Below are 164,829 nucleotides of genomic sequence, written 5' to 3'. Positions count from 1 at the left end.
ACACCCAGTTTCCCGGGGCTATTCCGAACCGAAAGGTATGTTCCCACGCGTTACTCACCCGTCTGCCACTCCCCCGAAGGGGCGTTCGACTTGCATGTGTTAAGCCTGCCGCCAGCGTTCGTTCTGAGCCAGAATCAAACTCTCAGGTTGAGTTTTGATCCTTACGCTTGGCATTCAAAGTTCAACGGGATTGTGGTTCCGACCAAATCAGTTCAGGACTGATTTAGACGGACCAAAATCGTCGTAGAAAAACGCTTCAGCGTAAGTGTCTAGTGGTGGTCTGACCCACCGCAGAACACCGCCGCCTGCGTTTCTCTTTCCAATCCAACAATGTCAAAGAGCCGAACCGAAACAACTTCCGCCGCCTGGTTCGAACCGCCTTGGTTCCGAAGAACCGCCGCGGCGAGGAGGGCGGTGTTTAGAGCCGCCCGATTTTCAAGTCAACCGCCTTTATCAGAGCTTTCTGCAGAACCTTGGGACCGGTGCGCTTCCGTGAAGGAAACTCGCCGGTGCGTGTCCAGGGCACCTATGAAAGACTGAAGCCGGTTGGCTTCCTCTCTGGAGTGTCCCGCTTGCGTGGGCCGCTCCGTCGAGTGGAGGGCGGCTTTTAAACCACCCCGTTTTGAAGTCAACCGCGTTTTTCAGTGTTTGTGCAGCGCGTCCCATCCGATTGAAATTTCCGGAGAAATTCGACCGGCGCAGGATTTTCTAAGGCGCCTATATAACACTGGAAACCGGTTGGCCTCCCCTCTCTGTTCCGGACCCGATCGTCTGGGCCATCCCGTCGAGGAGGGCGGCTTGTAAACCACCCCGTTTTGAAGTCAACCGCGTTTTTCAGAGCTTGTGCAGCGCGTCCCATTCGACTGAAAATTCCGAAGAATTTCGGTCGGCGCGGGATTTTCCAAGGCGCCTATATAACTCTGGAAACCGGCTGGCTTCCCCTCTCCGCTCCGGACCGTTTGACTGGCCCCTCCCGGCGAGGAGCGCGGTGTTTAGGCCGCGCCGTTTTTGAAGTCAATCGACATTTCTCAGGGATGTGCAGTTCTTTTTTCGGACCCGAAAAATCGGCGAAAAATTCACTGTCCGGCGCATCGGTTAGAAGCACCGGCCTTCTCTGAAAAGACGACAAGACCTCGCATGATATAGAAACGACGCTGGTCCGCAAGGGCAAAACCGCTGCGGCAGCGCCGGTGTGAGCGGGGTTCTACAGGACGCCGCTCAGGACGCAACCCCCCTGCCCTGAGATTCCTGCAGCGAAGGCCGGCAAAGCGTCGGAGAGCCCTGTCACACAAGGCTCATCGACTTGCAGCTTTTTTGTCATGAACGGATATAGGCCTGCAACGCAGCGGTTTCCGCTTCCATGTCTGCGATCTTGGCTTTCACCACATCGCCAATGGATATGATGCCCAACAGGGTGGCTTTCTCCATGATGGGCACATGGCGTACGCGCCGGTCAGTCATCAGGATCATCAATTCGCTGAGCCCGGTATCCAGGCGGGCGGTCACGAAAGCGGACGTCATCGCCTCCGAGACAGGCCGTTCCAGGGCAGCCGGCCCATGCAGAGCCATCTCCCGAACAATATCCCGCTCGGACAGGACGGCGACAGGGCGGGCCTGCCGGTCCACCACCACAAGCGCACCAATACCGTGCGCATCCAGCTTCCGGGCGGCGTCTGCCAGATCCGCCGTATCATGAAGGGTGACGACATCGCTCCCCTTCGTCTTGAGGATCGCCTCGACAATCATCTCCAGCCCTCCCTTGTTTTAAGGCCCTTGCTTTCAGGCCAGCCCGGGCTGTGCACAGCCAGAGCGGTTGCACGATAGCACGAAATGCCCGGCGACGGGACATGAAACGGCTCGCCCGGGCCGGCGGAGCCATGTGAATCAAGCTTTCGTGGACAGGTTCCCCTGGCTCGGCCACCCTTCGGGAAGCCGATGCGACGTCGAGGAGGAAGGCGCATGGGATATCTGAGCCGCCTGGCCAAGGATCTCGATCACTGGATCGAGCAGGGCTGGGTCGAGGCATCACGGCGCGAGACCATTCTGGCCGATGCCGGCAGCCAGACCCGGCACTGGACCGCGATTGGTGCCCTGTCGATTCTCGGTGCCGTCCTTCTGGCCCTGTCCGCCCTCACCTTCATGGCCGCCAATTGGGAGAGCATGCCGCGCCTGCTGCGCTCTGCGGTGATTCTGGCAGCGCTCTGGCTGTCCCTGGTCGGGGCGGGGCAGGCCTTTGACCGCAAAGCCCCTGCCCTGGGGCATGCGCTGGCCATACTGGGGATTGCCCTGTTCGGCGTCGCGATCCTGCTGACGGCACAGACGTTCAACATGGCATCCTTCCGCAATACGGCCGTGCTCATCTGGTCTCTGGCCGGGCTGGTGACCGCGCTGGTTCTGCCTTCGCGACCGGTGCTGATTCTGGCCGCCCTGCTGGGAGCGCTCTGGGCTGGGCTGGAGATTTTCAATCCTTTCGTCGGCGGAGTGATCTGGACCTATCTTCCGCTCTGGCTGGCCACGCTGGCACTGGCTGTGCGGCTGCACTCCCCGATCACGCTCCATCTGCTGGCGGCTGCGCTGGTCCTGTGGGTCGCCAATGCCGTGTTCGGGACAGCCCCCGAGGACGCCGTCGATGTCTCCACCCTGCAGACCGCCGCCGTTTTGACCTATGGCGCCCTCGCCCTGGGCGCTGCCGTGGCGCGGGATCGGGGCGTGACAGGCGGCGGCATTCTGACAGCTTGGCTCGCCGTGGTGACAGTGACGATGGCCATCACCCTGCAGTTTCACATTGATGGAGACTGGGCGGATAACACGCCCTTCAATACCGGCGCCTATCTGATGCGGGCCCTGCCGGCCTTACTGGCGATTCTCGGACTGGCCGCCTGGCGAGTGCGCAGCGGGCATGCCTCCGTCAAGCTGGCGGTGAGCCTGTCGGGCGCGGCCCTGGTGAGTTTCGCCCTGCCCTTCCTCTTGGAAACCGCGCTGGATGGAATCGCCTTGCGGCTGATCCTGGGCGTTTTGATCTATGCGGCCTGCGTCGGTCTGATCCTGCAGGGCAGCCAGGAAAAGGCCCGCGCAACCGGCGTGATCGGGATCTGCGCCTTCATCGGCCAGACCCTCTATGTTTATGCCGAGACCTTTGGAGGATTGCTGGACACGGCGCTCTTCTTCCTGGTGGGCGGACTGATCCTGTTCGGTTTCAGCCTGGGCCTGATGCGATGGCGGGCGGTCCGCGCCAGAGATGGTGAAGGAGTGGCATAATGAGTTTCACGCTTCGCCTCGCCCTGATCGGCGCCGTGATGACGGGGTTCCTGGTGCTGATGCTGGGACAGAATCTCGTCCATCGGGCCCATGGCACGGAAATCCTGGTGCCGGTTGAGGGTTATGATCCGCGCGACATCCTGTTGGGGCATTACGCCAATATCCGCACGCCCCTGCACCGGCTGAACTCGCAGGACCTGTCGGCCAGCGATGATCTCCGCCAGGGCGACCGGGTCTATGTCCGGCTGGAAACCGGGGATGACGGGCTGAGCCGGGCTGTCGGCCTGTCGGCGGACCGGCCGGCGGAGGGGGTTTTCATCCAGGGCCGCATCTATTCGGCCTATCCGGCGCAGGGTGATTGGATCGAGGAGCCGGACCCGGAAACGGGCATTCCCCAGCGCCGCCTGGGACCCAGCCCGGGGCTGAACTACACGATCCGCTACAATATCGAGCGCTACTACGCCTCGCAGGACCGGGCCCTGGCCCTGCAGGATCGGCTGCGCGAGTTCAACGAGGACGGCGAGATCGGCGTCAGCCTGATTCTCGCGCTCGGAAGAGACGGCACGCCCCTGATCAAGGGATTCGTGGTCGACGGAGACAGGCGGGTGGACGCGGTCTGGTAGGTCAGAACTCGCGCTCAGAGAACAGGCCGAGGAGAATCGGCGTCAGCACAATGCCGGCGACCGTCCCGCCGATATGACCGGCCCAGGACATCGGAATGGGCATCGCCATCTCCGCGAAGGCCAGCACGATATTGAGCGCGATCCAGGGCAGGGCCAGCCGGGCCATGCCGCGCCAGCCGCCTGTCACCCAGCCCGCGGCGGCGATGAGACCTGACACACCGGTCGAGGCACCGCCCAGCAAGATCGTATCGCCGGAGTGCAGCAGGACCTGGGTTGCGGCACCGGCAATCGAACAAGCGCAAAACAGAATCAGGAACCCCGCCGAGCCCCGAACACCGGTTCCGAACGCCATGCCCACCACCCGTCCGGCACTGATCAGGACGGCCATATTCATGGCGATGTGGAAGAAACCGTAATGGACCAGAATGTGCAGGAGGTAGGGCGCCCAGGGGCCGAGGGGTTGCTGTGGCACGGCTGTGCCGGGATCGGCGACGATCAGGACGCAGGCGGAATAGACCCACTCCCCCAGCGCGGGAAAGACGTAATCGGCGCCAGCGGCCAGGAGAATCGGAACGGCCAGAAACAGCACGGCCGGTGGCATGGCATTGAAAACCGGATCCCGGCGACCGTCCCGTAGCGGCACACTTTCTCTCCCACAAAGCGTTCCGCCTTGGCCCACTGGCCTTTCGGAACTCGTCTTTCAGGCGAATTCCCCCTGCAGGGGAACAGGTTTAGCGCACCACACCCGCTGGCACGCGCGTTGCAACACGAGCGTCGAACACGCGTCTAAAAGGACACGACGACATGACACTGCGCAAGCTCTCCATCACCGCCGGTTTCACCGTTGCGATGAGTCTCGCTGCCTCGGCGGCGCAGGCCCAACAGGTCGAGAGCACGGCGGGCTGGGAAATCCCCTATGGCACGAGCACGACGGCGACGTCGGCCCAGGCCTGGTCGGGGGCGTCTGCCAGTGCCGGCGCAGCGGCCCGGTCCCAGAACGGCAATCGCGTGATCATCGATGGCATCATCCAGACCGGTGTCGGCGTTTCCACCCAGACCGGCCTGTTCGGTGGCGGTGTGGGCTCCGGCGCGACGGCGATCGGCAACCAGCTGAACGTCAATGTCACTGGCCAGTACAACACCGTCATCGTCAATTCGAACCAAATCAATAATGGCGACATCAACGCCAGCGCCAATGCCAACGGCAATGTGAGTAGTGATAATGACCAAGACTAAGATTCTGATGGCGACACTCGCCAGCGCGCTTGCGCTGACGGGCTGTGCGACCACCGCCCGCACCGGCGGGTCGGACGGGCTCTATGCCCAGCCGATCGGCGGCGCACCGGTGACCGCCAATCCGACGCCGTACTCCGAAGCGCTGGTCTGCCTGGCCAATTATGCGCGCCAGCACAATCTGCAATCGCCCCGCATCGCGGTGGGCCGCCTGGCCGATTATACCGGCCGGTCCTCGCTGGAAGGCGGCGCCGCGATCACGCAGGGCGCCTCGCTGATGGCGATCTCGGCCTTTGCCAAGGCCGGTGTGCGTCTGGTGGAACGTTTTGATACGTCGGTCTCCGAACTGGAACTGCGCTATGCGAACAACTCGCTGATCGATGATGGCAATGGCCAGCAGCGCCAGATCCATGCAGCCTCCCTGCCCGGCTCGGACTATCATCTGGTCGGCGGCATCACCGAGCTGAACTATAACATCCGCTCCAATGGCGTGGATGTTCTGGGCGGCGACGCGGTCGACAGTGACCCGACGGGCCTGTTCTCGCGCCGCTCCTGGGTGATGAATATCGGCCTGGACCTGCGCCTCAATGATACGCGCACCATGGAGACGGTGGACGTCATCTCCTACCAGAAACAGATCATCGGCCGCGAAATCTCCGCCGGCGTGTTCGCCCTGTGGGGTGATGCTGTCGTGGACGTTTCCGGCGGTGGCCGCTCCCTGGAACCGGTCCAGCTGGCCGTGCGTTCCGTGATCGAGCGCGCTGTCCTGGAAGTTTCGGCCCAGCTTTATGGCGTCGATCCGGCTGCGGCCTGTGTCTATTCCGACCCGATCGGTGGCAGCACAAGCGGCGGCCACACCAACATCACCGGCGGCGTCAATGCCGCATCCACTTACGGCTCCCGGGAGACCTCGAATGTCCAAGCGCGCCAAACTGTTGATCGCGGGCATGATCGCCGCGACGACCACGTGCGCAGCTACCTTCGCGGACGATACGACTGAGATCCTGAACGGTCAGCTCAACCTGGATGCCGCGATCACAGTGACAGCCCAGGGTGAGACCGGACAGGCCGCCTCTGCCAACATGACCGGCATTGGCTCCGCGAACGCGCTGACAGTAGATGTCGTGGCACCCCACGATGTGACGTCGGATCAGACTTTTTCCGGCAGCGTTGACGTGCAGGCGAGCACGACGGCGACCGCTGTGGATGGCCCGGCCATCACGACGGCGGCCGCCTTGGGCAATTCCGTCAGCATCATCAATGATAATGGCATGGATGCCGATATCACGCAGACGGCCCAGGACGGGTCCAGCGTATCGGCCACTGCCCAGCTGAATATTGCCTCCTATGCGATGAATTCGGTCACCACGGCGACGGCGTCGGCGAATGCCTATGACGCGGTGAGCTATGGCGAGCACAATAATCATGCCCTGCGCCAGGACAGCGGTGCGGACGTGACGGCGGATGCCTATGTCCTCGCCCCGACCGGCGGCCTGGGCAATACGGCCAGCCTGATCGGCGGCGCCAATGGCAATTCCGCCCAGATCCAGGGCTATTATCTGGCACCGGACCAGGTGGCGGATATCGACCAGGACAATCGCGGCGATGTCAGCGCCAGCGCCAATGTGGAAGCCGGCGGCGGGGCCATCTACACAACGGCCGTCTCCTCCGCGAACGGCAATTCGGTCTGGATGCAGAATGAGTGGGGCTATGCCCATATCCAGGGCGAACAGGATAATGAGGGCGATGTCACCGCCGAAACCCATGCGGAAATCGGCGATTTCGATATCGACCTGGTCAGCCTGTCTTCCGAAGGCGTCGGCAATTCGGCCATCATCTCCAATATCGGAACGGATGCCTATATGGGTGTCGACCAGACCAATAATGGTGTGGTGACCGCCACGACGACATTCGATGGCGGTGCCGGCGGCGCCGCCCTCGCCTCGGCGACGGCCTTCGGCAATGCCGCCACGACCTATGTCTGTTCCGAATGTGCCGCCACGGCCTGGGGCTCGACCAACCAGACGAATAATTCCAGCGTGAATGCCAATGTCACCGGCCAGATGACCACGGGCAGCGTACTGACCGGCACCGCCACGGCGATCGGCAATTCGGCGACCTATCAGTCCATCACGCCCTATTCGGGCAATTAGGACATCCACTGAACCGACTGGGGGTAAGGTGGATAACCCCGGATGCCGTGTTGTGGCGTCCGGGGTTTTCTTATGCCCGCACACCAAGACCGCCACGACGCTGCCGCCTGGCGATATGAGGAGTGCGGGACGCCCTTCGGCATCGTCGCTAATGAAGTTGTGAGTGACACCGCAAGGCATCCCGCACGCGAAGATTTCCTCCCGCCTCGCGACGGGTATTCAAGACCAGGCGGATACTGGAGCCAAACCTCGGCACTCTTGGACCCCCTGATAGCCGTTCCTTCCCTCTGGCGGTCAGCCCAGACATCCGGAACGCTCCGCTACCGCCCCACCCCCGACCTGACCGGGCCGGGCCTCGAGTGGTGAAGAGGCTGGGGGAGTATGTGCGAGATGGCTGGGGGTGGGGATAAGTTGGGTGAAGCAGGGTACTCCCTCTCCCTGGGGAGAGGGTGGCGCGTATGCGCCCGGAGAGGGGGAAATCCCGGTCAATGCTGATAATCGCAACGACCTCGCCGTGCCCCCTCATCCGCCGCTTCGCGGCACCTTCTCCCCGGGGAGAAGGGGTTTTCCGCCTCTACATTTGATACAGAAAGACAGCGCTGAGCCTGGGACAACCCACCCATAAAAAAAGCCCCGGCTGTTTCCAGCCGGGGCAGGCATGCCGAGTGGGCATGTGAGTGTGGTTGTTGGGTTGATGGATCAGCGATAGCCGCCGACACCGCCGTCCAGCATCAGGGTCATGGAGACCGACTGGCGGCGTTCGCGTTCCACTTCGCGGCGCATGCGTTCCATGTAGTGTTCTTCGCGGCGGATGAAGACGAGTTTCACGCCCGGGCCGTGACGGCGCAGCAGGGAGCGCTCATTGCAATTGCGGCGCGGTTCCTGGGTCTGGCAGTAGAGACGGCCACCCACTTCATGGCGCAGGGCTTCACCCTTGCGGCACATGATGGTCGGGGCTTCGGACCAGTCATATTCGCCATCGCGGACCCAGCCGATCGTGGTCTGCATGGCAGTGCCCGCCATGCAGCGATAGATCTCGCCATCATAGGTGCGGCCGACGCGCTCATCCGAATCGACGCGGGAAGCCGGATGGGGCGTGCCATTATCATCCAGGCACACAGCGCGGACGACGCGCCATTCCTCGATCCAGCGCGAGCGCTCTTCCTCATACCATTCGTATTCGGCTTCTTCGACGACACCCACGACATTGAGGCCGGTAATGGCGGTCGCCGCCGGCGGCGCCGTCATCGGCGTGTAGGAACCGCCACCGATAAAGGTGACAGCGCCAGCACCGGCCCGGCCGGACGCGTTTGCCGAGGCATTCACATTGGACGACGCATCGACATTCACATTGGTGTTCACATTGACCATCGTCGAGACATTCACGCCGACATTGATATTGCCGCCATGGATGTTGACGTTGGGCACATTGACCGTGTGTCCGCCACCATGGCCACAGCAGGTCGTGGGCGGCGGGGCCGGCTCACAACAGGGCGTCGGCGGCGGTGTCGGCTCGCAACACTGGGCCAGCGCAACCGCGGGAACGGTCACGAAGGCGACAACGGCTCCCGCAAAAGCGAGAAAAGCGTGCCGGGCTGATACGCGCATGGGCTTGCTCCTTGGTCTTCGCCCTCTTCTTTGCAATCCGCGTACCGTTTCGCGTGCCAGGGGTTCGCGCGATTGGAGAATGCCTGTCACGCTGGTTCCCGCGCGGCGGGTATGGCCCCGAACTTGAAATCCTGTCCCGCAACGCACCGGACCGGAACAGGCCCGGCGCACCGGATGATTTTGGGAGCCCACGGGATGCGACACCCGCAAACACGAGCCCTGCACGCCTATTGGCAGACGCGTCGACACGGCGGAGCTGCGCCCTTGCGGGCCGATATCGAGCCGCAGGATATTTCCGAACTGCTGGGCTATGTCTTCATCCTGTGGCGGGCGGACAGCCAGCACCATCTCTTCCGCCTGGCCGGCACGCATTTGTGCGACCTCTATAAAAGAGAGTTCCGGGACCAGAATTTCCTGTCCCTGTGGCGCGGCCATGACCGCACGCATGTCCAGGCCGTGCTGGAAGCGTCCATTTCCGGCACATCGCCCGCCTCGATGGTGGCGCGGGCCGTATCGATGGACCAGCGGGAACTGCCCGTGGAGATCGCCCTCTTCCCGCTGCGCGGTCCCAGCGGCGAAATCGACCGCATGCTGGGCCTGTTCCAGCCGCTTGATTCGACTGAAGGCTTCAAGGGGCGGCCAGTGGTGCGAACAGCACTGCGGGAGATCCACCCGCCGGTCCAGCCGGGGACCATCTTCCCTGGCCTGGCACAGCCCAGCGAAAACTGGGTGCAACGCGTCGCAAACGATCAGTAATTGCAAGCCCTTCTTAACGCCTGAGCGCTAGCGTGCCCGGGTTAGGAAGGGTGTTGCCATGCAGGACGAGCCTGGCCGTCTGGATCGCCGGAAAATCAAGATTGCAGCCCGTGGCTCGCAGGAACGCCGGCGGCATGCCCGCGTTCCCCTGCAATTGCACGGCCGATTCTGGTCGGAAGCGATCGGCGAGAATGCCTGCCGTATCATCGACATCTCCCCCGGTGGCGCCCGTGTCCTGTGCCGGATGCCACCGCGCGAAGGCACACGGATCGTTTTGATGATTCCCAGCCTGGGACGCATTGAAGGCCGCATCGTGCGTCGCGAAGGCCAGGAATGCTCCGTCGCTTTCAACACGACCGCCCGCAAGCGCGACAAGCTGGCCGATGCCATCACCTGGCGATTCAACAAGGACCGGCTGGGTCTGGATGAAGATCGTGCCGCCCCGCGCAAGCCGGGCCGTGGCCGCGCCCGCATCCTGCTGTCCGATGGTGTCGTCATCCAGGCCAATGTGATCGACGTTTCCGTGACCGGTGCCGGCTTTGAATGCCTGGAGCGTCCGCGGGTCGGAGAGCGCCTGCGTGTCGGTGAAATGTCAGGACGTGTGGCGCGGATTCTGGACAACGGGTTCGCGGTCGTGTTCGATCCTCCCGAGGCCAAAGCCAACGACCCTGAAGCAGCCTGAGTAGAAAAGCGCGTTTTTTGACCTAATTCGGTCGAAATTCATTCTGCGGCCCAATTCTTGCCGTAGGTGAACGCTAGACGTTAGAAGTTTGAGTGCGAAAGAGCCGCTGAAATGCCTCGCGACGACGGAATCGCAATGTCCTGGTTTGTAAAAGTCGAAGGCCGTGTGTACGGCCCGTATACGCCGCAGCAAATGCGCGCCTTTGTCACCGAAGGCCGGATCGCTGCGCATTCGCAAGTCTCTGCCGAGCGGGATGGCGAATGGTCCCAGGCATCGGAAATTTCTGAATTCAGTGAATGGCTTGGCGCTTCTGAAGAGCGTCCGAAGCCGGAAAAGCGTGTGACCCCGGGTGCCCGTCCGGCGAACTTCGTGATCATTGCGGAATTGCAGCCGGATATCGCGGCCGAGTTCAAGACGGCGCTGTCTGCCTATGGCGATATCGAGCCGATCACGGCCAATACCTGGCTGCTGCGCGGCCCGACGACCTCAGCGGTTTTGCGCAATGAACTCAGTCACATTCTGGGACGCGATGACAAATTGCTGATCATCGATGCGTCCCATGACCGGGCCGCCTGGTTCAATCTGGGCCGGGAAGCCGACCAGAATATCCGCGAACTGTGGAGCCGCGCCCACTAGGGGCGCGACGCTCAGTCGATCCGGCGCAGCTGCGTGCTGTGCTTCTGCCAATTCTCGACATAATGATCCGCCGAGGCGCGCAGCATGGCTGCGGCGTCTTCATCCAGCGTGCGGATGACCCGGCCCGGTGAGCCGACGACGAGGGAATTGTCCGGGATTTCCTTGCCTTCCGTGATCAGGGCATGGGCCCCGATGATGCAATTCTTCCCGATCTTCGCGCCATTGAGCACGGTCGAGCCGATGCCGATCAGCGTATTGTCGCCGATCGTGCAGCCATGCAGCATGACCTGGTGTCCCACCGTGACGCCCTCGCCGATCGTCATCGGCCAGCCGATATCGGTGTGCAGCACGGATCCGTCCTGGATATTGGAATTCCTGCCGATGATGATGGGATCATTATCCCCCCGCACGACAGCGCCATACCAGATGCTGGCGCCCTCTTCGAGCGTGACCCGGCCCATGACCTGGGCATCCGGCGCGACCCAGAATTTGCCTTCGCCCGGCGTCTGCGGCACCGACTCACCCAATGCATACAAGGCCATTCCTGTCTCCCAATTTATTTTCGTGAATTATTCGCGACGTGGTCGTTCAGAACTTCTTCACCGGGTTAGAATGAGACTGTAACCGCGATTCGGTGGCAGATCGTCCCGTTTCGCATCGGATGCACCTTGAAGGAGGCCACGGGTAGACGGCATGACCGCACCACGACCCAGCCCGCCAGGATCCGGCGACCCGCGCACCGCTCCTTTCGAGTGCCCCGAACTGTCCCTGCAGCCCCGTCTCTTTTCCGCCCCTCGCCGTCTGGCCGAGGGGTTTTTCATGTGTGGAGGTTCCAGCCATGGGTAAGCGTAACGTCAAGCGTCGTCAGCGTGCCGGTGAATTCAACACGGCACATTATCAGGCCGAAGAGGACAAGGTCCGGGCCCTGTTCCCGGGCACCCGCTGGAGCCCCGACGAAAAAGAACCCATGCGCGACCAGCGCTTCATGAAGAATGTAAAACCGCGCTCGGAAGGCCAGGCGGCCCTCATGAAGGCCATCGACGACCACAACATGGTGATGGCACTCGGCCCGGCCGGTACCGGCAAGACCTTCCTGGCCGTCGCCAAGGGTGTGGAAGCGCTGGAAGCGGGCTCGGTGAGCCGGATCGTCCTTTCGCGCCCCGCTGTTGAAGCCGGCGAATCGATCGGCTTCCTGCCGGGCGCCATGGAAGAGAAGCTCGCCCCCTATCTGCGCCCGCTCTATGACGCGCTGGCCGACCGGCTCTCGCCGAAGAAGCTCAAACTCCTGATGGCGGAAGGCCTGATCGAGATTGCGCCGATCGGATACATGCGCGGCCGCACGCTGAACAATGCCTTCGTCGTCGTGGATGAGGCCCAGAATTGCACCTATACGCAGCTGAAAATGCTGCTGACCCGTCTGGGCTGGAACTCGACCATGGTGGTGACAGGTGACCCGGCCCAGTCCGACCTCCTGCCGGAAATGTCAGGCCTGGCGCAAATCGCCGAAAAGGTGGAGGAATTGGACGACATCGCGGTCTGCCGCCTGCAGGCCAAGGACATCGTCCGCCACCCTCTGGTTGCAAGCATGCTGACGGTTCTCTAGTCTGGAGAGTGCATTCACCGAGTGATCCGGAGCCTTCGGGCTCCGGATTTCCATGCCCCGAGGCAATCCCATGCCTTACACACGCAGTTTCGATGCACAGGCCCGCCGGTTCGAGACGCACTTCTACGGCTTCGTCCCGGTCGAGGAGATCATCCAGAACTATATGGAAATGATCGAATCGCCGGAATGGGGCCCGGATGTCGTGCGCCTGATCATCGTGAAATCCGGCGCCGATCTGTCCGAACTGACGATCGAGGTTTTCCGCACGACCTTCGTCAAACTGCTGGAAGACACGGCCGAGATCGCCGGACCTCCCAACAAGAATGCCTGGGTGATCGAATCGGATGTGAACATGCCGATCGTGGAGACCTGGTCGCTGATGCCCGAGGCGGGAGAACTGGACGTATTCGGCGTGTTCCGCACACGGGCGGAAGCCCTCAACTGGCTGGAAGGCTGAGAACAGGCTCGGCCTAGCGCCCCAGAATCCGGTCACAGGCCTGTTTGGCGATCAGCGGCGCCAGGGTCAGCTTTCCCGTATCCACCGAATGATAGCGGCCATAGGAGTGGACCCCGACCCGGGTGCGTTGGTGCAGCTCGCTCTGGCTGTCGGCAATGCCGGATTGTCCCCAGGCGGTGATGTAGCCGCCACAAAGCGACCAGCCTGGCAGACGCCAGTCCAGCGCTTCAGCCGCGCCGGGCATCAGCGCCGCCAGAGCCTCCAGCTGGGAGCGCTTCAGCGCCTCGATCGCCTCTTCATCTTGCGGAAGCCCTGTCCGTGAGGGCGCCAGAGCCACCTCTTCGGACAGAAGTCCGGTCGGATACCAGGAGGCATAGGCCCGGCCAGGATAGGCGACGGTGTCACCATACTCACCGATCGTGAAGGTCACGCTGGGCAGGGTCTCAAAGACATCCGGGTTCTGCGTACGCAGGGCAGACTTGAACCGATGGATGACCGGACGGTTGAGCTGATGGCCGAGCCTGGCATCCAAAGCGAGGCGCTGCTCCCACAAGCAGTTGACGACGCAGTCGAAATCCTCCGAATTCCGCTCACCCGCAAAGTCCAGACCAACCCGGAACCGCTCGCCGGGCAGCGCGACGATGTCACAGACAGTCGCGGCCATAAGCAGGCTGAGACTCGGCATTTCATCCAGAGCCGCAAGCAATCGCTCCCGCAGGCAGAGGGGATCAATGGCGAACTCATGGGTCCGGACAGCCAGGGCGATGCGGTCCGGGTCGAACACGGCCGCCAGCTTCGATTCGGTCAGACAGCTGTATTCACGCCATTGGGTCGTCAGCCCATTGGCCCCCAATCGCGCGGAAACCTGACGAAAATGCTCCAGCACACGGTTTGCCGGCAACATGCTGTCATGGGGTATGGCATAGATGAACGGGCTGGACCGTCCGGTCTCGAAACAGTCCGCCCCGACCCAGCGTTCCAGCAAGGGGCGGAAATGGCCGGCGCCCTGCAACATCGTCTCAGCGGTGCGCAGGCTGTCATCCAGGCCGTAGACATAACCGAGATGGAGCTTGCCTTCGCAATTGGAGCTGGCCCCCAAAAGGGGTTCAGCCTGCCGGTCGATCAGCACGACCTGATGACCGGCGTCGGCCAGTTCCAGCGCAATCGTGCAACCGGACAATCCTGCCCCAAGAACTCCAATGCGCACGATGGTCCCCTGCCCCGCAAACCCAGCCCGTCAAAGCGCTAGCACCCGCGCGCGGCAAGGTCGACCGGTTCAGTGCACGGTGAAGGGATGGCGGCGGTATTTCACAAGAATGCGCAAGGTGAGCGGATGCTCCCGCGTGGGATCAAGGCCGAGCCGGATCATTTCGGCGCGCGCCTTTTCCTGCTTGCGCCGCGAGCGCAGATACTGGATCGCGATGAAACCGCCAATCGCGACATAGGCGACGAACTGGGCCAAACCGTACCAATTGGGCAGGAAGAGCCAGACGCACAGCGCCGCAACGATCGCGAAAATGATATCGACCGGCCAGCCTTCCGAGGCGGTAAAGAAAGCGAGGACCGGAAATATCTCCCGGTCCACCTCGCCTTCCGGATCAATCTGGTCCAGCAGGGCCTCGAACTCGGCTGACTGACGGGCATAGACCTGGTTGAGCGGGCTGTCCTCGGTGATGGGGTCGGCATGACCGGGCCGCTCCCGATTGAGAATCAGGCAGGCCCGCATCAGCCATTCCGCATCCTGCAGCCGGCCATGCCCGACAAATCCGCCCATGCCTACTCCGAGATTCCCGCATCCAGCCAGGCGGCCGCCTGGGCCGGGGTCTGACCGTCCATATCCACCTGCCGATTGGCCTCACGCATCATCATCTCGTCAATGGCGCCGATCAGCGGCGCAAGCGCATCTGCCAGTCCCGGTCGCTGCGCGGCCTGGGGTGAGAGAAGGATGATGGCATCATAGGGCGGCAGGACAGAGAGCGGATCATCCAGCACGGCCAGATCGAACGCCGCGATTCGTCCGTCTGTTGTATAGGCGGTAATGAGATCGACCTGCCGGTCCCGCACGGCCGTGTACATGAAAGTCGCATCCATGGTGCGGGTGCGCATGGCGCCCAGACCATAGGCATCACGCGTTGCCGTCCACTCGGCACGGGCGAAGACCTCCGGATCGCCGCCGATTTCCAGCTCGTCCGCAATCGGGGCCAGGTCGTCCAGACTGTCGGCCTCCAGCTCGGCAGCCCGGTCGCGGCGCATGGCGAACCCATAGGCATTCTCATAGCCCAACCGGCCGAGCGTCATGATTCCATGCTCTTCCCACAGCCAGGCCGACATCTCGGTGAACATGCGATGGCGCTCGATGGGTTCGGGCCGGTTCATCACTGTCGCCCAGATCGTGCCGGTGAAGTCGACATAGACATCGATCTCGCCCGTTCGCACCGCATCAAAGGCAATGGTGGAGCCCAGATTGTCCAACCGCTCCACCCGGGCGCCCGCCGCCTCAAGCTGGCGCTGCATGAGCGAGGCGAGGATGTATTGCTCGGTATAGGATTTGGCACCGACCACCACGGTTTCACCGGCAATGCCCGGCGCTGCGGAGGCCTCGACACGGGACAGGTTGGCAGTCTCGCCCTGGAAGGTCACAAAGCGCGGCATCACCGAGACAGTGATCAGAAGGGCGAGGAAGACGCCCACGCCGATGGCCAGACCACGACGGCGATCCCGGGCAGCCACTTCCAGCCAGCGAATGGCCTGATCCAGCACAATGGCCAGGCCCGCGGCGAACAGGCAGCCGAAAATGACGGAGAGCCAGTTTCGCGTCTGCAGGCCGGCAAAGATGTAATTGCCAAGGCTGGCGGCCCCGACGGGCGTCGCCAGTGTCGCGGCCCCGACCACCCAGACGGTCGCGGTGCGCAAACCGGCCACGATGACCGGCAGGGCCAGCGGCAATTCAACCTGCCTCAAGCTCTGGCCCCGCGTCATGCCGATACCGCGCGCGGCCTCGCGGATCTGCGGTTCGATCCCCTGCAGACCCACGATTGTGTTCCGCAGGATGGGAAGGAGCGAATAGAGGAGCAGTGCGAGGAAGGCCGGCCAGAAACCGATCATGCCGCCCAGCAGCGGCACCATCAGGGCCAAAAGGGCGAGACCGGGAATCGTCTGGATGACACTGGCAATATTCAGCGTGACAGCCGACAGGCCCGGCCGCTGGGCGGCCAGAATGCCAAGCGGGACGCTGACAGCAATCCCGCAGCCCAGGGCCGCCATGGACAGGATGACATGGGCCGAGAGCAGATGCGGGAGTTCGGCCAGGCGTTCGGCGAGATTGGCATTCATGCGCCCAGCTCCCGAATCGCGCGCATCTGGCGGCGCGGCGTCTCCAGAAGGCCGGAGACATAGTCGCTGGCTGGCGACTGGAGCAGCTCGACCGGCGTTCCCTGCTGCAGAATGGCACCGTCCTGCATGACCGCGATCTGGTCGGCCATGATCAGGGCTTCCGCCATGTCATGGGTCACCATCACGGCGGAGAAGCCCAGATCAGCCTGAAGCGCCCGGAATTCCTGCTGCAGCCCATCGCGTGTAATCGGGTCGAGCGCAGAGAAAGGCTCATCCATCAGGATAAGGTCAGGCTCACCGGCCAGGGCACGGGCAAAGCCGACACGCTGTCGCTGACCACCTGATAGTTCGACAGGGTAGCGCTCGGCATACTCGGCCGACGGCAGGCCGACCATGTCGAGCAGATCCGCCACGCGTGACCGTGTCCGCTCCGGATTCCAGTCCAGCAAGCGGGGAATAATCGCGACATTTTCCAGCACTGTGAGATGCGGAAACAGCCCGTCACCCTGCATCACCCAGCCGATACGCCGCCGCAACTGGACCGGATCGAGCGAGGCGACATCCTCGCCCTCGTACAAAATCAAACCGCCCGAAGCATCCTCCAGGCGGTTGATCAGTTTCAGCAATGTGGTCTTGCCGCAGCCGGACTCACCGGTGAGGGCCAGAAGCTGGCCGCGTTCCAGGGTCAGCGAGACTTCGCGGACAGCCTCGACGCCGCCCGGATAGGTCTTGCCGACCGAGCGGATGTCCAGGACGGGCGCGGCAGGATCGATCAAAGATCTTCCAGATCGATATCCAGAATGGTGATTTCGAAAGAGTAGGACGTTTCGCCCTCATCGATGATCTTGGAGACCACACCCAGGCATTCATCACCGATATGGATCTCGGCGCACTCATCCGGACGGTTCCGGCATTGCACAACGAGTTCCGGGTTGAGTTTGGCCTGGAGGAACATCTGAAGCTTGGCGGCTTCGAGCTGGGTCATGTTCTTGTTCACGGGCATATGCCTCCGCTTGGGGGGATTCGAAGTTGGCCGTAACTAACCCCATGGCAGGGGGGTGCGTCCAGTACGGGGCTGTCCCCTCAACTGCGCTGGCTCAAGATTTTTGCGGTGTGACGGGTCAGCTAGACCCGGGCGGAATGCTCTGATCCATGGATTTCGCCGGCTCCTTGCAGCAATTGCCGACGACTTTCGCCGGCACACCGGCGACCGTGCAGCCTTCCGGCACGTCCTGCAGCACCACGGACCCCGCAGCGATCCGGGCACCGTCACCGACATGGATATTGCCGAGCACGCGGGCACCGGCACCGATCAGGACGCCCTTGCCAATCTTGGGGTGGCGGTCCTGGTGGGCCGCGCCCGTCCCGCCGAGTGTGACCTCGTGCAGGATGGAGCAATCATCGCCGATCACAGCGGTCTCGCCGATCACCACGGAGGTGGCGTGGTCGAACATCACGCCCTGCCCGATCCGTGCGGCCGGGTGGATGTCGAGGCCGAAGCGTTCACCGACACGGCTTTGCAGGTGGAAGGCCAGGGTCTGCCGTCCCTCATGCCACAGCCAGTGCGAGACACGATGGGCCTGCAGGGCGTGGAAGCCTTTGAAATAGAGGAAGGGCTGAAGCAGGGAGAGGCAGGCCGGGTCACGCTCATCAACGGCCATCATGTCGGCCGCCGCCTTGGTCACGATGGACGGGTCACCCTCCAGGGCTTCCTCGGCCACATCCCGGGCCAGCATCATGTCCAGCTGGGCATCCGCCATCTTGGCCGCCAGCCGGTAGGCCAGAGCGTGGGAAAACTCGTCATGACGCAGGATGGCGGCATTCAGGAAACTCGCCAGGATCGGCTCTTCCGCGGCCGCAGACGCGGCTTCGACGCGGAGGCGGGCCCAGAGGGAATCGACGCCCGTGCGAGCGCTGACGGTGTTTTCCGCTGGATTGACTGACATGCTGTTCTCCTTGCGCCTATCGGCCCAACATCGCGTTGGCGAGCGCAGGATCCAGCTCACCTTCCACTGCCATGTAGTATGCCCGTAACAGCATCGCTACCGTCAAGGCGTCAGAAATAACGCCCTTGGACACGTCTTCGAGAGCGTCCCGGAAGGCAATCCGGCGGGTCTGCAGGTCTTCCGTGCCCTCCGGCTCCGCCTCGCCCTGGACCAGGCCGGTGGCGATATAACCGATGGCGGCTTCGTCGGTGACGGAATTGGACAAGTCCATGCGCAGGATCTCCTGCCAGTGGCCTGCCGTCAGCCCCGTCTCCTCTTTCAACTCACGCCGGGCGCTGGCCAGCGGGTCCTCGTCCAACGGGCCGCCACCCTCCGGGATTTCCCAGCTATAGCGGTCCTGCGGGAAGCGGTGCTGGCCGACCATCATGATCGTGCCATCCTCGAACACCGGCAGGATCGCCATGGCCAGATTGGCAAAATTGACGACGCCATAGACGCCGGGCTTGCCATCAGGGCGCGTCACCGGGTGTTCGCTGACCGAGATCCAGGGGTTCTCATAGACCTTGGTTGAGTCATGGACGAGCCAGGGCCCGCGCTGCTGGACCATTTTCGCCTCCGCGCCTGCCATGACATGGCTCTAGGCCTGTTCGGCAAGCCCCGGCAAGCCCTGGGCCTTCTCCGCCGAGCGCCGCAGCCGGTCCGCCAGCTTGCGCTTTTTCTGCGACAGGCGGGTCAGGAGGACGAAAGCGGCCGGCGCGAAGACAAGCGCGAGGATGGCGGACCCCGCCACACCGCCGACCATGGCAGATGCAAAGGGCAGCCAGAAGCTGTCACCGGACACCAGGAGCGGCAGGAAACCGCCGATCGTGGTGAGGGTTGTCGACAGGATATGGCGCGAGGCGTCCATCACCACATGGGTGACAGAACCGGACTCCAAAGCGCTCGCAGCAGGACTGTGGCGCAGGGCTGACAGCACCACAATGGATCCATTGATGGACAGGCCGACGAGCCCCATCGACCCGACAATGGCATTGAAACCCATCGGCGTGCCGAACAGCCAGACCCCGAACAGGGCCAGTCCGACGGACAGGAAAGCCACCACGAAAATGATGCCGGCATAGCGGAAGGCATTGAAGGCCAGAACCACGGATCCGATCATCAGGACGAGGAGCGGAAGTGCCGTGCCGAACAGATCGGCCATGGCACTGCCGCGCTCGGCGGCTTCACCCGCGATCTGGAGCTCATAGCCCGGCGGCAGGTCGATCTGCGCATCGTCCAGAGCCTGGAAGAAATGCTCCAATGCCGGCGCCGGCAGGGTGAAGGGGTCGAGATAGGCGTAGATGGTGTTCACCCGCATCCCGTTCTCGTGCGGGATGGTGGCCACCTGGGGAGCCAGGGTGACATCGCCGAGCGCTGCGACCGGTGAGGCCAGTATGTCAGCGCCCGGCGATGCCAAGGGGGACCCGGCAACGGAAGCCAGGCTCGCCCGCCGGTTGTCCTGGGCGATCACCCGGACGGGGAGTTCTTCCGTGCCTTCCAGAACGCTGCCGCCGATCACACCGTCAAAGTCACCGCGCAGACGGTTGGCGAGGTCTGCGAGGCGGACACCGGCGAGTTCGGCCGAAGCCTCGTCCGCCATGACGCGTGCCACCGGTTCTCCTCGTTCCAGGAGAGCGAGCGTGTGGGTCACCGTGGGGGTTGTGGACAGGATGCCGCGGATTTCATGGCCCAGACGGTCCAGCTCATTGAGCTCCGGTCCGACGAGGATGAGCTCGATCGGCGCCGGGATGGGCGGTCCTTGCTCAAAGGGCAGGGTCAGGAAACGGGCATCGGGAAATTCGCGCATCACCCGGCGCTGAAGGTCGGGCAGGATGCGGGCGGTCGCCTCGGCCGAGGCCGTGCGGACAAAGCCGGCCGCAAAGTTCGGCGCATCAGAGCGATTGCCGACAACATTGTAATAGGTCCGCGGCGCGCTTTCGCCGATCACCCAGCTGACCTGTTCGACGTCCTCATAGGACATCAACAATTCGCGGGCGCGCTCGGTCTGGCGGCGTGTTTCGGCGATGGAGGCCGTGGACGGCAGTTCCAGCTGCATCTGGAACATGTCGCGATCGGTCGGCGGGAAAAATTGCACCGGCAGGGTGGAGGCCGCCATGAAACCGGCGATCGGCAGAATGATGCCCGCGACCAGGCCGATCCAGGGCCGCGCACTGATCGTGTCGAGCAGACGGCGATAGACCGGACCGAAGGGACCGGCCCCCAGACCGTGGCGCCAGAAACGCCGCGGCGCATGGGCCAAATCCGGATCATCGAACCAGGCAGCGAAGGCGCTGACCACGGTCAGGGCCAGGACAAGGGAGGCGGTGATCGCGAAGATCACGGAGATCCCGATCATCGAGATGAATTCGCCCGAAGCGCCCGGCATGAGCGCGATGGGCGCGAAGGCGAAGACAGTCGTCAGCGTGGACGCGACCAGCGGTGCGAAAAGCAGGCGGACGGACTTGTCGAGGGCCTCGACCGGCGCCAGCCCGCGCTGGCGCAGCAGGCGGTATTCATCCACCACGACGATGGCATTGTCGATCAGGAGACCAAGCGCGACCACCAGGCCGGTCACCGACATCTGGTGCAGGGGTTCGTCATAGATGCGGATCAGGATGAGGACGGCCAGAACGGTAAGCGGCAGGGCCGAACCGACGATCAAGGCCGCGCGCCAGCCCATCATGAAGAAGAGAACGACAAAGACGATCAGGGCGGCCAGGGCCAGATCACTGGCCAGGCCGTGCAGGCGATCATCGACATAATCACCCTGGCGGAAAACCGTATCGACGCGGACACCCGGCACGCTTTCGGCGAAACCGGCAATGACGGCGTCGGCGGCCTCGGACCAATGGTCCACGCGCAGTTCCGGCTGGAGATAGGCGGCGACCAGGACCGAGCGGCGACCATCGACCAAAGCCAGGGAGCGCGCCGGGTCTCGGGCCGACTTTTCGATCGTGGCGATGTCTGCGAGGCGGATGAAAGTGCCGTCTGCGGCCTGGGCGACCGGGATGTCGCGAATGCGGTCCAGACTGTCAAACTCGCCGGCGACCTCAACGGAGAGGTCAACGGCACCGGCGCGCAATTCCCCGGCCGGGGCCTTGGAATCAGCCCGAGCGGTCAGCTGGGCGAGATCGGTGATCGACAGGCCCAGAGCGGCCAGCTCGTCGGGATCCGCCTCGACCCGCACTTCTTCCTCCACACCGCCGAAGACTTCGGTCTGCTCGGTGCCGGAGAGATTTTGCAGGCGTGCTTCCAGCTCATCGGCCAAGCGGGAAAGGATGGCGGGGTTTTCCTCGCCCTGCCCGTCCCAGCTGAGCGCGACGATCATGGTGGCCGCACCGATATATTGCCGCTCCACCTGGGAGGGCAGCGCCTCGGACGGGAGGCGCGATTGCACGCTGGCGACGCGTTCGCGGATCAGCGTCCAGGCCTGGTCGACCTCGGGCGGAGACAGGTCTTCGCGGACTTGCAGCGTGATGACGGAAATGCCGGAGCGGGAATTGGAATTGGTCTCATTGATCTCGGCGAGACCGTGGATGGCATCCTCGATCGGTTCGGTAACGAGGGCTTCCACCCGTTCCGCGGATGCGCCGGGAAAGACGGTGACGATGGTACCGAAACGCTCGGTCAGGGACGGGTCTTCCTGGCGGCCGAGCGAAAAGAAAGCACCCAGCCCGGCCGCGATCAGCAGGATGACGCTGAGCAGGGTGAGACGGGGAAAACGATAGAAGAGCGTGCTCATTGCGCCCGGGCCTCGGTCTGGGACGGAACGACGGACTGTCCGGGCGTCACGCGCTGCAGACCACTGGCGAGGATCAGCTCACCCGATTCCACGGCACCGCGGACAAAGGCTCGATCGGCTTCGACACGCAGGGTTTCGACAGGCCGGGCCTGCAAGACATGGCGGTCCCCATCCTGCCGGACCAGGACATAAACGGACCACAGGCCGCGGCGGCCTTCGGCCAGCGCCTGGGTCGGCACCCAGAAACCGGCCTGCTCCATCGGCGCGGCGAGGGAGAGACGGATCACCTCGCCCGCTGCCACGCCGGAAGTTTCGGACAGGTCAAAGAGGACGGTTACGGTGCGGGACTGGCGGTCCACGACACCCGTGGCGGAGCGGAACTGGCCCTGGATGCGGCCGCGGTCCGTGATGAAAGCATGTACCGCTTCAGTATCGAGCCGGTTCGCAACATCGCGCGGCAGACCGACACGGACTTCCAGCGAGCCGGCTTCCACCAGATCCAGCAGGGGCTGGCCGGGCTGGGCGATCGCGCCCTCATCAGCGAGACGGGCCGTGATCACCCCGTCGAAGGGGGCGGTGAGGACGGTGAGGTCACGCTGGACCCGCAAGGCATCGGCAGCGGCGGCCGCCGCGTTCTGGCGGGCCTGGGCCGCACGGGTGGACGTCGCGACCTCGTCATAGCGCTGCTGGGAGATATGGCCGCGCGCCAGCAATTGGGCCTGGCGGTTCTGCGTGTCTTCAGCGAGCGCGGTCTGGGCCGCGGCTTCGGCAGTCTGGGCGTCCGCCGCAGCGATCTGGGCGTCGAGCGCGCGCGTATCCAGACGGGCAAGGACGTCACCGGCACTCACCGTGTCACCGACATCCACGAGAAGACTGTCAATGCGGCCGGCGCGCTCGAAACCGAGCGCGGTTTCACGGCGGGCTGCAACGATACCGGGGTAAAGGTCCTCGACATGCAGGCCGGCATCATAGTCGGCGGCAATGACGGCGACGGGCATGGGTGGCGGCGGGGTCAGCGCGGAATTGGCTTCCGCCCGAAGGCTGGAAACACCGAAGACGAGCACCGCAATACCGATGGCGGCACCTGCCACCATGGATCCGGCCCCCAAAGGACGCTTGTAAAGAGACATGTCTACACCCTCGCCTGTGCGTTGAGGCGAGATGTAGGGCGTTTAACGACGTTTGAAAAGTGAACGCTGTTAAATTATTTTTGTATTCGCTTCATACATTAATTCATGAGGCCGCGAATGATCATGTCCGCATGGAAGTCGATCACGCCCTCCAGGGTGACATGTTCCGAGCCGGGCATGCCATTGGGGAAGTCGTCCAGACAGACGATCAACTGGGTCATTCCGTGCAGACAGGCCCACACACTCTTGGACATGACGCGCGGATCACCATCACGGAAATTCCCCTCTTCCTGACCTTGCCGGATCAGTTCGACGAGAGCCGCCTCGGCCTCGAAGGCGACTTCCTTTTCCTCGTGCAGATGCGGCTTGGAGGTTACCGACGGCGCAAAGGCCATCATGTAGTGATTGGGCTCTTCCATGCCGGTTTCGATATAGGCGCGCATGCAGCGCGAGCACAGCTGAGCCGTCCCACCGCCCTCTTCCATCGCCGCATTGATCCGTTTCATGAGACGCTCGAAGAACATCTCCCGGATCGCGGCGAAGAGGTCATCCTTGGACGCGAAATACTTGTAGATGGCGGCCGGCGAATAATCGATCGCCTCAGCCAGGCGGCGCATGGAGATCCCCTCTTCCCCATCCGTCGCAAAAATGGTTTCTGCGGCATCGATGATGGCTTCACGAACCTTGCGCCGGCGGCGGTCGGCCGGTGTATCATCGATATCGGTACTGGTTTCTGCTGCCATACTCATCACTCGCTCCCCAGCTCTTTATTGAGCCTGCCCGTGACTAGGTATACCGATCACGGACTGAATTGGTCAAAATTGCCACACACTCCCAGGACTGCGCTGTCATGAATGATGAACTGAAAACGCTTGATTTTCCGGCCCCCGGCGAACGCCTGGCACCCCATCATGCCAATCAGGACACACTTCAGCTGCTCAGCCGCCGGCGGTCGACCGTCGCCCTGGCGATGAGCGAACCGGGACCGTCACAAGAGGAAGTGGAACAGCTCATCGGCATCGCGAGCCGCGTTCCCGACCATGGCAAGCTGGCCCCTTGGCGTTTTGTCGTCTTCCAGGGAGAGGCCCGCACCCAGTTCGGCCAGGTCCTGGGCAAGGTCTTCAAGGCGAAGAATCCCGAAGCGACGGATGAGCAAGTCGCTTTCGAGGCCGGCCGGTTCGAACGGGCACCGCTGGTGATCGCCGTGATCTCCAGCGTCACCGAGAACCACAAGATTCCGGAATGGGAACAAATCCTGTCCGCCGGTGCCGCCTGCCAGAATCTGCTGATTGCTGCCTCGGCCATGGGCTATGGCGCCCAATGGCTGACCGAATGGTACGCCTTCGACCGCGACGTGAAATCAGCCCTCGGCCTAGGTTCCGGCGAGCGCGTCGCCGGCTATCTCTATGTCGGATCCGCCAGCGATGAGCCGGTCGAGCGCGTCCGGCCTCGTCCCCAGGTGAGCCACTGGCAAGCCTAGGACGACACGGGCAGGCGGATAACGACCTGCATCCCTCCGGAGACTGCCGTCCCGAATGTCAGCGTGCCGTGATGCGCGCGTACAGCCGCGTCAACCACTGCCAGGCCCAGGCCGAGCCCGCCGGCCGCACCATCGCGCGCCGATGATGCGCGCTGGAAGGGCTCCACAAGACGGCGTTGTTCGTCGGCTTCAATACCCGGCCCGTCATCATGGATCGTCAGCACCGCCTCCCTCGCCTCGGCACGCAATTCGACGTGCGCGCAACGCCCGTATTTGACGGCATTGTCGATCAGATTGCGGACAGCTCTCGCCATCAGATCAGCCTGCCCAAAAAGCCGCAGGCCCGGCTCCGCATCCACCGTCACGGCCTCTCCTGCGGCCATGAAGTCCTCGCTTTCGCTCTCAACCAGAGCGGAGAGGTCGAAACGACGGGCCGGTGTGTCATCGGCCTCGCCACGAAGGAAATCCAGAGCCGAAGCGACAACGCGGTCGATACGGCCGATGCCCGTGATGAGCCCTTCGCGCACTGTATCTTCGGCCACCATTTCGGCACGCAGCCGCAAGGCAGTCAGCGGCGTGCGCAAGTCATGGCTGATCGCGGCAAGTGCCAAGGTCCGGCGCTGAACCGCGCCAGAGACATCTGCCTGCATGGCATTGAAGGCTTCGATCGCCTGCCGGACGTCTCCAGGCCCGTCCGGCTCAACCGGTTCGGCCTTGAGACCCCGCCCGAAGCGGCGCGCCGCTCCGGTCAACTGATTGAGCGGTCGGCTCAAACGGCGCAGAAGCAGAAGCGTCAACGCTCCGGTGACAAGGAATAATCCGCCCGCCCGTAGCAACCAGTCGAGCAATTCCCGGTAATGCCATTCGTGCGGGTGGACTTCCAGATTGAGCCATCTGCCATCATCAAGCTGGGCACTGACAACGACGCCCTCGAGCGGCAGATCGATTTCGCTCGCGGAGCAGCGTGAATAGGCGAAGTCTTCCCTGTTCAGCATGGCGCTCGCAACGCGAAGCCTGTCCGGTGCCCAGCCGGCCGTCAGCGCGAGCCCGCTGCGAAGCGCCGCCATTCTCTCGTCCGGACGCTCGCTCGGATAGGGTTCCGCCGTGACGGTATAGCCTGCATGGCACGTCGAGGTGAGCTCGATCAGGGCATTCAGGCGCCCTTCCGGAATGCTTCCAACCAATGGCGCAAGACTGGTCAAACGGCTGACCGTCCGCTCGCTGAGCACGCTCTCTTCCAGCGTCTCATGCCGCGCCAGCTCCATGCCGGTCAGAAGCGCCATGAGGACCAGCAAGGCGGCACAAAAAAGCGTCGCGATCTGACCTGCAATCGTTTTCGGCGTCATCATCCTCAGCACCCGGTTCACAGCCAATCCAGCTCCGCAGCGAATTCATAACCACCACCCCGATGGGTCAGAATGATGCGCGGATCGGCGGGGTCGCGTTCGATCTTGCGCCGCAACCGGCTGACCTGATTGTCGATGCTTCGGTCGAACAATTGCGCCTCGCGTCCCCGCGTCACGTCCAGTAACTGCTCCCGGCTGAGAACAAGCCCAGCATGCGTGACGAAAGCAACGAGCAGACCATGCTCACCGCTGCTCAAGCGCACGATCGTCTCATCCCGATCGACCAGTTCGCGGCGCCCCAGATCGAACCGCCAGTCTGCGAAACGAACCCGGCCCGACGGCGGACACGCCTTGGGCGGCAGCATTTCGACACGGCGCAGGACGGTCTTTATGCGCGCCAGCAATTCGCGGGGATTGAATGGTTTGGCGACGTAATCATCAGCGCCCAGCTCCAGCCCGATAATCCGGTCGGTTTCATCGTTGGCCGCCGTCAGCAGGATGACCGGCGTCGTCGCATCCCGGCGCAAATCGCGGACCAACTGGAAACCGTCAGGTCCCGGCATCATGACGTCAAGGACGATCAGATCCGGCACCGCAATGCCCAACGCACCCTGCATTTCGCGTCCATCCCTGGCCGTGCTCACACGATAACCGTTCCGCTTGAGGTACTCGGCCAAAAGTTTTCGAATGTCCGGATCGTCGTCCACGATGAGGATGTGGGCTTGTGGGGCTGTCATCTTGCTCTGCAAATTTGATCGACCGGAAGGAAGCCTAGGCCGGTCCGGGGCACCCTGTCTCGCCTGGCGGCGGAGAAAATTGTAACGGTTTGTCGCAAATAGCGCTGCCGCCTTACATCGTTACATTTTACCCGGAGACGCGGGACACTTCTCGCGATCGGTCGCCCTAGCCTGCCTCGCAAATCGACACATGCGAGGCTTCCCATGACGACATTCCATCTTTCGACCGCTCTGGTCAGTTCGATGCTGGTTTCCACTGCGACCTTCGGTCAGGGCCCGATGCTGGCGGCAGACACAGCCATTGCGGCGGCACCGGACCAGGCTCAGGTCTTCGAGTTCGACTTCTTCGCGCCCTTCTCTCCGGTCACGGCGCTCGACATGGTTGAACAACTCCCGGGCTTTACCCTGTCGGAGGGCGATACGGAACGTCGCGGCCTCGGGGACAGTTTCGGAAATCTCCTGATCGACGGTGACCGGCCCACCAACAAATCCGTCGCCCTCACCACGCTTCTCGCCCGGATCCCGGCCGGGCGCGTCGAGCGGATCGAATTGCTTCCCGCCGGGCAGGCCCAGTTCGACGCCCAAGGCCACAGCCTGCTCGTGAATGTGATCCTGCGTCCGGATACTGGACTGTCCGGTGCCTATTCGGCGACCTGGCGCCAGTTCGACGGCGGACGTTCCATGCCCGCTGGATCCCTGTCCGCAACATGGCCTCTGGAATCGGGATCGGTGTCTGCAGGTGTTTCCTTCTCTTTCTGGTCGCCGCGGGTGACCCGTGTGCGATCGCTTTGGGCACCGGACGGTGTCGCGCTTTCAACAAGCCGGGAAAGCGATCAGCGCTTTGATCGCGCAATTGCACCGACGGCGTCCGTGAATCTGGACTTCGAGAATGGCGCGTCCCTGCGCCTTGATGGCGAGGCCCAAGTCTGGAGCCTGCATCGTAATTTCTTCCGCACCTCGACAGCCGCAGCAGATGGGCAGAACAGCTTTTCCGCCTTCCAGTCGGAAGACCATGGTACCGGCTACCGCCTGTCCGGAACGTTCGAGCGCCCCTTCGGGGACAGCATCGGATTGCGGACCGTCGCTCTGGCCAGCCGTGACGAAACGCACGAAGGGCCGACCCGGTTCGAGCGTTTCACCGAAACCGGATTCGCCGGTGCCAGCATTGTCAGTTTCCAGGACAATCTGCAGGAACTGGCCGTCCGCCAGGAGATGACCTGGAACCGGTCGGCACGCCACAGCTTCGAGCTAGGCGCGGAGGCCGCCTTCAATACCGGCGACAGCCGACTCGTCACCCAGCTGGACAACGGCCAGAGCGCGGTTCCGATTGCCTTGCCGGTAGCAGCAACACAGATCGAGGAATCCCGGACTGAGCTGTTCATGCGCCATCTCTGGACATTGTCCGACCGGATCAACATGACCAGTGGATTGCGTTGGGAAAGCTCCGACCTGGAACTGTCCGGCGACGTCGCGGAGACGCGAAGTTTTTCCTTTCTCAAACCCAGCATCACTCTTGATGTCGACATAAGCGGGAGCTCGAGAATCCGGCTGCAGGCCGTGCGGGACGTCGATCAGCTCGACTTCGGCAAGTTCGCAAGTTCGGTCAACGAAGCCGACAATATCTCGGTCGTCGGAAATCCGGACTACACGCCGCAGCGCAGCTGGTCTCTCACCGCCGAGTACGAACGCCGCTGGGCGAATGATGCCCTTCTGCGCCTGGCCGTCGCGCACAGTTGGATGGAGGATCTCGACGACTGGATCCCGGTCATCACCGCCAACGGCATCTATGACGCGCCGGGCAATATTGGAGACGGCACGCGTCTGCGCGTTGCGCTCGACATCTCCAGCCCACTGGCCCCGGTGGGCCTGCACAACGCGCAGCTCGACCTATCCTATGTGTATCAGGATACGCAGGTCACCGACCCGCTTACCGGTGAGGAGCGGGTCTGGTCGGCAGTACCCGTGCACCGGCTGACAGCCAATTTCCGTCAAGCCTTCCCGGCTCATTCCATGGCATGGGGCTGGACCTATCGCGGGCGGTCGGACATCCATGTCTTTCGGGCGACAGAACAGCAATTGAACGATGCCAAAAACGGCGATCTGGACGCCTATCTGGAAACCACGCGCTGGCGGGGCATCCTTATGCGCTTCGGCGTGCTGACAGCCCTGAACACAGGGGGAGACAGGACGCGCGTCTTCCATGATCCGGGCCGGGGGACAGGCGCGGTGACGGGGCGCGAGGAAAGCCACGCAACCCGTGGGCGGATCGCCTATATCCGCCTATCGGGCAGCTTCTAGCCGCATCCAGGCCAACCCGGCACGCCGTCCAGGCCGACCACCTCACGGCCTGGACGGTCGGCGGTATGGAATCAGCCGTACAGACCGAAGCAGACGAACGGCGTTCGTCAAAAATCACGTCCGCCGCACACTCATATCTGATGAATTCCTGCCGCTTTGCAGCCGGTTCCGCCGTTAAGATTCGGTCTCATTTCAAGCGTGAAAAAGCCCGCTGGACCAGCTTTTCAGGCAATATGTATAGACCTATTCGGCGCCCGAAATTTGCTCAATATTTCAGATCCTTGCAAAAACACCGCGACTTCGCGAACAAGGTTTGCAAATTTGACATTTCGAGGTTTCCCGAAACTTAATCCGGATCAAATACCTTCTGAAATATAAACACTTACGCATGTCATATAACTACAAATTGTTGGGCAGAAACGCCATCAGCCCTCGCTCAAGATCAACCAGGACCCGCCCTGCCCCCTTCCCGGCAGCAGGCCGGGCGAAGGAGAGACTATGCGAGGGCTCAAAACACTTCCCGTCATCTGGCGCGTCGGTATTCTCGGCGGGCTGATCGGCTTCACCCTGGTCTCGCTGGCCGCGACGCTCTGGTATTCCGACCGGGCCACGAGCGCAGCGCTCGAGCGCCAGCAGAATTTCGTCCAGATCGAACGGCTCGCTCTGGAAGTCGAGATCGGCGCCCTTCAGATGCGCCGTCGCGAGAAGGATTTCCTGCTGCGCCAGGAAACCCGCTATTTCGACGCCTACCAGGCGGACGCGCAGCAAGTCTCCGCCTATCTGGACGAGATCAGCGCCCTGGATGCGCCGGCCGACATCGACGCCGCGATCCAGCACCTGATCGACGAATTGCCGCTGCATGAGCAGACTTTCGCCCGCGTGGTGGAAGAACAGACCCGGCTGGGCCTGAGCCATGATGCCGGCCTGCAGGGGGAACTTCGCTCGGCCGTCCACAATGTCGAAGAACGCCTGGAAGCTTTCCAGGATGCCGAACTGACCGTTCTGATGCTGATGATGCGCCGGCACGAGAAGGATTTCATGCTGCGCGGCAGCCCCCGCTATCTGGACAGTTTCGACCAGCGCCAGGCGGAATTCGCCGATCTGCTGGCCCAGCGTGACTATCCGGCGGCCGACCAGGCCGAAATCACCGCCCTGATGAGCGATTATGCCCGCGACTTCCACGCCTGGGCCGAAGGCGAACTCGGCAAGCAGGAAATCGTCTCCGAGCTGAGCGCCATCTTCGCCCGCATGGAACCGGATTTTGACACGATCATGAACCGGGCCCGCGAAGAAGGCCGCGCGGCGAACGCTGCCCTTGATACCGAGCGAGAGCAAATCCGCGTCCTGACCATGGGCATTGTGGGGGCCATCGCCGTAATTGCCGGCCTGCTGTGCTGGCTGGTCAGCCGTTCCATCGCCCAACCGATCAATGCCCTGACCCGCTCCATGGGCGTGCTGGCGGGCGGCGACACCGGCCAGACCATCCCGGCAACGGACCAGGGTGGCGAGATCGGCCAGATGGCCGCCTCCGTCGTCTTCTTCCAGCAGAGCCTGATCGAGGTGGAACGCCTGCGCGCCGAACAAGCGGACAAGGAAGCCCGGGCTGCTGAAGAAAAGCGCCGGATGATGGCTGAGATGGCGGACGAGTTTGACGCGTCTGTCGGTTCGATCGCCGAGGATGTCGCCACGGCCGCCATGAACATGATCGCCGTCGCCGACCAGCTTCGCTCCACCGCCCAGCGATCGGATGAGCGCTCGGCCATCGTGGCCAGTGCGGCGGAAGAGACATCGGCCAATACCCAGGCCGTCGCCTCGGCGGCCGAGGAGCTGACCAGCTCGATCCGCGAGATCACGCGACAGGTGAACGAATCCCAGAGCCTGACCGGCGACGCCGTGCAGGAAGCGGGCGTGACCCGCGAAACCATGTCCGGCCTGTCCGAAGCGGTGACCAAGATCGGTACCGTCGTGACACTGATCCAGTCGATTGCCGAACAGACCAATCTTCTGGCCCTCAATGCGACCATCGAAGCCTCCCGTGCCGGCGATGCCGGCAAGGGCTTTGCCGTCGTGGCCTCGGAAGTGAAGGCGCTGGCGGACCAGACCGCCCGCGCCACGCATGACATTGCCGACCAGATCGACGCGATCCAGCAATCCGGCGACCGCGCCGTGACGGCCATCTCCTCGATGACCGGCATGATCGACAAGGTCTCCGAAAGCACCACCGCGATCGCCTCGGCGATCGAGCAACAGGATGCTGCCGCCCAGGAAATCGCCAACAGCGTCTCCCAGGCCGCGGCCGGTACGAGCCAGGTCACCGAGAGCATTGCCGCCCTCTCCGGCAATGTTCGCGAGACTGATGAAGGGGCCGGCAGCGTGCTACAGGCCGCGCGCGGCGTGTCAGGTGATGCCGACCGCCTCAAATCGGCCCTCGCCAGCTTCCTCGACCAGATCCGCGCCGCATAAAAAAGACAGGACAAATCCATGAAGACCCCAACCAGCATGCTGGCTGCCGCCCTGTGCCTCAGCCTAACCCCCGCCGCCTTTGCACAGGACAGCGGCTGGGACCGCCTCGCCGACTATCAGCGTGTTCCGTCCTGGCAGAGTGAAGACGGCGAAGCCTCGATCAAACTCCGCGGCCGGGTGTATTACGATCTGGCAGAGGTGGACTGGTCCAGCCCGTTGGGCGGCGCCCAGGGCGACCGTGACGAGTTCCGCACCGCCCGTCTGGGCCTGCAGGGCGAATATGGCGATTTCAAATTCGTCGCCGAATTCGACTTCTCCAGTTCGGATACGAAGCCGAATGATGTTTTCATCCAGTACAGCGCGCCGGTCGGCACGATCCGTTTCGGTCATTTCAAGACGATGAACTCGCTGGATGAGCAGACCTCGTCGCGCCATACGAGCTTCATGGAACGCGGTCTTGCGACCGATCTGTTCGGCCTGGACCGCCGCATCGGCCTGGCCTGGTTCTGGTCGGGGCATAATCTGTACGCCGCGGCCGGCATTTTCGGGGCACCGATGGATGATAATTTCCGCTTTGCCGAACGCGATGGTAGCCATGCCCTGGCCGCCCGCTTCGCCTGGTCGGACGAGATCAATGGCACCCGCCTGCATGCCGGCGCATCCTGGCGCCAGCTGGACCATGACCAGGGCACGCGCATCCGCGCCTATCCGCAAGCGCATTTGTCCAACCGTTTCCGCGCCGCCGATTATCGTCCGGGCTCAGCCCTCGGTGAGGCGGAGCAGTCTGAGTTCTTCGGCCTGGAAGCCGCAGCCGTGCGAGGGCCCTTCCATGCCCAGGCAGAATTCATGCGGCTGGAAATCGACGGTCCGGCCGGCGATCCGGCCTTCAACAGCGCCTATGTCCAGGCCGGCTGGTTCATCACCGGCGAAACCCGCACCTATTCCGGATCCAAGGCCGTGTTCGATCGCACGCGTCCCTCCCGCTCGCTGCGCGATGGAGGGCCTGGCGCCTGGGAGATCGCCGCGCGCCATGATGTGACGGATATGGGTGATGCCAATCTGGGTGAGTACCGCGCCTCCACGCTGGGCGTGAACTGGTACCCGCTCAATCATGTCCGCATGACGGCGAACTATGTCACCGCCGAACTGGACGCGCCCGGCTTCACCGAGACGAGCGACACCGTGCAGATGCGTCTGCAGTTCGACTTCTAGAGATCATAAACCCCATCTGCCCGACCCACTCGCCGGGCAGACACCTTATTGCGGGCGTGCCCTTTTCCGGGCGCGCCCGTTTTGTTTGGGTGAGCCGCCTAGCCGCGACCGCGATAGCCCGGCACGTCCTGATCGGGAATCCAGACACCCTTGGGCGGCTCGCCGGTGGCGAAGAAGACGTCGATCGGGATGCCGCCGCGCGGATACCAATAGCCGCCGATGCGCAGCCAGACCGGATTCAGCTCTTTCACGAGCCGCTGACCGATGCCGGTCGTGCAGGCCTCGTGGAAGGCGCCATGATTGCGGAAACTGCCCAGATAGAGCTTGAGCGATTTGCTCTCCACGATCCACTGGTCCGGCACATAGTCGATGACCAGATGGGCAAAATCCGGCGCGCCGGTCACCGGGCAGAGCGAGGTGAATTCCGGGCAAACGAAGCGCGTCATGTAAGGCGCATCACACGGGTTCGCGACCCGCTCCAGCTCGGCGGTCTCGGGATTGTCGGGCAGCGGCGTGGAAGCGCCGAGCTGGCCGAGATTGTCATAGCGATCATCAGTCATGGCGCGGAGTTAGTCTGCCCCTGAAGCAATGGCAAGCCTCACACCTCTTCCGGCACATCCACCGTGTCCGGCACCGGCATGGCGGTGCGGGAGAAGACGCGGCGGATGGAGAAAGAAGAGTGGAGCCGGGCGACGCCGGGCAGGCCGGACAGGACTTCCCGGTGGACGCGCTCATAATCATTGGCGTCGCGGACAAGGACGCGGACGAGGTAATCCGCCTCGCCGCTCATCAGATAGCATTCCATGACTTCGGGCACGCCTTCCACGGCGTCTTCGAAAGCCAGCAGGGTCTCGCGCTTCTGATTGTCCAGCGTCACCTGGACATAAACAGTGATGCCGCGGCCGAGGGCTTTTTCGGATAGAATGGCGACATAGCGGTCGATCACGCCCGCCTGTTCCAGCGCCTTCACACGGCGATGGCAGGCCGAGGCCGACAGGCCGACGCGTTCCGCCAGTTCCGCATTCGTCAGCCGTCCACGCTCCTGAAGCTCCGTCAGGATGGAGATATCGACACTATCAAGACGCAAGACACACTCTCCCCAAGAATTCGCATTTGGCAGCAGATCATTCTGGATTTGCCGCAAAACCTCGTATATACATCGCCATCAACATCGAATGGTGCACGATAATTCACACCAAACGGTGCCGGTTGTCAATTTCGTTCGCGTACGGAAGCCCGGATCGAAGAATTCCGCATTTTCCTCCCGCGACCAAGCCAAATGAGAAACAATCATGCGTATCGGGGTCCCCAAGGAAATCAAGGTCCGGGAATATCGCGTCGGCCTGACGCCGAATTCCGTGGCCGAATTCATCCGTCACGGCCATGAGGTTTTCGTCCAGTCGACCGCCGGTGACGGGATCGGCTTCTCCGACGAAATGTATGAAGCCGCTGGCGCCACCATTCTTCCGAACGCCGCCGCCGTGTTTGAAAACGGCGAGCTGATCGTGAAGGTGAAAGAGCCGCAGCCGTCCGAAACGGCGATGCTGAAGCCGCACCACACGCTCTATACCTATCTCCACCTGGCCGCCGATGCGGTGCAGGCGGAAGGCCTGCGCAAGGCGGGCTGCCTGTCCATCGCCTATGAGACGGTGACGGATAATGATGGCCGCCTGCCCCTGCTCACGCCGATGAGCCAGGTCGCCGGCCGCATGTCGGTCTCGGTGGCGGCCCACTGCCTGATGAAGGCTCAGGGTGGCCGCGGCCTGATGCTGGGCGGTGTGCCGGGCGTTCTGCCGGCCAAGGTCGTGATCATCGGTGGCGGTGTCGCCGGTACGCATGCCGCGGAAATGGCGATCGGTGCCCGCGCCGATGTCACCGTGTTCGACCGCTCCAACAAGCGCCTGGCCGAGCTGGACGAGCAATTCTCCGGTTCCGTAAAGACCGCCTATTCCACGCAGGCTGCGCTGGAACAGGCCGTGACGGAAGCCGATGTGGTCATCGGTGCCGTGCTGATCCCGGGTGCTGCAGCCCCGAAACTGGTCACGCGCGACATGCTGAAAGAGATGAAGGACGGCGCCGTGCTGGTCGACATCGCGATCGACCAAGGTGGATGCTTCGAGACCTCCAAGGCCACCACGCATGATGACCCGACCTATATCATCGACAATGTCGTGCATTATTGCGTCGCCAACATGCCGGGTGCCTATGCCCGCACCTCCACGCTGGCCTTGAACAATGCCACCCTGCCGCTGGGTCTGGAGATTGCGAACAAGGGTCCGAAAGCCGCCCTCAACGACAATCCGCACCTGGCACGCGGCCTGAATACGGCCGAGGGCGAGATCTGCTACAAGCCGGTCGCTGACGACCTCAAGCTTCCCTATGTGAAGCCGGACTGGCTGACCTCGATCTGATATTTCGCGGATCGCGGAAATTGTCAGCGGGCGGAGCGTTTTTTGACCTCCGCCCGTTTTCGTATCCGAGTGAATGCGTTACGACGTCTACTTGTCACAAGAATCGGTCAGACAAGGCCGATGGGAGGCCGCCAAGCGGCTGAGCGCGAGCAAGGCAAGAGGCGGGACGGTTGAGTTTGGCACGCTACGATCTGGTTATTTTCGATTTTGACGGCACGCTGGCCGACAGTCTGACCTGGTTCCGTACGGAATTGGCGGACCTGGTGGACAAGCATGGACTGCCGCCGATCGACAGCGAACGCGCGGAAGAGCTGCGCGGGCTGACTCCCAAACAGATCATGAACGAGCTGAGCATTCCGGCCTGGAAAGTCCCCTTCCTGGCCGCCGACGTGCGGGCGCGCGCCGCGGAAAATGTCGACAAGATCCATCTGTTTGACGGTATTCGCGCGATGATCGAGGACCTGTCAGCCGCGGGGATCACGCTGGCCGTGGTGTCCTCGAATGGCGAGACCGCCGTCCGCGCTGTGCTGGGTGAGGACCTGTGCCGGCATTTCGAGATTTTCGCCTGTGGTGCGGCCCTGTTCGGCAAGGCCTCCATCTTCCGCAAGGTAATGAAGAAGGCAGGCACGACCGCGGACCGTACGCTGAGTATCGGCGACGAAGTGCGCGATATCGAGGCGGCGCGCGAAACGCATTGTGTGGCGGGGGCCGTCAATTGGGGCTTTGCCACCGAGGCGGTGCTGGACGCGCAGGATCCGGACGTGATGTTCCGAGCGCCGGGCGAAATCGCGCCCTATGCGATCACTCGAACGAGCCAGGCCCAACGCGCCTGAACCCGGCGCATTGAGCAAGAAAAAAGGCCGGCCCCTCGGGGACCGGCCTTTTTGCTGTCTGGCAGGCTCTGCGCCTAGCTGCAGAGACGCGCCTTGGCGGCTTCGTATTCGGCGCCGAGCTGGGCGATATACTCGGCAGCCGGACGCACGGCCTTGACCGAACCGATACCCTGACCGGAACCCCAGATGTCCTTCCAGGCCTTGGCCTTGGAACCGCCGCCGGAGCCGAAATCCATCTTGGACGGATCGCTCTCGGGCAGATTGTCCGGGTCGAGACCGGCATCGATGATCGACTTCTTCAGGTAATTGCCGTGCACACCGGTGAAGAGGTTGGAATAGACAATGTCCTCGGCCGAGCTCTCCACGATGGCGGCCTTGTAGGCCTCTTCAGCGCGCGCCTCTTCGGTCGCGATGAAGGCAGAGCCGATATAGGCATAATCGGCACCCATGGCCTGGGCCGCCAGCACGCCACCACCGGTCGAGATCGAGCCGGAACACAGGATCGGGCCGTCAAACCAGGACCGCGTCTCGGCGATGAAGCCGAAGGGCGAGAGCGCCCCGGCATGACCGCCGGCCCCGGCGGCGACACAGATCAGGCCGGTCGCGCCCTTCTCGATCGCCTTGTGGGCAAATTTTTGGTTGATCACATCGTGCAGGGAGATGCCGCCCCAGCCCTTCACGGCCTGGTTCACATCCTCGCGGGCCCCCAGCGAGGTGATGACGACCGGCACCTTGTACTTCTCGCACAGGGCCATGTCCTCTTCGAGCCGCTGGTTGGAGCGGTGCACGATCTGGTTCACGGCGAAGGGCGCGGCCGGCGCATCCGGATTGGCGCGGTTATAGCTCTCCAGCTCGGACGTGATCTGGTCGAGCCATTCGTCCAGCTGGCTGACCGGACGCGCATTCAGCGCCGGGAAAGAACCGACAATGCCGGCCTTGCACTGGGCCAGGACGAGATCCGGATTGGAAATGATGAAAAGCGGCGAGCCAAAGACCGGCAGGCGCAGCTTGCCTTTCAGGATATCGGGTTCGGCCATGTTCTTCCCCTTTGTGGCGTGACCAGCCCTGCATGTGCTTCTGGTGGCGTCGTGCGGGCAAACCGTGTTCACCGGGACGTTAGAGGGGGCGGTATGCGATGTCGAGCCGTCGATGAAGTGACGTATAGGGCAATTTGCGGCGGGGACTTACACCGCTTCCCCGTCCGGCGGCGCGTCGACATGGGCCCACATGTAGAGGGCGAGCCAGGAGCGGTAGGGTTTGAACATCTGCGCCGTGCGGACCGTCTTGCGGCGCTTGGAAGTGAGGCGTTCCAGCGTCTTGCGGGCGGCGACATCGCCATCGGGCCAGATGTCGGGCTCACCGAAATAGAACATGTTCATCATGTCTGCCGTCCACTGGCCGACACCCCAGATCGCGGTCAGGCGGGCGGTGCGCTCGGGCACGCTGAGGGCGCGCAGCTCGTCGGTATCCAGCCCGATCGAGCGATGCGTGTCAGCAATGGTAATGATGGTCTTCGTCTTGGCGCCGGAGAGGCCGCAACCGCGCAGGCAGTCCGTATTGCCCTCATGGAAATGGTCCAGCAGCGATGCGCCGCCGGCACTCTCCTCCACGCGGGACCAGATGCTGCGGGCGGCTTTCACGGAGATCTGCTGGCCGGCGATGGCGCGGCAGAGATATTCCGGAAACGCCTTGTCAGCCCGCCGCGGAAATTCCAGCGGCCCCAGGCGCGTCAGCGCCGTGTGCAGTTCCGGAAAGAGCGGTTCGGCAGCGTCGAGCAAATGGGTATGGACCGCGCGATGGGGCATGAGCGCAGGCTAGCCCCGGCCCGGCAGCTTGCCCAGTGCAAGGGTGATATGCCGCATGGCTTGTGCACAGGCGCGATGCTAATGCCGTGATGATGCTGTCGAATCTGAGATATGCGCGCGGGTTGTTTGCCCAGTGCCTGCTCGCCCTGGCCCTGATTGCGGCCAGTGTGCATTCGGCCATTCCGCAGGGCTATATGCTCGATCGCGGCACGGACGGATCGCTCTCCGTCGTTTTCTGTACCGGTCAGGGCAGTGCCACCCGCTGGGTCAATCTGGAAACCGGTGAGGTCAGCGACACCGCCCACGGCACGACGGATCAGGATGATCCGCGACCGCCCTGTACCGCTGCCATGGCCGCGGCCGATGCGCCGCTGGTCGAAATCGCGACCTGGGTCCCCACCCTGTCGCAATCGGACGCGCCTGCCCCGCTTGTCGTCACGCGCGCCGCCGCTACACCGCAGGATCGGCTGCCGCCGGCCCGCGCTCCACCCGCCACGCTCTGATTTCCCAAACCTGTTTGTGAATCAATGACCCGCAGCCCGAGCGCTGCGGGCTTCGGAGCGTATTTCCATGTCCAAAATTCTCCTGCCGGTCAGCCTGGCCGCACTGTCCCTGTCGGCCTCCCCGGCCGTTCTGGCCCAAGCCACACCACTGACCGATGTCATCACCGTGACCGGCCAACGCGCGGCGCTGACGCAGACCCGATCCGTCTCACCGGAGAGCGAACCTGTCATCGCCGGTGCCGACACGACCGCGCTGATCGCCCGCCTGCCGGGCGCCGCCAGCCTGGGAAATGGCGTCCTGTCCGGCCAGGTCCAGTATCGCGGCCTGTTCGGCTCCCGCCTGAATATCCGCATCAATGGGCAGAGCTTTGCCTCGGGTGGCCCGAACCTGATGGACCCGCCCCTGCACTATGCGCCCGTGCCACTGATCGAGCGGATCGAGGTGGACCGCGGCATCAGCCCGGTCAGCGCCGGTCCCGGTCTGGCAGGCGGTCTGGATGCTGTGCTGAAATCCTCGCGCTTTGGCGAGGGTGACGATTTCACCCTGGGCTATGACCTCACCCTGGCCGGTCACACGGCGGATGAGAGCTATGCCGCGGGCGGGCTTGTCAGCCTGGCCAATGAGAGCTGGCGCTTTCACCTTCTGGGTTCGCAGGAGGCCGGCAGCGACCGCGAAACACCCTATGGGACGATTGGCGGATCCGAGCATGAGCGCCGCGTCATCGGACTGGGCGGCGGCTGGCAGTCGGGCCGTCATGAACTGGCGCTGGACCTCCGCCGCAGCGAAACCGGACCGACCGGCAATCCGCCCTTCGCGATGGATATCCGCTATTTCGACACGGACATGGCGCAGATCCGTTATCGCGGCGATTTCGACACGGTCCGTCTGGAGCTGCGGGCCGGCTGGAACGATGTCGACCATGCCATGAATAATTACGATCTGCGTCCAGCCCCGGCGATGATGCGCTGGCGCGAGACCTATGCGCAGGCTGAGACGCGGACGTTTGCGGCTGCTCTGGCGACGGATGCGATGGGCGGTGAACTGCGCTTCGGTCTGGATCACCGTGCCGCCGATCACAGCGTCACCATCACCAATCCGGCCAATTCCGCCTTCTTCCTGACCTCCTTCCCGGACATCGGAATGGAACGGACGGGCGGGTTCGTGGAATGGGCCGGTGCGCTGCCGTCCGGCTGGCAGGGCGAGCTGGGCCTGCGGGTGGATCACCACACCGCCGAGGCCGGACTGGCCATGACTGGCGCTGCGGTTCCGGCCATGCCGGGCATGCTGGCCATGGCGTTCAACATGTCGGACCGGAACTGGGAGGATGACACGCTGGACGCGGTGGCGCGTTTGTGGCGTCCGCTCAATGACAGCACGACGCTGCGCGTGAACCTGGCCCGCAAGACCCGCGCGCCGGGCTATGTGGAGCGCTTTGCCTGGCTGCCGACACCGGCCAGTGGCGGGCTGGCTGATGGCAATACCTATGTCGGGGATATCGATCTGGAAGCCGAGACCGCCTGGGTCGGCGAGATCGGTCTGGATTGGGCCAGCGCCAATGCCTATGCCCGCCCCACTCTCTTCATCCGCCGGATCGAGAACTACATCCAGGGTGTGCCCTTTGATGCCACGCCGGGCGTGATCAATACGCCGGTGGAGATGGTGTCCAACATGAATGGCGACCCGACCCCGCTGCGCTTCGGCAATGTCGAGGCGGAGCTCTACGGGCTGGATACGGATTTCGGCTATCGGGTCGATGCACACTGGCGGGTGGATGGCACCCTGTCAGTGGTGCGCGGCGAGCGCCGCGATATCAACGACCATCTCTATCGCGTCGCGCCGCCCAATCTGCGGGTGGGGGTCAGCTATGACGCGTCTGTCTGGAGCGCGACCCTGGAAACGCTGGCGACCGCCGAGCAGGACCGGGTCTCGCTGTCCAATGGTGAAGAGGCAACGCCGGGTCAGGTCCTGCTCAATGCCTATGCCCGCTGGGATATCCGCGAGGGTGTCAGCCTGTCAGCCGGGATCGAGAATATTCTCGACCAGGCCTGGCGCGACCATCTGGCCGGATATAACCGCAATGCCGGCTCCGACATTGCCCTGGGCGAACGCCTGCCGGGCAATGAACGCTCGCTGGGCCTGCGCCTGAGCATCCGGGGCTAGCCCTTGAGCGGCCACCGCGGCTAGGGTCGCGGTGGCCGTTTCGGCTTTTCGGGGGAGATCGCATGAAACTGTTTCGACTGATGGGTCAGATCCATCTCTGGCTGGGCCTGGTGGTCGGCGTCCAGGTAATGCTGTGGCTGATCTCCGGCCTGATCATGGTGCTGTGGGATATCGAGACCGTGCGCGGCGAGCATTTGCGCACGCCCGTGCAGGAAGCCTCCATCGACTGGGCGGAGGACGCCCTGCCCCTGGCCGACGTGCTGGCGACGCAGACCTCACCGGTCACCGATGCGACGACCGGCTGGCTGGCCGGTGGACCGGTCTGGCGCCTGACCACCGAAAATGGCCCCGCCATGGTGGATGCCCGCACCGGTGCCGACCTCACCCCGGTCTCTGAAGACCTCGCCCGCCAGATCGCGCTCTTCCGCTATGCCGGTGAGGGTGAGCTGGTCTCCCAGGACCGCCTGGACACTCCGCCGCGCGAAGCCGGGCTGGGCGTGCCCGCCTGGCGGTTCGAGTTTGGCCCGGAAGACCCGGCGACCTTCTACATCAACTCCCAGACCGGCGAACTCCGCGCCGTGCGCACCACACTGTGGCGCGTCTATGACTTCTTCTGGGGCCTGCACATCATGGATTGGGACACGCGGGAGAATTTCAATTCCTGGTGGATCAAGATGTTCGCGGCGGTGTCGATCGTGTTTGGTCTGGCGGGGGTCGTGCTGACGATCTACCGGCTGATGTGGATGATGCCGCGGAAGAAGCGGGGTTAGCACCGGGCCAACGGCCCGCAAGCGCGCCTGCGCGCCGGCGCCTGATGCGCCGCCCCATCGGAGGCGTTCGCGCAGCGAACTGCCGTGAGATCAAAACCTGGTGCGGGCGGCCGGACTTGAACCGGCATGACCTTGCGGCCGACAGATTTTAAGTCTGCTGCGTCTACCAATTCCGCCACGCCCGCGGCTGGTGTGCGGGGCGATCCTACACGCCTTCGGGGGCGGGGCCAGAGGGGGTATCAGCCCCTCTGGCGCTTCACCGCAGTTACGGCTTGGTCACCTCTTCCGAGAGCGCTTGCGCGCGTTCGACGAGGTCGATGAATTCGGCGCGATAGCCGAACTCGTCTTCCCCCAGCGCGCCGGAAGCGGCGCCGATGACGCTGTCGAAGGAATAGTCCCCGGCCAGATAGGGATCGCCGCGCAAGATCTGGGCGAAGCCGGCGACGGAGACGGAGAAACGGACCTCGCTGTCCGCATCCATGAAGCGCTCCACCGCGTCGGCATCGGTGACGGTGCGTTCCATCAAGATGCTCTCATCCTCGCCCGGTTCTTTGTAGCGCAGGCGGACAAGGCCGAATTCGCCGGACAGGTCTGCGGCGGGTTCACTATTGCCGCCATAGCGCAACGGATCCATCAGCACGCCTTCAGAACCCGGTGCTGCAATCTCGTAGATGGCGGTGACGGCATGGCCGGAACCGACCTCGCCGGCATCCACGGCGTCATTATTGAAATCGGCCCGGTCCAGCAGACGTGTCTCATAACCGATGAGCCGATATTCGGCGACGCGGGCCGGATTGAACTCGACCTGGATTTTCACATCATTGGCGATCGGGAAGAGCGAGGAGAAGCTCTCCTCGACCAGCATGCGGCGCGCCTCGCGGCGGCTGTCGATATAACCGGCCGTGCCATTGCCGGCCTGGGCGATGGTCTGCATGAGCTGGTCATTGTAATTGCCGCGCCCGAAACCCATCACGGAGAGATAGATGCCGCTGTCGCGCTGGCGGGCGACATAGTCTTCCAGGCTTTCATCGCGCGTCACACCGACATTGAAATCCCCATCGGTGAGCAGCATGACGCGATTGACCGCATCCTCGTCGAAATTCTGACGGGCGAAATCATAGGCCAGAGCCAGACCTGCCCCGCCGGCGGTGGAGCCGCCTGCACTCAGACGGTCGAGGGCCTCGTGAATGCGGCGGCTGTCGCGAGCCCGGGTCGGTTCCAGCACGGCCCCGGCGGCCCCGGCATAAACGACGATGGAGACGGTGTCGTCCGGCTCCAGCTCGTCGACCAGCATGTGCATGGCCTGCACGGCGAGCGGCAGCTTGTCCGGGGAATTCATCGAGCCGGAAACATCGATCAGGAAGACCAGATTGGCGCGCGGACGCTCGTCGGGAATGATCTCGAAACCCTGGATGCCGACATGCATGAGCTGGGTATTGGCATTCCACGGATTGGGCGTGACCGTGACATGGGTGGCGAAGGGCTCTTCGGGACCGTCCGGCAGGGCATAGTCATAATCGAAATAATTGATCATCTCCTCGATGCGCACGGCATCGGAGGGCGGCAGACGATCCCCATCCATCAGATAGTCGCGCACCACGGCATAGCTGGCCGTGTCGACATCGATGGAGAAGGTGGAGACGGGTTCGTCGGCGGTGGAGATGACCGGGTTGGCGTCGACATCCTCATAGCGCTCCCGGTCTTCCGGTGCGGGCTGGCCAATGATGACGGGGGGACGCGGGCTGCTGGCGAAGCGGGCGGCCGTCACTGCGACCATGTCGGCGGACGCATAGCCGCCGGGCGGCGGGGGCGGAGCGGGCGGCGGTGGCGGAGCGGGAGGCGGCGGAGATGGCGGTGCCATTTCTTCAGCGCTTTGACGTTCACGCTGGTTATCGATCGTGGCTGTACAGCCGGCAACGGCCACGCCGATGGCGCTGGCCAGCAAGAGTGCCCGTTTCATGGCATCTCCCCTTCCCTTGTCTTCCCTCGACCGGAAAGGTGAAAGCCAATCTGCGCAGGGAAAAGACGAAATCGGGGCGATTTGGGGGCGGGTTGGTTTGGGCGGGCGTGCTTAGTCTTCCGGATCCACCCGCGGGGCATAGCCCAGATCGCTGACCATGTTCGTCAGGGCGTCGATGACGGCGTCCAGCTCGGCACTATCGGTGGAGCGGGCGACGAGATGGGTGCCGCGTTTGATCTTCCCGTCCTTCACTTCCATGAAATAGGGATAGGAGCCGATCGAGACGTTCGGATTTTCGTCCTGCAGCGCGCCCAGCGCCTCGGCGATCTCGCCTTCGCGCAGATTATCGCCCTTCACCGAGCGGGACAGGGTGACGGCGCCCTTCTCGAGACGGTGAGCGATGTCTTCCAGCATGCCGCGGCAGATGGCGGGCACGCCGGCCATGGTGAAGACATTCTCCGTCTGGAAGCCGGGCGCGCCGGAAACCGGATTCTCGATCAGGCTGGAGCCTTCCGGAATGCGGGCCATGCGCTTGCGGCTCTCGGTGACGGGGGTCTGGGTCTTGGCATACCAGTGCTCGATGATCTCCATCGCATCGGCGCGGACATCGATCGACATGCCAAAGGCCTTGGCGATGCTGTCAGCGGTGATGTCGTCATGGGTCGGGCCGATCCCGCCCGTGGTGAAGACATAATCGGTCTTGGCGCGCAGCGTGTTCACGGCCTCGACAATCTCGTCCTCGATATCCGGCACGACGCGGCATTCCACGACATTGATACCGAGCGGGGCGAGGAAGCGGGCGATCTGCTGGAGATTCTTGTCCTGGGTGCGTCCGGACAGGACTTCATCCCCGATCAGGAGGACAGATGCGGTGACCCGTTTCGCCTCGGCCATGTGATTTACCCCTCAAACGACATCTAAACCCGGGTATATGAGGCGAAAGCAAAGAAGTCCAAGCCATGAAATTTCCGACCGAACTCATCCCCGGCCAGCTGGTCAAACGCTATAAGCGCTTCTTCGCCGATGTGGTGCTGGAGAACGGCGAGACCGTGACCGCCCATTGCGCCAATACCGGCGCCATGACCGGCATCAAGGAGCCGGGCCTGAAAGTCTGGTTGTCCAGATCGGACAATCCCAAGCGCAAGCTGAAATACACTTGGGAGTTGGTGGAGGCCGAGGGCACGATCATCGGCGCGCTGCCGAATACCGCCAATGCCCTGGCGGAAGAGGCCGTGAAAGCCGGCGTGATCGCCGAGCTGACCGGCTATGACAGTCTGCGCCGGGAAGTGAAATATGGTGAGAATTCCCGCATCGACCTCCTGCTGGAAAGCGAAGGGCGGCGCAATTGCTGGGTGGAGATCAAGAATGTCCACTGGCAGCGCGGTGTCGGGATTGCGGAATTCCCGGACGGGGTGACGAGCCGCGGTGCCAAGCATCTGGGCGAGTTGAGCAACCAGGTTTCCCAGGGTGACCGGGCGGTGCAGCTCTTCATCGTCCAGCGCAATGACTGCCACACGCTGCGCCCGGCAGAAGACACGGATCCGGTCTATGCCCAGGCCCTGCGCGATGCCGCCAAGGCCGGGGTGGACGTGCTGGCCTATGCCTGTGATGTCTCGACGGACGGCATCACAGTGACCAAGCCGATGACAGTGGAGCTTTAAAGCCATGGCGGACAGCGATTGGGACCTGCCCTCCCCCTATATCCACCGCGTCACCGTGACCGAGGCGGCGATGGATGCCTTCGGCCACGCCAATAATGCCCGCTATCTGGAATGGGCCGACGAGGCCGCGTGGACGCACTGGTTTTCCAAGGGCTATTCCATGGAAGCCTGCGGCGATGAAGACCGGGGCATCGCCATCATCCGGACCGAGGCGGACTATCTGGGCCATGTCCATGTCGGCGATGAGCTGGAATGTGCGGTCTGGATCACCCAGTCGGACCGGCGGCTGCGTGCGGAACGCCGCTACCAGTTCCGCCGCGTGAGCGATGGTGTCACCGTCTTCCGCGCACTGACGAAAGTTGTGTGTTTTCAGCTATCCACGGGACGTCCGGCGCGCATGACGCCAATTTTCCAGGAACATTATTCGGTTCTGCCCGAGGTCGCCGAAGCCCTCGCCGCTGCAGATTAATCTCCCGTAACATTGTGCCCCCGCCTGCCAGGCCTATAGTCCGCGAGGATTTTTTGTACCTCTTAGGGGGAGGCCTTCATGAAGTATCTGGTTCCGGCACTGGCCGGCCTCGCGCTCGTTGCGTGTCAGGGTGAAACGACTGACACCGCCGCCGACGCGCCCTTCGTTCCGGATGTGAGCTCGACGAATATCGAAGCCCATATCCGCTTCCTGGCATCGGACTATATGCAGGGCCGCGATGCCGGCTCTGACGGTTATGAGATCGCGGCGAACTATGTCGCCTCTCAAATGCGCCTGCTGGGCCTCGAGCCGGCGGGTCAGGATGGCGGATATTTCGCCGACGTGCCGATGCAGGATGTGACGGCTGACGCGGACTACAACCAGTTCACCCTGGACGGCGAAACCTTTGCCCATGGCAATAGCGTGATGGTCTCGACCAACCCGTCCGTGCTGGAAGCGGAAGTGACCGGCGAGCTGGTCTTTGTGGGCTATGGCATCTCGGCTGCCAATCGCGGTCATGACGACTATGAAGGCCTGGATGTCGAGGGCAAGATCGTCGTCGTGATGGGCGGCGTGCCGGGCGAGGTCTTTGAAGGCCTGTCCGAAGAGCGCGCCCACCATGGCTCAAGCACGACCAAGCGCAATGTCGCCGCCGCCCATGGCGCGATCGGCATGATTGGTCTGACCAGCTGGTCCGATGAACGCCTGGCCGGCATTGTCGAAAACTTCGGCAGCCGTCCCAGCACGCGTCTGACCGTGGCCACCGGCCCGTCCGGCTATGACCAGGTCCAGGTCTCGGCCAATACCAGCGCCGAACTCTCGGCCCGTCTGTTCGAGGGCGCCGAAATGAGCCTGGAAGAGGTTCAGGCGGCCATGGAAGCCGACGAGCCGACCTATCCGCGCTTTGAACTCCCGCATACGGTGACCATGCGCCAGCGGACCCTGTCCGAGCCCTTCACCGACCCGAATGTGGTCGGCATGATCCGCGGCACGGACCCGGAACTGGCCGATGAATATGTCGTGCTGACGGCGCACCTGGACCATATCGGTCACATCGATGACGACATGCGCGCCAGCGGTGCCTGCCGCTCCTCCGATGATGAGGATGCGATCTGCAATGGTGCCGTGGACAATGCGTCCGGCGTTTCCATCATGCTGGAAACGGCCCGCACCTTCCTGGAAGAAGGCGCTCCGCGCCGTTCGGTCGTCTTCGTGGCCCTGGCCGCCGAAGAAAAGGGCCTGCTGGGTTCGGAGCATTATGCCCGCAACCCGACGGTTCCGGCCGACCAGATTGTCGCCAATGTGAACCTCGACATGCCGGTGATCGTCTATGATTTCGCCGACGTGGTCGCCTTTGGTGCCAACCACTCCAATCTGGGCCCGATCGCGACGCGCGCAGCCGCCCGCCTGGGCATTGCCGTCAGCGAAGACCCGCTGCCGGAACAATCCCTCTTCGTGCGCTCCGACCACTATAATTTCGTGCGTCAGGGCGTGCCGTCACTCTTCCTGATGACCGGCTTCTCCTCTCCGGACCCGCGCTGGGATGAGGGCGAAGGCTTCATGGGCTTCCTCAACACCCACTACCACACCCAGACCGATCAGCTGGATGGCGAGCTGGAAGTCCTGTTCGATCAGGGCGCGAAATTTGCCAATATCAACTACATGATCGCCCGGGAAATCGCGGATAGTGACGAGCTTCCGGCCTGGAATGAGGACAGCTTCTTCGGAAACCTGTTCGGCCAGGACGCCGAATAGCGTCAGGCCCAATGAACAAAATGCAGGCGCGCGCCGTTCCAAACGGCGCGCGCTTTTGTATATATGGGTCAAACAAGGACGATTGCTTTGACGACTGCCTATGAAATCGTGAGTGACGACACGGCCGCTTCCGCCCCGCGCGATGGCCGTATCAAACTGCATGGCCCGGAAGGCTTTGCCGGCATGCGCAAGGCTGGCCGGCTGGCCGCTGAAATCCTCGATCTCATGGCGGCGGAAGTGAAGCCGGGCGTCACGACGGAGTATCTGGACCGCCTGGCCCGCGAATATGCGTTCGACCATGGCTCGACGCCGGCCACGCTCTTCTACCGCGGTTACCGGCACTCGCTGTGCACCTCGATCAACCATGTCGTCTGTCACGGCATTCCCGGTCCAAAACCGCTGAAGAATGGCGATATCGTCAATATCGATGTGACGGTGATCGTGGATGGCTGGCACGGCGATACGAGCCGCATGTACATTGCCGGCGAACCCAAGCGGAAAGCCGAAATCCTGGTCGACACGACCTATGAGGCCATGATGGCCGGGATCAATGCGATCAAGCCGGGCGTCACGCTGGGCACGATCGGGGCGATCATCCAGGAATATGCCGAGGCCCGCCGCTGTTCCATCGTTCGCGATTTCTGCGGTCATGGCCTGGGCCAGAACTTCCATGACAGCCCGAATGTGCTGCATTTCGGCGAGCATGGTGAAGGTCCGGAACTCAAGCCGGGCATGTTCTTCACGGTCGAACCCATGCTCAATCTGGGCCGGCCGGATGTGAAAGTTCTTTCCGATGGCTGGACGGCGGTGACGCGGGACAAATCCCTTTCCGCCCAGTTCGAGCATTCCGTGGGTGTCACCGAGGACGGGGTGGAGATTTTCACCACTTCCCCCAAGGGCCTGCACAAGCCCCCCTACAATATCTGATCCATGCCGGAGCTCGCGCCGCATACAGGTCACCGGGACCGGCTGCGCGAAAAGCTAACCTCAGCGGGTGGTTTGGCACTTCACGATTATGAGCTGCTGGAACTCTACCTCTTCCGCTGCATTCCGCGGCGCGACACCAAGCCCATCGCCAAGGACCTGATCGCCCGCTTCGGGGATCTGGGCGGGGTCGCCTCGGCCCCGATCGAGCAATTGGTCGAAGTGAAGGGCGTCTCGGAAAAGACGGCCGCAGAGCTCAAACTGATCAAGGCGCTGTCAGAGCGTCTGGCGCGCGAACAGGTGATCGGCCGGCCGCTGATCGCGTCATGGTCGGCGCTAATCAATTACTGCCGCACCGCCATGCAACACGCGACGACGGAGGAGTTCCGCGTGCTCTTCCTGGACCGCAAGAACAAGCTGATCGCCGACGAAGTTCTGGGCCGCGGCACGATCGACCACGCCCCGGTCTATCCGCGCGAAGTCGTCAAACGCGCCCTTGCCCATGAGGCCTCTGCCCTCATCCTGGTGCACAATCACCCCTCCGGTGATGCCACGCCGAGCCAGGCTGATATCGAGATGACCCGCTCCCTGATGGAGATCTGTCAGCCCTTTGAAATCGTGGTCCACGACCATCTGGTGATCGGCCGGGAGAATACGGCGAGTTTCAAGACGTTGGGGTTGATGTAGGCTGGGGAGATGAAACGGATTCTCCTTGGCTTGGCCGGACTTCTGGCCCTCCTCATCGGTGTCTTCACCGGCCTCGCTCACACGCCGCAATCCCCGCGGGACCTGGTTTTCCTGAACGGGGAAATCCGGACGATGTCCGGGGCCGGGATCGTGGAGGCGATGCATGTGCGTGACGGGCGGATTGTGGCGCTGGGGTCGCGGGATGAGGTGCTGGCGCAAGCGCCCTGGCTGGTGGCGCGGGTGGACCTGGACGGCGGCACGCTGACGCCGGGCCTGATCGAGCCGCACACGCATCCACTGGCCTCGGCCCTGCTCTCCACGGCGATTGATATCTCCGGCACACGCTACAGCACACGAGACGCGATCATGGACGCGATCGCGGAGGGCGTGGCCCATCCGGGGCCCTCGCCTTGGAGCATCGCTTTTGGCTGGGACCCGGTCATGCTGGACGGGCTGACCCCGCCGAGCCTTCAGGAAATGGATGCCCTCTCACCGGACCGCCCGCTGGTGATCCTGACCCAGATGATGCACGAGGCCTTTGCCAATAGCGCGGCCCTGCAAGCCGCCGGGATCACACGCGAAACGCCGGACCCGCATGACGGCTATTTCGAGCGGGATGAGGCGGGCGCGCTGACCGGACGTCTCGTCGAGGTGAATGCCGTGCGCTCGCTGATGGATGCCATTCCGGGCGCGTCGGACCCCGCCCTGACCTGGTTGCTGGCAGCGGAATATGACCGCTATGCGCGGGCTGGCTATACGACCATTGGTATCGCCTCGCTCGTGGGACGGGCGGAGGATCCGCTGGGCGTGCTGCGCGCGGCGGCGGGCGGCGATATGCCCTCGCTCAACACCGTGCTCTACACGGCACCACAGGACGCCGAGCGCGGCCGCGCCCTGTTCGACGGCAGCGATCCGGACGTGGCGATCCGACGCTTCGCCGGGATCAAGATGTGGGTGGATGGCTCGCCCTTCACCGGCGGCGCAGCGACGGCCGAACCCTATGAAAACACGGATTTCAACCGGGATGTCCTGCATCTGGAGCCCGGCTGGATGGCGCCCTTATCCATGCCGGAAGAGCAGATTCGCGCCCTCACCCTGGCCGCCCATCAGCGTGGCGAGCAAGTGGCTTTCCATGCCCAGGGGGAACGGGCGGTGCAAACGGCTCTGGAGGCCATCGCCCAGGCCCGCAGCGCGGACCCGTCCCACACCCAGATGCACCGCATGGAGCATCTCGCCCTGATCACACCGGAGCAGATCGAGCAGGCCGGTAACCTGTCGGTTTCTCTGGGCTTTTTCCCGGACCATATCGGCAATTACGGCCATCGGCTGGCCGATATGTTCGGTTCGGAACGGGCCGCGCGCTACATGCCGATTGCCCAAGCCGTTGAGGCTGGAGCCGTCGTGACAATCCATGGCGACCACCCGGCTTCCGCGATTGATGCGATGCGGGTGATGGCGCTTCCCGTTGATCGAACAGCGCGAGAAGGATCGGTGATCGGCCGTGCCATCGACGCGCAAACATCGCTTATTTTTATGTCACGGGGTGCTGCCACCCAGCTGCAGCTGGAAGACGAGATCGGCACGCTGGAGATTGGCAAGCGGGCGGACCTGACCTGGTTCGACCGGGACCCGGTGACAGCGATTGAAGCCGGTGAGCGGGCTGAGGTGATCGGAACCTGGGTCGCCGGCCGCCGGATCGACACCCGGCCCTGGTCCTTGCGCAATCTGCGCTTGGCCCTGGCCGCCATCTGGGGCCAGATCACGCTTTCAACCCCGAATGAGACCGAGGACTAGATGTCAGCCTATTCGAATTATTTCACGCATCTGGACTGTTCCGAGACCGGGGAGCGGTATGAGACCGGCCATCCGCACAATCTCTCAAGTGCGGGCAAGCCGCTGCTGGCGCGCTATGATCTGGAGGCGGTCAAGGCCGCAACGGACCGGGACGCGGTCTGGGCGCGCGAGGGCGGTTTCTGGAAATGGCGTGAGCTTTTGCCGGTGGCGGATGATGCGGATGTCTGCGCTCTAGGCGAACTGGATACGCCGCTGATCGATGTACCAGCCACGGGCAAGGCGTCGGGCGCGACGGGCAGGGTCTGGGTGAAGGATGAGGGGCGGCTGCCGACCGGCTCGTTCAAGGCGCGCGGCCTCGCCCTCGCCGTGGCGATGGCGCACTCTTTCGGGATCAAGCGCCTGGCCATGCCGACCAATGGCAATGCCGGTGCGGCCATGTCGGCCTATGCCAGCCGGATGGGGATGGAGAGCTATTGCTTTGCCCCCGAGGACACGCCGGAGGCCAATCTGCGCGAAATGGCGCTGCAGGGCGCCAAGGTCTTCAAGGTCAACGGCTTCATCCATCATTGCGGTGCCCTGGTGGGCGCGGGCAAGGACAAGATGGGCTGGTTTGACGTCTCCACGCTGAAGGAGCCCTACCGGATCGAGGGCAAGAAGACGATGGGACTGGAACTCGCCGCCCAGCTGGGCTGGCGCGTGCCCGACGCCATCTTCTACCCGACCGGCGGCGGCACCGGCCTGATTGGCATGTGGAAGGCCTTCGACGAGATAGAAAAGCTCGGCTGGATCGGATCGGAACGCCCCAAAATGTTCGCCGTCCAGGCCGAGGGCTGTGCGCCGATCGTGAAGGCTTACGAGGACGGCGCCCGCCATGCCGATGAATGGATGGACGCCAAGACGGCGGCCATGGGCATTCGCGTGCCCAAGGCGATCGGCGATTTCCTGATCCTGGATGCCGTCCGCGACAGCGGCGGCGCGGCCCTGGCGGTATCGGAAGAGGCGATCGAAACCGCCCGGACGCGGTGCGCGCGTGAGGATGGTTTGTTGCTCTGCCCCGAAGGCGCCGCAACGCTGGCCGCGATGGAAAAGGCGATGGGGGATGGGCTGGTCGCCCGCGACGCAGAATGCGTGCTGTTCAATTGCGGATCGGGGTTGAAGTACGCGATGCCGGACGGGGCGGTGACGCTGGACCGGCATGGGGATGTGGATTGGGGGGCGATGTGAAGAAATCCAGTCCGGCCTATCTGAGCGGCCGCACTCCCGGCAGTGAGCAGCGTCATTCCCGCCGGATGTTCTGGGGCATCGCGACACCGGTTTCGGCAATGCTGCCGCAATTCATCCAGACTGGGATGTTTCGTGCCAGCGCCACTTCAGATCCCGTTACGCTTTTGACGTTCCATGCGCTGATCGGCATCGCCTTTCTGACGGGACTGCTGGTGTATCCCTTGCAACAGGGGCCGGACCTCCCGGCCACTCCTGTCAACGTCACAACGCGCTTTTGGGCCTTTGTGTTCGACATGATGGCCTGGTCAATCCTTGTCACCCCGGTCGTGATCGCAATCGCCCTGCTCCTGCCGGATCCAAGCGCAACCGGCGTGCAGGCCCTGATGCCGATCTTGATGCTGTCTCTTGTCGTGCGGAGCGTTCGGTCCGTTACAACCGGTCAAGCCAGTTTTGGCCAAAGGATCATGAGTTATCGCACCATAGCCCGGAAGAACCCGATCAGGACCGGGATCGTAAATACGGTTTTGGCCATGCTTGCCCATGCCGGTGCTTTCTTCACCCTGCTTCTTGCGATTACACCGAAAGCCCAACCGGCCTGGTGGAACCGGGTCAGTGGTGTGGAGGCGATCAGCACGGACTGATCAGGGGGCGGCATTCAAAACCTCGCCTTCCCGCTTGATCAACACGCAGCACGGGTGATCATGCGGCATGCCCGGATTCGTCTTTCCCCGCTTTGTGCTGGCCGGACTGGCCCCAGCCCTCTGGCTTGTGCCAGTGGGCCTGAACTGGTTGTCCGGATCGGATGTCTATCGCGATCTGGACGGCTGGGAGCGCAGCGTGCTGGAGCCTGTTCTGGCGCAGCTGGACAGGATCAATGCGGTGAGCCTGTTGCTGGCTGTCGGCCTTCTCTGGCTCGGCCGCCCGGCTGAACCGGCCGAAACCCGCCTGGCGCCCGCCACGACCACTCAGCGGTTGATCGCGGCGGTGGTCGATATCAGCCTGATGAGTGCCGCTCTGGCCATGCCGGCCCTCATCATTCTCCTGGCGCTGAATTCCTTCCAGATATCCGGAGACATCCCCGCGAGCGTGCTGGGACATGCGCACACGGCTTCGGCCGGCGGCCTGATCTTTCCCGGCTGGATTCTCTATACGGCCTTTCACCTGGCTTTCCGCCTTCAGACGCCCGGTCAGTATGTGGCCGGCTACCGTCTGGTGCATGCCGGCCCACCATCGGGATGGGGAGAGCCCTTCTTCCAGACCTGGCTGGTCCTTCGCTTTGGTGTGACCGATGCCAGTGGAATGAGCCGCCACATCGATAGCTGGACATCGATCCAGGCCTATCACCGCAAACGCGATGCCGGACGGGTCAATCGCGATCTCGAATGGTTGGGAACGCAAAACGACGACCAAACGCCCGCCTGGTACAGACGGGCCGGGATCAAGACCGAACAGCTGAGTTATCAAAAATCGGTTTGAGCCGGAATTTTCCTGCGCGGCCCTGCCGCGCGCCCCTCACCCGGCGCTGCGCGCCACCCTCTCCCCAGCGGGGGAGAGGGGGTGTGCATCGGGCCCTGCACCATCCACCGCATACCTCCCCTGCACCCCTCAATCTTGACCCCGGGCCCATTCCGTCGCATCCCCCGCGCTTCAGTCTTCCAACGACGCTGTGCGCCGTTGAGTCTTTGAAGGTCGCATTTTCGAACCGCAAAACCGGTTTCCACTTTTGCTGAAAATGCTCGGAGCACGGAGCCCGCTCATGATCCCCCGCTATACCCGTCCGGAAATGGCCGCCATCTGGTCGGACCAGAACAAGTACAAGATCTGGTATCTGATCGAGGCGCACGCGACGGAGAAGCTGGCGGAGCTGGGTGTGGTGCCGCAATCGGCGGTCGATGCCGTTTGGAAAGCGAAAGACGTCGAGTTTGACGTGGCGCGGATCGATGAGATCGAGCGGGAAGTGAAGCATGATGTCATCGCCTTCCTGACCCATCTGGCCGAGCATGTCGGCGAGGAAAGCCGTTTCGTCCACCAGGGCCTGACCTCTTCGGACGTGCTGGACACCTGCCTCGCGGTACAGATGAAACAATCCGCCGACCTGCTGCTGGTGGGAATGGACCGGGTATTGGCGGCGCTGAAGAAGCGCGCGGAAGAGCACAAATACACCGCCTGTATCGGCCGCTCGCACGGCATCCATGCCGAGCCGACGACGATGGGTCTGAAGTTTGCCCGCTTCTATGCCGAGTTCGACCGCAATCGCGAACGCCTGGTGCGCGCCCGTGACGAGATCGCGACCTGTGCGATTTCCGGCGCGATCGGCACGTTTGCCAATGTCGATCCGGCGGTGGAAGAACATGTCGCCAAGCAGATGGGCCTTACGGTGGAGCCGGTCTCCACCCAGGTCATCCCGCGCGACCGCCACGCCAATTATTTTGCCGTTCTGGGCCTGATCGCCTCGGCCATCGAGAATATCGCCATTGAAGTGCGCCATCTTCAGCGTTCCGAAGTCCGCGAAGCCCAGGAGTATTTCTCCCCGGGCCAGAAGGGCTCCTCGGCCATGCCGCACAAGCGCAATCCGATCCTGACGGAAAACCTGACCGGCCAGGCGCGCCTGGTGCGCTCCGCTGTCGTGCCGGCGATGGAGAATGTGGCGCTGTGGCATGAGCGGGACATTTCCCACTCCTCCGTCGAGCGCGGCATCGGCCCGGACGCCAATGTCCATCTGGATTTCGCCCTGCACCGGACTGCCGGGATGATCGAGGGCCTGATCGTGCATGCCGACCGCTGTGCGGAGAACCTCAACGCCTATGGCGGGATCCATAATTCCCAGCGCGTCCTGCTGGCTCTGACCCAGGCCGGCGCCTCCCGCGAGGACAGCTATCGCCTGGTCCAGCGCAATGGAATGAAGACCTGGGATGAGGGCGGCATGCTGGTCGATCACCTCAAGGCGGATGAGGGTGTCACCGCCCTCCTGTCGAACGAGCAGATCGAGGCCTGTTTCGACGAGGCCTACCACATGAAGCATGTGGACACGATTTTTAAGCGGGTGTTTGGGGAGTAGGGCCGCCGAAACGAAAACTCCCTCTCCCCCGGGGAGAGGGTGGCGCGCATGCGCCGGGGGCGGGGGAAATCCCGGTTTGGGTGCGTTTGGACAGACCTTGCCGTCCCCCCTCATCCGCCGCTTCGCGGCACCTTCTCCCCAGGGAGAAGGGGTTGCCCAGCCCGGTTCAAACCCACTTTTTGTCATCCCGTATGGATGCCCGGCGCATGCCATTCGGCCGGGATGACAATTTGAATTGGCGCGGTGAGAATTGCCAAATTGTGAGTTGCGCTCACCCGCGGCGCGCCTAACCTGCCCCCCATGAAACTCCACCCCCATATCGACGAGCGCATCAAGGCTTTCATCGAGAAGCAGAAGATGTTCTTCGTCGCCACGGCCCCGTCCGGAGACGGCGGGCATGTGAATGTGTCGCCCAAGGGTTATGACAGTTTCCGGATCCTGGGCCCCAATGAGGTTGCCTATCTGGATCTGGGCGGGTCGGGGATCGAGACACTGGCGCATGTGCGCCAGAACGGGCGAATCACCTTCATGTTCTGTGCCTTTGAAGGCGCGCCGAACATTCTGCGTCTTTATGGCCAGGCCGAAGCCGTGTCCTTCGAGGAGGAAGGGTTCGCCGAGAAAGCCGCCCTCTTCCCGGACTTCCCCAAGGTGCGCACGATTTTCACGGCGAAGATCGACCGGGTGCAGGACAGTTGCGGCTGGGGCGTGCCCTTCTACGATTTCGCCGGCGAGCGCGACCAGCTGGTCCGCGTCAATGCGCATCGCACGGACGAGGAGTGGAAGGAAAAGCGCTATGCCGGCAATGCGGTGAGCATTGATGGGCTGCCCGGGCTGGAAAAGCCGGAACCGGCGGAATGAGCGAGGCCAGTCTGGCGGCCGACAAGGCCGAGATCGAGCGCGTCATTACCGAATGCTATGCGATGATCTCCGGACCGGCCGGTCCGCGAGACTGGTCGCGCCAGGAGGCAATCTTCCATCCGATGAGCCGCCAGATCCGCACCGGTGTGGATGAAGACGGAAAGCCCTGGCTGGAAGCCTTTGCGCCGGATGAATATGCCGCCAATGCGGATGCCGTCCTGCGCCAGATGGATTTTTACGAGATCGCCCTAGTCAACCGGATCGAGGTCTTCGGAAACATGGCGCAGGCCTGGTCGAGCTATGAGGCCAAGCATCATCCCGATGATGAAAGGCCCGAGCGGCGCGGTATCAATGCCTTCCACTTCTACAAGGGTGAAAGCGGGCGCTGGCAGATCATCGCCATGATCTGGGACAATGAGCGCGCGGGATTGAGCCTGCCGGAAAGCATGACGCAGGCGTGATCAAGAAATGAGCTGACGAAGGGCGCGGAACGTTCTAAATCCCGGGCGAGTTCAAAGGGGTATCCTGATGCGTTTTGCGATTGTCGTTCTGGCCGCCATGGCCGCTTTCCTGGGGCCGAATTTCGTGCGCGCCTCCTGGCAGGATGATGCTGCCATGATGAGCGAAACCAGCAGCGAGCCGCGCCTGGTGGCGGCCATGTTCCGCTCCTCCTGGTGTGGCGCCTGCCGCATCCTGGAACCGCGCATCGAGGATGTTCGCGAAGAACTCGGCGAGAGCGCTGATGTCGACTGGGTGCGCTTCAACTTCACCTGGGGCCAGCGCGACGGCGTGCGCGACCTGGCGGTCGAGGAAGGCATTGAAGAGGTCTACGACCAGTTTGCCGGCGGTACGGGTTTCCTCGTTCTGATGGACCGCGAAACCGGCCAGGTCTTCGAGATCGTCACCATGCAGTATGGCCGCGATGAAATCCGCGAAGCCGTGGAACGCTGGATGCTCGTGGTCGACCGGATCGAGGCCGGCGAAGAGGTCTAGGAGGGCTTAGAACCCGACAACAAAAAAGCCCCGGCAGGACCGGGGCTTTTTCTTTTGGGGTGTCGTGAAGGACTAGCCTTCGGACTGGATCTGCTGGCGCGCCTTGGCGAGCAGTTCGTCCATCTCCTTGCGCAGAAGGTGGTCGGAGAGCTCGACGCCCTTGGCGTCGAAATCCGCGCGCACCTTGCGGAAGACGTCGTCATCGCCGGCTTCCTCGAAATCCGCGATCACGACGGATTTGGCGTATTCAGCGGCAGCGTCGCCTTCCAGGCCCATTTTCTCGGCGGCCCAGAGACCCAGCAGCTTGTTACGGCGCGCGTTCGCCTTGAACTCGATCTCCTGATCGTGCGCGTACTTGTTCTCATAGCCTTTTTCGCGATCGTCCAGACCCGACATGGGTGCCTCCTTGGCGATGTTTGTCTGTTGGTGTGACTAGCTTGCCCGACGGGCTAAATCAATGTTTCAGGCTGATCACACTGCCGCACCGCGGCAAAGCGTTGCAGAGGGACGCTGCGCCCAGTATTTTCCCCCTTCGACGCGCGGTCCGGAAATCGATTCGGACCGCGCCGCGCTTTTTACCGGCCTGAGGCCCCAAACGCCCCAGGCCCTGCCGGAGCATCCGCCCATGTCCCGCCGCAAGAAACTCTACGAAGGCAAGGCCAAGATCCTTTACGAAGGTCCCGAGCCGGGAACGCTGGTCCAGTATTTCAAGGACGACGCAACCGCCTTCAACGCCCAGAAAAAGGCGACGCTGGAAGGCAAGGGCGTGCTGAACAACCGGATTTCCGAGTATATCATGCTCGGCCTTGGCCGGATCGGCATTCCGACGCATTTCATCAAACGCCTGAACATGCGCGAACAGCTCGTGCGCCAGGTGGAGATCATTCCGCTGGAAGTCGTGGTGCGCAATGTTGCCGCCGGCTCGATCTCCAAACGCCTGGGCATTGAAGAGGGCGAGCAGCTACCGCGCTCCATCGTCGAATACTATTTCAAGAAGGACGAGCTGGGCGATCCGATGGTGTCGGAAGAGCACATCACGGCCTTCAACTGGGCCTCGACCCAGGAGATCGACGACATGATGGCCATGGCGCTGCGGATCAATGACTATCTGTCGGGCGTCTTCTCCGCCGCCGGCATCCGCCTGGTCGACTTCAAGCTGGAATTCGGCCGCTATTATGAAGGCGACATGGTGCGCACCGTTCTGGCCGACGAGATCAGCCCGGACAGCTGCCGCCTTTGGGACATGGACAGCAATGAGAAGATGGACAAGGACCGCTTCCGCCAGGATCTGGGCAATGTGACCGAAGCCTATGCGGAAGTCGCCAAACGCCTCGGCATCATGAAGGAAAGCGGCCAGGCCCCGGCCAATGACGAGGGCAAATAGGCTTTCCGTCCGAGATTGGATTTGAAAGAGGCGCTGCCGGCAGGTGGCGCCTTTTTTGTTGAGGGACATGTACCTTTGGTACGTGTCCCATGAGAGACCGTCATTTTCCGGGACACGTACCAAAGGTACATGTCCCTCCCCGCCCCTTCGCATCCCTGCCCTGCTGATAATCAGGCCCCGGTCAATTGCGTGAAAGCGTCCTTGGCTTTATGCAGGGCGAAATCCACGTCCAGACAGCGAGTCGAGCCCGTGAAAGCCAAGATCCACGTCTATCTGAAACCCGGTGTTCTTGATCCCCAGGGAGCGGCGGTTGCCGGCGCCCTGCACAATATGGGGTATGACGAGGTCACCGCGGCCCGCCAGGGCAAGCTGATCGAGCTGGACCTGACCGGCGATGACGCCGAGGCCGCCCGCAAGCGCGTCGACGAAATGTGCGCCAAACTCCTCTCCAACCCGGTGATCGAGAGCTATTCGATCGAGCTGGACGGCTGACGCCTTACGTCCTGATTACAATTCGGAAATCTGCGCCCCGCCCGATTGACACTCCGAGCGGTTCAGCCGGCTAATGCCGGTACTCGGGGGACAAATTGTAAGTGGGGGGACAGATTTCATGTCCATCATGCTGGCCGGGCTGTTCAGCCTGGCACTTCAATCCAGTGAGCCTCCGGCTCAACCGGACTCCGAGATCGCGGCGCTGGCGGAAACGCTGGAGCCCCGGGACTTCAACTACCCCTATCGCGTGGAGGTTCTGGACCTGCCCACGGCACCGAACGGGATCAATTACCGGCTCTATGTCCGTCCCCCTCTGCGCCGCCCGGCCGAGGGAGAGCAATCCTCCAGCGTCTATCTGCTCGATGCCCGCCAGCTTTTCACGCCGGCCGCGTCGATGAGTTATAATCAGGAATATTTCGACTATATCCCGTCGAGCTATTTCATCGGCATCGGCTATCAGGAAGATGGCGAAGACAGTTTCGACGAGTTCGACCGGACCCGGGACTACACACCGACCAGCTTCACCCCTGACGAGGACCATTTCCTCTACAATTCCCCCCAGGACTGGGAAGGATCAGGCGGCGCGGACGCCTTTTTCGACTATGTCGAGACCACCATCATTCCGCTGGTGGAGGCGCGTTATGACGTCTCGCCCAGCGACCGAGTCCTGGTCGGCAAGTCCACTTCCGGGCTTGGCGCGACCTATGCGCTGCTGGAACGCCCCGGCCTGTTCAATCGCTATGTGATCATTTCCCCGGCCCTGTGGTGGGATGACTGGCTGCGCCCACGGCATGAGCGCTGGGTGATGCGCGCGGAAGTCGCCACGCGCGAGACCGAATATCCGGTCGAGACCCGCGTCTATCTGGCCGCAGGAGAAGGCGAACACACATTCGGCCTGGCGACCGATGTCTTTGTTCTGTTTGACGCCTTGCGATCCCGCCGGGACGACAATCTCAAACTCAATGCCGAACTCCTGCCCGGCGAACAGCATGAGAGTGTTTTCCCGGCCGCCTTCATGCGCGGACTGATTGGTGTGTACTCGGATCGTCGCGAATCTGCCTCACCCTTTGACTGGTAGCAGTTTTAGGGCTCGCGAATCCGGACACACGAGGGTAGAAGGCCCCTAATCGCTTTCCGATCAGGTGCCGCCCATGAAATCTGCCGTCATTGTCTTTCCCGGCTCGAATTGCGACCGCGACGCGCACGACGCGATCGAGAAGGTCACCGGGCACAAACCCGCCATGGTCTGGCACCAGGAAAGCGACCTGCCTGAAGGCACCGAATTCATCATGGTGCCGGGCGGGTTTTCCTATGGCGACTATCTGCGCTGCGGCGCCATGGCCTCGCGCTCGGCGATCATGCCGGCCATCGTGGCCCATGCCGCGACAGGCGCGCCGGTGCTGGGCGTTTGCAACGGTTTCCAGATCCTCACCGAGAGCGGTCTCCTGCCAGGCGCTCTGATGCGTAATGCGGGCCTGAAATTCGTCTGCGAGAAAGCCAAGCTGACGGTCGAGAACGCCAATACGCGCTTCACTTCGCACTATGAAGGCGGCGCCGAGCTGATCGTGCCGATCGCCCACCATGACGGCAATTACTTTGCCGATGCCGACACGCTCGACCGGATCGAAGGCGAAGGCCAGGTCGTCTTCCGCTATGGCAACAACCCGAACGGCTCCGCCCGCGACATCGCCGGCATCACGAATGAGCAGGGCAATGTCATGGGCATGATGCCCCACCCGGAACGCGCCGTGGACGCCAATCATGGCGGCACGGACGGGCTGAAACTGTTTGAATCCCTTCTGGGGAGCGCGTAACGCCATGACCCAATACGCCGAAGGCATCACTGCCGAGATCGTCAAAGAGCACGGCATCAATGACGAGGAATATGCTGTCATTCTCGACCGTCTGGGCCGCGCCCCGAACATGGTCGAGTTGGGCATTTTCTCGGTCATGTGGTCGGAGCATTGTTCCTACAAATCCTCGCGCGCGCATCTGGGCAAATTCCCGACGTCGGGTGAGAAGGTGATCCAGGGGCCGGGCGAGAATGCCGGTGTGATCGATATCGGCGATGGCCAGGCCTGTATCTTCAAGATGGAGAGCCACAACCACCCGTCCTATATCGAGCCCTATCAGGGTGCAGCGACGGGTGTGGGCGGTATCCTGCGCGATGTCTTCACCATGGGCGCGCGCCCGGTGGCGCTGATGAATGCGCTGCGCTTTGGGGCGCCGGACCATGCCAAGACCACACATCTGGTCTCCGGCGTGGTGGCCGGGATCGGCGGATACGGCAATTGCGTCGGCGTGCCCACGGTGGGCGGCGAGACCAATTTCCACGCCGGCTATAATGGCAATATCCTGGTCAATGCGATGGCCGTCGGCCTCGCGGACACGGACAATATCTTCTATGCGCGCGGTGCCGAGCCGGGCCAGCCGATCGTCTATGTCGGCTCCAAGACCGGCCGCGACGGCATCCATGGCGCGACCATGGCCTCGGCCGAGTTCGACGACCAGTCGGAAGAAAAGCGCCCGACCGTGCAGGTGGGTGACCCCTTCGTCGAGAAGAAGCTGATCGAAGCCTGTCTGGAACTGATGGCGACCGATGCGATCGCCGCCATCCAGGACATGGGCGCGGCCGGCCTGACCTCCTCCTCCGTGGAGATGGCGGACAAGGGCGGGATCGGCATCCATCTGGACATGGACAAGGTGCCCCAGCGCGAAGCCAATATGTCGACCTATGAAATGATGCTCTCGGAAAGCCAGGAGCGCATGCTGGTCATCATGAAGCCGGGCCGCGAAGACGTCGCCTACGACATCTTCAAGAAGTGGGAATTGGACGTCGCCGTGATCGGCGAGACCACGGATACAGGCCGCATGGTGCTGACGCACAAGGGCGAGACCGTGTGCGACATCCCGGTCGCGCCGCTGGCCGATGATGCGCCGAAATACGAGCGCCCCTATTTCCCGCCGGAAGCACGGGCCCAGCTCAATGCCAAGGACATCGCCAAGCCGGACCATATGGGCGACATCCTGCTGAAGCTGATGTCCAGCCCGGACATGGCGTCGAAGGCCTGGATCTGGAAACAGTATGACCGCCACGTGATGGCCGATACCGCCGCCTCGTCGGAGGATCCGTCGGACGCCGCGATCGTGCGCGTTCACGGCACCAAGAAGGCCCTGGCCATCACCACGGACTGCACGCCGCGCTATTGCTTTGCCGACCCGTATGAAGGTGGCAAACAGGCCGTGGCCGAAGCCTGGCGCAACCTCACCGCCACGGGTGCCGATCCGATCGCCATCACCGACTGCCTGAATTTCGGCAATCCGGAACGCGAAGAAATCATGGGCCAGTTCGTGGGCTGTATCGAAGGCATGGCGGAAGCCTGTGACGTCCTCTCCTTCCCGGTCGTGTCGGGCAATGTGAGCCTTTATAACGAGACCAATGGCGTCGCCATTCCGCCGACCCCGGCGGTGGGCGCTGTCGGCCTGATCCCGGACATGGACCAGCGCGCCGGTTTCGGCGGCATGGCCGAGGGCAATATCCTGCTCGTCGTCGGCGAGACGGAAGGCGCGATGGGCGCTTCGGTCTATCTCAAGGAGATCGAGGGCCGTGAAGATGGCGGGGCCCCGCTGGTCGATCTGAAGACGGAAAAAGCCCATGGCGATTTCGTCCGCGACCAGATCCGCGCCGGTCGCCTGACCGCCTGTCACGACATTTCCGATGGCGGTCTGGCCTGTGCCGCCGCCGACATGGCGCTGGCCTCGGATTGCGGCATCAAGCTGGCCCACGAGCCGGAAGCCGATGTGCCCATGCACGGCTTCCTGTTCGGTGAGGACCAGGCCCGCTATCTGATCGCGGCGGAAAAGGAAAACGCCATCGCCATCCTGCAGGACGCCAAGGCGGAAGAGATTCCCGTCCAGGTCGTTGGCCTGGCGGGCGGCGCGGCGATCACCGTCAATGGTGCCCATCCGCTGGAACTGGACCGCCTGCGCGCGGCCTGGGAAGGCTGGATGCCGGGCCTGATGGACAAGCTGGCGGAAGCAGCGGAATAGGCTTTCGCGTCCAGCACGCACAAAAAAACACCCTCTCCCGCCGGAGAGGGTGTTTTTCTCTGCGCTTATGGCTGGCCTACTTCTCGACGCGGGGTGCCTGACGCGGTTCAGCCTCCGCAATCACCGGCAGGCGGACATCCGCCGTGCGGGCGAAATCCACCGAAGCCCGGACGGCGTCGACAAAGAAGTCGAGCGTCATGTTCTCATAGGTGTCCGTCGGCTGATGGTAGTGGGGATGGAAATCCACGCCGAGATAGATGAAGGGAATGCCGACCGCGTGGAAGGCACCACTGTCGGTGAGATTGGTCCAGTCCCCGCCCGGCACATCGGTCGGCTCGTCATACCCCATCGGCATGGAGACGAGGGCGCGCGCCGCGACATCTTCCACGATCGGGGTCAGGGCCGGATAGTGATAGGTCCCGACCGCCCAGAGAATGCGCTCCTCGGACATGGCGAGCATGTCGAGATTGAGGTTGAAGGCCATATTCTCCAGCGGGATGGGCGGGTTGGCAACGAAGGCGCGTGCGCCCTGCAGGCCTTTTTCCTCAGCATCAACAATGGCGATGATGACATCATGGTCCGGCGTGGTGTGGGTGAAGGCCTCGGCAATGGCCAGTGCACCGGCGACACCGGAGGCATTGTCGTCTGCGCCATTCCAGGTCTGACCGCCGCGCATGCCCTCATGGTCATAGTGCGCCGTCACCACCATGGTGTGCTCGCCGCCATGGGTGCCGGGAATATGCGCCAGGATGTTCACGCCGGTCATCTCGGCCCCACCACTGCGGCGGGGCGTGAAAGTGAAGCTGTGCTCATAGCTGTCGCCGACCGGCTGGATGCCCAGTTCCTGCAGGCGCTCGATGATGTAGGCGCGGGCACGGGCATTGCCGTCCGTGCCGGTTTCCCGGCCTTCCATGTCGTCAGCCGCCAGGATGCGCAGGTCTTCCAGCACCTGGGCCTCGTCCACACCCGGATCGGGCCGGGGCATGGTGGCACAGGCGGTGGCGCCCAATGAGGTGGCCAGAACAAGAGACAGAAGAATGGAACGCATGGTCACCCCCAAGTGAAAATCAGCGGGGAGAGTGCCATGTTGCGCCGGACGACCCAATGAAATTTCCGTCACTTATCCCACGATCAGAACCATCCGCCGCGCGGACGGGCCGCCGGTTCGCTTTCCAGCTCGGGCCAGAGGGCTTCCGACTGCTCAAGATAGCCCGGAATATCCTCTTCCCAGCGTCGCTGGATACGCGGCGAGAAATTCATGTAGAGCACACCATCGACCACACGATAGGCCAGCGGGTCGGAGCGCACCTTGCGGCCATCTGCCAGCGCCCAGGCGCAATGCCCGTCATAGGCCGGCACATAGCGTTGGGGGTGGGCCAGGAAGAGATCGCGATTGGCCTCGCTGGCGAAATACCAGGTGACACCATTATAGTCGGCGGAAATGCCGGGATCGCCCGTCAGCGGCGCGGCATCCGTGTGATAGGTGACCACATCATAGCCACCGACCGGACGCCCCTCTCCATCCACGAACTGCTCCCCGGCCATCGCGACGGAGGAGAAGAAGAAGACGGCAACGGCCAGATTGATCAGGCCAAGGCTGCAGCGCAGGACGAGTTTGGCAGTGAAGACGGTGTTCATGGGCTTTTCCCGGCGGGTTGGGGTGATTAGCTTGGGCGGATATGACCCCGCCCCTGCCTGGGGTTCAAGACAAGGCTCGAACACGTCGGCTCACGGCTTGTTGAGATGAAGAGGAAACCGCCATGCCCATGCCCGCAGAAGACATCGTCGCCCTGATCAAGGCCGGAATTCCCGATGCGGATGTGGAGATGACCGATCTGGCCGGTGACAATGATCACTGGAAAGCCGTGGTGACCTCGCCCAGCTTCAAAGGCTTGCTGCGCGTGAAACAGCACCAGATGGTCTATGCCGCTCTCGGCGACAAGATGGGCGGCGAACTGCACGCACTCGCCCTGGAAACCCGCACGCCGGACGCGTGACATGATCGATGACGCCGCCTTTTCCCGCCTCGGCTTCGGCGTCACCGGACCTCATGCCGGACTGGGCCTGTCCCGCTCGGCGACACAATCCCTGATCCGTCAAGCGGTCGATCTGGGCGTCACCCTGTTCGATACCGGACCGGCCTATGGCAATGGCGAGGCGGAAAAGCGCCTGGGGCAAGCGCTGCGCTCTGTGCCCCGCCATCAGGTCTTCATCACGACCAAGGCCGGCGTCCATGCCGGGCGCAAACGCGATTTCTCGCCCGGCGCGGTGGAAATGTCCTTCAAGGACTCGCTGGACCGCCTGGGCAGTGGACATATCGATCTTCTGCTTCTGCACGGACCGTCTCCGGATGAATTGGATGCCCGTCTGATCCGGCGGCTGGAAGCTTTCAAGGAACGCGGCATGCTGCGCCATATCGGCGTGTGCGGCCGCGGGCCGGAGTTGGACACGGCCATCGATCTGGGTGCGTTCGACGCGATCATGGCCCCGGTCAATGCCGGGCTGGACACGGCGTCCCGTGATCGCCTTCAGCGCGCCCGGCAGGCCGGGATGAGCGTGATCGGAATCGAGGTGATGGCCGGTGCGGCCCCGAAATCCGCCCTGCCCGCTTCCCGCGGGGATCTGTGGTATGCGGCGCGGCGCGTGAAACAGGTCCTGACCGGGCACGCACCTGCCGGATCCGGACAGGACGCGTCCGAGGCGCTGGACTGGGCGCTGAAGAGCGAGCTCGCCGATGCGCTGGTCTTCCTGACCACGCGCCAGCGCAATCTGGAAGCCAATGCCCGGGCCGCCGGACTTGCAGAGCGCACTTGAAGAGACACGCCCGGCGTCCTAGCTAGGCAATCAGGATCCAATCAGGAGAAACGCCATGTCGGCCCAGGACACGATCAAGAGCACCATCGACACCAATGATGTGGTGCTGTTCATGAAGGGCACGCCGGTCTTTCCGCAATGCGGGTTTTCCTCGGTGGTGGCGCGGGTCCTGGATCATCTCCAGGTCGACTTCGAGAGCGTGAACGTGCTCGAGGATGACGAGATCCGTCAGGGCATCAAGGAATTCTCCAACTGGCCCACCATCCCGCAGCTCTACATCAAGGGCGAGTTTGTGGGTGGCTGCGATATCGTCAAGGAAATGTTCGAGACCGGTGAGCTGCAGGCCTATCTCAAAGACAAGGGCCTGATCGCCGCTGCCTGATCCAGGCAGGTCCCGCGACATCGTCAAGTCAGACCGGACAAATCACGCCGTGCGGACTGTGATTGCCCATATCGGGGCAATCCAGCCCTGACGGCTGGCGACCGGCCCCATGCCTCTCGCGGACACATGCCGTCCGCTTGCCTCCCCCGGCCGGTCACGGAAGACTGGTGGATATCAAGGGAGAGACAATGGGCCGGCTTATCGCGATTTCCAACCGGACGGCCGCAGACCCGAAGGCGCGCGCCGGCGGGCTGGCAGTTGCAGTGTGGGAATCGCTCAAGGAAACAGGTGGCAGCTGGTTTGGCTGGAGCGGAACCCTGGTGGACGAACCGCCGCGGGGTGCCAATGTGTTCCGCGATGAGGGCGTGGAATTCGTTCTCACCGACCTCACCCATGAAGAACACGAGAAATACTATCTCAATTACGCCAACCGCGTGATCTGGCCGGTCTTCCACTACCGGCTCGACCTGGCCGCCTTCAACAGCGAAGCCTTCAAGGTCTATTCCGACGTCAATCAGCGCATCGCCGGTATCGTCGCAGACCGGCTGCAGCCCGGCGATACGGTCTGGGTGCATGACTATCACTTCCTGCTGATGGGCAATGCGCTGCGCCATGCCGGCTGGGAAGGACCGACGGGTTTCTTCCTGCACATCCCATTCCCGCCGCCGGAAATGTTCCGGGCCATTCCCGAGCATCACTGGCTGGCGCGGGCGATGTGCGCCTATGACGTGATCGGCTTCCAGTCCTCCCACGACCGCGCCAATTTCGTGCGCTATCTGGTCGAGCAATTCGATGGCGAGGAGCTGGGCGATGATCTGATCCGGGTATTCGGCACCACAACGCGGGTGGCGGCCTATCCGATCGGCATTGATCCCAACGGTTTCCGCGATGCCGCCAGCACCCCCCAAGCCGACCGCGCCGCAGAGCGGATCAGCCGTTTCCTGGGCGAGCGCCATCTGGTGATCGGTGTCGACCGGATGGACTATTCCAAGGGTCTGCCCCAGCGCTTCGAGGCCGTCGGACAATTATTCGATGCCCACCCGGAAATGGACGGCAAGGTCTCGGTCACCCAGATCGCGCCCCCTTCGCGCTCCAAGGTGGAAGAATACCAGGAATTGCGGATCGAGCTGGACCGGCTGGCCGGCCGGATCAATGGCGATCATGGCGATCTGGACTGGATCCCGCTGCGCTATCTGGCGCGCTCCTATTCGCGCGAGGAACTGGCCGGCCTGTTCCGGATCGCCCGGGTCGGCCTGGTCACACCGCTGCGGGACGGGATGAATCTCGTCGCCAAGGAATTCATCATGGCGCAGCCGGAGGAGGATCCCGGCGTGCTCGTCCTGTCCGAATTTGCCGGGGCTGCCGAGCAATTGCGCGATGCGCTGATCGTGAACCCGCATGACAAGTTCAAGGTTGCCGAGGCCATCTACCAGGCCCTGACCATGCCGCTGGAAGAACGTCAGACCCGCTGGCGCAAATTGCGCGATGTGGTCGAGAGCCAGGATATCAGCTGGTGGCGCAACCGTTTCCTGAAAGACCTCAAACCCGCCGAATGACCGATGATGATGCTGGAACCGGATATGACGAGACACGCGCAGAACGGGTTTGACCGGCCCTTTCCGCTGGATCTGGGCGGGCATGCCCTCTTCCTGGATTTCGACGGCACGCTGGCGGGTATCCAGTCCAATCCGGACACGGTTTTCCTGTCGCCGGAACGGATCGCCCTGCTGCAATCCCTGTCCAGCCGGATGAATGCCGCTCTCGCCGTTGTCAGCGGCCGCGATGTCCGCGATCTGGACCGGCGCATCCCGGGCGACATCTGGCGCGTGGGCGGGCATGGCTCGGATATTTGCGCGCCCGGTCAACGCCCCCGCGCCTATTCACCGACCGCGCCCGACACCCTGCACCGCGCCCTGTTCAAACTGGCCGGTGAGCACAAGGGCACGCGTCTGGAAGTGAAGGGACCGGTCCTGGCGCTGCACTATCGCGAAGCACCGGAGGCCGGCAAAGCCCTGTGCAAGCGCCTGACCCAGATCCTGGCCGACCAGCCAGGCTATTCCCTGCAAGCAGGCAAGATGGTGTTCGAGGCCAAGCCGGACGCGGCCAGCAAGGCCCGGGCAATTGCCCGGCTGATGCAGATGCCGCCCTTCCGCGGCCGCCAGCCCGTCATGGTGGGCGATGATGTCACCGATGAGGACGGAATGCGCGAAGCCATTGATCGCGGCGGCCGCGCCGTGAAGGTCGGCTCCGGTCACACGGTGGCCGGCAACCGGCTGGCGGATCCGCAACAGGTGTGGACCTGGCTGGAGGATGCGCTGGCATGAGTTCTCTGGAACTGGGCATTATCGGCAATGGCACGGTTGCGGGCCTGATCGGCGAGCTGGGGGAAATGACCTGGCTGTGCCTGCCACGGCTGGACGGCGAGCCCGTGTTCAACACGCTGGTGGACGGTGCGGGAGAATTCTCCGTCGAACTGATCGGCCAGTGCCGGGCCCGCCAGCGCTATGTGCGCAATACGGCGGTTCTTGAGACAGAGCTGGAGGCCGAGGACGGATCGGCCATCCGCATCACGGATTTCGCACCGCGCTTCATGGACAAGGGACGCATGTTCCGCCCGGCTTCCGTCGTGCGCCGTATCACGCCGGTCCGCGGCATGCCGCGCATCCGGATCACGCTGCAGGCCAGCTGTGACAAGGGCGCGTGTGAAATGCCGGCCCAGCGCGGTGTGACCCATGTCAGCTTCCTGGATGAAAAGGCCGGTTTCCGCATCACCACGGACGCCCCGCTCTCCTATGTCATGGACCATCGGGAATTTGTCCTGGACCACACGATCGCCTTTCTGCTGGGACCGGATGAAAGCCTGTCCGATGCCGTCGGGGCGATGGCGCTGGACTGGCAGGAACGCACCTGTGACCACTGGGCCGACTGGACACGACGGCTGGCAACACCGCCGGAATGGCAGGAAGCGGTGATCCGCGCCGCCATCACGCTGAAACTCTGCGTCTATGAAGAGACCGGCGGGATTGTTGCGGCCCTGACGACCAGTATTCCGGAACATGCCGATAGTGAGCGCAATTGGGACTACCGCTTTTGCTGGCTGCGCGATGCCTATTTCACGGTCACCGCGCTCAACCGACTGTCGGCCGTCGGGACGCTGGAAACCTATATGGCCTTCCTGCGCAATACGGTGGCGCTGACCAAGGGCGGGCATATCCAGCCGGTCTATGGGATCGCCCTGGAGGATGACCTCACCGAGACCATTGCCGACGCCCTGCCCGGCTATCGCGGCATGGGACCTGTGCGCTTCGGCAACCAGGCCGCCGAACACATCCAGCATGATGTCTATGGCCATGTCATCCTGGGGGCCTCCCAAGCCTTTTTCGATGAACGCCTGCAAACCAAGGCCGGCCAGCGCGAGTTCGAGCATTTCGAGGTGGTGGGGGAACGCGCCTTTGCGGTCTACAACACGCCCGATGCCGGCATTTGGGAATATCGCGGACGGGCCAGCGTCCACACCTCATCCGCCATCATGTGCTGGGCAGCCTGTGACCGGCTGGCCAAGATCGCGACGCGGCTGGGCCTGGGGGAGCGGGCCGACTACTGGATGCTGCGCGCCAATGAAATCCGCGAGACCGTGCTGCGCGACGCCTGGAGCGAAGAGCGCCAGGCTTTCACTGGTGCCTTTGGCGGCGAGGCGCTGGATGCCTCTGTCCTGCTGATGGCGGAGATCGGCTTCATCTCACCGAATGATCCGCGTTTCGTGGCGACCGTGGACCGGATCGATGAGGAGTTGCGCGACGGCTATCATGTCTATCGCTACCGGGTGGCGGATGATTTCGGCAAGCCGAAGACAGCTTTCACGGCCTGCACCTTCTGGCATATCGACGCGCTGGCGCGGATCGGACGGCTGGACGAAGCACGGGCCATGTTCGAGGACGTGCTGGCCCACCGTACCCAGCTGGGCCTGCTCTCCGAAGACATCGATACGGCGACCGGAGAGCTGTGGGGCAATTTCCCGCAGACCTATTCCATGGTCGGCATCATCAATGCCGCCAATCGCCTGTCCATGCACTGGGAAGCGATGGTCTGACGCCTAGCGGCGGGCCGCCATGATGGTGCGGTTCTCATACCAGTCCCAGGGCCGGTCATCGACCGGGTTGAGAAGCACGACCTGACCGCCCATCGGAACGCCGAGTTCCTCGAAACCGAAGCCCAGCTGCACGCCCCAGGGCACATCCTCATCACACAGATCGGCATGTTCGCGTTCGAGACTGACCGTGAAGACGTCCTCATGATACTGCTCGACATGGACCATGAAATCCGAGCGCAGGGTGCAGCCTTGCGTGTCGGCATGGATGATCAGGATGTCATCCTCGATCACGCGCCAGTAGATGACGGATTCAAGATCCGGATCCACGACCGGGGCCTGGCGATTGGTGCCAGGCACACGCAGGTCGGAGATCCGGATCGTTGGAAGAGCCGGCATGTCCGGCATGGGCGGCAAAGCCGCCAGCATTCCGGACCGCGCCCCCTCACGCGCTGCCACATCTTCCGTTGTTGAACAGGCAGACACCAAAAGTGCCGCACAGGCGAAAGCACCCCAAACAGCTTTCACACTCGCCCCCTAGAACAGCCCCATACAAGCGCCTGACCGGCCCACTTCAGCCCCGGGTCCGATCAGGGTCCGGGCATGAAATCGGGCCCTTAACCCTTGATCAACCAAGGACTCGTGAGACGCGAGTTGCAGTGCGGCATCTGCTCGTGCGCGAAGCAGGTTTGCTGAGACTTCTGGCAGGCTTGCAAAAATCGGATTCACCGGGACACTGCCAGAACGCGCATCAGAAAGGGATTAAAACGGTGGAGTTGCCGCAATGAGCCCCCGCTTGAAATGAGCAAGGGCTACAAGATATTCGCCGCGTTCAGTCTGGTGGCGGTCATCGCCTTGTTGATGCTGACCATTGCGCTGACCCACTCTGTGACGCGCCCGGACTATACGAGCCACCCAATGGGATTGGCCGTCCTTTGGCCGATCATCTGGATCTTGTGGACCGTTCTGAGCACCAATGTCGCCACTCCCGCTCTTGCGCTTGCGATCGGATCGTGGGCGAAACCATCAGGGCGCTTCGCAGGGGCTGTGCTTGCCGGCATAGGCGGAGCCGCGACAGCGATCTGGACATCTTACCTTGTGCGCATCAACTCCGAGGCGATCAGCACGTTGCTCGAAAGCCGTCCCAACTTGGTCGGATTGGTTGTGCTCATTCCCGCAGTACTGGGCGCGACATACTCGCTGGCCCTGATCGTCCTAGCCTTCACTGGTCACCGCTTCTTCAAGCAAAAAGCCCGCCCCGGCTGACCGGAGCGGGCTTTTCGAAATCGAATGTCCTCGAGAAATTACGAGGAGTAGAATTCGACCACGAGGTTCGGTTCCATCTGCACCGGGTACGGCACTTCAGAGAATTCCGGGATGCGCACGAAGGTGGCCTTCATGGCTTTCGGGTCGAGGTCGATATAGTCCGGGATATCGCGTTCCGGGCTTTCCAGGGCTTCCAGCACCAGAGCCATCGAGCGCGAACGGTCGCGGACTTCGATCACGTCGCCCGGCTTCACGCGGTAGGACGGGATGTTGACCTTCGTGCCGTTCACCTTGACGTGGCCGTGGTTCACGAACTGACGGGCCGCGAACACGGTCGGGACGAATTTGGCGCGGTAGACGATGGCGTCCAGGCGGCACTCGAGCAGACCGATCAGGTTCTCGGTCGTGTTGCCCTTGCGGCGGGAAGCTTCGTCATAGATGCGGCGGAACTGCTTCTCGGTGATGTTGCCGTAATAGCCCTTCAGCTTCTGCTTAGCCATCAGCTGCAGGCCGAAATCGGACATCTTGCCCTTGCGGCGCTGACCGTGCTGGCCCGGGCCGTAGGAGCGGGAGTTCACCGGGGACTTCGGACGGCCCCACAGGTTTTCACCCATGCGGCGGTCAATCTTGTACTTCTGAGAATGACGCTTCGACATTCTGGTCTCTCTATGTAGTCGATGCGGACCGGCAACCCCACGATTGAGATTGCGTTTGCAACGGCGGCGCTCGCATCACCCGTCATGTATTCCCCGGCCCAGGCGCACCTGTTCCGCGGAAAGCGGGGTTTCTACCGCCACAGCAGGGAAAGTCAATGCTTGTGACTGCAGGGATGCAGGCCCCGTATCATCCCGGTTGCCCGCGCGACCGGTGACGACTAGCAAGGCGGCATGCGTATCCTGATTGCCCTTCTCACAAGTCTGACCCTGGCCCCGGCCTGGGCACAGACGCCCTCGCCCGCCCTTCCCATTCTCCAGGAGGCGATCGATGAGGCCGTGGAAAGCGGCCAGACGCCGGGCCTTTCGGTCACGGCGCGACTGCCGGACGGTCAGCGATTACAGGTGTTTGCCGGCAATGCACGGGATCATGGCCCTGTCCCGATTGATGCACAGACCCGTTTCCTGTCGGGCAGTACGGGCAAGACGATTGCGGCCCTGCTGGCGGTGCAACTGGTCGAAGACGGCGTGCTTTCGCTGGACGAGGCCCTGGAAACCCGGTTGGCCGGTCAGGCCTGGTGGGACCGTCTGCGCAATCATGACGTCCTGACCTTGCGCATGCTGCTCAATCATTCCGCCGGCGTGCCGGACTATCTGGAAGATGTCGGCTTTTACCTGACCAAATCCGTGCGTGGTACGGCCTGGATGGAGCCGGAGGACCTTGTCGGCTTTGTTGCCGGGGGAACGCCGAACGGCATCCCGGGCGAGCACTATGCCTATTCCGATACGGACTACATCCTGGTCGGGCTGGTGATCGAAGCAGTCACCGGCGAAGCCTTCTACGAGCTCGCACGAACCCGTATCATTGAACCGCTGAACCTGATATCGACCGAGCCCTTGCGGGGCCGGGATTTCGAGGGGCTGGCGGATGGTCATGTGAACGGTTGGTTCGGCCTCAGCGCGACCGCACGAAATGGCCGGCTGAACCAGACCCTCAACCATGAGTGGACGGGCGGCGGCTGGGTCACCACGCCGGACGATCTGGTCACGCTCTACCATGCGCTGGGCGATGACGGTCTTTTCGCACAAGAGGGCCGGTTGATGCGCACGAACTTCAATGCCTTCCAGCCGGACGGTCCCTCCGGCTACGGGCTGGGCGTATTCGTGCGACGGACCGGTGAGGACAGCTACCGTATCGCCCATGGCGGGGATTTCGGTGGCTATCGCTCAGCGGTCCTGCATGACAGTGCCAGCGGCATCACGCTGGCGGTTCAGGCCAATTCCAAGGCCTTTGAAGCGCCGGATTTCAATTTTGAGCTTCTGGCACTGCTGAACGAGCCGGAATAGCCCGGTCGGGACTGGTGACAGACCGGCACAAGCAGATTTCCTGAGAATCGTTTGCAAAATGGCGAAAGACGGTCAAACTGCGTGTCGCACCACAAAGGACACATGCATGATCACCACCACCCTGCCCACTCCGAATGGCCGCCGCTATCTCCAACAATTGTGCAAACACTGGAGCCACAAGTTCGAGACGGAATTCACGCCGGAAGAGGGGCGGATCGATCTGCCGCTCGGCCCTGTCCGCCTGACGGCCAATGACACCGAGCTGACCGTTTCCCTGGATCCGGCGGAAGGAGCAGACATTTCCCGGTTCAAACAAGTGGTCCAGGACCATTTGGACCGGTTTGCCTTCCGGGAAACGCCCCTGCCTTATGACTGGCAGGAAGCGGCTTAATCCTCGCGAACGATGCGAGCCTTGCCGCGGCCCAGGGTGAGCGCCTTCACCGCACCGCGGAAGGTACGCACTTCCTGTTCGGTCCAGCGGCCGCGGATGAAGGCATTGCGCAAATTCTGCGTCATCAGCGGGGTCTTGGAGGGCGGGTGGAAGAAACCGGCGCGGTCGAGTTCGTATTCGAAATGCTCGAACATGCGTTCCAGGTCTTCGCGCTTGGCGATATCGGAAACCGGCTCGAATTCCGGCGGTGCGGCTTCCTCGGCTTTCCATTCATAGGCAATCACGGAGACAGCCTGGGCCAGGTTGAGCGAGGAAAAGCTGCGATCAACCGGCAGGGTGATGATGGCATCGGCCAGGGTGACGGCTTCATTGGGAAGGCCGGACTTCTCGCCCCCGAACATGACGGCGACGCGTTCCCCGGACGCGATCGCGGCGCGCATTTCGGCAACGGCCTGGCGGGCGGTCAGCACAGGTTTCTCCATGCCGCGCGGCCGGGCCGTGGTCGCGTAGATCCGGTTCACATCATGCAGGGCGTCAGAGAGACGGTATTCCACGCGGGCATTGTCCAGCACGGGGGAGCCGGCAGCCATGGTGATGGCCTTGTCATTGGGCCAGCCATCGCGCGGATCGACGACGATGAGTTCGGGAAGGCCGAAATTCCCCATCACCCGGCAGGCCGCCCCGATATTCTCGCCCAGCTGGGGCGTGTGGAGGATGAAGGCGGGCGTGTCTGTCATGATCGGTCCTGCTGGGGTCTCAATGCGATAGGCCTGATTTGTTCGTCCAGGCCCGCCCTGTCCATGACCGGCTGCAGTGTCACCGGTTTCCGGCTTCGGTGGGTCCCGGCAGTAAACACGCGACAGAGGCCCGACAAAACCCGTTGCGAAGCTTTTTCAGGACGGGCCTTCCTTGCTGCAGCAACGGATGCTAGAGAGCGCCCAAATTTCCACGCGCGACGCGCGCGTACCCGCATGTCCGAACGATAATCCGAACAGAAAGCAGAACACCCATGGCGAAGATCAAAGTCGATACCCCGGTCGTCGAGCTCGACGGCGATGAGATGACCCGCATCATCTGGCAGATGATCAAGGACAAGCTGATCCTGCCCTATCTCGACATTGATCTGGAATATTACGATCTCTCCGTCACCAAGCGTGACGAGACGGACGACCAGATCACGATCGATGCCGCCAACGCCATCAAGAAGTACGGCGTCGGCGTGAAGTGCGCCACCATCACCCCGGACGAAGCCCGCGTGGAAGAGTTCGGCCTGAAGAAGATGTGGCGTTCCCCGAACGGCACGATCCGCAACATCCTGGGCGGCGTCGTCTTCCGTGAGCCGATCGTGATCTCCAACATTCCGCGCCTGGTACCGGGCTGGCAGCAGCCGATGGTGATCGGCCGTCACGCCTTTGGTGACCAGTATCGCGCCACCGATTTCCTGGTCCCGGGCAAGGGCACGCTGACCATGACCTACACGCCGGAAGATGGCGGCGAGCCGGTCGAGTATGAAGTGTTCAAATTCCCGAGCGCTGGCGTGGCCATGGGCATGTACAATCTGGATGATTCCATCCGCGATTTCGCCCGCGCCTCCTTCAATTACGGCCTGCAGCGCGGCTGGCCGGTCTATCTGTCGACCAAGAACACGATCCTGAAAGCCTATGATGGCCGCTTCAAGGACCTGTTCCAGGAAGTCTTCGACACCGAATTCAAGGACGCCTTCCAGTCCAAGGGCATCTCCTATGAGCACCGCCTGATCGACGACATGGTCGCTGCGGCCATGAAATGGTCCGGCGGCTTTGTGTGGGCCTGCAAGAACTATGATGGCGACGTGCAGTCCGACACCGTGGCCCAGGGCTTCGGTTCGCTCGGCCTGATGACCTCCGTGCTGATGTCCCCGGACGGCAAGACGGTGGAAGCGGAAGCGGCCCACGGCACCGTGACCCGTCACTACCGCCAGCATCAGCGTGGCGAGCAGACCTCCACCAACTCCATCGCCTCCATCTTCGCCTGGACGCAGGGCCTGACCCATCGCGGCCGTATGGATGGCAATGAAGACCTGCAGAAGTTTGCCAAGACGCTGGAGAACACGATCATCGAGACGGTGGAAGCCGGCTTCATGACCAAGGACCTGGCACTTCTGGTCGGCGACGAGCAGGGCTGGCTGTCCACGGAAGGCTTCCTCGACAAGGTCGACGAGAACTTCCAGAAGGCGATGGCCAATTGGAGCTAGTCCGACAACGGACCAGTTCAGATGTGACAAGGGGCGGGCCGAAAGGTCCGCCCTTTTTCTTTGCGCTGCAGCACATTGTTTTGCCAAGAGACCATTGTCACCCGCCAGCCGGACCGGTAATTTCACAATGAGGGCTGCAGGGAGCTTATGGGGAGCTTCAACGCGTTTCGGAAACGAGGAACGCCATGCAGGCATATTACAAATTCGAACCGGATCACCGGCTCTGCGTTTACCGGATTTCCGGGGCCATCACGGCCACCGGCTTGCTCACCCTGTTCCGCTCGGCGCGAACCGATGCGGGTTGGCGCGACAATTACCGCTTCCTGACCATTCTGGAAAACGCCTCGCTCGCCCACATGGACACACACGCCATCAATGAGCTGATGTCCGGCATGCGAACCGAGGATCTGGCGCCCAGGGAGCGCCAGCAGGCCGCCATCGTCTCCAACGATGAATTGTCCAAAGGACTACTCGCCTTCTGGGTGGCGGCCTCAGCCCGGCAATTGGGAACGCAGGAAAAGGTCTTCGCCACGGAATCCGACGCACGGGCCTGGCTGGCGGCGGAGGTAGAAGCGATCGCCCTGCCCGCCGCGGACTTCAACGACTAGAGCGGGCCGCCGGCCCGTTTCATGGTGACGAAGGTTTCCGCCTCGATCTGCCAGACCGCCCCGTCAAAGCGCCATTTGGCAAAATAGCGGCCGGAATAGCGGATTTGCATCCCGTCCATCGACCAGGATCCGGTCCATCGGCCGGTCTCGGCGGCCAGACCGCCACACTCCCCGATCTCGATGCGCGAGGGCGTGCGAACATAGGCGACATCCGGCATTTGCTCGAAAATGCCCTGCCAAGCCTCCAACTGGGCCTGACGGCCCTGGATGAGCTGGGCCTCGTCTCCGGGCACCAGAATGGCATCTTCGGTCAGGCAGGCCTCAATGGCACGCAGGGCGCGCATTTCCAGTGCTTCATTGAAGGCCTGACGCGCAGACAGGACCGAGCGGGCGGCGAACTTGTCGCCGACCAGCTGGGTATCCGTTTTCGCCTTGCGGGACATCAGCCGGCCAGGGCCGCCTTGATGGCCTCCAGACCGTCAGCCGCCTTGGATCCATCCGGGCCACCGGCCTGGGCGAAGTCGGGACGGCCACCGCCCCCCTTGCCGCCAACGGCCGCCGAGCCGGCGCGGACCAGCTCCACCGCGCTGTGGCTGCCGGTCAGATCATCGGTGACGCCAACCGCCAGAGCGGCCTTGCCTTCATTGACGCCGATGAAAGCGGCAATGCCGGATCCCATCTGGGATTTCGCTTCATCGATCAGGGCCCGCAAATCCTTGCCACCCACGCCTTCAACCACGCGACCGATGAATTTCACGCCGCCGATCTCTTCCGGACCGGCCGGGGCCGCACCACCGCCGCCACCCATGGCGAGCTGTTTCTTGGCTTCGGCGAGCTGGCGTTCCAGCTTCTTGCGTTCCTCCAGGAGGGAGGAGACGCGGGACGGCAGATCCGACGTCGTCACTTTGAGAATGTCGGCGGCAGCCCGGCCATAGCCCATCTGTTCCTCGACATGCCGGCGGGCGCCCTCGCCCGTCAGCGCCTCGATCCGGCGAACGCCCGAGGAGACGGCGCTTTCGGAGACCACCTTGAACAGGGCGATATCGCCCGTGCGTTCGACATGGGTGCCGCCGCACAATTCCACGGAATAATCCGTGTCCACATCGGCCAGGTCATGGCCCATGGAGAGGACGCGGACCTCGTCGCCATATTTCTCGCCGAACAGGGCCAGCGCGCCGGCCTCGATCGCAGCATCCGGCGTCATTGTGCGGGTGGCAACACCGGCATTCTGGCGGATCACCTCATTCACCTGCGCCTCGATGGCGGCGAGCTCTTCGGCCGACACAGACTTGTTGTGACTGAAGTCGAAACGCAGGCGGTCCGGGCCGACATAGGAGCCCTTCTGGGTGACGTGCGGGCCCAACACGTCGCGCAGTGCCTTGTGGACGAGGTGGGTGGCCGAGTGGTTCGACTTGGTTGCGGCCCGGCGCTTGGCGTCGACGACCAGAAGCGCCGTATCGCCGGTGACGATGTCTCCCTGCTCCATCACACCGATATGGGCATGCATGTCCCCGCCGCGCTTCTGCGTGTCCTCGACCTTGAAGACGGCGCCATTGGAGAAACGGATTTCACCGGTATCGCCGCACTGGCCGCCGCTCTCGCCATAGAAGGGCGTGCGGTCGAAGACCAGCTCGCCGGCCTGGCCAGCCCCGAGGGCACCGGCCTGATTGCCGCCGGACACAATCGCGACCAGCTTGCCCTCTTCCTGCGTGCCGTCATAGCCGAGGAATTCCGTGGCACCGGCCTTTTCGCGCACCGCAAACCAGACGGCGTCCGGCGCGGCATCGCCGGAGGAGAATTTCTGGGCGCGGGCATCAGCCCGCTGCTTGTCCATGGCTTTTTCAAAGCCGGCCTCATCCACCGTCATGCCCTTGGCGCGGAGTGCGTCCTGGGTAAGATCGAGCGGGAAGCCATAGGTGTCATAGAGTTTGAAAGCGGTCTCGCCCGGCAGGGCATCGCCTTCGGCCAGACCGGAGGTGGCCTCTTCCAGCAGGCTCAGACCGCGGCCCAGCGTGCGCTGGAAGCGTTCTTCCTCAACCTTGAGCGTGTCTTCCAGAAGCGCACCGGCACGGACCAGTTCGGGATAGGCATCGCCCATCTCGGCCTGCAGCGCCGGAACCAGTTTCCACATGACCGGCTCGCTGGCGCCGAGAAGGTGCGCATGGCGCATGGCGCGGCGCATGATGCGGCGCAGGACATAGCCGCGGCCCTCATTGGACGGCGACACGCCATCGGCCATCATGAAACAGGTGGAACGCAAATGGTCGGCGATGACGCGATGGCTGGCCAGGGCCTCGCCTTCGGCCTTCACGCCCAGCGCGTCCTCACCGGCACGGATCAGGTTCGCGAACAGGTCGACATCATAATTATTGTGCTTGCCCTGCAGGATGGCCGCGATGCGTTCCAGACCCATGCCCGTATCGATGGAGGGTTTGGGCAGATTGATCCGCTCGTCCGCCGACAATTGCTCGAACTGCATGAAGACAAGATTCCAGATCTCGATGAACCGGTCGCCGTCCTCGTCCGGAGAGCCCGGCGGACCGCCCGGAATGTCCGGGCCATGATCAAAGAAGATTTCCGAACACGGACCGCACGGACCGGTATCGCCCATGGACCAGAAATTGTCCGAAGTGGAGATGCCGATGATCCGGTCATCGGACAGACCGGCAATCTTGCGCCACAGGGCCCGCGCTTCGTCATCCTCGGAATAGACCGTCACGAGGAGCTTGTCCTTAGGCAGGGCGAATTCCTTGGTCACCAACTCCCAGGCATGGCTGATCGCCTGTTCCTTGAAATAATCGCCGAAGGAGAAATTCCCCAGCATTTCAAAGAAGGTGTGGTGACGCGCGGTATAGCCGACATTGTCCAGATCATTGTGCTTGCCACCGGCGCGCACGCATTTCTGCGAGGAGGTCGCCCGCGGAATGGCGCGCTTTTCCTTGCCGGTGAAAGCATTCTTGAACGGCACCATGCCCGCATTCACGAAAAGCAGGGTCGGGTCGTCCTGCGGGACGAGCGGGGCCGATTGGACCACTTCGTGATCATTCTTGGCGAAGTAGTCGAGGAAGGTGGCACGGATGTCGCGCAGGCTGGCCATGGGGTCAGGTCCGTCGGTTTGCTGGCGCGTGAAGCGGTACTGATCCGTCCACGCTCAAAAATCTGGATATCATATAGAAACGGGTGCCCGGCCTAGCCAAGCACCCGTTTGCAATTCAGCTGCGATTGAAGCACAGGTCGCGTCCTTGCAGACACAGGCCCTGATCGCAGATTTTGGCGTAAGGTCCGGCGCTTAACCGGCGGCCGCCTCGTCATCCTCGGCATCGGGACCCGTCAGCATCTCATCGGCGATGAGACCGGCATTGGCGCGGACCTTCTTCTCGATCTCGTCAGCGACATCCGGATTGGTCAGCAGGAATTGGCGTGCATTCTCGCGGCCCTGGCCAATCCGCTCGGAATTGTAGGAATACCAGGAGCCGGATTTCTCGATCACATCGCCCTTGACGCCGAGATCGATCAGCTCGCCCATTTTTGAAATGCCTTCGCCATAGAGAATGTCGAATTCGACTTCCCGGAAAGGCGGCGCGACCTTGTTCTTGACGACTTTGACGCGGGTCTGGTTGCCGATGACTTCGTCGCGGTTCTTGATGGCGCCGATACGGCGGATATCCAGACGGACGGACGAGTAGAATTTCAGCGCATTACCGCCCGTCGTCGTTTCCGGAGAACCGAACATGACGCCGATCTTCATGCGGATCTGGTTGATGAAGATCACCAGGCAGTTGGACTTGGAGATGGAAGCGGTCAGCTTGCGCAGCGCCTGACTCATCAGGCGGGCCTGAAGACCCGGCAGGCTGTCACCCATCTCGCCTTCCAGTTCCGCACGCGGTGTCAGCGCGGCGACGGAGTCGATCACTAGAATATCGACCGCACCGGAGCGCACCAGCGTGTCAGCAATCTCAAGCGCCTGCTCACCGGCATCCGGCTGGGACACCAGAAGCTCACCCACATCCACGCCCAGCTTGGCCGCATAGATCGGGTCCAGCGCGTGCTCGGCATCGACGAAAGCGGCAACACCGCCGGCCTTTTGGGCCTCGGCCACCGTGTGCAGGGCCAGGGTGGTCTTGCCCGAGCTTTCCGGACCATAAATCTCGATGATGCGGCCCTTCGGCAGACCGCCAATGCCCAGTGCGATGTCCAGCCCGAGCGACCCCGTCGAGATCGCTTCGATATCCATGTGCGGACGCTGGCCGAGCTTCATCACGGAGCCCTTGCCGAACGCCTTGTCGATCTGGCTCAAAGCGGCCTCGATGGCCTTTTGCTTGTCCGTGTTCACGTTGTCTTTCACGAGTCGAATCGCGCCCTTGCTCATAGCCTTCATCCCTTATTTCACGCCCCCGGGGTGCGGGCAACCGAGGTCAGTCGTACTAGTTTTGTTCCGGGAACACAAGCGGAACATCTTATGGTTAACAAAACGGAACAAAATCAGATCACTGGCCGGTTTCGACCCACCAGTCTTCAATTGATCCCCATCCATTTCGCGCTAGACTCATCCGTATGGGACGGAATTGGACTGCCTTGCTTTCGCGACTCATCGTGCTGCTCATCGCACTCAGCCTGTTGCGTTGCTCACCGGGGCCGACGGGATTGGGCGATGCCAGCCTGGACGACATCCGGGCGCGGGGCGAATTGGTCGTTCTCACGCTGGAAGGGCCGACCACCTATGGCGACGGGCCGGACGGGCCGGAAGGCTATGAGGTCGACCTCGTCACAGCCTTCGCGGAGACGCTGGGCCTGACAGTGCGCTTCGAAACCCGCCGCCACATTGATGGTTTGCTGGATGCGCTGGCTGCCGGCGACGGCCATCTGGCCGCCGCCAATCTCACCGTCACGCCCGCGCGCCGGGAGCGCGTGAGCTTTGGCCCGGTCTACAAGGCCGTAACCGAGCAGCTCGTCTGCCGACGCGACGGACCGGCACCGACCCGGCTTGAGGACCTGCCCGGCACACGCGTCCGGGTACTGGCCGGATCCAGCTATGAAGAAACACTGGAAAGCATCGGGGAAGGCCTGCCCGGCCTGACCTGGTCGGCACGAACAGCCGGCTCCGCCATGCCACTGCTGGATTCCGTGGATGCGCGCACGATTGATTGCACGATCGCTGACAGCCATCTCGCCGATTTCGCCCGGCGCCGGCATCCCGAACTGGTCGTGGCGATGGATTTGACCGAGGAACGTCCCCTCGCCTGGGCCCATTCCGGCCAGGTGGAAGGCCTGCAGCCCGCCCTGGCGAACTGGTTTGCTAATGCCCATGGCGAGGGCTTCCTGGAAGAGCTGGATTCGCGCTGGTTCGGCCGGTTCGGGGAGTTCGACTATGTCGATGTCGCCCGTTTCGTCCGCCGGGTGCAAAGCCGGCTGCCCGAATATCGCGAGGCCTTCGAAGTCGCCGCCGAAGACCTGCCCTTCGACTGGGAAATGCTGGCCGCACAGGCCTATCAGGAATCCCATTGGGATGCGGACGCGGTCTCAGTCACCGGCGTGCGCGGCCTGATGATGCTCACCCTGTCCACGGCGGAACGGGTCGGAATCGAGGACCGGCTGGACCCCTTCCAGTCAATCGAGGGCGGTGCCGCCTATCTGGCCGACCTTTATGATCGCATTCCGGAAGACGTGCGGGGCGAAGACCGGATCTGGTTCACCCTGGCCGCCTATAATATCGGCATGGGCCACATGTATGACGCCCGCGCTCTGGCCGAACGCCTTGGCCGCGACAAGAATTCCTGGAACGATCTCGCCGCCACCCTGCCACTCCTGTCGGACCCGCAATATTATGAGAGCCTGCGCTATGGCTATGCCCGCGGATTGGAACCGGTGCGCTATGTCGAGAAAATCCGGGAGTACCGCGCCCTGCTGGATGCTCAAGGACTATAAGCCGCCCCACGCTGGATTTGTTGCGGCAAACATCTAGGTTATTGCGGGGATATTGGGGAGGGAAGCAGTGACGAAGAGCCTGTATCTGGCACGCATCCTCATATGGCTGATCGTTGCTGACACCGCTGTCCGGTGCGCCATGGTGGTGAGTTTCCACCTCGCCCCAAGCGCCTTCGAGGCGCTCTGGCCGGCCGGCTACCACCTGCTCAACAGTGTGAGCCTCTGGCAAATGGCCGTGCCGCTGATCGTTCTGCCGGCCGTCGCCTTCTTTGCCTGGAACATCCGGCAGCGCCCGGCCGCGGCACTCATCTATATTTCAATCCAGCTGATCGCCCATGGTGTCATCGTTGCCATCAGTGTGGTGACGACACCCGGCTATTTCGACCATCCCGGCCACTATCTCTTCCTGGTGGAAGGGATCACGGTCATTCTGCTGTCCAGGCATTTGATCCGTCGGGCAGAAAGCTGAGCGCATCGCCGGTCAATTCTCCTTGGCGCTGAGCTCTTCCTTCACCTTCTCGGCCAGCTGGGTGAGCGTGAAGGGTTTGGGCAGGAAGGAGATTTCCTGCTCCTTGGACAGCGTGTCGGAGAATTGCTCCGCGGCATAGCCAGAGATGAAGACGATGCGCGTGCCTTCCAGGAGATGGCGCGCCTTCTCCAGCAGGCCCGGCCCGTCCAGGCCCGGCATGACCACGTCGGAAATCACCAGGTCAAAGCCCTCTTCCTCATCCTCGAGGATTTCATAGGCTTCTTCACCGTCACAGGCTTCCATGACGTCATAGCCGCGCTTGGCGAGCGTCTTGGCAGCGATATTGCGGACGGCATCCTCATCCTCGACGAGAAGAATACGACCCCGGCCGGACAGGTCTTCCGGCGCCTTCTCTACGGTCTTCTCGACCTCAGCCTGTTTCAGCTCGACCGCTTCTTCCTCGGTCGGCTGATGGCCGGGGAGATAGATGGTGAAGGTCGTGCCCTTGCCCACTTCACTGTCGGCGAACAGGAAGCCGCCGGACTGTTTGACGATGCCATAGACCGTCGCCAGCCCCAGACCCGTGCCCTTGCCCGCTTCCTTGGTGGTGAAGAAGGGTTCGAAGATTTTTTCCAGCGTCGCCTTGTCCATGCCATGCCCCTCATCGGTCACGGCGATGGCCAGCCAATCGCCTTCGCGCGGATTGGGCGCGCCGGCATTGCGGACGATCTCGTCGGAGACCTTGGCCGTCTTCACGACGAGTGAACCGCCACCCTGATCGCGCATGGCGTCGCGGGCATTGGCGGCCAGATTGATGATGGCGGTTTCCAGCTGGCCCTTGTCGGCCTTGATCAGCGGCAGATCGCGGCCATGGACAATGTCCAGACGCACGGTTTCCTCGACGATCTGGCGCAGAAGCACCGACACGTCGGACAGGAGATCGCCAATATCCAGCGTCTCCATGCGGAAGGTCTGCTTGCGCGAGAAGGCCAGGAGTTTGCGGACCAGGCCCGCAGCCCGCGCCACGGTCTGGTTGATCGATTGCAGCTCGGAATAATCGGGATCACCAACCGGGTGACGGTTGAGCAGCTCGTCGCAATTGAGACGGACAGCCGTCAGCAGATTGTTGAAGTCGTGAGCGACACCCCCGGCGAGCTGGCCGACGGCCTGCATCTTGTTGGCCTGGGAGAATTGGCGCTCCATTTCCTTCCAGGTGGTGACGTCGATCACATAGGCGACGCGCTTGCCGCCGCGTGCCGGCGCGAAGGCCAGGTGTGCGTAGACCGGGGTCTCGCCCGCCTCCAGACGCGCTTCCGCCGGCTCACCACTGCCTGCCATGGCGGCAGCGAAGGCCTCGTCCGGGGAGCGGCCATCATCCCAGTTGAACAGGTCGCAGAATTTCACGCCCGGGATCGCCTTGCCGCCGGTCAGCTGGACCAGGGCCGGGTTCACATCCTCGATAATGGCGGTTTCCGGATCAGCGCCGTCCAGCTTAACTACGCCGAAGGGCGCATTGGCGAACATTTCGTCCAGCGTGCGGCCAGCCGCCTGCGGTGCTTCCGAGGCCATGGCTTGTGCGACACCCGGAGGCGCGCCAGTAGCCGAGAGGCCGTACATCACCACCCGGCCCATGCCGCTATCACCCGGCGTCCACTCGACGGCCAGGGCAACCGGGCTTTCAATTCCATCGCGCGCTTTCAGGCGAGCATCGATGCGGGCCACGCCCTCGCCACCGCGCGTCTGTTGCACGGATTTGGCACCATCGCCGGCCAGGATATCCTTGAGCGGCGGGAAGGGTGCGCCTTCAGCCAGACCCAGCCAGTCACGGAAAGTGGCATTGCCATTGGCAATTTCGCCGTTCACGCGCAGGGAAAAGAGCGCGACCGGCGCGTGCAGGCACCAGTCCGCCAGAGCCAAGGCGGAGCCGCTGTCGCGGACGCCGGTATCCTTGAGCCGCCAGAGGATGAGTCCGCCCTCCTGGGGGCTGGCTTCCAGATGGAAACGCTCGACCTGGCCCTCGCCAAGATCCAGCGGCGGCAGAAGCTCGCAAGCGCCCTCACCCCGGGCTGCCGCACGGGCCAGCCGGTAGACGACTCCATCGCCGCCGCCCGATCCGGCCCAGATCCGGTCAATGGTCGGCAGGCCGAAACTCTGGCCGAAACCGCCCGCCTTGCGCGCCAGCGCCTGATAGGCCTGGTTGGCCCAGCGCGGACCACCGCGCTGATCGGTGATGAGAACCGGCTCGCCCAGCGTGTCGAGCGCCTGGAAGGCGAGCTGGGACGGTGTCGGCGCGCGATTGCTTTCCACCTTGCGCCGCATATTCCGCCCGGCGGTTTCGCCCGCCGCAATGGCGTAGAGAACCAAAAAGCCGACAGCCGCGAGCCCGGACAGATAGACAAAGCCCTGCCAGCCATCCTCTCCGGCGGCCAGGATGGCAGCGCCGAAGGCGATGATCGCGATGACCCCGCAGACCCAGAAGGCCACTTTCACGATCGGCCGGGACCAGATGGTTTTGCGGGGCTTGGGATCGGGGGCGGCAGTCTCGGCCATGGCGACGCTCCGGGCGCGAATCAGATGAAGTGCGACACAGCTTACTCGCTCGGGCGATAACGTGCGCGCTGTCCTTTCGCCAAGGAGAGAACATAACCGATCACTTTGGCCACTGCCTGGAAGTGTTCGGTCGGGATTTCCTCGTCCAGATCGGCTGTTGCCCACAGGGCCCGCGCCAGCGGCGGATCCTCGACGATCGGCACGCTATGCTCGGTGGCCAGTTCACGGATACGCAGGGCCACCTCGTCGACACCCTTGGCGACGCAGACCGGTGCCGGGGTTTCGCCCTGCTCGTAATACAGCGCAATGGCGTAGTGGGTCGGGTTGGTCACGATGACCGTGGCATCCGGGACCTGGGTCATCATGCGGCGCTGGGCCCGCTCCTGGCGGAGCTGACGCAGCTTGGCGCGCACCATGGGATCGCCTTCGGACTGTTTCAGCTCGTCCTTGATTTCCCGGCGTGACATGCGATTGCGCTTCATGAAGCTCTGGCGCTGGAAGAGATAGTCCAGCCCGGCAATGATCGCGTACACGACCAGTGCGGCCAGAAGCAGCTCGATGGAAGCCTGGCGGACAATGCCCAGCAGGGCGACGATATCCAGGGCCGGCAGTTCGGCCAGGATTTCCCGCTTCGGATAAAGGACGACGAAAGCGGCCGCTGCGACGAGCGCCATTTTGCCAACCCCTTTGAGGAAGTTGGCGATGCCCTGCGGGCCGAAGTTTCGCTTGAAACCGTCGATCGGATTGAGCTTGGAGAGTTTCGGCTGGATCTTCTCGGTCGTGAACAGCATGCCCTGCTGGACGTAATGGCCGGCGAAACCCGCGACCGCCAGAAACAGAACGGGCAAGCCCACCACGGCAGCGATTTCCCAAGCCGTGCTCTGCATCATCTGCATCATGCCATTGGGGTCGACCGAGAAATTATGGGCCTCGGCAAAGAAGACCTGCAGATCAGCCGCCATGGTCCGCGCCATGGCCGGAAACACGAAAGCCAGAAGCGCCAAGCCGGTCGCCAGGATGAACCAGCCCGGGATTTCCTGGGATTTGGCGACATCGCCTTTCTCGCGTGCGTCATCCAGCCGCCGCTGAGTTGGTTCTTCTGTTTTCTGGGAGTCGTCTTCGCCTTCCGCCAACGCGCCCTCCCTAATTCATGTCCAGGGCGAAGCGCTGCATGCGCTCCAGCCAGACAGCACTCATCGCGCCGAGCGAGATAGTGAGAATGAAGAGGCCGATCATGATGTTGGACGGCATGGCGATGAAGAAGATCTGGGCCTGGGGCATCAGACGCGAGAGCACGCCCAGCGCCAGATAGAAGGTCAGGCCGAACACGATCAACGGCGCGGCCAGCTGAACCCCGATCCGGAACGCATCAACGAAGGCATTGAGCGCCCAGAAGGCAGCATCGCCCATGTCCGGCATCGTGCCGACATCGAAGACGGCGTAGGAATTCACCGTCGTCAGCAACAGCATGTGATGCGTGTTGGTCGCGAACAGGAGCAGCATGAAGGTCAGGTTGAGAAAGGTCGCGACCAGTGCGCCCTGCTGGCCCTGGGACGGGTCGAAACTCTGCGCCATGGCGAGCGAGGTCTGCATGCCGATGACCTGACCGGCGATTGCAGCTGTCGCCAGGAATATCCGTGCCACCGCCCCGATCATCAGGCCGATGATCACCTCGCCCATCACCAGCCCTGCCATCATCATGGGCTGGGCCGGCATGGCCGGCAGGTTCGGCGCCACGATCGGGCCGAGGATCAGACAGACCAGAAGCGCAAAGGACAGGCGGATACGCACGGGAATGGAGGGTTCACCGAAACCGGGCAGCAACATGAGGATGGCGCCGACCCGGGCAAACACCAGACCCGCCGCAAAGATGATCTCGGGCGCCTGCGGGATCATGGCGTGGCGATCCGGTCGAAAATGATCGTCATGAAGCCCGACATCAGTGCGCCCATCAGGGGCAGGAAGATCAGGAGTGCAATGAAGATGGCGATAATTTTGGGCACGAAGACCAGGGTCATTTCCTGGACCTGAGTGAGCGCCTGGAAGAGCGCAATCGTCACCCCGACGGCCAGACCCACCAGCATGATGGGGGCCGACATGGCCAGCATGAGCCAGATGGCTTCACGGGCAAAGTCGAGGACTTCAGGGCCTGTCACAGGTCTCGCCTCACCTTCTGCGGGGGAGAATCGGTCTTACGGTTAATTATGTTTACGAATGCGCGTCCGACGTTAAGAAAGAGTCAATTCTGGTAAACGTTCGGGAGTCATCCATTATGCGCCTTCGCCGCTTTCTCATTGGCACAACTAGCCTGGCCCTGCTGGCCGCCTGCAGCCCGTCTGAAGAGACAAGTGCTGCGGTAGAACAGGTCGAGAATGCGGCCCAGCCCGCTGCCGAAACCGCTGCCTCGGAACAGACCGAAACCGAGCGCCTTTACGCCTGGTTCGACGAGCAGTTCAATGCCGAAATGGAGTTGTCGCCCATCGGCAAAACCTATCTGGGCATGCTGGACGATCTGGAAGCCTACGGGCAGTGGGATGATGCGTCCGAACAGGCCTTCATGGACGGCCTGGCCCGCAGCGCGGAACGTCTGCGCTACATGCGCGAGAATTTCGATTTCGACGCGCTGACCCCGGAAGCCCAGGTCTCCTACCGCTTCGCCGAGTTCATCGAGACCAATACGGCCGAACAGGGCGAGTTCTGGGATCACGGCTATATCTTCACCCAGTTCTTTGGTCCGCACACCAATCTGCCGACGACGATGATCGGCTATCACCGCATCGACAATGTCGACCACGCCGAAGCCTATATCTCCCGCCTGAACGGGATGGGTGAGGTGCTCAATATGCGGACGGCGCAGGCTGATGAGCGTGCCCAGGCCGGCGTTCTGGCTCCGGCCTTTGCCTATCCGATCGTGATCAATGCGGCGCAGCGTTTCGTCACCGGCGCCCCGTTCGACGATAGCGGTGAAGACAGCCCTCTGCTGGCCGACTTCCGCGGCAAGGTCGAGGCGCTGGAGATCGAGCAGGACGAGAAGGATGCCCTGATCGCCCGGGCTATCGAGGCGCTGGAAACCTCTGTCGGCCCCGCTTACACACAGCTGATCGCCACAATGGAAAGCCATGCCGAAATGGCTGACGGCCGGGTCGAGGGTGTCTGGTCGCTGCCGGAAGGTGAATCCTTCTACCAGACGCAGGTCAACAACTACACGACCCGCTATGACATGACGGCCGACCAGATCCACCAGATCGGTCTGGACGAGGTCGAGCGCATCCATGGCGAAATGCGTGACATCATGGAAGAGGTTGGCTTCGAAGGCTCGTTGCAGGACTTCTTCCAGTATCTGCGCGAGGACGAACAATTCTACTATCCGGACACCGAGGAAGGCCGTCAGCGCTATCTCGATGAGGCCACCGCCATGGTGGACCACATCATGGAAATCGCGCCGCAATACTTCGACACCCTGCCGCGGGCCGACCTGGAAGTCCGTGCTGTGGAAGAGTACCGCATCGAGACCGCGACCGGTGCCTTCTATGAACAGGGTGCGCTGGATGGCAGCCGGCCGGGTGCCTATTACGTCAACCTGGCCAATATGCGGGACAACCCGACCTATCTGATGGAGACGCTCTCCTATCACGAAGGCGCTCCGGGCCACCACTTCCAGATCGCCCTCGCCCAGGAACTGACCGGCGTGCCGATGTTCCAGCGCCTGCAGGGCTATTCCGCCTTCTGGGAAGGCTGGGGCCTGTATGCCGAAAATCTCGGTCTGACGATGGGCGGGTTCACCGACCCCTACCAGAATTTCGGCCGCCTCTCCTATGAGGTCTTCCGGGCTGCCCGCCTGGTGGTCGATACCGGCGTGCACTCCCAGCAATGGACCGAGGAAGAAGCCGTCCAGTACATGCTGGCGAACACGCCGATGCCGGAAGGCGATATCCGCAATGAAGTGCGCCGCTACATGGTCTGGCCGGGTCAGGCCCTGTCCTACAAGATTGGCATGCTGACCATTCTCGACCTGCGCCAGCGGGCGATGGATGCGCTGGGTGACGACTTCACCTATGGCGCCTTCCACGATGTCGTCCTGACCAATGGCTCCGTGCCGCTGACCCTGCTGGAACAGCAGGTGGATGACTGGATTGCGCAGACGCTGGCGGCCCGGGAAACCGAGCAGTAACCGTCTTGCCCGTTTGACAGGCTGGCCCCGCCCGGGGCTATCCTGCGACATGAGATCTGGATGACAGCCGCTGCCGGCCCGGTGGCGGCTGCCATTCGTTTTATGCGTCCGATCTGTGGGAGGAGCGGGCGCCGGTGGGGAGACCGATCATGATCAAACACCTACGCACGCCGCTGGCCGTGTCGATGCTGGCCCTTGTCGCCGCCTGTTCGCAACCGGATGCCGGGACGAATACGGCCCAGGCCCCGGCCGTGGAAACCCCGGTCGAAGCGGCCGAGACTGAACGGCTCTATGCCTGGTTCGAAACCCTGTTCGAAGCCGATATCGCCCGCTCGCCACAAGGCCTGGCCGCCCTCGGCCGGCGCGATGATCTGGACGCCTATGGCCGCTGGGATGATGTGTCGGACGCCTCGGCCGAAGCCAATCAGCAACGCCGGATCGAGCGTCTGGCCTATTTGCACGACACTTTCGATCTGGACGCGCTGGATGAAGACGGGCGGGTCTCCTATCGCGTCTTCGAATACCTGCAGGAGACCGGCATCCGGCAATACGGGTTCAGCGACCAGAATTATGTCTTCACCCAGATGTTCGGCCCCCATACGGGCATGCCGACCTTCCTGATCAACCAGCACCGCGTCACCAATGCGGCCGAGGCCGAAGCCTATATCTCCCGCCTCGCCGGTTTCGCCGGTGTTTTCGACACCCTGATCGAACGCGCCGACGCCCGCGCCGAAGCTGGCGTCATGCCACCCCGCTTTGCCTTCGATTATCTGATCGGCAATACGCGCGCCGTGATCACCGGCGCACCGTTCGACGACAGCGAGACCGACAGCCCGCTGCTGGCCGATTTCCGGGCCAAGGTGAATGCGCTGGAGATCGACCAGGCCGCCAAGGACGACCTCCTGGCCCGCGGGATCGAAACAATGCAGACCGAGACCGGTCCGGCCTATGAACGCCTGATCGCCATGTTCGAACGCCACCAGGCGATGACGGATACCCGGGATGGCGCCTGGAAACTGCCGCGCGGCGAGGCTTTCTACCAAAGCCAGCTGGCCGCTTTCACCACCATGCCGGACCTGTCGCCGCAGGAAATCCACGATATCGGCCTGTCGGAGATCGACCGTATCCATGGTGAGATGCGCGGCATCATGGAACAGGTCGGCTTTGAGGGCTCGCTGCAGGACTTCTTCGAATTCATGCGCTCCGACGAGCAGTTCTACTATCCCAACACGGATGAGGGCCGTCAGCGCTATCTGGAAGAGGTGGATGTCGTCTTCGAACGCGTTGGCGAGGTCATCCCGGACTATTTCAACACGACGCCGCAGGCGCCGATGATTGTGCGCGAAGTGGAAGCCTTCCGGGCTGCCGGTTCGCCGACCGCTTTCTACAATTCGCCGGCCATGGATGGCTCCCGTCCGGGCATCTATTACGCCAACACGTCGAACATGCGGAACCTGCCCACCTACCAGATGGAGACCCTCGCCTATCATGAGGGCATTCCGGGGCACCATTTCCAGCTGGCCCTGACGCAGGAGCTGGAAGGCCAGCCCATGTTCCAGCGCCAGCTCTACCTGTCGGCCTTCGGCGAAGGCTGGGCGCTCTATGCGGAAAGCCTGGGCAAGGAAATGGGGCTGTTCACGGACCCTTACCAGGATTTCGGACGGCTGGCCTACGAGCTGTGGCGCGCCGGACGCCTGGTGGTCGACACAGGGATCCATGCCCTGCAATGGAGCCGCGAAGACGCGATCAACTATCTGCTGGAAAACACCTCCTTCACCGAGGAAGAGGTGACCCGGGAAGTCGAGCGCTACATCGTCTGGCCGGGTCAGGCGACCTCCTACAAGATCGGCCAGATGCGTATTCGCGACCTGCGCGACTATGCCCGCGACGAGTTGGGCGATGCGTTTGACTGGGGCGAATTCCATGATGTCGTGCTGACCCATGGCTCGCTGCCGCTGCCGGTTCTGACCGAGCTGGTGAATGATTATGTCGCGGCCAACCGGCCGCAGAGTTCCGAGTAAAGGGGAAACCGATGTCCAAATTCACACTGACGCCCTGGCTGGCTGGCGTTTCAGCCCTGGCCCTGCTGTCCGCCTGTTCGCCCACCGGCGATGAAGGTGAAGATGTCGCCCCGACCCCGACGGCCGAAGCGCCGGCGTCCACGGAGATGGCCGCTGCCGAGGCCGTGGAAACGGAAAGCGACCGCCTGAATGCCTGGTTCCAACAGGTCTTCGAGGACGGGCTGAACCGCTATCCGCAATTCCAGACCTATCTGGGCCGCAAGACGAATTACGGGTCCTGGAACGATAACTCCCCGGAATTCTCCGAAGAGACCTACCAGATCGGCCGCGCCAATCTCGACTACATGCACGCGAACTTCGATTTCGATGCGCTGGACGAGAATGCCCAGCTGTCCTGGCGCCTGTTCGAATATGATGCCGAACGCAGTGAGCTGAGCTGGCGCTGGCGCGATCATGGATACACCTTCACGCCGCGCTCCGGTCCGCACATGAACACGCCGACCTTCCTGATCAATAATCACCGCGTTGATACGCTGGAAGATGCCGAGGCCTATATCGAACGTCTCAACGGGATGGGCGATTATCTCGACCAGGCGATCGCCAATTCGCGCCGCTCCTTCGAGCTGGGCGTGTTCACCCCGTTGTGGACCTACGCCCCGATGATCCAGACCGCGCAGAACATCATCACCGGCGCGCCCTTCGATGATAGCGGGGAAGACAGCCCGCTGATGGCCGATATCCGCTCCAAGATCACCGCCCTGGATCTGGACGAAGCGGAAACCGAGCGCCTGCTGGCCGAGGCCGAAGCGGCGCTGACTTCCGTCGTCGAGCCGGCCTATCAGCGCATCATCGCCCTGTTTGAGGAACAGGCCGCAGAAGCGACCGAGGATGACGGCATCTGGAAACACCCGGATGGCGGCGAGTATTACAATCATCTGCTCAATGGCTATACGACGATGGATCTCTCCGCCGAGGAGATCCACCAACTCGGCCTGCAGGAAGTGGCCCGCATTCATGACGAGATGCGCGGCATCATGGCCCAGGTCGGGTTTGACGGCTCGCTGCAGGACTTCTTCGAGTTCATGCGGACCGACGAGCAATTCTACTATCCCAACACGGATGAGGGCCGCGACCAGTATCTGGCCGACGCGACCGCGCTGATCGACACGATGCGTGACACGCTGCCGCAAATGTTCAACACCTTCCCGGAAGCCGATCTGGAAGTGCGCCGCGTGGAAGCCTTCCGCGAAGCTTCGGCCGGCAAGGCCTTCTACCAGCGCCCCGCGCCGAACGGCACACGCCCGGGCGTCTATTACGCCAATCTGCGCGACATGGCCGACATGCCGACGTATCAGATGGAAGCCCTCGCCTATCATGAAGGCATTCCGGGTCACCACATGCAGCTGGCCATCATGCAGGAATTGCAGGATGTCCCGGCCTTCCGCCGGTTTGGCGGCTATACGGCCTATACCGAGGGCTGGGGTCTCTACACGGAATACCTGCCGGTCGAGTTCGGCTTCTATTCCGACCCCTATTCCGATTTCGGCCGTCTCGCGATGGAGCTGTGGCGCGCCTGCCGCCTCGTCGTCGATACGGGCCTTCACTATCACCAGTGGAGCCGGGAAGAGGCCGTCCAGTACCTGCTGGAGAACACGCCGAACCCGGAAGGTGACAGCCGCAATGCGATTGACCGCTACATCGTCTATCCGGGCCAGGCGACGGCCTACAAGATCGGCATGCTGGAAATCCTGCGCCTGCGGAATGTCGCCGAGAACGCGCTGGGCAGCGATTACGACATCCGCGACTTCCACGATGTCGTTCTGACCCAGGGCGCCATGCCGATGGCCGTGCTGGAAGAGCGCATCCAGGCCTGGATCGCCGAACAGACCGGCGAGGAATAGGCCGGACCATCCGGTAGGAAATCAAAGGGCGGGCCCGAACAGGCCCGCCCTTTTTCATGTCCTGTGTGCACCGGCCTTGTGTGCACCGGGGCCACCGCACAACACGCGGCGGCCCCGGGCTTCGCCAATCCGTCTGGGGGGTTAGTCCGCGAAGGGATCGGAGAACATGGGATCATTGAGCACCGCCTCATCGGTCAGTGCATTGAGGAAGGCGACCAGGGCGTCGATCTCGTCCTCATCCAGGTTGAAACGCTGGATGGCCCCGTTGGCGGCATCGCCCTGGCGGAGGAAACGGCTGGTCTGGCCGTTATCATTCACGTCCTGGGCGTAGAAATTGATGACGTCTTCCAGACTGTCGAAACGTCCATCATGCATGTAGGGCGCGGATATCCCGACATTGCGCAGGCTGGGCACCTTGAAATCATCATTGCCATTGGCCCCTTCCCCCAGGATGGAGGCATCCAGTCCGATATTCTGCGGACCCGGCGCACCATTGGGCGCCGTCGACAGGATCTGCACGGCCGTCCGGTGGCATTGGTCACAACCCAGCGTCTGGACCGGTCCCAGACCGGCCGCGGCCAGTATGTCGGCATCGACCGGTTCGAACAGCGCCATGCCGTGCAGTTCCTGCGCCGTGAGACGGCCGGCCAGATCCGGGTCATCGACATCGGGATCATCGCCAATGATCGCCTCATCCAGCCGGGATTGGTAGCTGACAATGGCACGCTGGAACTGGGCCAGGGCCCTGGCGATCCGGTCCGCTGTCACCTCATCATCCCCGAAAGCGGCTTCGAAGAGGGGCGGATAGAAGGCCTGGCCTTCCACAGTCGCCACAACAGCATCCAGCGTATTGCCCATCTCGACCGGATTGCGAATCGGAACCAGCGCCTGGTTCTCCAGACTGGCCGCCCGCTCATCCCAGAACATGCGCCCATTGTGATAGAAGCGCACATTGGATAGGGAGGGCGCATTGCGATCAGTCAAACCGCCCTGAAAGCCGGTCGAAAACTGGCTGGGCTCGCCAAAGCCGAAAGCCTGCACATGGCAGGAGGAGCAAGACACTGTATTATTCGCTGACAGGCGGGTGTCGTAGAACAGGACCCGGCCCAGCGTAGCGCCCGCATTGGTCAGCGGATTATCGTCCGGCGTGTTGTCCGTCGCGATCACCGAATTGCCGCCCTGGGCCGGATCGGTGAAATGCAGCGGCAGATTGGTCTCCGAATAGGCAACATAGTCGAACGCCTGCGCCGGCAGGTCAGGCGCACCGGTCGTACTGGTACGCACAATGACGATCTGGATTGCCCGTTCCGCGCCTTCGCCGGCACCATTATTGGCGGTGATGCGGCCGGTCCAGCGGCCGGACTGGGTGGGGATGCCGGACAGCGTATTGCCGGTCAGGGTGAGACCGGGAATGGTCCCGTCCACTTCCAGATCGAGCAGCAGCGGATTTGTGGACGGGTTCTCGAACAGGTCCGCCCAGTCATCGGCCGAAAAGCTGACGGACCGGCCTTCCAGAAAGCGCAGGCCGGACGGGCCATGGAGCGCTTTCACATCCTGGTTTTCATCAACGAAAATGGTGAAGCTGTCACTGGCCGTCGCACCGGACGGATCACTGGCCGTGATGGTCGCCGTGACATCGAAGGCTGCCGTCGGCGTGCCCGATATCACTGAGCCCTGCGCCGCCAGTCCGGACCCGTTCGGGGTCAGGGTGACGGCATAGCTCAGCGCATCGCCATCAGGGTCGGTGAAAGTCGCGCCATTCTGTGACGCGTCATAGGTGAAAGCCTCTCCGACTTCGGCGGCCTGATCGAGATTGGCCAAATTGACGACGGGGGCGGAATTGGGCTGCTGCGTCATGCCGCCGCCCGTATCGGTGTTTGAACTGCCGCCACCGCCGCCACATGCGGTCAGCACGACACAAGTGACCGCCGCAGCGATCGCGCGGGCCGAGCCCGCCTGCCTGTCCCAGATCATCCGGGTCTCCTCTCCTGACCCCGCTCTTTCTTTTTCTTTCCCCAAGACTGGAACGGGACGGGAGAGGACATTCCGTCGAAAAAAGAAAAACCCCGGCCAGAGACCGGGGTTTAACGCGTTGAATTATTGATCCGGGTCGCGATCAGATCGGCATGCGCAGGATTTCCTGATAGGCCTTCACGACCTCGTCGCGGACGGCGACGACGGTTTCCAGCGAGATCTCCGCGGCAGAGACAGCGGTCACCACATCAAGCAGTTCCGCTTCGCCAGCGGCCGCCGCGGCAGACATCTGCTCGGCATTGGCCACAGCGCCGGTAGTGTCGGCGATGGCGCTGGTCACCATGCTGCCGAAATCAAGGCCGGACGCCTGTTCAGGCTCCTTGCCCATGGAGGATTGCTGGGCGGCACGGACGGCGGCCTGGTAGGCCTGGACGGCAGCAAGATCAGCCATGACTAACTATCCTTGTTTCTCAGGTCGGCGCGCGCGTTCTAGCGGCGCAGCAGGTCCAGCGTGGTTTGTTGCATGCGGCGCGAATTCTCGATCATGTTGAGATTGGCCTCATAGGTGCGCATCGCTTCGCGCATATCCATCATCTCGACCAGCATCTGCACATTCGACGTGCTGACATAGCCGTCGGCATTGGCTGCGGGATGGCCCGGATCATATTCGAGCGTGAATTCGCTCTCGTCCGGCGCGACATCGGTCATGCGGACCATGTTCAGGCCCGTCACGCGGTCCAGCTCGGCTTCGAAAACCGGGATCTGGCGGCGATAGGGATCACCGCCCGGCTCGCGCGCGGTCGATTCTGCGTTGGCGATGTTTTCCGAAATGATGCGCATCCGCGCCGCCTGGGCCCGGAGGCCGGCTGCGGAGATCGACATGGAGTCGTTTGCGTCACTCATTGTCTGTCACCTTCCTGTCGGAGCCTTAGCGGCCCACCGGCCGGATCGCGGTACGGATCAGGCCCAGATTCTTCTGGTAGAGGGTCAGCGCGGTTTCGTACTGCATGCGCACTTCCTGGGCGCGGACCATCTGTTCTTCCAGGACCACGGAATTGCCGTTGATCGTGGTTTCGGAGTCAGGGTTTTCCATCGTCTCCCAACCGCGTGAGCTTGCCGCGCCGGACGAACCGGACATATGGCCAGCCTCGCTGGTCTGGAGACGCACGCTGGAACCACCCGTGACACCCTGGCCGCGCAGCTGACGCTGCAGCGCGCTCTGGAAGTCGGCGACGTCGAGGTCCTTCGCGGCATAGCCCGGCGTATTCGCATGAGCGACATTTTCCGAGATCACGCGCTGGCGCTCGGCATTGAAGCTCATCGATTGGCGAAGCATGGCCAGGACGGACACGTCATCGGGTCGCATGCGCGAATCCCCTTTTCTACGTCTTAACGAACCTGCGCTCGCACGGTTAATGCGCCCTTAACCGCATCACCCCACACCTCTGTAATCTCTTATGAGGCAGGGTCTTCCATGACCGAGATCGACTGGACGCACTATTTCTTCGCCATCGCCGTTCTGGCCATGCTGCTCGGCGCGCTGGGCCTGTTCTCCTACGCGGTCCGCAAGGGCTGGGTGTTGCAGAACATGACCGGGCTGCGTGCCCTCACCCAGGGCCATCGCCGCCGGCTGATGCTGAAGGAAACCCTCGTCATCGATCCGCGCCGCCGTTTGGTGATTCTCCAGGCAGACGGAACCGAACATGTCGTCCTTCTGGGCGCGGAAGCCGAGACCGTCCTGTCCAGCCAGCCCGCCCCTGCCGAACCCGTCGAATTACAGGAGACGGCGTCATGAAAAAGGGTTTCTGGGCCTACGCCCTGCTATTCGTCCTGGGCCTTGTGACACTGGTGGGTGCCGGCGCCGATGCCCAAAGCATCACGATCGACACGGGAACCGAGGGCGATCTGACCGAACGGGTGCTGCAGCTGGTCGCCCTGCTGACCGTGCTGTCGCTGGCCCCGTCCATCATCATCATGACGACGAGCTTCGTGCGCATCATCGTGGTCCTGTCCCTGCTGCGGACCGGTCTGGGCCTGCAGCAAAGCCCGCCCAACGCGGTGCTGATCTCGCTCGCCATCTTCCTGACCGGCTTCATCATGGCCCCGGTCTTCACCCAGTCCTACAATGACGGGATCCAGCCCCTGCTGGCCGAAGAGATCGAGCTGACCGAAGCCTTCGACCTCTCCACTGCGCCGCTGAAGACCTTCATGCTGGCACACACGCGCGAGGATGATCTGGGCCTGTTCGTGGAGATGTCGGAGCAGCCCCTGCCGGAAAGCCCGGAAGCCACCTCGTTCTGGATCGTCGCGCCGGCCTTCATGATCTCGGAGCTGCGCCGCGCCTTCGAGATCGGCTTCCTTCTCTTCATCCCCTTCCTGATCATCGATCTGGTCGTGGCCTCCATCCTCATGTCCATGGGCATGATGATGCTGCCACCGATCGTGATCTCCCTGCCCTTCAAGCTGATCTTCTTTGTCCTGATCGACGGCTGGCGCCTGGTGACGGGATCGCTGATGCAGAGCTTCGGGACCATCGGGCCAGCGGGCGGCTGAGTTCAGTCCGCCGCCAGCAGCCAGCGATTGGCTTCACCGATCCGTGCCTCATCGAACACACGCACGGGCATGGGCATGAAAATCCCCACACCCGCGACCATGGCCGAGATCACTGCATTGTCCGTGACCACGGCGATCCGCGCGATGTCCTTCATGTGATCGAGCCCCAGGCGGGCATCGGCCCAAACAGCCCCTGGTGAGAAGCCTTCGAACTCCGGTCCGAACCAGTAGAGCATGCGGACCGGGCCATGATCACCGATCGCGGCCTCGAGCCCGGGAACCAGCGCCTGTTCATAGTCCGAAGCGGTGACCTCACCGACGGCCTTGGCAACGACCAGTCCGGTTTCAGCATCAATATCAACGAGGATCATGCGGGTGCCTCCTTCAAGGGAAACACCAGTGTGCGCCGGTCGTCATTCGCAGGCAAAGCGACGAATCAACTCGGGCCGCCACCATTGTTGAAACGGTCGCGGAAGGGCTCGATGAAGGCTTCCAGCGTGTCGATGCTGGCGATCCGGGTCGCCAGATCGGAGAAGCGGGCATTGCCGGCCCGAGCATCTTCATCGGTCAGCAGAGCAAAGGCAGCGGCCTGGTCCGTCTGTTCCATGGCCGGTCCATAGCGCTGGCCCAGACGGCGGGCACCGGCCATGTCCCGGGCCAGGGAATAACCGATCGCCGCCCGCATCACATCGGCCTGCTCAGACAGATCCAGGGCTTCGTCGCGCATGTAGCGATTACCCAGAAGCGCTTCGAGGCGGCGGCCGGCTGTCGCCCAGTCCCGGCGGGTCCAGGCAACATCAGCCCGCAGCCGGTTGGCGGCCTCAGACTGGTCGGTAGAGATCAACTCCAGGGCCTGATCATGCCGGCCCAGTTCCGACAGGGCGCGCGCTTCCAGCAGATAGCGCTCGTCAACCACGGCCTCGGGCAGGCCCGCCACGCGGGAAGAGCGGATCGCGTTAAGCGCATCCTCATAGCGCCGGTCCATCAGGTAGACGATGGCCAGATCGGTCGCTACACGGGCGCGGGCGAGCGGTTCCCGCAGGCGGGAATCGACCTGGTGCTGCAGAAGTTCAGCCGCCGGGTCGAGCAAGTCGAAGGCGATGAGCCGGTCTGCGAGGCGGCGGATCATGCGGTCGCCATCGGCACCGATCGGGGCAAGATGCTGGTATTGGTAGAAGATCGCCACGGCCTCGACCGGATCCATCCGGTCCGCCTCGCCCTCCAGGAAGAGACGGCGGAAGATCGTGGTCATGTCCTCGCCGATGCGGCGACCGGCTTCGGTATTGGGGAAGCGCGCCTGGGCGGTGTCCATCGTGTCCAGTCCGCGGGCATACTCTCCGGAACCGACATAGAGCTCGCCCAGCATGCGAACGGTTTCCAGCTCGATCGTGTCGCCACGCCAGCGGAAACGCAGATTTTCCAGATTCTCGATCGCCGATTCCCGGCTGATCTGCCCGACGGCGAGCTGCAGGCGGTAGAGATCAAACAGCGCCTGGGCTTCCATCCGGCCATCGCCGGCCTCGGCCAAGGTCTGCAGGCTGGCAATCGCGGTTTCCAGATCGCCCTCGGCTTCGGCAAGGCGGGCCTGGATATAATCCGCTTCCATCCGGCTCTGATGATCAGGCTCGCCACCTTCCAGCAGATAGAGATGGTCCTGCGCGGCAGCGAAATCGCCCAGTTCCAGAGCGGCGCGGGCGTGTCCGGCATGGAAGCGCGCCTGCCAATGCGGCGGGTAGTAGTAGATGGTCGAACCGCCCGTGGAGAAGCGGCGGCGCGCATCCTGCCAACGCTCTTCTCCCACAGCGGCCATGGCGCGCCACAGATCGGCAGCCGGGTCCTGGGCCAGGGAGGCGTGCGAGAGATAGGCCTCGGCATCATCGAGACGGTTGAGCATATAGCTGGCGACGCCCTGCATGGCGCGGACATGAGGATCATTGGCCAGGGCCGGATCCACTTCCAGGGCCAGATCGATCATGCCCAAGGTTTCCGGCGCCAGTTCGTTGGCCAAAAGGAAACGCGCCAGGGCGATCAGACCGTCCGTGCCGTCCTCAAGAGACGCGCGGCGCAGGCGGGCGCGCCATTCTTCCGGGAAATAACCATCGCCATCCCAGGCATCGAAATACATCAGGGCGGGCGAAGAAATATTGGCCAGGACCGACGTGTCCGGGCGGCCGCTATCACCACCCGCCGGGGTCAGGTTGAGGCCGCCGGGGCGTGAAATCACGGCACCGGAGGCAACCAGCTGGACCTGGATGTCATCCGCCAGCACCTCGACAGCCGCACCTTGCGCACTGGGCAGGATTGTACCGCCGACAAATTCGCTGCGGGCGGTGACGCCCTGGACCGGGGCCGCCGCCGTGATCACGGCGATCTGGTCACCCACCACCGGGTCTTCAACCCAGCGGATCTCGCGCGGCTCCGCCATATCCAGCAGAATCCGGCCCGGACGGGCACGACGGGCATCACGGCGTACCTGGATCGGGCGCGGCGGCGCATCAATGCTCTCGGAAAAAACCACTGTCCAGCGGCTGCCATCGACCCGGGCTTCCGCCTGGGACGCTGCCGGAACAACAATCCGGGCCGCCGTCCAGTCCTCGCCCTGGGCCGAAGAGAAATTGCGGACATGGCGGCGATTGGTCGTGTCCAGTTCGCGCAGGTCGAGGCGGGCAGCGGCGTCAAACACGATCCAGATCGCTTCGCCGCGGCGGAAGACAGCCGCTCCCGGTGCCGCAGCCCAGTCGAATTCGATGCGCAGATCGCCGTTGAATTCGGACATGTTGGCGCGGACAACACCGCTCTCGGGCACCGGATCGGCACGCAGGTCCACCGGACCCGGCGCGTCTTCCGGCTCGGCATTGGCTTCCAGCCAGGCCGGCGGGCTCACCGGTTCATGGGTTTCCGGCTCATGCGTAGCTGGCGCGTGCGACGTCTCGGCCTGTTCGACAGGGACCGGAGGCTCGTCATGAATCTCCTCGACCGGCTCGGCCACCTCGGCTTCGACTCGGTCGAGCTGGTCGCCCAGTTCGGCCAGCAAGGTGGCGGCATCGGCGAAATCGGGATCCGGCAAGTCGACGACAACCCGGCCATCCTCACCCCAGGCGCGGACCTGGACGCCCGGGTCCACGGTCAGGCGCAGCACCCATTCATCACCCTCGCGGGTCGCGCGCAGGGTTTCCAGGAAACGCGGCGGGGAACCGGCTAGCCGGTTGATGTCGATCTCCGCCGGTTCTGCGAACCGGATTTCTGCCTCATTGCCGTCCTGGCTGAGTGTGAAGTCCACCTCGCGCGGCCAGAGAAATTCAATGCGCGTATATTCCGTCGCCTGGCCGACGCGATAGCGGACCGGCAGCGGATCCGCCGGCGGCGGAGGCGGAGGCGGCAGGGCTGCCAGTTCGGCGGCCCGGCGGGCCTCTTCACGCTCACGCGCCTCGCGCGGGGACACAACAGGCTCCGGTGCCGCACCGCCCGGCGCGACGAGGTCGATCGCGACCTGGTCATAGCTGGCGGAAACATGCGCATCGGCAGGACGGTTCAGTGCCACACGAAGCGTGCGGCCATCCGGATCCAGACGGGCCCGAGCGGCCAAATCACCGAGCTGGGAGGCCAGATCATTCGCATCCGCATCCAGCGGCTCGCTGAGGCGGGCGATCAGAACCGTGTGCTCCACGGACGCGTCTGCCGTCGGGCGGGAATTGCCCACGGCATCATCATAATCAATCAGGATGCGCGCGCCCGAAGGCGACCGCTCAACGACAAACACCCCGGCCGATTGGGCCAGGGCTGTCGATCCAAGCAGGGCCAGCGCGACGGCCTGGCCTGTCAGATGCAGGATATGACTAGCCCTCGTCGGCAAGCCGCGCCTCCAGCTCCGCCACGGTTTCCGGCAGATCACTGCGGGCCGCCATGCGCTGGGTCAGCTGAGCGGCATCCGCCGGCGTCATCTCTGCCAGGATGGGACCGAACTGTCGGTTCGACATGCGGGCCGCGATCTGGATCTGGGTATCCATGTCCAGCGTTGCGATCCGCTCGGCGGCATCGCGCGCATCCATGGCGGCATACCAGGCCACGATGACCTGCATGTCCTCATTCTCACGCTCGGACAGGGAATTGGTCAGGTCCATGATCTGGTCACGCAGATCATTGAGCTCGTCGATCTTGCCATCGACGCGCTGTTCCATGGCCAGCATCAGGGCTTCACGCGTTTCTAGCTGCGTCTCGCGGGCATCCAGTTCAGCCGAACGCTCACGCAGACGGTAGATGACGCGCTCTTCCTCGGCCGTACGCACGCCATTGGCGATGCGCTCAGCAAAAGCAGCCGACACTTCACCGGCCGGTGGCGGCGTCGTGCGGGCCGGAGCCGGCTGGGATTCGTCCGCTGCATGGCCGTCCTCGGCATGATCCTCCTGCGCCGCCTCGGACTCGCCATGGCTGTCCTGGGCTTCCGCTTCTGAGGTGGCGAGCGTGGCCGCATGGGCACTCCACCAATCGGCGGCGCCATTGGCGACAGACAGGGCTTTGAGGCCGAACAGGCCGCCCATCAGGACGGCGAGAACGGAGAGGAGGCGAACGGAATCACGCATGGGTCTAGCGGACGTCCTTCAGATCATTGATGACGCGCGAACCGGCGCCTTCCGGAAAGAAATCGGCAGCGCGGCGGCGCGGCGCCGGGCGCGAACGATTGGCCAGGCTGTCAGCGGCGCGGTCGGCCTTGCCGGTGATCAGGCTCAGCTCGTCGGTCAGCTTGCGGGCTTCGGCAACGCGCGTCTCAAGCTCCTTGCCGGACAGGGTCGTAGCGCGCTCCAGTGCGGCAAGGCTGGCCCGGGCACGGTCCGTCGCTTCATTGAGCGCGATAACCGAGGACTGCACGCCGTCCTGCCCCTTCTTGAGAGCATTGAGACGGCGATCCACGCGCCAGCACATGACAACGGCGACCAGAAGAAGGGCGGCCACCAGGCCTTCGAAAACCAGGGCTGCGAGCGTCATGCGAACCTCATCATCGCTTTCTTGGCACCCGGGGACAGCGGTCCGTTCAGGCGCAGGGCTACGTTATGTCCAATGCGGCCCATACGGCCGCGCGTCAGGGGCACCTGCCCGCAACGCAGTTCAACTTCACTATGGGGCGTGGCGTCGAGGAAGAGCGTGTCACCGACCTTGAGGTCCGCGACCTTGCCCAGCGGCAGGCGCTGCTCGTCGAGCACGGCGTGCACTTCCATATTGGTCGACCACAATTCGGTCGCCAGGTGGCCTTCCCAGATATTGTCGCGGCCGAACTTCTCACCCATGAATTGCTGCAGCAGCATTTTCCGGATGGGTTCCAGCGTCGCGTAGGGCAGCAGCAGTTCGATGCGGCCGCCACGGTCTTCCATGTCGATGCGCAGCTTGACCAGGATGGCCGCGTTCGCCGGGCGGGCGATCGCCGCAAAGCGCGGGTTGGTCTCGACGCGTTCCAGATCGAAATCGACTTCGGTCAGCGGCGCGAAAGCCTGTTTCGCATCGCCCAGAACCACTTCGATCATCCGCTGTACCAGCATGCGTTCGATCGTGGTGTAGGGACGGCCCTCGATGCGCATGGCCGACGTGCCCCGGCGACCGCCGAGCAGGACGTCCACGATCGAGTAGATCAGGTTGGAGTCGACGGTCAGCAGGCCGTAATTGTCCAGCTGCTGTGCCCGGAAGACAGCCAGGATGGCCGGCAGCGGGATCGAGTTCAAATAATCGCCGAAACGGATCGAAGAGATGTTGTCGAGCGAGACTTCGACATTGTCGGAGGTGAAGTTCCGCAGCGAGGTCGTCATCAGGCGCACGAGGCGGTCGAAGACGATCTCCAGCATCGGCAGACGCTCATAGGAGACCAGCGCGGAATTGATGATGGCGCGGATGCCCGACTTGTCGGCCGCGTCGTCATCAGAAAGCGAGAAGCCCAGCAGGCTGTCGATCTCGTCCTGGTTGAGGATGCGCTCGGGGCCACCGCCAACGGTCGGCAATTCCTGGTCGTCATCGTCACCACCGCCGACCATGGCCTCCCATTCGGAAGCCAGGTCGAGGTCGTCACCGTCCTCGGCCATCGCCTCCCATTCGGCTGCCAGGGCATCTTGATCCAAATCGTCGGACATGAAGCTCTCGATCCTTGGGGGTTAGTCGACAATCATGAACTGCTGGATGAGCACGGCATCGACCTGGGCCGGTTCAATGGCCAGGTTCACACGGCGCAGCAATTCCAGGCGGACCCGGTGCATGCCGGCGGAGCCGTACAGGTCATCCTCGCGCAGTTCACGCAGGAACATGATGAACTGGTCCATGATGGAATCGACATTCGCTTCCAGGATGGCACCGAGTTCCGGATTGGATGATTCAAAGGAGACCTGCAGCTGCAGGATCACGGGACGACCGTCGGTGGAGCGGATGTTCGTGGTGATCGTTTCCGCCTCACCCTCACCTTCCGTCAGGTCATAATAAAAGACCTGGTCACCGTGCGTATCGTGTGATTCCGCGACCGCATGACCATCGCTTTCGCCATGGCCTGCTTCGGCGTGTTCAGTCTCGTCATCGCCACCGCCCGAGAACAGCAGGAAGCCACCCACACCTGCCAGCAGCAGGATGAGGACGGGCAAGCCTATGAAAAGAGCCAGCTTTATCGGGCTCTTCTTCGGCTTTTCCTCGCCTTCGGTCTCGTCTTCGATGTCGTCGTTTTCGTCGGCCATGCCGCCAGCTCCAAACGGAAGAATCGTCTGAAACCATTAACGGCGGACGCGGTTAACGTTTCGTAGTGATCGGCGCGAACCCGGCAATTTGTTCCCACCTGCCCGGACTCCTTTGCCGCAAGGGAAACCCCTTCCGACCGCCCCCTCCCCGCCAAGTTATTGATAACCATCAAAATTAACCTTGGCACGCTGCGTGCAACTTGTCGGGCAACCGCTGCGATATGACGGCGGACCCCGAGGTATCCAGAAAGGAAACCGCCCGATGGACAACGCAATCATGATCGGCCTCACGCGCCAGATGACCCTTCGACGGGGCATGGACGTGATCGCCAACAACATCGCCAACGCTGAAACGGCAGGCTTCAAGGCCGAGTCGCTCCTCCTGGAGAATCAGCCCGCCCGTACCGCCGAAAGCACGGACGGCCCCTCCGACCTGCAGTATGTGAATACGTGGGGCATGGGCCGCGACTTCTCGCAGGGCGCGATGGAATACACCGGCCGCACTTTGGACCTCGCCATTGAAGGCGACGGGTTTTTCGCGGTCGAGGCCAATGGCACCGAGCAATACACCCGCGACGGCCGCTTCCACACCAATGAGCTGGGCGAACTGACCACGTCCGACGGCGCGATCGTGCTGGATGCGGATACGCGCGGCCCGATCCTTCTGGATCCGAACGCTGCCACCACGACCATCGTCGATGGCGGCGCGGTCATCCAGGATGGTGTCCAGGTCGGCCGGATTGGCGTGTTTGAAATCGCCAACCGGTCCGAGATGACCAAAGAGGGCAATGGCCGCTACACGATCCCGGCCTCGGACAATCCGGACGACCTGCCCCAGGCCATGTTCGATCCGGACGTCCGCCAGGGCTATGTCGAAAGCTCCAACGTCCAGTCCATCATCGAACTCACCGACATGATGTCGATCATGCGGTCCTACCAATCCGTCTCGAAATTCCTGAAAGACGCCGAAGACCTGAACCAGCGCGCCATCGAGCGCCTCGGTCGCGTCAGCTAAGGAGGAGTTGAACCATGCGTGCACTCACCACCGCCGCCTCGGGCATGCAAGCCCAGCAGATGAATGTCGAAGTGATCTCGAACAACCTGGCCAACATGAACACCACGGGGTTCAAGCGCCAGCGGGCCGAGTTCCAGGACCTCCTCTACCAGAACGTCCAGGCCATGGGCATGAACTCGTCCGACGCCGGCACGATCGTTCCCACCGGTGTCCAGGTCGGTCTGGGTGTCCAGGCGTCCTCGATCTACCGGATCACCGAGCAGGGCTCGCTGAACAATACGGGCAACCCGTTTGACCTGGCGATCTCCGGCCGCGGCTATTTCCGCATCCAGATGCCGGACGGTTCCGATGCCTATACCCGCGCCGGCAATTTCGCGATCAGTGCGGAAGGCCAGATCGTTACCCCGGACGGCTATCCGGTCGCCCCGGGCATCGCCATCCCGCAGGACAGCCGCGAAGTCTCGATCAACTCGCAGGGCCAGGTCCAGGCGCTTATCGACGGCCAGACCGAACCGCAGACCGTGGGTCAGCTGGAACTGGCGACCTTCTTCAATGAGGCCGGTCTGGAAGCTGTCGGCGACAACCTCTACCTGGAAAGCGCCGCCTCCGGTGCCGCCAATGTCGGCACGCCGGACAGCCCCGGCTATGGCGCTGTCATGCAGGGCTATGTCGAAAGCGCGAACGTCAACGCGGTCTCCGAAATCACCGCACTCATCCAGGCCCAGCGGGCCTATGAGATGAATGCCCGCGTGATCACGGCCTCCGACGAGATGCTCGCCGCCTCCTCGAACCTGCGCTAACGGGGGGCTGATTGATGACCCGCCAATCCTTCTTCGCTCTCGCCTGCCTCACCACGGCTCTGGTCACGGCTCCGGCCGTGGCCGGCGAGACGGTCGTCCTGCGCGAGAACCCCTCCGCCGAGGGTTCGCACATCACGCTGGGCGATCTCTTCACCAGCGCCGGCGCCAGCGCCGACGTCGTGGTCGCCCGCGCTCCGGCACCGGGCAGCCGCACTTCCCTGGACGTGTCCTATGTCCAGCACATTGCCGCCGAGCATGATCTGGACTGGGCCAATGCGGCCGGTGTCCGCCGCGTCACGGTCGCCCGCGCCAGCCGCACGGTCGATGCCGACATGCTGACGGACATGCTGGAAGGCGAGCTCTTCGCCCGCGAAGGCAGTGTCCATGATGTTCAGCTGGCCAATTCCGGCCTGGTGCTTCACGCACCGGTAGAAAGCGTCGGCGGTCCGCAGATCGTGTCGCTGAACTATGACATCCGCTCCGGCCTGCTGTCGGCGGAAGTCGCGCCCTATGACGGGGCCGACACGGTCCGCCTCACCGGCCGCGCCTATGCCACGGTCGATGTTCCGGTGCTGGCCCGCGCCATTCCGGCCGGGACCGAAATCACGGGCAGTGATGTGGAATGGGTATCCCACCGCGCTGATCGTCTGCGTCCCGATGCCATCCTGGATCCGTCGGACCTGATCGGCTTCGAGACCCGCCGCACCCTTCGCCCCGGCGAGCCGCTGCGCAGCTATGACCTGCAGCGTCCGGTCGCAGTGGAACGCGGTGAGCTCATCACCCTCCTGTTCGAAGCGCCGGGCATCCAGCTCTCCGTCCGCGCCCGCGCCCTGGAAGACGCGGCCGACGGTGAAATGGCCCGCTTCGTCAATCTTCAATCCAATCGCACGGTTGAGGCCCTCGTCGACGGGCCGGGCCGCGCCCGCGTCGGCTTCTCGCCGTCTGCCACCAGCTTCTGATCCCCAGGGAGACCCACCATGATCCGCAAACTCGCAATTCTCATCATCGGCGCGGCCACCCTGCAGGCCTGCGCGGCCACGGACCGTCTCTCCTATGTCGGCCAGACCCCGCCCATGACCCCGATCGAAAGCCCAGCACCGCTGGCCGGCACGGGTCCGTCGCAGATCCCGATGCCGACCTACGCCATGCCGCAAACCCGCGTCGCCGCATCCAACTCGCTGTGGAACGCCAATTCGCCCACCTTCTTCGGTGATCCGCGGGCGGCTCGTATCGGCGACATCCTGACCGTCAATATCGACATTTCCGACCGCGCCCAGCTGCAGAATTCCACGGCCCGCTCGCGCGCTTCGGCGGAAGACAGCAATCTGGCCAACTTCCTGGGTGCCGATCTGACCGGCTTCTTCAATGACGCCATCGACCCGGACAATCTGACCGATTTCGGCTCCAACTCCTCCCAGACGGGAACGGGTACGGTGAACCGCAATGAGAGCATCTCTCTGACGGTGGCCGCCCTGGTCACCCAGGTTCTGCCGAATGGCAATCTGGTGATTGCCGGCCGTCAGGAAGTGCGCGTGAACAATGAGGTGCGCGAACTCCTGATCACCGGGATCGCCCGCCCGCAAGACATTGCTTCGGACAATACGATCGCCCACACGCAGATCGCCGAAGCCCGGATTTCCTATGGCGGCCGCGGTCATCTGACCGACATGCAGCGCCCGCGTTACGGCCAGGAGCTCTATGACCTCCTGATGCCCTTCTAGGACACGAAACACCCCACCACCATCGGGTACACCTGGGCCGTCACCACGCGTGACGGCCTTTTTTTTGGCTATTCACCAATGAGGATAAACCACTCGTCCTCGGTGAGGGTTTCCACACCGAGATCCGCGGCCTTCTTGGCCTTGGAACCTGCGCCAGGGCCAGCGACGAGATAATCCGTCTTGCCGGACACGGAGCCGGACACTTTGGCCCCCAGGCTCTGGGCCTTGGCCTTGGCTTCGTCGCGCGTCATGCGCTCCAGCGTTCCGGTGAAGACCACGGTCTTGCCGGCAACGGGACTGTCATTCTTGACCGCTTCGGCATCCTCGATGGTCAGCTGGGCTTCAAGCCGGTCGAGGACATCGCGGTTATGGCTCTCGGCAAAATACTGCTGCAGGGCTTCCACGGCAGCATTGCCAATCCCGTCAATGCCAAGCATCTCGGCCCGCACGGCCTCGTCATCCAGGCCTTGCGCCGCGGCCCGGAAATCCGCCCAGCGCGTATAGGTCCGGGCGAAGAGCTGGGCCGTATTCTCGCCGACATGGCGGATGCCCAAGGCATTGAGAAAACGGCCGAAGGCAATCGTGCGGCGATCCTCGATGGCCTGGAAGAGATTGCCGATACTGGTCGCGCCGAACCCCTCGCGCTCCTGCAGGGGCGGCACGATCTCGCCAGCCTCATTGCGCGCTTTCAGGGTGAAGATATCCGCAGGCTCCTTCACCAGGCCCTCATCCTGGAAAGCCTCGATCTGCTTGGTGCCCAGCCCCTCGATATCAAAGGCCTTGCGCGAAACGAAATGCTTGAGGCGCTCCTTGAGCTGAGCGCCGCACATCAGCCCTCCGGTGCAGCGGCGCACGGCATCCAGCTTGCCGGTCTTCTCATCGTGTTCGCGTACGGCATGGCTGCCGCAGACCGGGCATTGGGTGGGGAAATCGAAGGGGTCCGAACGGCCTTCACGATCGGGGTCGACGACACGGACGACCTGCGGGATGACATCGCCGGCGCGCTGGATAACAACCGTATCACCGACGCGGATATCCTTGCGCTCCAGCTCATCCTGATTGTGCAGGGTGGCATTGGTCACCACGACACCGCCCACAGTGACCGGCTTGAGCCGGGCGACCGGCGTCAGCGCGCCGGTACGGCCAACCTGGATGTCGATGGCCTCCAGGACAGTGGTGGCCTGTTCGGCGGGGAATTTATGGGCAATGGCCCAGCGCGGTGCGCGGGCGACAAAGCCCAGACGCTCTTGCCAGTCGAGGCGATCGACCTTGTAGACGACGCCATCGATATCATAGCCCAATGTCGCCCTTTTGGACTCGATATCGCGATAGACCGCAATCAGTTCGGCAACGCCCTGGCATCGCTGCATGATCGGATTGATGACAAAACCGAAGCTTTCCAGTCTCGAAACGGCATCAAACTGGGTCTGCGCCAGGGGTTCACTCACCTCACCCCAGGCATAGGCGAAGAATTTCAGCGGGCGTTGGGCCGTCATTGCCGGATCGATCTGGCGAAGCGAGCCGGCGGCGGCATTGCGCGGATTCTTGTAGGCGGGTTTGCCGGCGTCTTCCTGGCGCTCGTTCAGCGCGGCAAAATCGGCGTGGGACATGTAGACCTCGCCCCGCACCTCGACCACATCCGGCCAGTCGGAACCGGCGAGGGTCTTCGGGATTTCGTCGAGGGTCAGGAGATTGCGGGTGACATCCTCACCGGTCTGGCCATCACCCCGTGTGGCTCCATGGACCAGCTGACCCTTTTCATAGCGGATCGAAGCGGACAAACCGTCGATCTTGGGCTCGGCCGTGATGGCGACGGCTTCGCTGTCGCCCAGCCCCAAAAAGCGCCGGATGCGGCCCTCAAAGTCCGCCACATCCTCGTCGGAAAAGGCATTACCCAAGGAGAGCATGGGTACAGCATGAGTGATCTCGCCGAACTTGCCGGAGGGCGCGGCCCCGACGCGCTGGGTCGGTGAGAACAGATCCACGAGAGAGGGGAAACGGGCTTCGATCCCTTCGAGCCGCTGACGCAAGGCGTCATAGATCGCATCGGAGACCTTGGGCGCATCGTCCTGGTAATAAGCCTTGTCGTGCTTGGCGATTTCCTTCGCCAGACGCGCATGCTCATCCCGCGCTTCGGTTTCGGTGAGGGCTTCGACGTCCTTGAGTGCGCTCATCGCGGTCAGTCCCGTGAGAAGAATCGAACTCGGACAGACTAGGCCTCAACGGCCATCAATGCATCGGCCTGGGCCCGTGCCGCATCAGTGACTTCTGCACCGGACAGCATGCGGGCGATTTCCTCGCGGCGTTCAGCGCCGTCCAGGCGGATCAGCGTGGTGCGCATGCCGCCCTTGCCATCCTCATCCTTGACGATTTTCCAGTGATGATCGGCCACGGCGGCGACTTGTGGTGAGTGGGTCACGACCAGGGTCTGGCCTTTTTCAGCCAGACGCTTGAGACGGCGGCCGACGGCATCGGCAACAGCTCCGCCCACGCCCTGGTCGACCTCGTCGAAGACCAGGACCAGGCCTTCATCCTCACCGGCCAGTGCCACTTTCAGAGCCAGACCGAAACGGGAGAGTTCCCCGCCGGATGCGATCTTGTCGAGCGGGCCGAAGGGCGCGCCCGGATTGGTGCCCACTTCAAACACGATCTGGTCCCGCCCGTCCGGACCGGCGCGGTCATCATCGGAAATCACAGAGACCCGGAAACGCGCCCGTTCCATTTTCAATGGCGGCAATTCTTCCGCTACGGCAGCTGCCAACTCCTCGGCGGCACGGGTGCGACTGCGGCTGAGCGCATGGGCGGCGTCGTCATAGCGGGCGCGGGCGGCGGTCACGGCGCGCTCGGCCTCGGCGATCCGGTCGGACGCATTCTCAATCGCGTCCAGCTGCTCGGCGAGCCGGCCGTGCAAAGCCGCAAGCTCGTCCACATCCACGGAATGCTTGCGGGCCAGGCCGCGCAAGGCAAAGAGGCGCTCCTCGACGGCGTCCAGCTGGCCCGGCTCGACATCGAAGGCCTGCGCGGCATCGGCCAGCGCATCCTCGGCTTCGGCGAATTCGATCAGCGCCCGGTCAATGGCGCCGGCCGCCCGCTCCAGCGCGGCACCGGCAGAGCCCCCGCCCTCCCCGATATGGCTGCGCACGCGTTCCAGTCCGCGCAGCGCGGAATTGAGCCGGGATTCCAGACCGCCGCCATCGCCGGCCAAGGCTTCCTGAGCTTCCTGGAGATCACCCAGCGCCCGTTCTGCGCCCTGCAGGAATTGGCGTTCCTCTGCGAGCGCCGCTTCTTCCCCGGCGCGCGGAGAGAGTTTTTCCAGCTCTTCCAGAGCGTGGGTGAGGAAGGCTTTTTCCTCATCGGACGCCTGATTGGCCCGCACCAATTCATCCAGATGCGTGCGGGCCTTGGAGAGGCCCGACCAGGTCTCCCGGCAGGCCGCGATCAGATCGCCATGGGCGGCATAGGTGTCGAGATAGCCGCGATGGGTTTTGGGGTCCATCAGGCCCCGGCCATCATGCTGGCCATGCACTTCCACCAAAACATCGCCGAGGGCTCGCAGCAGGCCGATACTGGCCGGCTGGTCATTGATATGGGCGCGCGAACGACCGTCCTCGGCCAGACGGCGGCGCAGGATGACCGGCTCACCCGGTTCGACAAGAATGTCCGCCTCGTCCAGCAGGGCGCGGGCGGGATGCGTGTCGGGAAGGTCGAACTCGGCAATGGCCTGGGCTTCACCGGAACCGGAGCGGACCTGGGCCCGGTCGGCGCGTTCGCCGGCGGCCAGTCCCAGCGCACCCAGAAGAATGGATTTGCCGGCGCCGGTCTCACCGGTCAGGGCGCAGAGCCCGCTCTCGAAAGACGCGTCCAGCGTATCGATCAGGACGACATTGCGAATGGATAGGGAGAGCAGCATGCAGCCGTTCGCACCCCCGTCCGCTTAGCCGAAGAGACGCCGCCAGGCGCGTTCGAAATAGGTCGGATCGGCCTGGTCGATCGCCTCGTCGATGGCGATCCCCTCACGGGTCAGCAGGTCATAGCTGTTCTGGTACCAATCGCTGCCCGGGAAATTGTAGCCGAGGACAGCCGCGACCTGGCGCGCTTCCTCGTCAATGCCGAGAGCGACATAGGCTTCCACCAGGCGGTGCAGGGCCTCCGGCACGTGCGAGGTGGTGCCGTAATTCTCGATCACATTTTGGAAGCGGTTGATCGCAGCGAGATGATAATTGCGGCGCAGATACCAGCGGCCGACCGTCATTTCCTTGCCGGCCAGATGGTCACGCGTCATGTCGATCTTCAGGCGGGCATCGGTCGCGTACCGGCTTTCCGGATAGCGGCGCACAACCTGCTGCAGCGCCTCCAGCGCTTGCTCCGTGGCACCCTGGTCCCGGCCGACATCCATGATCTGTTCGAAATAGCAGATCGCGACGAGATAATAGGCGTAGGCCGCGTTGCGATTGCCCGGGTGCAGGGAGATGAAACGCTCGGCGTCCGAGATCGCTTCCTCGTAATTGGCAGACTGATAGTTCGCGAAAGCGGCCATCAGCATGGAACGGCGGGCCCATTCCGAATACGGGTGCTGGCGCTCGACTTCATCGAAGAGCTGCGCCGCGGAGCGATAGTCCCGGCGGTCCATGCGCTGGATCGCGGTTGCGTAGATTGTCTCTGCCGGACGCTCGACATAGGCCACAGCCGCATCGGGTCTGTTTCCTGCACAACCCGCCAGGACAGCGGTCGACAGGACAAGCGAAAACAGGGAACGCAACGGAAGGGTCATGGCACACGGGGCTCAACAGCTGTGGCGGCCCGACGGCCACCCGTTCGCCAACGTTGTAGCGGATGATTTGCCAAGGCAAAAGTGCCGCGTCAGCAGTGCGTGAAAATCCGAGGCTCAGGAGTGAGCCAGAGCAACGTCCTGATGCGCGTCATCGCGCATATTGACCCATTTCCAGCTGGACGAATCCTCCAGCAGGCTACGCAGGGCCAGATTATTGATGGCATGGCCCGGACGCTCGGCCGAATAGCGGCCAATGATCGGCGCACCGGCCAGGCTGAGATCGCCCAGCGCATCGAGCGCCTTGTGGCGAACGAACTCGTCCTTGAAGCGCAGGCCTTCCGGATTCGCGACGCCCTCATCATCGAGCACGACCGCATTGTCCATCGAACCACCGCGGGCCAGACCGGCCGCGAGCAGCGCATCATAATCCTTCTGGAAGCCGAAAGTGCGGGCACCAGCGATATCGTCAGAGAAGATATCCGGCGTCACATCGAACACGCAGGCCTGACGGCCAACCGCAGCATGCTCGAAAGCGATCTCGACCTCGATCATCGGCTTGAGAGCCGGCAGGAAGCTGGCGCGGCGCTCGTCCATTTCGACAGTCACCGGCTTGAGGACCTGGATCGCACGGCGCGGCACCGCATGCGCTTTCAGGCCAACCTGGCGGATGAGTTTCACGAAGGGCGCAGACGAACCGTCCATCACCGGGATTTCCGGGCCATCGACCTCGATAATGGCGTCGTCGACACCCAGGCCGGACAGGGCCGCCATCAAATGCTCGATCGTCGCGATGGTCGCGCCGGCCGCATTGCCGATCGTCGTGCCCAGGCGCAGTTCGCAAACAGCGTCTGCCTTGGCAGCGATCCGGTTGTCGATGTCGGAGATATCCGTGCGGACGAAGCTGACCCCGGCGCCGGCGGAAGCCGGTTGGAGCACCATGCGGACACGTTCACCAGAGTGGAGACCAATGCCTGCGCAAACCACGGGGGCCGCCAATGTGTGCCGGTTAATCACTGTTACGCGCCGTCTGCTTCTGTTTACCCTAACGGACCGGCGAGGACGCCAATCCACATCTGCACACAACACCAGGCGCTGTCTGCATTCAATTAAAGCATTGTTGCCGTTTGTTACGCGTTTGCAGCATAGCGGCATAAGACAAGGCCCGCCCGGACGAACCGGACGGACCTTGCCGTAAAATCAATGACTTGGACCTAGTTGGCCTGACGACGCAGGAAGGCCGGGATTTCCAGATCACCCTCTTCCAGGCTGTCACCGAACAGATCGCCCGATTGAGGACGCGGCGCGGACGTCTGGACCGGTGCCGTCTTCGTCACCGGAGCGGCTTTCGGTGCCGGCTCGGCGGGTTTGCGACGGCGGCCAAAGAGCGAGAAACCGCCCCGCTTCGGCTCGTCTTCAACTTTTTCCTCACGGGCCGGAACCTGGGAACGGCGCTCTTCATAGCGCGCATTCAGCTGGGCAGCCTGCTCGGCGAGACGGGCCTGGTCCTGGACCACGCGGGGTGTCTCGGCCGGTGCCGGCATTTCCGCCCGCACTTCGGCAACATAGGGATCATGCTCGATCTCGGTCTCGATCCGGGTCGTGGACACGGCGTCGGACAGGTCCTCGGCTCCCACGGCGCGCTTCATCGGCTCGGCCTCAACCTCGGTCTGCGGGGCCTCGGCTTCCGGCTCGGCACGGCGGACCAGCGGTGCGCGCGGCGTTTCCGCCATCACGCGGCCCGGACGATCCGAATTGGTGCGCTTCCAGGGCAGGATGGCATCATTCGGGCTGGAGGCCTGGGCCGGCTGGGCTTGCGCACGCTGGCGCTGGCGCGGGTCGGCCTGGACATGGGCTTCCGCATCGATCCCGGTGGCGACGACGGAGACACGCATGGAACCTTCCATGGTCTCGTCGAAGGTGGAACCGACAATGATATTGGCTTCCGGGTCGACCTCGGCGCGGATTTCATTCGCGGCTTCGTCGACCTCGTAGAGGGTCATGTCATAACCGCCGGTTATGTTGATCAGCACGCCGGTGGCGCCCTTCATCGAGACATCGTCCAGCAGCGGATTGGAAATGGCGGCCTGGGCGGCTTCCACGGCGCGCTTCTCGCCGCCGGCTTCGCCCGTACCCATCATCGCCTTGCCCATCTCGTTCATCACGGCGCGAACGTCGGCGAAGTCGAGATTGATCAGGCCCGGCATGACCATGAGATCGGTAATGCCGCGAACGCCGGAATGCAGGACCTGGTCAGCCATGGAGAAGGCTTCGGCAAAGGTCGTTTTTTCCGTGGCGATGCGGAACAGATTCTGGTTCGGGATCACGATCAGCGTGTCGACATGCTCCTGGAGCTGTTCGATACCGCTATCGGCCAGTTTCATGCGGCGCGAGCCTTCAAAGTGGAAAGGCTTGGTGACGACGCCAACGGTCAGGATACCCATTTCACGCGCAGCGCGGGCCACGACCGGTGCTGCACCCGTGCCGGTGCCACCGCCCATGCCGGCCGTGATGAAGACCATGTGTGCACCGCCCAGGTGCTCGCGGATTTCCTCGATGGAATCTTCGGCGGACTGCTCACCCACTTCCGGACGGGCCCCGGCGCCCAGACCTTCGGTAATGGCGGCGCCCATCTGGACGCGCTTTTCAGCTGAAGACCGCTGCAGGGCCTGGGCATCCGTGTTGGCGACGACAAAATCGACACCTTCCAGATTGGCCTCGATCATGTTGTTGACCGCATTGCCGCCGGCTCCGCCCACCCCAAAGACGACAATGCGCGGACGCAGCTCAGTGGTTTCAGGGATGGAAAGGTTGAGTGTCATCACAGACCTCGTGCACGGGACAATGGGTTAACGCCGATTCACCATGCAGTGTCGCTCCGAGACGCTTAATCAGGCGTTAAACTCATCAGATATTCAGCAAGCTTAGGTTTACCTCTGCAGCGCGAACTGCAGTCACCCGCTCAGAAGCTTTCAGCGAACCAGCGCCACATGGAGCCACCGCCCTGCCCCTTGTCCTCGCGGGACCGGCGGCCCTGGGCCGCAAACCCGCCCATGCGCGGCGGACCGGCAATGGCTTCGGCGGCACCGCGGGTTTCGCGGCGGACAATGCCAGCAGCGGCCGAGAAGGCCGGGCCGGACACGGCATCACCCAGACCGGTCACACCGGAAGGGCCGGCAATACGGACCTGTTTGCCAAAGACGCGGCCGGCGAGTTCCGCCGTACCGGGCAATTGGGCACCGCCCCCGGTCAGCACCAGGCGGCGGCCGGAGGATTTCTCGACACCGGCGGCATCGAGACGATCGCGGATTAGCTCGAAGGTTTCTTCCAGGCGCGGACGGATGATGGAGTTGAGCAGGGAACGCGGCGCGCTGTCATAGGCGGCACCATTTTCACCGGTGACCGAGGGAACCTCGATCATCTGCTGATCATCTTCCGGACTATCCAGGACAGATCCGTAAAGGGTCTTCAGACGTTCCGCCGCCGCGATCGGCGTGGACAGGCCGCGCGCGACATCGGACGTCACATGGGATCCACCGACCGGCACGGAATCAATGTGCAGAAGCGCACCTTCCGCGAAGACGGCGGCTGTGGTTGCACCGGCCCCCATATCGATAAGGGTTGCGCCCAGCTGAACCTCGTCATCATGCAGGGCCGACAGGCCCGACGCATAGGGTGTCGCAACCACGCCCTTGAGATCGAAATGGCAGCGCTCGACACAGGTCAGCAGATTGCGCAGCGGGCCGATGGCGGCTGTGATGACATGGACTTCCACGCCCAGCGTGCGGCCGAACATGCCGCGCGGATCGCGGATGCCGCGATGGTCATCCACCGACCAGGCCAGCGGGATGGCGTGCAGGACGACGCGGTCCTCCGCATCGAATTCACCCAGCGCGCCATTGAGCAGGCGGCGCAGTTCACGCTCGGTGACCTCGCGCTGCGGCAGGTCGATCTCGGCCGCGATACGGGTCGAGGTCGGCTGACCGGAAGACAGGGTCACAGTGACAGAATTGACGGCCAGACCGGCCATGCGCTCGGCCTGTTCAACCGCCGTGCGGATGGCGTCGGCAGCGCCGTCCATGTCGACGACAGCTCCGGCGCGGACGCCGCGGGAGGACTGGTGGCCGACACCGACAACACGCGGGCGCGGGCCGGCAATGGTCTGGTCGGTCTTGGCAATGAAGCAGGCAATCTTGGAGGAGCCCACATCGAGGGCCGCACAGACACCGCCGGACGCCTTGCCGCCGGTCACACCGGTGGACTGACGCGGGCGCAGAAAATTGAACACACTCACGCTTCTCGCTCCTGCAGACCAACTGCTGCCGCCCGTTCTGGGCGTATTCTCAAGATCAACTCACCCTCGCTGCCACGAAGGTCGAAACTTTCCGCGGCCAGGCGCAGCACACCGCGCTCGGCCTGCAGACGGGCGAGAACAGCGATTGACGCCGTCACTTCACCCTCGGGCAATTTCACATCGGCACCGCTGTCCAGGCGCAGATTCCAGCGGCGTTCCCCCACACGGACAGCGCCGACGACACGGTCGCGAACCAGCGGATAGTGCGCGAGGGCCTCGACGATCTCGGTCACGCGCTCATTGGCACCGGCAGCGACAACGAGCGGCAGGGCCGGCGGATCCATGGGATCGGCCTGGGCGAGGATGACACCATCGCGATCGATGACATGCAGATCACCCTCGACCTGCCACAGGGCATAGGCTTCGCGGGTTTCCACCACGACTGCGACACGATTGGGCAGAAGACGGGCGACACGGGCCGTGCGCACACCGGGGAGCGCTTCGACACGATCGCGGATATCGGACGGGTCCACCGTGAAGATCGGATCGCCGACCCGCAATTCCGTGGCCGCAACAATGGCATGGGCTGCCGGGCCCCAGGCGCCGGTGACGTCAACGGCCTCGACGGCGAAACCGGCGCGGGCGAGCTGATGGCCAGTGCTTTCACCGATTTCAGCGATCACGTCATCGAGCTGGCCGAACAGGGCCAGACCGCCGACAGCCAAAGTCAGCAGGCCAGCCACGGCCAGTCCGCCCATCCGGGCGGCATTCGCCATACGGTATCTGACACCCCGGACCTGGGCCGAGGCCCAGTTACGCAAACGCCGCGGTGCGGACACCGCGGCGGATCGGGATTGGGACTTGCGCCGGACCGCTTTACGCGACCCGCCACGCCTCACCTTCGACACGACGCATTCTCCGCCATCCATTGAACGAGATCGGCAAACCCGATCCCGCAATACTGCGCCTGTTCCGGCGCCAGTGATGTCGGAGTCATGCCCGGTTGGGTGTTAATTTCGAGTAACCATAGCGGCGTGGCGTTTGTCGGATCGTAACGGAAATCCGAGCGCGTCAGACCGCGGCATCCCAAGGCCTTGTGGGCTTTCACGGCCAGATCCATCGCCATTTCAGCGATCTCTGCCGGAATATCCGCGGGTAAAATATGATCCGATCCGCCTGCGGAATATTTCGCCTCATAGTCATAGAATTTCGTGTTGGGCACGATCTCGGTGACGCAGAGCGGCTTGTCTTCCATCACCGCCACGGTCAGCTCGCGGCCGGGGATATAGCGCTCGATGAGGACCTCATCGCCCAGCGCCCAGGCCGTCGAACCCAGCTCGGCCGGCGGACGGTTGGCTCCTTCCAGCACTATATGCACGCCGACAGACGAGCCCTGGTCATTCGGCTTGGCGACATAGGGCGGCGCCATGGCATGCGCCTTGGCGGCCTCGAACCGGTTGGCGATCAGGCCTTCCGGACAAGGCACGCCGGCATCCTGCAGCACGGATTTTGCCATCTGCTTGTTCATCGCCAGCGCCGAAGCCAGAACGCCGGAATGGGTGTAGGGCTTGCCAAAATGCTCCAGCACACCCTGGACCAGACCATCCTCGCCCCACTCGCCATGCAGCGCGTTGAAGACGATATCCGGATCCGCCTCGACCAGCTGTTCGTAGAGATTGGCCGCGGCATCGATCTCGACGACCTCATACCCCTTTTCGCGCAGCCCCTTGGCACAGGCCGCGCCGGAGACGAGGGAAACATCACGTTCGGGAGACAGGCCTCCCAGAAGCAGGGCAATACGCTTGGTCATGGCTTATCCCAGCGGGCTCGTGTCGCCCGGCGGCGGCGTATAGGCGACGTCGCGGATGACGACATGAGAAGCACCGCTCTGCTGGCCGACCTTGATCAGTTCCAGCAGCGCCAAGGACGGCGCGCTGCCCAGATCGAGGCGCAGCTGGCCCGGTTCCACCCAGGCACAGATATGGATGTGCTCGCCCGGCTTGTCCTTGGGCGAGCGCACCGGTGAGTCATTGCGGAAGCCGAACCATTTATTGAACCAGGCAATGGTCAGATCTTTGTCCCAGATCGCATCCGGGATCTCCACGATCATATTGTCCCAGCGGAAGGGTTGGAGCTGAACGCGGATCCCCTCGACCTCGCCTTCCATCGGCGGGAAACCGACAATCTTGCCGGTGGAGAATTCCTTGCGGGCGGCATTGTCGCCGCTCATCAGCACGAAATCGACGCGGCAGAGCTTGCGCGCGAAATTCGTCTCGGCCTGGATCTCGAACAAATGCTCACCCGCGCCCAGCGGGTTTTCCTTGATCTGCTCTTTCAGCCATTTCGCATAGGCCTCGACATGCGGCGTGCGCACGCGGTCGATCAGGGCCAGGAAATCCTGGGACATGGAACTACTCCTCTGCCGGCACACCGATGCGCCGCACTTCCCAGCGCAGATCGATGCCGTATTGCTCGCGGACCCGGGCCCGCACAGTCTCTCCCACCTCTTCCAGATCAGCCGCGCTGGCGGAACCGTCATTGATCAGGAAATTGCAGTGTTGCTCGGAAAAATGCGCGCCGCCCACGGTGAGGCCCCGCCCTCCGACACTGTCGATCAGCTCCCAGGATTTGCGCTGGTTTGGCGTTCCGGGCGGATCGGGATTGGCGAAGGTGGAGCCGGAGGTTTTCTCGCGGATCGGCTGCGTGGTCTCGCGCCGGGCTGTTATGGCATCCATGCGTTCGGTGATCGCGGCAGGCGCGTCCGGCGTGCCCTGGAAGACGGCCTCGGTGAAAATCCAGTCCTCCGGCGCGGAGCAATGACGGTAGGCATAGGCCAGCTCGTCCGGCGACACGACAATACGGCGGCCGGAACGGTCCAGCGCCACGGCTTCGACGAGGACGTCGGACGTCTCCTGATCGTAGCAGCCGGCATTCATGCGCAGCGCACCACCGATCGTGCCGGGCACGCCGACCAGGTATTCCATCCCGGCCAAGCCGGCCTTGGCCGCCGCCTTGGCGACCATCTTGTCCAGCGCCCCGGCCCCGGCACGCAGCCGATGACCCTCAAGCGCCTCGGTCTTGGCAAAACCCGGCCCCAGCCGGATCACCACGCCGCGCACCCCGCCATCACGCACCAGCGTGTTGGACCCGGCGCCGAGGACATGGACCGGAATCTCATCCGGTGTCTCGGCCAGAAAGCGCGCCAGATCCGCCTCATCGGCGGGAATGAAAAGCACGTCCGCCGGCCCGCCCACCCGCAGCCAGGTGATGTCCTTGAGCGGCGCGGCTTCGATGTATTTGCCGCGGACAGGGGGGAGTTTTTCGAGAAGAGTCATGGCGGTCAGCTATCCTCCCCCTTGATGGGGAAGGATAAGGAAGCGGTGCGTTTCCATCATCACCCCAGCGCCTCCAGTTCACCCGGCAGGGCGTAGGCCCATTGGGTGATGTCGCCGGCACCCAGGCAGACGATGACATCGCCGGCCTCGGCGCGCTTGGCGACTTCCGGAGCGACGGACGCGCGGGAGACCGGCGCCGCATCGCGATGGCCGTGGGATATGAGGCTCTCGACCAGATGGTCGCGGTCTGCGCCCTCGATCGGGTCTTCACCAGCCGTATAGACCGGAGCGACCAGAACGCTGTCGGCATCGTTGAAACAGGTGGAGAAATCATCGAACAGATCGTGCAGACGCGAATAGCGGTGCGGCTGCATGACGGCGATCACCTTGCCCGTGGAGGCCTGGCGCGCGGCCTTGAGCACGGCTGCGATCTCGACCGGGTGGTGACCGTAATCATCGATAATGGTCGCACCCTTCCAGGTACCGGTCTGGGTGAAGCGCCGCTTCACGCCGCCGAAACTGGCCAGCGCGGTCTTGGCTGCATCTTCGGTCAGGCCCAATTCGCGGGCGGTGGCCAGAGCGGCGACGGCATTGAGCACATTGTGCTCGCCCATCATCGGCAGGACGATGTCGGTCCAGGTGACGACATCCTGCCCGCGCAGGCGGAAAGTGATGTCGAAGGTCGAGCCGGACGGTTCCATGCGCACATTGGACAGGCGCACATCGGCCTGCGGGTTGGCACCATAGGTGATGACGCGGCGATCATCGATCCGGCTGGCCAGGGACTGGACCTCCGGATGATCCGTGCACAGGACGGCGAACCCGTAGAAGGGCAGGTTCTCGACGAACTGGACGAAGGCTTTCCGCAGCGTGTCGAAATCCCCGTAATGCTCCATGTGCTCCGGGTCGATATTGGTGACGATTGCGACGGTGGAGCGCAGTTTCAGGAAGGAGCCATCGCTCTCATCCGCTTCCACGGCCATCCAGTCACCCAGCCCGACCTTGGCGTTCGAGCCATAGGCGGAAATGATGCCGCCATTGATCACGGTCGGATCGACGCCCGCCGCATCCATCAACACTGCCACCAGCGAAGTCGTCGTGGTCTTGCCGTGAGTGCCGCCGACAGCGACCGCGAATTTCAAACGCATCAGCTCGGCCAGCATTTCCGCGCGGCGCACGACCGGGATCTTGGCGGCCCGGGCGGCGACCAGTTCCGGATTGTCCGGCTTGATGGCGGAAGAGACGACGATGGCGCCGGCACCGGCAACATTCTCGCCGGCATGGCCGATGTGGATGGTCGCGCCGAGGCCTTCCAGACGCTCCACATTCGGATTGGCGCGGATGTCGGACCCCTGCACCTGATAGCCCAGATTGAGCATCACCTCGGCAATGCCGCTCATGCCGATCCCGCCGATACCGACGAAATGGACAGGGCCGACCGGGAATGGCAGGGCAGAAAACTTCATAGGAGGGCTCCGGTAACCAGGCCATCGACGGATTTCGCCAGGGTTTCGGCGGCATCCGGACGTCCCAGCGAGCGCGCCGCAGCGGCGCGTTCAGCCAGGTCCTGGGGATTGGACAAACGGGTTTCGAGCAAGGTCGCGAGATGGTCGATTGTGAAATCGGCTTCCGGCACACGATCTGCAGCCAGTGCATTCACCAGCCCGTCCACATTGGCGGTCTGGTGGTCATCGGCGGCAATGCCGAGCGGGCAGAAAATCGCCGGACGGCCGACACCGGCCACTTCGGACACGGTGGACGCCCCGGCCCGGCCGATCACGAGGTGTGCCGCCGCATAGAGCGATCCCACATCTTCGAAGAAGGGCTCACACGTCGCGCTGACGCCAGCCTGCCGGTAGATCTCGCGTGCCATGGGGAGGGATTCCTCCCGGGTCTGTTGGACGACATCAAGGCGAGATCGCAGCAATTCCGGGAGTTTTGCCACCGCCTGCGGCACGGTTTCCGACAAAATTCGCGCGCCGAGGGAACCACCCAGGACCAGAAGATTGATCCGCCCGCCCTCTTCCAGCGCCGAATAGCCGGCCTTGCGGGCCTGCAGGATCGGAGACCGGAGGGGATTGCCGGTGAGGATGTGATGCTTGCGCGCTTTTTCCGGCAGACGGTCAAGGCGCTCAAAACCCGACGCGACAAAACCCGCCTTGGCCGCGAAGACGCGATTGACCCGTCCCAGAACAGCATTCTGTTCGTGGATCGCGAACGGAATTTTCTGCGACTGGGCAACGGCCAGGGCCGGGAAAGCGGGATAGCCGCCGAAACCGGCGACCACGTCCGGCTTCCAGCTTTTCACGATAGCGCGGGCCTGGGCGAAGCCCTGAGTCAGTTCCAGGGCGGCCTTGGCCAATTTGATCGGATTCTTCGTGGACGGGCTGGCAGCATGGATCTCGTCGATCGCCACGGCCGGGAACCCCTCCGTGTGTTTCAGTCCGCGGGCATCGGTGACGAGGCGCACCTGCCAGCCACGCGCGATCAAGGCTTCCGCAGCCGCGCGCGCAGGAAACATGTGTCCGCCGGTTCCCCCGGCGGCGATCAGACAACGGCGCGGCGTCATGAAGAATGCCGCAGGGCATAGGCGCCGGGACGGCGGCGCGTGAAAGCCAGCAAGAGACCGGCGCCGAAGGTAAGCGCAAGCATGGAGGACCCTCCGTAGGACACGAAGGGCAAAGTCATGCCCTTGGGCGGGATGAGGTTCAAGTTCACACCGATGTTGACGAGCGCCTGAAGCGCAAACTGAAGTGCCAGACCGGTCACGGCCAGCTGCGCGAAACTGTCCTGCAGGCGCATGGCCTGTGTCCAGGCGCGGGCGACCAGGAGGGCAAACAGGCCAATAATGGCCAGCGAAGCCATCAGGCCGAATTCCTCGGCGGCAACGGCGAAGATGAAATCGGTATGGGCGTCGGGCAGGAAGTTCTTCACCTCCCCCTCGCCCGGCCCGGCCCCGGTGATCCCGCCATTGGCGATCGCCTCCATGGCGCGGTCGATCTGGTAGGTGTCACCACTTTCCGGATCGATGAATCGCTGCACGCGGCTGGCGACATGCGGGAAGGTGAAATAGGCCAGGGTTGACCCCGCCGCCGCGAGGCTGGAGAGCACCGCCACCCAGATCCAGGACAGGCCGGAGGCAAAGAAGACACCGCCGAAACACAGGGTGAGCAGGACGGACTGGCCGAAATCCGGCTGGATCATCAAGAGGCCGATCGAGATGATGTAGAGGCCGAAGGCAATCACCCGCCCCGGAATGGGGGCCCCGCGCTGTTCTTCCGCGAACAGCCAGGCCGCGGTCACGATAAGGGCCGGTTTGAGAAATTCCGACGGCTGCAGGCCGAAGGAGCCAATCCGGATCCAGCGGGTCGCGCCCTTCACCTCATAGCCAATCAGCGGCAACAGCACCATCAGGCCCAGCGCCCCGAACAGGGCCAGCACGGCCAGACGGCGCGCGCCCTTCGGATTGAGCGAGGAGATCCCGAGCATGCCAACCACACCCAGAATGGCAAAGGCGCTCTGGCGGTAGAGAAAATAAAACGGGTCATCAATGCCCAGGCGGTCCGTCATGGCCGGGCTCGCCGCCATGGCCAACACCAGGCCGATGGAGATCAGGGCGATGATGATGACCAGCAATGTCCGGTCCATGCCCCGCCACCAGGTGATCAGGCCGCGCGATACATTCTGGATCACTTGGCCGCCTCCGGTTCCGCCATTTCGGCGGTCAGGGCGTGAACCAGGTCCCGGAAGGAATCGCCCCGGGCCTCGTAGGATTGATACTGATCAAAGGAGGCACAGGCCGGCGACAGGAGAACGACCTCTTCGGGAAGCTCGGAATCCCAGGCATCTCGGGCTGCTGCCTTGAGCGCGGTTTCCAGATCCCCGCACCGTTCATAGGGCAGGACGCCGTCCAGCTCCTGGGCGAACCGCTCCTCCGCCTCGCCGATGAGATAGGCCTTGGCGATCCGGTCCTTGGCAATCATGGCCGGCTTCAACCCGCCCGCCTTGGCGACGCCACCAATGATCCAGCGGACGCTGTCATAACAGGTCAGAGCCTGGACCGCGGCTTCGGCATTGGTGGCCTTGCTGTCATTGACGAAACGCACACCGCGGATCTCGCCGACGATTTCCTGGCGGTGCGGCAGGCCGGGGAAGGTGTAGGTCGCGTCGGCCGCGGCCTTGGCCGCGACACCCAGAAGGCGCACTGCGGCCAGGGCCGCCGCTGCATTCTGCGCATTGTGCCGGCCCGGCAGGGCGCGGGCGCGCGCCAGATCGATGGCCGGATGCGACGCACTGTCCAGCGCATCATAGACCCGGTCACCCAGCGCATAGACGCCGCGTGCAAAGACACGGCCCGCAGAGATCGGGACGACCCGGTCCTCGCGGCGCGTATGGCGCAGGCGCGAGTAATAGCCATTGGTCTCGTCATCATCGATGCCGATGACGGCAAAGCTGTTGGCGCCCTGCATCTCGAACAAATGCTGTTTGACCCGGAAGTAGTTCGCGAAATCACCATGCCGGTCGATATGGTCCGGCGAGATGTTGAGCAGGACGGCGACATCGCAATTGAGCGAGTGGGTCAAATCGATCTGGTAGGAAGACAGCTCGATGACATAGATCGTGCCCGGCCGCGGCATGTCCTGGGCCAGGATCGCATCACCGATATTGCCTCCGACCACCACTTTGCGGCCGGTCTCGCGCAGGATGTGCCCGATCAGCGCCGTCGTTGTCGATTTGCCATTCGTGCCGGTAATGCCGACGATTTTCGGCCGGCGCGTGGCCGGCAGGGCATTCATCGCCTCGGCGAAAAGTTCGATATCCCCGATCACCGGCGCGCCGACAGCCTGGGCCAGTTCGACCACGCGGTGCGGTTTGGGATGGGTCAGGGGAATGCCTGGCGAAAGGATGAGCGCTGCGATATCCCCCCAGTCGCGCCGGTTGAGATCGTCGAGGGTCAGGCCTTCCGCCTCGGCACGCACGCGGGCGGCTTCAGTGTCGTCCCAGCACGACACTTTGGCGCCTCCGGCCTCCAAGGCCCTTGCCGTGGCTATGCCTGTGCGCCCCAATCCGAACACAGCCACACGGCGGCCTTCATATTGATGGATCGGGATCATTGGTGACGTTTATCTCAGCTTCAGCGTGGCAAGTCCAATCAAGGCGAGGATGACGGCGATAATCCAGAAACGGATCACGATGGTCGGCTCGGCCCAGCCCTGCTTTTCGAAATGGTGGTGGATCGGCGCCATCTTGAAGACGCGCTTGCCGGTGAGTTTGAAACTGGCGACCTGGACCATGACGGACACCATTTCCAGCACGAAAAGGCCGCCAACAATGGCCAGTACGATCTCGTGCTTCACGGCGACGGCAATCGTGCCCAGCGCGCCCCCCAGGGAAAGCGAACCGGTATCGCCCATGAAGATCATGGCCGGTGGCGCATTCCACCAGAGGAAGCCCAGGCCAGCCCCCAGAAGGGCACCACAGAAGACCAGGAGTTCACCGGTTCCCGCCGTGTAATGGACCTGCAGATATTCCGCGAAATCGACCCGGCCGACGACATAGGCGATGGCGCCGAAGGTCGCGGCGGCGATCATCACGGGCACAATGGCCAGCCCGTCCAGACCGTCCGTCATGTTCACCGCATTGCCGGCGCCAACGACCACGATACAGCCGAAGACGAAGAAGAGCGGGCCCAGATTGAGGACGAAATCCTTGAAGAAGGGAAAGGCGATGGAAGTTTCCATGCCCGGCTCGGTGCCCAGGCTGCGCGCTGTGTAGGAGGCCCAGAAAACCGCAATCAGGGCGATGATGAATTCACCGGCCAGCTTGAATTTGCCGCCGAAACCCGCCGTCGATTGCTTGGTGACCTTCATATAATCGTCGACGAAACCGATCAGGCCGAAACCCGCGGTCACGAAGATCACGATCCAGACATAGGGATTGGTCAGGTCGGCCCAGAGCAGCGTGCCCGCCATAACCCCGATCAGGATGAGGAAGCCACCCATGGTCGGCGTACCGGCCTTCTCCACGACATGGCGCTCAATGCCTTCGGTGCGGATCGGCTGGCCCTTGCCCTGCTTCTTGCGCAGCCAGGCAATCATCGGCTTGCCGAAGACAAAGGCGATCACCATCGCGGTGAACAGGGCCATGCCCGTGCGGAAGGTGATGTAGCGGAAGAGATTGGCCAGCTGCAGGTCTTCAGCAAGCGGGGCGAGAAGAAGATAGAGCATGAGCCGGTCAGGCCTCCGTCAGTCCGAAAGCGGAACCATCAGCCAGACGTGTGGCAATCCTGTGGAGGCCGGAGGCATTGGATCCTTTGAGAAGCACCACATCGCCCGGCCGGACCGCCGACAGGATCATCTCCAGCGCGTCGCCCGCCGTCTTCGCATAGCCTGCGCGCCGGGCGGCGGGCAAGGCGTCATGCAAGTGCTTCATGCGTTCCCCACAGGGCAGGACAGCATCCACGTCCGCCGCTTCCAGCGGTGCCGCGAGGGCCGCGTGCAGCTTCGCCTCGTCGGGGCCCAGCTCGAACATGTCGCCCAAGACCGCGATCCGCCGCCCCTGCCCGGCCGGTTTCGCTGCACCGAGTGCAGAGATCGCGGCGGCCATGGAGACCGGATTGGCGTTGTAGGCGTCGTCCAGCAGCGTGAATTCTCCGCCGCCGGGGAGTTTGATCGTCAGGGCACGGCCTCGGCCGGCCGCGGCATCGACACCGGCCAGGGCGTCGGCCACGGCATGCGCGTCCAATCCTGAGGCTGCAGCGGCTGCGAAAATAGCGGCGATATTCCAGGCCCAGTGCTCACCGGACGCCTTGAGATGGAAGCGCGTGCGGATGCCCAGCACGTTCACCAGACCCGTCGAGCCGTCCAGCCCGGTCTCGAAATCCTCGATCCGGATGGCGGCATCCTTGGCGCAACCGAAATCCAGCATGAAGGCCGCACAGGACCGCTTGGCATGGCGGGCCAGGCGGTCGGCATGGGCGTCATCGGCCGGATAGATGGCCACGCCATCATCAGCCAGACCCTCGAAGATTTCCGACTTGGCGTCAGCAATCGCCTCGATCGTGCCGAGATGTTCCAGATGCGCCGGTGCGATCCGGGTGATCAGGGCAACATGCGGACGAACCAAGCTGGAAAGATCACGGATCTCACCGGCATGGTTCATGCCCATTTCGAACACGGCCCGCTGCGTCTCGCGCGGCATGCGCGACAAGGTCAGCGGCACGCCCCAATGATTATTGTAGGACTTCACGCTCCAATGGGCCGGACCATGCGCGCGAAAAACCGCAGCCAGCGCTTCTTTTACAGAGGTTTTGCCGACACTGCCCGTCACGGCAACGCGGATCGCGTCGGAACGGTCGCGGGCGGCCACGCCCAGCGCACGCAGCGCATCCAGCACGTCGGGCACTTGCAGGGCCGGTTCCAGCCCCAGATCACCGCGGGAAACCAGGCAGGCGGCGGCCCCTTTTTCCATGGCCGCGGCCGCGAATTCATGGCCGTCGCGCACATCCTTGAGCGCTACGAAGAGGTCACCCTTTTCCAGCGTCCGCGTATCGATCGAAACGCCGGTACAGGTCCAGTCCGTATCGCCGAGCAGCATGCCACCCGTGGCCGCAAGCGCCTGGCCGGAGGTCCAGAGCGGATCAGACATGGGCCGCCTCCCGGTCTTGCAGCGCCTTGCGCGCCTCTTCACGATCATCAAAGGGCAATACTGTGTCACCGATGATCTGGCCGGTTTCATGGCCCTTACCGGCAATCAGGAGGCAGTCTCCGGCCTTCAGCGCGGCAACCCCGCGGCGGATGGCTTCGGCCCGGTCGGGAATCTCGATGGCGCCGGGGCAGCCCTTCAGCACAGCGGCGCGGATCGCGGCCGGGTCCTCGGAACGCGGATTGTCATCGGTGACGATCACCGTGTCGGCCAGTGAATGGGCAATGGCGCCCATCTTGGCGCGCTTGGACGCGTCCCGATCACCGCCGCAGCCGAACACGACGAGGATGTCGCCTTCCGTGTGCGGGCGGGCGGAGCGCAGCAGCTTGTCCAGACCGTCCGGCGTGTGGGCATAGTCGACAAGAACAGGCGCGCCCTCCCCGGTCTCTCCCACCTTGTCGAGCCGGCCGGGGACACCACCCAGGCTTTCCAGCGTCTTGCAGACCGTCTCCATGGGCACGCCTTCAGCCAAGGCAATGGCGGCCGCGCCGAGCGCGTTGAGAATCTGGAACTCGCCCACCAGGGGGATGTCCAGATGGACGTCGGTTCCCTGCCAGGTGAAGGACACATCCTGGCTCGCCGGGCGGGGCGTGATCTCACGGATCACCATGTCTTCACCGCGCCAGCCCACGGTCAGGGTTTCCAGACCCCGCGCGCGCGCCGTGTCGGCCATTTTGCGGCCCCACTCGCTATCGACATTGATCACCGCGCGGCCATCATCCGGCAGACGCTCCGTGAACAGCAATTCTTTGGATGCGAAGTAATCCGCGAAATCCGGGTGATAATCCAGATGATCCTGGGTGAGATTGGTGAAGGCGCCCACGCTGAGGCGCGCGCCATCCATGCGGTGCTGTTTGAGGCCATGGGAAGAGGCCTCCATCGCCAGATGGGTAACACCATCAGCGGCCAGCTGGTCCAATGCCCGATGCAGGGCCACCGCGTCCGGCGTGGTATAGCCAAGGCTTTCCAGACTATCGCCGCGAGTGACACCGAGCGTGCCCAGACACGCCGCATCGAAACCGGCTGCGGCCCAGATCTGGCGCAGGAATTCCACGCTTGAGCTTTTCCCGTTCGTTCCGGTAATGGCGACGATATGCTGCGGCTGGCGCGGATAGAAACGCGCGGCCAGTTCGGCCAGCTCGGCCGCAGGAAGCTCGGACACCAGAACCGGAACCGGAAGACCCTCGACCGGAATATCGGTCAGGATGACCGCCGCGCCCTGCTCCAGCGCCTGGGGAATGAAGGCACTGCCATGCTGTTTCACACCCGGGAGCGCCGCGAACAGGAAGCCCGGCTTCACCGCCCGGCTGTCCAATGTCAGCCCGGTGATCTCGATCGCACCATCTTCCGCATCGAATTCGTCTTCGGGCATCAGCTCGGCGAGTTTCACGGGATGGTCTCCGGCATCAGGGCAGCGCGAACGAGGGCGGCACGTTCACCCGGCGCTTCTTCGGCGCGCGCAACGCCGAGAATGGGGGCGATACGGGAGACGATTTCGCCGACAGCCGGTGCTGCGGTCCATCCCCCGGTGGCGTAGCCATAGGTCGATTCAGTGCCGTGCGGCTCGTCCAGCAGCACAAGGACTGCATATTGCGGATCATTGTAGGGGAAGACCGCGGAGAAGGAGGAAATCAGCCGGCTGCTGTCATAGCCACCGCGGGTCGGCTTTTCGGCAGTCCCGGTCTTGCCCGCGACCAGGAAGCCCGGCGCGTCGGCATAGCCGCCGGATCCGTCCAGCACATTCTCGCGCATCAGGTCGAGCACGGTCTGGGCCGTCTCCGAGGACATGACGCGCTCACCCACAATCGTCTCATCAGCTGCCACCGGCAGCAGGGTGGGCCTGACATAGACGCCGTCATTGGCGATGGCCGCAAAGGCGGCAATGGTCGCGATCGGGCTGACGGCAATGCCGTGACCATATGAAATCGTTGCCGTTTCCGTCGGCCCCCAATTGCGCGGCAGAAGAGGGTCGGCACTCTCGGCCAGTTCGATGGGTGCCCGTTCAAGCAAGCGCAGATCCCCCAGGAAGCCACGCTGGGATTCCGCCCCCACATCCAGCGCGATCAGGCTGGACCCGATATTGGAGGAGTGGGTGAAGACCTCGGTCAGGCTGAGCCGACGGTTCTCCGCATGGAAGTCATTGATCTGATAGCCGCCGATTTGCAGCGGGCCGGTCGCGTCATAGCCGCTGTCCAGCGTGGCCGTCCCGGTTTCCAGCGCCATGGCGACCGTGAAGGCCTTGAAGGTCGAGCCCATCTCATAGACGGACTGGGCAGCGCGGTTCAGCCGGCCGGCCGAGCTGGCATCGCTGGGACGATTGGGGTCGAAGTCCGGCAGGGAAACCATGGAGACGATTTCGCCCGTCTCGACATCCATGACAATGCCGGTCGCCGCATCAGCCTGGAATTCCGCCATCGAGGCGGCCAGGACTTCGGCGACATGGAATTGCACGGTCATGTCGATGGACAGGGCCACCGGACGCCCGTCACCCGCCAGCAGCGATCCGTCAAAGGCGCGCTCGGCTCCGGCCAGACCATTCAGGTCACGATCCGTATACCCCACAATGTGCGAAGCCAGCCGGCCGCGCGGATAGACACGGCGCGGCTCCATCCGGAAACCCAGACCCGGCAGGCCCAGAGAGAAGACGGCCTGGCGTTGGCGCGGCGTCAGATTGCGGCGCACCCAGACAAAACGGCCACGCCCGCCCAATTCCTCGGTCAGGCTGTCGACATTGATGTCCGGCAGCACCCCGGCCAGCGCCTCGGCGGTTTCGCGGGCATCCCAGACCAGGGACGGGTCGGCATAGAGAGAATGGGTTTCCAGCGTTGTCGCCAGCACCTGGCCGGTCCGGTCGAACAGATCACCGCGCACGGTGGCGTTCGGCGCCTGACGCTGGGACGGGGCTGCGTCAGCAGCCCCCAGAACGGCGATGTCGATGGCGCGGGCGCCCAGAAGGGCGAAACCGACTGCGAGGCTGAGCCCCATGACGCGCAGACGCGAGCGTGCGGCATCCAGCGCTTTGGTCTCGTCACTCTCGATGCGCAGAAGGCGGGACATGTCGGCAGGCGCCGCTTCGGCAAGCGGCGGCAGGGCCACGCTGCGAGACTTGGCCGATACCTGTTTGCGGAACGGCCACAGACGCATCAGTCAGGACCTCCCGTGCGGCGCGGTTCGGCCATCGCCAAACCCTCCACACGCTCTTCGCGCACAAGAAGCCCGTCCTCGCGAAGGGCCGAGCCCTGCGTGTTCGGATCGGCATCGGCCAGAAGGGGAAGATCGTTCAGGCCCACTTCGCGCTCCGGGTCCAGCGGCTCAAAGCCCAGATAGCGCCGGGCCAGATGGCGCAGGCGCTCCGGATCTTCCAGATGAGCAATCTCGACATTGAGCACATTGATCTGACGACGCTCCTCGGCCAGCTGGGCCTGGATATCCTCGAGCCGCTCCTGCGAGCTCTTCGCCTCGGCCTTGGCGATATAGAGCGCCACCGCGAGAGCCGCCGCGACGACGAACGCGATCGCATTGAGCGTGCGGATCATAGCGCGGCCTCCAGGCGGGCAAGCGGTACAACACTCCGATACAGCTCCGATCCATCGATGATGGCGGGAGCCTCGGTTCTCACAGCGGCGCGCAGCTTGGCCGAACGGGCACGCGGATTGACCGCAGCCTCTTCGGCGCTCGCTTCGACAGCCTTGCGGTGGAGCAGGCGGAAGGACGCATCCGGTCCGGCCTTCTCGACGGGCGCATGGCGCGAGCCGCCCCCTCCTGCCAGCCCGGCACGGGCCCGCAGGAAGGTCTTAACCATGCGGTCCTCCAGTGAATGGAAGGTAACCACGACAAGCCGCCCCAGCGGCGACAGCAGACGCTCGGCCGCTTCCAATGCGCGGGCCAGCTCACCCAGCTCGTCATTGACGAAAATGCGCAGCGCCTGGAAGACGCGCGTGGCCGGGTGGATTTTCGAATGTTTTCCGCCGGTTGCGCGGGAGACAATCTCGGCAAGCCGATCCGTGGTCTCGATTTTCGCTTCCGAACGCGCCTTCACGATGAAGCTGGCGACGCGGCGCGAACGGCGCTCTTCGCCGTAGACATAAAATATGTCTGCCAACTCCTGCTCGCTCAGCAGGTTCACCGCATCAGCCGCCGTGGGACCCGAGGCCGCCATGCGCATGTCCAGCGGCCCTGCCTTCTGGAAGGAGAAACCGCGCTCGGCCTGATCGATCTGCATGGAGGACACGCCGATATCCAGAACGATGCCGTCAACAGCGCGACCACCGCTGGAGAGCACAACCTCTTCCATGGCGGAGAAAGGCGCTTCCACGAACACGAAACGGCCACCGGCCGCCTGCTGCAGGCTTTCGGCAGCCGGACGGACACTGGGGTCGCGATCAATCCCGATCAGCCGGCAGTCGGCCGCCGAGAGAATGGCGCGCGAATAACCGCCTGCACCGAATGTCCCATCAATATAGAGAGCCCCGTCGCGGGGCTCGAGCGCGTGCAGGACCTCGTCCAGCATCACCGGAATGTGCGGCTGGGGGCTCATGCTCCACCTCCCGGACGCGGGGGAAGCTTGAGGGATTTCTTGTTGTCCCGGGCAAAACTGCGGGCGCTCGCCTTGCGCTCAGCCAGGCGTTCCGGATTCCAGATTTCAAACCGCGAGCCCAGACCGACGAAGGCCGCCTTGCCGTCCAGGCCCGCCAGCTCGATCAAATCCTTGGGCAGGGTGACACGACCAGTGCCGTCACAGGCGAGACCGCGCGTATCACCGAAAATCGTCTGCTCGAAGGCGGCGCGGGCATCATCATAGGGATCCATCTCTTCCAGCAGGGCGAGATAGCGGTCCAGCAGGGCCTGACCGCCGCCCTCCAGATAGCCGCCCTCGAAGGAGGGCCAGACATAGATCTTTTCTTCGGGGTCGTTTTTGACGACCGCACGGAAGCCGGCCGGGACGGAAACCCGTCCCTTGGCATCAATTCCGTTGATGGTCGTCGAAAGAAACACGTGCCTGTCCCCAAAAACCACGCAGCCCACCCTGCATGGTTAACGATGGGATAACATGGGAATTGATGGGAAACAATGACGAAAGGTTCGTTTTTCATGGATTAACGCGGGTCATGAAGTATTCACGCAACACGAAAAACGGAACGGGAAGAGAACATTAAGTTAATATCCACAGGCCCCATCCGTGCACTTGATGGGTTTGGATGGGAAATGCCGGTTTCGGTGGATTGTTTCCAATCCGGCAAGACCGGTCGCTTTGCGAGACCGGACGGGCGCCGAGCCCGTCGCGCAACACCCATTGATGCGGATATGGAAAGAAAGGATCAGGTGGCCTGTAAGCCGGGTTCTGTTCCCCGGCGAACCGGGGCGACGACCATTCATCTGCGGCCGACCTTGCGGACGGCCTGGTGCGACCTACCCGGATGACATGCGGAGACGCATGTGGGCGAACCCGTTCATCCCTATTCGGTCTTGCTCCAGGTGGGGCTTGCCGTGCCCCCTTCCTTGCGGTCGGGGCGGTGCGCTCTTACCGCACCCTTTCACCCTTACCGGTGCCGAAGCCCCGGCGGTCTGCTCTCTGCTGCGCTTTCCCTGGGGTCACCCCCGCCGGGAGTTACCCGGCACCTTGTCTCCGTGGAGCCCGGACTTTCCTCGATGGCGCCGTTTCCAGCCTTGCCACCGCGGCCGTCCAGCCACCTGATCGGCAGTGCACATGCCTTCCGTCGTCGCTCAGGTCAAGCCGCCCGGTTCACGACAGCAAGATAGCGTTCCAGACCGTTGCGTTCGAACCGCCGGATCCAGATCGCCGCCACGATGCACACAGCGACCGAGGCCACAACGACGAACCACCAGAAATATTGCAGACCGAAAGTGGCGACGAGCAGGCGTGTGGAGACCTGCGCAACGCCCGCCGCGACAAGGCCCGCATAGGACCAGGTCATGAATTTGTAGTGCGCAAAGACCCGGGCGCGCCTCTCCTTTGGCGTCGCTGCCGACCGGGCCCGCCGGATCATGTATATCCCGCCGGCCAAAGTGATCGCAGACACAACAGACAGGGCGTGGAAGGCCGTGAACCCGTTTTCGAGCATTGGAATACCCGCCAGCAGCAACACCCCCATCGCGCCGCTATAGGCATAGCCGATGCGCCGGTGATTGCGATTTGCCTTGGGTTGCCTCAATGCCTGCCAGCCCCACCATAGCGCCAGCAGCGCCGCCAGGGCATGCACGCCTCCGGCCCAGGAATGGATAATACCCATTGGCCGCCTCCTCCTTGCATGCGTGCATGATGAGGGAGCGAAGGTCCAAGGTCAGGAGGGAATGCGGACCGCCGGGTCTCCCGGCTGGAAACACTGCTTACCCCAGCGACGCGACACGCTCGATCAGGGCGCGGGTTTCGGCATCGATCTGCCCGTCAACACGCGCCGGACGCCAGCGCCGCTGGAAAGCCTCGACGACGGGTTTCAGACCCGGCTCGAGCGTATAGCCGATCAGTTTGAGCAAGGCCGCCGGTTCACCCTCGGCCTTTTCGCCTGGCAGTGCCGCGGCGCAGCCCTCGCGCGCCAGACGGTCCCAGGGGAATTTCTCGCCCGGATCAATCTTGCGGCCGGGGGCCAGGTCGGAATGACCGATCACGGCTTCCGGCGGCAGATTGTGGCGGGCCAGAATGTCTCGCACGAGCGCGATCACGGTATCGATCTGGGCTTCCGGATAATCGGGAAAGCCGAATTCATGGCCGGGATTGACGATCTCGATGCCGATGGAGGCAGAATTGAGATCCCCCTCCCCGCGCCAGCTGCCGCGCCCGGCATGCCAGGCACGATGGTGCTCATCGACCAGTTGGAACAGGCGGCCATCCTCTTCCACCAGATAGTGGGAGGAGACACTGGCCTCCTTGTCGCGCAGACGCTCCAGTGCCGCCTGCCCCGTCTTCATCCCGGTATAGTGGACGACGACATAGCGGATCGGGCCGCGACGCTTGTTGTAGTTCGGCGACGGCGCGGAAATCGGCTTCAGGCTCACAGCGTCTTCTCGCGGGCCAGGGCGGCGGTCGGCAGTTTCTTGTTGGGGCGCAGCGCGATGATGCCGACCCCGATCAGGGTCAGCGCGCCACCGGCGATCAGGCGCCAGCCGAACGGGTCACCGGTCACGGTCAGGCCGGCAATCACCCCGATAAAGGGCGCCATCAGGGTGAGCGGGGCAATCAGCGTGGCGTCATAACGCTGCAGCAGGTCATAGAAGACGCCATGCCCGAAGACATTCACCAGCAGCACGGTGAAGGCGACCGCGAGGAAGATCGGCCAGCCGCCATCCACGATGGACTGCATCTGCCCGGTCTCGAAGGTCAGGGAGAGCGCCAGCAGGGGCGGCGCCGAGATCAGCCCGATCCAGGCCTGCATGCGGATCGAGTCGAGCGGCATCTGTTTGACCAGGATCATGCCGACCGCGGCAGCGAAGGCCGCGCCAATGCCGATCAGGAGACCGATGGACAAGTCCATCTCGGCCGGATTGGCGATCACCAGGGCAACACCGACAAAGGACAGGACAATGCCCATCACACGCGTCAGCCCGACCTTCTCCTTCAGGAAGACGACCGAGAGAATGGTGGCGAAGGGCACACCGGTCTGGACGGCAATCGCCATGCCCGACGGCGTCGCCCAGCGCAGCCCCATGAACATGAGCACGTATTGCGCGGCGCCCATGGTGAGACCGATGGCAATCATCGTGCCCAGCTTGGCCGGAATGGGCCGGATCCAGGGTGCCAGCACCGCATAGAGCAGCGCAAAACGCATGAAGGCGAAGAAGATGGGCGGCACGCCGTCAAAGCCCGGCACCCAACCCGGGGCACCGGTCACGGAAAATTTCGCCACGATGAAGTTGATGCCCCAGACCACGCAAACGGCCATCAGGGCGAGGAAATCCCGTAAACGCATGTGTCCGTCATGGACCGCTGCGCCAGAAGGGGCAAGCGCTAATCCGTGGTCGCGACACCCTCATCCGGGGAGAAATGCGCATCCAGGAAGGCGAGGAAGTTCTGCCAGTCCACTGCCGTCACGCCGTGCAAGCCATTGCGCATGAAGACGGCGATATCGGCCTGCGGGTCGAACGCTCCCAGCGCCTCCTGCTCCAGACCTTGTGAGCCATAGAGCTGATAGATGGGCGTGGCACCCTGGGCGGCGCGGTAGCTGCCGCCCGGATCGGACCATTGGTCCCGCCAGGCCCCGCCGATCAGAAGCGGGCGCGGCGCCATCAGGGCGATCAGCTGGTGCTGATCGACCGGGATCAGCTCTTCGCGCCCGGCATAACCCGTGTAATTCGGGCTGAACCAATAGGGATAGGTATCGGTGATCTGGGCGACGCTTTCACCGGCATCGGACCGGGTCAGCGTCGTGCCGCCGGTTCCGGCCTGGTGGGCGATGACGAGATCGATCCGTTCATCGAAGGCGGCCGCGACAAGGGCCGACTTGCCATTGCGCGAATGCCCCCAGACTGCCATCCGGTCGCGGTCGAAGCGCGGATCCTCTTCCAGCACGTCCACGACGCGGGAATAGGCCCAGGCCCAAGCGATGACACCGCCGCTTTGCGCATCGGGTGACAGCTCGGTCAGCGCCTCCTGGGCCGGACCATTGGCGTCGGGGACAATGTCACCGGAATAGTGGAAGACCAGGGCATAACCGTGGTCGAGAATCTCCTCGACCGGCGGGGTCATGATGTGGCGGCCGAAAATCTGCCGCACGGTGAAACTGGCAAAGCCGTGCTCACCGCATTCCTGGAAATAGGACGTGGTCGGCCCTTCAATGCCCTCGCGCCAGCCCAGGGCCGGGACATTGCCGCAGAAGGTCTGCAGGATGATCGCCGGCACCGGGCCCTCGACCTGATTGGGCAGGATGACGGCGAGATAGGTGTCCTGCCCGCCCATCTCCAGATGGATTTGCTCGATCCGTCCGGCCCCGTCATAGGCGTCGGTGGCGATCACCTCCTGCGCGACCACGCGGACATCGCTGCGTGCCGGCCAGGCGCCATAGACCTCGTTCTGGAATTGCTGCAACAGGCCGGCCCGCTGTGCTTCCCAATCCGCTTGGTCGATACCGTCCAGTGCGGGACGAGCCGCCGTGTCCGGCGTGCGGGCCGAGACTTTCGGCAGCGCCATGGAAACACAGCCCACCAGCATGAGCGGCAGGAGGATGAGGATGAAAAGCGGTATGAAACGACGCACGAACAGTCTCCCGGACCGTCAGGGGCAGGCAGAAACGAAGACGGCCCAGACTAGCCGGGCCGTTTCGGGTTGAAAGTCACAATTGCGGGAAACCGCTAGCGGCCGAGGCCTTCGACCGTCCAGCCATCGGGGCCGCGCGTGGCAACCAGGATGTCATCCTCGGCACTGCCCTTGCGGCGCGGACCGCCGCGCAGCTTGCGCCAGAGCCAATAGGCGCAGCCCGCCAGCAGACCGATCCCGGCGAGCACCAGGAAGGCAGCGGTCAGCATGGCCGCCAGGAAGACGACGAGCGCCAGGAAGGCCACGGCGATCAGCGCCGCGAGCACGTCGCGCACGATCCGCCCGGCCCGGGTACGGGCGAAGCCGGCTGAGAAGAACGAAGTCTGGCTATGACGCGTCTCGGTCATCGATGTCTCTCTCCGTTTTGCCCCCTTGGCCTACCACTCCATGTTGGCATGACTGGGGCAAAGGTCAATTCATGGCCGGTGCGACAAGAGGGCTTTCCGCGAGCCCCGCGGGCTAACTGCCTTTTGCCGCGCCATTTTCCGCATACCGAATTAAGAATTCACCGACGCGATTTTGAGGGGGAATGACAGGTCCTGTATTCCCCCCTGCTGAACCAAGCCGGTCAGCCGGCCGCCCGTGTCACCAGCCCACGCTCCTGCAGGATCGCCCCGTAAGCCGTGTTGATTGCTGCCATTTTTTCATCCGCCAGCTTCTGGATTTCCAGCGGCGCCCCCCGGGCGATCAGCCGGTCAGGGTGATTCTGTGAGGCGATGCGGCGATAGGCACGGCGCAGATCGGTATCGGAGATGTCAGCTTCGATACCCAGAATGACATAGGGATCGTCCGCGTCCGGCTCGATATGAGCCGAGCGGATACGGCGGAATTCACTCTCGCTGAAGCCGAAAATGTCCGCGACCTGTTCCAGATAGCTCATCTCGTCCGGCGTCACGGCACCATCGGCCTTGGCGACATGAAAGAGGCCGTCCAGCACATCTTCCAGGATGGCCGGATAACAGCGGAAGCGCCGCGCCAGCCGGCGGGCATAGCCGTCAAAACCCAGCGTGGTCTGGGTCGCCAGCTGGAAGGCCCGGTCCAGCGACTCGCGCCCTTCCGGCGGCGGCTTGAAGACTTCATAGAAGGCGCGGACCTCCGAGCGGGAAACAATGCCGTCAGCCTTGGCCATCTTGGCCCCCAGCCCGATCAGCGCCATGGCAAAGTCGGCGTCCTCGACATTGTGCTGGGCGGCGCGTTCATCGCAGCCCTCGCACTCGAGGAAGCAGTCGCGGCCCTTCAGCCGATCTGCCAACCTTTGCCAGAAACTCATTTCTCCGCCCTCCGGGGCGTCATTTAGGTATCCCGCACGCCAGACGCGAGAGCTGCCACAGCATAAACTGCGAATTCGACCAGCTTAAGCCTGTTGAACCGCGTCGCGCCATGCTTACCCTCCGACCGGTTTGCAGCCATGGGCGACGGATATGAGCGAGCACGTGCAGGGCGAATGGGAATTCTGGATCGACCGCGGCGGTACGTTCACGGATGTCATCGGCCGGGCGCCGGATGGACGCCTGCACGCGCTCAAGCTTCTCTCTGAAAGCCCCGACTACCCCGATGCCGCGAGTGAAGGCGTGCGCCGCCTGTCACAGGGCGCTGAAGTCCAGGCCGTGAAGATGGGCACGACCGTGGCCACCAATGCTCTTCTGGAGCGCAAGGGCACGAAAACCCTCTTCCTGGTCACCAAGGGTTTTGCCGATCTCCTGATCATCGGAGACCAGACCCGCCCGGATATTTTCGCCCTCGATCTGAATCGTCCCGATCCGCTCTATGACCGGGTCGTGGAAATCGAGGAACGCCTCGACGCACAGGGCGATATTGTCGAAGGCCTGAATGCCGAGGCCGCCCGCCAGATTCTGGAACAGGCCCAGGCTGACGGGTTCAAGACCGTCGCCATCGCCCTGATGCATGCCTATGCCAATGACATTCATGAAGTGCGCCTGGAAGAGATCGCCCGCGAGTGCGGTATCAACACCATCATCCGCTCCTCCATCGCCTCGCCGCTGGTGAAGATCGGTCCCCGCGCCTCCACCAGCGTGCTGGATGCCTATCTCACCCCGGTCCTTCGCGAATACGTCAATCGCGTGGACCGCGGGCTGGACGGCACGCCGCTCTTCTTCATGCAATCCTCCGGCGGACTGGCACCGGCGGGTGGTTTCCATGCTCGCGACGCTGTCCTGTCCGGACCAGCAGGCGGCGTGGTCGGCATGGCCAAGACCGCCAAGCGCGCCGGACATGACCGGGTGATCGGGTTCGACATGGGTGGCACGTCCACCGATGTCTCCCGTTTCGACGGCGATGCCTATGACCGGGTCCAGGAAACCCTCGTCGCCGGTCACCGGCTGCGCGCACCGATGATGGCGGTGCACACCGTGGCGGCCGGAGGCGGCTCGATCCTGACCTTCGACGGTGAACGCGCGCGGGTCGGCCCGGACAGTGCCGGTGCCATGCCGGGACCGGCTGGCTATGGCCGCGGCGGACCGGCGGCCGTCACTGACGCGAATATCGTGCTGGGCCGCATCCAGCCGGACTGGTTCCCCCACGTCTTCGGCGAAACCTCCGACCAGCCGCTGGATGTCGAGGCGTCACGCCGCGCCCTGGGCGAGCTGGCCGAGGCGATGGGCCTGTCCGGCCCGGAAGAAGCCGCCGAGGGTTTCCTGGCTGTCGCCGTTGAGAGCATGGCCCAGGCGATCAAGCAGATCTCCATCGGTCAGGGGGTGAACCCGTCACGCTATGCGCTGGCGGCGTTTGGCGGTGCGGGCGCGCAGCATGCCTGCCGTGTGGCCGACGCGCTGGGCATGACCACAGTGCTGATCCACCCTTATGGCGGTCTCCTGTCGGCCCTGGGCATCGGCCTGGCCGAGATCCGCGAAACCCGGCTGGGTGCCGTCGAGGAAGACCTTGGCCGTGCGGAAGCACGCGCCCGCACCCTCACATCCAGTCTGGGCGATGAAGCCCGCGCCGCGCTGACCGCGCAGGGCTTGCCGCAAGACATGATCCGGGTCAGTCGCGAATGGCGGTTGAAAGTCTCCGGTTCGGACACCTCCATCCCGGTGGCTGAAGCGGATCGCGCGACGATGGAGGCGCAGTTCGCCGAGGCGCACAAACGCCTGTTCGGCTTCATTCCCGCTGGCGATCTGGTGATTGAATCGGTGAGTGTGGAGGCCGAGGCCGAACCGCCCGGTTCCAGCGACTGGACGATCGACATGCCGCCCGCGGGCACACCGGCACCGGATCCTGCCGGACAGGTCCGCCTGTTCGACCAGGGACAGTGGCAGGACATCGCCGTCTATCCGCTGGACGAGTTCGGGCCGGAGGCGCGCATCGCCGGGCCCGCCCTGATCATGGACCCCAACACCACCATTGTTGTCGACCGGGGGTGGGAGGCCGTCCGGCTGGACGATGGCACGCTGAGCCTGGAACGCACCGGTGCCCGCCAGGACGACGGTCAAAGTACCGAGCTTGACCCCGTCCGGCTGGAACTCTTCAACAAGCGTTTCATGAGTGTGGCCGAGCAGATGGGTGTTGCGCTGGAGCGAACGGCGCACTCGGTGAATATCAAGGAACGGCTGGACTTCTCCTGCGCCGTGTTCGACGCGGACGGCGGGCTCGTCGCCAATGCCCCGCACATGCCGGTCCATCTGGGCTCCATGTCCGCCTCGGTCCGTGCCGCCGCCGATGCCCATCCCGATCTCGGACCCGGCGACGCGGTCGCCGTCAACGCGCCCTATGATGGCGGCACGCATTTGCCGGACATCACGCTGGTGACCCCGGTGCATGATGCGAAAAGCGGCGAGCGCCTCTTCTATGTCGCGGCGCGCGGCCACCATGCCGATGTCGGCGGGATCGCCCCGGGTTCCATGCCGCCCTTCTCGCGGACGATCGACGAGGAAGGCGTGCAATTCCGTAATGTGAAAGTGATGAGCGGCGGGGAATTCGACGAAACCCTTGTGCGCGAGATTCTCGCCTCCAGTGCGCATCCCGCCCGCAAGCCGGACCAGAATATCGCCGACATGAAGGCCCAGCTGGCCGCCTGCGCCCGCGGCGCCCAGGAGCTCCATCGCCTGGTCTCCGACAACGGGCTGGATGTGGTGAAAGCCTATATGGGCCATGTCCAGGACAATGCCGAACGCGCAGTTCGCCGCGTCATCGAGGCCTTGAGCGATGGCCATCATACGGTGCGGCTGGATGATGGCGCGCAAATCTGTGTCAGCATCGCCGTCAATCGCGAGGACCGGACGGCGGTCGTCGACTTCACCGGCACTTCGCACCAGCGCGACAGCAATTTCAACGCGCCCTCCTCGGTGGCGCGGGCCGCCGTTCTCTATGTCTTCCGCTGCCTGGTTGGCGATGCCATCCCGCTCAATGAGGGATGTTTGAAGCCGATCGAGCTGATCATCCCGGATGGCTGCCTGCTCAATCCGCGTCCGCCCGCCGCTGTCGTGGCCGGCAATGTGGAGACCAGCCAGCTCGTCGTGGATGCGCTGTTCGGTGCGACCGGGCGTCTCGCCGCCTGCCAGGGCACGATGAACAATCTCACCTTCGGCAATGCCAATCACCAGTATTACGAGACGATCTGTGGCGGAGCCGGAGCCGGCCTTGATGCCGAAGGCGACGGGTTTGCCGGCGAGAGCGCCATCCACACCCATATGACCAATTCGCGGATGACTGATCCGGAAGTGCTGGAACGGCGCTATCCCGTCCGCGTCATCCACCACCGTATCCGCAACGGGTCCGGCGGGACCGGACGCTGGCGCGGTGGCGATGGTTCGGTGCGCCGCTTGCAATTCCTGGAGCCGATGGAAGTCGCCCTCCTCTCATCCCGGCGAAACGAGAACCCGTTCGGACTGATGGGCGGCGGCGATGCCTTGCCCGGCCAGCAACGCGTCTGGCGGGACGGTCAGGTCGAGGAATTGCCCGGCCTGTTCCGCATCGAGGTAGAGACCGGCGACAGCGTCGAGATCGAAACGCCCGGCGGCGGCGGTTTCGGCGGCTAGGACCGGTCCGCGCAAAGCGCCGCACATTAATCATCGGACAGGTTTGATCCGGCCCGGCAACAGGCCCGTACCCAGTCATGTCCATGCATGAGACCACCGAATGTTGCCGGGCGGCGGCCACCGCCGGCACTCCATGAAGCACAAGGGAGTACCCGATGCGTCTCATTTCCCTGGCAGTTCTGTCTGCCGCCCTCATTTCCGCTCCGGCCCTGGCCAGCGACCAGCCGGAACCGGTCAAGTCCAAGATGGATCATCACGGCGGCGGTCACGCCATGGCGCAAGCCGACATTGTCGACACCGCCGTGGCCGCCGGCCAGTTCAACACACTGGTCGCCGCTGTCCAGGCAGCCGGCCTGGTCGATACCCTCAAAGGCGATGGTCCCTTCACGGTGTTCGCCCCGGTGGACTCGGCCTTTGCCAACCTGCCGCACGGCGAGGTCGAGCGCCTGCTGGAACCGGCCAACCGCCACGAACTCGTCGATCTGCTGACCTATCATGTGGTCGCTGGCGCCGTGACCTCGGACCAACTGGCAGGATCGATCCAGTCTGTTGAGACTGTCGAGGGTTCAACGGTCCTGATCGATGCCACGGATGGCGTCCGCGTTGGCAATGCCGAAGTGATCCAGGCCGATATCCGTACGGCCAACGGCATCATCCACATTGTGGACCGGGTCATCATCCCGACCAGCTGAGCCGAATGCGCAACCTGCCCTTCCCGAAGAGGGGCAGGTTTGCCTCCTAGATGATCTCGTCTTCATCGAAAAGCGGATCACTGCCCAGCATGTCGTCCAGCTGGGCCATGGGTTCGTCATTGCGGCGTTTCACGATCTCCGCGACATGGCAGATCGCATCGCCTTCATTGACGATGGGCAGCATGGTCCGGCCGATGATCAGGCCGGGAACCGGCGAGAGAATTTCCTCGTCATGCTCGCCCAGCGGATCACTGAGCACGCCGATCAGCTCCCCCTTCTCGACATGCTGGCCGATCGAGCGGTGCATGCGCAGAACGCCGCCGGCCGGCGCCCGCAGCCAAGTGCTCTTCTTGGACAGTTCCGAGACGAGTTTCGACTTGAGCCCCTTGTCGGCGCGGATCATGTCCAGCTTGCGCAGGACGCGCAGCACGCCCTTCACGCCGAGCCGCAGGGCGGTCTCGTCAAAGCGCAGCGCTTCTCCGCTTTCATAGACGATCACCGGCTTGCCCCGGGCCTGGGCGGCCCCGCGCAGGGAACCATCCCGCAGGCTGGAATGCACGACGACCGGGCTGGCAAATTCTCGCGCCAGTTCGAAGGCTTCCGGCACGCCGGTATCAACCCGGATCTGCGGCAGATTGGTGCGGTTCTGGGCGGCAGAGTGGAGATCGATCCCCGCATCACAGCGCTCCACGACTTCCGTCATGAAGATATCGGCCAGACGGGCCGCGAGGGATCCGCTCGCCGCGCCCGGGAAGGAGCGGTTGAGGTCACGGCGGTCGGGCAGATAGCGCGAATGCGAGATGAAGCCGTAGGTGTTGACCACCGGAATGCAGATCAGCGTGCCGGCAATCGAGCGCAATTGCGGCGTCCGGATCAGGCGGCGGATGATCTCGACACCGATGATCTCGTCGCCATGGATACAGGCGGAGACAAAGACGGTCGGGCCGGGCCGGCGGCCATGAATGACATGGACCGACAGCGACATCGGCGTCTGGTCAGAAAGAACGGAGACCGGGATTTCGACGACGGCCCGTGTGCCGGCTGCGACCTTTCGGCCGGCAATCTCGAAGGGCTCGCGGCTCATCCCTTGCCGCGCGTCTTGGTCTTGCCCGGCACGGCATTCTTCTCGATGAAGTCAATGATCTGCGCGGCGACATCCACGCCCGTGGCATTCTCGATGCCTTCCAGGCCGGGAGAGGAATTCACCTCCATGATCACCGGTCCATGATTGGAGCGCAGCATGTCGACACCGGCGACATTCAGCCCCATCACCTTGGCCGCCCGCACCGCGGTGGAGCGCTCCTCCGGGGTCAGCTTGATCTTGCCGGCCGTACCGCCGCGATGGAGGTTGGAGCGGAAATCGCCCTCGGCACCCTGGCGCTTCATGGCCGCCACGACCTTGCCGCCGACCACAATGGTCCGGATGTCCGCACCGCCGGCTTCCTTGATGAATTCCTGGACCAGGATGTCCACCTTGGCGCCGCGGAAGGCCTCGATCACGGACTTGGCCGAACGGCGGGTTTCCGCCAGCACGACGCCGACGCCCTGCGTACCTTCCAGCAGTTTGATCACCACCGGCTCGCCACCGACAATGTCGAGCACGTCATCGGTCATGCTGGTGTCATGGGCAAAGGCTGTCACGGGCAGGCCGAGACCGGCACGGGACAGGAGCTGCAAAGAGCGCAGCTTGTCGCGAGAACGACCGATGGCGACGCTTTCATTGGCCGCCCACACGCCCATCATCTCGAACTGGCGCACCACGGCCATGCCGTAACTGGTGATCGAGGCGCCGATCCGCGGGATGACGGCATCCACTTTCGGCAGAGCCCGCCCTTGATAGCGCAGCTCCGGCTTGTGGGAGGTGATGTCCATGTAAAGCTTGAGCGTATCGTAGATATCGATCTCGTGACCCCGCGCCTCTGCGGCCTCCACCAATCGCTTGTGGGAGTACAGATTGGCGTTACGGGCCAGCATTATCAGTCGCATATCATTCTCCGCCTGTCCGGACAGCTATGGGGGGTTGGATAGCAATGAAACCGGGTGAACTAAAGGGTTGCGGGGCACAGAAAGGAGCGCGCCGGGTCAACCAGCGCATTGGGCCGCAGGGCTGTGCGCCCGATCAGCATCCGGAATCCCATTTCATCCCGGCGCGTCAGTGTCAGTTCGATCGGCCAGACATGCGGACCGATGCGCAACCGGGTCGAGACGACATAGCGCGTCTGGACCTGGCCGTTTGAACTGCGGATCTCGCGGCTCTCCAGAACCGGCATCTCGCAGGGGATACGGGTGAGATTGTCATCCTGGTTCGGATGCAGCTCGAAGCGCACCCAGGGCTCACCATCCTTTTCGAACGGCTGGATCTTCCAGGCATGGATCGCCGAGGTCCGCGCGCCCGTGTCGATCTTCGCCTTGACCCGGAAATCCCCGAGATCGGGCAAACCAACCCATTCACGCCAGCCCACAATGATGGACGGCGCGCCGCCGCGGCGTTCGCTCTTGCTGGAAGATTTCTTTCGGCTCGTGCTCAAGGGAACTCCCGGTGTTCAGCGCGCGCACATTCACCGGGATTTCCGCAAAAGCAAGCGGGAAAGTCAAAGCCTTCACTGGCCCATGCGCCGGGCGCGTGCCAGCGGTGAAGCCTCAGTCACCCACCCAGAAGGCCAGACTAACGCCTTCACGGGTCACATCATTCAGGGAAACGTCCGCGATCAGGAGTTCGCCGACGGCATCCTCGCCCGACGTCCAGGCCGCATAACCGGCCGGATCATAGCTGGCGGTGAAGCTGAGCATGCCCAGCTCGGCATGGCTGGCCGAAATCATCACACCCTCCGGCGTGACCGACCAGTCATCCACCTGGAAAGGATAGCCCTGATAGTAATCGCCATACTCGTTCGAGCCGGCGACCTGGCTGGTATCTTCCAGCGACAGCATCACGCGTTCCTCGAACCCGTTATAGGCCGGCTCGACCATGATGCTGGTCAGCAGATAATTGCCGAAGCGGATATCCACGTTCGGAACGAAATAGCCCGGCTGTGTGCCATCGACCGTATAGCGGGCTGCTTGAGGTTCAGCCTCGGCATCGACCTCCGGCGCATCAACGCCTTCGTCGGCCACAGCCCCCTCGTCCACGCTGTCTTCCATCACGACCGGATCCGGCGTGACATCCGGTGCCGGTCCGGCCGGCTCCTGACCTTGGGTGAAATAAATGCCTGCGCCCAGCGCCCCCAGCGCGGCGAGACTCACCAGATTCAACACGGCTTTCATACTTGCCCCCACAAAAAACCGAGGAGCAGTCTAGCCTGAAAAGGCCGGCCGCCTAGCTGTGAAATTATGCAGGCTTGGCCGCGACCCAGATTTTCATGGTGAGCTGGCCACCCGGCTCTTCCGGGTGAAGCGCGACTTGTTCGCTCAGTTTCAGACCCGCACTTTCGATCCAGCTGCGCATTTCCTCGTCTGAGAAACCGAGCCGGCGGTGGTAGTGATCCTCGCGCAGGGTCTCCAGCTGGTGCGGGGCGAAATCCACGATCAGGAGATTGCCGCCGGGCTTGAGCACACGGGCGCATTCCTCCACGGCAAGGCCGGGATCTTCCAGATAGTGGAGTACCTGGTGAACCGTCACCAGATCGGCCGCCGACGTGTCAAAGGGCAGCGCCCCGACATCGGCATGGCGCACGGAGCAATGGCGCAAGCCCGCCTTTTCCAGGTTCAGGCGCGCCATGTTCAGCATGGAATGGTTGATGTCGACGCCGATCCCGCGCTTGAGACGGTCGGAGAAAACCTCCAGCACGCGGCCCGTACCGACACCGACATCGATCATCAGATCAAACGGGCCGTCACCGGCCAGCTTGCGCATCGCGGCCTCGACCTCATGGTCGGCCAGATGGAAGGAGCGGATCCGGTCCCAGTCTTCCGCCACACTCTCGAAATAGGCCTGGGCGGCATCGGCACGCGACTGTTTGATGGCTTCCAGGCGCGAGAAGTCCCGGGTCATCACCGGATCTTCCTCGGGCAGGAGATCATTGGCCATCTGGGCCAGGCGACGCCCGCCTCCAGCCTCGGTCAGCCGGTAGAAGACATAGGCGCCTTCCGGCAGGCGTTCCGCCAGTCCGGCTTCGGTCAGGAGTTTGAGATGGCGCGACACACGCGGCTGGCTCTGCCCCAGGATCTGGACCAGTTCGGAGACCGTCAGCTCTCCCCGCGACAGAAGGGCGGTGATACGCAAGCGGGTCGGCTCGGCAAGCGCCTTAAGCTGGGCAACCAGAGAATCCATGACATCCGGATCGGGTGAAGCGCACTAACGGCTTGCTTTTATCCGTATTGTCACGAAGTTCAAACCAGCCCGTGTATCTCGCTTGCCGGAGGCTGCCTTGCCTGCAAAGGAAATCCTGATCATTGGCGCCGGCCTGGCCGGAATCGCCTCCGCCTGGGCTTTGCGCCAGCGCGGTCACCGTGTGACCGTGTTCGATGCGCATGACGGACCGGCCGAGGAAACCAGTTTCGCCAATGCCGGGGCCCTGACCCCGTCCGAACCGGAACCCTGGAATGCACCCGGCGTGCACTGGCAGCTTCTCTCATCGCTCGCCGACCCGCACTCGCCGATGAAGCTGCGGCTGAAAGCCGTGCCCGGTCTGACGCCCTGGGGGCTGCGCTTCCTGTGGAATTCCCGTCGCAAACCCTATGAAGCCGCCTGCCAGGCCAATTTCGCCCTCTCCCATCACTCCCTGAAACTCACCCAGGCCGTGCGCGAGGCAGAGAAGCTGGACTATGACAATCTCAGCCGCGGCACGTTGAAAATTTGCCGCGAGGCGCCGCCGGAAGCCGTGCGGGACGGGATCAACAAGACGCTCGCCGACATGGGGCTGGCATCAGAAATTCTGGACGTCGAGCAGACCCTGGCCCGCGAACCCATGCTGGAAGCCGTGCGTGACCAGATCGCCGGCTCTGTCTTCTACCCGCTGGATGAGTCCGGCGATGCGCGCGCTTTCACCCGCGAACTGGCCAAGCGTGCCGAAGCGGCTGGCGTGAAGTTCGAATGGCAGACGCGCGTTCACGAACTGATCGACCGGGCCGGCCATATTATCGGCGTACGCACGGATGATGAAGAGATCGAAGTGGAGGCCGTTGTGCTGGCGACCGGCCATGCCAGCTGGAAACTCCTCGCCCCGCTCGGCCTGCACCTGCCGGTGCGTCCGGTAAAAGGCTATTCCCTCACCCTGGACATGTCGGGCCTCAATGAACGTCCGGGCCTGCCCGTCGTGGATGAGGCCTTGCACACGATTGCCACGCCGATGGGCGACCGGCTGCGCATTGCCGGGACAGCAGAATTCACCGGGCTCGACCGGACGCTGCGCGAAGACCGCGTCGACAATCTGCGCAATCTCCTGCGCTCGATCTATCCGCAAATCGCCGACACGCTGCTGTCGGGAGAAGAGAAGGCCTGGTGCGGCTTCCGTCCCATGTCGGCGGATGGACGCCCCTTCATCGGCGAAACACGGGCAAAGGGTCTCTGGCTGGTGACCGGTCACGGCCATCTCGGCTGGACCCAGGCCATGGGGTCCGGCGACGTCCTCGCTTCGCTGATGAGTGATGAGACACCGGCTATTGATACGCAGGCCTTCTCTGCCGCGCGGATCTAGCCGGCGGAAAAATCAACGCCTTGATTAAAACAGATCATCAATTTTGATGTCCATTTTGGCAACATTAGAAATCAATTCATCTCTCAATATTTTTAATCGGTTCAACAATTGGTTCCCGATTGAATCAACACCCAAACTAACAAGTATTTCTTCATTGTAATGGGCAAATTTTATAACCGTCACCCCTTTATCACCACTTCCTTGTTTAAGTCTAGGCGGAAGACTTTCGTTCAGAGCAGGCAACGACCCTCTAGCATCAACCACCGCATCAAACAGATCGTCGAAAAACGGAACATTTGAATAATTATTACTCAATAGCCTGATGAAATTTAAATATTCACCACCTCGAAGCCCTACCGAATGCCCCTGATGGATAACAATGGTTCCGTAAGCATCAAACAGTGCCTTGAGCCATGGGCGTCGGGCACCCTCAATTCCCTTGAGTAGCTTTTCAATTCGAGGAATTATATAGTACTTCTCTAATGAGACCCTATCAATCTGTAAAGCGTGATCCAATACTCGATCGCTCCAGTACTTAGCCTCCAAATATACACATGAAGATAATAACTTATCCTTATCCAACTTCGATAAGAATTTTGAACAGAAATACTCTTGGAACGACCTATGAGAAAAATAGTAACGCCCCGAATCATACTGCATCAGGCAAGTCGATTCAGTTAAATCCTTAACAACGGCGTCTATCCCATTAGCCCTTTGCTTAAGGTCATCACGCTTACTATTAACAAACTCAACACAGTCACGAAGCTGTCCAACATTGAAATCCCTGAGCCCGTCGAAATAACTCTTGGCACAAAAGATTTCAAAAAAGATGGACATGTCAACAATATCAAATGAAGTGTAACGCTGACGTTTATATCCCTTTTTTCTTAAATCATGCCTCTCAAATAATGCATCAAAGGCTTGATCATAAAATGCTTCAATTTTGAGCGGGAAATCCATCTTTTCTTCATATGAAATGAGCATCATGTTTACAAGCAATGGATTGGATAAGAAAGTTTTGTGTTTCTCGTACATACCCGGCAAATCATTAATAAAATTGCATGCATTTTCCAAGTATATAGATATTTTAGATACCAGTGACGTCACCTCCTCGAGGGAAAATGGAGAAAGTTTGTATGCATGAACCTCATCGACACCTTGAATTTCATTTGTATCTCTACTCGTTAGGAATACAGATACATTTTGCGGTGCCACCAATGCTGAATCTAAAAATTCAATCACCTTCGGCCGCTTATCGCCATTTAGCTCATCGAACCCATCTAGAAATAGAAGCGGCTTTATCTTGATTAACTGAGACCATGTAATTCCATTATTATTCATTTGCTCAGAAATCGTATTTATTATATGATTCTTGAACTGAATATCTTTATCGTTATAGCTACGCAATTCTATGAATATTGGAAACCGGTCTTTATGCTGAGTTAGTATTCGATGAAGAGCATACTTCACCAACATGGACTTTCCTGAGCCAGCAACACCGCGGATCAGGCAGCTTTCTCCTGCAATGAAACGATCAATAACAATATCGTCGTTGTATTCTTGCGCGCTCGAAATCAGACGCGCATTTTGATATAGATCGGACACGCTTCGCGGCTGGTCTGGGGCCGCCAGAATGCGAATTTTTTGTGTACGCTGAAATAGCCCATCTATGTAGTCTTGGTAGTCCGATAATCCAAAATTCAGTCCACGCTTTACCTGAGAGCTGATCGCGTCGAATCCCGTTTTCGCCGCCGACTTGACTAGTTCGGAAATAGCAATTCCAAGAATCGTGTTTTCATCCATGCGAGTGGCCCCTGTTTGTTATTGCTAACGTTGTACCCAATTTGGTGACTTTAGGATACTCGCGAGATCATCCCCAACCCTAGCGGGCGAAGATCCGTTTTTCAGAACATGTTCATGCATGTGAAACCCAAATCGGGCCTCAGTTGGCCAAAAGCGAGGTATGTGACGCAAGCTTGATGCAGTTGGTTCTGGTGAGCACTGATGCGTTAGCACTTGTTCTTGGAATTTTTTGCGGTTCGGCACGTCGGCCACACAACAGGAAAGGCCCACATAGTCTTTCTAATTTCCACCAGAATAGGCTTCGATTCATCCCACCGACCTGTGACCTATAGGGAGGAAGTGCTCGCAGAATTGTAGATTTAGGCCCGCACTAACCATCGCCCATCCGGGCATCGAAACCCTTGCGATCCAGCGCCTCTTCAAAGGCCCTCGCGGCCGCAAACAAATCCATGCCGGTTTCAGCAAACATCTCCCGATAGACGGCGCAGGCCCGGTCCATATAGACGGCAATGCGCTCGGCCTCTTCACGCCCGGCATCGGTCAGGCGCAAGGGTTTGCGCCGGGCGTCATCCGGGTTTTGACCCCGCTCCACAAAGCCCAGCTTCTCCAGCGTTTTCTCCGTCTTGATGACACCGGCATGGGTGACCCCCAGGCGCGGCGCGATCTCGGTAACGGTGAGGTCCGCGCGGGACAGGAGAGAGATGAAGGAAAAGGCGCGCAGCGGCGCGCGAATCCCGGCCCGCTCAGCTGACGGCCCGCCCTCTTCCACCAGGCGATCGACGATCTGGCCCAGCAAAAGCCCCAGAAATCCCGGCGCCATTTCATCATGGATGAGCGTGTCCACGCCTTGTTTTCCGCCTGGCTCCACCGTGTCTGCCATCATTATCTTGCCTTGGCTCATCACTTCCGTTACCAGTTACGTAACTGGTTACAAATAATCAAAACACGGTTTGTCTGATGATGAAAGCACTCACTTCCGCTCTCGTATTCGGCCTTCTGGCAGTCAGTCCGGCCAGCCTGGCCCAACCGGCCCAACCGGAGACCTTCACTGCGGCCCAGCTGGCCGCGGATCTGGAGGAATGGGAAAACTGGCTTTTCGCCACCCACCCCGATCCGGGCTTCTCCATGGATGTCGCAGCCGTCGAAGCACGGTTCGACGCCATCCGTGCCGAGCTGGACGACAATTATACCCGGCGGGAGGCCTGGCTGGCCCTGTCACCGCTCAACCCGCTTTTCGCTGATGGCCATATCACCCTGCGCCTGCCCGGGGATGACTATCAGGCCTATCTGGATGCAGGAGGGGCCGAATTCACCTTGCCGGTCCGGCTCTCAGCGGAGGGCTTGCAGATAGCCCCGACCGTCGCCGAAAGCGCGCAAGTCGAGGCCGGCAGCCGGATCGACCGGATCAATGGGCAGGAAATTGCCCCCCTCATGGAAGCCGCCCTGTCCCGCATCCATGGCGACAGTGACGGGCTGCGCCGGCATTTGCTGGAGACGCGCTTCTCGCAATATCTGTGGGCGCTGACAGGCGGCGCGGACATCTGGGTGCTGAATGTGACCTGCCCGGACGGCTCCCGCCGCACGATCCGGCTCGATCCGTCGCGCGACGTGGCGGACGCGGACCACGCCACATCCAGCCTGGAGTTCCGTGGCAATGCCGCCGTGCTGATCCTGAACTCCTTCATGCCGGACCAGACGCCCGATTTCCATAACTTCGTCGACGAGGCCTTCGCCGAGATCGATGAACGCGGAACGGATGTGCTGGTCATCGATATCAGCGAGAATGGCGGCGGCGCCCACATGCTGTCGGACCATCTCCTCAACTATCTTACGACACAGCGGCACACGCCGCTCTCCGCCGTCACGGCGCGGATCACGCCGGAAAACCAGGCCCTGATCCCGGGGTCCGAGATTGGCCAGGTGATCTCCATGCCGTTTGCCCAATGGGTCGAACCGCCGGCCGACTGGCCGCACCGGTTTGACGGGCGTTTCGCCTTCCTTGTGGGCGCTGGCAGTTACTCCCAGTCCATCGTGCTGGCCGCCACAGTCCAGGATTTCGGCATCGCGCCGGTGGCGGGCCCCGGTACGGAAGGCCGCGCCAATTCCACCGGCCAGGTCCAGCTTCATCCGCTGACCGAAACCGGTCTGGAAGCCGTCGCCCCGATCTATGTCTTCACTCGGGCGTCCGGAGACATGTCCGCCGATCCGATCATCCCGGACATTCCGCTGAGCGGGTCGAGAGAAGAGCAGATCGAAGCGCTGATCGGGATATTGAGATCCACCCACTGAAACAAAAAAGGCCCGGCGAAATCGCCGGGCCTTTTGCTTGAAACCGTTTGCTGAGATCAGCGTGCGAATTTCTGGAATTTGATGCGCTTGGGCATGTCGGCGTCGGGGCCGAGGCGGCGCTTCTTGTCTTCCATATAGTCGTGGAAATTGCCCTCGAACCATTCCACATGGCTGTCGCCTTCAAAGGCGAGGATGTGGGTGGCCAGACGGTCCAGGAAGAAACGGTCGTGCGAGATGACCACGGCACAGCCCGGATAGACTTCCAGCGCCTGTTCCAGGGCTGCCAGCGTTTCCACGTCCAAATCGTTGGTCGGTTCGTCGAGCAGGAGAAGGTTGCCGCCGGTCTGCAGCGTCTTGGCCAAGTGGACGCGGTTGCGCTCACCACCGGACAGGAGGCCGACTTTCTTCTGCTGGTTGCCGCCCTTGAAGTTGAAGGCGCCGACATAGGCGCGGCTCGGGACTTCCTTGCCGCCCAGATCGATCATGTCATGACCGCCGGAGATTTCCTCCCAGACCGTCTTGTTCGGATCGAGCGCATCGCGCGACTGGTCGACATAGGAGAGTTTCACGGTTTCGCCGAGGCGGATCGTGCCCTCATCCGGCGTGTCCTGGCCGGTGATCATCTTGAACAGGGTGGACTTGCCCGCACCGTTCGGACCGATCACGCCGACCACACCACCCGGCGGGAGCTTGAAGGAAAGGCCATCAATGAGGAGCTTGTCCTCGAAGCCCTTCTTGAGGTTCTCCACTTCCACGACAACACCACCCAGGCGCGGGCCCGGCGGAATGTTGATCTGGGCGTGGTTGATTTCGCGCTTCTCGGCGCTCTCGCGCAGTTCCTCATAGGACTTGATACGCGCCTTGGATTTCGACTGCCGGGCTTTCGGGGACGAGCGGATCCATTCCAGTTCGCGGGCCAGCGCCTTGTCCTTGGAGGAGGCTTCACGATCTTCCTGGGCCATGCGCTTGGCTTTCTGTTCCAGCCAGGCTGAATAGCCGCCTTCATACGGGACACCACGGCCGCGATCGAGTTCGAGCGTCCAGGTGGTGATCGAGTCGAGGAAGTAACGGTCGTGGGTCACGACCAGGACGGCACCTTCGAACTTCTCCAGATAGGTCTGGAGCCAGTGGACGCTTTCCGCGTCGAGGTGGTTGGTCGGTTCGTCGAGCAGCAGCATGTGCGGTTCGGACAGGAGCAGGCGGCACAGAGCCACACGGCGGCGCTCACCACCGGACAGGTCCGTCACACCCCAATCGGAGGGCGGGCAGCGCAGGGCCGTCATCGCCATCTCGATCTTGCTGTCGATGTCCCAGGCGTCCTGGTTGTCGATCTGCTCCTGCAGCTCGGTCATCTCGGCCATCAGCTCGTCGGTATAGTCTTCCGCAAGCTGCATGGAGACGGCGTTGAACTTCTCCAGAAGCTGTTTCTGGGCAGAGCCTTCGATGACGTTTTCCCAGACGGTCTTGGTCTCGTCGAGAACCGGTTCCTGCGGCAGATAACCGACGCGGACACCCTTTTCGGCCCAAGCCTCACCGGTGAATTCGGTATCCATGCCGGCCATGATCTTCAGCAGGGTGGACTTACCGGCACCATTGACGCCGACGACACCGATCTTGGCGTCGGGCAGAAAGTGCAGGGAAATATCCTGGAAGACCGGCTTGGCAGCGCCCGGATAGGTCTTCGACAGCTTGTCCATGTGATAGACGTATTTATAAGCCGACATGGTGGAAGGGCTCTCTTTGTCCTTGGGGGGAAATCTGAACGGCACCGTCTAGCGGAGACAGGCCGTCAGGGCAATCGGCATGGGGGATAACATGCTGCAACGCGTGATCGAAAATTCCATTGAAACCAAATTGCGTTCAGCCACGACCTCACCGCTCGGCGGGCATTGGATCGGGCAGTATGATTATCCATTCGCAGAGCCCGGTGTCCCTTTTGTGGCCACCCTCTCACATGAAAGCGGGGGTTTTACGGGAACGAGTTCTGAACCCAACACATTCAGCCGTGCCGGCGGCAGCCATCTGATTGCCGAGCTGAACGGTGTACTGACCGCCGACAGTATCGAATTCTCCAAGGTTTACCGGAACGTCGCCGATGCCACCCACACGATTTTCTATTCCGGCATTCTTTCGCCGACACAGGACCGGATCGAGGGTGAGTGGTATATCCCCATCCCCTGGCGCAATGATTTTGGCGGAAGCTTCTGGATGAAGAAGGACAAGACCGCGCATCCAGCCCCAGAGGACTGAGCTCGCCGAAACGCGTCAGAGGGGAGTTAACTTTGACGCATGGATCGCGCATTTTAATGAAAGGGCTCACGGCTTTGGGGGAAGCATTGTGATCGAGGGGATTTTCAGCGGCTTCTTGGACTGGCTCACCAGTCACGCCACGCTCTACTGGCTCAGCTGGATCGGTGTCGGCCTGGCGCTCCTCGGCGTGCTCGTCCTGGTTTGGTCGCTCCTCTCCGTCGTGCGCGATTTCGACGAGGCCCATCTCATCCGCCAGCAGCGCGGCCCCAAGGCCATCCGCGCCAAGACGATCCGGCGCAATATCGCCAAGTTCGAGGACTATGCTGGCCATGCCGTGCGCACGATTGCCCTGCGCACCTCCGGCCTCATCCTGGTCGGTGTCGGACTGCCCGGCCTGATCCTCGCCCTGATTGCCTGGAACCAGCCCTGGTTCATCCCGAACGAGGCCGTCCTGCTGATCGATGGTGTTCCCGCCAGCGCCCATGACCAGTCGGTCAGCCAGCTGGGAGTCTTCATCCTCGACCAGGCCCTGCGGGGCGGTCTGAGCGATGCGTTCGAAGTGTTCGGCCTGCAGCTCTCCGCCTTCCAGAACAATCCGGAAAACATCCTCTTCTCCAGCTTCACCCTGGGCTACCGCCTGATCTGCGGCCTGGTCGTGGCGGCCATCCTCTATGTGATCGGCCGTATCGTGCTGGGCTATCGCAATCTCAGCGCCGCGATTGCGGAGCTGAAGGCGGAGCTGGAGACGGCAAGCTAGTTGAGCACCTTGCTCAATCACACCCCGCCCTCTCCCCTTCCCGCGCGCCCGGCGCTAGTTTCGCGGGCAGAACAGTTCGGGGAGTTCTCATGAAATACGCTGTCCTGGCCCTGTCCGGCCTCGCCCTTGCCGCCTGCCAGCCGGCTTCCACGCCGGAACCGGAGGGCGATACCGGTCCGGCACTGACGGTGGAACGCGTCTATGCGAGCCCTTCCCTGACCGGATCCGCGCCGCGCAATCTGAGCTTCTCGCCGGACGGGACGCGGGTGACCTTCCTGCGGCCGAAGGAAGAGGACGCCAATGTTCTCGACCTGTGGGCGATGGATATTGATGGCGGTGAACCCTATCGCCTGGTCGACAGCCGGGTGCTGGCGCCGGAAGAACGAGAGCTTTCCGAAGCCGCCCGGCAGCTGCGCGAACGCGCCCGGGTCACCGGGTCCGGCATTGTCTCCTATCAGTGGGACAGCCAGGGCGAGGCCATTCTGGTACCGCTGGACGGCGATGTCTTCCATGTCGAGGTGGAGGGTGGTCGCGCCCGGCGCCTGATGGAAACCCCGGAATATGAAACCAATGCCCGCATCTCCCCGCGCGGCAATTTCGTCTCCTTCATCCGCGATCAGAATCTCTACGAGATCAGCCTGATGACCGGGGCCGAGCGGGCCCTGACGACGCGCGGCGGTGGCCTCATCTCCTGGGGCATGGCGGAATTCGTGGCCCAGGAAGAGCTGGGCCGGCGGACCGGATACTGGTGGTCCCCGACCGAGCAATACATCGCCCTGGCCCGCGTCGATGAAAGCCCGGTCGACAATATCCAGCGCATGGAAATCGCTGCCGACGGTTCGGCCACCGTGGTCGACCAGCGCTATCCACGCGCCGGCACGGACAATGCCCTGGTCGAGCTCTTCATCCTCGACCGCGATACCGGCGAGGCCGTGCAGGTGGAGCTGTCCGACACGGATGACATCTATCTGGCCCGGGTGAACTGGTCGCGCGATGGCGCCACCGCCTATGTCCAGGTGCTCAACCGGATGCAGAATGAACTGACCATCCTGGCGGTCGATCCGGCCACGGGCGAGAGCTCGGTCTGGCTGGAAGAGACCACGGATGTGTGGATCAATCTGACCAATGATTTCCGCGCCCTGCCCGATGGCAGCGTGATCTGGACCAGCGAAGACACGCCAGGCGGCTATCGCCATATCCAGCACCGCGCCGCCGATGGCAGTCTGATCACCCAGGTGACGTCGGGCGACTGGCTGGTCAATGAGATCGATGCCGTGGATACCGAAAACGGGCTGGTCTATTTCACCGGCTGGATGGAGACCCCGCTGGAGCGCCACGCCTATGTCGTGCCGCTGGACGGGTCGGCCGAACCGACGCGCATCACCTCCGGCGAAGGCCGCTGGTCGGTCAGCTATAATCGCGGCGCGACGGCTTTCATCGGCACCTATAATGACAGCGCGACCCCGTCCCAGACGGCGCTCTACGCCAATGATGGCGAGCGCATCCGCTGGATCGAGGAGAATGCCGTTATCGAGGGGCATCCCTATTTCGACTATGCGGACGACCATATCGTGCCGCAATTCGGCACGCTGACGGCGGCGGACGGAACCGAGCTGCACTACCAGCTCTACCTGCCGGCGGATTTCGATCCGTCCCGGCAATATCCGGCGATCCAGTATCTCTATGGCGGCCCGCACTCCCAGCAGGTGCATCGCGGCTGGCAGGGTTTCCGCCCGCAGCTCTTTGCCCAGCGCGGCTATGTCTATTTCACCATCGACAATCGCGGCGCCTGGAACCGGGGCCGGGAGTTTGAAAGCCATATCCAGCGCCGCATGGGCTCGGTCGAGGTGGAAGACCAGCTGGTCGGCCTGGACTATCTGAAAAGCCTGGACTTCGTGGATGCCGACCGCGTCGGCATCTGGGGCTGGTCCTATGGCGGCTATATGACCCTGATGACCACGCTGCAGGCGCCAGGTGCCTATGCGGCGGGCGTGTCCGGCGCTCCGGTCACCGACTGGACGCTCTATGACACGGCCTATACCGAGCGCTACATGGATCATCCGGATGCGAATTTTGAGGGCTATCAGGCCTCTTCCGTCTTCGCCCATCTGGAAAATTACGAGACCCCGCTCCTGCTGATCCACGGCATGGCCGATGACAATGTCATCTTCGCCAATTCCGTGCGCCTCTACGCCCAACTGCAACAGCAACGCGCCCAGTTCGAGATGATGACCTATCCCGGCCAGCGCCACGGCGTGCGCGGCGAGGACCGCTCGGTCCAGCTCTGGACGATGGTGCTGGATTATTTTGATCGGCAGTTGGGGAATGAGGACTAGGTCTTTGCCGGTCCGCTAGCGCGGACGCCCCTCACCCGGCGCATACGCGCCACCCTCTCCCCGGTGGGGGAGAGGGGGTAAAAGACTCAGCCCGCGTCCAGCACGCCTGTGACCCATTCGACCGCCGCGTCTGCGTCGGGGAAGGCGCGCGAGGGTTTGCGGGCAGCTTCCAGGCGGCGGGTCATATAGATGCAGCGGCCGATCTGGTTCTCATTATAGACGAAGGCGACCGGGAATCCGTCCGGAAGCCCGTCGCAATACGTGTCCGCAATGCGGGAATATTCCTCGATGGGATGCGTGAGCGTGCAGCCGCTGTAATCCATGACGAGGCCCTGATTCCCCGCCTTGCGGATTCGCTCGACCCGGTCGGTCACGGCTGATAACGCGCCGCTCAAACTTGTCTCGCCGCGCAGGGTGGCCACGAGCACGCGGCCGTCCGCCATGGCTGTTTCATCAAAACCACCGGGTTCCGACATGGCAATTTCCTCCCGACGCGGTGCCGGGCGTCTTGGCGCCCCGGTCTTTTTCGCGTCTCAGGGGAGAATCGCCCGCAATCGTGAGCAATTGGTATATGGCGGTTTGCGCCCCGCCGGCCCGACCGGGTGGCGTCCGGTCCGGACACCACCCGCAGATCGGCCTAGAAGGTCGCCCTCGCCCAGAGCGAGACATAGCCGCCCAGATCCCGATCCTGGATTTCACGGGCGCGAACCACATCATTCGCCCGGCTGCCATCATAGAAAGTGCGGGTACGGCGCTGGTTGGCGGCGGTGAAGTCGCCATATTCCAGATTGATCGTCATGCCCTCGATGATCGTGGTTTCCACGAAGACGGTCAGCTGGGGATCGGTGCGGTCGAAATCATACCCGTCCGAATAGCGGAACAGGTCCTCATTGCCCTGGACATAGGCGCGCCAGCCCCAGGCCAGGTCCCGCTGCGGCAGGTTCTGGCGGAAATCGGCGGACAGGCGCCAGTCCTCATTGCCGGCAAAGCGGCGGGTGGCGCCGGTGGTCGGGTCGGTCACTTCGGTATGACGCAGCACACCGGTCAGGTTGAGCCGGGCATCACCCAGTCCATACCCGTCCAGCGGCAAGCTGGTCTCCATGATGAGATAGGTGCGGTGACCATCCCCGATATTGCCCGGCGCGTCGAAGGTGACCGAAGCCACCGGCACGGCATTGGGATCGAGGATCAGGGTGACCGGACGGGAATCCTGGACATCCTGGACGCGTTCATGGGTGAGCGAGACGGAGACGGTTCCATCCTCGCCCCAGCGCCGCTCCCAACGGGCGGTACCGCGCCAGGTCTTCTGCGGCACGAGTTCCGGATTGCCAATCAGGGTCTGGTCGTCGCGCGGATTCACCTCACTGGCGAACTCGTCAAAGGAGAGCTGGGCCACCGAGCGCACAAGGGTGAACTCCCACTGAGTCTCTTCGGACGGGGTCCAGGTCAGCGAAATCGACGGTTTGGGATAGTTGAAGGAGCGCTCGCGGCTGGCATCACCGGTCTGTTCGATGGTGGAGCGTTCAAAACGGAAGCCGGACTCCACCGTGACATCGTCCATCGGGCGCCAGACATGGGAGGCAAAGAGCTCGCTGCGGCGTTCCTCGACCCGCGTATTGGCCACCGGCAGGGGCACGGCGACGGGTCCGGAGCCCGTGTCCTCGGTGATCGCCAGGGCATTGTCGAGATAGTTGAGCGCGGTCTCCGCCCCGAACTCGAAGGAATGCCGCTCGCTCATCTCCCAGGTCAGCGTGCCGCGCAGGGCCCGTTCGCCACTGTCCACCGCATTGTCGAACCAGGTCGTGCTGCCGGATCCGGCATAGGGCGCAAACAGGAAGCTGTCGGCAGACTCATAGGTGTCGTCGCGGTTGAGCAGGACCACTTGCCCGGACACGCTTTCGCTGAAGGGCCGCTCATAGGTCAGCGTGCCTTCCCAGCTCGTTTCCTCAACATCGGAGCGGAACAGCTCGACCCGGTCCGGCGCACCGGACGCGTCATCGACCAGGGAGCGGTCATTCACCAGGGTTTCCGAATAGCTGCCATTGAGCGAGAGATTGATGCGCGACCCGTCCTCGAAGACGTGGTTCACCGACCCATTCAGCGAGGGCGTCATCAAGCGCTGGGAGGTCCGCTCATCGCGGGTCTCGATCAGGGTGCCCGCGGCGTCTTCAAAGCGCTCACTGCGCAGGGAGGGCGCCGCATTCTGGGCCAGTCCGGCACCCAGGGTCAGGCGTGTCTGGCCGATTTCCCAACTGGTCGATACATCAAAGCCGGGCACGGCGACATCACTGCCCACGAAATAGTCGATCCCGGCGGAAACCGTGGTCGAGCGGGCACTGCCGGAGGTCAAAACCAGGTTCACCACGCGGGACTGGCCGCGCATGTCGACACCCGGCACCGCCTCGCGCACCAGTTCCACACGTTCGATCCGGTCTGCAGGAATGCGCTGCAGGATGTCTTGGATGGATTCCGACTTGGTGTTCTGCCGCTCCCCGTCCACCAGGACATTGGCAAAGGTGTCGGCCAGGCCGCGCACGGACGCGCCATTATCGATCGAGAAGCCGGGCACCTGCCGCACCATGTCGAGCGCGGTTACCGGGTTGTAGGCCTCGAAATAGGGCGGCTCATAGGTCAGCACGGCCCCGTCATGCGACACGGTCTGGGCCCAGGCCGGCGTGCAGGCCATTGCGGCCAGCGCGGCGCTGGCGAGAAACAGTTTGCGGTTCATCATGTCCCCTGAAATCAGCGTGATCGCATCACGCATCCCTGTCTGGCCGTTCTATTGGCAGGCAAGCAAACACAGGAAGCCTACAGACGGCTTAATGTTCCGTAGGGAAACAGTTGCGGCAAACCGCTAGAACGCCACCCAGCGATCCGCTTCCGCGCGCATGCGGTTGCGACGGTCCTGCCAGTCCGGCATCAGGCTTTCCACCACGCGCCAATAGGCGGGAGAGTGATTGGGCTGGACGAGATGGGCGGCCTCGTGGGCGCAGACATAGTCGATCAGCGCTTCCGGGAAGCCCATCAGGCGCCAGTTGAGACGGATGGTGGCATCGGAAGCGCAGGAACCCCAGCGGCGTTTCTGGTCGCGGATGATGACCTTGCGGACCGGACGGCAGAGCTGGGCGGCATAGGCTTCCACTTTGGGCGCCATCAGCGCCTCCCCCTCGCGCTTGTAAAAGCGTTGCAGGGCGGATTTCAGCGTGCGCTCGCGCAGCTCGCCGGTCAGGGCCGGGTCGGCCTTCAGGATCAGCCGGTCCGCCTCGCGCCGAACGGCCGTGCGCACGCCCTCACCCCGGATGACCAATTCCAGCTCGCCACCCAGCCAGGGCAGGCGCTCCCCGCTTTCCAGCGCAAGTTCGCGGCGGGCGGGGCGATTAGTCCAGTCATCCAGCTTGGTGAGAATCCAGCCCGCCTTGCTCTCCAGCGCCCGGCCAATCTCGCGCTCGGACACGCGCATCGGCGCGGTCACAGCCAGACCGGCACGCGAGATGGAAAAACCGATCGTGCGACGACGTGATCGTTTCAGCGTGAAGGCAATCTCGCGGCCGTGAAGCTGGATGGTATGCGTGGTCATGTCTCTTTCGGCGGGATGAGGCCTTCCACCCCGAAACGGCGGATCAGGCAGAGCTGGTCGATCAGGTCTTCTTCCGACATCCGCTCACGATCGTCCAGCCACCAGTCGAGCAGGTGGAAGACAGCACCGACCTCGCAGCGCGCCGCGGCTTCGGGATTGAGATCCGGACGCGCCCAGCCATCGGCCTGGCCCTGGCGCAGCTCGCTGACCCGCAATTGCGCGATGGCATCCACAACTTCGCGCTGGATCGGATCATCCCCGGCCCCGCGAGACAGCAGGAGGCGGAAGAGCGGGCCATGCAGGGCGGCAAAGGCCACGACGCCGGCCATGGCGGCGCGATCAATCTCGGTCCGGCTGCCATCCATGGACTGGGTCAGGTAGAGGCCGGCCAGAACGGTCTCCTTGCCGGCGCGCATCACTTCGACAAAGAGCGCATCCTTGTCCGGGAAGTGGGTATAGAGCGTGCCCATGGCGACACCGGCTTCACGGGCGATATCCCCGATCCGCGTGCCCTCCAGCCCCTTCTGCGCAAACACGCTCGCCCCGGCCGTCACCAGCTTGGCCCGGGTCTCGTCCTTCTGCTCGCTGCGGCGCTTGGCCAATTTTCCACTCCGGACACACGAATCAATTCACTGAAAATATATTCATTGAACATTCATTCAGCAAATGTATTATGCCATCAGGTTTCCCGGAAGGACTGAACCTGCGGGAAAACTTGAAACGGCAGCGGGGAGGACGCGATGCGGATTCTGGTATGTCTGACAAGCCTGGTGGCCATGCTGGCCCTCAGCGGAACCGCCCAGGCCAATTGCCGCTGGCAGGCCGATATGCGGCTGGTCGGCGTTCACCCCGGCTTCGGCAGCATCTCCGATCATGCCTGGCCGCTGGCCAATCTTCAGACCCGCGTTCGGGTCCGAACGCCAGGCGGCTGGTGGAATACCGCCAACTGGCCGGCTACCAGCACGGATGCCAACGGGTTTGCCAGCATCACATCAGCCGTCGCGTTCGCCGATCCCGACTGCCAGACACGGCGGGAGTTCGAAGTGCAGGTCCGCAATTTCGACACCAATATGCAATGGCGCACTGTCTACTCGGAGTCCAAACAAGGTCCGACCGGGATGACCGGGCTGATGAGCCCGGCTCCGGTGCACACGATCGAACTGGGCAATCTTGTGCTGGATGGCGAGTTCCGCGGCTCCGGCGTGATCTTCGTGGAAGGCATTGGCGATCCACCTGTGGTGTGGAGCTCCGGCGGCGAAGGTGGAGATGACACAGGTCCGCAAATCAACGACGCCCCTGTCCCGGACCAGGATGATGATGAAGACGCATCCTCCGGCCCGCCGGACCTGACCGGCGCGAGCCTGCAGGAAGACCCCTGCCACATCTATCGCCTGCCGATCGGCCAGGATGTCGAATTCCGCTTCGGCCAGCTCACCGCCCAGCCCGGCCCGGTCTCGCCCGATCAGGCGCTGCGGGTGGAGAACCGGCTTGCCGGCGGCCATGTCACGCTGAACCGGCTCGCCATGCATTTCGGCGTTGAGAATGCCGGACAGGATGATTTCCATGCCGTCTACCACTGCCCGGTCGAGGTTCATGTCAGGCTCAATGAAGGTCCGGGGGAACGCGGCGGGGATGGCTGGTCCAATCCCTGGGTCGCCCCGATCCATGACATCGCGGTCAACCAGGTTCGCCCGATGGCGATCAATGTGAACCTGCTCGGTGCCGGCGACGATCTCGTGGGCGAATGGGGCCAGGACTATGAATACGTGCTGATCGAGATCACGCTCGACGCCACCAACCGGATCGCGGAAACCGCCGAAGGCGACAACACGATCCTCCATTGTTTCCACGCCCCCTCCCAAAGCTTTGCCGCCATGGCCCAATGCGAAGGATGATTGTCATGATCCGTACGATTATTTCCTGCCTTACCCTGACCCTGATCATCGCCGGGACCGTGACCGCAGCGCTGGCCCAGGAAGAGGTCTCCGGTCATCCGCTGATCTCGCCCTATCCGGGTTCCGACGGCGGTGGCGAAACCTGGCGCTATGACGCCTATGCATTGATCACCGGATTTGATTTCGATGCCCGCCAAGCGGTGACCGAACGGATCGAGGGCCGGATCACACGGCTCTATTTCGACAATCCGGACGAGCGCTCGGAACTGGAGATTTTCACCAATTACCGCGAAGCCCTGGATGAGGCCGGTTTCCGCGAGATCTGGGCTTGCGCCGGGGATGGCAGCTGCACCACCTCCTCCTCGCGCAATGCTTTCTACCAGGCCAATGAGATGCGGGCGATCAACGGGCCCAACTCCCATTACGCGGTCGGCACGCTGAGCTTTGAAGGGCATCTGGCCTATATCGCGATCGGTGTCGGCCGGCATGGCACTTCGATCGATATCGTCGAGACGGATGAGATGGATCGCGGCCTGGTGGCGATCAGTGCCGAAGCGCTGGCCGGCGGACTGGATGCGGAAGGACATGTCCGCGTCGACGGGCTGCTCTTTGCCCATGACAGCGATGAACTGCTGGCAGAGTCCGCTCCGGCCCTGACTGCCCTGAACGACCTGCTGGTCCAGCGTCCCGGCCTGTCACTCTACATTGTCGGCCATACCGACATGACCGGCAGCCTGGCTTATAATCTGCGTCTGTCCGAACGTCGCGCCGCCTCGGTGCGCACCGCCCTGATCGAGGATTACGGGATTGATCCGGACCGGCTGGAGGCCCGCGGCGTGGGTCCGCTGGCGCCCGATGCCACGAATGTTTCCGAAGATGGACGCGCCCTCAATCGCCGCGTCGAGATTGTCGCGCGCTAGCGCTCCAGCCATACGCCCGGCCAGCCGCTGATCGCGCGGCGCCCCAAAACGGCCGGGCCAGGGCGGCGGGACCATGCCCAAACCCAAACCCGGTCCTGCCGCCCGATCCTTTCGGGTCAGGCGATTGTCAGGAGATCGGCGCAGATGGCTTCCAGACCGGCCTGGTCCTCGGAGTCGAAGGCGCCGAATTCGGTGCTGTCGA

Annotated in this window: 153 protein-coding genes, 1 tRNA gene, 1 rRNA gene and 1 other RNA gene (2 of these 156 running past the window's edge); 68 read left to right on the top strand and 88 right to left on the bottom strand. The window is 63.0% G+C overall.

Annotated features, from left to right (window positions below; genetic code table 11):
- Together I0K07_RS06755 and I0K07_RS06750 are read right to left on the bottom strand one after the other, a co-directional pair.
- A 16S ribosomal RNA gene (locus I0K07_RS06755) occupies positions 1-150 on the bottom strand; it reaches 1,315 nt to the left of the window's first position.
- Between the two features lie 1,167 nt (positions 151-1,317).
- Positions 1,318-1,746 (bottom strand): CBS domain-containing protein, encoded by a 429-nt coding sequence (locus I0K07_RS06750; protein WP_203292080.1) that lies wholly within the window; start codon positions 1,744-1,746, stop codon positions 1,318-1,320.
- A 213-nt stretch (positions 1,747-1,959) separates the two neighbouring features.
- Here I0K07_RS06750 and I0K07_RS06745 point away from each other — a divergent pair, with 213 nt between their 5' ends.
- Positions 1,960-3,258, top strand: coding sequence for a DUF2157 domain-containing protein (locus tag I0K07_RS06745; protein ID WP_203292079.1), 1,299 nt, complete (start codon positions 1,960-1,962; stop codon positions 3,256-3,258).
- Positions 3,258-3,881: a GDYXXLXY domain-containing protein gene (locus tag I0K07_RS06740; RefSeq protein WP_203292078.1), complete on the top strand. Its 624-nt coding sequence runs from the start codon at positions 3,258-3,260 to the stop codon at positions 3,879-3,881. Before I0K07_RS06745 ends, I0K07_RS06740 begins: the two co-directional genes overlap by 1 nt.
- A 1-nt stretch (position 3,882) precedes the next feature.
- Here the strand turns inward: I0K07_RS06740 and I0K07_RS15960 are convergent, their stop codons facing one another.
- Positions 3,883-4,524, bottom strand: coding sequence for a rhomboid family intramembrane serine protease (locus I0K07_RS15960; protein WP_203292077.1), 642 nt, complete (start codon positions 4,522-4,524; stop codon positions 3,883-3,885).
- A 161-nt stretch (positions 4,525-4,685) separates the two neighbouring features.
- On the opposite strand from I0K07_RS15960, the gene hfaA reads away from it, so the two are divergent.
- From hfaA to hfaD, 3 genes are read left to right on the top strand one after another with little or no spacing between them, the layout of a single operon-like run.
- Positions 4,686-5,117: a holdfast anchoring protein HfaA gene (gene hfaA, locus I0K07_RS06730; protein WP_203292076.1), complete on the top strand. Its 432-nt coding sequence runs from the start codon at positions 4,686-4,688 to the stop codon at positions 5,115-5,117.
- The gene (gene hfaB, locus I0K07_RS06725; protein WP_203292075.1) at positions 5,098-6,114 is read left to right on the top strand and encodes a holdfast anchoring protein HfaB; all 1,017 of its coding nucleotides are present in this window, start codon (positions 5,098-5,100) and stop codon (positions 6,112-6,114) included. The genes hfaA and hfaB overlap by 20 nt, the downstream gene beginning before the upstream one ends.
- Entirely contained in the window at positions 6,029-7,267 is a 1,239-nt protein-coding gene (gene hfaD / locus I0K07_RS06720) for a holdfast anchor protein HfaD (protein ID WP_203292074.1), read from the top strand. The genes hfaB and hfaD overlap by 86 nt, the downstream gene beginning before the upstream one ends.
- Positions 7,268-7,966: 699 nt before the next feature.
- On the opposite strand, the gene I0K07_RS06715 is transcribed toward hfaD, so the two are convergent.
- Positions 7,967-8,875: a hypothetical protein gene (locus tag I0K07_RS06715; RefSeq protein WP_203292073.1), complete on the bottom strand. Its 909-nt coding sequence runs from the start codon at positions 8,873-8,875 to the stop codon at positions 7,967-7,969.
- Between the two features lie 195 nt (positions 8,876-9,070).
- Between I0K07_RS06715 and I0K07_RS06710 the strand changes: the two genes are divergently transcribed.
- From I0K07_RS06710 to I0K07_RS06700, 3 genes are all read left to right on the top strand, one after another.
- Positions 9,071-9,631, top strand: coding sequence for a PAS domain-containing protein (locus tag I0K07_RS06710; protein ID WP_203292072.1), 561 nt, complete (start codon positions 9,071-9,073; stop codon positions 9,629-9,631).
- Positions 9,632-9,689: 58 nt separating this feature from the next.
- Positions 9,690-10,313 carry a PilZ domain-containing protein gene (locus I0K07_RS06705; protein WP_203292071.1) on the top strand — a complete coding sequence of 208 codons (624 nt, stop codon included), beginning with the start codon at positions 9,690-9,692 and terminating at the stop codon, positions 10,311-10,313.
- Positions 10,314-10,448: 135 nt separating this feature from the next.
- Positions 10,449-10,949, top strand: coding sequence for a DUF4339 domain-containing protein (locus tag I0K07_RS06700; RefSeq protein WP_238934629.1), 501 nt, complete (start codon positions 10,449-10,451; stop codon positions 10,947-10,949).
- A gap of 11 nt (positions 10,950-10,960) precedes the next feature.
- Here I0K07_RS06700 and I0K07_RS06695 read toward each other — a convergent pair whose 3' ends face one another.
- Positions 10,961-11,491: a gamma carbonic anhydrase family protein gene (locus I0K07_RS06695; protein ID WP_203292069.1), complete on the bottom strand. Its 531-nt coding sequence runs from the start codon at positions 11,489-11,491 to the stop codon at positions 10,961-10,963.
- A gap of 296 nt (positions 11,492-11,787) precedes the next feature.
- Between I0K07_RS06695 and I0K07_RS06690 the strand changes: the two genes are divergently transcribed.
- Positions 11,788-12,552 (top strand): PhoH family protein, encoded by a 765-nt coding sequence (locus I0K07_RS06690; protein ID WP_203292068.1) that lies wholly within the window; start codon positions 11,788-11,790, stop codon positions 12,550-12,552.
- A 70-nt stretch (positions 12,553-12,622) separates the two neighbouring features.
- The gene (locus tag I0K07_RS06685) at positions 12,623-13,009 is read left to right on the top strand and encodes a hypothetical protein (protein ID WP_203292067.1); all 387 of its coding nucleotides are present in this window, start codon (positions 12,623-12,625) and stop codon (positions 13,007-13,009) included.
- 13 nt (positions 13,010-13,022) lie between these two features.
- On the opposite strand, the gene I0K07_RS06680 is transcribed toward I0K07_RS06685, so the two are convergent.
- The 10 genes from I0K07_RS06680 to I0K07_RS06635 all read right to left on the bottom strand — a co-directional run bounded on the left by I0K07_RS06680 (position 13,023) and on the right by I0K07_RS06635 (position 23,948).
- Entirely contained in the window at positions 13,023-14,216 is a 1,194-nt protein-coding gene (locus I0K07_RS06680) for an FAD-dependent oxidoreductase (protein ID WP_203292066.1), read from the bottom strand.
- 69 nt (positions 14,217-14,285) lie between these two features.
- Positions 14,286-14,783 carry a hypothetical protein gene (locus tag I0K07_RS06675; protein ID WP_203292065.1) on the bottom strand — a complete coding sequence of 166 codons (498 nt, stop codon included), beginning with the start codon at positions 14,781-14,783 and terminating at the stop codon, positions 14,286-14,288.
- Between the two features lie 2 nt (positions 14,784-14,785).
- The gene (locus tag I0K07_RS06670; RefSeq protein WP_203292064.1) at positions 14,786-16,342 is read right to left on the bottom strand and encodes an ABC transporter permease/substrate-binding protein; all 1,557 of its coding nucleotides are present in this window, start codon (positions 16,340-16,342) and stop codon (positions 14,786-14,788) included.
- Positions 16,339-17,118, bottom strand: a complete 780-nt coding sequence (locus I0K07_RS06665) for an ATP-binding cassette domain-containing protein (RefSeq protein ID WP_203292063.1) — start codon at positions 17,116-17,118, stop codon at positions 16,339-16,341. The genes I0K07_RS06670 and I0K07_RS06665 overlap by 4 nt, the downstream gene beginning before the upstream one ends.
- Positions 17,115-17,327: a DUF3126 family protein gene (locus tag I0K07_RS06660; RefSeq protein ID WP_238934627.1), complete on the bottom strand. Its 213-nt coding sequence runs from the start codon at positions 17,325-17,327 to the stop codon at positions 17,115-17,117. Before I0K07_RS06660 ends, I0K07_RS06665 begins: the two co-directional genes overlap by 4 nt.
- 136 nt (positions 17,328-17,463) lie before the next feature.
- The gene (gene cysE, locus I0K07_RS06655; protein WP_203292061.1) at positions 17,464-18,288 is read right to left on the bottom strand and encodes a serine O-acetyltransferase; all 825 of its coding nucleotides are present in this window, start codon (positions 18,286-18,288) and stop codon (positions 17,464-17,466) included.
- A 16-nt stretch (positions 18,289-18,304) separates the two neighbouring features.
- Complete coding sequence (locus I0K07_RS06650) at positions 18,305-18,895, bottom strand: NUDIX domain-containing protein (protein WP_203292060.1); 591 nt, start codon at positions 18,893-18,895, stop codon at positions 18,305-18,307.
- Positions 18,896-18,925: 30 nt separating this feature from the next.
- A complete protein-coding gene (locus I0K07_RS06645) occupies positions 18,926-22,069 on the bottom strand; it encodes an efflux RND transporter permease subunit (RefSeq protein ID WP_203292059.1) in 3,144 nt (1,047 codons plus the stop codon).
- Entirely contained in the window at positions 22,066-23,199 is a 1,134-nt protein-coding gene (locus I0K07_RS06640; protein ID WP_203292058.1) for an efflux RND transporter periplasmic adaptor subunit, read from the bottom strand. The genes I0K07_RS06645 and I0K07_RS06640 overlap by 4 nt, the downstream gene beginning before the upstream one ends.
- A 98-nt stretch (positions 23,200-23,297) precedes the next feature.
- Complete coding sequence (locus tag I0K07_RS06635; RefSeq protein ID WP_203292057.1) at positions 23,298-23,948, bottom strand: TetR/AcrR family transcriptional regulator; 651 nt, start codon at positions 23,946-23,948, stop codon at positions 23,298-23,300.
- A 101-nt stretch (positions 23,949-24,049) separates the two neighbouring features.
- On the opposite strand from I0K07_RS06635, the gene I0K07_RS06630 reads away from it, so the two are divergent.
- Positions 24,050-24,679 carry a nitroreductase family protein gene (locus I0K07_RS06630; protein WP_203292056.1) on the top strand — a complete coding sequence of 210 codons (630 nt, stop codon included), beginning with the start codon at positions 24,050-24,052 and terminating at the stop codon, positions 24,677-24,679.
- On the opposite strand, the gene I0K07_RS06625 is transcribed toward I0K07_RS06630, so the two are convergent.
- Positions 24,676-26,028, bottom strand: a complete 1,353-nt coding sequence (locus I0K07_RS06625) for an ATP-binding protein (RefSeq protein WP_203292055.1) — start codon at positions 26,026-26,028, stop codon at positions 24,676-24,678. The two genes, I0K07_RS06630 and I0K07_RS06625, sit on opposite strands and share 4 nt — an antisense overlap.
- A gap of 14 nt (positions 26,029-26,042) precedes the next feature.
- On the bottom strand, positions 26,043-26,732 hold the full coding sequence (locus tag I0K07_RS06620; protein ID WP_338041033.1) for a response regulator: 690 nt from the start codon (positions 26,730-26,732) through the stop codon (positions 26,043-26,045).
- A gap of 234 nt (positions 26,733-26,966) precedes the next feature.
- Between I0K07_RS06620 and I0K07_RS06615 the strand changes: the two genes are divergently transcribed.
- The 3 genes from I0K07_RS06615 to I0K07_RS06605 all read left to right on the top strand — a co-directional run bounded on the left by I0K07_RS06615 (position 26,967) and on the right by I0K07_RS06605 (position 32,735).
- Positions 26,967-29,060, top strand: a complete 2,094-nt coding sequence (locus tag I0K07_RS06615) for a TonB-dependent receptor plug domain-containing protein (protein WP_203292053.1) — start codon at positions 26,967-26,969, stop codon at positions 29,058-29,060.
- Positions 29,061-29,558: 498 nt separating this feature from the next.
- Entirely contained in the window at positions 29,559-31,523 is a 1,965-nt protein-coding gene (locus I0K07_RS06610; protein WP_203292052.1) for a methyl-accepting chemotaxis protein, read from the top strand.
- Positions 31,524-31,541: 18 nt separating this feature from the next.
- Complete coding sequence (locus I0K07_RS06605) at positions 31,542-32,735, top strand: OprO/OprP family phosphate-selective porin (RefSeq protein WP_203292051.1); 1,194 nt, start codon at positions 31,542-31,544, stop codon at positions 32,733-32,735.
- 98 nt (positions 32,736-32,833) lie between these two features.
- Here I0K07_RS06605 and queF read toward each other — a convergent pair whose 3' ends face one another.
- Both queF and I0K07_RS06595 read right to left on the bottom strand, forming a co-directional pair.
- Positions 32,834-33,295 carry a preQ(1) synthase gene (gene queF, locus I0K07_RS06600; protein ID WP_203292050.1) on the bottom strand — a complete coding sequence of 154 codons (462 nt, stop codon included), beginning with the start codon at positions 33,293-33,295 and terminating at the stop codon, positions 32,834-32,836.
- Positions 33,296-33,333: 38 nt separating this feature from the next.
- Complete coding sequence (locus I0K07_RS06595) at positions 33,334-33,822, bottom strand: Lrp/AsnC family transcriptional regulator (RefSeq protein ID WP_203292049.1); 489 nt, start codon at positions 33,820-33,822, stop codon at positions 33,334-33,336.
- A 205-nt stretch (positions 33,823-34,027) separates the two neighbouring features.
- Here I0K07_RS06595 and ald point away from each other — a divergent pair, with 205 nt between their 5' ends.
- Both ald and I0K07_RS06585 read left to right on the top strand, forming a co-directional pair.
- The gene (ald, locus tag I0K07_RS06590; RefSeq protein ID WP_203292048.1) at positions 34,028-35,146 is read left to right on the top strand and encodes an alanine dehydrogenase; all 1,119 of its coding nucleotides are present in this window, start codon (positions 34,028-34,030) and stop codon (positions 35,144-35,146) included.
- A 176-nt stretch (positions 35,147-35,322) separates the two neighbouring features.
- Positions 35,323-35,979 carry an HAD hydrolase-like protein gene (locus I0K07_RS06585; protein ID WP_203292047.1) on the top strand — a complete coding sequence of 219 codons (657 nt, stop codon included), beginning with the start codon at positions 35,323-35,325 and terminating at the stop codon, positions 35,977-35,979.
- A 74-nt stretch (positions 35,980-36,053) separates the two neighbouring features.
- On the opposite strand, the gene I0K07_RS06580 is transcribed toward I0K07_RS06585, so the two are convergent.
- Positions 36,054-37,016 carry an NAD(P)H-dependent flavin oxidoreductase gene (locus I0K07_RS06580; RefSeq protein WP_203292046.1) on the bottom strand — a complete coding sequence of 321 codons (963 nt, stop codon included), beginning with the start codon at positions 37,014-37,016 and terminating at the stop codon, positions 36,054-36,056.
- Positions 37,017-37,163: 147 nt separating this feature from the next.
- Positions 37,164-37,784 (bottom strand): DNA-3-methyladenine glycosylase family protein, encoded by a 621-nt coding sequence (locus tag I0K07_RS06575; protein ID WP_203292045.1) that lies wholly within the window; start codon positions 37,782-37,784, stop codon positions 37,164-37,166.
- An 89-nt stretch (positions 37,785-37,873) separates the two neighbouring features.
- On the opposite strand from I0K07_RS06575, the gene I0K07_RS06570 reads away from it, so the two are divergent.
- The 3 genes from I0K07_RS06570 (at position 37,874) to I0K07_RS06560 (ending at position 41,218) form a co-directional block, all read left to right on the top strand.
- A complete protein-coding gene (locus I0K07_RS06570) occupies positions 37,874-38,287 on the top strand; it encodes a DUF2946 family protein (RefSeq protein WP_338041041.1) in 414 nt (137 codons plus the stop codon).
- 67 nt (positions 38,288-38,354) lie between these two features.
- Complete coding sequence (locus I0K07_RS06565) at positions 38,355-40,448, top strand: TonB-dependent receptor (RefSeq protein ID WP_203292043.1); 2,094 nt, start codon at positions 38,355-38,357, stop codon at positions 40,446-40,448.
- A 62-nt stretch (positions 40,449-40,510) separates the two neighbouring features.
- The gene (locus tag I0K07_RS06560) at positions 40,511-41,218 is read left to right on the top strand and encodes a PepSY domain-containing protein (RefSeq protein ID WP_203292042.1); all 708 of its coding nucleotides are present in this window, start codon (positions 40,511-40,513) and stop codon (positions 41,216-41,218) included.
- Between the two features lie 98 nt (positions 41,219-41,316).
- Here I0K07_RS06560 and I0K07_RS06555 read toward each other — a convergent pair.
- The 3 genes from I0K07_RS06555 to I0K07_RS06545 form a co-directional block, all read right to left on the bottom strand.
- Positions 41,317-41,403 (bottom strand) — tRNA-Leu (locus I0K07_RS06555).
- Positions 41,404-41,483: 80 nt separating this feature from the next.
- Positions 41,484-43,178 (bottom strand): vWA domain-containing protein, encoded by a 1,695-nt coding sequence (locus I0K07_RS06550; protein WP_203292041.1) that lies wholly within the window; start codon positions 43,176-43,178, stop codon positions 41,484-41,486.
- A gap of 111 nt (positions 43,179-43,289) precedes the next feature.
- Positions 43,290-44,072, bottom strand: coding sequence for a competence/damage-inducible protein A (locus I0K07_RS06545; RefSeq protein ID WP_203292040.1), 783 nt, complete (start codon positions 44,070-44,072; stop codon positions 43,290-43,292).
- A gap of 65 nt (positions 44,073-44,137) precedes the next feature.
- Here I0K07_RS06545 and sfsA point away from each other — a divergent pair, with 65 nt between their 5' ends.
- The 13 genes from sfsA to I0K07_RS06480 all read left to right on the top strand — a co-directional run bounded on the left by sfsA (position 44,138) and on the right by I0K07_RS06480 (position 56,601).
- Positions 44,138-44,839 (top strand): DNA/RNA nuclease SfsA, encoded by a 702-nt coding sequence (gene sfsA, locus I0K07_RS06540; protein WP_203292039.1) that lies wholly within the window; start codon positions 44,138-44,140, stop codon positions 44,837-44,839.
- A 4-nt stretch (positions 44,840-44,843) separates the two neighbouring features.
- Entirely contained in the window at positions 44,844-45,308 is a 465-nt protein-coding gene (locus tag I0K07_RS06535) for an acyl-CoA thioesterase (RefSeq protein WP_203292038.1), read from the top strand.
- Between the two features lie 78 nt (positions 45,309-45,386).
- Complete coding sequence (locus tag I0K07_RS06530; protein ID WP_238934625.1) at positions 45,387-47,063, top strand: M28 family metallopeptidase; 1,677 nt, start codon at positions 45,387-45,389, stop codon at positions 47,061-47,063.
- Positions 47,064-47,150: 87 nt separating this feature from the next.
- Positions 47,151-47,990: a type I methionyl aminopeptidase gene (gene map, locus I0K07_RS06525; protein ID WP_275297460.1), complete on the top strand. Its 840-nt coding sequence runs from the start codon at positions 47,151-47,153 to the stop codon at positions 47,988-47,990.
- A 72-nt stretch (positions 47,991-48,062) separates the two neighbouring features.
- Positions 48,063-48,674, top strand: a complete 612-nt coding sequence (gene radC / locus I0K07_RS06520) for a RadC family protein (RefSeq protein WP_238934623.1) — start codon at positions 48,063-48,065, stop codon at positions 48,672-48,674.
- 9 nt (positions 48,675-48,683) lie between these two features.
- A complete protein-coding gene (locus I0K07_RS06515; protein WP_203292035.1) occupies positions 48,684-50,468 on the top strand; it encodes an amidohydrolase in 1,785 nt (594 codons plus the stop codon).
- Positions 50,469-51,692, top strand: coding sequence for a threonine synthase (locus tag I0K07_RS06510; RefSeq protein ID WP_203292034.1), 1,224 nt, complete (start codon positions 50,469-50,471; stop codon positions 51,690-51,692). It abuts the gene before it with no gap.
- On the top strand, positions 51,689-52,333 hold the full coding sequence (locus I0K07_RS06505; protein WP_203292033.1) for an RDD family protein: 645 nt from the start codon (positions 51,689-51,691) through the stop codon (positions 52,331-52,333). The genes I0K07_RS06510 and I0K07_RS06505 overlap by 4 nt, the downstream gene beginning before the upstream one ends.
- 67 nt (positions 52,334-52,400) lie before the next feature.
- Entirely contained in the window at positions 52,401-53,168 is a 768-nt protein-coding gene (locus tag I0K07_RS06500) for an RDD family protein (RefSeq protein ID WP_203292032.1), read from the top strand.
- 280 nt (positions 53,169-53,448) lie between these two features.
- On the top strand, positions 53,449-54,750 hold the full coding sequence (gene purB / locus I0K07_RS06495) for an adenylosuccinate lyase (protein ID WP_203292031.1): 1,302 nt from the start codon (positions 53,449-53,451) through the stop codon (positions 54,748-54,750).
- Positions 54,751-55,050: 300 nt separating this feature from the next.
- Complete coding sequence (locus I0K07_RS06490) at positions 55,051-55,608, top strand: pyridoxamine 5'-phosphate oxidase family protein (RefSeq protein ID WP_203292030.1); 558 nt, start codon at positions 55,051-55,053, stop codon at positions 55,606-55,608.
- Positions 55,605-56,069 (top strand): hypothetical protein, encoded by a 465-nt coding sequence (locus I0K07_RS06485; protein WP_203292029.1) that lies wholly within the window; start codon positions 55,605-55,607, stop codon positions 56,067-56,069. The genes I0K07_RS06490 and I0K07_RS06485 overlap by 4 nt, the downstream gene beginning before the upstream one ends.
- Positions 56,070-56,136: 67 nt before the next feature.
- A complete protein-coding gene (locus I0K07_RS06480; RefSeq protein WP_203292028.1) occupies positions 56,137-56,601 on the top strand; it encodes a thioredoxin family protein in 465 nt (154 codons plus the stop codon).
- A gap of 72 nt (positions 56,602-56,673) precedes the next feature.
- Here I0K07_RS06480 and I0K07_RS06475 read toward each other — a convergent pair whose 3' ends face one another.
- Positions 56,674-56,997, bottom strand: a complete 324-nt coding sequence (locus tag I0K07_RS06475) for a DUF1476 domain-containing protein (protein ID WP_203292027.1) — start codon at positions 56,995-56,997, stop codon at positions 56,674-56,676.
- 229 nt (positions 56,998-57,226) lie between these two features.
- Between I0K07_RS06475 and purC the strand changes: the two genes are divergently transcribed.
- The 5 genes from purC to purL all read left to right on the top strand — a co-directional run bounded on the left by purC (position 57,227) and on the right by purL (position 62,527).
- Positions 57,227-57,985, top strand: coding sequence for a phosphoribosylaminoimidazolesuccinocarboxamide synthase (gene purC, locus I0K07_RS06470; protein ID WP_203292026.1), 759 nt, complete (start codon positions 57,227-57,229; stop codon positions 57,983-57,985).
- A gap of 249 nt (positions 57,986-58,234) precedes the next feature.
- A complete protein-coding gene (gene purS, locus I0K07_RS06465) occupies positions 58,235-58,477 on the top strand; it encodes a phosphoribosylformylglycinamidine synthase subunit PurS (RefSeq protein ID WP_203292025.1) in 243 nt (80 codons plus the stop codon).
- A 118-nt stretch (positions 58,478-58,595) separates the two neighbouring features.
- Entirely contained in the window at positions 58,596-59,555 is a 960-nt protein-coding gene (locus tag I0K07_RS06460) for an alpha/beta hydrolase (protein WP_203292024.1), read from the top strand.
- 73 nt (positions 59,556-59,628) lie between these two features.
- The gene (gene purQ, locus I0K07_RS06455; protein ID WP_203292023.1) at positions 59,629-60,291 is read left to right on the top strand and encodes a phosphoribosylformylglycinamidine synthase subunit PurQ; all 663 of its coding nucleotides are present in this window, start codon (positions 59,629-59,631) and stop codon (positions 60,289-60,291) included.
- A gap of 4 nt (positions 60,292-60,295) precedes the next feature.
- Positions 60,296-62,527: a phosphoribosylformylglycinamidine synthase subunit PurL gene (gene purL, locus I0K07_RS06450; RefSeq protein WP_203292022.1), complete on the top strand. Its 2,232-nt coding sequence runs from the start codon at positions 60,296-60,298 to the stop codon at positions 62,525-62,527.
- Between the two features lie 76 nt (positions 62,528-62,603).
- Here purL and I0K07_RS06445 read toward each other — a convergent pair whose 3' ends face one another.
- A complete protein-coding gene (locus tag I0K07_RS06445; protein WP_203292021.1) occupies positions 62,604-63,575 on the bottom strand; it encodes a M20/M25/M40 family metallo-hydrolase in 972 nt (323 codons plus the stop codon).
- Between the two features lie 83 nt (positions 63,576-63,658).
- Complete coding sequence (locus I0K07_RS06440) at positions 63,659-64,165, bottom strand: YHS domain-containing (seleno)protein (RefSeq protein WP_203292020.1); 507 nt, start codon at positions 64,163-64,165, stop codon at positions 63,659-63,661.
- Positions 64,166-64,287: 122 nt separating this feature from the next.
- Between I0K07_RS06440 and I0K07_RS06435 the strand changes: the two genes are divergently transcribed.
- The 6 genes from I0K07_RS06435 to I0K07_RS06410 all read left to right on the top strand — a co-directional run bounded on the left by I0K07_RS06435 (position 64,288) and on the right by I0K07_RS06410 (position 69,813).
- A complete protein-coding gene (locus I0K07_RS06435) occupies positions 64,288-64,524 on the top strand; it encodes a BolA family protein (protein ID WP_203292019.1) in 237 nt (78 codons plus the stop codon).
- A gap of 1 nt (position 64,525) precedes the next feature.
- Positions 64,526-65,341, top strand: a complete 816-nt coding sequence (locus I0K07_RS06430; protein WP_203292018.1) for an aldo/keto reductase — start codon at positions 64,526-64,528, stop codon at positions 65,339-65,341.
- 55 nt (positions 65,342-65,396) lie between these two features.
- Entirely contained in the window at positions 65,397-65,723 is a 327-nt protein-coding gene (gene grxD, locus I0K07_RS06425; protein WP_203292017.1) for a Grx4 family monothiol glutaredoxin, read from the top strand.
- A gap of 188 nt (positions 65,724-65,911) precedes the next feature.
- Entirely contained in the window at positions 65,912-67,279 is a 1,368-nt protein-coding gene (locus I0K07_RS06420) for an alpha,alpha-trehalose-phosphate synthase (UDP-forming) (RefSeq protein ID WP_203292016.1), read from the top strand.
- A gap of 24 nt (positions 67,280-67,303) precedes the next feature.
- Complete coding sequence (gene otsB / locus I0K07_RS06415) at positions 67,304-68,047, top strand: trehalose-phosphatase (protein WP_238934621.1); 744 nt, start codon at positions 67,304-67,306, stop codon at positions 68,045-68,047.
- Positions 68,044-69,813 carry a glycoside hydrolase family 15 protein gene (locus I0K07_RS06410; RefSeq protein WP_203292014.1) on the top strand — a complete coding sequence of 590 codons (1,770 nt, stop codon included), beginning with the start codon at positions 68,044-68,046 and terminating at the stop codon, positions 69,811-69,813. Before otsB ends, I0K07_RS06410 begins: the two co-directional genes overlap by 4 nt.
- Before the next feature lie 3 nt (positions 69,814-69,816).
- Here the strand turns inward: I0K07_RS06410 and I0K07_RS06405 are convergent, their stop codons facing one another.
- Positions 69,817-70,338, bottom strand: a complete 522-nt coding sequence (locus tag I0K07_RS06405; protein WP_238934619.1) for a hypothetical protein — start codon at positions 70,336-70,338, stop codon at positions 69,817-69,819.
- Positions 70,339-70,611: 273 nt separating this feature from the next.
- Here I0K07_RS06405 and I0K07_RS06400 point away from each other — a divergent pair, with 273 nt between their 5' ends.
- Positions 70,612-71,076 carry a hypothetical protein gene (locus I0K07_RS06400; protein ID WP_203292012.1) on the top strand — a complete coding sequence of 155 codons (465 nt, stop codon included), beginning with the start codon at positions 70,612-70,614 and terminating at the stop codon, positions 71,074-71,076.
- Between the two features lie 38 nt (positions 71,077-71,114).
- On the opposite strand, the gene rpsD is transcribed toward I0K07_RS06400, so the two are convergent.
- The gene (rpsD, locus tag I0K07_RS06395; RefSeq protein ID WP_203292011.1) at positions 71,115-71,732 is read right to left on the bottom strand and encodes a 30S ribosomal protein S4; all 618 of its coding nucleotides are present in this window, start codon (positions 71,730-71,732) and stop codon (positions 71,115-71,117) included.
- 231 nt (positions 71,733-71,963) lie between these two features.
- On the opposite strand from rpsD, the gene I0K07_RS06390 reads away from it, so the two are divergent.
- The gene (locus I0K07_RS06390) at positions 71,964-73,076 is read left to right on the top strand and encodes a serine hydrolase domain-containing protein (protein WP_203292010.1); all 1,113 of its coding nucleotides are present in this window, start codon (positions 71,964-71,966) and stop codon (positions 73,074-73,076) included.
- A gap of 106 nt (positions 73,077-73,182) precedes the next feature.
- The gene (locus tag I0K07_RS06385; RefSeq protein ID WP_203292009.1) at positions 73,183-73,467 is read left to right on the top strand and encodes a DUF2218 domain-containing protein; all 285 of its coding nucleotides are present in this window, start codon (positions 73,183-73,185) and stop codon (positions 73,465-73,467) included.
- Here I0K07_RS06385 and I0K07_RS06380 read toward each other — a convergent pair.
- Positions 73,464-74,204, bottom strand: coding sequence for an RNA methyltransferase (locus tag I0K07_RS06380; protein ID WP_203292008.1), 741 nt, complete (start codon positions 74,202-74,204; stop codon positions 73,464-73,466). The genes I0K07_RS06385 and I0K07_RS06380 overlap by 4 nt on opposite strands.
- 272 nt (positions 74,205-74,476) lie before the next feature.
- On the opposite strand from I0K07_RS06380, the gene I0K07_RS06375 reads away from it, so the two are divergent.
- The gene (locus I0K07_RS06375) at positions 74,477-75,700 is read left to right on the top strand and encodes an NADP-dependent isocitrate dehydrogenase (RefSeq protein ID WP_203292007.1); all 1,224 of its coding nucleotides are present in this window, start codon (positions 74,477-74,479) and stop codon (positions 75,698-75,700) included.
- A 185-nt stretch (positions 75,701-75,885) separates the two neighbouring features.
- Positions 75,886-76,308: a hypothetical protein gene (locus tag I0K07_RS06370; RefSeq protein WP_203292006.1), complete on the top strand. Its 423-nt coding sequence runs from the start codon at positions 75,886-75,888 to the stop codon at positions 76,306-76,308.
- Here I0K07_RS06370 and I0K07_RS06365 read toward each other — a convergent pair.
- The 3 genes from I0K07_RS06365 to recA all read right to left on the bottom strand — a co-directional run bounded on the left by I0K07_RS06365 (position 76,305) and on the right by recA (position 80,677).
- Entirely contained in the window at positions 76,305-76,751 is a 447-nt protein-coding gene (locus tag I0K07_RS06365) for a nuclear transport factor 2 family protein (RefSeq protein WP_203292005.1), read from the bottom strand. The two genes, I0K07_RS06370 and I0K07_RS06365, sit on opposite strands and share 4 nt — an antisense overlap.
- Complete coding sequence (alaS, locus tag I0K07_RS06360; RefSeq protein WP_203292004.1) at positions 76,751-79,405, bottom strand: alanine--tRNA ligase; 2,655 nt, start codon at positions 79,403-79,405, stop codon at positions 76,751-76,753. The genes I0K07_RS06365 and alaS overlap by 1 nt, the downstream gene beginning before the upstream one ends.
- 192 nt (positions 79,406-79,597) lie before the next feature.
- Positions 79,598-80,677 carry a recombinase RecA gene (gene recA / locus I0K07_RS06355; protein ID WP_203292003.1) on the bottom strand — a complete coding sequence of 360 codons (1,080 nt, stop codon included), beginning with the start codon at positions 80,675-80,677 and terminating at the stop codon, positions 79,598-79,600.
- Positions 80,678-80,883: 206 nt separating this feature from the next.
- Between recA and mltF the strand changes: the two genes are divergently transcribed.
- Together mltF and I0K07_RS06345 are read left to right on the top strand one after the other, a co-directional pair.
- Positions 80,884-82,233 (top strand): membrane-bound lytic murein transglycosylase MltF, encoded by a 1,350-nt coding sequence (mltF, locus tag I0K07_RS06350; RefSeq protein WP_238934617.1) that lies wholly within the window; start codon positions 80,884-80,886, stop codon positions 82,231-82,233.
- Between the two features lie 67 nt (positions 82,234-82,300).
- Positions 82,301-82,702, top strand: coding sequence for a hypothetical protein (locus I0K07_RS06345; protein ID WP_203292001.1), 402 nt, complete (start codon positions 82,301-82,303; stop codon positions 82,700-82,702).
- 12 nt (positions 82,703-82,714) lie between these two features.
- Here I0K07_RS06345 and I0K07_RS06340 read toward each other — a convergent pair whose 3' ends face one another.
- Genes I0K07_RS06340 through fliQ form a run of 4 tightly spaced genes read right to left on the bottom strand, consistent with a single transcriptional unit; the run spans position 82,715 to position 87,408 of the window.
- A complete protein-coding gene (locus I0K07_RS06340) occupies positions 82,715-85,252 on the bottom strand; it encodes a hybrid sensor histidine kinase/response regulator (RefSeq protein WP_203292000.1) in 2,538 nt (845 codons plus the stop codon).
- Between the two features lie 41 nt (positions 85,253-85,293).
- Positions 85,294-86,385: a flagellar biosynthesis protein FlhB gene (gene flhB / locus I0K07_RS06335; RefSeq protein ID WP_203291999.1), complete on the bottom strand. Its 1,092-nt coding sequence runs from the start codon at positions 86,383-86,385 to the stop codon at positions 85,294-85,296.
- Between the two features lie 10 nt (positions 86,386-86,395).
- A complete protein-coding gene (fliR, locus tag I0K07_RS06330) occupies positions 86,396-87,148 on the bottom strand; it encodes a flagellar biosynthetic protein FliR (protein WP_203291998.1) in 753 nt (250 codons plus the stop codon).
- Complete coding sequence (fliQ, locus tag I0K07_RS06325) at positions 87,145-87,408, bottom strand: flagellar biosynthesis protein FliQ (RefSeq protein ID WP_203291997.1); 264 nt, start codon at positions 87,406-87,408, stop codon at positions 87,145-87,147. Before fliQ ends, fliR begins: the two co-directional genes overlap by 4 nt.
- A gap of 116 nt (positions 87,409-87,524) precedes the next feature.
- On the opposite strand from fliQ, the gene I0K07_RS06320 reads away from it, so the two are divergent.
- From I0K07_RS06320 to I0K07_RS06310, 3 genes are all read left to right on the top strand, one after another.
- The gene (locus I0K07_RS06320; RefSeq protein ID WP_203291996.1) at positions 87,525-89,423 is read left to right on the top strand and encodes a DUF885 domain-containing protein; all 1,899 of its coding nucleotides are present in this window, start codon (positions 87,525-87,527) and stop codon (positions 89,421-89,423) included.
- A gap of 149 nt (positions 89,424-89,572) precedes the next feature.
- Positions 89,573-91,444 (top strand): DUF885 domain-containing protein, encoded by a 1,872-nt coding sequence (locus tag I0K07_RS06315; RefSeq protein ID WP_203291995.1) that lies wholly within the window; start codon positions 89,573-89,575, stop codon positions 91,442-91,444.
- 11 nt (positions 91,445-91,455) lie between these two features.
- Complete coding sequence (locus I0K07_RS06310) at positions 91,456-93,345, top strand: DUF885 domain-containing protein (RefSeq protein WP_203291994.1); 1,890 nt, start codon at positions 91,456-91,458, stop codon at positions 93,343-93,345.
- A gap of 141 nt (positions 93,346-93,486) precedes the next feature.
- Here the strand turns inward: I0K07_RS06310 and I0K07_RS06305 are convergent, their stop codons facing one another.
- From I0K07_RS06305 to flgB, 4 genes are all read right to left on the bottom strand, one after another.
- A complete protein-coding gene (locus I0K07_RS06305) occupies positions 93,487-95,319 on the bottom strand; it encodes a cytochrome c peroxidase (protein WP_203291993.1) in 1,833 nt (610 codons plus the stop codon).
- Between the two features lie 142 nt (positions 95,320-95,461).
- Positions 95,462-95,770 (bottom strand): flagellar hook-basal body complex protein FliE, encoded by a 309-nt coding sequence (fliE, locus tag I0K07_RS06300; RefSeq protein ID WP_203291992.1) that lies wholly within the window; start codon positions 95,768-95,770, stop codon positions 95,462-95,464.
- A gap of 38 nt (positions 95,771-95,808) precedes the next feature.
- A complete protein-coding gene (gene flgC / locus I0K07_RS06295) occupies positions 95,809-96,222 on the bottom strand; it encodes a flagellar basal body rod protein FlgC (protein ID WP_203291991.1) in 414 nt (137 codons plus the stop codon).
- 25 nt (positions 96,223-96,247) lie between these two features.
- Positions 96,248-96,685: a flagellar basal body rod protein FlgB gene (gene flgB / locus I0K07_RS06290; protein ID WP_203291990.1), complete on the bottom strand. Its 438-nt coding sequence runs from the start codon at positions 96,683-96,685 to the stop codon at positions 96,248-96,250.
- A gap of 108 nt (positions 96,686-96,793) precedes the next feature.
- Here flgB and I0K07_RS06285 point away from each other — a divergent pair, with 108 nt between their 5' ends.
- Entirely contained in the window at positions 96,794-97,114 is a 321-nt protein-coding gene (locus tag I0K07_RS06285) for a flagellar biosynthetic protein FliO (RefSeq protein ID WP_203291989.1), read from the top strand.
- Complete coding sequence (gene fliP, locus I0K07_RS06280) at positions 97,111-97,872, top strand: flagellar type III secretion system pore protein FliP (protein WP_203291988.1); 762 nt, start codon at positions 97,111-97,113, stop codon at positions 97,870-97,872. The genes I0K07_RS06285 and fliP overlap by 4 nt, the downstream gene beginning before the upstream one ends.
- Positions 97,873-97,874: 2 nt before the next feature.
- On the opposite strand, the gene I0K07_RS06275 is transcribed toward fliP, so the two are convergent.
- The 6 genes from I0K07_RS06275 to I0K07_RS06250 form a co-directional block, all read right to left on the bottom strand.
- Positions 97,875-98,243 carry a SpoIIAA family protein gene (locus tag I0K07_RS06275; protein WP_203291987.1) on the bottom strand — a complete coding sequence of 123 codons (369 nt, stop codon included), beginning with the start codon at positions 98,241-98,243 and terminating at the stop codon, positions 97,875-97,877.
- Positions 98,244-98,308: 65 nt separating this feature from the next.
- A complete protein-coding gene (locus tag I0K07_RS06270; protein ID WP_203291986.1) occupies positions 98,309-101,725 on the bottom strand; it encodes a hypothetical protein in 3,417 nt (1,138 codons plus the stop codon).
- The gene (locus I0K07_RS06265) at positions 101,709-102,452 is read right to left on the bottom strand and encodes a MotE family protein (RefSeq protein ID WP_203291985.1); all 744 of its coding nucleotides are present in this window, start codon (positions 102,450-102,452) and stop codon (positions 101,709-101,711) included. Before I0K07_RS06265 ends, I0K07_RS06270 begins: the two co-directional genes overlap by 17 nt.
- 4 nt (positions 102,453-102,456) lie before the next feature.
- Positions 102,457-102,855 (bottom strand): DUF6468 domain-containing protein, encoded by a 399-nt coding sequence (locus I0K07_RS06260; RefSeq protein ID WP_203291984.1) that lies wholly within the window; start codon positions 102,853-102,855, stop codon positions 102,457-102,459.
- On the bottom strand, positions 102,852-103,985 hold the full coding sequence (gene fliM / locus I0K07_RS06255; protein WP_203291983.1) for a flagellar motor switch protein FliM: 1,134 nt from the start codon (positions 103,983-103,985) through the stop codon (positions 102,852-102,854). Before fliM ends, I0K07_RS06260 begins: the two co-directional genes overlap by 4 nt.
- A gap of 21 nt (positions 103,986-104,006) precedes the next feature.
- On the bottom strand, positions 104,007-104,573 hold the full coding sequence (locus I0K07_RS06250) for a flagellar basal body-associated FliL family protein (protein ID WP_203291982.1): 567 nt from the start codon (positions 104,571-104,573) through the stop codon (positions 104,007-104,009).
- A gap of 262 nt (positions 104,574-104,835) precedes the next feature.
- Between I0K07_RS06250 and I0K07_RS06245 the strand changes: the two genes are divergently transcribed.
- From I0K07_RS06245 to flgH, 4 genes are read left to right on the top strand one after another with little or no spacing between them, the layout of a single operon-like run.
- Positions 104,836-105,588, top strand: coding sequence for a flagellar hook-basal body complex protein (locus I0K07_RS06245; RefSeq protein ID WP_203291981.1), 753 nt, complete (start codon positions 104,836-104,838; stop codon positions 105,586-105,588).
- A gap of 14 nt (positions 105,589-105,602) precedes the next feature.
- Positions 105,603-106,388, top strand: coding sequence for a flagellar basal-body rod protein FlgG (flgG, locus tag I0K07_RS06240; RefSeq protein ID WP_203291980.1), 786 nt, complete (start codon positions 105,603-105,605; stop codon positions 106,386-106,388).
- 14 nt (positions 106,389-106,402) lie between these two features.
- Positions 106,403-107,347, top strand: coding sequence for a flagellar basal body P-ring formation chaperone FlgA (gene flgA, locus I0K07_RS06235; protein WP_203291979.1), 945 nt, complete (start codon positions 106,403-106,405; stop codon positions 107,345-107,347).
- Positions 107,348-107,365: 18 nt separating this feature from the next.
- Entirely contained in the window at positions 107,366-108,109 is a 744-nt protein-coding gene (gene flgH / locus I0K07_RS06230; RefSeq protein WP_203291978.1) for a flagellar basal body L-ring protein FlgH, read from the top strand.
- A gap of 68 nt (positions 108,110-108,177) precedes the next feature.
- On the opposite strand, the gene ligA is transcribed toward flgH, so the two are convergent.
- The 28 genes from ligA to I0K07_RS06090 all read right to left on the bottom strand — a co-directional run bounded on the left by ligA (position 108,178) and on the right by I0K07_RS06090 (position 138,748).
- Positions 108,178-110,283, bottom strand: a complete 2,106-nt coding sequence (gene ligA, locus I0K07_RS06225; RefSeq protein ID WP_203291977.1) for an NAD-dependent DNA ligase LigA — start codon at positions 110,281-110,283, stop codon at positions 108,178-108,180.
- A 38-nt stretch (positions 110,284-110,321) separates the two neighbouring features.
- On the bottom strand, positions 110,322-112,019 hold the full coding sequence (gene recN / locus I0K07_RS06220; protein WP_203291976.1) for a DNA repair protein RecN: 1,698 nt from the start codon (positions 112,017-112,019) through the stop codon (positions 110,322-110,324).
- 24 nt (positions 112,020-112,043) lie between these two features.
- Positions 112,044-112,880: an outer membrane protein assembly factor BamD gene (locus I0K07_RS06215; protein WP_203291975.1), complete on the bottom strand. Its 837-nt coding sequence runs from the start codon at positions 112,878-112,880 to the stop codon at positions 112,044-112,046.
- 114 nt (positions 112,881-112,994) lie between these two features.
- The gene (gene lpxC / locus I0K07_RS06210) at positions 112,995-113,894 is read right to left on the bottom strand and encodes a UDP-3-O-acyl-N-acetylglucosamine deacetylase (RefSeq protein WP_203291974.1); all 900 of its coding nucleotides are present in this window, start codon (positions 113,892-113,894) and stop codon (positions 112,995-112,997) included.
- Between the two features lie 197 nt (positions 113,895-114,091).
- Positions 114,092-115,699 carry a cell division protein FtsZ gene (gene ftsZ, locus I0K07_RS06205; RefSeq protein ID WP_203291973.1) on the bottom strand — a complete coding sequence of 536 codons (1,608 nt, stop codon included), beginning with the start codon at positions 115,697-115,699 and terminating at the stop codon, positions 114,092-114,094.
- A 140-nt stretch (positions 115,700-115,839) separates the two neighbouring features.
- Positions 115,840-117,171, bottom strand: coding sequence for a cell division protein FtsA (gene ftsA, locus I0K07_RS06200; RefSeq protein ID WP_203291972.1), 1,332 nt, complete (start codon positions 117,169-117,171; stop codon positions 115,840-115,842).
- A complete protein-coding gene (locus tag I0K07_RS06195) occupies positions 117,168-117,947 on the bottom strand; it encodes a cell division protein FtsQ/DivIB (protein ID WP_203291971.1) in 780 nt (259 codons plus the stop codon). The genes ftsA and I0K07_RS06195 overlap by 4 nt, the downstream gene beginning before the upstream one ends.
- 119 nt (positions 117,948-118,066) lie before the next feature.
- Positions 118,067-118,981, bottom strand: a complete 915-nt coding sequence (locus I0K07_RS06190) for a D-alanine--D-alanine ligase (protein ID WP_203291970.1) — start codon at positions 118,979-118,981, stop codon at positions 118,067-118,069.
- Between the two features lie 3 nt (positions 118,982-118,984).
- Positions 118,985-119,578, bottom strand: coding sequence for a hypothetical protein (locus I0K07_RS06185; protein WP_203291969.1), 594 nt, complete (start codon positions 119,576-119,578; stop codon positions 118,985-118,987).
- Between the two features lie 4 nt (positions 119,579-119,582).
- Complete coding sequence (gene murB / locus I0K07_RS06180) at positions 119,583-120,506, bottom strand: UDP-N-acetylmuramate dehydrogenase (RefSeq protein WP_203291968.1); 924 nt, start codon at positions 120,504-120,506, stop codon at positions 119,583-119,585.
- A gap of 59 nt (positions 120,507-120,565) precedes the next feature.
- A complete protein-coding gene (gene murC, locus I0K07_RS06175) occupies positions 120,566-121,972 on the bottom strand; it encodes a UDP-N-acetylmuramate--L-alanine ligase (protein WP_203291967.1) in 1,407 nt (468 codons plus the stop codon).
- On the bottom strand, positions 121,969-123,075 hold the full coding sequence (gene murG, locus I0K07_RS06170; RefSeq protein WP_203291966.1) for an undecaprenyldiphospho-muramoylpentapeptide beta-N-acetylglucosaminyltransferase: 1,107 nt from the start codon (positions 123,073-123,075) through the stop codon (positions 121,969-121,971). The genes murC and murG overlap by 4 nt, the downstream gene beginning before the upstream one ends.
- A complete protein-coding gene (gene ftsW / locus I0K07_RS06165; protein ID WP_338041031.1) occupies positions 123,072-124,199 on the bottom strand; it encodes a putative lipid II flippase FtsW in 1,128 nt (375 codons plus the stop codon). Before ftsW ends, murG begins: the two co-directional genes overlap by 4 nt.
- Positions 124,196-125,620, bottom strand: a complete 1,425-nt coding sequence (murD, locus tag I0K07_RS06160; RefSeq protein ID WP_203291965.1) for a UDP-N-acetylmuramoyl-L-alanine--D-glutamate ligase — start codon at positions 125,618-125,620, stop codon at positions 124,196-124,198. Before murD ends, ftsW begins: the two co-directional genes overlap by 4 nt.
- A 9-nt stretch (positions 125,621-125,629) precedes the next feature.
- The gene (gene mraY, locus I0K07_RS06155; protein ID WP_203291964.1) at positions 125,630-126,733 is read right to left on the bottom strand and encodes a phospho-N-acetylmuramoyl-pentapeptide-transferase; all 1,104 of its coding nucleotides are present in this window, start codon (positions 126,731-126,733) and stop codon (positions 125,630-125,632) included.
- A gap of 7 nt (positions 126,734-126,740) precedes the next feature.
- Entirely contained in the window at positions 126,741-128,153 is a 1,413-nt protein-coding gene (locus I0K07_RS06150; RefSeq protein WP_203291963.1) for a UDP-N-acetylmuramoyl-tripeptide--D-alanyl-D-alanine ligase, read from the bottom strand.
- The gene (locus tag I0K07_RS06145; RefSeq protein WP_203292232.1) at positions 128,146-129,582 is read right to left on the bottom strand and encodes a UDP-N-acetylmuramoyl-L-alanyl-D-glutamate--2,6-diaminopimelate ligase; all 1,437 of its coding nucleotides are present in this window, start codon (positions 129,580-129,582) and stop codon (positions 128,146-128,148) included. Before I0K07_RS06145 ends, I0K07_RS06150 begins: the two co-directional genes overlap by 8 nt.
- Positions 129,583-129,596: 14 nt before the next feature.
- A complete protein-coding gene (locus tag I0K07_RS06140; protein WP_203291962.1) occupies positions 129,597-131,354 on the bottom strand; it encodes a peptidoglycan D,D-transpeptidase FtsI family protein in 1,758 nt (585 codons plus the stop codon).
- Positions 131,354-131,746 carry a cell division protein FtsL gene (gene ftsL / locus I0K07_RS06135; RefSeq protein WP_203291961.1) on the bottom strand — a complete coding sequence of 131 codons (393 nt, stop codon included), beginning with the start codon at positions 131,744-131,746 and terminating at the stop codon, positions 131,354-131,356. The genes I0K07_RS06140 and ftsL overlap by 1 nt, the downstream gene beginning before the upstream one ends.
- Entirely contained in the window at positions 131,743-132,747 is a 1,005-nt protein-coding gene (gene rsmH, locus I0K07_RS06130) for a 16S rRNA (cytosine(1402)-N(4))-methyltransferase RsmH (RefSeq protein WP_203291960.1), read from the bottom strand. Before rsmH ends, ftsL begins: the two co-directional genes overlap by 4 nt.
- Positions 132,744-133,205 carry a division/cell wall cluster transcriptional repressor MraZ gene (locus tag I0K07_RS16035; RefSeq protein WP_203291959.1) on the bottom strand — a complete coding sequence of 154 codons (462 nt, stop codon included), beginning with the start codon at positions 133,203-133,205 and terminating at the stop codon, positions 132,744-132,746. Before I0K07_RS16035 ends, rsmH begins: the two co-directional genes overlap by 4 nt.
- A gap of 319 nt (positions 133,206-133,524) precedes the next feature.
- An RNA gene (rnpB, locus tag I0K07_RS06120) (RNase P RNA component class A) lies at positions 133,525-133,905 on the bottom strand.
- 34 nt (positions 133,906-133,939) lie between these two features.
- On the bottom strand, positions 133,940-134,461 hold the full coding sequence (locus I0K07_RS06115) for a DUF2306 domain-containing protein (RefSeq protein WP_203291958.1): 522 nt from the start codon (positions 134,459-134,461) through the stop codon (positions 133,940-133,942).
- Positions 134,462-134,558: 97 nt separating this feature from the next.
- Positions 134,559-135,224, bottom strand: coding sequence for an N-acetylmuramoyl-L-alanine amidase (locus I0K07_RS06110; protein WP_338041029.1), 666 nt, complete (start codon positions 135,222-135,224; stop codon positions 134,559-134,561).
- Positions 135,221-136,135, bottom strand: coding sequence for a DMT family transporter (locus I0K07_RS06105; RefSeq protein WP_203291957.1), 915 nt, complete (start codon positions 136,133-136,135; stop codon positions 135,221-135,223). The genes I0K07_RS06110 and I0K07_RS06105 overlap by 4 nt, the downstream gene beginning before the upstream one ends.
- 38 nt (positions 136,136-136,173) lie before the next feature.
- Entirely contained in the window at positions 136,174-137,418 is a 1,245-nt protein-coding gene (locus tag I0K07_RS06100; protein ID WP_203291956.1) for a glucuronyl esterase domain-containing protein, read from the bottom strand.
- Positions 137,419-137,513: 95 nt separating this feature from the next.
- Positions 137,514-137,753 (bottom strand): hypothetical protein, encoded by a 240-nt coding sequence (locus I0K07_RS15840; protein ID WP_338041028.1) that lies wholly within the window; start codon positions 137,751-137,753, stop codon positions 137,514-137,516.
- Positions 137,754-138,046: 293 nt separating this feature from the next.
- Positions 138,047-138,748, bottom strand: a complete 702-nt coding sequence (locus tag I0K07_RS06090; protein WP_203291954.1) for a molecular chaperone DjiA — start codon at positions 138,746-138,748, stop codon at positions 138,047-138,049.
- A gap of 151 nt (positions 138,749-138,899) precedes the next feature.
- Here I0K07_RS06090 and I0K07_RS06085 point away from each other — a divergent pair, with 151 nt between their 5' ends.
- Positions 138,900-142,472 carry a hydantoinase B/oxoprolinase family protein gene (locus tag I0K07_RS06085; RefSeq protein ID WP_203291953.1) on the top strand — a complete coding sequence of 1,191 codons (3,573 nt, stop codon included), beginning with the start codon at positions 138,900-138,902 and terminating at the stop codon, positions 142,470-142,472.
- Positions 142,473-142,627: 155 nt separating this feature from the next.
- Positions 142,628-143,164 (top strand): fasciclin domain-containing protein, encoded by a 537-nt coding sequence (locus I0K07_RS06080; protein WP_203291952.1) that lies wholly within the window; start codon positions 142,628-142,630, stop codon positions 143,162-143,164.
- Between the two features lie 46 nt (positions 143,165-143,210).
- Here the strand turns inward: I0K07_RS06080 and I0K07_RS06075 are convergent, their stop codons facing one another.
- The 5 genes from I0K07_RS06075 to I0K07_RS06055 all read right to left on the bottom strand — a co-directional run bounded on the left by I0K07_RS06075 (position 143,211) and on the right by I0K07_RS06055 (position 147,434).
- Positions 143,211-144,248 (bottom strand): succinylglutamate desuccinylase/aspartoacylase family protein, encoded by a 1,038-nt coding sequence (locus tag I0K07_RS06075; protein WP_203291951.1) that lies wholly within the window; start codon positions 144,246-144,248, stop codon positions 143,211-143,213.
- Positions 144,245-145,150: a 30S ribosomal protein S6--L-glutamate ligase gene (gene rimK, locus I0K07_RS06070; RefSeq protein WP_203291950.1), complete on the bottom strand. Its 906-nt coding sequence runs from the start codon at positions 145,148-145,150 to the stop codon at positions 144,245-144,247. Before rimK ends, I0K07_RS06075 begins: the two co-directional genes overlap by 4 nt.
- 59 nt (positions 145,151-145,209) lie before the next feature.
- Positions 145,210-145,692: an ATP-dependent zinc protease family protein gene (locus I0K07_RS06065; protein ID WP_203291949.1), complete on the bottom strand. Its 483-nt coding sequence runs from the start codon at positions 145,690-145,692 to the stop codon at positions 145,210-145,212.
- A gap of 112 nt (positions 145,693-145,804) precedes the next feature.
- On the bottom strand, positions 145,805-146,428 hold the full coding sequence (locus tag I0K07_RS06060; protein WP_203291948.1) for a hypothetical protein: 624 nt from the start codon (positions 146,426-146,428) through the stop codon (positions 145,805-145,807).
- A gap of 64 nt (positions 146,429-146,492) precedes the next feature.
- The gene (locus tag I0K07_RS06055; RefSeq protein ID WP_203291947.1) at positions 146,493-147,434 is read right to left on the bottom strand and encodes an ArsR/SmtB family transcription factor; all 942 of its coding nucleotides are present in this window, start codon (positions 147,432-147,434) and stop codon (positions 146,493-146,495) included.
- Positions 147,435-147,531: 97 nt separating this feature from the next.
- Here I0K07_RS06055 and I0K07_RS06050 point away from each other — a divergent pair, with 97 nt between their 5' ends.
- The gene (locus I0K07_RS06050; RefSeq protein WP_203291946.1) at positions 147,532-148,800 is read left to right on the top strand and encodes a D-amino acid dehydrogenase; all 1,269 of its coding nucleotides are present in this window, start codon (positions 147,532-147,534) and stop codon (positions 148,798-148,800) included.
- 24 nt (positions 148,801-148,824) lie between these two features.
- Here I0K07_RS06050 and I0K07_RS06045 read toward each other — a convergent pair whose 3' ends face one another.
- On the bottom strand, positions 148,825-150,603 hold the full coding sequence (locus I0K07_RS06045; RefSeq protein WP_203291945.1) for an NACHT domain-containing protein: 1,779 nt from the start codon (positions 150,601-150,603) through the stop codon (positions 148,825-148,827).
- A 370-nt stretch (positions 150,604-150,973) separates the two neighbouring features.
- Positions 150,974-151,486, bottom strand: coding sequence for a MarR family winged helix-turn-helix transcriptional regulator (locus I0K07_RS06040; protein ID WP_203291944.1), 513 nt, complete (start codon positions 151,484-151,486; stop codon positions 150,974-150,976).
- 74 nt (positions 151,487-151,560) lie between these two features.
- Between I0K07_RS06040 and I0K07_RS06035 the strand changes: the two genes are divergently transcribed.
- Positions 151,561-152,892, top strand: a complete 1,332-nt coding sequence (locus I0K07_RS06035; protein ID WP_203291943.1) for a S41 family peptidase — start codon at positions 151,561-151,563, stop codon at positions 152,890-152,892.
- Between the two features lie 56 nt (positions 152,893-152,948).
- Here the strand turns inward: I0K07_RS06035 and ettA are convergent, their stop codons facing one another.
- Positions 152,949-154,616 carry an energy-dependent translational throttle protein EttA gene (ettA, locus tag I0K07_RS06030; protein WP_203291942.1) on the bottom strand — a complete coding sequence of 556 codons (1,668 nt, stop codon included), beginning with the start codon at positions 154,614-154,616 and terminating at the stop codon, positions 152,949-152,951.
- A 91-nt stretch (positions 154,617-154,707) separates the two neighbouring features.
- Here ettA and I0K07_RS06025 point away from each other — a divergent pair, with 91 nt between their 5' ends.
- From I0K07_RS06025 to I0K07_RS06015, 3 genes are all read left to right on the top strand, one after another.
- A complete protein-coding gene (locus I0K07_RS06025; RefSeq protein ID WP_203291941.1) occupies positions 154,708-155,142 on the top strand; it encodes a hypothetical protein in 435 nt (144 codons plus the stop codon).
- A gap of 88 nt (positions 155,143-155,230) precedes the next feature.
- Positions 155,231-155,899 (top strand): hypothetical protein, encoded by a 669-nt coding sequence (locus tag I0K07_RS06020; protein WP_238934614.1) that lies wholly within the window; start codon positions 155,231-155,233, stop codon positions 155,897-155,899.
- An 89-nt stretch (positions 155,900-155,988) separates the two neighbouring features.
- Entirely contained in the window at positions 155,989-158,235 is a 2,247-nt protein-coding gene (locus I0K07_RS06015) for a S9 family peptidase (RefSeq protein WP_203291939.1), read from the top strand.
- Between the two features lie 86 nt (positions 158,236-158,321).
- Here the strand turns inward: I0K07_RS06015 and I0K07_RS06010 are convergent, their stop codons facing one another.
- From I0K07_RS06010 to I0K07_RS05995, 4 genes are all read right to left on the bottom strand, one after another.
- Positions 158,322-158,711, bottom strand: coding sequence for a hypothetical protein (locus I0K07_RS06010; RefSeq protein ID WP_203291938.1), 390 nt, complete (start codon positions 158,709-158,711; stop codon positions 158,322-158,324).
- 161 nt (positions 158,712-158,872) lie between these two features.
- Positions 158,873-160,963 (bottom strand): TonB-dependent receptor plug domain-containing protein, encoded by a 2,091-nt coding sequence (locus tag I0K07_RS06005; protein ID WP_238934613.1) that lies wholly within the window; start codon positions 160,961-160,963, stop codon positions 158,873-158,875.
- A gap of 126 nt (positions 160,964-161,089) precedes the next feature.
- A complete protein-coding gene (locus I0K07_RS06000; protein WP_203291936.1) occupies positions 161,090-161,812 on the bottom strand; it encodes a M48 family metallopeptidase in 723 nt (240 codons plus the stop codon).
- Entirely contained in the window at positions 161,809-162,414 is a 606-nt protein-coding gene (locus I0K07_RS05995) for a TetR/AcrR family transcriptional regulator (protein WP_203291935.1), read from the bottom strand. Before I0K07_RS05995 ends, I0K07_RS06000 begins: the two co-directional genes overlap by 4 nt.
- A 138-nt stretch (positions 162,415-162,552) precedes the next feature.
- On the opposite strand from I0K07_RS05995, the gene I0K07_RS05990 reads away from it, so the two are divergent.
- Both I0K07_RS05990 and I0K07_RS05985 read left to right on the top strand, forming a co-directional pair.
- Positions 162,553-163,707 carry a hypothetical protein gene (locus I0K07_RS05990; RefSeq protein WP_203291934.1) on the top strand — a complete coding sequence of 385 codons (1,155 nt, stop codon included), beginning with the start codon at positions 162,553-162,555 and terminating at the stop codon, positions 163,705-163,707.
- Positions 163,708-163,712: 5 nt separating this feature from the next.
- On the top strand, positions 163,713-164,627 hold the full coding sequence (locus I0K07_RS05985) for an OmpA family protein (RefSeq protein WP_203291933.1): 915 nt from the start codon (positions 163,713-163,715) through the stop codon (positions 164,625-164,627).
- A gap of 116 nt (positions 164,628-164,743) precedes the next feature.
- On the opposite strand, the gene I0K07_RS05980 is transcribed toward I0K07_RS05985, so the two are convergent.
- Positions 164,744-164,829 carry the final stretch of a GAF domain-containing protein gene (locus I0K07_RS05980; protein ID WP_203291932.1) on the bottom strand. The gene runs 439 nt beyond the window's last position, so only the last 86 of its 525 coding nucleotides appear in the window; its start codon lies beyond the right edge, outside the window — the gene reads right to left on this strand; it ends in the stop codon at positions 164,744-164,746.

This window comes from Maricaulis parjimensis (assembly GCF_016817355.1).
Classification (GTDB): domain Bacteria; phylum Pseudomonadota; class Alphaproteobacteria; order Caulobacterales; family Maricaulaceae; genus Maricaulis; species Maricaulis parjimensis.
The sequence above is the reverse complement of the archived record's forward strand: the minus strand, read 5'-3'. Positions and strand labels throughout refer to the sequence as shown.

Bases quoted from the DNA above. Each gene is read 5' to 3' on its own strand.
- I0K07_RS06700 (WP_238934629.1), top strand. From the start codon at position 10,449: ATGTCCTGGTTTGTAAAAGTCGAAGGCCGTGTGTACGGCCCGTATACG.
- flgH (WP_203291978.1), top strand. From the start codon at position 107,366: ATGATCCGCAAACTCGCAATTCTCATCATCGGCGCGGCCACCCTGCAG.
- I0K07_RS06005 (WP_238934613.1), bottom strand. From the start codon at position 160,963: ATGAACCGCAAACTGTTTCTCGCCAGCGCCGCGCTGGCCGCAATGGCC.
- flgA (WP_203291979.1), top strand. From the start codon at position 106,403: ATGACCCGCCAATCCTTCTTCGCTCTCGCCTGCCTCACCACGGCTCTG.
- I0K07_RS06055 (WP_203291947.1), bottom strand. From the start codon at position 147,434: ATGGATTCTCTGGTTGCCCAGCTTAAGGCGCTTGCCGAGCCGACCCGC.
- I0K07_RS06365 (WP_203292005.1), bottom strand. From the start codon at position 76,751: ATGTCCCGCAAGGCGAAAACGGATACCCAGCTGGTCGGCGACAAGTTC.
- I0K07_RS06670 (WP_203292064.1), bottom strand. From the start codon at position 16,342: ATGAATGCCAATCTCGCCGAACGCCTGGCCGAACTCCCGCATCTGCTC.
- sfsA (WP_203292039.1), top strand. From the start codon at position 44,138: ATGAAATTTCCGACCGAACTCATCCCCGGCCAGCTGGTCAAACGCTAT.
- rsmH (WP_203291960.1), bottom strand. From the start codon at position 132,747: ATGAGCCCCCAGCCGCACATTCCGGTGATGCTGGACGAGGTCCTGCAC.
- ftsZ (WP_203291973.1), bottom strand. From the start codon at position 115,699: ATGACACTCAACCTTTCCATCCCTGAAACCACTGAGCTGCGTCCGCGC.
- I0K07_RS06440 (WP_203292020.1), bottom strand. From the start codon at position 64,165: ATGAACACCGTCTTCACTGCCAAACTCGTCCTGCGCTGCAGCCTTGGC.
- I0K07_RS06185 (WP_203291969.1), bottom strand. From the start codon at position 119,578: ATGTCCCAGGATTTCCTGGCCCTGATCGACCGCGTGCGCACGCCGCAT.
- I0K07_RS06080 (WP_203291952.1), top strand. From the start codon at position 142,628: ATGCGTCTCATTTCCCTGGCAGTTCTGTCTGCCGCCCTCATTTCCGCT.
- I0K07_RS06740 (WP_203292078.1), top strand. From the start codon at position 3,258: ATGAGTTTCACGCTTCGCCTCGCCCTGATCGGCGCCGTGATGACGGGG.
- recN (WP_203291976.1), bottom strand. From the start codon at position 112,019: ATGCTGCTCTCCCTATCCATTCGCAATGTCGTCCTGATCGATACGCTG.
- I0K07_RS06190 (WP_203291970.1), bottom strand. From the start codon at position 118,981: ATGACCAAGCGTATTGCCCTGCTTCTGGGAGGCCTGTCTCCCGAACGT.
- I0K07_RS06375 (WP_203292007.1), top strand. From the start codon at position 74,477: ATGGCGAAGATCAAAGTCGATACCCCGGTCGTCGAGCTCGACGGCGAT.
- I0K07_RS06150 (WP_203291963.1), bottom strand. From the start codon at position 128,153: ATGTCTGATCCGCTCTGGACCTCCGGCCAGGCGCTTGCGGCCACGGGT.
- alaS (WP_203292004.1), bottom strand. From the start codon at position 79,405: ATGGCCAGCCTGCGCGACATCCGTGCCACCTTCCTCGACTACTTCGCC.
- I0K07_RS06445 (WP_203292021.1), bottom strand. From the start codon at position 63,575: ATGCGTTCCATTCTTCTGTCTCTTGTTCTGGCCACCTCATTGGGCGCC.
- I0K07_RS06565 (WP_203292043.1), top strand. From the start codon at position 38,355: ATGTCCAAAATTCTCCTGCCGGTCAGCCTGGCCGCACTGTCCCTGTCG.
- I0K07_RS06145 (WP_203292232.1), bottom strand. From the start codon at position 129,582: ATGCCCGAAGACGAATTCGATGCGGAAGATGGTGCGATCGAGATCACC.
- rimK (WP_203291950.1), bottom strand. From the start codon at position 145,150: ATGCGACTGATAATGCTGGCCCGTAACGCCAATCTGTACTCCCACAAG.
- I0K07_RS06115 (WP_203291958.1), bottom strand. From the start codon at position 134,461: ATGGGTATTATCCATTCCTGGGCCGGAGGCGTGCATGCCCTGGCGGCG.
- I0K07_RS06265 (WP_203291985.1), bottom strand. From the start codon at position 102,452: ATGCGTGATTCCGTTCGCCTCCTCTCCGTTCTCGCCGTCCTGATGGGC.
- I0K07_RS06040 (WP_203291944.1), bottom strand. From the start codon at position 151,486: ATGATGGCAGACACGGTGGAGCCAGGCGGAAAACAAGGCGTGGACACG.
- cysE (WP_203292061.1), bottom strand. From the start codon at position 18,288: ATGTCAGTCAATCCAGCGGAAAACACCGTCAGCGCTCGCACGGGCGTC.
- flgB (WP_203291990.1), bottom strand. From the start codon at position 96,685: ATGCGACCCGATGACGTGTCCGTCCTGGCCATGCTTCGCCAATCGATG.
- I0K07_RS06545 (WP_203292040.1), bottom strand. From the start codon at position 44,072: ATGGCCGAGGCGAAACGGGTCACCGCATCTGTCCTCCTGATCGGGGAT.
- I0K07_RS06380 (WP_203292008.1), bottom strand. From the start codon at position 74,204: ATGACAGACACGCCCGCCTTCATCCTCCACACGCCCCAGCTGGGCGAG.
- grxD (WP_203292017.1), top strand. From the start codon at position 65,397: ATGTCGGCCCAGGACACGATCAAGAGCACCATCGACACCAATGATGTG.
- purL (WP_203292022.1), top strand. From the start codon at position 60,296: ATGACCCAATACGCCGAAGGCATCACTGCCGAGATCGTCAAAGAGCAC.
- I0K07_RS06250 (WP_203291982.1), bottom strand. From the start codon at position 104,573: ATGGCCGACGAAAACGACGACATCGAAGACGAGACCGAAGGCGAGGAA.
- I0K07_RS06025 (WP_203291941.1), top strand. From the start codon at position 154,708: ATGCTGCAACGCGTGATCGAAAATTCCATTGAAACCAAATTGCGTTCA.
- I0K07_RS06435 (WP_203292019.1), top strand. From the start codon at position 64,288: ATGCCCATGCCCGCAGAAGACATCGTCGCCCTGATCAAGGCCGGAATT.
- I0K07_RS06635 (WP_203292057.1), bottom strand. From the start codon at position 23,948: ATGAGTATGGCAGCAGAAACCAGTACCGATATCGATGATACACCGGCC.
- I0K07_RS06430 (WP_203292018.1), top strand. From the start codon at position 64,526: ATGATCGATGACGCCGCCTTTTCCCGCCTCGGCTTCGGCGTCACCGGA.
- flgG (WP_203291980.1), top strand. From the start codon at position 105,603: ATGCGTGCACTCACCACCGCCGCCTCGGGCATGCAAGCCCAGCAGATG.
- I0K07_RS06245 (WP_203291981.1), top strand. From the start codon at position 104,836: ATGGACAACGCAATCATGATCGGCCTCACGCGCCAGATGACCCTTCGA.
- I0K07_RS06745 (WP_203292079.1), top strand. From the start codon at position 1,960: ATGGGATATCTGAGCCGCCTGGCCAAGGATCTCGATCACTGGATCGAG.
- I0K07_RS06105 (WP_203291957.1), bottom strand. From the start codon at position 136,135: ATGCGTTTACGGGATTTCCTCGCCCTGATGGCCGTTTGCGTGGTCTGG.
- I0K07_RS06060 (WP_203291948.1), bottom strand. From the start codon at position 146,428: ATGAAAGCCGTGTTGAATCTGGTGAGTCTCGCCGCGCTGGGGGCGCTG.
- I0K07_RS06460 (WP_203292024.1), top strand. From the start codon at position 58,596: ATGTCCATCATGCTGGCCGGGCTGTTCAGCCTGGCACTTCAATCCAGT.
- I0K07_RS06615 (WP_203292053.1), top strand. From the start codon at position 26,967: ATGACGACATTCCATCTTTCGACCGCTCTGGTCAGTTCGATGCTGGTT.
- recA (WP_203292003.1), bottom strand. From the start codon at position 80,677: ATGAGCAAGGGCGCGATTCGACTCGTGAAAGACAACGTGAACACGGAC.
- hfaA (WP_203292076.1), top strand. From the start codon at position 4,686: ATGACACTGCGCAAGCTCTCCATCACCGCCGGTTTCACCGTTGCGATG.
- I0K07_RS06675 (WP_203292065.1), bottom strand. From the start codon at position 14,783: ATGGGCGGATTTGTCGGGCATGGCCGGCTGCAGGATGCGGAATGGCTG.
- I0K07_RS06705 (WP_203292071.1), top strand. From the start codon at position 9,690: ATGCAGGACGAGCCTGGCCGTCTGGATCGCCGGAAAATCAAGATTGCA.
- ligA (WP_203291977.1), bottom strand. From the start codon at position 110,283: ATGAGCGCACTCAAGGACGTCGAAGCCCTCACCGAAACCGAAGCGCGG.
- fliM (WP_203291983.1), bottom strand. From the start codon at position 103,985: ATGTCCGACGATTTGGATCAAGATGCCCTGGCAGCCGAATGGGAGGCG.
- murB (WP_203291968.1), bottom strand. From the start codon at position 120,506: ATGACTCTTCTCGAAAAACTCCCCCCTGTCCGCGGCAAATACATCGAA.
- fliP (WP_203291988.1), top strand. From the start codon at position 97,111: ATGAAAAAGGGTTTCTGGGCCTACGCCCTGCTATTCGTCCTGGGCCTT.
- fliR (WP_203291998.1), bottom strand. From the start codon at position 87,148: ATGATCCCGCAGGCGCCCGAGATCATCTTTGCGGCGGGTCTGGTGTTT.
- I0K07_RS06575 (WP_203292045.1), bottom strand. From the start codon at position 37,784: ATGCCCCATCGCGCGGTCCATACCCATTTGCTCGACGCTGCCGAACCG.
- I0K07_RS06645 (WP_203292059.1), bottom strand. From the start codon at position 22,069: ATGAGCACGCTCTTCTATCGTTTTCCCCGTCTCACCCTGCTCAGCGTC.
- I0K07_RS06075 (WP_203291951.1), bottom strand. From the start codon at position 144,248: ATGAGCCGCGAGCCCTTCGAGATTGCCGGCCGAAAGGTCGCAGCCGGC.
- flgC (WP_203291991.1), bottom strand. From the start codon at position 96,222: ATGAGTGACGCAAACGACTCCATGTCGATCTCCGCAGCCGGCCTCCGG.
- I0K07_RS06275 (WP_203291987.1), bottom strand. From the start codon at position 98,243: ATGATCCTCGTTGATATTGATGCTGAAACCGGACTGGTCGTTGCCAAG.
- I0K07_RS06560 (WP_203292042.1), top strand. From the start codon at position 40,511: ATGAAACTGTTTCGACTGATGGGTCAGATCCATCTCTGGCTGGGCCTG.
- I0K07_RS06640 (WP_203292058.1), bottom strand. From the start codon at position 23,199: ATGTCTCTTTACAAGCGTCCTTTGGGGGCCGGATCCATGGTGGCAGGT.
- I0K07_RS06480 (WP_203292028.1), top strand. From the start codon at position 56,137: ATGCGTTTTGCGATTGTCGTTCTGGCCGCCATGGCCGCTTTCCTGGGG.
- I0K07_RS06535 (WP_203292038.1), top strand. From the start codon at position 44,844: ATGGCGGACAGCGATTGGGACCTGCCCTCCCCCTATATCCACCGCGTC.
- I0K07_RS06630 (WP_203292056.1), top strand. From the start codon at position 24,050: ATGAATGATGAACTGAAAACGCTTGATTTTCCGGCCCCCGGCGAACGC.
- ald (WP_203292048.1), top strand. From the start codon at position 34,028: ATGCGTATCGGGGTCCCCAAGGAAATCAAGGTCCGGGAATATCGCGTC.
- I0K07_RS05990 (WP_203291934.1), top strand. From the start codon at position 162,553: ATGCGGATTCTGGTATGTCTGACAAGCCTGGTGGCCATGCTGGCCCTC.
- I0K07_RS06500 (WP_203292032.1), top strand. From the start codon at position 52,401: ATGCCCGGATTCGTCTTTCCCCGCTTTGTGCTGGCCGGACTGGCCCCA.
- I0K07_RS06650 (WP_203292060.1), bottom strand. From the start codon at position 18,895: ATGGTCCAGCAGCGCGGGCCCTGGCTCGTCCATGACTCAACCAAGGTC.
- murG (WP_203291966.1), bottom strand. From the start codon at position 123,075: ATGACGCCGCGCCGTTGTCTGATCGCCGCCGGGGGAACCGGCGGACAC.
- fliE (WP_203291992.1), bottom strand. From the start codon at position 95,770: ATGGCTGATCTTGCTGCCGTCCAGGCCTACCAGGCCGCCGTCCGTGCC.
- queF (WP_203292050.1), bottom strand. From the start codon at position 33,295: ATGACTGATGATCGCTATGACAATCTCGGCCAGCTCGGCGCTTCCACG.
- I0K07_RS06570 (WP_338041041.1), top strand. From the start codon at position 37,874: ATGATGCTGTCGAATCTGAGATATGCGCGCGGGTTGTTTGCCCAGTGC.
- I0K07_RS06035 (WP_203291943.1), top strand. From the start codon at position 151,561: ATGATGAAAGCACTCACTTCCGCTCTCGTATTCGGCCTTCTGGCAGTC.
- I0K07_RS05985 (WP_203291933.1), top strand. From the start codon at position 163,713: ATGATCCGTACGATTATTTCCTGCCTTACCCTGACCCTGATCATCGCC.
- I0K07_RS06090 (WP_203291954.1), bottom strand. From the start codon at position 138,748: ATGAGTTTCTGGCAAAGGTTGGCAGATCGGCTGAAGGGCCGCGACTGC.
- purC (WP_203292026.1), top strand. From the start codon at position 57,227: ATGTCCCGCCGCAAGAAACTCTACGAAGGCAAGGCCAAGATCCTTTAC.
- I0K07_RS06550 (WP_203292041.1), bottom strand. From the start codon at position 43,178: ATGAAACGGGCACTCTTGCTGGCCAGCGCCATCGGCGTGGCCGTTGCC.
- I0K07_RS06400 (WP_203292012.1), top strand. From the start codon at position 70,612: ATGAGCAAGGGCTACAAGATATTCGCCGCGTTCAGTCTGGTGGCGGTC.
- I0K07_RS06660 (WP_238934627.1), bottom strand. From the start codon at position 17,327: ATGACCCAGCTCGAAGCCGCCAAGCTTCAGATGTTCCTCCAGGCCAAA.
- I0K07_RS06690 (WP_203292068.1), top strand. From the start codon at position 11,788: ATGGGTAAGCGTAACGTCAAGCGTCGTCAGCGTGCCGGTGAATTCAAC.
- ettA (WP_203291942.1), bottom strand. From the start codon at position 154,616: ATGTCGGCTTATAAATACGTCTATCACATGGACAAGCTGTCGAAGACC.
- I0K07_RS06215 (WP_203291975.1), bottom strand. From the start codon at position 112,880: ATGACCCTTCCGTTGCGTTCCCTGTTTTCGCTTGTCCTGTCGACCGCT.
- I0K07_RS06685 (WP_203292067.1), top strand. From the start codon at position 12,623: ATGCCTTACACACGCAGTTTCGATGCACAGGCCCGCCGGTTCGAGACG.
- I0K07_RS06340 (WP_203292000.1), bottom strand. From the start codon at position 85,252: ATGGCCGAGACTGCCGCCCCCGATCCCAAGCCCCGCAAAACCATCTGG.
- hfaD (WP_203292074.1), top strand. From the start codon at position 6,029: ATGTCCAAGCGCGCCAAACTGTTGATCGCGGGCATGATCGCCGCGACG.
- I0K07_RS06625 (WP_203292055.1), bottom strand. From the start codon at position 26,028: ATGATGACGCCGAAAACGATTGCAGGTCAGATCGCGACGCTTTTTTGT.
- I0K07_RS06485 (WP_203292029.1), top strand. From the start codon at position 55,605: ATGAGCGAGGCCAGTCTGGCGGCCGACAAGGCCGAGATCGAGCGCGTC.
- I0K07_RS06390 (WP_203292010.1), top strand. From the start codon at position 71,964: ATGCGTATCCTGATTGCCCTTCTCACAAGTCTGACCCTGGCCCCGGCC.
- murC (WP_203291967.1), bottom strand. From the start codon at position 121,972: ATGAAGTTTTCTGCCCTGCCATTCCCGGTCGGCCCTGTCCATTTCGTC.
- I0K07_RS06420 (WP_203292016.1), top strand. From the start codon at position 65,912: ATGGGCCGGCTTATCGCGATTTCCAACCGGACGGCCGCAGACCCGAAG.
- I0K07_RS06320 (WP_203291996.1), top strand. From the start codon at position 87,525: ATGCGCCTTCGCCGCTTTCTCATTGGCACAACTAGCCTGGCCCTGCTG.
- murD (WP_203291965.1), bottom strand. From the start codon at position 125,620: ATGATCCCGATCCATCAATATGAAGGCCGCCGTGTGGCTGTGTTCGGA.
- I0K07_RS06610 (WP_203292052.1), top strand. From the start codon at position 29,559: ATGCGAGGGCTCAAAACACTTCCCGTCATCTGGCGCGTCGGTATTCTC.
- I0K07_RS06285 (WP_203291989.1), top strand. From the start codon at position 96,794: ATGACCGAGATCGACTGGACGCACTATTTCTTCGCCATCGCCGTTCTG.
- I0K07_RS06140 (WP_203291962.1), bottom strand. From the start codon at position 131,354: ATGCGTCTGTGGCCGTTCCGCAAACAGGTATCGGCCAAGTCTCGCAGC.
- I0K07_RS06305 (WP_203291993.1), bottom strand. From the start codon at position 95,319: ATGATCTGGGACAGGCAGGCGGGCTCGGCCCGCGCGATCGCTGCGGCG.
- I0K07_RS06195 (WP_203291971.1), bottom strand. From the start codon at position 117,947: ATGGCGAATGCCGCCCGGATGGGCGGACTGGCCGTGGCTGGCCTGCTG.
- I0K07_RS06490 (WP_203292030.1), top strand. From the start codon at position 55,051: ATGAAACTCCACCCCCATATCGACGAGCGCATCAAGGCTTTCATCGAG.
- I0K07_RS06475 (WP_203292027.1), bottom strand. From the start codon at position 56,997: ATGTCGGGTCTGGACGATCGCGAAAAAGGCTATGAGAACAAGTACGCG.
- rpsD (WP_203292011.1), bottom strand. From the start codon at position 71,732: ATGTCGAAGCGTCATTCTCAGAAGTACAAGATTGACCGCCGCATGGGT.
- I0K07_RS06315 (WP_203291995.1), top strand. From the start codon at position 89,573: ATGATCAAACACCTACGCACGCCGCTGGCCGTGTCGATGCTGGCCCTT.
- I0K07_RS06310 (WP_203291994.1), top strand. From the start codon at position 91,456: ATGTCCAAATTCACACTGACGCCCTGGCTGGCTGGCGTTTCAGCCCTG.
- otsB (WP_238934621.1), top strand. From the start codon at position 67,304: ATGACGAGACACGCGCAGAACGGGTTTGACCGGCCCTTTCCGCTGGAT.
- I0K07_RS06715 (WP_203292073.1), bottom strand. From the start codon at position 8,875: ATGCGCGTATCAGCCCGGCACGCTTTTCTCGCTTTTGCGGGAGCCGTT.
- I0K07_RS06710 (WP_203292072.1), top strand. From the start codon at position 9,071: ATGCGACACCCGCAAACACGAGCCCTGCACGCCTATTGGCAGACGCGT.
- purB (WP_203292031.1), top strand. From the start codon at position 53,449: ATGATCCCCCGCTATACCCGTCCGGAAATGGCCGCCATCTGGTCGGAC.
- I0K07_RS06515 (WP_203292035.1), top strand. From the start codon at position 48,684: ATGAAACGGATTCTCCTTGGCTTGGCCGGACTTCTGGCCCTCCTCATC.
- I0K07_RS06000 (WP_203291936.1), bottom strand. From the start codon at position 161,812: ATGACCACGCATACCATCCAGCTTCACGGCCGCGAGATTGCCTTCACG.
- I0K07_RS06260 (WP_203291984.1), bottom strand. From the start codon at position 102,855: ATGACGCTCGCAGCCCTGGTTTTCGAAGGCCTGGTGGCCGCCCTTCTT.
- I0K07_RS06695 (WP_203292069.1), bottom strand. From the start codon at position 11,491: ATGGCCTTGTATGCATTGGGTGAGTCGGTGCCGCAGACGCCGGGCGAA.
- I0K07_RS06750 (WP_203292080.1), bottom strand. From the start codon at position 1,746: ATGATTGTCGAGGCGATCCTCAAGACGAAGGGGAGCGATGTCGTCACC.
- I0K07_RS06085 (WP_203291953.1), top strand. From the start codon at position 138,900: ATGAGCGAGCACGTGCAGGGCGAATGGGAATTCTGGATCGACCGCGGC.
- I0K07_RS06605 (WP_203292051.1), top strand. From the start codon at position 31,542: ATGAAGACCCCAACCAGCATGCTGGCTGCCGCCCTGTGCCTCAGCCTA.
- I0K07_RS06580 (WP_203292046.1), bottom strand. From the start codon at position 37,016: ATGGCCGAACCCGATATCCTGAAAGGCAAGCTGCGCCTGCCGGTCTTT.
- I0K07_RS06510 (WP_203292034.1), top strand. From the start codon at position 50,469: ATGTCAGCCTATTCGAATTATTTCACGCATCTGGACTGTTCCGAGACC.
- I0K07_RS06530 (WP_238934625.1), top strand. From the start codon at position 45,387: ATGAAGTATCTGGTTCCGGCACTGGCCGGCCTCGCGCTCGTTGCGTGT.
- mraY (WP_203291964.1), bottom strand. From the start codon at position 126,733: ATGCTCTATCTTCTTCTCGCCCCGCTTGCTGAAGACCTGCAGCTGGCC.
- ftsL (WP_203291961.1), bottom strand. From the start codon at position 131,746: ATGATCCGCACGCTCAATGCGATCGCGTTCGTCGTCGCGGCGGCTCTC.
- purQ (WP_203292023.1), top strand. From the start codon at position 59,629: ATGAAATCTGCCGTCATTGTCTTTCCCGGCTCGAATTGCGACCGCGAC.
- I0K07_RS06045 (WP_203291945.1), bottom strand. From the start codon at position 150,603: ATGGATGAAAACACGATTCTTGGAATTGCTATTTCCGAACTAGTCAAG.
- I0K07_RS06015 (WP_203291939.1), top strand. From the start codon at position 155,989: ATGAAATACGCTGTCCTGGCCCTGTCCGGCCTCGCCCTTGCCGCCTGC.
- I0K07_RS06010 (WP_203291938.1), bottom strand. From the start codon at position 158,711: ATGTCGGAACCCGGTGGTTTTGATGAAACAGCCATGGCGGACGGCCGC.
- I0K07_RS06370 (WP_203292006.1), top strand. From the start codon at position 75,886: ATGCAGGCATATTACAAATTCGAACCGGATCACCGGCTCTGCGTTTAC.
- I0K07_RS06385 (WP_203292009.1), top strand. From the start codon at position 73,183: ATGATCACCACCACCCTGCCCACTCCGAATGGCCGCCGCTATCTCCAA.
- I0K07_RS06410 (WP_203292014.1), top strand. From the start codon at position 68,044: ATGAGTTCTCTGGAACTGGGCATTATCGGCAATGGCACGGTTGCGGGC.